The organism is Romboutsia sp. LXY-2 (assembly GCF_056171995.1).
Genome location: NZ_JBKFGI010000004.1, coordinates 173,014 through 403,699, shown reverse-complemented (window position 1 = coordinate 403,699; position 230,686 = coordinate 173,014). Strand labels below are relative to the sequence as shown.

General features: G+C 28.0%; 217 protein-coding genes, 2 tRNA genes, 1 pseudogene, 3 riboswitches and 1 other annotated feature (1 of these 224 cut by a window edge). Of the genes and pseudogenes, 162 read left to right on the top strand and 58 right to left on the bottom strand.

The window, feature by feature from the left end:
- Positions 1-78 precede the first annotated feature (78 nt).
- From ACI48P_RS10220 to ACI48P_RS10205, 4 genes are all read left to right on the top strand, one after another.
- On the top strand, positions 79-1,581 hold the full coding sequence (locus ACI48P_RS10220) for a CotH kinase family protein (RefSeq protein WP_475215324.1): 1,503 nt from the start codon (positions 79-81) through the stop codon (positions 1,579-1,581).
- Positions 1,582-2,039: 458 nt separating this feature from the next.
- Entirely contained in the window at positions 2,040-2,240 is a 201-nt protein-coding gene (locus tag ACI48P_RS10215; RefSeq protein WP_475215323.1) for a cold-shock protein, read from the top strand.
- 207 nt (positions 2,241-2,447) lie between these two features.
- Complete coding sequence (locus tag ACI48P_RS10210; protein WP_475215322.1) at positions 2,448-3,590, top strand: 5-bromo-4-chloroindolyl phosphate hydrolysis family protein; 1,143 nt, start codon at positions 2,448-2,450, stop codon at positions 3,588-3,590.
- A 125-nt stretch (positions 3,591-3,715) separates the two neighbouring features.
- On the top strand, positions 3,716-3,910 hold the full coding sequence (locus tag ACI48P_RS10205; protein WP_475215320.1) for a YwbE family protein: 195 nt from the start codon (positions 3,716-3,718) through the stop codon (positions 3,908-3,910).
- Between the two features lie 137 nt (positions 3,911-4,047).
- Here the strand turns inward: ACI48P_RS10205 and ACI48P_RS10200 are convergent, their stop codons facing one another.
- Positions 4,048-4,608 carry a helix-turn-helix domain-containing protein gene (locus ACI48P_RS10200; protein WP_475215318.1) on the bottom strand — a complete coding sequence of 187 codons (561 nt, stop codon included), beginning with the start codon at positions 4,606-4,608 and terminating at the stop codon, positions 4,048-4,050.
- 215 nt (positions 4,609-4,823) lie between these two features.
- On the opposite strand from ACI48P_RS10200, the gene ACI48P_RS10195 reads away from it, so the two are divergent.
- The 7 genes from ACI48P_RS10195 (at position 4,824) to ACI48P_RS10165 (ending at position 12,500) form a co-directional block, all read left to right on the top strand.
- Positions 4,824-5,984, top strand: a complete 1,161-nt coding sequence (locus ACI48P_RS10195; protein WP_475215316.1) for a DUF819 family protein — start codon at positions 4,824-4,826, stop codon at positions 5,982-5,984.
- A gap of 23 nt (positions 5,985-6,007) precedes the next feature.
- Positions 6,008-7,075: a mandelate racemase/muconate lactonizing enzyme family protein gene (locus tag ACI48P_RS10190; RefSeq protein WP_475215314.1), complete on the top strand. Its 1,068-nt coding sequence runs from the start codon at positions 6,008-6,010 to the stop codon at positions 7,073-7,075.
- Between the two features lie 31 nt (positions 7,076-7,106).
- A complete protein-coding gene (locus ACI48P_RS10185; RefSeq protein WP_475215313.1) occupies positions 7,107-9,206 on the top strand; it encodes a CocE/NonD family hydrolase in 2,100 nt (699 codons plus the stop codon).
- Between the two features lie 598 nt (positions 9,207-9,804).
- Positions 9,805-10,041 (top strand): hypothetical protein, encoded by a 237-nt coding sequence (locus ACI48P_RS10180; protein ID WP_475215312.1) that lies wholly within the window; start codon positions 9,805-9,807, stop codon positions 10,039-10,041.
- A 458-nt stretch (positions 10,042-10,499) separates the two neighbouring features.
- On the top strand, positions 10,500-11,675 hold the full coding sequence (locus ACI48P_RS10175; protein ID WP_475215311.1) for a pyridoxal-phosphate-dependent aminotransferase family protein: 1,176 nt from the start codon (positions 10,500-10,502) through the stop codon (positions 11,673-11,675).
- A 12-nt stretch (positions 11,676-11,687) separates the two neighbouring features.
- The gene (locus ACI48P_RS10170) at positions 11,688-12,218 is read left to right on the top strand and encodes an ECF transporter S component (RefSeq protein ID WP_475215309.1); all 531 of its coding nucleotides are present in this window, start codon (positions 11,688-11,690) and stop codon (positions 12,216-12,218) included.
- A 69-nt stretch (positions 12,219-12,287) separates the two neighbouring features.
- Positions 12,288-12,500: a hypothetical protein gene (locus ACI48P_RS10165; protein ID WP_475215307.1), complete on the top strand. Its 213-nt coding sequence runs from the start codon at positions 12,288-12,290 to the stop codon at positions 12,498-12,500.
- A gap of 145 nt (positions 12,501-12,645) precedes the next feature.
- Here ACI48P_RS10165 and ACI48P_RS10160 read toward each other — a convergent pair.
- Positions 12,646-12,750 (bottom strand): annotated as a pseudogene (locus tag ACI48P_RS10160) (IS3 family transposase); the annotation flags it as partial.
- Between the two features lie 209 nt (positions 12,751-12,959).
- On the opposite strand from ACI48P_RS10160, the gene ACI48P_RS10155 reads away from it, so the two are divergent.
- Together ACI48P_RS10155 and ACI48P_RS10150 are read left to right on the top strand one after the other, a co-directional pair.
- Positions 12,960-14,357 (top strand): MFS transporter, encoded by a 1,398-nt coding sequence (locus ACI48P_RS10155; RefSeq protein WP_475215306.1) that lies wholly within the window; start codon positions 12,960-12,962, stop codon positions 14,355-14,357.
- Between the two features lie 196 nt (positions 14,358-14,553).
- Positions 14,554-14,901, top strand: a complete 348-nt coding sequence (locus tag ACI48P_RS10150; protein ID WP_475215304.1) for a hypothetical protein — start codon at positions 14,554-14,556, stop codon at positions 14,899-14,901.
- Between the two features lie 129 nt (positions 14,902-15,030).
- Here the strand turns inward: ACI48P_RS10150 and ACI48P_RS10145 are convergent, their stop codons facing one another.
- Entirely contained in the window at positions 15,031-15,357 is a 327-nt protein-coding gene (locus tag ACI48P_RS10145) for a hypothetical protein (protein WP_475215303.1), read from the bottom strand.
- A gap of 372 nt (positions 15,358-15,729) precedes the next feature.
- Here ACI48P_RS10145 and ACI48P_RS10140 point away from each other — a divergent pair, with 372 nt between their 5' ends.
- The 12 genes from ACI48P_RS10140 (at position 15,730) to ACI48P_RS10085 (ending at position 30,610) form a co-directional block, all read left to right on the top strand.
- Positions 15,730-17,127 (top strand): exo-alpha-sialidase, encoded by a 1,398-nt coding sequence (locus ACI48P_RS10140; protein WP_475215302.1) that lies wholly within the window; start codon positions 15,730-15,732, stop codon positions 17,125-17,127.
- 277 nt (positions 17,128-17,404) lie between these two features.
- Positions 17,405-18,886, top strand: a complete 1,482-nt coding sequence (locus ACI48P_RS10135; RefSeq protein ID WP_475215666.1) for a flotillin family protein — start codon at positions 17,405-17,407, stop codon at positions 18,884-18,886.
- 236 nt (positions 18,887-19,122) lie between these two features.
- Positions 19,123-20,268 carry an aldo/keto reductase gene (locus ACI48P_RS10130; RefSeq protein ID WP_475215301.1) on the top strand — a complete coding sequence of 382 codons (1,146 nt, stop codon included), beginning with the start codon at positions 19,123-19,125 and terminating at the stop codon, positions 20,266-20,268.
- 122 nt (positions 20,269-20,390) lie between these two features.
- Positions 20,391-20,494, top strand: a riboswitch (glycine riboswitch).
- A gap of 257 nt (positions 20,495-20,751) precedes the next feature.
- Positions 20,752-23,277, top strand: a complete 2,526-nt coding sequence (gene gcvPA, locus ACI48P_RS10125) for an aminomethyl-transferring glycine dehydrogenase subunit GcvPA (RefSeq protein WP_475215299.1) — start codon at positions 20,752-20,754, stop codon at positions 23,275-23,277.
- A gap of 1 nt (position 23,278) precedes the next feature.
- Positions 23,279-24,730 (top strand): aminomethyl-transferring glycine dehydrogenase subunit GcvPB, encoded by a 1,452-nt coding sequence (gene gcvPB / locus ACI48P_RS10120; RefSeq protein WP_475215298.1) that lies wholly within the window; start codon positions 23,279-23,281, stop codon positions 24,728-24,730.
- A 365-nt stretch (positions 24,731-25,095) separates the two neighbouring features.
- On the top strand, positions 25,096-25,593 hold the full coding sequence (locus tag ACI48P_RS10115; RefSeq protein WP_475215297.1) for a CarD family transcriptional regulator: 498 nt from the start codon (positions 25,096-25,098) through the stop codon (positions 25,591-25,593).
- A gap of 231 nt (positions 25,594-25,824) precedes the next feature.
- Positions 25,825-26,808, top strand: a complete 984-nt coding sequence (locus ACI48P_RS10110) for an ornithine cyclodeaminase family protein (RefSeq protein WP_475215296.1) — start codon at positions 25,825-25,827, stop codon at positions 26,806-26,808.
- Between the two features lie 70 nt (positions 26,809-26,878).
- Positions 26,879-27,118: a hypothetical protein gene (locus ACI48P_RS10105; protein ID WP_475215295.1), complete on the top strand. Its 240-nt coding sequence runs from the start codon at positions 26,879-26,881 to the stop codon at positions 27,116-27,118.
- A 389-nt stretch (positions 27,119-27,507) separates the two neighbouring features.
- Entirely contained in the window at positions 27,508-28,587 is a 1,080-nt protein-coding gene (locus tag ACI48P_RS10100) for an SH3 domain-containing protein (RefSeq protein WP_475215294.1), read from the top strand.
- A 163-nt stretch (positions 28,588-28,750) separates the two neighbouring features.
- Positions 28,751-29,038, top strand: a complete 288-nt coding sequence (locus tag ACI48P_RS10095) for a hypothetical protein (RefSeq protein ID WP_475215293.1) — start codon at positions 28,751-28,753, stop codon at positions 29,036-29,038.
- Between the two features lie 90 nt (positions 29,039-29,128).
- The gene (locus tag ACI48P_RS10090) at positions 29,129-29,884 is read left to right on the top strand and encodes a deaminase domain-containing protein (protein ID WP_475215292.1); all 756 of its coding nucleotides are present in this window, start codon (positions 29,129-29,131) and stop codon (positions 29,882-29,884) included.
- Positions 29,885-29,947: 63 nt separating this feature from the next.
- Positions 29,948-30,610 (top strand): YkgJ family cysteine cluster protein, encoded by a 663-nt coding sequence (locus ACI48P_RS10085; protein WP_475215290.1) that lies wholly within the window; start codon positions 29,948-29,950, stop codon positions 30,608-30,610.
- Positions 30,611-30,744: 134 nt separating this feature from the next.
- On the opposite strand, the gene ACI48P_RS10080 is transcribed toward ACI48P_RS10085, so the two are convergent.
- The 6 genes from ACI48P_RS10080 to ACI48P_RS10055 all read right to left on the bottom strand — a co-directional run bounded on the left by ACI48P_RS10080 (position 30,745) and on the right by ACI48P_RS10055 (position 35,770).
- On the bottom strand, positions 30,745-30,951 hold the full coding sequence (locus tag ACI48P_RS10080; protein WP_475215289.1) for a hypothetical protein: 207 nt from the start codon (positions 30,949-30,951) through the stop codon (positions 30,745-30,747).
- A 494-nt stretch (positions 30,952-31,445) separates the two neighbouring features.
- Positions 31,446-32,639, bottom strand: coding sequence for a cation:proton antiporter (locus ACI48P_RS10075; protein ID WP_475215287.1), 1,194 nt, complete (start codon positions 32,637-32,639; stop codon positions 31,446-31,448).
- 80 nt (positions 32,640-32,719) lie between these two features.
- Positions 32,720-33,061 carry a hypothetical protein gene (locus ACI48P_RS10070; RefSeq protein ID WP_475215286.1) on the bottom strand — a complete coding sequence of 114 codons (342 nt, stop codon included), beginning with the start codon at positions 33,059-33,061 and terminating at the stop codon, positions 32,720-32,722.
- Between the two features lie 22 nt (positions 33,062-33,083).
- Positions 33,084-33,416: a hypothetical protein gene (locus tag ACI48P_RS10065; protein ID WP_475215284.1), complete on the bottom strand. Its 333-nt coding sequence runs from the start codon at positions 33,414-33,416 to the stop codon at positions 33,084-33,086.
- Positions 33,416-33,766 (bottom strand): PqqD family protein, encoded by a 351-nt coding sequence (locus tag ACI48P_RS10060; protein ID WP_475215282.1) that lies wholly within the window; start codon positions 33,764-33,766, stop codon positions 33,416-33,418. Before ACI48P_RS10060 ends, ACI48P_RS10065 begins: the two co-directional genes overlap by 1 nt.
- An 81-nt stretch (positions 33,767-33,847) precedes the next feature.
- Positions 33,848-35,770 carry an OPT family oligopeptide transporter gene (locus tag ACI48P_RS10055; RefSeq protein WP_475215281.1) on the bottom strand — a complete coding sequence of 641 codons (1,923 nt, stop codon included), beginning with the start codon at positions 35,768-35,770 and terminating at the stop codon, positions 33,848-33,850.
- A 380-nt stretch (positions 35,771-36,150) separates the two neighbouring features.
- Here ACI48P_RS10055 and ACI48P_RS10050 point away from each other — a divergent pair, with 380 nt between their 5' ends.
- The 16 genes from ACI48P_RS10050 to ACI48P_RS09975 all read left to right on the top strand — a co-directional run bounded on the left by ACI48P_RS10050 (position 36,151) and on the right by ACI48P_RS09975 (position 52,355).
- Entirely contained in the window at positions 36,151-36,660 is a 510-nt protein-coding gene (locus ACI48P_RS10050; RefSeq protein ID WP_475215279.1) for an ATP:cob(I)alamin adenosyltransferase, read from the top strand.
- A 572-nt stretch (positions 36,661-37,232) separates the two neighbouring features.
- A complete protein-coding gene (locus ACI48P_RS10045) occupies positions 37,233-37,439 on the top strand; it encodes a 4Fe-4S dicluster domain-containing protein (RefSeq protein ID WP_475215277.1) in 207 nt (68 codons plus the stop codon).
- Positions 37,440-38,507 (top strand): 3-methyl-2-oxobutanoate dehydrogenase subunit VorB, encoded by a 1,068-nt coding sequence (gene vorB / locus ACI48P_RS10040; RefSeq protein WP_475215276.1) that lies wholly within the window; start codon positions 37,440-37,442, stop codon positions 38,505-38,507.
- Positions 38,507-39,238, top strand: a complete 732-nt coding sequence (locus tag ACI48P_RS10035; protein ID WP_475215275.1) for a thiamine pyrophosphate-dependent enzyme — start codon at positions 38,507-38,509, stop codon at positions 39,236-39,238. Before vorB ends, ACI48P_RS10035 begins: the two co-directional genes overlap by 1 nt.
- Complete coding sequence (locus ACI48P_RS10030; protein ID WP_475215273.1) at positions 39,238-39,768, top strand: 2-oxoacid:acceptor oxidoreductase family protein; 531 nt, start codon at positions 39,238-39,240, stop codon at positions 39,766-39,768. The genes ACI48P_RS10035 and ACI48P_RS10030 overlap by 1 nt, the downstream gene beginning before the upstream one ends.
- A 14-nt stretch (positions 39,769-39,782) precedes the next feature.
- Positions 39,783-41,927 (top strand): acetate--CoA ligase family protein, encoded by a 2,145-nt coding sequence (locus ACI48P_RS10025; protein ID WP_475215271.1) that lies wholly within the window; start codon positions 39,783-39,785, stop codon positions 41,925-41,927.
- Positions 41,928-42,066: 139 nt separating this feature from the next.
- Positions 42,067-43,251: a Glu/Leu/Phe/Val family dehydrogenase gene (locus ACI48P_RS10020; RefSeq protein WP_475215269.1), complete on the top strand. Its 1,185-nt coding sequence runs from the start codon at positions 42,067-42,069 to the stop codon at positions 43,249-43,251.
- Positions 43,252-43,413: 162 nt separating this feature from the next.
- The gene (locus ACI48P_RS10015; protein WP_475215268.1) at positions 43,414-44,670 is read left to right on the top strand and encodes an MFS transporter; all 1,257 of its coding nucleotides are present in this window, start codon (positions 43,414-43,416) and stop codon (positions 44,668-44,670) included.
- A gap of 80 nt (positions 44,671-44,750) precedes the next feature.
- Entirely contained in the window at positions 44,751-45,395 is a 645-nt protein-coding gene (locus ACI48P_RS10010; protein WP_475215664.1) for a GntR family transcriptional regulator, read from the top strand.
- Between the two features lie 397 nt (positions 45,396-45,792).
- Positions 45,793-46,353, top strand: a complete 561-nt coding sequence (locus ACI48P_RS10005) for a GNAT family N-acetyltransferase (RefSeq protein ID WP_475215267.1) — start codon at positions 45,793-45,795, stop codon at positions 46,351-46,353.
- A gap of 100 nt (positions 46,354-46,453) precedes the next feature.
- Positions 46,454-47,386 carry a sugar-binding transcriptional regulator gene (locus tag ACI48P_RS10000; protein WP_475215265.1) on the top strand — a complete coding sequence of 311 codons (933 nt, stop codon included), beginning with the start codon at positions 46,454-46,456 and terminating at the stop codon, positions 47,384-47,386.
- A gap of 270 nt (positions 47,387-47,656) precedes the next feature.
- The gene (locus ACI48P_RS09995) at positions 47,657-48,289 is read left to right on the top strand and encodes a dihydroxyacetone kinase subunit L (RefSeq protein WP_475215264.1); all 633 of its coding nucleotides are present in this window, start codon (positions 47,657-47,659) and stop codon (positions 48,287-48,289) included.
- 56 nt (positions 48,290-48,345) lie between these two features.
- A complete protein-coding gene (locus tag ACI48P_RS09990) occupies positions 48,346-49,344 on the top strand; it encodes a dihydroxyacetone kinase subunit DhaK (RefSeq protein ID WP_475215262.1) in 999 nt (332 codons plus the stop codon).
- A gap of 46 nt (positions 49,345-49,390) precedes the next feature.
- Positions 49,391-50,266: a 3-hydroxy-5-phosphonooxypentane-2,4-dione thiolase gene (gene lsrF / locus ACI48P_RS09985; protein WP_475215260.1), complete on the top strand. Its 876-nt coding sequence runs from the start codon at positions 49,391-49,393 to the stop codon at positions 50,264-50,266.
- Positions 50,267-50,277: 11 nt separating this feature from the next.
- On the top strand, positions 50,278-50,598 hold the full coding sequence (locus ACI48P_RS09980; protein ID WP_475215258.1) for a hypothetical protein: 321 nt from the start codon (positions 50,278-50,280) through the stop codon (positions 50,596-50,598).
- A gap of 191 nt (positions 50,599-50,789) precedes the next feature.
- The gene (locus ACI48P_RS09975; RefSeq protein ID WP_475215256.1) at positions 50,790-52,355 is read left to right on the top strand and encodes a nitrite/sulfite reductase; all 1,566 of its coding nucleotides are present in this window, start codon (positions 50,790-50,792) and stop codon (positions 52,353-52,355) included.
- 87 nt (positions 52,356-52,442) lie between these two features.
- On the opposite strand, the gene ACI48P_RS09970 is transcribed toward ACI48P_RS09975, so the two are convergent.
- Both ACI48P_RS09970 and ACI48P_RS09965 read right to left on the bottom strand, forming a co-directional pair.
- On the bottom strand, positions 52,443-53,312 hold the full coding sequence (locus ACI48P_RS09970) for a C39 family peptidase (RefSeq protein ID WP_475215254.1): 870 nt from the start codon (positions 53,310-53,312) through the stop codon (positions 52,443-52,445).
- Between the two features lie 164 nt (positions 53,313-53,476).
- Positions 53,477-55,177: a GGDEF domain-containing protein gene (locus ACI48P_RS09965; protein ID WP_475215253.1), complete on the bottom strand. Its 1,701-nt coding sequence runs from the start codon at positions 55,175-55,177 to the stop codon at positions 53,477-53,479.
- 398 nt (positions 55,178-55,575) lie between these two features.
- Between ACI48P_RS09965 and ACI48P_RS09960 the strand changes: the two genes are divergently transcribed.
- Positions 55,576-55,710, top strand: coding sequence for a hypothetical protein (locus ACI48P_RS09960; RefSeq protein WP_475215249.1), 135 nt, complete (start codon positions 55,576-55,578; stop codon positions 55,708-55,710).
- Between the two features lie 75 nt (positions 55,711-55,785).
- On the opposite strand, the gene ACI48P_RS09955 is transcribed toward ACI48P_RS09960, so the two are convergent.
- Positions 55,786-56,667 carry a thermonuclease family protein gene (locus ACI48P_RS09955; protein WP_475215248.1) on the bottom strand — a complete coding sequence of 294 codons (882 nt, stop codon included), beginning with the start codon at positions 56,665-56,667 and terminating at the stop codon, positions 55,786-55,788.
- 184 nt (positions 56,668-56,851) lie between these two features.
- Here ACI48P_RS09955 and ACI48P_RS09950 point away from each other — a divergent pair, with 184 nt between their 5' ends.
- The 4 genes from ACI48P_RS09950 (at position 56,852) to ACI48P_RS09935 (ending at position 59,652) form a co-directional block, all read left to right on the top strand.
- Entirely contained in the window at positions 56,852-57,361 is a 510-nt protein-coding gene (locus ACI48P_RS09950; RefSeq protein ID WP_475215246.1) for a DUF2179 domain-containing protein, read from the top strand.
- Positions 57,362-57,383: 22 nt separating this feature from the next.
- Positions 57,384-58,193 carry a carbon-nitrogen family hydrolase gene (locus tag ACI48P_RS09945; protein WP_475215245.1) on the top strand — a complete coding sequence of 270 codons (810 nt, stop codon included), beginning with the start codon at positions 57,384-57,386 and terminating at the stop codon, positions 58,191-58,193.
- A 209-nt stretch (positions 58,194-58,402) separates the two neighbouring features.
- Positions 58,403-59,083: a hypothetical protein gene (locus ACI48P_RS09940; RefSeq protein WP_475215243.1), complete on the top strand. Its 681-nt coding sequence runs from the start codon at positions 58,403-58,405 to the stop codon at positions 59,081-59,083.
- 38 nt (positions 59,084-59,121) lie between these two features.
- Positions 59,122-59,652 carry an FmdE family protein gene (locus tag ACI48P_RS09935; protein WP_475215240.1) on the top strand — a complete coding sequence of 177 codons (531 nt, stop codon included), beginning with the start codon at positions 59,122-59,124 and terminating at the stop codon, positions 59,650-59,652.
- A 123-nt stretch (positions 59,653-59,775) separates the two neighbouring features.
- On the opposite strand, the gene ACI48P_RS09930 is transcribed toward ACI48P_RS09935, so the two are convergent.
- Entirely contained in the window at positions 59,776-60,234 is a 459-nt protein-coding gene (locus ACI48P_RS09930) for a staygreen family protein (RefSeq protein ID WP_475215238.1), read from the bottom strand.
- Between the two features lie 207 nt (positions 60,235-60,441).
- Between ACI48P_RS09930 and ACI48P_RS09925 the strand changes: the two genes are divergently transcribed.
- From ACI48P_RS09925 to ACI48P_RS09915, 3 genes are all read left to right on the top strand, one after another.
- Positions 60,442-61,158 carry a hypothetical protein gene (locus ACI48P_RS09925; protein ID WP_475215236.1) on the top strand — a complete coding sequence of 239 codons (717 nt, stop codon included), beginning with the start codon at positions 60,442-60,444 and terminating at the stop codon, positions 61,156-61,158.
- A 65-nt stretch (positions 61,159-61,223) separates the two neighbouring features.
- The gene (locus ACI48P_RS09920) at positions 61,224-61,826 is read left to right on the top strand and encodes a GNAT family N-acetyltransferase (RefSeq protein WP_475215235.1); all 603 of its coding nucleotides are present in this window, start codon (positions 61,224-61,226) and stop codon (positions 61,824-61,826) included.
- 120 nt (positions 61,827-61,946) lie between these two features.
- Positions 61,947-63,464 (top strand): FAD-binding protein, encoded by a 1,518-nt coding sequence (locus tag ACI48P_RS09915; protein ID WP_475215234.1) that lies wholly within the window; start codon positions 61,947-61,949, stop codon positions 63,462-63,464.
- Positions 63,465-63,628: 164 nt separating this feature from the next.
- Here ACI48P_RS09915 and ACI48P_RS09910 read toward each other — a convergent pair whose 3' ends face one another.
- The 8 genes from ACI48P_RS09910 to ACI48P_RS09875 form a co-directional block, all read right to left on the bottom strand.
- A complete protein-coding gene (locus ACI48P_RS09910) occupies positions 63,629-63,829 on the bottom strand; it encodes a DUF6440 family protein (RefSeq protein ID WP_475215232.1) in 201 nt (66 codons plus the stop codon).
- A gap of 62 nt (positions 63,830-63,891) precedes the next feature.
- Entirely contained in the window at positions 63,892-64,554 is a 663-nt protein-coding gene (locus ACI48P_RS09905; RefSeq protein WP_475215229.1) for a hypothetical protein, read from the bottom strand.
- Positions 64,555-64,668: 114 nt separating this feature from the next.
- Positions 64,669-65,295, bottom strand: coding sequence for an amino acid ABC transporter ATP-binding protein (locus ACI48P_RS09900; RefSeq protein ID WP_475215226.1), 627 nt, complete (start codon positions 65,293-65,295; stop codon positions 64,669-64,671).
- A gap of 12 nt (positions 65,296-65,307) precedes the next feature.
- Positions 65,308-65,919 (bottom strand): amino acid ABC transporter permease, encoded by a 612-nt coding sequence (locus ACI48P_RS09895; protein ID WP_475215224.1) that lies wholly within the window; start codon positions 65,917-65,919, stop codon positions 65,308-65,310.
- Between the two features lie 15 nt (positions 65,920-65,934).
- Positions 65,935-66,717 carry an amino acid ABC transporter substrate-binding protein gene (locus ACI48P_RS09890; protein WP_475215221.1) on the bottom strand — a complete coding sequence of 261 codons (783 nt, stop codon included), beginning with the start codon at positions 66,715-66,717 and terminating at the stop codon, positions 65,935-65,937.
- Positions 66,718-67,120: 403 nt separating this feature from the next.
- Positions 67,121-68,077 (bottom strand): calcium/sodium antiporter, encoded by a 957-nt coding sequence (locus ACI48P_RS09885; RefSeq protein WP_475215219.1) that lies wholly within the window; start codon positions 68,075-68,077, stop codon positions 67,121-67,123.
- A 303-nt stretch (positions 68,078-68,380) separates the two neighbouring features.
- Positions 68,381-69,640, bottom strand: coding sequence for a Y-family DNA polymerase (locus tag ACI48P_RS09880; RefSeq protein WP_475215216.1), 1,260 nt, complete (start codon positions 69,638-69,640; stop codon positions 68,381-68,383).
- Between the two features lie 145 nt (positions 69,641-69,785).
- Entirely contained in the window at positions 69,786-71,705 is a 1,920-nt protein-coding gene (locus tag ACI48P_RS09875) for an FUSC family protein (protein WP_475215212.1), read from the bottom strand.
- Between the two features lie 255 nt (positions 71,706-71,960).
- On the opposite strand from ACI48P_RS09875, the gene ACI48P_RS09870 reads away from it, so the two are divergent.
- From ACI48P_RS09870 to ACI48P_RS09855, 4 genes are all read left to right on the top strand, one after another.
- Entirely contained in the window at positions 71,961-73,961 is a 2,001-nt protein-coding gene (locus tag ACI48P_RS09870) for a sensor histidine kinase (protein ID WP_475215210.1), read from the top strand.
- A 247-nt stretch (positions 73,962-74,208) separates the two neighbouring features.
- Positions 74,209-75,060 carry a DUF975 family protein gene (locus tag ACI48P_RS09865; RefSeq protein ID WP_475215207.1) on the top strand — a complete coding sequence of 284 codons (852 nt, stop codon included), beginning with the start codon at positions 74,209-74,211 and terminating at the stop codon, positions 75,058-75,060.
- A gap of 1,434 nt (positions 75,061-76,494) precedes the next feature.
- Complete coding sequence (locus ACI48P_RS09860; protein ID WP_475215205.1) at positions 76,495-78,147, top strand: beta-N-acetylhexosaminidase family protein; 1,653 nt, start codon at positions 76,495-76,497, stop codon at positions 78,145-78,147.
- 387 nt (positions 78,148-78,534) lie between these two features.
- Positions 78,535-79,158, top strand: a complete 624-nt coding sequence (locus tag ACI48P_RS09855; protein ID WP_475215201.1) for a GNAT family N-acetyltransferase — start codon at positions 78,535-78,537, stop codon at positions 79,156-79,158.
- Positions 79,159-79,315: 157 nt separating this feature from the next.
- Here the strand turns inward: ACI48P_RS09855 and mprF are convergent, their stop codons facing one another.
- On the bottom strand, positions 79,316-81,823 hold the full coding sequence (gene mprF, locus ACI48P_RS09850; RefSeq protein ID WP_475215662.1) for a bifunctional lysylphosphatidylglycerol flippase/synthetase MprF: 2,508 nt from the start codon (positions 81,821-81,823) through the stop codon (positions 79,316-79,318).
- A 311-nt stretch (positions 81,824-82,134) separates the two neighbouring features.
- On the opposite strand from mprF, the gene ACI48P_RS09845 reads away from it, so the two are divergent.
- The 6 genes from ACI48P_RS09845 (at position 82,135) to ACI48P_RS09820 (ending at position 88,105) form a co-directional block, all read left to right on the top strand.
- Entirely contained in the window at positions 82,135-83,478 is a 1,344-nt protein-coding gene (locus ACI48P_RS09845; protein ID WP_475215199.1) for an MATE family efflux transporter, read from the top strand.
- A gap of 142 nt (positions 83,479-83,620) precedes the next feature.
- Positions 83,621-84,439, top strand: coding sequence for a MerR family transcriptional regulator (locus ACI48P_RS09840; protein WP_475215197.1), 819 nt, complete (start codon positions 83,621-83,623; stop codon positions 84,437-84,439).
- Between the two features lie 228 nt (positions 84,440-84,667).
- Positions 84,668-85,165 carry a hypothetical protein gene (locus tag ACI48P_RS09835; protein ID WP_475215196.1) on the top strand — a complete coding sequence of 166 codons (498 nt, stop codon included), beginning with the start codon at positions 84,668-84,670 and terminating at the stop codon, positions 85,163-85,165.
- Between the two features lie 167 nt (positions 85,166-85,332).
- Positions 85,333-86,208: a DMT family transporter gene (locus tag ACI48P_RS09830; RefSeq protein ID WP_475215194.1), complete on the top strand. Its 876-nt coding sequence runs from the start codon at positions 85,333-85,335 to the stop codon at positions 86,206-86,208.
- Positions 86,209-86,452: 244 nt separating this feature from the next.
- On the top strand, positions 86,453-86,737 hold the full coding sequence (locus tag ACI48P_RS09825) for a hypothetical protein (RefSeq protein WP_475215192.1): 285 nt from the start codon (positions 86,453-86,455) through the stop codon (positions 86,735-86,737).
- A gap of 165 nt (positions 86,738-86,902) precedes the next feature.
- On the top strand, positions 86,903-88,105 hold the full coding sequence (locus tag ACI48P_RS09820) for a redoxin domain-containing protein (RefSeq protein WP_475215188.1): 1,203 nt from the start codon (positions 86,903-86,905) through the stop codon (positions 88,103-88,105).
- Positions 88,106-88,184: 79 nt separating this feature from the next.
- Here ACI48P_RS09820 and ACI48P_RS09815 read toward each other — a convergent pair whose 3' ends face one another.
- A complete protein-coding gene (locus ACI48P_RS09815) occupies positions 88,185-88,784 on the bottom strand; it encodes a hypothetical protein (protein ID WP_475215184.1) in 600 nt (199 codons plus the stop codon).
- Between the two features lie 158 nt (positions 88,785-88,942).
- Here ACI48P_RS09815 and ACI48P_RS09810 point away from each other — a divergent pair, with 158 nt between their 5' ends.
- On the top strand, positions 88,943-92,110 hold the full coding sequence (locus ACI48P_RS09810; RefSeq protein WP_475215181.1) for a DEAD/DEAH box helicase: 3,168 nt from the start codon (positions 88,943-88,945) through the stop codon (positions 92,108-92,110).
- Positions 92,111-92,444: 334 nt separating this feature from the next.
- On the opposite strand, the gene ACI48P_RS09805 is transcribed toward ACI48P_RS09810, so the two are convergent.
- Entirely contained in the window at positions 92,445-94,481 is a 2,037-nt protein-coding gene (locus ACI48P_RS09805; RefSeq protein WP_475215177.1) for a methyl-accepting chemotaxis protein, read from the bottom strand.
- A gap of 433 nt (positions 94,482-94,914) precedes the next feature.
- On the opposite strand from ACI48P_RS09805, the gene ACI48P_RS09800 reads away from it, so the two are divergent.
- The 12 genes from ACI48P_RS09800 (at position 94,915) to ACI48P_RS09745 (ending at position 109,428) form a co-directional block, all read left to right on the top strand.
- Positions 94,915-96,558, top strand: a complete 1,644-nt coding sequence (locus ACI48P_RS09800) for a M20/M25/M40 family metallo-hydrolase (RefSeq protein ID WP_475215175.1) — start codon at positions 94,915-94,917, stop codon at positions 96,556-96,558.
- Positions 96,559-96,602: 44 nt separating this feature from the next.
- The gene (locus tag ACI48P_RS09795; protein ID WP_475215170.1) at positions 96,603-97,952 is read left to right on the top strand and encodes an alanine/glycine:cation symporter family protein; all 1,350 of its coding nucleotides are present in this window, start codon (positions 96,603-96,605) and stop codon (positions 97,950-97,952) included.
- Positions 97,953-98,112: 160 nt separating this feature from the next.
- Positions 98,113-98,673: a GNAT family N-acetyltransferase gene (locus tag ACI48P_RS09790; RefSeq protein ID WP_475215167.1), complete on the top strand. Its 561-nt coding sequence runs from the start codon at positions 98,113-98,115 to the stop codon at positions 98,671-98,673.
- Between the two features lie 138 nt (positions 98,674-98,811).
- A complete protein-coding gene (locus ACI48P_RS09785; protein ID WP_475215165.1) occupies positions 98,812-99,072 on the top strand; it encodes a YkgJ family cysteine cluster protein in 261 nt (86 codons plus the stop codon).
- 296 nt (positions 99,073-99,368) lie between these two features.
- Entirely contained in the window at positions 99,369-99,902 is a 534-nt protein-coding gene (locus ACI48P_RS09780; protein ID WP_475215162.1) for a hypothetical protein, read from the top strand.
- A 127-nt stretch (positions 99,903-100,029) separates the two neighbouring features.
- Positions 100,030-100,983, top strand: a complete 954-nt coding sequence (locus ACI48P_RS09775) for an alpha/beta hydrolase (protein WP_475215159.1) — start codon at positions 100,030-100,032, stop codon at positions 100,981-100,983.
- Positions 100,984-101,373: 390 nt separating this feature from the next.
- Positions 101,374-102,999, top strand: coding sequence for a Na/Pi cotransporter family protein (locus tag ACI48P_RS09770; protein ID WP_475215156.1), 1,626 nt, complete (start codon positions 101,374-101,376; stop codon positions 102,997-102,999).
- Between the two features lie 196 nt (positions 103,000-103,195).
- Positions 103,196-103,439 (top strand) — a binding site (T-box leader).
- Positions 103,440-103,514: 75 nt separating this feature from the next.
- A complete protein-coding gene (locus ACI48P_RS09765) occupies positions 103,515-103,745 on the top strand; it encodes an ACT domain-containing protein (protein WP_475215154.1) in 231 nt (76 codons plus the stop codon).
- A 74-nt stretch (positions 103,746-103,819) separates the two neighbouring features.
- Positions 103,820-104,863: a ketol-acid reductoisomerase gene (gene ilvC / locus ACI48P_RS09760; protein ID WP_475215151.1), complete on the top strand. Its 1,044-nt coding sequence runs from the start codon at positions 103,820-103,822 to the stop codon at positions 104,861-104,863.
- Positions 104,829-106,478 carry a dihydroxy-acid dehydratase gene (gene ilvD, locus ACI48P_RS09755; protein WP_475215147.1) on the top strand — a complete coding sequence of 550 codons (1,650 nt, stop codon included), beginning with the start codon at positions 104,829-104,831 and terminating at the stop codon, positions 106,476-106,478. The genes ilvC and ilvD overlap by 35 nt, the downstream gene beginning before the upstream one ends.
- A gap of 25 nt (positions 106,479-106,503) precedes the next feature.
- Positions 106,504-108,189, top strand: a complete 1,686-nt coding sequence (ilvB, locus tag ACI48P_RS09750; RefSeq protein ID WP_475215144.1) for a biosynthetic-type acetolactate synthase large subunit — start codon at positions 106,504-106,506, stop codon at positions 108,187-108,189.
- Between the two features lie 78 nt (positions 108,190-108,267).
- On the top strand, positions 108,268-109,428 hold the full coding sequence (locus ACI48P_RS09745; RefSeq protein WP_475215141.1) for an HD-GYP domain-containing protein: 1,161 nt from the start codon (positions 108,268-108,270) through the stop codon (positions 109,426-109,428).
- A 244-nt stretch (positions 109,429-109,672) separates the two neighbouring features.
- On the opposite strand, the gene ACI48P_RS09740 is transcribed toward ACI48P_RS09745, so the two are convergent.
- Positions 109,673-110,290: a hypothetical protein gene (locus ACI48P_RS09740; protein ID WP_475215138.1), complete on the bottom strand. Its 618-nt coding sequence runs from the start codon at positions 110,288-110,290 to the stop codon at positions 109,673-109,675.
- A 240-nt stretch (positions 110,291-110,530) separates the two neighbouring features.
- Here ACI48P_RS09740 and ACI48P_RS09735 point away from each other — a divergent pair.
- The 3 genes from ACI48P_RS09735 to ACI48P_RS09725 all read left to right on the top strand — a co-directional run bounded on the left by ACI48P_RS09735 (position 110,531) and on the right by ACI48P_RS09725 (position 111,159).
- Positions 110,531-110,606 (top strand) — tRNA-Lys (locus ACI48P_RS09735).
- 4 nt (positions 110,607-110,610) lie between these two features.
- A tRNA-Ser gene (locus ACI48P_RS09730) sits at positions 110,611-110,699 on the top strand.
- A 247-nt stretch (positions 110,700-110,946) separates the two neighbouring features.
- On the top strand, positions 110,947-111,159 hold the full coding sequence (locus ACI48P_RS09725) for a hypothetical protein (protein ID WP_475215135.1): 213 nt from the start codon (positions 110,947-110,949) through the stop codon (positions 111,157-111,159).
- A gap of 75 nt (positions 111,160-111,234) precedes the next feature.
- Here ACI48P_RS09725 and ACI48P_RS09720 read toward each other — a convergent pair whose 3' ends face one another.
- A complete protein-coding gene (locus ACI48P_RS09720) occupies positions 111,235-112,407 on the bottom strand; it encodes an MFS transporter (RefSeq protein WP_475215133.1) in 1,173 nt (390 codons plus the stop codon).
- Between the two features lie 153 nt (positions 112,408-112,560).
- Between ACI48P_RS09720 and ACI48P_RS09715 the strand changes: the two genes are divergently transcribed.
- The 16 genes from ACI48P_RS09715 to ACI48P_RS09640 all read left to right on the top strand — a co-directional run bounded on the left by ACI48P_RS09715 (position 112,561) and on the right by ACI48P_RS09640 (position 127,469).
- Entirely contained in the window at positions 112,561-112,953 is a 393-nt protein-coding gene (locus ACI48P_RS09715; RefSeq protein ID WP_475215131.1) for a hypothetical protein, read from the top strand.
- A gap of 243 nt (positions 112,954-113,196) precedes the next feature.
- Positions 113,197-114,198, top strand: coding sequence for a LacI family DNA-binding transcriptional regulator (locus tag ACI48P_RS09710; RefSeq protein WP_475215128.1), 1,002 nt, complete (start codon positions 113,197-113,199; stop codon positions 114,196-114,198).
- Between the two features lie 272 nt (positions 114,199-114,470).
- The gene (locus ACI48P_RS09705; protein ID WP_475215126.1) at positions 114,471-115,313 is read left to right on the top strand and encodes an MIP/aquaporin family protein; all 843 of its coding nucleotides are present in this window, start codon (positions 114,471-114,473) and stop codon (positions 115,311-115,313) included.
- 231 nt (positions 115,314-115,544) lie between these two features.
- Positions 115,545-116,453, top strand: a complete 909-nt coding sequence (rbsK, locus tag ACI48P_RS09700; protein ID WP_475215123.1) for a ribokinase — start codon at positions 115,545-115,547, stop codon at positions 116,451-116,453.
- Between the two features lie 60 nt (positions 116,454-116,513).
- Positions 116,514-116,909, top strand: a complete 396-nt coding sequence (gene rbsD, locus ACI48P_RS09695; protein ID WP_475215121.1) for a D-ribose pyranase — start codon at positions 116,514-116,516, stop codon at positions 116,907-116,909.
- 83 nt (positions 116,910-116,992) lie between these two features.
- Positions 116,993-117,808, top strand: a complete 816-nt coding sequence (locus ACI48P_RS09690; RefSeq protein WP_475215118.1) for a transketolase — start codon at positions 116,993-116,995, stop codon at positions 117,806-117,808.
- 2 nt (positions 117,809-117,810) lie between these two features.
- Entirely contained in the window at positions 117,811-118,743 is a 933-nt protein-coding gene (locus tag ACI48P_RS09685; RefSeq protein ID WP_475215116.1) for a transketolase family protein, read from the top strand.
- A 36-nt stretch (positions 118,744-118,779) separates the two neighbouring features.
- Positions 118,780-119,418, top strand: a complete 639-nt coding sequence (gene fsa / locus ACI48P_RS09680) for a fructose-6-phosphate aldolase (protein WP_475215114.1) — start codon at positions 118,780-118,782, stop codon at positions 119,416-119,418.
- Between the two features lie 288 nt (positions 119,419-119,706).
- On the top strand, positions 119,707-120,303 hold the full coding sequence (locus ACI48P_RS09675) for a TIGR04100 family radical SAM protein (protein WP_475215112.1): 597 nt from the start codon (positions 119,707-119,709) through the stop codon (positions 120,301-120,303).
- A 241-nt stretch (positions 120,304-120,544) separates the two neighbouring features.
- A complete protein-coding gene (locus ACI48P_RS09670) occupies positions 120,545-121,039 on the top strand; it encodes an ABC transporter ATP-binding protein (RefSeq protein ID WP_475215111.1) in 495 nt (164 codons plus the stop codon).
- Between the two features lie 125 nt (positions 121,040-121,164).
- Positions 121,165-121,614, top strand: a complete 450-nt coding sequence (locus ACI48P_RS09665) for an ATP-binding cassette domain-containing protein (protein WP_475215110.1) — start codon at positions 121,165-121,167, stop codon at positions 121,612-121,614.
- Complete coding sequence (locus tag ACI48P_RS09660; RefSeq protein ID WP_475215109.1) at positions 121,614-122,495, top strand: carbohydrate ABC transporter permease; 882 nt, start codon at positions 121,614-121,616, stop codon at positions 122,493-122,495. Before ACI48P_RS09665 ends, ACI48P_RS09660 begins: the two co-directional genes overlap by 1 nt.
- Before the next feature lie 8 nt (positions 122,496-122,503).
- Positions 122,504-123,322 carry a carbohydrate ABC transporter permease gene (locus ACI48P_RS09655; protein WP_475215108.1) on the top strand — a complete coding sequence of 273 codons (819 nt, stop codon included), beginning with the start codon at positions 122,504-122,506 and terminating at the stop codon, positions 123,320-123,322.
- A complete protein-coding gene (locus ACI48P_RS09650; protein WP_475215107.1) occupies positions 123,306-124,601 on the top strand; it encodes an MBL fold metallo-hydrolase in 1,296 nt (431 codons plus the stop codon). Before ACI48P_RS09655 ends, ACI48P_RS09650 begins: the two co-directional genes overlap by 17 nt.
- A gap of 12 nt (positions 124,602-124,613) precedes the next feature.
- Positions 124,614-125,873: an ABC transporter substrate-binding protein gene (locus tag ACI48P_RS09645; RefSeq protein ID WP_475215106.1), complete on the top strand. Its 1,260-nt coding sequence runs from the start codon at positions 124,614-124,616 to the stop codon at positions 125,871-125,873.
- An 81-nt stretch (positions 125,874-125,954) separates the two neighbouring features.
- Positions 125,955-127,469, top strand: a complete 1,515-nt coding sequence (locus ACI48P_RS09640; protein ID WP_475215105.1) for a bifunctional metallophosphatase/5'-nucleotidase — start codon at positions 125,955-125,957, stop codon at positions 127,467-127,469.
- Positions 127,470-127,645: 176 nt separating this feature from the next.
- On the opposite strand, the gene ACI48P_RS09635 is transcribed toward ACI48P_RS09640, so the two are convergent.
- Positions 127,646-127,906 (bottom strand): PTS sugar transporter subunit IIB, encoded by a 261-nt coding sequence (locus ACI48P_RS09635; protein ID WP_475215104.1) that lies wholly within the window; start codon positions 127,904-127,906, stop codon positions 127,646-127,648.
- 311 nt (positions 127,907-128,217) lie between these two features.
- Between ACI48P_RS09635 and ACI48P_RS09630 the strand changes: the two genes are divergently transcribed.
- Together ACI48P_RS09630 and ACI48P_RS09625 are read left to right on the top strand one after the other, a co-directional pair.
- Positions 128,218-128,442 (top strand): hypothetical protein, encoded by a 225-nt coding sequence (locus ACI48P_RS09630; RefSeq protein WP_475215103.1) that lies wholly within the window; start codon positions 128,218-128,220, stop codon positions 128,440-128,442.
- Between the two features lie 634 nt (positions 128,443-129,076).
- Positions 129,077-129,865: a histidinol-phosphatase HisJ family protein gene (locus ACI48P_RS09625; RefSeq protein WP_475215102.1), complete on the top strand. Its 789-nt coding sequence runs from the start codon at positions 129,077-129,079 to the stop codon at positions 129,863-129,865.
- Between the two features lie 48 nt (positions 129,866-129,913).
- Here the strand turns inward: ACI48P_RS09625 and ACI48P_RS09620 are convergent, their stop codons facing one another.
- The 3 genes from ACI48P_RS09620 to ACI48P_RS09610 form a co-directional block, all read right to left on the bottom strand.
- On the bottom strand, positions 129,914-130,387 hold the full coding sequence (locus ACI48P_RS09620) for an LURP-one-related/scramblase family protein (RefSeq protein WP_475215101.1): 474 nt from the start codon (positions 130,385-130,387) through the stop codon (positions 129,914-129,916).
- Between the two features lie 165 nt (positions 130,388-130,552).
- A complete protein-coding gene (locus tag ACI48P_RS09615) occupies positions 130,553-131,320 on the bottom strand; it encodes a CPBP family intramembrane glutamic endopeptidase (RefSeq protein WP_475215100.1) in 768 nt (255 codons plus the stop codon).
- Positions 131,321-131,403: 83 nt separating this feature from the next.
- Positions 131,404-132,261, bottom strand: a complete 858-nt coding sequence (locus ACI48P_RS09610) for a GGDEF domain-containing protein (RefSeq protein WP_475215099.1) — start codon at positions 132,259-132,261, stop codon at positions 131,404-131,406.
- A 178-nt stretch (positions 132,262-132,439) separates the two neighbouring features.
- Between ACI48P_RS09610 and ACI48P_RS09605 the strand changes: the two genes are divergently transcribed.
- Complete coding sequence (locus tag ACI48P_RS09605) at positions 132,440-133,372, top strand: SpoIVB peptidase S55 domain-containing protein (protein WP_475215098.1); 933 nt, start codon at positions 132,440-132,442, stop codon at positions 133,370-133,372.
- 205 nt (positions 133,373-133,577) lie between these two features.
- Positions 133,578-134,192, top strand: coding sequence for a GNAT family N-acetyltransferase (locus tag ACI48P_RS09600; RefSeq protein WP_475215097.1), 615 nt, complete (start codon positions 133,578-133,580; stop codon positions 134,190-134,192).
- 243 nt (positions 134,193-134,435) lie between these two features.
- On the opposite strand, the gene ACI48P_RS09595 is transcribed toward ACI48P_RS09600, so the two are convergent.
- Both ACI48P_RS09595 and ACI48P_RS09590 read right to left on the bottom strand, forming a co-directional pair.
- Entirely contained in the window at positions 134,436-135,791 is a 1,356-nt protein-coding gene (locus ACI48P_RS09595; RefSeq protein ID WP_475215096.1) for a peptide MFS transporter, read from the bottom strand.
- A gap of 96 nt (positions 135,792-135,887) precedes the next feature.
- Positions 135,888-137,681 carry an aminopeptidase P family protein gene (locus ACI48P_RS09590; RefSeq protein WP_475215095.1) on the bottom strand — a complete coding sequence of 598 codons (1,794 nt, stop codon included), beginning with the start codon at positions 137,679-137,681 and terminating at the stop codon, positions 135,888-135,890.
- 272 nt (positions 137,682-137,953) lie between these two features.
- Between ACI48P_RS09590 and ACI48P_RS09585 the strand changes: the two genes are divergently transcribed.
- Together ACI48P_RS09585 and ACI48P_RS09580 are read left to right on the top strand one after the other, a co-directional pair.
- A complete protein-coding gene (locus tag ACI48P_RS09585) occupies positions 137,954-139,030 on the top strand; it encodes a M24 family metallopeptidase (protein ID WP_475215094.1) in 1,077 nt (358 codons plus the stop codon).
- 485 nt (positions 139,031-139,515) lie between these two features.
- Positions 139,516-139,857 carry a hypothetical protein gene (locus ACI48P_RS09580; protein WP_475215093.1) on the top strand — a complete coding sequence of 114 codons (342 nt, stop codon included), beginning with the start codon at positions 139,516-139,518 and terminating at the stop codon, positions 139,855-139,857.
- A gap of 368 nt (positions 139,858-140,225) precedes the next feature.
- On the opposite strand, the gene ACI48P_RS09575 is transcribed toward ACI48P_RS09580, so the two are convergent.
- Positions 140,226-142,202 carry a sensor histidine kinase gene (locus tag ACI48P_RS09575; RefSeq protein ID WP_475215092.1) on the bottom strand — a complete coding sequence of 659 codons (1,977 nt, stop codon included), beginning with the start codon at positions 142,200-142,202 and terminating at the stop codon, positions 140,226-140,228.
- A gap of 274 nt (positions 142,203-142,476) precedes the next feature.
- Between ACI48P_RS09575 and ACI48P_RS09570 the strand changes: the two genes are divergently transcribed.
- Positions 142,477-143,754: a methionine gamma-lyase family protein gene (locus ACI48P_RS09570; RefSeq protein ID WP_475215091.1), complete on the top strand. Its 1,278-nt coding sequence runs from the start codon at positions 142,477-142,479 to the stop codon at positions 143,752-143,754.
- A 156-nt stretch (positions 143,755-143,910) separates the two neighbouring features.
- Here ACI48P_RS09570 and ACI48P_RS09565 read toward each other — a convergent pair whose 3' ends face one another.
- On the bottom strand, positions 143,911-144,510 hold the full coding sequence (locus ACI48P_RS09565; RefSeq protein WP_475215090.1) for a peptidylprolyl isomerase: 600 nt from the start codon (positions 144,508-144,510) through the stop codon (positions 143,911-143,913).
- Between the two features lie 430 nt (positions 144,511-144,940).
- Between ACI48P_RS09565 and yiaY the strand changes: the two genes are divergently transcribed.
- From yiaY to ACI48P_RS09540, 5 genes are all read left to right on the top strand, one after another.
- On the top strand, positions 144,941-146,110 hold the full coding sequence (gene yiaY, locus ACI48P_RS09560) for an L-threonine dehydrogenase (RefSeq protein WP_475215089.1): 1,170 nt from the start codon (positions 144,941-144,943) through the stop codon (positions 146,108-146,110).
- A gap of 170 nt (positions 146,111-146,280) precedes the next feature.
- A complete protein-coding gene (gene msrB / locus ACI48P_RS09555; RefSeq protein WP_475215088.1) occupies positions 146,281-147,204 on the top strand; it encodes a peptide-methionine (R)-S-oxide reductase MsrB in 924 nt (307 codons plus the stop codon).
- Positions 147,205-147,477: 273 nt separating this feature from the next.
- The gene (locus ACI48P_RS09550) at positions 147,478-148,119 is read left to right on the top strand and encodes a lactate utilization protein (RefSeq protein ID WP_475215087.1); all 642 of its coding nucleotides are present in this window, start codon (positions 147,478-147,480) and stop codon (positions 148,117-148,119) included.
- Between the two features lie 330 nt (positions 148,120-148,449).
- On the top strand, positions 148,450-149,856 hold the full coding sequence (gene cysS / locus ACI48P_RS09545; RefSeq protein ID WP_475215086.1) for a cysteine--tRNA ligase: 1,407 nt from the start codon (positions 148,450-148,452) through the stop codon (positions 149,854-149,856).
- A gap of 225 nt (positions 149,857-150,081) precedes the next feature.
- Complete coding sequence (locus ACI48P_RS09540) at positions 150,082-150,969, top strand: YegS/Rv2252/BmrU family lipid kinase (RefSeq protein ID WP_475215085.1); 888 nt, start codon at positions 150,082-150,084, stop codon at positions 150,967-150,969.
- Positions 150,970-151,062: 93 nt separating this feature from the next.
- Here ACI48P_RS09540 and ACI48P_RS09535 read toward each other — a convergent pair whose 3' ends face one another.
- The gene (locus tag ACI48P_RS09535; protein WP_475215084.1) at positions 151,063-152,727 is read right to left on the bottom strand and encodes a glutamine--tRNA ligase/YqeY domain fusion protein; all 1,665 of its coding nucleotides are present in this window, start codon (positions 152,725-152,727) and stop codon (positions 151,063-151,065) included.
- A 316-nt stretch (positions 152,728-153,043) separates the two neighbouring features.
- Between ACI48P_RS09535 and ACI48P_RS09530 the strand changes: the two genes are divergently transcribed.
- The 10 genes from ACI48P_RS09530 (at position 153,044) to ACI48P_RS09485 (ending at position 165,665) form a co-directional block, all read left to right on the top strand.
- Positions 153,044-153,697 (top strand): hypothetical protein, encoded by a 654-nt coding sequence (locus tag ACI48P_RS09530; RefSeq protein ID WP_475215083.1) that lies wholly within the window; start codon positions 153,044-153,046, stop codon positions 153,695-153,697.
- A gap of 22 nt (positions 153,698-153,719) precedes the next feature.
- On the top strand, positions 153,720-154,298 hold the full coding sequence (locus tag ACI48P_RS09525) for a TVP38/TMEM64 family protein (RefSeq protein ID WP_475215082.1): 579 nt from the start codon (positions 153,720-153,722) through the stop codon (positions 154,296-154,298).
- 94 nt (positions 154,299-154,392) lie between these two features.
- Complete coding sequence (locus ACI48P_RS09520) at positions 154,393-154,956, top strand: hypothetical protein (protein WP_475215081.1); 564 nt, start codon at positions 154,393-154,395, stop codon at positions 154,954-154,956.
- Positions 154,957-155,218: 262 nt separating this feature from the next.
- On the top strand, positions 155,219-156,919 hold the full coding sequence (locus tag ACI48P_RS09515; RefSeq protein WP_475215080.1) for a hypothetical protein: 1,701 nt from the start codon (positions 155,219-155,221) through the stop codon (positions 156,917-156,919).
- Positions 156,920-157,084: 165 nt separating this feature from the next.
- Positions 157,085-159,856 (top strand): calcium-translocating P-type ATPase, PMCA-type, encoded by a 2,772-nt coding sequence (locus tag ACI48P_RS09510; RefSeq protein ID WP_475215079.1) that lies wholly within the window; start codon positions 157,085-157,087, stop codon positions 159,854-159,856.
- A gap of 169 nt (positions 159,857-160,025) precedes the next feature.
- Entirely contained in the window at positions 160,026-160,634 is a 609-nt protein-coding gene (locus tag ACI48P_RS09505; RefSeq protein WP_475215078.1) for a hypothetical protein, read from the top strand.
- 104 nt (positions 160,635-160,738) lie between these two features.
- Positions 160,739-161,983 carry a cation:proton antiporter gene (locus ACI48P_RS09500; RefSeq protein ID WP_475215077.1) on the top strand — a complete coding sequence of 415 codons (1,245 nt, stop codon included), beginning with the start codon at positions 160,739-160,741 and terminating at the stop codon, positions 161,981-161,983.
- Positions 161,984-162,090: 107 nt separating this feature from the next.
- Positions 162,091-162,263: riboswitch (Lysine riboswitch) on the top strand.
- A gap of 81 nt (positions 162,264-162,344) precedes the next feature.
- A complete protein-coding gene (locus tag ACI48P_RS09495; protein ID WP_475215076.1) occupies positions 162,345-163,538 on the top strand; it encodes an aspartate kinase in 1,194 nt (397 codons plus the stop codon).
- Positions 163,539-163,555: 17 nt separating this feature from the next.
- Entirely contained in the window at positions 163,556-164,854 is a 1,299-nt protein-coding gene (gene lysA, locus ACI48P_RS09490; RefSeq protein WP_475215075.1) for a diaminopimelate decarboxylase, read from the top strand.
- A gap of 172 nt (positions 164,855-165,026) precedes the next feature.
- Positions 165,027-165,665, top strand: coding sequence for a hypothetical protein (locus tag ACI48P_RS09485; protein WP_475215074.1), 639 nt, complete (start codon positions 165,027-165,029; stop codon positions 165,663-165,665).
- Positions 165,666-165,727: 62 nt separating this feature from the next.
- On the opposite strand, the gene ACI48P_RS09480 is transcribed toward ACI48P_RS09485, so the two are convergent.
- The gene (locus tag ACI48P_RS09480; RefSeq protein WP_475215073.1) at positions 165,728-166,822 is read right to left on the bottom strand and encodes an AI-2E family transporter; all 1,095 of its coding nucleotides are present in this window, start codon (positions 166,820-166,822) and stop codon (positions 165,728-165,730) included.
- A gap of 195 nt (positions 166,823-167,017) precedes the next feature.
- Between ACI48P_RS09480 and ACI48P_RS09475 the strand changes: the two genes are divergently transcribed.
- The 5 genes from ACI48P_RS09475 to ACI48P_RS09455 all read left to right on the top strand — a co-directional run bounded on the left by ACI48P_RS09475 (position 167,018) and on the right by ACI48P_RS09455 (position 171,849).
- Entirely contained in the window at positions 167,018-167,731 is a 714-nt protein-coding gene (locus ACI48P_RS09475) for a pseudouridine synthase (RefSeq protein ID WP_475215072.1), read from the top strand.
- Between the two features lie 12 nt (positions 167,732-167,743).
- Entirely contained in the window at positions 167,744-168,325 is a 582-nt protein-coding gene (mnmM, locus tag ACI48P_RS09470; RefSeq protein WP_475215071.1) for a tRNA 5-(aminomethyl)-2-thiouridylate-methyltransferase MnmM, read from the top strand.
- A gap of 385 nt (positions 168,326-168,710) precedes the next feature.
- A complete protein-coding gene (locus ACI48P_RS09465; protein ID WP_475215070.1) occupies positions 168,711-169,583 on the top strand; it encodes a MurR/RpiR family transcriptional regulator in 873 nt (290 codons plus the stop codon).
- A 209-nt stretch (positions 169,584-169,792) separates the two neighbouring features.
- Positions 169,793-170,869, top strand: a complete 1,077-nt coding sequence (locus ACI48P_RS09460) for an SIR2 family protein (RefSeq protein ID WP_475215069.1) — start codon at positions 169,793-169,795, stop codon at positions 170,867-170,869.
- Positions 170,870-170,979: 110 nt separating this feature from the next.
- Entirely contained in the window at positions 170,980-171,849 is an 870-nt protein-coding gene (locus ACI48P_RS09455) for a kinase (protein WP_475215068.1), read from the top strand.
- 82 nt (positions 171,850-171,931) lie between these two features.
- Here the strand turns inward: ACI48P_RS09455 and ACI48P_RS09450 are convergent, their stop codons facing one another.
- Positions 171,932-172,141: a hypothetical protein gene (locus ACI48P_RS09450; RefSeq protein ID WP_475215067.1), complete on the bottom strand. Its 210-nt coding sequence runs from the start codon at positions 172,139-172,141 to the stop codon at positions 171,932-171,934.
- Positions 172,142-172,288: 147 nt separating this feature from the next.
- Complete coding sequence (locus ACI48P_RS09445; RefSeq protein WP_475215066.1) at positions 172,289-173,365, bottom strand: M24 family metallopeptidase; 1,077 nt, start codon at positions 173,363-173,365, stop codon at positions 172,289-172,291.
- A 535-nt stretch (positions 173,366-173,900) separates the two neighbouring features.
- Between ACI48P_RS09445 and nifJ the strand changes: the two genes are divergently transcribed.
- The 5 genes from nifJ to ACI48P_RS09420 all read left to right on the top strand — a co-directional run bounded on the left by nifJ (position 173,901) and on the right by ACI48P_RS09420 (position 180,091).
- Positions 173,901-177,437 (top strand): pyruvate:ferredoxin (flavodoxin) oxidoreductase, encoded by a 3,537-nt coding sequence (gene nifJ, locus ACI48P_RS09440; RefSeq protein ID WP_475215065.1) that lies wholly within the window; start codon positions 173,901-173,903, stop codon positions 177,435-177,437.
- Positions 177,438-177,598: 161 nt separating this feature from the next.
- Entirely contained in the window at positions 177,599-177,823 is a 225-nt protein-coding gene (locus tag ACI48P_RS09435; protein ID WP_475215064.1) for a small, acid-soluble spore protein, alpha/beta type, read from the top strand.
- 261 nt (positions 177,824-178,084) lie between these two features.
- On the top strand, positions 178,085-178,507 hold the full coding sequence (locus ACI48P_RS09430; protein ID WP_475215063.1) for a hypothetical protein: 423 nt from the start codon (positions 178,085-178,087) through the stop codon (positions 178,505-178,507).
- 177 nt (positions 178,508-178,684) lie between these two features.
- Complete coding sequence (locus ACI48P_RS09425; protein WP_475215062.1) at positions 178,685-179,566, top strand: YitT family protein; 882 nt, start codon at positions 178,685-178,687, stop codon at positions 179,564-179,566.
- Between the two features lie 66 nt (positions 179,567-179,632).
- A complete protein-coding gene (locus tag ACI48P_RS09420; protein ID WP_475215061.1) occupies positions 179,633-180,091 on the top strand; it encodes a hypothetical protein in 459 nt (152 codons plus the stop codon).
- Positions 180,092-180,187: 96 nt separating this feature from the next.
- On the opposite strand, the gene ACI48P_RS09415 is transcribed toward ACI48P_RS09420, so the two are convergent.
- The 3 genes from ACI48P_RS09415 to ACI48P_RS09405 form a co-directional block, all read right to left on the bottom strand.
- Positions 180,188-180,586 carry an SH3 domain-containing protein gene (locus tag ACI48P_RS09415; RefSeq protein ID WP_475215060.1) on the bottom strand — a complete coding sequence of 133 codons (399 nt, stop codon included), beginning with the start codon at positions 180,584-180,586 and terminating at the stop codon, positions 180,188-180,190.
- A 115-nt stretch (positions 180,587-180,701) separates the two neighbouring features.
- Entirely contained in the window at positions 180,702-180,962 is a 261-nt protein-coding gene (locus ACI48P_RS09410; protein ID WP_475215059.1) for a hypothetical protein, read from the bottom strand.
- 242 nt (positions 180,963-181,204) lie between these two features.
- Positions 181,205-181,519, bottom strand: coding sequence for a heavy metal-binding domain-containing protein (locus tag ACI48P_RS09405; RefSeq protein ID WP_475215058.1), 315 nt, complete (start codon positions 181,517-181,519; stop codon positions 181,205-181,207).
- A 210-nt stretch (positions 181,520-181,729) separates the two neighbouring features.
- Here ACI48P_RS09405 and ACI48P_RS09400 point away from each other — a divergent pair, with 210 nt between their 5' ends.
- Positions 181,730-182,380, top strand: a complete 651-nt coding sequence (locus ACI48P_RS09400) for an HAD family hydrolase (RefSeq protein WP_475215057.1) — start codon at positions 181,730-181,732, stop codon at positions 182,378-182,380.
- 62 nt (positions 182,381-182,442) lie between these two features.
- Here the strand turns inward: ACI48P_RS09400 and ACI48P_RS09395 are convergent, their stop codons facing one another.
- Positions 182,443-182,721 carry a hypothetical protein gene (locus ACI48P_RS09395; RefSeq protein ID WP_475215056.1) on the bottom strand — a complete coding sequence of 93 codons (279 nt, stop codon included), beginning with the start codon at positions 182,719-182,721 and terminating at the stop codon, positions 182,443-182,445.
- A 238-nt stretch (positions 182,722-182,959) separates the two neighbouring features.
- Between ACI48P_RS09395 and ACI48P_RS09390 the strand changes: the two genes are divergently transcribed.
- The 6 genes from ACI48P_RS09390 to ACI48P_RS09365 all read left to right on the top strand — a co-directional run bounded on the left by ACI48P_RS09390 (position 182,960) and on the right by ACI48P_RS09365 (position 188,570).
- Positions 182,960-184,069: a DUF362 domain-containing protein gene (locus ACI48P_RS09390; protein ID WP_475215055.1), complete on the top strand. Its 1,110-nt coding sequence runs from the start codon at positions 182,960-182,962 to the stop codon at positions 184,067-184,069.
- A 272-nt stretch (positions 184,070-184,341) separates the two neighbouring features.
- Entirely contained in the window at positions 184,342-184,872 is a 531-nt protein-coding gene (locus tag ACI48P_RS09385) for a hypothetical protein (protein WP_475215054.1), read from the top strand.
- Positions 184,873-184,977: 105 nt separating this feature from the next.
- The gene (locus ACI48P_RS09380) at positions 184,978-185,139 is read left to right on the top strand and encodes a hypothetical protein (RefSeq protein ID WP_475215053.1); all 162 of its coding nucleotides are present in this window, start codon (positions 184,978-184,980) and stop codon (positions 185,137-185,139) included.
- Positions 185,140-185,236: 97 nt separating this feature from the next.
- Positions 185,237-185,339, top strand: a riboswitch (purine riboswitch).
- 102 nt (positions 185,340-185,441) lie between these two features.
- Positions 185,442-186,785, top strand: coding sequence for a nucleobase:cation symporter-2 family protein (locus ACI48P_RS09375; protein ID WP_475215052.1), 1,344 nt, complete (start codon positions 185,442-185,444; stop codon positions 186,783-186,785).
- Between the two features lie 126 nt (positions 186,786-186,911).
- On the top strand, positions 186,912-187,808 hold the full coding sequence (locus ACI48P_RS09370; protein WP_475215051.1) for a GNAT family N-acetyltransferase: 897 nt from the start codon (positions 186,912-186,914) through the stop codon (positions 187,806-187,808).
- 123 nt (positions 187,809-187,931) lie between these two features.
- Entirely contained in the window at positions 187,932-188,570 is a 639-nt protein-coding gene (locus tag ACI48P_RS09365; RefSeq protein WP_475215050.1) for a YczE/YyaS/YitT family protein, read from the top strand.
- 46 nt (positions 188,571-188,616) lie between these two features.
- Here ACI48P_RS09365 and ACI48P_RS09360 read toward each other — a convergent pair whose 3' ends face one another.
- Positions 188,617-189,153 carry a hypothetical protein gene (locus ACI48P_RS09360; protein ID WP_475215049.1) on the bottom strand — a complete coding sequence of 179 codons (537 nt, stop codon included), beginning with the start codon at positions 189,151-189,153 and terminating at the stop codon, positions 188,617-188,619.
- A gap of 162 nt (positions 189,154-189,315) precedes the next feature.
- Between ACI48P_RS09360 and ACI48P_RS09355 the strand changes: the two genes are divergently transcribed.
- The 14 genes from ACI48P_RS09355 (at position 189,316) to ACI48P_RS09290 (ending at position 201,079) form a co-directional block, all read left to right on the top strand.
- A complete protein-coding gene (locus tag ACI48P_RS09355) occupies positions 189,316-189,501 on the top strand; it encodes a hypothetical protein (protein ID WP_475215048.1) in 186 nt (61 codons plus the stop codon).
- Positions 189,502-189,632: 131 nt separating this feature from the next.
- Entirely contained in the window at positions 189,633-191,567 is a 1,935-nt protein-coding gene (locus tag ACI48P_RS09350) for a [FeFe] hydrogenase, group A (protein WP_475215047.1), read from the top strand.
- A gap of 160 nt (positions 191,568-191,727) precedes the next feature.
- Positions 191,728-192,405 (top strand): nitrite/sulfite reductase domain-containing protein, encoded by a 678-nt coding sequence (locus ACI48P_RS09345; RefSeq protein ID WP_475215046.1) that lies wholly within the window; start codon positions 191,728-191,730, stop codon positions 192,403-192,405.
- Between the two features lies 1 nt (position 192,406).
- Entirely contained in the window at positions 192,407-192,592 is a 186-nt protein-coding gene (locus tag ACI48P_RS09340; RefSeq protein WP_475215045.1) for a DUF1858 domain-containing protein, read from the top strand.
- A gap of 8 nt (positions 192,593-192,600) precedes the next feature.
- Positions 192,601-193,059 (top strand): DUF1905 domain-containing protein, encoded by a 459-nt coding sequence (locus tag ACI48P_RS09335; protein ID WP_475215044.1) that lies wholly within the window; start codon positions 192,601-192,603, stop codon positions 193,057-193,059.
- Positions 193,060-193,177: 118 nt separating this feature from the next.
- Positions 193,178-193,588, top strand: a complete 411-nt coding sequence (locus ACI48P_RS09330; protein ID WP_475215043.1) for a hypothetical protein — start codon at positions 193,178-193,180, stop codon at positions 193,586-193,588.
- 132 nt (positions 193,589-193,720) lie between these two features.
- On the top strand, positions 193,721-195,550 hold the full coding sequence (gene asnB / locus ACI48P_RS09325) for an asparagine synthase (glutamine-hydrolyzing) (RefSeq protein ID WP_475215042.1): 1,830 nt from the start codon (positions 193,721-193,723) through the stop codon (positions 195,548-195,550).
- Between the two features lie 185 nt (positions 195,551-195,735).
- On the top strand, positions 195,736-196,377 hold the full coding sequence (locus ACI48P_RS09320) for a histidine phosphatase family protein (protein ID WP_475215041.1): 642 nt from the start codon (positions 195,736-195,738) through the stop codon (positions 196,375-196,377).
- A 26-nt stretch (positions 196,378-196,403) separates the two neighbouring features.
- Entirely contained in the window at positions 196,404-197,615 is a 1,212-nt protein-coding gene (locus tag ACI48P_RS09315) for a BaiN/RdsA family NAD(P)/FAD-dependent oxidoreductase (protein ID WP_475215040.1), read from the top strand.
- Between the two features lie 8 nt (positions 197,616-197,623).
- Positions 197,624-197,995 carry a chorismate mutase gene (gene aroH, locus ACI48P_RS09310; protein WP_475215039.1) on the top strand — a complete coding sequence of 124 codons (372 nt, stop codon included), beginning with the start codon at positions 197,624-197,626 and terminating at the stop codon, positions 197,993-197,995.
- A gap of 50 nt (positions 197,996-198,045) precedes the next feature.
- A complete protein-coding gene (cmk, locus tag ACI48P_RS09305; RefSeq protein WP_475215038.1) occupies positions 198,046-198,696 on the top strand; it encodes a (d)CMP kinase in 651 nt (216 codons plus the stop codon).
- Positions 198,697-198,728: 32 nt separating this feature from the next.
- Positions 198,729-199,325 carry a lysophospholipid acyltransferase family protein gene (locus ACI48P_RS09300; protein WP_475215026.1) on the top strand — a complete coding sequence of 199 codons (597 nt, stop codon included), beginning with the start codon at positions 198,729-198,731 and terminating at the stop codon, positions 199,323-199,325.
- 11 nt (positions 199,326-199,336) lie between these two features.
- Positions 199,337-200,176 carry a 4-hydroxy-3-methylbut-2-enyl diphosphate reductase gene (locus tag ACI48P_RS09295; RefSeq protein WP_475215025.1) on the top strand — a complete coding sequence of 280 codons (840 nt, stop codon included), beginning with the start codon at positions 199,337-199,339 and terminating at the stop codon, positions 200,174-200,176.
- A 195-nt stretch (positions 200,177-200,371) separates the two neighbouring features.
- Entirely contained in the window at positions 200,372-201,079 is a 708-nt protein-coding gene (locus ACI48P_RS09290) for a M15 family metallopeptidase (protein WP_475215024.1), read from the top strand.
- A 78-nt stretch (positions 201,080-201,157) separates the two neighbouring features.
- Here the strand turns inward: ACI48P_RS09290 and ACI48P_RS09285 are convergent, their stop codons facing one another.
- Positions 201,158-202,147 carry a lipoate--protein ligase gene (locus ACI48P_RS09285; RefSeq protein ID WP_475215023.1) on the bottom strand — a complete coding sequence of 330 codons (990 nt, stop codon included), beginning with the start codon at positions 202,145-202,147 and terminating at the stop codon, positions 201,158-201,160.
- A 320-nt stretch (positions 202,148-202,467) separates the two neighbouring features.
- Here ACI48P_RS09285 and ACI48P_RS09280 point away from each other — a divergent pair, with 320 nt between their 5' ends.
- Positions 202,468-203,304, top strand: a complete 837-nt coding sequence (locus ACI48P_RS09280; protein WP_475215022.1) for an alpha/beta hydrolase — start codon at positions 202,468-202,470, stop codon at positions 203,302-203,304.
- Positions 203,304-204,281 (top strand): acyltransferase family protein, encoded by a 978-nt coding sequence (locus ACI48P_RS09275; RefSeq protein ID WP_475215021.1) that lies wholly within the window; start codon positions 203,304-203,306, stop codon positions 204,279-204,281. The genes ACI48P_RS09280 and ACI48P_RS09275 overlap by 1 nt, the downstream gene beginning before the upstream one ends.
- Positions 204,282-204,327: 46 nt before the next feature.
- Here the strand turns inward: ACI48P_RS09275 and ACI48P_RS09270 are convergent, their stop codons facing one another.
- Entirely contained in the window at positions 204,328-204,528 is a 201-nt protein-coding gene (locus tag ACI48P_RS09270; RefSeq protein ID WP_475215020.1) for a hypothetical protein, read from the bottom strand.
- 211 nt (positions 204,529-204,739) lie between these two features.
- On the opposite strand from ACI48P_RS09270, the gene ACI48P_RS09265 reads away from it, so the two are divergent.
- Positions 204,740-205,699 carry a magnesium transporter CorA family protein gene (locus ACI48P_RS09265; protein WP_475215019.1) on the top strand — a complete coding sequence of 320 codons (960 nt, stop codon included), beginning with the start codon at positions 204,740-204,742 and terminating at the stop codon, positions 205,697-205,699.
- A 557-nt stretch (positions 205,700-206,256) separates the two neighbouring features.
- Positions 206,257-207,456 (top strand): alanyl-tRNA editing protein, encoded by a 1,200-nt coding sequence (locus ACI48P_RS09260; protein ID WP_475215018.1) that lies wholly within the window; start codon positions 206,257-206,259, stop codon positions 207,454-207,456.
- 710 nt (positions 207,457-208,166) lie between these two features.
- On the opposite strand, the gene ACI48P_RS09255 is transcribed toward ACI48P_RS09260, so the two are convergent.
- Positions 208,167-209,282: a tyrosine-type recombinase/integrase gene (locus tag ACI48P_RS09255; protein WP_475215017.1), complete on the bottom strand. Its 1,116-nt coding sequence runs from the start codon at positions 209,280-209,282 to the stop codon at positions 208,167-208,169.
- Positions 209,283-209,581: 299 nt separating this feature from the next.
- On the opposite strand from ACI48P_RS09255, the gene ACI48P_RS09250 reads away from it, so the two are divergent.
- Positions 209,582-210,682, top strand: coding sequence for a leucine-rich repeat domain-containing protein (locus tag ACI48P_RS09250; RefSeq protein ID WP_475215016.1), 1,101 nt, complete (start codon positions 209,582-209,584; stop codon positions 210,680-210,682).
- 47 nt (positions 210,683-210,729) lie between these two features.
- Here the strand turns inward: ACI48P_RS09250 and ACI48P_RS09245 are convergent, their stop codons facing one another.
- On the bottom strand, positions 210,730-211,590 hold the full coding sequence (locus ACI48P_RS09245) for a YitT family protein (protein WP_475215015.1): 861 nt from the start codon (positions 211,588-211,590) through the stop codon (positions 210,730-210,732).
- A gap of 453 nt (positions 211,591-212,043) precedes the next feature.
- Here ACI48P_RS09245 and ACI48P_RS09240 point away from each other — a divergent pair, with 453 nt between their 5' ends.
- Positions 212,044-212,178, top strand: coding sequence for a hypothetical protein (locus tag ACI48P_RS09240; protein WP_475215014.1), 135 nt, complete (start codon positions 212,044-212,046; stop codon positions 212,176-212,178).
- A gap of 82 nt (positions 212,179-212,260) precedes the next feature.
- On the top strand, positions 212,261-212,911 hold the full coding sequence (gene trmB, locus ACI48P_RS09235; protein ID WP_475215013.1) for a tRNA (guanosine(46)-N7)-methyltransferase TrmB: 651 nt from the start codon (positions 212,261-212,263) through the stop codon (positions 212,909-212,911).
- A 52-nt stretch (positions 212,912-212,963) separates the two neighbouring features.
- On the opposite strand, the gene ACI48P_RS09230 is transcribed toward trmB, so the two are convergent.
- Entirely contained in the window at positions 212,964-213,242 is a 279-nt protein-coding gene (locus tag ACI48P_RS09230; protein ID WP_475215012.1) for a hypothetical protein, read from the bottom strand.
- A 200-nt stretch (positions 213,243-213,442) separates the two neighbouring features.
- On the opposite strand from ACI48P_RS09230, the gene ACI48P_RS09225 reads away from it, so the two are divergent.
- The 5 genes from ACI48P_RS09225 to lexA all read left to right on the top strand — a co-directional run bounded on the left by ACI48P_RS09225 (position 213,443) and on the right by lexA (position 217,507).
- Complete coding sequence (locus tag ACI48P_RS09225; protein WP_475215011.1) at positions 213,443-214,111, top strand: hypothetical protein; 669 nt, start codon at positions 213,443-213,445, stop codon at positions 214,109-214,111.
- 219 nt (positions 214,112-214,330) lie between these two features.
- Positions 214,331-214,591 (top strand): stage V sporulation protein S, encoded by a 261-nt coding sequence (locus tag ACI48P_RS09220; protein ID WP_475215010.1) that lies wholly within the window; start codon positions 214,331-214,333, stop codon positions 214,589-214,591.
- Between the two features lie 127 nt (positions 214,592-214,718).
- Positions 214,719-214,910: a small, acid-soluble spore protein, H family gene (locus ACI48P_RS09215; RefSeq protein ID WP_475215009.1), complete on the top strand. Its 192-nt coding sequence runs from the start codon at positions 214,719-214,721 to the stop codon at positions 214,908-214,910.
- A 717-nt stretch (positions 214,911-215,627) separates the two neighbouring features.
- Positions 215,628-216,770: a tyrosine-type recombinase/integrase gene (locus tag ACI48P_RS09210; RefSeq protein WP_475215034.1), complete on the top strand. Its 1,143-nt coding sequence runs from the start codon at positions 215,628-215,630 to the stop codon at positions 216,768-216,770.
- Positions 216,771-216,871: 101 nt separating this feature from the next.
- Complete coding sequence (lexA, locus tag ACI48P_RS09205; protein WP_475215008.1) at positions 216,872-217,507, top strand: transcriptional repressor LexA; 636 nt, start codon at positions 216,872-216,874, stop codon at positions 217,505-217,507.
- Between the two features lie 54 nt (positions 217,508-217,561).
- Here lexA and deoD read toward each other — a convergent pair whose 3' ends face one another.
- Positions 217,562-218,281: a purine-nucleoside phosphorylase gene (gene deoD / locus ACI48P_RS09200; RefSeq protein WP_475215007.1), complete on the bottom strand. Its 720-nt coding sequence runs from the start codon at positions 218,279-218,281 to the stop codon at positions 217,562-217,564.
- A gap of 315 nt (positions 218,282-218,596) precedes the next feature.
- Between deoD and ACI48P_RS09195 the strand changes: the two genes are divergently transcribed.
- Positions 218,597-219,013, top strand: coding sequence for a DUF4829 domain-containing protein (locus ACI48P_RS09195; RefSeq protein WP_475215006.1), 417 nt, complete (start codon positions 218,597-218,599; stop codon positions 219,011-219,013).
- Between the two features lie 42 nt (positions 219,014-219,055).
- Here the strand turns inward: ACI48P_RS09195 and ACI48P_RS09190 are convergent, their stop codons facing one another.
- Both ACI48P_RS09190 and ACI48P_RS09185 read right to left on the bottom strand, forming a co-directional pair.
- Positions 219,056-219,682 (bottom strand): OmpA family protein, encoded by a 627-nt coding sequence (locus ACI48P_RS09190; protein WP_475215005.1) that lies wholly within the window; start codon positions 219,680-219,682, stop codon positions 219,056-219,058.
- Positions 219,675-221,045 (bottom strand): MotA/TolQ/ExbB proton channel family protein, encoded by a 1,371-nt coding sequence (locus ACI48P_RS09185; protein WP_475215004.1) that lies wholly within the window; start codon positions 221,043-221,045, stop codon positions 219,675-219,677. Before ACI48P_RS09185 ends, ACI48P_RS09190 begins: the two co-directional genes overlap by 8 nt.
- Positions 221,046-221,433: 388 nt before the next feature.
- Here ACI48P_RS09185 and nhaA point away from each other — a divergent pair, with 388 nt between their 5' ends.
- Positions 221,434-222,636: a Na+/H+ antiporter NhaA gene (nhaA, locus tag ACI48P_RS09180; protein ID WP_475215003.1), complete on the top strand. Its 1,203-nt coding sequence runs from the start codon at positions 221,434-221,436 to the stop codon at positions 222,634-222,636.
- An 86-nt stretch (positions 222,637-222,722) separates the two neighbouring features.
- Positions 222,723-223,421 (top strand): 23S rRNA pseudouridine(2604) synthase RluF, encoded by a 699-nt coding sequence (gene rluF, locus ACI48P_RS09175; protein WP_475215002.1) that lies wholly within the window; start codon positions 222,723-222,725, stop codon positions 223,419-223,421.
- Positions 223,422-223,575: 154 nt separating this feature from the next.
- Here the strand turns inward: rluF and ACI48P_RS09170 are convergent, their stop codons facing one another.
- The 3 genes from ACI48P_RS09170 to ACI48P_RS09160 all read right to left on the bottom strand — a co-directional run bounded on the left by ACI48P_RS09170 (position 223,576) and on the right by ACI48P_RS09160 (position 225,127).
- Entirely contained in the window at positions 223,576-223,812 is a 237-nt protein-coding gene (locus tag ACI48P_RS09170) for a hypothetical protein (protein ID WP_475215001.1), read from the bottom strand.
- A 117-nt stretch (positions 223,813-223,929) separates the two neighbouring features.
- Entirely contained in the window at positions 223,930-224,766 is an 837-nt protein-coding gene (locus tag ACI48P_RS09165) for a PHP domain-containing protein (protein WP_475215000.1), read from the bottom strand.
- 190 nt (positions 224,767-224,956) lie between these two features.
- On the bottom strand, positions 224,957-225,127 hold the full coding sequence (locus tag ACI48P_RS09160) for a hypothetical protein (RefSeq protein ID WP_475214999.1): 171 nt from the start codon (positions 225,125-225,127) through the stop codon (positions 224,957-224,959).
- 221 nt (positions 225,128-225,348) lie between these two features.
- On the opposite strand from ACI48P_RS09160, the gene ACI48P_RS09155 reads away from it, so the two are divergent.
- The 3 genes from ACI48P_RS09155 to ACI48P_RS09145 are packed head-to-tail and all read left to right on the top strand — an operon-like array spanning position 225,349 to position 227,220.
- Positions 225,349-225,711: a GntR family transcriptional regulator gene (locus ACI48P_RS09155; RefSeq protein WP_475214998.1), complete on the top strand. Its 363-nt coding sequence runs from the start codon at positions 225,349-225,351 to the stop codon at positions 225,709-225,711.
- A gap of 4 nt (positions 225,712-225,715) precedes the next feature.
- Positions 225,716-226,414: an ABC transporter ATP-binding protein gene (locus tag ACI48P_RS09150; RefSeq protein WP_475214997.1), complete on the top strand. Its 699-nt coding sequence runs from the start codon at positions 225,716-225,718 to the stop codon at positions 226,412-226,414.
- On the top strand, positions 226,408-227,220 hold the full coding sequence (locus ACI48P_RS09145) for an ABC transporter permease (protein ID WP_475214996.1): 813 nt from the start codon (positions 226,408-226,410) through the stop codon (positions 227,218-227,220). Before ACI48P_RS09150 ends, ACI48P_RS09145 begins: the two co-directional genes overlap by 7 nt.
- A 70-nt stretch (positions 227,221-227,290) precedes the next feature.
- Here ACI48P_RS09145 and ACI48P_RS09140 read toward each other — a convergent pair whose 3' ends face one another.
- The 4 genes from ACI48P_RS09140 to ACI48P_RS09125 form a co-directional block, all read right to left on the bottom strand.
- Positions 227,291-228,877 (bottom strand): HAMP domain-containing sensor histidine kinase, encoded by a 1,587-nt coding sequence (locus tag ACI48P_RS09140; protein WP_475214995.1) that lies wholly within the window; start codon positions 228,875-228,877, stop codon positions 227,291-227,293.
- Complete coding sequence (locus tag ACI48P_RS09135; protein ID WP_475214994.1) at positions 228,846-229,574, bottom strand: response regulator transcription factor; 729 nt, start codon at positions 229,572-229,574, stop codon at positions 228,846-228,848. The genes ACI48P_RS09140 and ACI48P_RS09135 overlap by 32 nt, the downstream gene beginning before the upstream one ends.
- Positions 229,575-229,614: 40 nt before the next feature.
- A complete protein-coding gene (locus ACI48P_RS09130; RefSeq protein WP_475214993.1) occupies positions 229,615-230,427 on the bottom strand; it encodes a PIG-L family deacetylase in 813 nt (270 codons plus the stop codon).
- Between the two features lie 236 nt (positions 230,428-230,663).
- Positions 230,664-230,686, bottom strand: the end of a protein-coding gene (locus tag ACI48P_RS09125) for a rhodanese-like domain-containing protein (protein WP_475214992.1). 271 nt of this gene lie beyond the right edge of the window; the window shows 23 of its 294 coding nt (coding positions 272-294); the start codon falls outside the window, past its right edge; it ends in the stop codon at positions 230,664-230,666.

Here is a 230,686-nt window from a genome sequence, read left to right as displayed (position 1 = left end):
TAGTTATTATGTTTAAGTTAACTTTAAGGTTTGAATGATATTATTAAGTTGAAAATCTACATAAAAGGAGTATGAGCTGTGAAATTAAAGAAAACTATAAAAATATCAGCCTTAATTTTAGTAACAAGTGCTTTAGGATTAGTAGGATGCTCTAGCAATACAGCAAATGTAAATGATCATAATATTTCAAATTCACAAGAACTTTCATATGGAGAAAAATACTTTGATAAAGATAAAGTAATGGAAGTTAATATTGAAATTGATGAAAATGAGCTTGAAGATATGTTTGAAAATGCTAAGGAAGAAGAATATAAATCAGCCACAGTAACTATTAATGGTGATAAATATGAAAACATAGCAGTTAGACCTAAGGGTAATTCAAGCTTAAATTCAGTGGCAAGTGACTCAGATTCTGACAGATATAGTTTAAAGATAAAGTTTGATAAATATGAAGATAATCAAACTATGTCAGGGCTTACTCAGCTAAATCTTAATAACTGTTACTCAGACCCTACTTACATGAGGGAGTTTATAGCTTATAGTATTTTTGAAGATATGGGTCTTAAGACTCCAGAGTTTACTTATGCTAAAGTATGTATAAATGGAGAATATCATGGATTATATCTTGCAGTTGAAAGTATATTAGATCCTTTTATTGAAAATAACTTTGAAGATAGCACAGGGGATTTATATAAATCAACTGGAACAAATGGTGGAAGTTTAGTTTATAAAGACGATAATATAGAATCTTATCCAAATTTAGAGCTTAAGAGTGATGGAGAGAGAGATAGTCAAAAACTTATAGATATAATATACGCATTAAATAGTGGAGAAAACATAGAGAATTATTTGGATGTTGAATCTGCTTTAAAATATATTGCTATAAATACAGCAATACTAAACTTAGATAGTTATCAAGGGACTTTTGCACATAATTATTACTTATATGAGCAAGATGGCAAATTTACTATAATACCTTGGGATTTTAATATGGCATTTGGAGGATTCCAGAAAGGTAACACATCAGGGGATGAATTGATAGATATAGATAATCCAACAATGGTAAGTGTTGAACAAAGACCATTGGTAAATACGCTACTTTCAAATGAGGAATATAAAGAAGCTTATTATGGGTATTTAGAGGAAATAGTTGAAAAATATTATGACTCAGATTATTTAGAGAATATGACTAGTAAGATATATGAGTTAATATCTCCTTATGTAAAAGAAGATCCTAGTGCTTTTTATACTTTCGAAGAGTTTGAAACAAATATTAAATCTGCAATAGAAAACACTCAGCAAAATATGGGCAAGGGAGATAAGCAAGGTTTAGAAGGTATGGAAATTCCGAATAGAGATGGCATGGAGAATATGCAGCCACCAGAAGGAATGGAGAGACCGGACAAAGAAGATATGGGGGATATGAAGGTACCAGAGGGTATGGAAATGCCAGATAGGGGAGATATGCAACTACCTGAGGGGGTGGATAGTCCAAATGGAGGTAAGAGCAATACTTTACCTGGTATATTAGAGCTTGCTGTGCAAATGAGTGAAAGTATTAAAAAACAATTAGATGAATAAAATAAAAAATTTTATGTAAATTAGTATTGCCCTACGTTATAAATTGACGAAGGGCTTTTATTATAATTATAAGATTACTCTACCTCTGTGTCTATTTTTTAGATGTAAGGTAAAAAATTCTAAATAGATAACTATAGAATAAATTGTTCTTTAAATGGATATTATCTTAATAAAACTGTATCTCTTGTTATATAATAAAATACCCTAAAAGATAGCAAGAGGTATAAATTATGGAAGGAACTAAAAGAATCCTTGCCAATTCACAAAATTATCATCATGGAATCAAGTAAATGCTTGAAAGTACAATTGTTGGAAGGGTCAAAGAAATAGTACACAATAGTTAAAAAATATATTAAAATAAAGTATATTATTCTTAATAAGAGTCATAATTATAAGTGTAGAAATAAAAAACAAATAATTCAAGTAAAACTTGATACAGGTTAAAAGGGAGTCAAACAATGAATAACGGAATAGTAAAATGGTTTAACAGTGAAAAAGGATTTGGATTCATAACAGTAGAAGGTGGAGATGATGTTTTCGTACACTTCTCAGCTATACAAAGTGATGGATACAAAAACTTAGAAGAAGGTCAGAGAGTAAGCTTTAATATAGTTAAAGGTGCTAGAGGTCCTCAAGCAGAAAACGTAACTATATTATAATATATAAGTTAGTTATAAAGACACAATTTATTTTGTGTCTTTTTTTGTGCTTAAGGGAATAATGTATGAAATCCTTAAAATACTTAAAATCTATTTTTATGGTTATTAGTTAAAACTATATAACTTATTATATATAACAGACATAAGATAATACTATATATCTAGATTTATGTTAATAATAATAAAAATAATCTGGAGGCAGTATAAATGAATAAAAATAACTTTTATAATTTGGAAGAGCAAATTACATCCACAGTTAGTGATGCACTTAAAGCAATAGATGTTGCGGGATTAAAAAGTGATATTAACTATAACCTTGAGGACGCTATAAATCAATTTAAATCAAAGTTTAATCTATACATCGAAAAGCATATGAATTTAAATAAAAGATCTAAAAATGATATATCAAAATATATTAGCAAAAGACCTCCTGGAAGTGTATCATCAATAGTTTATATAGTAATAGGAGCAACTACAACTGTAGTAAATGTTATATCACTGGGACTATATGTAATAGCTAATACAATATTTAGTAGTATTATTGTAGGTAGCAATATTGTTTTGGGAGTTATAGTGGTATTCTCTATAGGGGGTGCAGGTTTATTATTAAAAGGAATAAATGAAAGAAAAAGAGTAAAACGCTTTAAAAAGTATGTAAGAATTATTGACGGCAATAGTTTTGTATCAATCGAAGAATTAGCAAAATATGCTAGCTTAAAAAAGAATTATGTTCTCAAAGATTTACGCAAAATGATTGATTCGAGCATGTTTTTAGAAGGACATATAGACGAAGAAAAAACTTATTTTATTGTAAATGATGAAGTATATGGTGAATATCTAAATTTTAAAAAAGAGCAATTATCTAATGATAGAAATAAGAAAAAAGCAAAAAAAGAAAATAATGATGCAGTAAAGGAAGAAGTAGATTTTACAATAAAAGTAGGAAGAGAATATATTAAACAAATAATATCCATAAGAAATAATCTTAATAGAAAAGAAATAATTATAAAAATAGATAAATTAGGAAATATTGCGAATGAAATACTAAATCAGGTTGAAAAAAATCCTAAGAAAGCGCAAGAAGTTAATAAATTTATAAATCATTACCTTCCAGTTACTATAAAATTAATTAGCTCCTATAAAGAGTTAGATAATCAACTGGTTCAAGGTGATAATATAAAAAATGCTAAATTTGAAATTGAAAAGAGTATAGATATTATTAATAGTGCTTTTGAAAATTTATTAGATGATTTATATGAAGATGTTGTAGTAGATATTTCTACAGATATATCAGTACTAAAAACATTATTTAAACAAGAGGGATTATCAGAAGAAGATTTTAAAAAGTAAAATAGTTTTATCACTTGGAGTAACACATACCTCACAAGCTGTAGAGAGGCATCTTTCTTGTATGATATTTTATTATATCTTGTGATATAATAAAATATCATACAAGAAAGTAAGAGGTATAAATAATGGACGGAACTAAAAGAAGCGACATAAAAATAGGATCAAAAGTCTTAGTAGTACAAAAACAAGACCAAAGAACTGGAAAACTAACAGAAGGAATAGTACAAAGAATCCTTACAAACTCACCAAACCATCACCACGGAATAAAAGTAATGCTAGAAAGTGGCATAGTAGGAAGAGTCAAAGAAATAATAAGTTAAAACAACCGTTACTTAAAAATATAAAAAACCATATATACAAACAAGATGGCACCCTGCTTCTGAAAAACAGACGCAGGGTGCTATATTACTTTATAAATAATAAAAATGCCTCTATCTATCTTGATAGAGGTATTATTCTAGTAAATAGAAGGTGTTATACAAGAATATCCCATAGTATCATCATCAGTAGGATTATAAACCCTATGAGGAGTATTAGCTAAAATATAAACACTATCACCCTCATCCAAATGATATACATCATTTTCAACAAAAACATCTAACTTCCCTTTGGTAACAAAAATACACTCATCAGCATTATGTACCAAATAATCATAACTATCATAGCTTTTCTTATTAAGATTGTACTCAATAATATTCATCTTTACATTGACATCCTTAGATCTAATAAGGGGTGTCAAAAACTCATAAGTAATATTACTATTAGCCAATTTTAATTTTCTTCGATCATTCTTTTTCATAAATAAATTCTTTTTATCTAGCTCTAAATCTTCAGCTAAGAAAGTGTATATAGGGACATCTAGAATAGATGAGATTTTTCTTAGGGAAGAAATAGATGGATCTAACAAGTTTCTCTCTAGTTGAGAAATATAGCTTGGTGTTAGACCACACTGTTCTGCTAATTGGTTAGCAGTCATTTTCTTTTCTTTTCTTATACTTCTTATAATGTCACCAATCATATCTTATCTCCTTATCTTTATATATAGTTATTATAACATACAATATTTAACAAAAATCACATAAATAATATGTTTGAAGGTAAAAAAATAAATATTCAGAATATTATTAAAATCATGTTGATAATTTAGATTCCTTCATATACAATTTAAGCTATAATTAATAAATTAATAAATACTTAATTTATTCTAAAGTTTATGAATGAGGGGGGAGTTTTATGAATGCATTATTTACAAGTCAAGGTAGTCTATTAGCTATACTTTTTTCAATGGTGGCAATTGCACTGTATATTCAAAAATATAAAATACCAAAATTGGTAGGACCAGCATTAACAGTTATTATACTAGGAATCATATTATCAAATCTAAAGATAGTTCCAAATGATGATATTGTGTTTGGATATATTGGAATGTATGCTATTCCAGTTTCAATGGTTATCATGCTTATGAGTGTTGATTTAAAAAGTATGCTTAAGTTATCAAAACAGCCTATAATTGCAGTAGTGTTAGCTGTTTTTTCTGTAAGTTTGATGTCATTAATATTTGGATTAGTATTTGCAGATAAAATAGATGAAGGCTGGAAGGTTGCAGGTATGTTTGTAGGTACTTATACAGGTGGTAGTGGTAACTTAACTGCAATAGCAACAGGTCTAGAAGCATCTCCAAATACTATAGCTGCAGCTAATGCGGCTGACTACGTAGTGGGTATTCCTACTTTATTACTATTTTTCACAGTACCGGCAATTATGAAAAAGTCAAAAACTTTTAACAAGTTGTGGCCATATTCATATACAGAAGAACAACTATCTCAAGGAAATCATGAGCCACTTATGTCAACAAAAGAGTGGAGTATAAAAGATATAGCAATAATGCTAGCTATAGGGTTTATCGTAACAGAAATAGCAACAGTGTTAGCAAGTTACTTACCTGCTAATATAAGTAGTGCAGGAAGAATAATATTAATTACAACTATGGGTATAGCTATAGCACAGTTAAAATTTATTAAAAATCTTAAGGGGAATCTAGATTTAGGGTTATTTATAGCCTTGTTATTTTTAGCTATAGTAGGATTTTCAGTTGATTTAAAAGCATTCTTTGGTTCGGCATTTTATATAACACTATTCTGTTTTCTTGTGATAGTTACTTGTTTAATACTACACCTGTTATTGTGTAGATTATTCAAACTAAACTATGAGTATGTTGTACTTTCAATTGTTGCTTCAATTGCTGACGGAACAACAGCATCTTTAGTAGCAACATCAGCAAACTGGAAGTCATTAGTAAGTGTAGCAATAGTTATGGGAGCTCTTTGCTCTTGTCTTGGTAACTATGTAGGTATTTCTGTAGCGTATGCAATAAGAGGATTTTTAGGAATGTAAATATAATAAATGGGGGATACAAAATGAAGATTACAGATATAGTATATGATAAATTAAGAATTAAGTTAAAAAATCCAATAACAGTGGCTTTTGCAACAGTTGAGCATGCAGAAACAATAATAGTTAAGATTAAAACTGATGAAGGATATGAAGGATTTGGTGAAGCCTCACCGTTTGCACCAGTAACAGGAGAAACTCTTGATACTGTTTTAGTGGTATTAAATATGTTTAGAAAAGCTTTAGTAGGTATGAATCCATTAGATATTGAAAAAATTCATACAGTAATGAATAGTATAATACTTGGAAATAGCTCTGCAAAAGCATCAATAGACATAGCTTTATACGATATTTTAGGTAAGGTTAATAAGCAACCATTATACAAATTACTAGGGGGAAATGATAACAAAGTTCAAACAGATATAACTTTAGGAATAGATGAACCAGAGCTAATGGCTAAAAAAGCTTTAGAATATGTAGAAGATGGTTTTAATATATTAAAAATAAAGGCAGGAAAATGTGTTGAAGATGATATTTGTGCAGTAAAATTAATAAGAGAAGCAGTAGGTAAAAATATTAGATTAAGAATGGACGCAAATCAAGGCTGGAAGGTAAACTCTTCAATCAATGCCTTAAAAAAATTAGAAGAATATAATGTAGAAGCAGTTGAACAGTGCTTACCTTATTGGGATATTGAAGGAACTACAATTGTAAGGCAAAAAAGTAATATAAATATTATGCTAGATGAGAGCTTACACACTCCAATAGATGCAATAAAAATAGTTAAAGCACAAGCTTGTGATATTTTAAATATTAAGCTAATGAAATCTAGTGGAATATATGAGGCTTTAAAAATAAACTCAATAGCAGAGGCAAGCGGATTAAACTGTATGGTTGGCTGTATGTTAGAAACAAAGCTTGGAATAACTGCTGCTGTAAGTTTAATAGCATCTAAGAAAAATATAACAGAAGCAGATGTGGACAGTTTTATGATACTAGAAGAAAATGACATAATAAATGGTGGCTTTACTATGAACAAGGATATTATTACATTAAGTGATAAGCCTGGATTAGGAATAGATATAAATATGTAATATGTAAAGAAATAATCTAAGGGGGAGAAACATGAGTTATTTTAAACTTTACCAATCGGGAATTCATTACAGTAATTTATATTTTGAAGAAGAATTGGTATATCATGAAGAGCTAGATATACTTAATAGTAGTTTTGACAACAAAGATCTTCTAACAGAAGAAGATAATACTAAATATATAGAAGGTTATAAGATAGACATCTTAAAATTAAACAGAAAGTTAAGCTCATACAATGATACTTTTAAAAATGATTATAGTATAGATGAAGAGATTGATACTGACTTTGATGAAAAATACTCTAAGTTAGATGATTATACTTATGTTCAAAGATATAAACAGTTTCCCTTAGATATTGTTGTAGTAAATCAGGAAGTTGTAGGTTTTATATGTGTTTCTAGAGAAAACTGCACAGTACTAATAAAAAAAGGATACGAGAATTATACACCACTAAAACTATGGGAAGACTATATAAAAGATGAAAAATTATATGGAGTAGAAATCACAGGAACTCATATGGTAAAAATGAGAGATAATATAAGCTTAGCAACAGATGTGTATTTACCTAAAAATATAGAACATAAAGTTCCAACAATTTTAATAAGAACACCTTATGGTAAAGAAGCTAATAGTAGTAGTTACTTCAAATATGTTCAAAGAGGATATGCAGTAGTTATTCAAGATGTAAGGGGAAGGAACTATTCTGAGGGAGAATGGGATCCTTGTACTTATGAACAAGAAGATGGAGATGATACACTAAACTGGATAGCTTCTAATTATTGGAGTGATAAGTCAGTGGGAATGATTGGTGGCTCATATTTAGGTTATGTACAGTGGAGTGTAGCATCTTCTAATAATCCATATCTAAAGGCTTTAGTAAGTATAGTTACATCAGGATCTCCATTTGTTGATATTCCAAGAAAAGGAGGTTCTTTAGTTTCAGGAACTCTTGCCTGGGCATTTGCAGTTTCTCAAAAGAAAATGAATCCAACTTTAATGGCTAGAGATGACTGGGATGAAATATTAAATATAAGGCCTATAAAAGATATTCCTAAAAAAGCACTAGGATATGAGATACCATTCTTTAATAAGTGGGTAGAGCATAGAGATTGCGATGACTATTGGAAAAAACATAGCTGGCACAGCAAAAAAGATAATATAAAGGTACCTGCAATGGTAGTCTCAGGTTGGTATGATGATGACCAGATGGGAACAAATGAGGCACTAGATATTATTAAGGACTATCCAATTGGAAGTAGAAAGGTAATACTAGGACCGTGGATGCATAGTGCAAATACCATAAGAGATATTAATGAAAAATCATTTGGAAATAATTCTATAAGATTTGATTTAGATTATTATTATTTATCTTGGTTTGATAATAAGCTTAAAGGAATAGATAATAATATAGATAAAACATCTCCTGTTGAGTATTACTCAGTTAATGAAAATAAGTGGAAGTATGCAAATAACTGGCCTATTGAAAACATAGAAAATAAAAATATGTATCTAAGCAGTAATGTTAGTGCAAAAACTAGCAGTGGAGATGGAGCATTAGCTTGGGATATTAGCTCAACTAATTCTTCAGATACTTATACTTATGATCCGAGCAATCCTGCATTATATATTATTGACATGTCATCTAATGAAATGGGTGTACCTACAAACTATATAAGTGTAGAAAAAAGAGAAGATGTATTGTGTTTTACTAGTGAAGTATTTGATAAAGGGATTACTATTACTGGTAATGTACTAGTAAAATTCTATGCTTCTTCCAGTGCAAAAGACACAGATTGGGTAGTGAGACTTACAGAAGTAGATGAAAGTAATAATTCAATAAAATTAGTTGATGGAGTATTGTGTGCAAAATATAGAGGCGGTTTTAATGAACCAAGGTTAATGGAAGATGGAGAGATTTATGAGTTTATGATTAAAACTACTTTTATCTCTAATACATTTATGCCAGGAAGTAGACTGAGATTATCTATAACATCTTCAGCTAAAAATCTTATATTCCCACATAGTAATACTGAAAAAGGATATGACAGTGAAGAGTGTATAACTGCAAATAATACAATATATAGTGGTAAGGATTATCCTTCACATATAGTATTACCAATAGAAAAACCTTAGCTTAGCTAAGGTTTTTATTATTGCACCAACTACACAGATAGATCTCTCATCTCCTATATTCCAGTTTTGGTTTATGTAACGAGGCCTATCAAAGCTAGAGCCTATTGGATAATCATCATAAATAGATTTTAAGTCATCAATAGATAAATATATATGCTTTGATGAGAAAATCATCATTCATGGGTAACATAAGATTAAACTCTATGTTTGGTTTGTTACAAGTTTTTATATAATCAATTAATATTTAAGCAGCACTTGGAGATGTAAAATTGTTTTTAATACCTATCATTATTGTAAGTTTTAAACTTTGATTATTAATACTATCTATTAGTTCAATTAGGCTATTAGATGCTGACTCAGATAAAAATGAAGAGCATACATAGAGAAATAAATATATGGATAGATTCCATATAAGTATGTCGTGTTTCACGACGCCCAATCTATATATGATGAAAGTTATAAAATCTTGTGTGTAATATTATTAATTTTTGATAAATAATCATTAGCTCATTTATTAAAATATCTATATAAGGATTATTAATACTCATGACTTAGATTAAAGTTTATGTATATACTATCTATACTGTATATAATATGTATGCATAGACTATGGGGAAAAAGAAAAAGAAAAATAAAAATAAAAATAAAAATAAAAGGAAAAAGTTCTAACACTATGACTAGATATAGGTATGTAGTTTTTTATGTTATAAATTTATTTGTTTTTACTACTACTCCTAAAAATAAGACTATGCAGGTGTTTGATAGAATAGGTGAAGCTAAAAGAGCTATCAATAAGTTTATTAGTTTAAATGAGCATAATATAAGACAAAAATAGAAACAATAGTAGATGATTTTGTGGATAATAGGTCTATGTGGTTAGAAGGCATAGCTAAGAGTCATTTTAAGAGATGTATTATTAAGACGAAAAATAGAAATGATAGATTGGTTAAGGAGATACTGGCAATAACAATTTACAAAATTATATGATTCACTATTTAGCTGAAAAGATTTATGCTGAGGCTAATCATTAGAAGTTGAAATAGGTAGGGTAATATTAAGTACTCTAAAAAACTAAGCCCCTACGTCTGAAAAATAGACGTAGAGGGCTTAAAATATCTAAATAGAGGTTTAACTTAAAGCTAAATCTTTATTTCTCTCCATAAGGTGTCTAATGGCTTATTCATTTTATGTAATTGTATAGATACAATCTTAAAAATAACCAAATTTGTACCATAAATAAAAATATTCATATACAATACTTCATAAGAGAAGAAAACCAGGGGGAAATTCAAAATGAACAACAAATACATATACACACCAGGGCCAACACAAGTAAGAGAAAACGTAAGACTAGCCAGAGCAAAAGAAACAACAAACCCAGACGTAGATCCAAACTTTGTAGAATTCTACAAAAAAACATGTGATAAAATCTCAAAAATAATAAACACAAAAAATGAAGTTTACATACTAAGCGGAGAAGGAATACTTGGACTTGAAGCAGCCTGTGCCTCACTAACTGAAAAAGACGACAGAGTCCTAGTAATAGATAACGGAATCTTTGGAAATGGCTTTGCAGATTTCGTAACCATGTATGGTGGAGAGCCAGTACTATTTAGCCAAGACCATGCAAAAGCAATAGACATACAAAACCTTAAATATTTCTTAGAAAAAGATCACAACTTCAAATACGCAACAATAGTACACTGTGACACACCTACAGGAGTACTAAACGACTTAAAAGAAATTTGTACATTACTAAAAAAGTACAACATACTAACAGTTGTAGATTCAGTAGCTGCAATGGTAGGAGAAGACTTAAAAGTAGATGAATGGGGTATTGATATAATACTTGGAGGTTCACAAAAGGCAATTTCAGCACCAGCTGGTCTTACAATAGTAGGAATAAGTGAAGATGCAAAAAAAGCAATAAAAAATAGAAAGACAAAAGTAGCTGGATTTTACTGCAACTTAGAAATCTGGGAAAATTATTATGAAGAAAAATGGTTCCCATACACTATGCCAATAAGCGATATTATAGGTCTCGATGTAGCCATAGACAACATATTAGAAGAAGGAATTGAAAACGTAATAAAAAGGCATGAAAAAATAGCAAAAGCAACAAGAAAATCACTAGAACAGTTTGGCCTAGAATTATTCTTAGAAAATGGATACTCAAATACAGTAACAGCAGTAAAAATACCTAAAAGCATAGGAGCACTAAATTTAGTAGACTATATAAACAAAAACTACAATACAATAATGACTACTTCACTAGGAGAATACAAAGAAAACATTCTAAGAATCGGACACATGGGAGAAAATGCTAAACTAGAAAAAATAATATACATATTAAATATCTTAGATAAAAGTTTAAAAGAGCTAGGCTATAGAAGTAATGAAAATTTAGTAGAAGTATTTAATGAAAATTATATCAACGTATTTGATAAACAATATATAAATTTGTTTTAGGGGGACTGTTGTGTGGATGGATTAAATAATGTTAGCAAGAAATATAACACTAGAGACATAGTGGAAACAGGTTTACTTATATCATTAGTATTTATAGCAACAAGATTTATAAATATAAGATTACCTATAGCCTCAAGTGGGGGACTTGTTCACTTAGGAAACACTATGCTTTTCATATCTGCAATAGTATTTGGAAAGAAAAAAGGAGCTATTGCAGGAGCTTTTGGAATGGCACTATTTGATTTATTATCAGAGTGGGCAATATGGGCACCATTTACATTTGTAGTAAGAGGTGTTATGGGATACATAATAGGAAGTATAGCTTGGAAAGATAATAAAAAAGGTGATAGTGTACTAACAAATATAATAGCTATAATAATTTCAGGAGTTTGGATGATCTTTGGATATTATCTAACAGAGATGATTTTATATGGAAATCATATAAAAGCTTTAGCGTCTATCCCTGGTAATATAACACAAATAGTAATAGGATTGATAATAGGAGTACCTGTAGCTAAAGTACTAAAAAAACATATCAAATAGTAATATGATATTCACTGTGCTACAATATTCATAGTTAAGATTAAACTAGGAATGATTGGGGATGAGTTAGTGAAGAAGCAATGCAATAACTGTAAACATGAAATGGTTGATGATTGTAAAGTTATGGTTCATGCTACTTGTGGAGTGACTGTTACTAAAGAGAAAAAAGGAATGTTAAAAAATATGATGAACAAGGCTTTTGATGATGTTAAAGCCCTTGTATGTCCTAACTGTGGCTCTGTACAATTTTATATTGAGGATTACAAAAGTTTTGCAGAGTAGATATAAAAGTACATAGTAATGAAAGTAGTGTATAAATAACATTACCCCATATGTCTGAAAAATAGACATAGGAATACATTAAATAAAAGCCACTTATGCACAATAAAGTGTACCCTTAGTCAAGGACAATTAAAAAAATACTATTCTATGCTGCTAAAAGATGATCCCTATATTGAGTAGGGGTCATCTTATTTAAATTCCATTGATTACTATAATTATTATAGTAATTCATATATTCATCTATTTCTTCTTTCACTTTTTAATATATTTATTTTTTGATAGTATTTCTATTTCCTCATTCGAAAACAATTTTTTACTTATAGTTATACACCTGATGTTTTTTATTATTTACGAAAAAATCATATAGATTAGGCTTTTTTGCGCCTTAAATTCAAGTAAACATTTTCTCATACCAGAATAATATAGATTATATATCAAACATCATAGGGGGGGCATAACTTGAAAAGGATAAATAGCAGGATAAAGAAATTTTGGGGAGTAAGTGATATTGGATTTTCATTTATGAGTGCAGTTGATACTGCGTTTTTTGTAATATTTTTGACAGATGTATCTAAGTTACCTTTAGGTATAATTGCCACACTATTAGCAGTAACTGGAGTAGTGGATATTATAACATCTATATTATCAGGAGTAATAGTAGATAAAGTCAATTTAAGAAAAGGGAAGTACAGACCATGGTTAATATATTGTCCACCTGTTGTTATAGTATCATTTGTACTTATGTTTAGCAGGATCGGTTCGGATGTTACAGCAGCTATAATTTGTGGGGTTGGATATATAATAAGTCATGGTGTGTGGAATATTGCATGGGCAGCAAATAGAACATTGGTAACAGTATTAACTGATGATGGAGAAGAAAGGGCTTTTTTATCAGGGAGGGTATCAGCTGGGTCAAGTGCTGGAAGGATGATTGCAGGGTATATGGTACCTACTCTAAGTTTGTTTTTTCTAGGTATTTTTTCTAAATCTGAAAGTAATGTAATCGGTTATACGATGACTGCATTAGTTGCAGCAATTTTATATGCTATATTTTACGGGATACACTATTTTATAACTCAAGGATATGATAAGCCTATATGTGATAAAAATGATAATATTAAAAAATCTAGTCCTTCTATTAAAGAAATATTGGTTACTGTAGTATCTAATAGTCAATTATTACTAGTGATTATATATGATATTTGTAAGTTGATACCTTTTTATATGATAGCAGCTTCAATCGCTTATTATAGTAAAGTCGTGTTAGGTGATGCAGGCAGTGTTGCACTATTATTGGTATCGTTTAACTTTGGGACATTTATTGGATGTATGCTTTCAAAATCAGCTGTGATAAAGTTTGGTAGTAAGAATACAAACTTTATAGGTATTATTGGATTTATGATATGTCATGGTATAGGGTATATTCTTCCTATAAGTAAAATTGGAATTATGATGGTTTTGATGACAGGTCAAATATTTTTTGGTATGGCACATGGCAATACTACTAATTTATATTCCATGTGTGGAACTTATAGTGAATATAAAAGCGGGAAAAGTATCAAGGGGATGGTTATGGCTCTGTGCAACACATCAATAAAAATATGTTTAGTAATAAGAGGTTTGGTTATAACAGCGGTATTAGGATTTATTAATTATAATCCAGATGCATTAGTTACAAGTACAACAATATATGGAATTAAAAATATGTTTTTTTTGGTTCCTATAATTTTTTTATTCATGTCATTAATACCACTTTTGTGGTTCAAGATAAAGGATAATGATATTGAGATGATGGAAAATAAAATATCTCAAGCTGATATTGCTAACTGTAGAGGTAGTAATTATATAGATGATTAAATATTACAAAAGACATCTTCTTTTATTGATATATAAGAAATACACTAGATAATCGCTGGTGTATTTCTTATGTTCAAAGATGGTGTATAAAATATATTTAAAATGTACTATAATAGTAAAAGTATATTCCTCTAAAAGATGGAAATATAAAAAGAATTATGAAATAATAAATTAAACAATATTAGGAGGAATCATCATGGGAAAATTAAAAGGAAAGACATTAACAGATAGTTTAGATTCATTAAAATCATTTCATAGATTTCATGATTTTGAGTGTAGTGCATTTGATGTAGGTATAAAGGCTATTTCTAAAAAAGACAAAAAGGTTATATTTGATAAACATGTGCCAGTACGTGTTGTATTTAATAAAGATAAACAAGATATAACTATAATATGGCAAGAGGCTGGCATAAAAAATTATAGAAGTAAGCAACTTTTTGAAAGATATAATCCTAACTTTAATGAAATGATTCTTGACGAAGAGAATTATACTTTAGAAATTAATTCTACGGAGTCAGATAAAATACTAATCATCAATTACTAGTAAGTAAGAAAAGAGGTTAGATATAGTTACAACTTATAATAATTAAAAAAAGCCATATAAGTAAGACGCTAAACAATTAGTATCTTACTTATATGGCTTTTGTAATAATATATAAAAACTATTGAGCCCTTATATTACTTCTACATCAACTATTTCTAATTTAGTAGTTTTAACCCTTTCTATAGGCATAGTTACCCCTGGATTATCATCATTAAAATTATAGATATTATTTTTCTTATAATTAGATTTATTAAATGCATATGAAGTTCTTTTATTTTCATATGAAAGTATTTCTTTAGTAATAGCATCTAAAACATCATCATCTAATTCTACACCATTAAAATCTTCTGTTTGTATTTCCACATCCTTAGTCTTGTCCTTTTCAAAATAAAATCTATTTCCCTCTGTATCGGTACCTTCTGCGTATACTAGGTAGCTAACTGTAATTGTACTCATTTGTAAATCTCTCCTATCCCAAGTCGTTATTTAATAAAATGCTTTAAGTAACTGTCGAATTACTTAAACAAAGTTAATTTTATATTTATTAATTTAAATTATCGTATTATTAGATTTGCATGAAAAATTCTACACTAAATTTGAAAAAAAATCAAATATTTATGTTTAATATAGAATAAAAAATAAATTAATAACTAAAGAAAAATAAAAATTGGCCGATAATATATTATAAAATGTAAAGGGGGGGGAATTAATAAATTCAAAAATGGATTTTACATGTCAATAAATAAGGGGAATATTTTTTGTATATGTAAACTTTATTTTATAAGGGCTTAAAATCACAAAAGAATAGAAAATTTAAGGGGGAAACTAATGAAAAGAAATCTAAAAAAATTCAAAACTATAAGTATGGCTATTGCTTTAGCAGTATGCAATATCAGTGGAGTATTTGCACAAGACCTAAGTACAAATAATGAACCTAAGCCAATAACAGTATTTGACAGAACTAATAATACATGGGGAGCAAAGTATTTCAGAATACCTAGTATGCAAACGTTATCGGACGGTACATTATTAGCATTTTCAGATATTCGATATAATGGAGCGCCTGACCATGCATTTATAGATATAGGTGCAGCAAGAAGTACAGACGGTGGTAAGACTTGGGATTATCAAACTGTAATGGAAAATGATAGAGTGAATCCAAAATTCTCTCGTGTAATGGACTCAACTACTGTTGTTACAGACACAGGGAGAATAATATTAATCGCAGGATCTTGGAATAAAGATGGAAACTGGGCAGGTAGTACACCTTCATTAAGAGAGGACTGGTCTGTTCAGATGGTTTACTCTGATGATAACGGGTCAACATGGTCTGATAAAATAGATTTAACAACAAATACAGAAAGAATTAATAACCAACCAAGTAATACAATTGGATGGTTAGGCGGTGTTGGTGCTGGTATAACAATGGAAGATGGAACAATAGTAATGCCAATACAAATTGCATTAAGAGAAAATAATGCTAACAATTACTATTCAAGTATTATATATTCAAAAGATAATGGTGAAACATGGACTATGGGTAATAAAGTACCAGATAAAAAAACTTCTGAAAATATGGTGATAGAGTTGGATGGAGCTTTAATCATGAGTGCTAGATATGATTCAACTGGGTACAGGGCATCATATATATCTTATGACTTAGGAAGTACGTGGGAAATTTATGAACCATTACATGAAAAGATTTTAACTGGAGCTGGATCAGGCTGCCAGGGATCATTTATAAAAGTTGAGGCTTCAAATGGTCATGAAATAGGGTTGATTTCAGCACCTAAAAATACTGCAGGTGGATATGTTAGAGATAATATTACTGTTTATATGATAGACTTTGATGATTTATCAAAAGGTATTAAAGAAGTATGTGTACCTTATCCAGAAAACGGCAATCCAAGTGGTGGTGGATACTCATGTTTATCTTTCAATGATGATAAATTAAATATACTTTACGAAGCTGATGGAAATATAGTATATAAAGATTTAAGCGATAATTTTGATAACTATATGGTACAAATAGAGTTAGATGCACTAAAAGATTTAGTTTCAGAAACAAAAACTTTAGTTGAAGATAACTATACAAAGAAAAGCTGGGAGAAAGTAGAGATTGCACTAAAAAAGGCTGAAAAAGTTTTAGATAGCAAAAATGTTAAATTGAAAGAATTAACGAAAGTAAAAGAGAATTTAGAAGAAGCAAAGAGTAATCTTATATAATAAGGTAGGCTACAATGTTTAAAGGGAGTTATATCATGGCAAAATATGCTAAGATATAGCTCCCTTTAAACATTAAAGTAACTTTCTATAAATTCATCGTAGTTTTTTGACCTTCTACAAATTTTCGGTATTGTTCAGAATTACCTAGTAGAGATTTATAACAAAATTAGCTCGTTAAAATTCAATATATAATCTGTTATTTATATTTTTATTTATACATAGACTTTAATAAGGAGAAAATCCGCAAGTAATGAAATAGAGAGGGGGAGTTATTTTGATGTTTTTAGAAAGTTCTTTTTTAATACCCATAGTGGTATGTGTAGTTGTTTTAGTTTTATTAGCTACTGGTTATGTCAAAGCACCAACAGATAAAGCTTTTATAATTTCTGGTCTTAGAAAACAGCCTAGAGTGGTAATAGGAAGAGCTACTATAAAAGTACCATTTTTTGAAAGAAAAGATGAGCTAGCATTACAATTAATACAAATAGACGTTAAAACAGCTAGTACAGTACCAACAGCAGACTATATAAATGTAAGGGTAGACTCTAATGTTAACTTAAAGGTAGGAAGTAGTGATGAGTTAATAAAATTATCATCTCAAAACTTCTTAGGTAAAGATACCAACTACATAGCTAGTGTAGCTAGAGAAGTCCTAGAAGGAAATGTTAGAGAAATAGTAGGTACAATGAAGTTAGAAGATATGGTAAAGGATAGAAAAAAGTTTGCTGAGGCAGTAAAAGAAAATGCAGAGCCAGATTTAAATGCAATGGGGTTAGAATTAATAAGTTTTAATGTTCAAAACTTTATAGATGATAATAAGGTAATAGAAAACTTAGGGATAGATAATATAGTAACTATACAAAAAAATGCAGAAATAGCTAAAGCAAATTCTGAAAAAGAAATCGCACAAGCTAAGTCAAAAGCAGATAAAGAAGCTAATGATGCTAGGGTAACAGCAGAACAAGATATAGCTATAAAAAACAATGAACTAGCACTAAAACAGTCAGAATTAAAGATAAAAGAAGATGAGAAAAAAGCTGAAGCAGATGCAGTATATAAGATAACAGAAGAGGTACAAAGAAAGAGATTAGAAACTACTAGAGCTGATGCTGATATAGAAAAACAAGAAAAGGCAATAGCTATAAGGGAAAAAGAAGCTTTAGTAAAAGAAAGAGTACTTGAAGCCGAAATCAAAAAACAAGCAGAAGCAGAGAAGTATAAAAGAATGCAAGAAGCAGATGCAGAGGCTTATGAGAAACAAAAAGAAGCCGATGTAGATCAATATAAAGCTAAAAAAGAATATGAAATATTAAAAGATAAAGCTGAAGCAGAATTAGTAGCAGAGCAAAAAAAGGCTGAAGGTATAAGTGCAGTCGGTAAAGCCGAGGCAGAGGCTATAAAAGCTAAGCTATTAGCCGAGGCAGAAGGTTTAGATAAAAAGGCAGAGGCTATGAATAAGATGCAACAGGCAGCAGTAATAGAGATGGTAGTAGAAAAATTACCAGAGATAGTTAAAAATGCAGCAGCTCCATTAGCAAATGTTGATAGTATAACAATGTATGGCGAAGGTAACGGTGCTAAGATGGTAGGAGATATCATGACTACTACAGATAAGGTAATAAAGGGATTAGAAGGTGCAGTTGGTTTAGATATTAAAGCATTAATATCAGGTGCATTAGGCTCTACGTTGGTTGCACATAAAAATAATTGTACTACTGTCCATGTTGAAAATTTAGAATCTGGGGAAGATTTATCCTAGTGATTTGATAAAGTTATTTTAAATCATATAATATTTACAAGTATAAATTATAATCCTCTTATAGTTTACAGATTTAATTACAGAATCTGGATACTATGGGAGGTTTTTTTGTATCAAGTGGATAAGCTTAGTATTTATAAAATTATTGATATAATATCAAAGACTTTTGATGTCTTATTATAAAGTATATGATACAATTTTAGTATCAGATATCAATAATAGAAGGGGTATTATATATGAGATATGTGGAATATGGAAAAACAGGGAAAAGTGTTTCAGTAGTTGGATTTGGTGGATTAAGATTCGACTTAGAAAAAAGTGATGAAGAAAATGCCAAACTAGTTAAATATGCCTATGAAAAAGGAATAAACTATTTTGATACAGCTCCAGGGTATTGTGATGATAGAAGTGAAAAAATATTTGGAATAGCATTTAGAGAAATGATAAAAGAAGGAAAAACAGATTTCTACATATCAACCAAAGGGAAGCCTAAGGTATTTGATACTGCAGAGAAATCTATAGAGGCAGTGAAAAATTCTTTAAAAGTATTAGGAGTACCTAAAATTGATTTTTATCATGTTTGGTGTCTTAGAGAAATAGATCATTATAACCTTGCAATGAAAAAAGGTGGACAATATGAAGGACTTTTAAAGTGCAAAGAAGAAGGTTTAATAGATCATATAGTATTCTCATCACATCAATCAGGGGATGAGGTTATACAGGTCTTAGATGATAATAAATTTGAGGGTGTTACAATGGGAATAAATATACTTAATTTCCCATATAGATGGAATGGAGTCAAGCATGCTCATAAAAATGGGTATGGAGTAGTAGCTATGAATCCTTTAAATGGTGGTGAAGTCCCAAGGCATATGGATGCTTTATCTTTTTTAGCCAAAGAAGGAGAAACTGCTATTGATGCTGCATTAAGATTTAATATTGGAAGTCCTCAAATAACAATATCTTTAATTGGATTTGGAAGTTTTTCGGATATTGATCATGCTTGTAGGATAGCTGATGAAAATGATGTGTACACTGAGGAAGATATAGAAAATATAAAACAAAAACTAGGAGAACACTTAAATGCTACTTGTAGTGGATGTGGATATTGTAATATTTGCCCTATGGATATTAATACATCAGCTTATATGCTTCTTTATAATGAAAAACAAATGTTTAAGAAAACTGACAGTCAAATGATACAGGATGTTTATGGGTTAGAGTGCTGGAACTACACAATGAATAGTAAAGGAAAAGCTAAGGACTGTATAAAGTGTGGCAAGTGTGAGAGAGAATGTACTCAACATCTGCCTATAATTAAGAGATTAGAAGAAGTGGCTTATTGGGAAGAGGTTGGAGTTAATAATGTAGCTCATGTATAGGTGCAATAATCGTATGGCTATGATTTCTTCAGATAAGATGATGAGATGGAAGGGAAGGAAAAAATATTATTCTAAATCTTAGAGTGACTACATAGAATAATATAAAATTAAATATTTTCCAAATGAGATTGGCGAGAGATACCTAGATACTTAGGAGCCGAAGAAGAAATTTAAAAATAGCCAAATTTTTAAAGAAACTTTCAGGCAAAGATATCGTTAATTGATGGAACTCTGGAAAGACTTATAATCCTTACTATAAGTCACCGAAGGAGCAAAATAATGAAAATTATTGAAACTTTCAGGTCTATAAACAGAGGATATACAGGCAACATTATTTGTTGTGCTTGTATATCCTCTTTTTTACGTACAAAGTAAATTCAATGGCTCATAATTTGTTTATACTTATAGAACTAAATAATGCAAATGTGTATGATAAGTGAATCTTTTATAAATTAAAAAATTAAAATAAATGGAGGTATTATAATGAGTGAATCAATTTGTAAACCGCATCTAAAAACAACTACTTTATATGAAAAACACAAAGAAATAGGAGCTAAGTTTTTAGAGTTTGGGGGATGGGATATGCCTTTAGAATACGAAGGTATGACTAAAGAACATCATGCAGTAAGGGATAGTGCAGGAATTTTTGACGTATCTCATATGGGTGAAGTAATGATAGAAGGTGTAGATAGTGAGAAATTTATACAAAAGATAATAACAAACAATATAGAAAATATGAAAGACAATGACGTCATATATACACTAATGTGTTATGAAGATGGGGGAGTAGTTGATGACTTATTGGTTTACAAATTTAATAACACAAAGTATTTATTAGTTATAAACGCAGGCAATATAGAAAAAGATTTTAACTGGATGATAGAAAATAAAGGGAACTATAGTATAGATATATCAAATATCTCTAATGAAGTATCTCAGCTTGCAATTCAAGGTCCTAAAGCTCAAGAAATATTACAAAATATAGTAAATATTAATTTAGAGGAAATAAAGTTTTTTACATTTGATTCAGAGGCAGAAATACTAGATACAGAATGTATTATCTCAAGAACAGGATATACAGGTGAAGATGGATTTGAAATTTATTGTAAAAATCAAGATGTAATAAAAATTTGGGATGAACTTTTAAATATAGGAAAGGAGAATCTTAAACCAATAGGTCTTGGAGCAAGAGATACTTTAAGATTCGAGGCATGTCTGCCTCTTTATGGAAATGAAATAAGTGAATCTATCTCACCTTTAGAAGGAGGACTTTCATATTTTGTAAAATTAGATAAAAGTGAATTTATAGGTAAAGAAAGTTTAGAGGTTCAAAAGAAAAATGGAATACAAAGAAAGGTAGTAGGATTTGAAATAAGTGGTAGAGGTATTGCAAGACATGGATATGATGTTTTAGCAAATGATGAAGTTATTGGATATGTAACAACAGGGTATCAATCACCTACACTAAATAAAGTAGTAGGTCTTGCATTAGTTGACTCAAAATATGCACAGCTAGATACGGAGATAGAAATAGCAATAAGAAAGAAAATAGTTAAAGCTAAAATTATCAGAAAACCATTTTATAAAAAACAATATAAAAACAAAGAAAATGAAAATTTAAATAAAGATGATAACAAAGACAACATAAATAATTATATAAATCAATTCTCATATATACCAACAACAAGTGATGATAAAAAGATAATGTTAGAAAGTATGGGTTTAAAATCAATAGATGATTTATTTGTTGATATACCTGATGACTTAAAATTTAACAGAAGTTTAAACTTAGAAAGCTGTAAAAGTGAATTAGAGGTAAGTAAACGTATAAACAAATTAGCAGAGAAAAATAAGAGCTTAAATAATCTAACATGTTTTCTTGGCGCAGGAGCTTATGACCACTATATTCCATCTATTATAAATCACATAACTTCAAGAAGCGAATTTTATACAGCATATACACCATATCAAGCAGAAATAAGCCAGGGAACATTACAAGCAATCTTTGAATTTCAATCAATGATCGCAGAACTAACAAAGATGGAAATAGCTAATGCATCTATGTATGACGGAGCAACAGCAGCAGTTGAAGCTTGTCTAATGGCAGTAGGTCAGACTAAGCGTAAAAAAATTATTGTATCTAAGACTGTTAACCCAGAATGTAGAAAAGTATTACAAACTTATATGCAGTTTGGTCAATGTGAAATAGTAGAAGTAGATTTCTGCAATGAATATGGAATTACGGATATTCATAAATTAAGTGAAAGTATAGGAAAAGACACTGCATGTGTTTTAATTCAAAATCCTAACTTCTTTGGAATAATAGAAGATTTAGAGAAAATAGAAGACATAGTTCACCAAAATAAAGCACTTCTTATTATGAGTGTAGATCCTATCTCTTTAGGTTTATTAAGATCACCTGGAGAAATAGGTGCAGATATAGTAGTAGGTGAAGCACAAGCCTTAGGGAATCCTCTAAACTTCGGAGGTCCATATGTTGGATTTATGGCAACAAAATCAAAATATTCAAGAAAGATACCAGGTAGAATAGTAGGAGAAACTATTGATAGTGATGGAAAAAGAGCTTATGTACTAACTCTTCAAACTAGAGAACAACATGTAAGAAGGGAGAAAGCAACTTCTAACATATGTTCAAATCAAGCATTAAATGCATTAACAGCATCCATTTATATGGCTACAATGGGTAAAGAAGGATTAAAAGAAGTATCAAGTCAATGTGTAAAAAAAGCAAACTATACTTACAACAAATTGTTATCAACTAACAAGTACAAACCTGTATTTAAAGGAAAGTTCTTCAAAGAATTTTTAGTACAGTCAGTAGATAGTATAGATGATGTTAATATTAGGTTATTAGAAAATGATATATTAGGCGGATATAAGGTTGAAGAGGAATATCCAAACTTAAAAAATACAGCCTTATTATGTGTTACAGAAAAAAGAAGTAAAGAAGAAATTGATAAGTTGGTTGATATAATGGGAGGGATGTAAAATGATAGACTACAATAAAACATTAATAGAAATATCTAAGCCAGGAAGAAAAGCATATTCACTTCCTAAGCTTGATATAGATGATGTTAATATAAATGATTTAATAGATACAAAGGATTTAAGAAAAGATAACTTAGGTTTACCTGAGGTTAGTGAACTGGATATAGCAAGACACTATACTTTACTTTCTAATAAAAACTTTGGAGTAGATACAGGCTTCTATCCATTAGGCTCATGTACAATGAAGTATAATCCTAAAATAAATGAAGATATGGCAAGTAACACATCATTTACTAATATACACCCATATCAACCAATAAATACATCACAAGGATCTTTAGAGTTAATGTATGACCTATCAAAAGCATTAGGTGAAATAACAGGAATGGATGAAGTAACGTTGCAACCATCAGCAGGTTCTCATGGAGAATTTACAGGATTAATGATGATAAAGGCATATCATGAAAATAAAGGAGATTTTAATAGAACTAAGGTAATTGTTCCAGATTCATCACATGGAACTAACCCAGCAAGTGCAGCTATGGCAGGGTTTAAAATAGTTCAAATAGAATCTGATAAAAATGGAGCAGTGGATATAGAAAAGCTAAAAGAAGCTTTGGATGAAGACGTAGCTGCACTAATGCTTACTAATCCGAGTACCCTTGGACTATTCGAAAAAAACATTAAGGAAATAGCAACTTTAGTTCATGATGTTGGAGGGCTTTTATACTATGATGGAGCTAATATGAATGCTATCATGGGAATAACAAGACCTGGAGATATGGGATTTGATGTAGTTCATCTAAATCTTCACAAAACATTTTCAACTCCTCATGGAGGAGGAGGGCCTGGGAGTGGTCCAGTAGGAGTAAAAAAAGAATTAATACCATTTTTACCAGTTCCAATAATTGAAAAAAATGAAGATCAATATATATTAAATTACGATAAAGCTAAATCAATAGGTAAAATTAAAAACTTCTATGGAAATTTTGGGGTATTAGTAAAAGCATATACTTATATACAAACTATGGGAAAAGAAGGCTTAAAAGAAGCAAGTCAAGTTGCAGTTTTAAATGCAAACTATCTAAAAGAAAAATTAAAAGAATACTATTATTTACCTATAGATACAGTATGTAAACATGAATTTGTTTTATGTGGAATAGGTAAAGGGCAGAGTGGCGTTAAAACTATGGATATAGCTAAAAGGTTACTAGACTATGGATATCATCCACCTACAGTATATTTTCCTTTAATAATAAATGAAGCAATTATGATCGAGCCAACTGAAACAGAAAATCTAGAAACATTAAACGAATTTATTAATGCCATGGTAAAAATAGCCAAGGAAATAGAAGATAATCCACAACTAGTTAAAACTGCACCACATAATACCAATGTAAAAAGAATAGATGAAGCTAGGGCAGTAAAAAATCCAATACTTACTTGGAACTAAAAATCCATGTGATTTATAGTTGAAATTATTTATCCTCTGCAAAACAAAATGGTTATGTAGAGGATTTTTATTGCGTAATTTAATAGCAGAACTAATAAGCAACTAATTCGTTATATGTTCTGGAATCATACATATGGATAAGCGCTTAATAGTTTACGTTAAGTTTGATTAATGAAAAGATATCTATTTACTTAAAAATATGATATAATAAAACTTAGTAAGAAAACGAAAAAACAAAAACCTATATATGTTAATAATATATAGCATTAAAGAAGATCCTAAAAGGGTCTTTTTTATATATAATTGCAAAACTAAGATTGTCAGAAAAAGATATAAAAATACAGAACAAGTTAGGAAACGTTAATATGTATAAAATTGGAGAATTTATTGTTTATGGAAATCAAGGTGTATGTGAAGTAGAGGGTATAAGTAAGCTTAATAGTCCTATAACTAATAAAATGACTAATTACTATCAATTAAAGCCAATACATGGAAATGGAAACGTATTTGTACCAGTAGATGCAAATGTGTTTATGAGATTGATTATAACAATTGAAGAAATTAAAAAAATAATTACTGAGATTCCAAAAATAAGAGACACTAGATATGATATAAAGAATGTGAGAGAATTACAAAATCATTATAAAACATTACTGAGCTCTCATGAATTTATAGATACATTAAAAGCGATGATAAGCCTTAATAATAAAAAAGATGATCTAGCAAAAAGCAATAAAAAGCTAGGACAAATGGAAGAAAAATTTTTTAGAATAGCTAAGGAACAAATTGAAGATGAGTTTTCAGTCGCTTTAGGGATATCAAAACAAGAAGCTGAGATATACGTTAATGAAAATATACTGTAACAATATTTTTTTGTAAGATATATGCTGAAGCTAAATAACTAAAAAATAGGTAGAATGTTAATAAATATTCTACCTATTTTTTAGTGCAAATAATTATAATAGTTATCTAACTATAACGTTGATTTTATACAGAAAAAATATAAAAAATACGAAAAATTCAATAAATTGCAAAATATTATGCATAGATATGTTATACTGTTATAACATTCATACATTGGGGGGAAGACAACAATGAAAAACGTAGATTTACTATATTTATCACAAAAAGATGTTATGAACCTAAAGATAGGTTGGAAACAAATAATAGAGAGAATAGAACTGGCACTAAAGGAACACACTAATCAAACTGTAGAAAATCCACCAAAAAGAGGAGTACACAGTAGAGAGAATACATTCATTCATGAAATGCCAGTATACTTAAAAGAAATGGATGCAGTAGGCATAAAATGGGTTAGTGGATATCCAGATAATTACAAACATGGATTACCACAAATATTAGGAATGCAAATAATAAACTGTCCAAACACAGGTGCTCCACTATGTATTATGGATTGCACATGGATAACAGCAGTTAGAACCTCAGCAGTAAGTGCAATAACGGTTAAGCACTTTGCAAGAAAAGATAGTAATAAGGTAGCTATTATTGGAGCAGGAGTACAAGGCAGATATCACCTTGAGGCATTTAAACATATATTACCTAATTTAAGAGAATGTAGTGTTTATGATATAAAAGAAGAGGCAATGGATAATTTCATAGATAAAATGAGCAAAAAAGTAGAAATAAAAATAAACAAAACTAATAGTATAAAGGAAGCTGTATATGATGCGGATATTATTCTTACTGCTACGCAAAGAACACCTAGACATCTAATAGAAGATGAGTGGTTTAAAAAAGGTGCACTAGGAATGGGCCTTGAAGTTGCTAGAGCATGGGATCCAAGGACTGTCATAGGATGTGATAAATTTATAACTGATGATACTGAGCAGACTTTATCGTTTAAAGCGGTCTTTGAAAAAGGAGCACCAGATATTTATGCAGAGATTGGAGAAATCATCTTAGGTAAAAAAGAGGGACGAACTAGTGATGATGAAAGAATACTTGCCGTAAATGTTGGTTTAGCATGTGAGGATATCTCTTTAGGTAAGTATGTTTATGATACTGCTGTTGAAAAAAATATTGGAACTAGGTTAGACTTAATGACTGAGGAATTATAAAAACTTAGTTGATTTATTTAAGATAAATTGGTTATAATTAATAAAAAATCAAATTTAAAGGAGAATCACATTGAGCTGCTGCGGATGTAACAAAAAAATAAATCAAGAAGAATACAATGAGTTAAAAGAATATCTACAAGAAGAAATAAAAGAATACAAAATAGTAGATTGCATGGACGAAAATGGAAAGCCAAGTAAGTATGTAGAAGTTGAATTCGAAGAGTATGTATTAGAGGTAGAAGATATAGATAGTAACAATATAACTTTAGATACAATAATAGATTCAATAATAAAAAATAATATGAAATAAATAATTAAAATCCTCTGCAAAACAATATGTTTTTGCAGAGGATTTTTTATTTATATTAGATTTTTTTAGTTAATAAATTCAAACAATCATAGAAAAATATAAAAAAAACTAAGAAAATTATTACAAAATTTACAAAGTGATTAGATGTTGAAATTTCAATATATGCATCGTTATAAAATTTTATAGAGTTGTAACCAAGTTGTAACTTTTTGTACTTGTAGCTGTTTACAAAAAACAAAAATTGGATTATGATAAATGTCAAGGTTGTTAAAGTTACAAAATAGTAACAAATATTAAATTAAATATTACAAAATCGTAAATAAAAATATTTAATATAAAATTTTAACTAATAGCGGAAAAGTATTATTTAAAAAATTTGGAGGTATATTATGAGTTTTAAAAAACATATGAACAGAACGCTGGCCTTAGGGCTAACAATAAGTAGTATTTATGTATCTGCACATGCGGTATATGCATTAGGTGAGGATGTAAAAAAGGAAGACAGTAAATCAGCTAAGAAAATAGAGTTAAAAGTTGATGAAAAAGAAGAAGTAGTTACAACTAAAAAAGCAATAGTAAAAACAAGTGTACTGAATGTTAGAAAAGAAGCATCGCAAGAATCGGAAAAAGTGGGTGCTTTAGTAGACGGTATGGTTGTAACAGTGCTAGATAGCAAAGAAGAGTGGACAAAGGTTAAGTATGCTGACAACAAAGAAGGTTGGGTAAGCAGTGAGTTTATAGCTAACGAAAAAGCTAAAGTAAACACAAATGAATTAAACTTAAGAAAATCACCTTCAATCGAAGAAGATAAAATAGAAATGTTAAAGAAAAATGCTGAATTAGAAATACTAAATGTATTAGAAATTAAAGATAAAGAAGAAGATTCTACTGAAGTTTGGTATGAAGTTAAAGTAATAGAAGAAGAATCTGCTGAAAAAGAAAAAACAGTTGAAAAAGAGGAAACTGATAAAAAGAAAGATGAGTCTAAAAAAGAAAAGACTGGTTTTGTATTTGCTGAGTATGTATTAACAGAATCACAACAAGCAAAATTAGAAGAAGAAGCTAGAGTAAAAGCAGAGGCTGAACAAAAAGCTAGATCGCAAGCAAATACTCAAAAGAATATACAAGCTAACTCAGTAGTATCAAATACTACATCTAATAAAAAAGAGCCATCTAATGGAAGTTCATCAGCAAGTTTAGCAGGACGTACTATAACTGTTAATGCAAGTGCTTATTCAGGGCATTCAATAACAGCAACGGGAACAGTACCAAAATGGGGAACAATAGCTGTAGACCCATCTGTTATACCTTACGGAACTAAAGTTTATATACCTATGTTTGATAAAGTATTTATAGCTGAGGACTGTGGTGGAGCTATAAAGGGGAATAAGATAGACATATTTATGAATAGTTCAGAAGAGACTAGTAGCTTTGGTAGAAGAAATATAGAAATAAAGATATTAGGATAATTTAAATAAATTAATAATAACAGGGCTATGATTACTGCAATCATAGTCTTTTTGTGTGTAAAAAGAAAAGAATATATGCATAAAAGTGTTTTGAAAATTTGACAAAAAGTAAGTATAGGATTAAAATCTTATTCTATGCATAATTAATTGATAAGAGGTAGTTATGACAGAATTAACCAATACATCTAAGATTAGAAAAAAACAAAGACTAAAAATAAATAGTATAATTGATTTTAATAAAGCTTTAAAAAAAGAATGCAATAAAGAAATAAATACAGAAGAAGAAAAATTTAAAAATCAAATAATAAAAGATTTTAACATAGAAAAGCCTGTATGTGAAATAATGTATAAATCATTAAGTGATGATGATATAACTTATAGAGTAGATAATATAATTGATTTTATAGAATATATGAAAAATATAAACACATTTAATAATGAACATGAATAATTAAGCAAAAAAATAAATCAAATAAGTAAGCTAAATATAAAAAGAATTGAATACGAAAGGGAAATAAGTATTCAAGATAATATAGACCATATGTTAAATGATATAGAAAATATTAAAAATAAAATATCTAATAAAATAGACACAAAAGAAGTAAGTATATTAGAAAAGGTTGAAAAACAAATAGATAAGGACTATATCTATTCAAAGGATATAGAACTATTAAAAAAAATGGTTACGACAGGAAATAGTAATAGAATAGAAGAATACGATGCTAAAAGCAAGACGAAAACAATATCACTAGAAATACCAGAGGATTTAAATTTTGACTATATACCAGCCAAACTTGGAAGCATAGAATATCATCATCATATAAAAAGTAATATACCTAGAATGAAACGACTAAGAAAGAATATAAAGAAATACTTAGTGGCAAATGAAAAAGAATACCAAACCTTCAATATAGATCAAAGTGCCACACTACAAGACACTATAAATATTGCAGTAGCAACTTATGACAACAGAGAGTTTAAAGCGATTAGTGGAAGTAATGATGTAGTAGAATTTTGTAGTGCACCAAGAACTAAGGACTCAGCTTTTATAAGTTATAAAGTTAATAAGCTAGGTAAATTAGGAATAGGCTATAACAGAGTAAATGACAGTGAAAAAAAGATATTTGAAGAAATTCATAAGCAAATAGAAGCAGGGGAAATTAAAAATTATGGAAACCTAGTTTTATATAGTAAATGGGAACCATGTCCTAGTTGCTATCACGTGATTAGTCAGTTTTGTAAAATTTATCCTAATATAAATGTAGAAGTAAAATATAGTAAAGAATATGGTGAATAATTATAGTATAATAAGATGTAATAAACTTTTTTAATAAAACACAATAAATGAGGATGAAAATATATGAGATCTATAAACATACTAGAAGAAATATCAGATGGAAAATTATATGATATTAAAGATTTAGTAAAAGCAGACACATGTGGCTGTGATGGGTGCAGTGATTGTTGTAAAGATGTTGGGGAGCTAGTAGTTCTTACACCTTTTGATATATATGAAATGGTAAGTTATTTAGGAACTACATTTGATGAATTACTAGGAGATAAAGTCCAACTTCGTCAAAATAACAAAATAACATTACCGTACTTAAAGATGAAGGATAATAAAAACTGCAGTTTTTTAAATAAAGAAGGTAGATGTATGATACATTCTAAAAGACCAAACATATGTCGCTTATTCCCTCTAGGAAGAGTATATAAAGATGATGATTTTAAGTACTTCTTACAAGTAGGAAATTGTCCTAAAGAGGAATTAAAAGATGTTAAGGTATCAGAATGGGTAGGAATTGAAAACTATGATGAAAATAAAAGGTTTATACTAGAATGGTATAAGCTTACTAAAGCGCTAACTTTCCGTTTAAAGTTTGTGAGAGATGAAAAAGAGATTGAGGAGATTAATCAAATTCTTTTAGATAATTGTTATCGTATTAAGATAAAAGAAGAGAATTTCTACTCTGTATTTTTTAAATCTTTACCGGACATAAAAAGTAGATTAGGTATTATTTAGATAAAGTTTGTTCTGTATGTGTATATACTACACAGTAGGATTTTTCATACTGTCCGAAGTGTTATAACAAGCTATAAAATAATGCCGTTATTAATAAAAAAGTAGAGGATTATTTTCTCCTCTACTTTTTATGCCTAACCATCTATCATAGAACCAAATCCACCAAGGTTTGCCTTATAAATAAACTCAGTCTTTCTACATTTTGGGCAAACATACACATCAAATATTAAATGATCTTCTATATCAAACATAAAGCTAAAAAAACCCCTATTGTTATCTTGACTATCAAACCTATATTCCTTTAAAAACTTTAACTCAGTTTCACATCTCAAACAATTCATAATAATCTCCCTCGCGAAATAATGTATTCTTATGTAAGAGTATATCATCCAGTAAAAAATAATTGGTAACTAAAAAATTACAATAGACTGTAAGTAATACATCTAAACAAAGTTTAACTTATAATCAGCACTTTACAATAAATTTAAAACATTATTTAATAATTGATCATAAAATTAGATGATGATTTCATAGTAGTGAGTAAATATTCTTAGTATAATACAAGTGAAAGACAAAAAAATATAAACAAATTTATTAATTAATCTAGTAAGTCAAATATTGTTTTGTGCCTACATTAAGGAATTAAAAAACATAATAAATAATTTAATGTAAGTACAAATTTATACAAAAGGTTTATCTTAAAAATGAAGATTATAAAGAGAAGAAAATAAAACTTAATCGAATTGGGAAATACTAATAAAAAGAATAATTAGAATGAACAAAAATGCAAGTATATAATTATAGATTCAGACTTGACAGAAATGTTAGGGCTAACTTATATATTGTTTTTACATATTTCATTATCTACAGGTATTTCGCCTGCTTTTTCAAGTGAAATCTTAGATACAACTGGACCTATGATTTCATAAATAAGAGTAGCACATAAAACTATAGCTCTTATCTCTTGAGCAAAGTTAGGAACAGTACTTTCAGCAGCTAATGATAAACCTATAGCCACCCCTGCCTGTGGAATAAGAGTTAGTCCCAAGTATTTTTGAACTTCAATAGGTGAACTCATAATCCTAGCACCTAAATATGCACCAAATAATTTACCCAAAACCCTAAAACACACATAAATAACTCCAACAAGGCCAACAGTAGGAATAACAGATAAATTAAGCTCAGCACCAGACACTATGAAAAATAACATGTAAAGTGGGGGAGTAATACTTTCGCAAGTTTTTAAAATAGAATTACTTATGCTACAAGTATTTATTATAGCAGCGCCCATAGACATACACATAAGTAAATCTGATAGGTGTAAATATTTAGCAATTGAAACAGCTAAGAACACAAACCCTATAGTTAATGATAGTTTGTTGCTTTGCTTAGATTTATTTAATGTAAAGCTAAATAATAATCCAAGTAAAATTCCTCCTAAAATTGAAAAAAATACTTCTATAAAAGGAGTTAAAAGAGAGAATATATCAAAATTACTAGATGGACTAATCAGCATCTTTGCAATAGTACTGGCGAATCCAAAAGCTATAAGGCAAACCGCATCATCAAGTGCAACTACGCTTAGCAAAGTTTCGGTTACAGGACCAGAAGCCTTATACTGCCTAATAACCATTATGGTTGCTGCTGGAGCTGTTGCAGCTGCAATAGAACCTAGTACAAGAGCAAATTCAAGTGAAGAATCTGTAAAAATAATCAGAGCTAAAAATACAAAAACTACTGCCATTATTGCTTCAAATACTGCAATAATAATAGGTGTTAGGCCAATTTTTTTAAAATAACTTATCTTAAACTCAGTACCAATAGTAAAAGCAATAAATCCTAATGCCATTTCAGAAATTAAATTTAAATCATCAACAATATTATGAGGAATTAAATTTAGAATAAATGGACCTATAAAAAGACCTGATAATAAATAACCAGTTACATTAGGAAGTTTTAGCTTTTTTGCAAAAAAACTAAATATTAATCCGGCGAATATCATTATTGATAAATAAAATAATATACCCATAACTATCCTTCTTTCTTAATCATAGTTAATAACCACTATTAAAAGTTAAAGTGATTATAATTGTTTATAAAAAATATTTATTAAATATGAGAACCACCTTGAACATAGTCAATAGGAATAGTGAAGAGAATACCGCTATTTTTACATTTAAAGCCACCTAAAGAATTGTTAACTATATCAACTACTGTGTTGACTTGATTATCATCAAGAACAATGAAGATTGTCTTATTTTTTTCTCTATCAGGATTTAAAAACATACTCAAAGAACCTAAAATTGGAATATCTTCACCTAAGTTAGATAGTACTGAAGCCATACCAGTACTATCAAGAATAGTAGCACCTTTTATACCACTTTGAGCTACATCATATAAGAATTTTTCTAGAGTATCAACATTATTAAGGACTATCACTAATAGTTTCATAAAATAAATCTCCCCTTTATATTTATTTATTTAAAGAGTACCCATTGCTTGTCTTCACAATAATGCCTTCATTAAGCATTTTACCAATCATTATAGTAGTCATATGAGAAGGATTCTGAATAACTAGTTTATCTCTAGAATAAAATAGACATGCTTTCAAATTTATGATTTCATTTTCCATATCTTTTCTAGATAATGTGTCTTTCTTTTTGAAAGATTTCATAATAGCTTTATATGATTTAGCATAAAGGATGCTTAGCAAATCTTTTGATTTATTTTTTTCCTTTACAATACCATAACAACTTATGATAACTGTTGCAATTGCAAACAATAGCATGTATATAATTGTATCCATTATCTATCACCCTTTTTTATAGATATAAATTTATTATCTTGTAATATAGTAATATATGTAATGAGTCTTTCGTATAACGGTTCACAGTCTTTTCCAAACTCAGATTTTATTATATTAGATAAGCCATATACACTAGATTTATTATCTATACTTTTCCATACACAGCTTCCAAGTTTATCTAATTTTATAAAGCTACTTTTAGGTGCTTTAAAAACAACTTGAGCTATCCTATCAAATAGTCCATTTCTATCAACTTCTAAGGTTATTATTCCATTAGCATCTTCTGTGTAATTTATCTTAGAATTCTTTACTGGAACGAAATCTAAATAATTTTTATCTTTCTTTTTCATGTTATTACTCCTTTAAAAATTATATAGTTAAAAATTTAAGTAGGAGAGTATCTCCTACTTAAATTTTTATTAAGAAATATTTTATGAAGCTTTAGACTTAGTCTTATCTTTATGCCAAATACTAAATTTAAATAAAGTAAGGATTAGTATAACAAATGCGATGATAGCACCGATTTGACCTAATTGTATTGATGAAGACAGATTTATTGTATCAGCTAAAGTTGATCCTCCAACTTTAATTATTGCAAATATAGCAAGTAAAACACCTACTAAACCTTCACCAGCAATAAGCCCTGAAGTATATAATATACCCTTCTCAACTTGTTCTTTTCTATCATCTTCAGAAACTTTCTTTCTCTTTTCGAAGAATAATCTAACAAGTCCACCAACCATAACTCCAGCACTTAAGTGTATTGGAAGATATAGCCCAACTGCAAATGGAAGAACTGGTAGCCCTAGTATCTCAACAGCTATTGCTACTGAAGCACCAGCAAATATTAAAGGCCAAGGAAGATTTCCTTCCATTACACCCTCAACAACTAACTTCATAAGAGTGGCTTGAGGTGCAGGTATTTCTTTTGAACCAAATCCCCATGCTGCGTTTAGTAGATATAAAACAGCTCCTATTGTAATAGCTGAAATTAAAACCCCGATAATTTCTCCATATTGTTGTTTTTTTGGAGTAGCGCCAACAATATAACCTGTTTTTAAATCTTGTGAAGCATCTCCTGCAATAGCAGCTATAATACATATAATAGAACCTATAGCTATAGCTCCCATCATACCTTCTTGACCAACCATTCCTGTTGATTTTAATACTATAGTACTGATTAATAAAGTTGCTATAGCCATACCAGAAACAGGGTTATTACTACTTCCAACTATACCAACAAGTCTAGATGATACTGTAGCAAAGAAGAAACCAAATACTGCTATAAGTAAAGCACCAACAAAGTTAACTGGTACAGAAGGGATAAGCCAAATAGCTACTACAACTAGTAAAGAACCAAATAGAACAACTTTCATAGATATATCTTGATCTGTTCTAAGTGAACTATGAGAATTATCTGTAGTAGAATAATCTTTCATAGCTTTTGCAAAGGTATCAACTATTAGTGGTAGAGATTTTATTAAACTTATAATACCACCACATGCAACAGCACCTGCACCTATATATCTTATGTAGTTATCCCAAATGTCCCAAAAACCAAGTTGTGATATAGGATCAACTGCAGGATATAAAACCATATCACCACCAAATAATGATATTAATGGAATTAAAACCAGCCATCCTAATATAGCTCCAGAGAACATATATCCTGAAATTTTAAATCCACAGATATATCCTACTCCAAGTAGTGCAGGTAGCACATCTATCCCAACAGCAGCATTACTGTACCCTGGTATTTCCCATTCAATTTCAGTTGGGAAAATTTTTAGACCATCACCTATAAATTTGTATATACTTGCAATACCAAGACCAGCAAAAACTATAGATGCTTTGGAACCACCTTCTTCACCTGCTAGTAAAACCTCAGCACATGCAGTACCTTCAGGGTATGGAAGAGTTCCATGTTCCTTTACAATAAGAGCTTTTCTTAAAGGAATCATAAATAATACTCCAAGTAAACCGCCACATAAAGCTATAATTGCAATCTTAAATAAGCTTGGGCTACCAAGTCCCCAATCCTTCATCCAAATAAACATTGCAGGTAGAGTGAAAATAGCACCAGCAGCTAGTGATTCACCAGCAGAACCTATTGTTTGAACTATGTTGTTTTCAAGTATAGAATCTCTTTTTAATATAACTCTCAAAACTCCCATTGAAATTACTGCTGCAGGGATTGATGCACTTACTGTCATACCAACTCTAAGACCTAAATAAGCATTTGCTGCACCAAATACTACGGCTAATAAACATCCAAGCACTATAGAAGTAATAGTAAACTCAGGAACTATTTTATTAGCAGGAATAAATGGCTTAAAATTCTTTTCACTATCCAAAGATATTCCCCCTTTTGAGCTATTTATTATTAGCTCTATATATTATTTTATTTAAAAATTAAAGGTGAGTTAGTTAAAAAAATTTATCATAAGTGAAAAGGATTATATATTAAAGATATCTATACTAGATTATATGAGTACATTAAATTTATATGTCCAAATAATTAGATATTTCAGATAAATACGTTGAAGTTTCATAAGTTGATTATTTATAGAAAATGTTATATAATTCTAAAAATAAGCTTAATAATATTTGAATTTATTAAGGAAATAATATCCTATGATTTGGTACTATTTCGTTTTGTTAATAAGCTATTGAAGTAAACAATATTTGATGTACAGTGTTAGTGTATGTCTTTGATTTAATAAGGAGGAAGCGTATGTCAAAATACTTAGCATATCCATTTTTATATGATGATGGCGAAGATTTAAGATGTGACTTTGAAATATTCACAGATGAAATATCTAGCACTATAGGATTGCTTAGAGCTCTTGTAAAAGATGAAGCATTAAGAGAAGAACTTACAAAAATGAATGAAATAATGTACCATATAAACCCTTCACTAAGAACTATGGTAACTGTTACGGATGAAGAATTATCATGGATAGAAACAATAACTAAAGCTCATAGGGAAGAAATAAAAGATAGAGTAGATAAGTTTGTTTTACCACAAGGGAGTAGTAGTGCAAGTTTAGCACATATAATTAGAAGTAAATGTAAAGCACTAGTTAGGTTATTACATAGGCATAAAGAACGAGGGAATAATGTAGATGCAATACTATTTGACTTTGCAAATTTATTTTCTGGATACTTCTTTATACTAGCAATAAAATTAAATAAAATTGAAAATGTAGACGAGATAGAATTTGTAAGTAGAAATTATAAATAATATAGATTAGAATTAAATTTTAGATCTACTACATTTGCTATAGTAAAAAAGGTATTATCATGTTATATGATAATACCTTTTTTATGCAACGGACCAAGTCTTTTAAGTTGGTTCGATGATATAGTACTACCTAGTGGAAAAAATTTAGTAAGTAGATTATTTATATATAATAATTAAACTAGATAAAAAACAGGAGTATTTTTAAAATAGAGTAAATTGTATACAATTTATTGAAGTACTATTAAAAATTATACTTCAAACAGTTATTTAATAAAAAATTTCGAAAAAATCAAAAAAAATAGTTGAAAAAAACGTTATCTTATAATTATAATTAACTTAAATCAAGCAATTAGAAATGTATACAATCATAAAACATCTAACCGACAATCTAGTAAACTTAAGAAATGTATACAATCATAAGTTTATCTAATCAATTTCAAAATTATATCACTTAAGAGATACTATATCTAGCAAATAAAGAATAAAGTCATAATACAATTACCAATATTAAAAATGTATAATCTTGGATTTATTCCAAAAATTAAATATCTTAAACTGGGGGAGTCTTTTCTATGGAAAAAATGATTTTACACAAAGAAAGTTGTAAAAGCTGTTGCTATTGTAAAAATGTATGCGCAAAAGATGCAATAGTAATGTCTGATTATATCAATGATAAAGGGTACCAAACTGTTGATGTAGTTGAAGAAAAATGCGTAAAGTGTGGACTTTGTTATGTAATGTGTCCAGAATATGTATTTGAAATATTGGAGGTGGAGTAAATGAGCAAAATGTTAATGAAGGGGAACGATGCAATAGCAGAATCAGCTGTAAGAGCTGGATGTAGATTATTCGCTGGATATCCAATAACACCTCAAAGTGAAATACTTGAGTATTTAGCAAAAAGATTACCAGAAGTAGGAGGACAGTTTGTTCAAACTGAATCAGAAATAGCTGGGATATCAGCAGTTTATGGTGGAGCGGCTGCAGGATTTAGAGTATTAACAAGTTCTTCTGGACCTGGATTCAGCTTACTTCAAGAAGGTATATCTTACATAGCATCGGCTGAATTACCTTGTGTATTAGTAAATGTTATGAGATATGGAAGTGGACTTGGTGATATATTCCAAGCTCAAGGGGATTATTGGCAAACAGTAAAAAATGGTGGTCACGGAGATTATAGATGTATAGTATTCGCTCCGAACTCTGTTCAAGAAGCAGCAGATTTAACTTATATGGCTTACGATAAAGCTGAAGAATATAAAAATCCTGTTGTTATATTATCTGATTCATCAATAAGTCAAATGATGGAGCCTGTAGAGTTTAAAGATTTTAATGAACATGATCCAAACAAATTTGACTGGTCATTAAAAGGTAAAGGCGATGGTAAATTTAGAAAAACAACATCAGTAATGTATTACAAGTCTGATTATGATAAATATATAAAAGCTAAATACGATAATATAGCAGAAAAGGAGCAAATGTGGGAGGAATATGAAATAGATGATGCAGAGGTTGTACTAGTTGCATATGGTATTTCTTCAAGAGTTTGTAAGGAAGCTGTAAAGATAGCAAGAAAAAATGGGCAAAAGCTTGGATTATTAAGACCAATATCTTTATTCCCATATCCAGTTAAAGCATTTGATAAAATCAATAGCGATAGAGTTAAAGCATTAATATCTGTAGAGTTATCAGCTCTTGGTCAAATGGTTGAAGATGTTAAATTAGCAAGTGAAATGAAAATATCAGTATTCACTCACTTATCTGGTTCAACTGTTCCATTAGCCGAAGAAATATTAGCTACAGTTGAAGAAGTTGAAAATAAGGTTTCGGAGGGGGTTTGTTTATAATGATTAAGAAAAAACCTAGTTTACTAGTGGAAGACAATAAGTTTTGTCCTGGATGTGGTCACGGTATTGTAAATAGATTAGTTGCAGAAGTTTTAGAAGAAATGGAACTTGATAAAAAAGCTATAGGATCAGTTGCTGTTGGATGTGCTTGTCTTATGATGGATACTTTTGGTGTTGATTGGGTTCAAGCTCAACATGGTAGAGCGGCTGCTGTAGCAACAGGAATAAAAAGAATGAGACCAGAAAATCCAGTATTTACATACCAAGGAGATGGTGATGCACTTGCAATAGGATTCTCTGAAACTATGTATGCAGCTATAAGAAATGAAAACATTACAGTAGTATTTGTAAATAATGGAGTATTTGGTATGACAGGTGGTCAAATGGCACCTACAACTCTTGCAGGTCAAAAAACAACTACTTCTCCAAAAGGAAGAGATGTTGAAATAACAGGAAGACCAGTGAACGTAATTAAGTTTATGGAAAACCTTAATATAGGATATGCGGCAAGAGGATCTATAACAAATCCTAAGGAAATAAATCAAACTAAGAAATTTATAAGAAATGCTTTTGAAGCTCAAATGAATAATGAGGGATATTCATTTGTTGAAGTTGTATCTCCATGTCCAACAAACTGGGGGTTAACGCCAGAAAAGTCTTTACAACATATAAAAGAAAATGTTCTAGTTGAATATCCAATCGGTGAATATGTAAAGAGAGGTGAAAAATAATGGCAGAAATGATTTTCTCAGGTTTTGGTGGTCAAGGTGTTTTAACAGCCGGATTAATAGCTGCAAACATAGGAATGTTAAATGGTAAAAATGTTACTTGGATACCTTCGTATGGTTCAGAAATGAGAGGGGGAACAGCTAACTGTAACGTAAAAATAAGTGACGATGAGATATCAAGTCCATTTGTAAATAAGATAGATGTATTAGTTGCAATGAATCAGCCTTCAGTAGCAAAATTTAAAAATCTAATGAAAGAAGGCGGAATTATAATAGCTAATAGCTCAATAATAAAAGATTATAAATTTAGAGAAGATCTAAAAATATATGAAGTGCCAGCTACAAACATAGCTGAAGAATGTGAAAACGTAAGAGGAGCAAATATTGTAATGTTAGGAGCTTTAGCTAAAGCTACTGATTTATTTGAAAGAGAAGTATTTAGTGAAGGTGTTGAAAAGTTCTTCTTAGATAAAGGTAAGAACAATCCAAAGAATAAAATTTGCTTTGAAAAAGGATACGAAGCTTGTAAATAGTGAGGGGAGACATTATGAATTTAGAAAAATTATTAAATCCTAAAAACATATGTGTAGTAGGAGCAAGTGAAAAAGAAGGCTTTGGAGGAGATACTTGTAGAAATATTATAAAATATATGGATATGGGTAGAGTCTTTTTAGTAAATCCAAAGAGAGATGAAGTATTTGGTATACCTTGCTATAAGAGTATAAAAGATATAGATGCTCAAATAGATTTAGTAATAATATGTACACCTCAATTTACAGTAAGTCAAATACTTAAAGATGCACACAAAAAAGGTGCAAGAGGTGCTGTAGTATACGCTAGTGGATACTCAGAACTAGGTACTGAAGAAGGAAGAAAAAATGAAGAAGAATTAGAGGCTTTATGTAAAGAATTAGATATAGCTTTAATGGGTCCTAACTGTGCAGGATACATAAACTACAACAGCAATACTCATGCCTTTGCTTTTATATCAAATGATAGAGAAAGAAAAGGTGCTGTAGGATTGGTATCTCAAAGTGGTCAGATAGCTTTATCTCTTATGGAAAGTCCTAATATGAGATTTTCATATGCAATATCTTCTGGAAATAGTTCTATTGTAAAGATGGAACAATACCTAGATTACTTAATAAATGATGAACAAACTAAAGTTGTTGCAATGTATCTTGAAGGAATAAAAAATCCTAAAATGTTTGAAGAGTGTTTAAGAAAGGCTGCAATAAAGAGAAAGCCAATAGTAGTTCTAAAAGTTGGTAAATCTGAAAAAGCTTCTCAAATAGCATCTTCACATACAGGAAGTTTGGCTGGTTCAGATAGAGTATACGATGCAGTATTTAAAAAGTTTGGAGTAATAAGAGTAGATGATATAGAAGAACTTTTAGCTACATCTCAAATGTTATCAGTACTTGATAAACTACCAGAAAACCCTAACTTTGCATCAATGAACTTATCAGGCGGAGAAACAGGAGTATGTGCTGACTTAGGTGAAATAAATGGAATTAAATTCTGTGATTTCTCAGAAGATACAATGGAAAAGTTAAGAAACTTACTTCCAAGCTATGCCACTCCAAACAATCCACTAGATATGACAGCTTCACTATCTTATGATGCAGAGCTTTATGCTAGTGCACTAAGAGCAGTAATGTATGATGAAAGTGTAGGAACAGTTTGTGTAGGATATACACTACTTCAAGAAATAGCAGATAATGCAATATATTATATGGCGAAAGGTATTGAACTTGTAAAACAAGATCCAAACTCTAAGCCAGTTGTAATGATACCATTCTTAGAAAATACAAGAAATGATGGATATCTTACTCAACTAGAAAATATTGGCGTTCCAGTAATGCCTCCAGCTGGATATGCATTTAAAATATTAAAATACTTATCTAATTTTATAAGCTATAATCCAGAAGATGTAGCGTTAGAACTTGCTATACCCGATGTAGTAGGTGAAGGTAGTGTAGCACTTTCAGAATATGAAAGTAAAAAACTACTAAAAAAATATAACATACCTGCACCAAATGAAGAAGTTGCTAAAACTGTTAAAGAAGCAGTAGAGCTTGCTGAGAGTATTGGATACCCAGTAGTTATGAAAATAGACTCTGTTGATATACTACATAAATCAGATATTGGCGGAGTTAAGTTAAGCATAACTACGCAAGAAGAAGTTAAAAAAGCTTTCTATGAAATATTAAAAAATGCTAAAGTTCATGATCCAAAGGCTAGAGTAGGTGGAGTGTTAGTTCAAAAGATGGCTACTAAAGGAGTAGAAGTTATAGTTGGAGTAAATAATGATGCTCAGTTTGGACCAAGTATTCTTTGTGGATTAGGTGGAGTATTTGTTGAAGTATTTAAAGATACTTCATTATGTCCTGCTCCTGTTTCTAAAAAAGAAGCTATAAATATGATTAATGATCTTAAGTCATCTAAGTTATTAAAAGGTTATAGAGGAAATCCAAAGCTAGATATAGATGCTTTAGCAGATGTAATAGTTAATATATCAAACTTTGCCAAAGATAATAAGAACACATTAAAAGAATTAGATATAAATCCAATATTTATATATGAAAATGGATTAAATGCAGTAGATGCTTTAGTAATAAATTATGAAAATGTAAAGTCCATAAATAATAAATGTGGAGAACGTGTTGAGAGTGTTATGACTCAAAACTAAACATTTATATGCCATCAAGTATTATATAGAGTTTTATTGGTAACGTCGCTGCAATTTAATGCCGACGTTGCCAACAACTAAAAAAATAAAGGGAGCTTATTTTCCTAAAAATATATAAATTTATAAGGGGGAAGACAAAATGTCTAAAGAAAACCAAAAACCATATATAGTAGTAGAATGGAACGATACTGAAACGGATGCAAAAGGATGGTTATGTGCATATAACTTTGTAAATCACTACTGTGGTGGAGGAACAAGAATGCATCCAACTGTAAATAAAGAAGAAGTAATAAGACTTGCTACAGCAATGGGATATAAATATAAAGCTATAGAATCTAAAACAACTGGTGGATGTAAAGGTGGGATAGCTTATGACTATAAAGCTCCAGATGCATTAGATGTATTAAAAAGATATTTAACTGCTATGGCTCCATACATAGGTTCAGGGGTTTCTATAGGAGGGGATTTAGGAGTTGACTATGGTGACGTTTTAAGAATATTAGACGAAATAGGAATAGGTCTTCCAACTACAAAAGAAATGAGAGCTAATCCTAAGTTTGAACAATATATAAAAGACCACGATGAAGTATGTGAAAAAACTTATGATAATTTCTTAATGTATGATATGGTAACTGGATATGGATGTGCATATTCATTAGATGAAGCTTGGAAAATAAAAGAAGGTAAAGAAGGAGCTAGCGTAGTTATTCAAGGATTTGGATGTGTTGGTGCTTCTATGGCTTACTGTTTAGATAAGATGGGGTATAAAGTTGTTGGTATAGCTGACGTTCAAGGTTTAGTTTACTGCAAAGATGGATTAGATGTCAAGAAGTTAGTAGAAACAAGAAAACCAAAAGGTGAAATGGATAGAGATGCATTTGAACCACACTATGAAATATTAGATAACTCTAAGTGGTTAGAAATGGATTGTGATATATTAGTACCAGCAGCTCTAGAAGATGTTATAAACAAAGATAATGCTCACTTAGTTAAAGCTAGCTTGATAGTAGAAGCTGCAAACATACCTGTAACTGCTGAAGCGGATGAAATATTAAGAGAAAAAGGTGTAGATATCTGTGTTGACTTCGTATGTAACATGGGTGGAATAAGAATATATGAAGTAGTAGTATTTGGTTTAGTTGAGCCAACTCCTGAAGCAATAGTAAGTGACTTAGAAGAAATAGTAAGAAGACAAACAAGAGTTATGTTTGAAAAAGCTAAGGAAGAAGGCAAAACTCAAAGAGAAGTTGCTAGAGAGCTATTTGCTCCAGATAAGTCTGATACACCAGACGTTCTTGAGCCATCAAGCTGTATAGCAGAATAACATATATTCATAAATTTAGTTTAATATATACTCAAATAGGTTACTTTTATATAGTAACCTATTTGAGAATTTTTCAAAATTTCAACTTAAATATTAGTAATAAAAAAATAATAATTGAATATTGAATAAACCAAAAAATAAATAATATATGGTGGTGTTTTAATGAGTAATGTAAAGCAAAGTAAAGCTAAAAAATACTTGGCAATCCTATCGTTATCCTTAGCGGGAGGTTCTATTTATTTACTTCCTTATCTAAAATATATTTTCTACGATCAAATGATGTCAGTAATGGAAATTACAAACACTCAAATGGGGTCAATGGTATCCCTTTATTCAGTTGGATGTATGTTATTATATATTCCAGGTGGAATACTTGCAGATAAGTTGTCTACTAAGAAAAGCTTAATAGCTTCACTAGTAGCTACTGCAGTACTTACGGTATTATACGGAGTTACACTAAATTATACATTATCTCTTGTGATTTGGTTCTTACTTGCACTTTCTACTGCATTTATTTTCTGGAGTGCTTTAATGAAAGTGATAGGTCAGATAGGATCAGCAGAAGAACAAGGAAGAATGTATGGTCTATACTATGCTGGTAATGGACTTACACAAGCAATATGTAACTCAATTGCTTTAGGAGTTTATTCAAAGTTTGGAGATCCAGTAACAGGACTTAAGATGGCCGTATTTGTTATGGCAATAGCAAACATTGTTGCAGCAGCTATGGTATACTTCTTCGTAACTGATGCTAAAAAAGAGGCTACTCAAAGTGCTTCTGAAGATAAATTTGATTTTAGTAAGGTAAAGGATGTATTAAAGAATCCTATTACATGGTTATTATCATTAGCGATACTTTGTTCTTATTCTATATTTACTACAAGTACCTATTTCACACCCTATTTAACAGAAGTAGTTGGAATATCAGAGCAAATGTCTAGTACAATAGCAATTATTAGATCTAACTTATTCTTAGTATTCTGTGCTCCATTAGGAGGATATATTGTAGATAAGTTAAGATCAACAACAAAGTGGTTTATGATAGGAAACGCTCTTACAGCAATATTCTTCTTCTTAATAATCATAATGGCATCATCAAGTCAAATGATATTAATAGTATTAACTCTAATACCAAGCGCACTTGGTTATATGGTATATGGAGTTGCCTTCTCAATGGTAGGGGAGTGTAAATTCCCAGTGAGTGTAACAGCTACAGTAATAGGTGTTGCATCTATAATAGGATATTTACCTGATTTTTATATGCATAACATATGCGGTATGATATTAGATAATGTGGGATCATCAGGATATAATTATATCTTTGCATTATTAGGTGGAATTTGTTTACTTGGTATACTGTTACCATTTATGATAAGAAAAAAAGTGAAGAATCAAGAAAAACTTGATGTAGTGTCATAAAATGTATAAAATATTATTATATTAGTATAAAAATGGTGTGCTTTGATTTTAAGCACACCAATTTTAAAATATAGGGGGGAATAGATATTAAAACAGATCCACTTACAACAAGAGTATATGAGTATATATCTAAAAAGATACAAGTTGGTGAATATAAACCAAATCAAAGAATTACAGAAGCTGAGATTTGTAGTGTAATAGGGGTAAGCAGAACGCCTGCACGAGAAGCGCTAACAAGATTAGCAGGGGAAAACTTATTAGAAAAAATACCTAATAAAGGATTTGTTGTTAAAGAATTTCAAGAAAAAGAAAAACTTGATACATATGCTGTTATTGGTGCACTAGATTCTTTAGCTGGTTCGTTGGCTATTGAGTATTTAACTCAAGAAGAAATTTGTAAAATGGAAGAATTATCAGAGATGATGGGAATATCAATTAAGTATAAAAACTATGAAAATTACTTAAGTATAAGCGATGACTTCCACAATGTATATAGAAATAAATGTGATAACCAAGTGTTACTAGCTTCAATAAATCATTTAGTATATAACTTTATGCCTAAATCCTATATTAGTGAAAATGAAGATGATTTATTCAAAATGTTAGCTTATAGCAATAAACAGCATTTTGAGTTAGTTAAAGCTTTTAAAAATAAAGATGTAAGGCATGTAGAGTCTATACTAAAGGAACATTGGAAGACACTAACCATTAACGAAATGAAATAAGAGAAGCATAAGCTTCTCTATTAATTTATAACAAACATATGAGCTTGAAATAATTGCCAAAGAAATAATGTGGGAATATATTCTAATACTTCTACCTATTCTCAAAAACTCAATTGCGATTTAACCTATAGCTCTCCTTGAAAAAACAGGGGCACTCTTTTGATAGTCATCTAAAGTCCAGTTATTATTGATACTAACATAAAGATAAAATAATTCATTAAAATTTCCTTTTCAAATAAACTATCAATACCTAAAGAGAATATTATTTGATATTTAAATTGCAAACAAATATTAAAAATATATAACTTTATTAATCTAAAAATAATGAAAATTTAATATTAGGTAGGGAAGTTAAAAATAGATTAATAAAATCTTAATTAAAATAAAAGGAGGCAAAATGAAAAAAGAATTAGTATTAAAAAATAAAGAAGAGAAATATAACAAAGTATATATTAGAAAATTAAAAATTAATGATATTGAAGAAATCTTAGTTTTTCAAACGGAAATTCTTAATGGTATAAAAGAAGAGCATATATACTGTGAAACTCAAAGAGTAGAATTTGAACAATATTTTAATAATAAAGACACACTTTTAGGTATATATACTGAAGATAATGAGTTAATAGCAATGGGTGTATATGCTAGATATGGAGAAAGTGAAGATAACTACGGATTTGACTTAGGCATAAGAGGTAAAGAATTATTAGAAGTTGGCCAAATAGACTCGGTAGCGGTAGTAGATAAATTTAGAGGAAATAGCCTCCAAAAGATAATATGTAAAGAATTAGAAATGGTTAGTAAAGAAGAAGGGAAAAATATAATATGTACTACTATTTCTCCAAATAACCCATACAGTATTAGAACATTTGAAGCTTTAGGTTATGAAATAATAAAAGAAAAAGAAAAATACGGAGGAATGAGAAGATATATATTAATGAAAAAGCTAGAATACAATTAGAAACTATATTTCGTATTACTACTCTTAAGTATGATAAAATAATAATATTACTATATACAAAATTAGGGCTTAAATTGTACTTAGGATTAGAGGGGATAAAATGAAAACTAATGAAGATAAAATTAAAAGACTGATAGATATATGTAAGAAATATTATGAAGATAATCATACTCAAAATCAAATAGCAAAAGAATATGACATCTCAAGACCTATGGTAAGTAAGCTTTTAAGTGAAGCCAAAAACTTAGGTATAGTTAAAATACAAATAAACGAAAACTTCTGTGATAACAACTTTCTAGATATAAACCTAAAGAAAAAATACAAAATTAATGAAGTATACATAGTAAATAAAATAAATGAAAATAACGCAGTAGATAATGAAATAGTTAAAAAATCCTATGAAGTAATAAACTTAAGTATGAACACCACAGACAAAATAGGCATCGGATGGGGATCAATGCTAGGTAAATTAATGGAGAACTATGAAAAAAATACAGATAACCACAGATTTTCAGGTCATGTATATCCATTAGTAGGTGGTATTACGGCTTCTTATGGAAGCTATCAAACTAATGAGTTGGTAAGGATTTTTGCTTCAAAAAATAATCTAAATCCACACTATATTTATGCACCTGCCATTGTAGAAAATGAAAAGGAAAAAAAGCTTTATATGTATTCTGAAATGTTTAAAGTTATAAATAAAGGCTGGGATAATTTAGATTTAGCTATAATTAATATCTCGAATTTTCCATCTTCACCAGATGTAGCAACTTCAGTAAGATTTGGAAATAAATTAATAAAAGAGAAAGCTTGTGGACACTTTGTATCACATTTTTATGATATTAAAGGAAGAATAATAAATCCAGAACTAGATTATGTTATTAATATAAATATTGAGCAATTAAAAAAATGTAAAAGAGTAATAGCCATTTGTTCTAGTAAGGTAAGCTCAAAAAGTATTATTGGTGCTTTAAATACTGGTGTTATTACAGATTTAATAATTAGTGATGAGCTGGCTATGAAAATTATATAACGAGGTAGATATTACAAGCATAAGAAAATTAGAAATAAATTAACTATCGTAAAACTAATAAAACAATATATCGGGTTACATATGTAACTAAAATTAAAAGACTGGAAAAATCAGTCTTTTTTTGTTTTATGAAAGTACTGTATACATAAGCTCCAATTATTGTTGTTTATTAGTAGTGATGCTACTATAAACTTAGATTATTAATGACAGAAAATAATGATACATAAACATAAAAAAATTTAGTTACATATGTAACTTGGAGGTGAAAAAATGATAATTGAAGCAGTTACAATAAAAAAAATGTTTATAAGTGGCTGTGAAAGTATGTTGAATGCAAAAGAAGAACTAACAAAAATTGATTCAACTTTTGGAGATGGAGATCACGGTATTACCATTGAAAAAATTTCTAAATTAATGATAAATAAGCTGAATGAATTAGAAAATGGAATGGACTTATATGAGTTTTTTTATGATTTAGGCTCAGAGATACTAGGTATAAATGGTGGCTCTGCTGGACCATTATGGGGGACTTTTGTTTCTGGTATGGCTTTAGGAATAAATAAGGGTGATACTGAATTAAAAGTAGATAACATTATAAATATGTTTAAGTCTGCTCTAGATGAACTATATGATATCACTACTGCTAGAGTTGGAGATAAAACTATGATGGATACTTTAATTCCAGTAGTAAACTGTATGCAAGAATATAGTGAAAGCTTAGAAGAAGTGATGAAAATCGCAATGGAGGCTTCAATTGAAGGTTGCAAAGCTAGTGAAAATTTTATTGCCAAATTTGGAAGAGCAAAGTCTTATAAAGAAAAAACTATTGGAACACAAGATGCAGGGGCTGTATCGATGAAGTATTTCTTTATAGGTCTATATGAGGGATTAATAACTACTTAAATAATAAATAAATAAAAAAATGAAGAGTATTCTTTGAAAAATTAGGGGGATAAAATATGAAAATGAAAAAGTTTATAAATAACCCAGAGAATTTAACAGCAGAATTACTTGAAGGATTAGCATTAGCAAATAGAGATACTATTGATTTAAAAGAAAATAACTTAGTGGTAAATAAAAGATTAGAAGAAGCTGACCGTGTAACTATAGTAACATTAGGTGGTTCTGGTCATGAGCCAGCAATAAGTGGATTTGTTGGTGAAGGAATGGTTGATATATCTGTTGTTGGTGATATATTTGCAGCTCCAAATCCAAAGGCTTGTTTAGAAGCAATCGAAATGGCAGACAAGGGCAAAGGTGTACTATTTGTAGTACTAAATCATGCAGGAGATATGTTAACTGCTAACTTAACTATGAAACAACTTAAAAAATCTAATATAAATATAATTAAATTAGTGACACAAGAAGATATAGCCAATGCACCTAGAGAAAGATCTGACGACAGAAGAGGTTTAGTTGGATGTATACCTACTTATAAAATAGCAGGAGCGGCTGCTAAAGAAGGTAAAACTTTAGAAGAAGTAAATGCTATAGCAAGTAGATTTGCAGAAAATATGGCCACTTTATCAGTAGCAGTAAGAGGAGCTACACATCCAGCAACAGGACAAATGATATCAGAAATAGGTGAAGATGATATGGAAGTTGGAATGGGTCAACATGGCGAAGGTGGTGGAGGTGCTCAAAGTATGAAGAGTGCTGATGAAACTGCAAAAATAATGGTAGACGCACTACTTAAAGATTTATCAATAAAAGAAGGCGAAAAGATAATGCTTATGATAAATGGATGTGGAGCAACTACACATATGGAACTATTAATAGTATATAGAGCATGTGTTAAATATTTAGAAGAAAAAAATATAGAAGTAGTAGCAAATGAAGTGGGAGAATTACTAACGGTACAAGAGCAAGCAGGATTCCAAATGTTTATGGCAAGAATGGATGATGAGCTTTTAGCATTATATAATGCTCCATGCAACACTCCATATATGAAAAAATAAAAAAGTACGGGTAAATTATAAATATAAGTTTTAGAGGGGAGAAATAATGGCAGATATAGAGGGTTTCAAGATTTCAAAGGATTTTCATTTAGATATAAAACCAAGGAATGAAGGTTTTCATGTGAAAGGACTTAATCATTGTGATTGGGGAATGAAAAATAGGTTATCTAGAATATTTAATAAAACTTCAGGGAATACAGTAATGTTGGCTTTTGACCACGGGTATATAATGGGTTCTACTTCAGGACTTGAAAGATTAGATATAGCAATACCTCCACTTATGGAAGAAGTAGATGTATTAATGGCCACAAGAGGGGCACTTAGAACTTGTATAACTCCAATTCAAGATAAGGCAATATGCTTAAGAAGTACTTATGACTCAACAGTAATGTATGACGACATGAGTATCGGTGGTGGAATTGCAACGGATATAGAAAGTTCTATAAGAATGAATGCTTCATGTATGGCAGTACAAACATTTATAGGAGCACCAGGCGAAAAAAACTCTCTAGAGCTATTATGTAGAACAGTAGATGCAGGAGAAAAATACGGAATTCCAACTTTAGGGGTAGTAGCTGTTGGTAAAGATATGATAAGGGATAATAAATTTTTCTCACTTGCTACTAGAGTAGTAGCTGAAAGTGGTGCACACATTGTAAAATCATATTATTGTGACGGATTTGAAAAAATAGTGGCATCTTGTCCTGTACCAATAGTTGTAGCTGGAGGAAAAAAGGTTCCAGAAGCTGAGGCATTAACTATGGCTTATAAAGCAATAAGCGAAGGTGCTTGTGGTGTTGATATGGGAAGAAACATATTCCAAGCAGAAAATCCAAAAGCAATGGCAAAGGCTGTAGCAAAGGTAGTACACGAAAGCTTTAGTGATAAATTAGCTTATGAATTTTATTTAGATATGAAATAGGAGGGTAAAATATGTCTTCAGAATACATGCATATAGGAATACCTATAACTGATAAAAAAGAAAATATGATTTATAACGAAGATATGAAAATTTGGATGTCAAATCCAGATGACTATGATTTTAAAATAGAGTATTTAAAATTTGAAGAGGGAACGCCATTTCCATCTATAATGCATAAAAATCCACACATAGCTTATAAAGTTGATGATTTAGATTATTACTTGAAAGATGCTGATAGTGTAATTGTTGATCCAATAAATTTAAATGAAAATACTAAAATAGCATTTATTATTAAAGATGATACAATAATTGAGTTGTATGAGGAAAAATAAGTTTATTATAAAAATAAGGGTATATAGTAAAATTAAAAAAATTTAAAAATTACTTAATATAATAAATAAAAACAAAGCTCATTTAAAGAAAATTTAATCTTTAGATGAGCTTATTTTGTTAGATTATTTTTAAATATATTTCAATTGTTAAGTACATAATACTAATTAGAAGACTTAAAAGAGGTGATTAAATGAATAATACTTTTACAGAAGACTTTAAAAAAGTACTTTTAGATGAAATACCAGGCTTTAGAGAATTTGGGCACAAATTTTTAAATGGTGAAGTATCAAAAATGGACTTTAAAAAGGTTTCAGGTGGATTTGGTATATATGCACAAAGAGATCAAAAGTCGTTTATGATAAGGCTTAGAGTATCATGTGGAGCTTTTACAAGAGAGCAATTAAACAAAATTTATGAAGTGGCTAAAAAATATAACGTAGAAAAAATACATTTAACTACGAGACAAGCTGTTCAATTACATGATTTAACTATTGATGAAGCCTGTGATATTATGGAAGAGTGCATACATAAAGACATATTTACAAGAGGAGGAGGAGGTAACTTTCCTAGAAATGTTGCAATCTCACCATTATCAGGTGTGGATAAAGATGATAAATTTGATGTTGTACCTTATGCACTAGCTTGTGATAATCACTTTATAAAAAATAGCTATAAATACAAGTTACCTAGAAAACTTAAGGTATCTTTAGCTAGTAATGATAAAGACTGTTCTCATTGTACAGTTCAAGACTTAGGCTTTGTTGCGGAAAAGGATGGTATTAAAGAATGTTTTAGAGTATTCTTTGGTGGAGGAATTGGTCGTAATCCTAAGTTAGGTATAGAACTAGGAGAAATAATAGAAGCAAAAGAAATATTATATCACTTAGAAGCAATGGTTTTAATGTTTAAAACTAATGGAAACTACGAAAATAAAAATAAAGCCCGTGTTAGATATATGATAGATACTCTTGGTGAAGATGGATTTAGAAGTGAATACAAAAAAGCACTAGAAGAAGTAAAAGCCAAAGGTGGCCTTGATTTAGTAACACTTCCAATAGATTATGAGAAAAATGGCTTTGAAATTGACTTAAAGCATCCTAGATTGTTTAAGCAAAAACAAGAAGGACTTTACTCAGTGTATGTTCATCCAGTTGGAGGTCAATTTGAATTAACTGATTATAAAGCATTATTAGATGAATTAAATGAAATGGAAAACATATATGTAAGAAGCTGTATGAGTGAAGGATTCTACATTCTAAACTTAAATGGTTATGAAGCTAAAAAATTATTAGACTTAACTAGTATTTATAGTGCTGAAACAAAACTTGAGCAAAGTGTTGCATGTATTGGAGTTCCAATTTGCCAAATGGGTATATTAAGAAGTCAGCACTTATTAGAGGCAGTCGTAAAATATTTTAAGGAAAATAACTATACAAAAGACATACTTCCAAGTCTTCATATTGCAGGATGCCCGAATTCTTGTGCAGTACCTCAAATAGGGATTATTGGACTTAGTGGTAAGATGAAGCGTGTAGGAGATATTTCTACAGGAGTCTTTGAACTAACTGTTGGCGGAGAAGTTGGCGTTGGCCGCTCTAAATTTGGCAAAATCTACGGAGACATAAAAGAAGATGAAGTAAAAGTATTCTTACTTGAACTTGCTAAGGAAGTTGAGTCTTCTGGATTATGTTTTGATGATTTTATTAATCAAAAACATGATAAACTTGATGAAATAATAGATAAATATTTAGTTTAAAACAAAATAAAAAAACTGTATCAAGCATAGTAATTATTTGTATAATATGCTAAGATACAGTTTTTTATTATTTATATTTAATATATACTAAACGCTCATTTCCCATAAAGCTTTTACTTCGTTAAGAAAGACATCAACATCCCATGTAGTAGATGAATTTATCTTACTATTAGGGTCATTAATTATTAATTTGCCATTTTCGTCTATACCAATTACAATTAAAAAGTGACCTGTAGTAGTAAATATCCCAGGCTTAACAGATGCAACTACGACATTACCTTTTTTTATAGAAGATAAAATTGATGGTTTATTTATATATAAGTATTTACTATCAATACCAAAATGATTAGCACCTTTAACCATAAGATCCCAACTAGTACCTACACCATCTTCATAAAATCCATTATTGTATGAATAATCAGCAACGACTTTAGGGTTTAGAGAAGTATCTCCTGTAAGGCCAACTATAACCATAGCTAAAGAAGTAGGAGCACATCCATTAATAGCCATAAATTCATCTGCATATTTACTATACCCCCATCTTTCATCCCATTGTAAAAATAAAGGAATTTCACCAGGCGTATAATCATCTTCTATTGAAATATCATCAGTATTTTCATGAGATGGATAATTAGAAACAAAGTCAAGAGCTTCATTATTTTTCGCTGCTAACTTTATAAGTTCTGGAGGAATAAGATCAACGTTTTTTAAAACACTAACTAGATCATCCTTTTTTATATTACTATCATTTTTATTATATAAATCAAGCAAACTTTTAATATTTTCGTCATCTAAGTTAAGACTAGACATTTGCTCATCAGATAATACATACTTACCTTCTGTACTATGACCATTACTGCGAATGTTTATTGGAAGAGAAGCAAAAATTAATCCCATAACCACAACCAAGCCTAATGAACCCAGTGTATACTTCTTTATATTAAAGTTTTTATTCATAAAAGAATCCCCCTACATATTAAATAATACAAATATCTTATTAAAATAACATATTTCTACAGAAAAATGCAAATAAAAGTTTTTGAAAAATAAAAAAGCATATCCAAAAAAATTATCACTTCTTTAGATAAGCTTTACTAATTAATAATATTAAAAAGATAAGATTAATATATAGATTTTATTTTCCTTTTCATTCTAGCTTTATTTTCATACATATCTTTGTCTGCTTTTGAAAAAGCATCTTCATAAGAAGTATGATTATTAGTATCATATACTGAAACTCCAAAAGCTAAACTAATATGTGGTTGACTTAAGTTATCACAATTATTATTTTTAATTTCTTGTTCAAGATACTTGATAAATTTTATACTATTTTCACTAGATTTATTTTCTTTAATAACTACAAACTCATCTCCACCTATTCTATAAATACTATCTTTTCCAAAGACTTTTACAAGAATATCAGCGCCTCTTTTAATAAGTTGGTCACCAGATTCATGTCCCAATGTATCATTGACTATTTTTAAATTATTAATATCAAATACAAAAATATCAAGAGATAATTCTTTATTTAAGTCCTTTTTAATTTTTTCAACCTTTTTCAAATAAGCTGTTCTATTTTTAACTTTTGTAAGTCCATCCTGATAAGCAAGTTCCTCTAATACTTGAATTCTCGCACTTTCTAAAAGAGAACTTCTAATTATTTTTGTTATATTTATAAACTGAAGGACAATGAATATACCATAGCTAATTTTGAACCATAACATATAAGGAATAAGCTCTAGCATATTACAAATAGCATCACCCATTATACCTATAGCTAAAATAATAGTAGTAAAAAGCAGTTTGTTAATATCATTATTTTTTAGCTTTACCTTATCGTAAAATATACAAACTACAATAATCGGAGTATAAATAAGACATACACTTTGTATTAAAAATAAATGCTCATAATAATCTTTTATACCTAGAAACTGCATAACTGTTGTGTAAGCAATAGCTACAAGAAATGTTCCTGATAAACCGAATAAGATAAATTTGCCCTTACCATTCAGGTAAAGAGCAAAATGTGAAATCAAGAAAAACATACTGAACAACAAACTAATTATATCTAAGCTATTATTAAAAATTGGGTAAGGAAATAGGTAATTTTGAATATTGAAATTTAAAAAACACCAAATACCACTACTTATACATAAGCCTCCAAAGGTTATTAATTTACCCATAGGCTTTTTAAGTTTCATCATAATACATGCAAGTCCAATGGAAATAATTCCCACACAAACAACAAATATGGATATAAAACCATTAAGAAATTCTTCACTAATATTATTTAAAATTAAAGAACTTTCATATCCTGTATAGATACTGTTTAGAAAGCTAGAAAATGTTGTATCTACATGATCAGTATAGACGTTATATAATTCTATTCTAATATTATCAGTTATTTTTATGCCTGGAGATACAAAAGAAGTCCATAGGTTTCCAGCGGATTTAGCATAACTTAAAAAAGTATCATTTTCACCAAAAGAATAGAACTTTTCATTATTAACAAATATTTTAACCATCATATTATCAATTCTCATAATAAGTTGAGTATTAATTGGAATATCTTTGGTAAAGTGTCCCTCTATAACCACTGAATTTCGTCCACTAAGATTTAGCTTACCATCATCTGGTAATGGATAGCTTTTATTTTCATTATTTATAATATAATTACCTGTAATACCTATCTTTTTTAGAGTATTTTTATCATATGTAAATTTCTTTTCATTATATAAAGTAATTCCTAAAGTAAAGGTAGCTAACAACACAATAAAAGATGTTGTGATGACTAATACTTTATTTAATCTATTATCTAGCATAACATAACTCCCATTTTTTTATTAAAATTCTATGACAGTATATCATATTGTGGTATTATTAACCATTATCCCATGGTATTATATAGAATATATAATTTCCATTTTATTTTAGGATGAAAATAGGATGTATTATTAAATCCTACAAATAATATATGTGAAGGATTTTTATAAATAATAACAAAGAAGGTGAAAAAATGATTTTTAATATTCATGACAGTGCGAAGAAACAAATAGAAAAGTTATTAGAGGAAAATGGGAAAATTGACAAATCATTTAGAATTTATATACGTAGAATATCTGGTTGACGAGGTCCTGTATGGGATGTAGCTCTGGATGAGCCTACAGAGAAAGATGAAATATTTAAATCTGATGGATATAAAATTTTTATGAGAAAAGAAATGGCAGAAAAAATAAATAACGTAGAAATTTATTATCAATATGGAATAAGCAAAAGTGGATTCAGAGTATTAACAGATATGTTATGGAGAATAAAATATAGATATGAAGATTGGGCAAAATCAATCATCCCTTAAAATATAAGAATTACCCCCGTAATATTTAAATACGGGGGCAATATAATTTTATTAAAAATCTTAGAAAATACTTATTTAGAAGCATGTTCCACAAGGTAAATATCCTTCAGATTTTGCTTTATCTTCACTCATTTCTATAGAACCTTTCATATTGTGTGCATCTTTAGTAGCATGATACTTGTTAGAACTAGATGTACCTCCATTTGCATAAACTATTTTAGATTTATTAGAAGAGTTATCTAGATTACTTGATGAAGTAGAGTTATTAGAAGCCTTATTTTTATTATAGGATTCTACATCGTATCCTTTATTAGTTACATAGCCAGGAACAGACCAAATATTTAAATTCTCTGACTTAGCCTTATCTTGAGCTGCATTCAATTTATCTAAATGTCTTTTTTGAGAATACACATATCCAACTCTTGCATATCCTTTAGATATTATGTCTTCATTAAACATTTCCCAGCTAGAATTCTCCTTAGAGTAGAACCATAGATAACCCAAATGTCTATCATACTTATCTGTTTTATCTCCCTCATCATACTCAATATATACTGTATCATTTGCTTTTAAAGCATCTTTAGCATAGTTTGAGGCTTCTATTGAATATGGTTGTGGGTCTACACCTTGCTTTACTGATTCTGGAGTGTCCACTAATAATAGCCTTAAAGTAACCACTTCGCCAGTTTCCTTTATCTTTAATTTCATAGTATCACCATCTACAACTCTTTCAACTATTGCCTCAACTGATCCTTTTGGAACCTCTGAGGTATTAGAATCATCACCATTGCTAGAGTCTTTTACTACCGTATTATTAGATTCTGTTTTAACGTTATTATTAGAGTTTCCTAAATTATTTTGCTCATTATTACTAGAACATCCTGTAATAAATATTGAAAGTGCCAGTGCACCTGATAATATTAACGATTTTATTCTATTTGATTTAAAAAACTTCATTGATATTTCTCCTTTAACATTTTATGTAAATATATTTAGTAATTTAGATATATTTTAACATTATTAGACAAAATACACAAACGAACGTTCTTAAACATAAAAAATATACTTATGAATTATTGTATAAATATGTAAATATAATATTAAGAGAAGATAACTATAGTTTAGGATAAGGGGGAATTTTGTGCTAGTAAAAGCTATTGGGATATTTGTATTACAGTTGATATATGTTCCCATATTAACTTTGAGGACTACCTTAGTAGTAAAGGGTGAAACTAAAAAAGCTCCATTGGTAGGATTTTTAGAATCTATTATTTACATTGTTAGTTTAGGAATAGTGTTTTCTGACCTAACCAATATGTACAATATAATAGCTTATGTACTTGGTTATGCTATTGGAATATTCTTAGGAAGTAAATTAGAATCTAAACTAGCTATAGGTTATAGAGTTATTCAAATTAACTCAACACAAGAAAATAGCCTTTTAGCTGAGAGTCTTAGAGCGTGTAAATTTGGAGCTACCACATTTGTAGGAAGTGGAATAAATAATGAAGCTAGATACAGGATAGAGGTGCTGACTCATAGAATAAGAGAAAAGGAAGTAATAGAAATGACACAAGATATAGATCCAAAAGCGTTTATAGTATCATATGACTTGACCCAATTTAAGGGTGGCTATTTATATAAAAGATAAATTTATTAGGGGGGGGAATAACATGAAAGTAAGTATGATTCAAATGGATATAATACATAAATCTCCAAAAGAGAATAGAGAAAAAATCAAAAAATTAGTAGCAGACTCTATAAAAGATAATCCTGACTTAATAATACTACCAGAAACTTGTACCACTGGATTTACAAAATCAGTATTTGAAAATATAGACTTATACTTAGAAAATGAAGATGGAGAAACTATTTCTTTACTTAAAGATCTAGCAAAAAAATATAATGTAAATATAGTTACAGGTTCTATACCTGAAAAAGATGGTAGAAAATGTTATAACACAGTATTTTACATAAATAGGGAAGGAAAGATATTATCAAAATATAGAAAGATCCATCTTTTTACTCCAACTAATGAAGATGTTGCCTTTGAGAATGGAGAAAAGATGCCTGTGTTTGATACGGAGTTTGGGAAAGTTGCAATGATGACTTGTTATGATATTAGATTTGTGGAGTTATCAAGAATCTATGCACTTAGTGGAGCGGATATTATTATTATAGTAGCCAACTTCCCAAATCCAAAAGTTAATCACTGGAGAACACTAATACAAGCAAGGGCTATTGAAAATCAACTATACATTTTTGCGTGTAATAGAGTAGGGTATGCAGAGAAGGATAGCTATTTTGGTCACTCTGTAGTAGTTGATCCATGGGGAGAGATAGTAGTAGAAGGTGATGATAGTGAAAAAATTATTTCAACCAATATAAATTTAAATAAAGTAAATGAAGTAAGAAATATAGTTCCCATGTATGTAGATAGACAAACCAAGGCATATAAAAAACATATAGATAAATTACTGTAGGAGTAGATAATTTATTATAGTAGAAAATTTTGAGATATATTTAAAATATGTTATATATTATTCTAGTCATAGAAAGAAATTGTAATATTAATTATTTTTCTGAAATTAGTTAGAAAATAATAGTAAATTATTAACATATCTATAAATACAATTATGATATAATAAATAATAAAAAATAATATCATGATAACATTTAATGGAGAGCAGATATGAAAAATAAAAATATAATAATTGCTATTACAGTTTCTATTATAGTATTATCTGGAGCATTTGTATTAATTAAATCAAAAAACTCTGATAATGATCAAATTAATGATAAGATAGAAAATATTAAACCTGAAGAGGAACAAATACTAAATAAACAGCTAGCATTTTTAAAAGAAATCGCAGGATTAAAAGCTAATGAAGTAGAACTTATATCGAATCCAGTAGGATTAAAAGGAGAGTTTATAGCTCCAAGGGAATCTATATTAAAAGGTGTTGATTACTTTTTAAAAGACACTGAAAATAGTAAAATGGAAGATACTCATATAGATATAGGGGATGGATATATATGCTTAACAACTACCTATAAGGTTAATTCATTTATTAAAACACCTATAGAAGCTAAGGTAAAGCCATCTTTAGATAGTTCTAAAAATTTAATATTAAAAGTTTATGATTTTAAGTTTTTAGATTTGAAAATAGCTGATTGGATAGTAAATATAGGAGTTGAAAGCTTTGTTAAAGACTGGTTCCCAGAAGACAAGGAACTTAAAGTTAAGTATGAAGAAGGAAAGGTTATAGTAGATAAAAGTAATTTTGAAAGTATGATTATTAACGATATATCTATAGATAAAAATACATTAAAAATAGGTATGATTTTAAACCTAGAGAAAATAATATATTGATAAATTAATTAAGTATTTTGATAGATGGGGGATAAAATATGGAAAAACTATGGGAAGAAGTTGTAAAATTTCATGGGCACGAGTGTCCAGGTCTAGCAATAGGATTTAAAGCAGCGATAGCAGCAAGAGAATGCTTAGGTTGCAATGACTCTGAAGATGAAGAACTTGTGTGTATATCAGAAAATGATGCATGTGGAGTAGATGCTATACAAGCATTATTAAAATGTACAATTGGAAAAGGAAATTTAATAATAAGGTTAACTGGAAAGTCAGTATATCATTTTTATAATAGGAAAAATAATAAATCAGTAAGATTAGTTTTAAATTCATCTGTAGCTCAGATGGATAGAAGCGAATATAAAAAGTATCTTTTAGAGACAGAAGCTACTAAATTATTTACATCAAGCGAAACTAATATAAAGCTACCAGAAAAAGCAAGAATATTTAACTCAGTATTTTGTGAAAAGTGTGGAGAAAAAACATCAGAGCATTTAATAAGGATACAAAATAATAAAAAAGTATGCTTAGATTGCTTCGAAGAATATAAAAGATTTTATGTAGAATTATAAATACTATATAATTAAAATGATAGAAAATAAGCTCACATTATAATGATGTGAGCTTTAATATTATATAATTTAATGTACTAGAGTTATAATAACTTTAATAAAAATAGTATATATTTATGATTTTTAATTTAAAGAAGGCATATAGTCTCTTACATATCCATAATTCTTGTAGTCATTAAAAATAGGAACAGAAGAATCAAATTTAACATAAATAGGAGAATCAAGTAGATAACTGTTTTTTAAAAACAAGTCTTTGTCTCCATAGATAACTGCTTGTATCGCCAAGCTCATATGACTTTGAAAGGCGTTATATTTTATAAGTGATGTGAAACAGTCAGCATTTCCTACAAATGCATAAAAAAATAATTTGTAAGTATTATCATCATATTTTTTCCAGGCTCCTAGAAGCTCATCTCTTAAATCTTTATTAATAACGCCATAGTTAAAACTATTTGCTATGTCTAAAAACATCATTCCAGTTTCGTCAGAATGAGTAAGGGTGTATTTTCTACCTTCAATAGGATCATAAGGTGTAATAGGCTCCATAAAAGTAGTTTCTAATTTATCTGGGTTAAATTGCATAGAATCACCATCCTAACATATTCTCAATAATACATAATATAAAATAACTATTGTATTTGTTAACATATAAGGTAATTAATTATATTCCTATTTTTATAAATACTAGAAATATAAACTTAAATATGACCTAAGAAGTAATAATTACTTTTTACTTCTTAGGTCATAATATGTTATTATAATAAAATACAAAAGTTTAAGGAGAATACAATGAATTATATATCACCAAATAGTAAATACGAAGTATTTGTTAAAAATATAGGAATAAAACAAAGATTTGATAAGTTAAACACTAAATCAGTTAATGTAACACCAGAGCAAGTAATAAAGTCGATAGAGTTAGCAAAAAAAGCAGTTGAAGAATCTAATGATTACATGAACTTAGTACCTAGAGAAATAAAAGATGAAAACCTTCAAAGGGAAATCGGAATACAAAGAATATTTGTAGAAAAAATATCTGAGTGTGCAGTTATAAACTATTTAGTAAAAAATGATAAAGATTTATCTTTAATGGATAAAAATAAAATAGGAATTAAAAGCGCAATAGCTAAAGGAATACACACTAGACTTATAATAGATAAAAGTGAATTTATAAATAAGAAAAATAAAAAGAACTATTATGTTGGAGTTCATTTGAATTTAGAAATGGAAGACAATAAAGATAAAGTTAAAAGACATATAATAAAAGATTTATATGAAATAGAAAGAGTTCAAATATTTGGCTATTTAGATTATAAATTTATAAATGAACTTAGATACGAAACAGTAAAAAATAAAGATGGTAAAAAAGAATTTAAATTCTATAATAAAAAGGCGCAAGGATATGATAAAAAATCTGAGTTTGCTAAGCTTATAGATACAGAATGTAAGTGGTACTACTTAGATAGAATGCAACCAATAGATAATCTTGTAAAGAATTTAAAATAAAGATTATTATTGATATAGATTATCAAATTTAGGGAGTTGGAATTATTTTATTTACCGAGAAAGACTTGAATATATCAAGAAAAGAAATAGCTAAAATGCTAGCAAAAGAATTCTATAGTGATACACTATACACTCATATATTACCTAATGATGAAAGTAGGTTAAAAGCGCTAGAATGCTTTTTTTACAGTTATATAAATATGTATCCCATAGGAACTATAGTAGCACCTACTAAAAATAAAGAAGCTATAGGATATATATTTTATGATGATAGTGGTGTAAGTAAGTTAAAGCAAATAAAGGATTTAATAATATACTCGATAACATTAAGTAAAATGATGAAGTATATATCTGTTAGAGAATTTACTTCTTTTATAAAAGCTATACACAATAATTCATCAGCATGGATAAAAGAATTTATTAAAGGTAAATTCATTCACATAGACTTAATTGTAGTAGACGAAAATCATAGAAATAAAGGCTTAGCAAAAGCTATAATAAATGAAGTTTTTGAAGAAGCTGATAATAGAAATTTATTAACAACACTTGAGACTCAAAATCCTGTTAATGTAGAGATATACAAAAAACTTGGATTTGAAGTTGTCAAAGAACAAAGATATGAAACTTTATTTCAATATTGTATGATAAGAGAACCTAAAGCTAAATAGTTTTAGGTCTTTTTATATTAGAATACCTTCCAAAGTAGATTGTTATATGTTATTATAAAAGTTAATTGCGAAAAATGAAAAAAAATTTTATTTACACTGCACATGCTAGGGGGAATTCGTATGAAAAATGAAGTGTTTGATGTGATTGTAATAGGATCAGGATTAGGTGGATTAAGATCTACACAAGAAATTTTAAAAAGCAAATTAAAAGTCTGTATGATAACATCAAAAAGTTTTTGTTCTGGTGCCAGCTTTTATCCTAAAACATGGGGGTTAGGTATGGTTGCACCTAAAGATGAGGAAGATAAATATAACTTACTTAATAAAATAAAAGAAGTTGGTTGTAACTTATCTGATGAAAATCTTAGTAGAATCTTAGTTGAAAATATAGAAAATGAAATAAACTTATTATCTAGCCAAGGGGTGAATTTTAAACCGTCAGTTGATGAAGGTGGAGTTGTACCTTGCTTTGACTCAAATAAGAGAAAGTGGTTTGGATTTGATTTTAAAAGTGCAAAAGAAGTATTTAATAATATTTTGGATGACGACAATTTCACTTTGCTAGATAAAACAAAGGTTATTGATTTGTATAATGAAGGAGATTATTCTAAAGGGGTTTTAGTTGAAAAGAAAGATAATAGTATAGAGTTACTAAAATCTAAAGCTATAATAATAGCGTCTGGTGGATATACTTGCTTGTTTAAACATAACGTTTCTCTAGAGCTTGATTCACCTATAATTCAGTATTTAGGAAATAGAATAGGTTGTGAGCTTACTAACTTAGAATTTATTCAATTTATACCAGCTTATTTAAAGCCTATGTATAAGACCATATTTAATGAAAGGGTGTTTAAATACATTACTCTTAAGGATAAAGACGGCAATGATATATTAAATAGTATTGATGATGCAAACGTTTTATTAAATGAAAGAGCTACATATGGACCTTTTACTACTAGATTAAAATCAAGTATTATAGATAAAACATTATTTGAGTACTATAAAAAAGATAAAGAAAGTGCATATTTTAAATACCCTGATAATATTGAAAGTATAAATGATACTTTAATATATAACTATTTTAAGTGGATTCAAGAGTCTAATATAGGAACAGATGAAAAGATATACATTACGCCTTTTGCTCATGCTTGTAACGGTGGTTTTAAGATAAATGAAAAAGCAAGTACTAATATAAGTGGAATATTTGCTTGTGGAGAAGCTACAGGAGGAGTACATGGAGCAGATAGAATAGGTGGACTATCTACTGTAAATGCTTTAGTATTTGGAAAAGTTGCAGGAGAAAATGCTAGTGAGCATTGCAAGGATAATGAATTTGTAGACTTTGATATTAAATATGATATAAATTATGAAAAGGAATCAAAAGACTATCGTATATTTAAAGATTCAATTTTAAAAATTAGAGAAGTTATGTATGAAGAGGTATCTATTCTTAGAAGTAAGGAAAGTATAGATAAAGCAAGAAATGAAATAGATAATATAGAAATGGAAACGGCTAATATTAAATTAAATAGAGGCGACAAGTCAATATTAGAAAGTTATATTAATTTTTCTAAGATATTACTTGATTCTATGATAAAGCAAAATAAATCAATTGGTTGTCATTGTAGAGTTGATTAATTAAATAATATAAATAATTAGGTTTTCTAATGGATATAAGTTACATAAGTACCAATAAAAAGAAAAAATGCTTATATATAACATATTATACATGTATAGCATGTTGAATATAAGCATTACTTTTTGACTATTAGTTAGCCTAACATTATTATTGTTTATTAGATCTACTTACTAAATTCAGACTTATCTATTACAATCTTACCATCAGAATCCAATAATGGTGTCATTCCACTAGGCCCACTACCTATTGTCATTAAATAATTAACTCCTGTATGGGTGTCAACAACAACATATACTGCACCAAATACTAAAGCTTGTTCTTCTTTAATAACAAATCTTTTTTCCTTTTTTTCTTTTCCAAACATAAAATACCCTCCGCTATATTATAGTTTATACTATTATCAATTATACATAGGATTTTCAAGTATTATTGAATCCATATATCTTTAAGGTAAACAAATAAAATTACAAGGAGTACTATTCTATATATCCAATTACTTATCTTAAAAGTGCTTTCATTTATATCATAATTAATCAAATAGTTTAAAATGCTAGGAATTATAAATTTATTTAATATAAATATTGGTAGTGCAACGTACATAAGCATAATAAGCAAAAAGTTATCGAATGTAATATTAAATGTAATCTCAAAAGGAAAATCTAGTATGACCATAGCACATAATGTATAAATAATAATGGATATATAAGATTCTATTAAAGAACGATACTTGTTATATCTTATAATATACTTTAAATAATAGTCTTTATATAAAGGTATAGATATATTGTCTAAAATATCTTCCTTAGGTAAAAAATTTGAATTATCACTATACATATAAACTTTAACTAAGTACATAATCATATACTCTGGATTATTGCCTTCATTTGATAAATTAAGCTTAGATATTTTTTTAGAAACTTTATCTATTCTAAATGCTTTTTTATCTAGGATTTCACTAAGTTTATCTTTTAATATTAATTTTAAATCATCTTTTTTATTGATATCTATTTCTATAAAAAAGCTACTTTCATGATAAAGTACATCGTCATAATCATTTTTAACTATTATTCCCACGGTTTTTTTATCCATAAATTTCTCCCCCTATAATGATAGTTAGACTTTATACAATAAATTATAAATAATTATAGAGGGTACATGGTGAAATTATGAAAATATCTATATTTAATAAGTAACTATTTATATTTATATATTTATAATTTTATCATTTATCTCATCAGCAAAATTCTTATCGTGGGTTATTATTAAAATAGTAATTCCTTTAGATTTTAGATCATTAATTATTTTAGAAACTTTGTTTATTGATTCAGAATCCAGAGCAGAAGTAGGCTCATCAAAACATAGTACCTTAGGCGTTAAGCAACAAGCCCTAGCTATTGCAACCCTTTGTTTTTGACCACCTGATAATTCATGAGGATATGAATTTATTTTATCACCCATATCTACCAATTCTAATAGTTCCTTAGCTTTTAAAATAGCGTCTTCTCTAGGAATTTTCAAAACACTTATTGGTGCTTCTATTAAATTTTCTAGAACAGACATATGAGGGAATAAGTTAAAGTTTTGAAATACCATTCCCATATTATTTCTTACTTTATTTATATCTTTTGAATTATTTATGACTTCATTATCTATAATTATTTCACCACTATCAAATGTTTCTAATCCATTTAAACATCTAAGGATAGTAGTTTTACCCGCACCTGATTTTCCAAATAGTACACCGACTTTACCTTTTTTTAGTTTAAAAGATAAATCTATAAGTACCTTATTAGTTCCAAAGGATTTATTTAAATTTTTAATTTCTAACATTGTCTCAATCTCCTAAATGTAATATGAATATTTATTTTCAATCTTTTTAAATAAGTAAGTTATTATACCTATTAATACTAAATAGATTAATCCGGCATTTACTAAAGGTAATAAACTAGCTTTTTGATTTTGAGCGATCTGTGCAATTCGTAATATATCATTAAGACCTATAGTATATACAATAGCAGTATCTTTTATTAGTGTTATTACTTCATTAGACATAGCTGGAAGTATTCTTTTAATCACTTGTGGAAATATTATTCTACGATACATATTACTCTTGCTCATTCCAAGTACTAAAGCACCTTCGTACTGACCTTTATCAATAGACTCAATACCACCTCTAAATATCTCCGCGTAATATGCTGAATAATTTAAACTAAAAGCAACTATGACAGCGCTAAACCTATCAAACACAATTCCTACAAATGGCAAACCAAAGAATATAAATATTAATTGTAGTAGTAGGGGAGTGCCTCTAAGTACTAATATATAAAATCTAGCGATTTGTTTAATAAGGTTATTGTTAGACATTCTCATAAAAGCAACTATAATTCCTAATGGAATTGATATTATAAGTGTTATAAAAAACACTGAAAGAGTAACTGTTAATCCTTCTATCATTTTTTTCATCCTTCCCTAGTTATTTAAACCAAACCATTTATTGTATATTTCATCAAATGTTTTATCTTCTTTTAATTCAGTTATAGAATTATTAACTTTATCACGAAGAGTAGTATCATCTTTTCTAAAGGCTACAACATAGCTTTCTTCACCAAAATTATCTTCTAGTATTTTGTATTTTTCTTCACCTTTTTTGCTTATATAGTATCTTGCTAAAGTTTCATCTGCTACAATGGCATCAATTCTTCCTGCTTCCAAGTCTCTAAATACTTTGTCAAAAGTATCGTATAATACAGGTTTTTTACCTTGTAAGTTATTTATTAATTTTGTATCCTTTTCTATTGCTTCAAGTCCAGAAGAACCTTGCTGAGTACCAACTGATTTATTATATAAGTCACTTTTATTTTTTATCTCTGAATTATTTAAAGTTATTATTAGTTGCTTATTTTTCATATATGGATCAGTATAAGATACTTTTTTCTTTCTTTCTTCTGTAAGTGTATAACCATTCCAGATAATATCTATATTTCCAGTGTTTAATTCAGTTTCTTTCATAGACCAGTCTATAGGTTGGAATACTACATTAATGTTTAATCTCTTAAAGGCCTCTCTTGCTAAGTCAATATCAAATCCTACAGTATCACCATTTTCATCTATAAATCCCATAGGGAAGTATGTATTATCAAACCCTATAACTACCTCAGTATCTGATTTTTCATTTTTAGTACATCCAACTCCTACTAATGACATAATTAAAACTAATAATATTAAACCATATTTTTTTATTACTTTTTTCATAACTCAATCTCCTTTGAATTTATTAATAATCTTTTAGAACGTAAAAAAACCATATAGGCTTTATACCTATATGGTTTATAATTTGTTATTTATATACCACCATAGATACAAGCCTCGTTTTTATAACACGAAAAGGGCTTGTATCTATGAATTAATTTTCATATTACAATCCCTTATTTCTATGATGGTGATGATGATTTAATTTTGTATTTAATTTTGTATTTAATAATATTATCATAACACCATTCCTCCATTTGATTATTTTTTATTTAAAAACAATAATATACTAATAAATCATAAAAAGCAAGAAAAAATTTTATTTTTATTAAGAAAACTTATTAAATTCACTAATACATTAGTGCTATATCAACGTTAAACTGAGGAATGGCAAGTAAGTTTTTTATTATCTTATGATGGTATAAGAAAGATATAAAACATATGAAACTATAAAAATTATTCCATGAACTTTAGTAAGAGAATTTTTATTTTTCATAAATAAGTAAAGTATTACAGTAACAAATACCATAAATATAACATCAATAAGAGATATAAAGCTTAGTGTTATAGGGCTAATAGTAGAAGCCAATCCTAAAATAAATAATATATTAAATAAATTAGAACCAACGACATTACCAATTGCTATTTCTGTTTCACCTTTTCTAACAGCCACAACAGAAGTAACAAACTCAGGCAAAGAAGTACCAACAGCAACAATTGTTAAACCTACAAGATTAGCACTCATTCCTAAAGATATTGCTATATCAGTTGCAGAATCTACAACTAAATCTCCACCAAATACTATACCTATAATACCTATTACACTTAAGATAATAGTTTTAACCATAGATACATCATTTACTGCAATAACATCAGCGTCTATAGCAGTTTCTGACTCAAGTGAAGTAATATCATAATAAGAAGCCTTAGCACTTTTTATAGTGTTTACTATAAAGAATGTAAATACAGCTAAAAATAGTATACCTTCCATTCTAGTGATTTTTAAATCAAAAGCAAATAGTAACATCATTAAACTTACTATTATAAGGAATGGAGCATCTTTCTTTATAGTATTTTTCTCAACAGGAAGAGTAGCAATCAAAGAAGAAACACCTAAAACAATAAGAATGTTAAAGAAGTTAGATCCAACAACATTAGCAACACTCATATCGTTTTGACCTATAAGTGATGATGTAATACTTACTGACGCTTCTGGAGCTGAAGTTCCCATAGCAACAATAGTAAGACCAATTACCATAACTGGAACATTGAACTTTCTTGCAATAGAAGATGAACCTTCTACAAATAAGTCCGCACCTTTAATTAAAAATATAAAACCTACAACTAAAATTACAAATGACATAATAACCTCCTAATAAAAAAAGACCCACAAAGTAACCCTATAGTAGGTTACTTTGAAGGTCTTGCTAACAAGTTTATAAACTTGCTAATCAACCGGGATATTATCCGTCATGACGATTGATTATCAACGAGTGAAAGCTACTCCCCTTCAGGGGTCTATTAAATTTAATATAATAATTGTATGGCAAAAATTACAATATGTCAATAGTATATTAGTTTGAATTATTACAGTAATCTATATCTAGCTTAATTATTATTAATTTATAAATAAGAGAATGGTAATTTTAATTAAAGTGACAGTATATTATATTAAGCTGCACATCATTGGATAATCATCCTCATCAATTCCTCCACATAAAGGAGATAGAGAAGTATCAAGATAATTTGCTGTACAAATAGAATTATTACCAAACTTTTTCCGTAACTTATCCAAGGTGTTATCTAGTGCTTTATTCTTTTCATTGTTATTCTCTTCGAATAAACTAAGTTGAACTTGAGTACTACTACTAAGACCTGTAATATGAACACCAACCTGTCTAATACTTTCACCTTCCCACAATTCATCAAATAGCTTGTAGGCCTCTTTTTTTATGTCGTATGTAGTGTCCGTATTATAAAAAAGCTTTCTTTGCTTTCTACGAATAAAAAAGGCATCTGTTTTATAATGAATACTTATAACATTGAAGCAAGAAGAACTTTTCCTTAGTCTCATTCCAAGGGTCTCACAAAGAGAGCTAATAACCATATGAGCTTCCTCTCTAGTTGTAATATCAAAGTGAGTAGTTGTGCTATTTCCCATACCTTTCATAGCTATATAATTACTTTTTCTAACGTCAGAGTTTTCTATTCCATTAGCATACTGCCAAATTAAAACATCATAACTTTTTAATTTATATCTTAAGACTTCCACATCACAGTTTGCCAAATCACCTATAGTTTTTATACCCAAATCATTTAATTTTTTTAATGTTTTTCTTCCGACACCAAATAATTCACCAACTTTTAGTGGCCACATTTTATCTTCTATTTCATCAAGATAAAGGGTATGGACTCTATTTGGTTTAGTAAAATCACTAGCAACCTTTGCAAGTAGTTTATTTGTTGATATACCTATATTTACAGTGAAACCTAGTTCAGCATATATTTTATCTTTAATTTCATGAGCAAGCTTGACCGGGTCATCATATCGTTTTTCCATATTTGTAAAGTCTAAGAAACATTCATCGCAGCTAAATCTTTGTATGTTTGGAGTATATCCTCTTAGTATATTTACCATAGCGTCAGAACAACTTTTGAATAAACTATAGTTAGGCGGAACAACAACAAGATTTTTACATTTTATACGAGCAGAAAATAAAGTTTCTCCTGTACTAATCTGAAAGTTTTTTGCAGGTAAACTCTTAGCTAATACTATACCATGTCTGGTTTCTTCGTTGCCGCCTATAACACTAGGGATTTTTCTTAAATCTGTTTTATGTCCATTTTGTAACATATGAGTAGCAGTCCACGATAAATAAGCGCTATTTACATCTATATGGAATATAAGTCTATTTTTATGGTTCAATCATAAGCACCTCCATCAAAAAAGAACAAATGTTCTTATTAAATAATAAAACATTTGCTCTCAAAAATCAATTATTATGACGAACTAGATAGAAGTAAAAAAGTAGCAGTTTTATTACTGCTACTTTTTTAATTAAATAAACTAGTTATATATTGTTATATACATTATTAGATATTTTAACTAAAGTCTTCATGTTTTCTTTTAACTCTAGAGCATCTATTAATATCAACCTAGCATAAATATTATTTGTATTATTCAGAATATCAATAATATCTTTAGTAGGCATATCCTTGATCAAAGTCATATCTATTTTGTAAAATAAATTTAAGTAATGACTATCCTCATTAAAATAAATCTTAGAATTATTTATTAAAAAGTGGAGCTTATGAGTAAATATACGTTGATAATATAAAAACTCATCAATGTCATCTGATAACAAAGTATTATTATTAAAGTCGATTTTTTTATTAATAAGCATACTTTGTGTTATGACTTTCTTAAGATCCTCACTAATCTTGCCTCTGACAAGCCCAATTTTATAAAGCATAGAAATTATTTCTTTGTTAAGATCAACTGACTTTCGAACTTCATCTTTAGTTATAGAATTCATACTATAAGGGAATATTATCCTATTAGCATATAGTGCAATTAATGTACCTAATAATACTAAAGTAATTCTTAAGAATACTAATTCGTTAATATCAGAACCAATAGATGCAGCACCTAAAGATGAAATAGTTGTGCACACCATTTGGTATTTATAGACTGTTTGGAAGTTACTAATATATCCAGTTAATAGTATAATTAATGTTCTTAAAGAGTTATCGGTTACTAAAGCAAATAGAATTTCAAAGAGTGTTAGCCCAATTATAGTACCAATAATTCTATCTTTTCCTTTTATTTTACTTGATTCAAGATAAGGCTGAACTACAGATATTAAACTAAAAACTAGCCATTTACCGTTTGGAATATCAAATAAAGATACAAATAAAACACCTAAGCTAGTAATTAATGCACCTCTAAAAGCAAATGTAAATTTAAGAGAATCTTTATTTAAATTATTTTTTAGTTTATCAAAATTATTAGCAATACTTGAAACAGAATATTCTTCAGATATTCTTTTTGAAAGATTTTCATCCCTCAGAAGTAAATCTTCTTTTAATAAATATACATAATAATTTAATTTATAAATTGTGTAATACTTAGAGCTATAATCTTCATTATTATCTAAGTACTTATTAAAGCTGCTAATAAGAGCTTCAAGTTTAATATCATCATTTGTAAAAGTATTAATATCTTTAAGCAATGATATTAATTTATTTAAATGGCTACTATACTCATCATTAATACTATTTACTTTCATTTCTTGAAGTATTATATTAATGTTTTCTAAGAATTGCGATATAAATAATTCATGCTTTAACGAATTAGGGAGTTCGACATCTTTATCCATTCTATTATGGATAGATGAAGAGAAATCTTTAAGTATATTACTGACTTGATAAGTTAAATCATTAATTTCTTCTAAGTTTTTGCTATCTAAAATTAATGTTATTTGCTTTATTATAGATTCAGTTGATTTTTTTATAGCAATTTTAGATTGTTTATGAATCTTATTGTAGTTAACAATCATCTGTAAGGCCATTATAAAAAGTCCACAAAAAGTAAGTGATAATAATCTCGTAGGTAGTTGATTTATAGTTACAGGGGTATAAAGCATAAAGAAATACCCAAGTGTAAAAGCAACATACGTAGGTTTTTTAGTGTTATATGTAAATTCGTATAAAATAAAAAATATCACTGCAAAAGTTAAAGTAAATCCTAAAAAAGCATTAGTAGATGATAAAAATGAGCCAACTCCAAGTATAAGTTCTATTAAAACAAAATAAAAGGTGCTTTTTATTGGATTAATAGTATAGTCGGTACCTAGCAATGAAAGAGCAGCTGTAATACCAGAAACTCCAACCAATGTGTTTATGTCTCCAAAAATAGATTTAAAAACAACTATAACTGCTACAATAGCAAAGAACATTATAGTCGTTGGAATAATTTTTTTCTTATTCATGCCAACCTCCAAAGTATATAAAAGTTAAATTACTTACTAATTATACCATTTTATATAGTTTAATCTAAATACTAAATTTTTATTATATGTAGATAATGACATTTATAATACAAGTTAAAGTTTATATATTCTAAATTTAAATAATTGGATGTGTAAGTCGTGATGTTATAAAGCAGTAACAAATTTATTATATATAGAAAAATAATCATTTGTGTTATAATTTATTTGTAGAATTGGGACAAAAGGGGAAAAAATATGGACAATATAAATATAATGAAAAATATTCGTGAGCAGAAAAAATTAAATATAGTAAGTATATTTATTATATCGATACTTATCTTTGGATTGTACGTTGTAAGACTATCATCAATAAACATTAAATATGACATTACAGAAAAAGATTTAAGAGTAATATTAAATCTAATTTTAGCAACTATGGGAATTATAAGTTGCTTACTATCTTACAATAGTAATAAAAAAGAAGAAATATTTATAATATCGCTTATGTATATTATGTTTGGAATAGATATAATATATTCCAAAACTACAGGGTATTTAAGTGATGAATCAAGTAAGTATTATGCTATACTAACATCTTTCATAAGATTATGTATTGTTTATATAGCGGTAGGGAATCTCAATAAGTTTAAAAATTTTATTATAAATAATAAATCAAAAGTATTAATTATAGTGAGTATAATAACTTTTGCATCTATTTATATAGAGTATTATTATATGTTGCCATATAGCAGAGAAGTTCTTAGATGTTATGAGTTATATAATGTTTTATTAGCTTTAATATATATATGGATAAGTATGAAATTTTTCAAAAAAAGCTTTGTTAAGAATGACTACATATATGCTGTAATTGGATCAAGTACGTTAATCTTTTCTATGAAATCTATATGTGATCTTATTTATATAGTTACTTACAGTAGAAATATAGCATTAATTGGGTACTCCACTATAATTCTAGGCTTTATCATATATATAATAGGTTTATTTATTGAGCTTAGTGAGTCAATTAAGAAAAATAGAGAATTAGATGAACAAAGAAGTTTATTTATTAAGATTATAGATGAGAATAAACATAGTAACGTTATAATATGTGACGAAAATTATTATATATATTATAAAAATAAGAAGGCTATAGAGAGCTTAAGTGAAGTAAGCTATATAGATGATATAGATATTGACATTGGAAATAAGCTTGATATAGTAAAATTGTTTGAAAATGTTTTAGATATGAATGTAATAGAATCTGAATTAAATAACATTGGTAGCTATAGAAAAAACTTATATGTAAAAGATAGTGATAGTATTTTAGATTTTTCTATACAATTAATTGAAATAAATAATAAAAAATATAAAGTAGTTACAGTGAAAGATATATCAACAAAATATAAATTAGAAAAAGCACTATTAGAGTATGAGTTAGTTAAAAAGGAAGATGTAGTAAAGAGCGAATTTTTCTCTAATATTAGCCATGAACTAAGAACACCTCTAAATGTATTATATTCCACAAATCAATTACTAGATTCGAGTATAGATAAAAGTAACTTTAAGGATATTTATATTAAGTATAGTGAATGCATAAATATAAACTGTAAAAGAATGCTTAGATTAATAAATAATATAGTTGATATTACAAAGCTTGACGTAGGGTTTAAATCACCAAATTTTAAAAACTACAATATAGTAAAGGTTATAGAAGAGATGACTATGTCTGTTATTAGTTATGCGATGATTAAAGATATTGAGATTGTATTTGATACAGAGGTAGAAGATATTAATATAAAGTGCGACTTAGATATGTTAGAGAGAATTGTTTTAAATTTACTTTCAAATGCTATAAAGTTTAGTGATAAAGGTAGCACAATATTAGTTAAAACTTTTAATATCGAAGGTTGGGTAGGCTTTAAGGTAATAGATAATGGAATTGGAATAGATCCCATAATTCAAGCAAAAATATTTGATAGGTTTGTACAAGGAGATAAGTCAATGCGAAGGAAGAAAGAAGGAAGTGGAATAGGACTTAGCTTGGTAAAATCCTTTGTAGAATTGATGAATGGTAAGATATATGTAGAAAGCGATGGAAAGGCTGGTTCTGAATTTACAGTTTTATTACCTAATAAGCTATGTAATGAAGATGGAAACACAAAAGAAAAAGATTATAATGTAGATTTGCAAAGGATACAGTTAGAACTATCAGATATTTATGAGTTATTTGAGCAAAAGTATAATGAAAACATATGATAAACATATTAAATATAATTAACTTATACTAATAAAATGATCCACCATTAGCTACAAATAGTAGATGAAGGTGGATCATTTTATGTATAGCAAATATAAATTATTTAGATTTATTATATGTATATGTAATTAACTCTACCAAGTCTTATAGGTTACAATATTGTACCAAAGTTGAGAACTAGTTGAAGTTATTAATAGTGTATACTACTATTTAATTATAAAATAATTTAAAATATTAGGGGGGAATATGTGGAGTAGAGCAGGATTGAAAGAAGCGGCAAAAATTAATTTTAACAAAGTATATAAGCAGTCAGTAATTGTTTGTATTATTGTTTATTTAATCGGAGCTGTATTTAGTGGAGGATATAACTCAGCAAGTAATACTATACAAAAGAATGTAACTTATAATCAATATTATGAATACGAAGGTGAATTTGAATATTATGATGAAGCTATTATAGATTCTGACCCATTTTTTACATTTTCAGTAGAAGGAGTAATGGGAAGTTTCTTTGATAAAATTTTAGATGCTATAAGCCATCCACTTTCAATAACATTAATAATAATAGTAATGATAAGTATTATGATTTTAAGTGCAGTAATTAGAGCCGTAATTTATAATCCTATTATAGTAGGAAAGAATAACTTCTTTATGGGAATTAGAGAAGAAGATAGAAAGATAGGAGATATATTCTTCCTATTTGAGAACTCAAAATTTATAAAACCTGCATGGACAATGTTTTGCGTAGACTTTTTTATATTTTTATGGACATTGCTACTATTTATACCAGGTATTTATAAATCTTTAGAGTATAGTATGATTCCATACATACTTGCTGAAAATCCAGAAATTGATAGAAGTCGTGCATTTGAGTTAAGTAAACATATGATGGATGGTCAAAAGTGGGACGCTTTTGTGCTTGATTTATCTTTTATCGGATGGAATTTATTATCAAGTATTACTTTTGGAATAGTAGGTATATTTTATGTTAATCCATATAGAGAATCAACATTTGCTGAGCTATATGCAGTACTCCGTGAGGGTGCAATAGAGGATGGATTTACAAATAGAGATGAATTACCAGGATTTAACATGTAGCTTTGTTTATTATAGTATTACTTAAACATAATAATGCATATGTCTAATAGGCTAGTAAATGGCTATAACTGACTAGAAACAATAAAACTCTACAATAACGATGTCATTAAAATGACAAAGTTTTGTAGGGTTTTATTATTTTTAATAGAATTTACATCTATATAAATAATAAATGAGATAAATTGTGAGGAAGAGAAGCATAATCATTATTAGATTAACTTACTCACTTCTCGTTATAATTATAACTATTAATGTTTATATAAAACTTGAATATAACATAAGTATTAAAGAATACTTTGAAAAGATGACCCCTATTTATAAAAAAGAAAAACAGTGGCTAGTCGAAAATGATCCATTTTTTACTTAATAAAATCAGAAGAAAGATTTAAAGACTATCTTTTCACCGACCATTTAGAGTCATTAAATGGGAATATATTAAAAGTTAAAAATAACACAAGTATTAACAAAAACTAGGATCTAAAAGGAAAAAAAGTAGCAATAATATATTTATTAGATGGAGAAGTAGATGCTGTTGTTGGTGATGAGACTGTTTTAAATCACTATATTAAAGAGTTAAATATTGATAGAGAATATACAATATTGAAAAATCCTAGATAGAAAAAGTATCTTTAGCATTTCCAAAGGATCAAGAGACATTAGTAAAAACTCTAAATAAGGTTATCTTCCAACTAGAAAAATTGGGCTTATATGGAAGTATAATAGATAAATGGAAATACGAGTGTAACGACATTAATGCTATTATATATCAAATCCACAACCTAAAGCTGTATATATACTTTTAGTAACAATGTTAAAATCAATATACATTTTTATGGTTCACTTAATATTTTATCTAAAGAGATTGAAAAATCTGAATAGTTAAAGAAATTAGAAACTAAGCTAGTTAGAGATAGTAAAATGGTTTCAATTGGATAAGAAAAAATTTCCAATAGAATTTAGTATATGTTAAAGTTAATTTTATTGATAAGAAATACAGAAATTAGATTTAGATTTAATGAAGATTTAGTAGTTCTGTTTAATAAATATTATAATAAAAACTTAATAGAACTATTTGATAAATACTATGCCAAAATCTAAAGAATATAGAATACCTCTGTGTCGTGTTTTACGATGCATGTGTATTTTAATAAATTACGTAGAAAATTTAGATTAATATAAAGTAAATAATAGCCCTATGTCTTGATTACTGGCATAGGGCTTATTAATGCTGACTTGTGATATAATTAAGGTTATCAACAAAGGCGTTATTAAAAAAGAGTAGAAAAATGTAAATCATAAGGTGGGATTAAGAAAAAAAAGCAACTAAAACACCGAGGGAACTAGGTGTATTTTTGTTATATAGAATAATTAAATTTAAATATTGAATTTTAGTAAGAATAGATATAATGTAAAAGTGAGGTAAGGAGGTAAAATATGAATGAAAATATTTCTGATATAAAGCTTAATATATATCCAGCACCGAAAAGTATTGAATATATAAGTGAAAATTATGTAGAGTTATCAGAAGAAATAAATATAAATATTTCAAAAGATGATAACTGTTGCAATGGCAAAGATGAAAGTTATGTTATAAGCATCACAAGAGGGAAAGATAATAAAGCAAATATATCCATTAGTGGAATAGATGAAATAGGAATTCACTATGCAACAATAACCCTAAACCAAATTCTACAACAAAAACAAAATAATAAAATACCACAGATAATTATTAAAGATTATCCAAGCATTAAATACAGAGGATTCATAGAAGGATTTTATGGATATCCGTGGAGCCATGAAGATAGAATTAGTCTAATCAAAGATACTAGCAAATATAAATTTAATACATATATATATGCACCAAAAGACGATCCATACCACAGATTCAAATGGAAAGAATTATATCCAAAAGACAAGATAAAGGATATTGAAAAATTAACAAAATCATGTGATAAGTATCATATGAACTATTGTTGGACTATACATCCAGGTGATACTCTTAATTATACAGAAGAAGATTTTAATAATATGATAGAAAAATTTGAACAACTATACAAAGTAGGCGTTCGTCAATTTGGTATATTTTTTGATGACACAGATGATTGGAAAAGTGGGGAAATACAATCTAAATGGATAAATAGAATAGATGAAGAGTTTGTAAAGCCAAGAATGGATATTAAGCCAATGATAGTAGTGTCAGCTAGATATAACTCAGCATGGGGACCAGATATAAATAAATATTTTGAGCCATTTATAAAAAATCTAAACAGTGATATCCAGGTTATGTGGACAGGCCATAGTACTATGTCAAACATATCAAAAGAAGTATTTGAATGGCCAAAGCAAGAAACTAAAATAGATAAAAATATGGTTGTCTGGTGGAATTATCCTGTAAATGATTATTGTGATAGTAAGTTATTAATGGGACCATTACATAATCTAAGCACAGATCTGGACAATGTAAATGGCTTCTTTTCAAATCCAATGAACCAGTCGGAAGCTTCAAAAGTTGCGTTGTTTAGTGTAGCTGATTATACTTGGAACACACATAGGTTTGAATATATGAAAAGTTGGGAAACATCTATAGAAAAACTTGTTCCAGAAATTAGTGAAGAATTTAAAAGATTTGCAGCGAACACATCTTATTTGAATGAAGATGGCGGAGCTAGTGGTAATTTTGAATTTGATGAATCCTGGTATTTAAAAGAAAAAATAGAAAGATATAAAAATGCAATTAGAAATAATGAAGAGTATAAACATATTGCAAATGATATATTAAAAGAATTTGAGACTATAGTATCAGATAGTAATATTATAAAGAAAAATATAAAAAATAAAAAGCTTTTGGCAGAAATAGAAGTTTTCTTAAATGCATATAAAGCTATTGGAGAAGCTGGAATTCATGCAATAAACTCTTTTACGTCAAAAGAATCCTATGAGATTGCTAGAGAAAAACTTATTTTGGCAGAAAGTCTAAAGATAAAAAGATTAAAAGAAGAAAGTAAAAACATATATCTTAAAGAATTTACAGTTTCAGTAGGTGAAAAGTTAATAAAACCATTTATTAAAGATATTATAAATAGTTAGTGCAATCTAATTCTATATATTATGATAAGACATAGTATATAACCTTGAAAATGTGCAAAAAATTTAAATAGAGAGTTAAAAATATTATAGGAAGGAAAAATATTTTTAAATTGATTTCATTCTCTACTTGTTATAGCTAAATCTGTATACTACTGTATATATTTATAAAATATGTAATATTTCAAGTAATACATCTTTTCTAAAAAGAATTATTCTAAAATAGTACGCAGTATGTTTATATAGGAGCTTAAATTTTAGATGCTAATTTTTCTCCAATTGATTCTGTGTGTTTTAAATTATAATTTTATAGGTTATAATAATGAAAGAAATAAAAAGTAATAACAAAAGATAAAATTCAACGACTAACGAAACAATGGGATGGAATTTATGAATAAACATAAAAATAATATTAAAAACATAACAATAACGAAAGATCTAACAGATATTCAAAAAGAACAAGTTTGTAAACTAATATATCAAGGTTTTTACAAAAAACTATCTAATTACTGGATTTTTGAAAAGAACGTTGAAAAAGGGATAGCAGTACTTAAAGGTTGCATAAACTATAAAAATGGAATATATGCTATAGAAAATGATCGAGTAGTCGGCTTCATAGGTGTCCAATATAGGAAAAATAAATTTAGGGAATTTAATATAGAATCTCTTAAAGCTTATTATGGTTATTTTGGAGCGATATGGAGAGGCTTACTTAATAAATTTGAAAACAAATCAAATTCATTAAAATACAATGAAATGTATATAGACTTAATAGTGGTCGACACAAAGTCTAGAGGCAAAGGTATAGCATCATTACTTATCGATAGTGCAACTAAATTTTCTATTGATAATAACTTTGATAAAATTCTATTAGATGTGGTAGATACTAATGAAAATGCTATAAAATTATATGAGAAACTTGGATATAAGACTATGAAGGTATTTGACTTTAGAGGAGTCACAGATTTTATGGGATATAGAAAAGTAATGTACATGTCTAAAGACATTATGTAAAGTGTATCAGAATCAAGTATTTAGCATAAAGAAGCGAACTTTTGTATTAAAGTAACTATATGAAATTTTTAATAATAGATAAGGGGCATATCTCTAATTGAGATAGCCCCTTTAATTGTTTGTGTATATTTGTTATTTAAAAAATCAATTATAATGGTTAACTATTTTGCTTATTACAAGGTCTTGAAATTAAAATTATTACTTGGATCATAGTTGTTACTAAAGAAGCTCTTTTTTTATAAGCCATATATCTTCCGTCCCAAGATTCACAGTACTTTTCTTTAAACTTTTTCAAACCTTTAAAAGAATAAAATCTATGCCCATGAGAATAAACTTTAGCAGCTATTTTTTCACTTAAAAATGCGTATCTTGATCTCCCAACGTTAGACAGAGGAACCATACCCATATTAAATTTAGAATATCCATTATCTTTTGCATACTCAAATAAATTTACAAACATAAAGTCCATTATACCATTGCATGCTTGATTAGAAAATCTCATCAAATCTATTGATAACGTCTTGTTATTATCATACATAGGCATAATATTTGCAAAACCTTTTATATTACCATTAGAATCTTTTACTATACATATAGAATCTTTACTTAGGTATTCTTCATTGAAAAATCCTATTGAGAATCCTTTTTCTTTTCTGCCACCTAGCCATTCATCAGAAATATTTTTTATATCTTTAAAGAAATTATTATCAAAAGGTGGATGAATAACCTCAAAACTGTAGTTTTCTTTATTTACTCTAGATATAGCATTTCTAACGCTTTTCATTTTTCTACCGTCGAGAGTAAACTCACGTAAATTAACTGTAGCTTCTTCTCCTAGTTTAAAGAATTGATATCCAGTCTCATGAAGATATGGTAAAAGTTGTTTATCTATAGCGCAGAATATACAAACATATCCATATATATTTGACAATTCATAAAAATCTTGTATTGTATCAAAAATTTTATCTTTATTTCCTACAGGATTTCCTAAAATAAATATTTTATTCGCGTAGATTTGATATTGAAGGAATACATCTTTATCTTTATTTATATAAACATATTTATCATTTAAATAGATAAAGTGACTAATTGATGTTCCTCCATAACTTTCTAATATAGTATCAACATCGTCGATACACTCATCTAAAGTTAGCTTTGGGAACTTATTTTTACTATTAATATAGTATATAAATAATAAGAATAACAGTGATATTACAAATCCTGCTATACAAAGATACATTACGCTGGTAGATTCATTAGTAAATCGTAATTCATAATCTGTAAAAGCTATTTTAGTTATTCTACCTTTTATACTAGAGTAGAAAGTATAAACATACAATAGTAGAAAAGATAGTAATATTGCAATATCTTGAATAAACATTCTCCAACCCATTACAAAGCTATTTCTATAAAATTGCTTTTTGCCAATTAAAACTAAACATCCTACAACCATTATATATATTAGACGATGATAGTCCGTACCTTGAAGGAATGTTATAAAACACCAAACTCCTATTATAAAAAGAGTAGCTTTATATACATATTTAGATTTATATATCAATAACCTAGATAATACTATTAATAAAAATCCTACTATTATAGTAAAACTATTAGGTATATAAGTAACTGATAAATATGATATATTTTTTACAACATCTATGTTACCTACGATATCAGGTATCGCCTCTGACAATAATAAAACACTTCCAGAAAATAATACAATTAAGACAATACTAATGTGAGCTAATTTAGATAATATTGTTGTTATTATATCTTTTATATCTTCATCTATATTTATATAGAATTCATTAATGTAAAGTAATAGACCAATTGTAAGTGGAACTATATAATATGAAAATCTATACAAGAATATTGCTAATAATACTTTTTCACCAGGAACATTTAATGCTTGTAACCCAACTATCATTGTTAAATCAAAAGATCCTAGACCGCTTGGAGACATACTTACAATAGCAATTATTATTGATAACATAAATACTGGGAAGAATTGTGTAAATGTAACATTAGCATTTAACATGAAAATTATAGAATAGATAAGTATTATTGTAGTTAACCATTCAATTCCAGACATAATTATTATTTTAAAAGAATCTTTTATATCTACTTTATCACTATCATTACCTTTAATGTATTTATATACTGAATATATTAAAAGTAAAGGGAAATAAAGACTTATTATTACTGTCATTATACTTACCCAATCAGTTAGCACAAGTGTATCAAAACTAGTAATGCAATAAATCAAACTTACAATAGAAAACCCAGTTAGATTTAAAGCTACTATCTTAGAAATTTCTTTTACAAGTAATTTTTTATCTTTCACATATTTACCATAGAAATTACTTTTCAAAGCAATTGCTGTGCTTCCTCCCATTCCCGCTACACTTGCAATAGAGCTAGAAATCCATGAATACTTATATAGTTTCTTATTACATAAATTTATATTGACTCTTTTTTTCAGAATAAAATCATAAAAACTTAATGGAATGTATGAAATTATCCCTAATAACAGTATAATAATTAATTCTAAAGAAGATAATTCATGAGCATATAAGTTGAATAAACTTTTATCAAAAGAATTAATAACGTTTATAAATTCTTTCATTATTAGTATAAAGATAAATAGCATAAATGAATATTTTATTGTATTTTTTAACTGTCTATTAATTTTAATCCCCTCCTATTAAATGTCGTATATACAAATTCTATCATAATTTTGCTTGATATTACAAAAAAATCTTATATTAAGATAAATAATAATAGCCATTCCTAACTAAGTGAGTTGTTATGTAGCAAGATGGTATTTACTTTAAGATTCAGCAATGTATATAAACTTGATGAAATTAGTTTTAAAATTAAGTTGAAAGTTAATAACTTAACGAAAATAAGTATTGACTCTTGTGCAACACAAGAGTTTATAATTTGTTATGGAATAATAATGAAGAGGTGAAATATATGACAAGAGAATTTTTTAAATATGCTATACCATCTGCGCTTGCAATGCTGATTTCGGCATTATATACAATAATCGATGGAATATTTGTTGGACAAGGAGTAGGAGATAACGCACTTGCTGCTGTTAACATAGTATTACCATTTACAGTAATGTTAGTTGGAATAGCAAACATGATGGCTGTAGGTGGAGGAGCTTTGGTATCAAAAAATATAGGTGCTAAAAATATAGATAAGGCTGTAAATATATTTAGACAAGTTTCTAAATTTTTAATGATACTTTGTGTTGTTATAAGTATAATATGTGTAGCATTCACAGATACAATAGTAAAATTATTAGGTGCAACGCCTGCGCTTGAAGAATTAGCAGTAGATTACTTAAGATATTATGCACTATTTTGTATACCTAACTTAGTTGGGGTAGTATTAAATAGTTTTGTGAGAAATGATAATAGACCAAAACTTGCTATGATATCCACTATAGCAGGAGCAATAGCAAATGTAATACTTGACTATATATTTATATTTAATTTTGGTTTAGGTATAAAAGGAGCAGCAATAGCTACAGGATTAGGTCAAATATTAACAGTAGTTATATTACTACCACATTTTATAAAGAAGAAAGGCTATTTATCATTTGGTAAAGTTAAGTTAGAACTTGAAACAATAAATAACTTATTAAAAATAGGATTCCCATCATTCTTATCACAAATAAGTTTTTCATTTATAGTATTAGTGCACAATATGGTACTAGTAAAAGTAATGGGAGAAATAGGTGTAGCATCATATAGTATAATAAACTATATAGGAACGAATATTTATATGGTATTATTCGGATTAACATTAGGTGCACAACCACTGATAAGTTATAATTTTGGTAAGAAAGATACAGAAAAGGTGTTAAAATACTATAAAATAAATTGTGTAGCATGTGTAGTTGTAACTTCAGTATTCGTAGGTATATGTTATGTATTTGGACAAAACTTAATAGCAATATTTACGAGTGATCCACAAGTTCTAGAAATTGCTAGCTTTGGAGTTAAATTATCAAGTTTAAGTTATTTCTTAGTTGGATTAAATATAGGAACAATAGTATATTATCAAGCTATAGAACTTCCTAAATTATCAACTTTAATATGTTTATTTAGATCGGTAATATTCTTACCATTGTCATTAATAATACTTTCAAAAGTATTTGGATCTGATGGAATATGGGCAGGAACTTTAGTAGCAGAAACATTAACATTTGTTACAATAAGCTTAATAGCAAATATAAAGAATGCTACAATGAAATCAGTAGAAAGATTAGACAATATGGACTCAGTTGGGCAATTAGAAATTGCTTAATAAAAAGGCTGCCTTTAGAGGCGGCTCTTTTTGTACAAAAATATAACTTGAAGGAAAAATATTTTTAAGTAGCGGTATATATTTTTTTAGGTAGATTATTATATAATAAAGTAAAATTTTAATAAAAGTTAGGGGTGGCAAATTGGAAAACTACTATTCGATAGGAGAAATGTCTAAGCTTAATAACATAACTATTGAGACATTAAGACATTACGATAGACAAAATCTTTTAAGTCCAGATTATATAAATGAAAAAACAGGATATAGATATTATTCAGCAAAAAGTTTTATGAAGATGGATATTATTAAAAAATGTAAAGCTATAGGTTTATCTATAGATGAAATAAAAGAAGTAATGAAAGATTATGATTCATTAGAATCTATTGTAAAAGTACTAGAAAATCAGAAGGAAATAGTCAATGAGAAGCTAAATGAATTAGAAAGTATAAAAAAAGGTATAGAGTCTTTAGAAAGTGATATTAAAAATGCATTTAAAGTAGGTTTAAATCAAATGTATATTAAACATAATGAAGAAAGAAAGCTTATAAAGTATGAATATTCTGGTAGATATACACAAGAGTTTGAGATAAATCTACGAAAAAGCCTTGTGGATATTGAAAATAATTATAATAGTTTTAACTACCAAATTGTATTTGTAACTTCCTTCTTTGATCTAATAAATAAAGGTGATTTGACTTATATTAAAACTATGATAAATCCAGATAACATAATTCAAAAAGATGAAAAGGTAGTAACTTTTCAAAAAGGGGATTATTTGACTATGTATTTTGATGATACTTTTTATGACACTAAAAAATATTATGATATTATGCTTAAATATATAAAAGATAATAATATAAAAGTTAGTGGTGATTTTCATGAAATTTATATAATGACAAGAGCCAATCAAAACGGAGAAATTAAAGCATTGGCACAAATAGAAATTTTAATAGAAGACTAATAATATATTGTTGTTATATTATTATTTTAGACTTATTTAAATCATTTTTTCTTAGAGATGTACATATAATTAAGTGAAATAAGAGACTAGATAATTTAAGAAGGCCTAAAGTTAAAGTAAATAATACTTTTGAAGATACAAGAAAAGAAATTGGGGGGAATAAAAAAATAAGATAAATTAGATATTATTGAAATTTTAATAAATAATTTGTTTTGGGAGGGAAATTAGATGATTTTTAGTTCTTTAGGTTTAGGTGTAGTAGCTATAGTATCTGTTACAGGGGCGATGATTTATAAAGTAGTGAAAGATGCAAATGATAGAGAATCACTAAAAGAGCTAGAGGAAAATATTAAGCAAGTTCTTCAAGCTAGAGCATCTAAAAATAATAATGATGAGATACCTTATAAAGATAATGAACAGCATGCTGAAGAAGGAACTATGAATTTGGGAAGATCTTATAAGGCCATAGCTAAAAAAAATAATTATTTTTCAAAAAACATTAAAAAGAGAGATAAACATAATATATTTGATGATGAATATATAGATCAATACGAAGATGAATATGATGATGGCTATGAAGAAAAATATAAGAAGGAGAAAGAAGATGATACCTTTGAAATGATGAGGGCATTTGAAAGAAACTTCTTTCGTAGTTTTGGAAAAGAATCTACAGAACTTGAAGAAAATAATAACTTTAACAAATTTTATGATAATGATGAAAAATAATAATAATTTAAAAGAGCCTAGCAATATAGTTAGGCTCTTTTAATATAACTAACAATATAAAAAATATTTAAATAAGTAAATTATGGGTAATTTATATTAATATACGTATAAATCTTATATAATAAATAAGTTGTTAAAATAATTATACATAGACATAAGGAGGAAATATGGACAATACAAAAAAAATGAGCGATAGAACAAAAGGAATAATATGCATTATAATATCAGCCTTCGGATTTGCGATGATGTCTGCATTTGTAAAGCTGAGTGGTGATTTACCAACATTTCAAAAGACTTTCTTTAGAAATTTAGTATCTTGTGCAGTTGCACTGATAATGGTAATTAAAGCAAAGGAAAGCTTCTTTGGTAAAGTTGAAAATAGAAAAATATTAAATCTAAGATCAATATTTGGTACCCTTGGAATAATACTTAATTTTTATGCTATAGATAAATTGGTTTTATCTGATGCTAATATGTTAAATAAATTAAGTCCTTTCTTTGTAATAATTTTTTCCGCAATATTCTTAAAAGAAAAAGTTAAAACTAATCAAATAATCGCAATTATAATAGCTTTTGCAGGAGCACTATTTATTATAAAACCAGAGCTTAACTTAGATATATTACCAGCACTAGGTGGAGTAAGTGGAGCGATATTTGCAGCAAGCGCATACACTTGTTTAAGAGTATTAGGTGGGCGTGAACACGGAGCGACAGTAGTATTTTATTTTTCATTGTTTTCATCAGTAGTTTTACTTCCACTAATGATACTAACATATGAGCCAATGAGTATAACTCAATTTTCATACTTAATATTAGCGGGTTTATTTGCTACAGTAGGACAATTTGGTATTACATGGGCATATAAATATGCACCAGCTAAAGAAATATCAATCTTTGACTACTCTAATATAATATTTTCAGCAATAATAAGTATAGTTATGTTTAATGTGTTCCCAGATAAATTAAGTATATTAGGATATATAATAATATTCTCAGCATCATTTTACATGTTTATATATAACAAAAAATTAGATAAGATATAATTAATTTTAAAATACAAAATTGATAAAATAGCAAAATAAATTACCATGTCTTTAAAAGATGGGGGTTATTAAAATTTATATAAACTTAAAAGTTTTTAATAATTAAAAAAGGTAAAATTTAATATAAATTATTGAAAGAAATATACATATACTAAGCTTAGTACTTTTAATAATCTAAATTAATATTAGTATATATCTACTAGAATGAAATAAGTTAAAAATCATAACTAAAAAGGAGATTTATATGAATAATATTGTCACCTTTTCTATAATAGTTATAATATTATTAGCGAGCTTTCAAACGGTGGATTCAATACAAATATTTATACAAAAGCATAAAGACAATCCAGAAAAGCTATTGCGATTTGGTGTAATAAGACTTGCAACAATATTTTTAGCTCTAACTTCCTTTGCCTATATGCTTGGATTGTCAAGCTGGATTATTAATAGTATGTTAATATTAATGGTAATTGTAGTTACCTCATTTGTACTATTAATTAAATTTATGTACAAAAATAATATTAATTAAGCTACTTACTATAAGTAAGTAGCTTTTTATAATTGAATAATCAAAGTTAAAAGCAGTAGATTAAAAATATAAGTGGGATTAGATATAATTTCTAATGTGATAAAGTCACATTGCATAAAGGCTATATTAGAATATAATAGAATAAAAAGACAAAGGAGAGTAAAGATGGAAAATATAAATTTATTTGTAGTATTTATAGAAGGGCTATTATCATTCTTATCACCTTGTATACTACCTATATTACCTATATACCTTAGTATGTTATCTAATAGTAGTGTAGAAAGCCTAAGAGAAGAAAAAGGTAGGTTTATTAACACATCGCTATTTAAAAATACATTATTCTTTACCTTAGGGATATCAACAACTTTCTTTATTTTAGGAAGCTCAGTAAATTTACTGGCAAGCTTTTTTACAAACAATAAAGATTTAATAAGCTTTATAGGTGGGATAATCATAGTGATAATGGGATTATTCTATGTAGATATAATCAAATCTTCTTTCTTAAATAGAGAAAAAAGATACAGTTTAAATGTAAAAAATATGAATGTATTGTCAGCCTTTTTATTAGGATTTACATTCAGCTTTGGATGGACACCGTGTATAGGTCCCATACTTGCATCAGTGTTAATTATGGTTTCTAGTTCTAGTAATGAAGTATCAGGGTACATATTAATAGGCGTATATACTCTAGGATTTATATTACCATTTATATTAGTATCATTATTTTACAATAAGCTATACAAAAGTATAGATAAGATAAAATCTAATATGGATAAAATAAAACAAGTCGGTGGGATTATTCTTATTATAGCAGGTATGTCTATGGTTTACAGTGGCTTTGATGGAGTAAGAGCCATGTTTTATGGTAAGGATAAGGCACCTATAAAAAATGAAGAGAAAGTAGAAGAAGAAACTAATAAAGAAGATACAGTAGAAGATAATAGAATAAAATCTATAGACTTTACATTATATGATCAATATGGAAATGAACATAGGCTTAGTGAATATGAAGGAAAAACAGTATTCTTGAACTTCTGGGCTACATGGTGCCCACCTTGTAGGGGAGAGATGCCTCATATTGAAGATATATACAAAGAATATGGCCTAAATAAAGAAGATGTAATAATACTAGGCGTAGCATCACCTTTTTTAGGTAAAGAAGGATCTGATGAAGATATTAAAGAATTTTTAAACGCAGAAGGTTATACTTTCCCAGTAGTGTTAGATTATTACGGGGAATTAGCATATAGATATGGAATTAGTGCATTCCCTACTACTTTTATAATAGATAAAGAAGGATATGTAACTCAGTATGTTCCAGGTGCATTAGATAAGGACACCATGAAGTATCTGATAGAATCTGAATAAATATATAATTTACTCATAATAAAGACTGTAGGATATCTTTCTTAGATTCCTGCAGTCTTTATTAATTAATAAGAATAAGTTATATTTCTCTTTTAACAGTATTAAGTAATACGGGCAATATCCACCAAGGAAAATTTGGTGTGTTATTTTTAGTAATGCAATCTACATCTAATATTGTATTATCAGAGATAATCATATACTCAGGAGCCTGACTAACCCTTATTTTATAACCTTTTATTGTCTTATCTTTTTTATCAATAGATTGAACTAAAAATGGAAAAGAGGTTTTTTGTACACATTTTCCTTTTTCGAATTTAGTACATTGGGTTATCTTTACTAATCCATCGCAATATTTAATAATATCGTAAATAGACATATTCTCATCATGATTAGAGGTTTTTACACACTCAACACTTAAAATGGAAGTAGATTTTAATATTATATCTTTATAAGGCTTACCATTTTTAAGTATTACACCTTCTATAAAATCGCAGTTTTGGTGAAGTTTTATAATTTCTATAGTGAAGGTTTCAGAATTGATACATTCATTATTTTTTTTAAAGCTACAATAAGTAATATTTAAAATTCTTGAGTTACATCTTTTAATTGCACTATAAACATCTGACGAATCTAAAAATTTTGCATTAGATAAAATTCTATCAGTATTAATATATTTCAAATTTATTACCCCCTAAAATTGCATACTAATATATATTATTAGAAAAAAGATAAAAAGTTCGTGTGTAAATATAAAAGATAATAGTGTTTTACAAAAGTAAAATTCTAGATATAATTAATGAGAAGACATTAATAAGCAAAATAGAAAAAGGTGATAATGTGGACTTTAAAATAGTAAATGACATACTAATAGAAAATACGGATAAAAACAGGTTAAGTAGAGGTACTTCTTACTACAAGGACGGTTACGTAGAAGAAGTAAAATATAATAAGGAAAACAACATATTAACTATAGATGGACAAGTGAAATCAGAATTTCAAAATAGGATATATAATTGTACTATTGTATTAGATTTAGAGAATAAAAAGATAATAACTGGAATGTGTGATTGCCATGACTGTATGACAAGAAGTAGTACAAGTAAATTAGCAATATGTAAGCACTTAGTTGCAGTTACTATGGAAGTAGTAAATAAATTAAAATCAGATATAATAATTAACCTAAAAAATACAACTTCAATTGTAAAAACAAAACAAAGTGTAAAACGAAATAAAAATTATATAAACAAAGATTTACTAAACTACTTTAAAAGTAATCCAAAGGAAAAAGTAAATCTACATATTAATATGGAGCTAGTAGGAGATAATACTTTAGCCTGTGATTTTAAAATAGGGATAGACAAAATGTATGTGTTAAAAGATATAAGGGAATTTGCATATGCTAGGATAAATAACAAAGATATAGTTTATGGAATGGACTTTTTGTATAATCCTTTAAACAACTATTTTGGAGATGAAGATGAGAAAATAGTAGACTTTATAGAAGAATATGGTATGGAACTACCAAATATTGCAACTCCAAATGAAAGAAGAAATTTATATGCGAAAGGTTCATCTGTTAGAAGACTAATGGAGAGCTTGCAATATAAAAACTTTGAATTTAAATTTAGAAATCTTTACTATAATCCAAGAATAATAAAAGGAAATTTACCAATAAGCTTAGATTTAAATCTAAAGGATGGAGAAATAGTTTTAAAAAGCGAAGAAAAGTTACCAGTGCCAATATCTCAAAAAGGAGATGTATTATTTTATGATGGTGATATTTTTTTACTAAATGATGAAAATGGAATGTACTACAACAAAATATATAAGGTATTAACTGAATTTGAAGAAGTATACTTTACAAAAGAAGAAGCAAGTGAAGTATTATCAAACTTAATTCCGAAACTTAATAACATTTGCGATTTTGTAAAAGTTGATAAAAAAATTGAAGAAAATATATGCAAAGATTTAATAGTAAAATACTACTTCGATTTAGAAGGAAGTAATATAGTTTGTAAAATAGTTTTTGATTATGATGGAGAAGAAGATGGTAAGTTTGTAATAAGAGATGAAGAAAAAGAACAAGAAGCTATATATAGGTTATACTCTAACTATTTTGATAAAATAAACGATAAATATGCATTTAGAGGAAATGAAGCACAACTTTATGATTTTTTAGGAAGAGAAATAAACAGACTTAAAAATATTGGAGAAGTTTATTACTCCGATAAGTTAAAGGAAAAGAAAATTTATAATTCTACAAATATTAAAATAGGACTAGGTGAAGAAGTAAATCATTACTTAGAATTTAATTTTAAAATAGATGGTGTAGATGAATCAGAATACAAAAAAATAATAGAGGCATTTAAAGTAAACAAACGATATTACAAACTTGGAAATGGAAGTTTTATAAATTTAGAGGAAGCTCAAACAAAAGAAATGTTTAAGTTAATGGAAAGCTTAGGCTTAGCTCCAGATGATAAAAACATGAATATTCATACAAGTAAAGCTATATATATTAATGAATTATTTACTGAAAATAAATTACCTTATATTGAAGGCCTAGAAAATGCAAAAGATATTGTAGATAAGTTTAAAAATAGAAATAATGTCAAAATAGAATTACCAAAAGAGTTAAATGCAAGCTTGAGAGATTATCAAATAGAAGGGCTTAACTGGTTTGAAACTATAGATTATTGTGGTTTTGGTGGAATATTAGCCGATGAGATGGGTCTTGGAAAAACTCTTCAAACTATAGCTTTTTTACTAACTAAAAAAAATAAAAATAGCTTAGTAATAACACCAACATCTTTAATTCACAACTGGAAAAGCGAATTTGAAAAGTTTGCACCAACTTTAAACATAGGAATAGCACATGGGACAAAAAGAGAAAGAGAAAAAGTAATAGATAACTTAGAAAATTATGATGTTATACTTACTACTTATGGCTCTTTAAGAAATGATTTAGATAAATATGAAAAAATTGATTTTGATTATTGTATCATAGATGAGGCACAAAATATTAAAAATCCTACATCAATGAGTACTGATGCAGTAAAATCAATAAAAGCAAAAACTAAGTTTGCACTAACAGGTACTCCAATAGAAAATAACTTGCAAGAGCTATGGTCTATATTTGACTTTGTCATGCCAGGGTATTTGTACAACATAAATAAGTTTAGTGCAATATTTATTAGATATAATGAGCATACAGAACATCTAAAAAGAATGATAAAGCCGTTTATACTAAGAAGAACTAAGAGGCAAGTAATTAAAGAATTACCAGATAAAATTGAAAAGCAGTATTTAGTAGAGTTAGGCAAAGAGCAAAAGAAAATTTATGGAGTATATGTTGATGATATACAAAATAAGCTAAAAGAGAAAAAAGAAGTTAAAGATAAGATTACAATTTTTGCTTATTTAACTAAGTTAAGACAACTTTGCTTAGATCCAAGTGTAATTATTGATGATTATAAAGGGAAAAGTGCTAAGACTGATGCTTGTTTAGAGATAATTAAGGAATACACTGAAATAAATAATAAAATACTTGTATTTTCACAATTTACAAGTGTTCTAAAGAATATTGGTAAAAAGCTAGACAGAAATAAAATACAGTATTGTTACTTAGATGGTCAAACTAAGGCTTTAGATAGAATTAAGCTTGTGGATGAATTTAATAATGGTACGGAAAAGAAAGTCTTTTTAATATCTTTAAAAGCAGGAGGAACAGGTCTTAACTTGACTTCAGCAAATACAGTGATTCATTTTGATCCATGGTGGAATCCATCAGTAGAAAATCAAGCTAGTGATAGAGCTCATAGATTTGGTCAAAAAGAAGTAGTTGAAGTTATTAAGCTAATTGCAAAAGGAACTATTGAAGAAAAAATAGTGGAACTACAAGAAAGTAAGAAAAAGCTTATTGACGATATGATAGATGGAAATTTATCTGATTCAAGTAGCCTAAAAAGTTTATCAGATGAAGAAATACTAGAATTGTTTAAATAAATTCTACAATAAAAACTAGTAATGAATAAGATATTTTAAATATAAGACGAAAATAAAAAAGAAAATTGCAATGAAAAATGACCTATAAAGGTCATTTTTTATTTTATAAAATTCACCTTATTTCTTAACTTTGTTTTATTCATTAATAATATTGTATTTATTGTAAATACGAAGTTATAAAAACAATATGATTTAAGCAAGAAAAAGGTCTATCTGATGAACAATTTATAACTGTTCATCAGATAGACCTTTCTTAGTAGCTGAGCAACTAGCAAAACATGTCACTTTGTTCTCTGATGCTGATTTTTATCTGTCAATAATTTGATATCTATTTTTAATTGTAGCTAGCTAATGCTTCAACTTTTTCAATTTTAAATTGTGATGCAACTTCTTGAAGGATTTGTGCTTCGTTTGATAGTTCCTTACTTGCTGCTGAACTTTCTTCTGCTGTTGCTGCATTCGTTTGTACGACATAACTTATTTGTTCGATACCTTCTAGTGTTTGTTTCAAAGCTTCAGCTTGATCAAGTGAGGCTTCTGATATTCCATCTATTAATTTTACTGATTGCGAAACCCCTTGAATAACTTTTGTAAGCATTTCATATGTCATACCTGCTATATTATTACCATTCTCTACAGCTTTAATTGATTCTTCAATCAAATTCGTTGTTTCTTTAGCTGCAGATGCTGACTTAATTGCAAGAGTTCTTACTTCGTTAGCGACAACAGCGAACCCTTTACCTGCTTCACCAGCTCTTGAAGCCTCTATAGCTGCATTTAAAGCTAGAATATTAGTTTGAAAAGCAATATCATCTATTACTTTTATTACTTTTCCTATTTCTGATGATTTATGATTTATTTCAGTGATTGCCACCATCATTTCTTTCATTTGGTGGTTACTTTCTTTTGAAAGTTCTCCCACAGATTTTATTTGAACAGATGCATTCAATGCATGTTCAGCATTTGTTGATACTCTATCAGATAAGTCATCTACTGTAGATGTAAGCTCCTCTATCGTACTAGCTTGTTCTACGGATCCTTCAGCAAGTACTTGTGCAGCATTTGCAATTTCCCTTGCTCCAAGTGCAGTATTTTCTGATGTTTCAACAATTTGACCTATTGTTACTTTAAATATATTTGAAAGCTGTAATAAAGAATCCTTTATCTTAGCAAACTCACCATCATAAGACTGTTTTAAATCTATATTTAAATCCCCTGTTGAGAATCTATCTAATGATTCTGATATTTCATCTATATAAACAATATATTCATTTAATCTTGATACAAGTTTCTCCATGGACTTGGCCAATCTACCTATTTCATCTTTATTTTTTACATCTATCTCTGTATTAAGTTTGCCTTGCGCTAAATCCTCTGTAGCTATCATAAGCTTTTTAATTGGAGAAACTATACTCCTTGTAACTATCAAAATTACACCAATCAGAGCAATTGTTGCTACTATATATATAGTTAATAGTTGACGTTTACTTTGTTTTATTAGTGACAAATAGCTATCTTCACTAATACTTACAAGAGTTTTCCATCCAGCATCTCTTATTTGACCTACAATTCCATAACGTATTTCACCGTTATCATCATATTTTATAACTTTGCCAGTAGGATTTTCTATTTCATTAAGTATCTTATTATCAAATCCTATTTCACTAATACTTTTAAGTACTCTATCGCTATCTTTACTTGCTAAAACTTTATCTGTATTAGAAATAAGCATATTATAACTTTCATCACCAAAATCAGTTTTCATTGTCACAATATTGTTGCTTAAATCATTAATTGAAACATCTACAGCAGCAATTCCGATGATATTTTTACCATTAAGATCATATACTGGTGCAGAAATTGCAATAACCATATTTCCGGTATTAACATCTTGATACGGTTCTGAAATAATATACCCTCGATCTATATCTTCTGAATTTGAAAACCAGTATCCTTTTGATTTTAAATCGTAATCTAAGTCAGAAAACCAAGATTTACCATCGAATCCTAAGTTTTCATTTGCTGAACATACATAGGCTGTTGATATTTGTGAATCTCTATCGGCAACATATCCTAAATATTTATAAGTGTCCTCGTATGAGGTTTTCTCTTTATAATTATCCCTTGTCGCTTCGGATAATACCTTTCTTACTGATGTATTACTTGCCATTTGAATTGCCATAGTTTTGTATTCTGTAAAATATTCATCAATTGTAACCACCAACTTAGCTGATGTCAATTCTGAAATACTTTCTTGGTTTTTTGTAATACTCTTCTCCGTATTGCCAATAACAAGGCCGGCTGAGAGGATCATTGCTAAAATTGCAACTCCACCAACCATTACTAAAATTTTAATTTTTATACTTTTCATAATTTCGCCCTACCCCTTAATAAATGTTATTGATATATACTTACGGATACAAAATAATTTTCTTTAGTACTTCTTGTTATAATGATCTTTGCAATTTTTTTCTTTTATATATTGCTTCATTCAAATTATTTCTTATGCGTGCTGCAACCTTTTATTTTCTGTTTTTATATGTATAATAATCCTGTTCCATAAATTAAGATTAACTTTCAGGAATAAACCTACTGTATATAATCCCTGATAGGATGCTAAAAAAATAATTATCTATGACCTGCTAGATTAAGAGAAAAATAAGAGAAACCTTATCACTATCATTATCACATGAAAATATAATGGGAAAATAATGAATTTTCTAACTATTCAACGAATAAAAAAATTATATATCAAATATATATGTACTGTATTAATTAATTTTTCAAGGAGGAATGTGAGTAAAATGGATATTGCCAAAAGAATTGAAGAGATTGCTATTCAACTTACAAATGAGCTAAGTGTTGTAGATACTTATGGAGAGTTAGATTCGGTTAACAAAATCTATGAGATTTTTTCTGAGATGGACTACTACAAAGAAAACCCAAGAGATTTAAAATTTATTGATGTGCCGGAGGATACTTTAGGTCGAAAATCAGTGATGGCAATTTTAAGAGGTAAAAAAGGAAATAGTAAAAGAACAGTTATATTAATTGGACATACTGATACTGTTGGTATTTCTGATTATGGAAATCTTTCTGACTATGCAAATAAACCATATGAAGTAACAGAGAAGCTAAAAGATATAGAACTACCTGAAGAAGTAAGAAAAGATCTTGAATCAGGAGATTACTTATTTGGTAGAGGGCTATTTGATATGAAAACAGGAGATGCAATAATAATAGCCATTATGGAAAAAATATCTAAAAATCTTAATGATTTTGAGGGGAATATAATCTTTTGTGGAGTATGTGATGAAGAAGGAAACTCAGGAGGGATGTTATCTTGCATACCAGTTCTTACAAAAATTAAAGAAGAAGAAAACTTTGAATACTTAGCCCTACTAGATACTGACTATATGACATGTGAATATGAGGGTGATGAAAATAAATATGTTTATATAGGAACAGTAGGTAAACTTATGCCATCTTTTTATGTTGTCGGAAAGGAAACACATGTAGGAGAATCCTTTAAAGGGATAGATCCAAATCAAATAGCTTCAGAAATTACTAGTAGAATCAATTTAAATACAGATTTTTGTGATATAGCGGAAGGTGAAGTAACTCTCCCCCCAATTACACTAAAACAAAGAGATTTAAAACCAGAATACTCAGCTCAAATAGCAAAGACTACAACTCTATTCTTCAATTACGCAACTCACTGTTCTACACCAGATGAAGTATTATTAAAAATGAAAAATGCTGCATATGAGGCTTTTAAAAAAGCTATAGATAACTTAAATAACCAGTATGAAAATTTCACAAGAATTGCAAAAAGAGAATTTACAGAACTACCATGGAAAGCTAAAGTATTAACTTATGATGAACTTTTAGAAGAAGTAAGGTTTGAAATGGGAGATTCTGTAGATACTCATATGAGACAATTTGAAGAGGAAATGCTTAAAGAAAGTGATATAAACCAAAGAGATTTTTCATTAAAAATGGTAGAGGAGCTTCATAAACTATGGTCCAATAAAAATCCAGTCGTTATTGTATATTTCACACCACCATATTATCCACACATATATGTAGAAGGAAAAGAAGAAAAAGAAAAAGCTCTACTTGATGCAGTTGCAGATGCAGTAAATAGTACTGAAAGTAAATATAAGCTTGTATACAAAAAGTTTTTCCCATATATTAGTGATTTAAGCTACGGATCTGCGCCAAAAGATCCTAATGTAATATCTGCTCTTAAAAACAACATGCCTGGCTTTGGAACAAAGTATAAATTACCATTAGAAGATATGCAAAAACTTAATCTCCCAGTATTAGATATAGGAAGCTTTGGAAAAGATGCTCATAAATTTACAGAAAGAATTGAAAAGGAATATTCATTTACTGTTGCACCACAACTTGTTTATAGGACAATAACAAATTTACTTAAAGGCTAGTTACAGATACTTAATATTCATAACTATAAAATGGAGGTATTATTATGTTTGATTTATTTACTAAAGTAACAAACTGGCTTTGGATGTATCCTGTTCTTGTAATACTTGTAGGTGGAGGAATCATAATGACTATTACATTGAGATTTTTCCAATTTACAAAATTCCCAACAATAGTTAGAGAAACTTTTGGTAAGATTATGAAGAAAAGTAATGGTTCAGGTACAATTACACCTTTTCAAGCAGCAACTTCAGCTCTAGCTTCAACAATAGGAGCAGCAAATATTGTTGGGGTTCCAATAGCAATAGCAACAGGAGGACCTGGTGCAGTGTTTTGGATGTGGTTAATAGCTTTACTTGGATGTGCTTTAAAATACTCTGAAATTATATTAGGTATTAAATATAGAATAAAAAATGAAGAGGGAGAGTATGTTGGAGGACCAATGTATTATCTTAAAAATGGAGCAAAGATGCCTATTTTAGGTAGCTTATTTGCTTTCTTCTTAATGATTGAAATTGCACCATCTATAGCAACTCAAGCAGCTTCAGCTATTCAAACAGCAAGTACAATAAATATACCTGTATTAGTAAGTGCAATAGCATTAATAGTAATTGTAGCTGCAGTAGTATATGGCGGAATAAAAAGAATTGGTAAAGTTACTGAAAAAATGGTTCCGATTATGGCAATGGCATATTTCTGTATAGCATTAATAGTTGTACTAATTAATTTTACAGAGATACCACATGCATTTGCACTAATAATTCAAGGTGCATTCACTCCAACAGCGGCATTTGGTGGATTTGCAGGTTCTGCAGTAGCAGCTACAATAAAAGCTGGTGCATCAAGAGGTGCTTATTCTAACGAAGCCGGTATGGGTACATCAACAATAGCACACTCAGCAGCAGTAACAGATTACCCAGCTAGACAAGGATTGTGGGGTATATTTGAAATAATAGTAGATACTTTATTAATTTGTAGTGTATCAGCATTCTTAGTTTTAACTACAGGAATGTGGTCAGAGGTAGGATCAAGTCAAGCTGCCTCAATGCCTGCACTAGCAATACAAAGTACTTTAGGTAATTTCTTTGGTGGCACATTCTTAACACTATGTATGCTTATGTTTGTTCTTTCAACTATAATAGTATTAATATTCTATGGAGAAAAGCAAGCACAATATTTGTTTGGGGTTAAAGCTGGAAAGTTAGCAAGAATAGTTTATTTATTATTTATAATAGTAGGTGCTGTATTTAATTTGGATCAAATTATTGTATTGCTAGACTTTACTTTAGCAGGTGTAATTATTACTAATATGATTGGAGTAATCAAACTAAGAAAAGAAGTAAAAGAAGAATCTGATAAGTTCTTTGAAGTACTTGATAAAGAAAGAAAAGCTTAGAAATTATTAGATAAAAAATAGACGATAACAATACCCCTAATTTATTTTTTAGGGGTATTATACTTACTAACTTATAAATAGATTAAAATAAGAAATCATTGTTTTAATAAGTTAATTAGTAGTTTCATAATACATATACATTTATAGAGGTGATTATGTTTTGTATGAAACCAGAATTAAATTACTTATTGGTAATAGTGATGAAGAAACAATAAGAAATATATGTGATAACTTAAATAGAGAAGTAAAAAAAATATTAAGAATAGACGCAAATTTCATCTGTTATGGGTCAAGGGAAGTAGGTTATTATACAGTTATAAATCAAAATAGGAAACATAAAAATAAATATTTTCATTTAGATTTTAGATTATATTATCCAGATAAGAAATATTACAACACAGAAAAAGATATCTTTAAAGGCATAAATAGAAATATGTATACAGAAGAAAAATATAATCGAAGCAATTTGGTATATGCATACATACAATGGATGACAGTGGAACCGCAAGGAAGAGGTAGAGGAAGCAAAATAGTAAAAGCGTTATTAGAATTTTTAAATGCTATAGAAAGTCTTGAACTTGTATTACTTCATCCAATAGATCAAAAAGCGAGAAACTTTTGGACTAAAAATAATTTTATAGATGAAGATACACGTACTAAATTAGACAAAAGAATAAAACAAGATGCATGTAATAGACTAATTTATAAGTTCAATAAATAAAGAGTAAAAATAATAACTTGTTCATAAAGCATAGATAATAGCTCTATACATATTTAATATATCATATTTTAATAAGCTATATAGTAATACACAACTATGTTATAATATTAAAATCAAATTACTTAAGGAGATACAAGAATGGAATGTAGACATAACTGTGGCGCGTGTTGTATTGCTCCATCTATATCCTCACCAATCCCTGGTATGAAAAAAGGAAAACCAGCAGGTGTAAGGTGTATACAACTAGATGAAAATAATATGTGCAAAATATTTAAAGATCCTAGAAGGCCTAAGGTTTGTGGAGAGCTACAACCTTGTGAAGAAATGTGTAAAAATAATCAAGATGAGGCAATGAAATATTTAAAAGAACTTGAAGAAGAAACTAGTCCAAGTAAATAGATTAATCTAAAACTATACTATTAAGTACTGAGTTGAGAAAATACTGTTTTATAAACATTAAAATATTTCTAATATTAAAGAGTGATTTTGGTTAATAAATCACTCTTTTGCTTTTGTTTAACATAAGTAGCATATATAGGATAGTTTAAGTTTGAAACAAGTTAGCATATAATAGAACAAAAGTTCTTCGATGTGTGGACAAGTAAAAAATTCTATGGTACTATAAAAATAGAACGTTAGTTCTTGGAAATGATTTGTAATAATTGTGATTTACATAGAATGGGAGGGGGATTATTATGAATATAAAAAATGAACCTAGACTGAACAATTTGATAAATTGGAAAGATGCAATAAGAGAAATATTTCCTGATTCTATACCAGATAAGCATGAATGGACAAATTTAAGAGATATATTACTAATACTAAATATCCTTAGTAAAGAATTTTTAAATCACATGATGTTACCCTATGGAGGAGGTATAGATCTACAAGGCGCAATACTTTCAGAAGAAATGTACTGTATAAATTTATTATCAAGTGATGGTTATGAGGTAGTAAAACCAAAAAAATTAACATTTTATTCAATAAGTGAGGATTGTGAGTGGGCTTACTTTAGACTAGAGACTGACAACATACAAGATTCAAGTATTAATGATAATGAAATTACATCAGGAGCATACGTAATTGTAGCAAAAGGCTCAGTATATAATAACGTACCATTAACTTACCATGGTTTTCATAATGAATTTAAAGATGAAGAATTTTATGAATTTATGGTAAGAAGCTATAAACACTCAAAGAGAAGAGAAGTATTGAAAGCACTTTCATAAAAAATGAATATATTATTTTGATGATGAAAATATTTGTTTTGTAAAAATTAGTATTGTAAAAATAATTTATATAATGTATATTACTCTATAGTTGTACGCTAATTTAAATCAACATAGGAGATTGAGAATGAAAAAGAAGAAAATTATTGTAATTATTTTTATAACTTTATTAATAGCTATACTAGGGGGTTTAGGATTCGTCGGGAACTACTTTTATAACTTAGCTTTAAATCCAAACACTTCAAAAGATATAATATTTGGAACAGAAGAAGAACAAGAAGAAACCAGTGGAGAAGTTCTAGATGAAGATATAGAATGGTTATTAAATGAAGCTAATACTACAGAACAATATATAACATCGAGAGATAATCTAAAACTTCACTCGTATAAAATATTAAATGAAAATAAAAGTAATACTTGGGTAATATCTGTTCATGGTTACACTAGTGAAGCTATAAATGTAAGTACTTATGCTAAATATTTCTATGAAATGGGTTATAATGTACTAATACCTGACCTAAGATCACATGGTAAAAGTGAAGGTGATTATATAGGTATGGGATGGGATGATAGACTAGATATTATAGATTGGATAAATTATATATTAAAAGAAGACAAAGATGCAAAAATAATACTTCATGGTATATCAATGGGTGCTGCAACAGTAACCATGGTATCAGGAGAAGAATTACCTTCAAATGTTAAAGTAATAATAGCTGACTGTGGATATACATCTGTTTGGAATCAGTTTTCTTATCAATTAAAAGACTTGTTTGATTTGGGAGAGTTTCCTATAATGCATGTATCAAGTTTAGTTGGTCAAATAAGAGCAGGTTACTCTATAAAGGAAGCTTCGGGTATAGAGCAAGTTAAGAAATCTAAAACACCAATATTATATATACATGGAGATGAAGATGATTTTGTTCCATACTTTATGATGGAAGAATTATATAACGCCACATCTTCAGAAAAAGAAATGCTAACTATTAAAGGTGCAGGGCATGCAAAAGCATCATCTGTAAACGCTGAATTATATTGGACTACTGTTAATGATTTTATAAATAAAAACATTAATAATTAAAAAAATAAATCTATTATTAAAATATAATAATAAAATCTAAAAGGGTGGAAGATTTCCACTCTTTTTTATGGAAAAGCATTATCGTAATACTATTAAATTATATTAGTTTATAAGGTTTAACAACTTTTTACCTATTCTTAATACTACTATAATATGTTAAAAAGGGTATATTTTATTTAACAAAAGTGCTTAGATTTAATAAATAATTTACAAAATCTTAATGAAAAATAAACAAATGTAATATAAAGTTAATATATTTAACATTCTCTTAACACAAAATTAATTATTTTAACATTGGCTTAACATTCTTCGACAATATATTTGTTAAAATAAATATCGTAATAATAAATGAAAAATACATAGACGCTTGTTTTTTAAGGAGGAGAAAAATTGGAAATCGCAATTAACTTAATGGGTGGTTTGGGTCTTTTCTTATATGGTATGAACCTTATGGGAGATGGTCTTCAAAAATCAGCAGGAACTAAATTAAAGAAAATAATCGAACTTTTAACTAGTAATGTACTAATGGGGGTTTTAGTAGGGGCTCTTGTTACAGCAATAATACAAAGTAGTAGTGCAACTACAGTAATGGTAGTTGGTTTTGTTAACGCAGGTATAATGACATTACCTCAAGCAATAGGTGTAATAATGGGGGCGAATATAGGTACAACTATTACAGCTCAATTAGTATCACTTGACTTAGTAGGACTTGCACCAGTATCTTTAGGGATTGGTATAGTTCTTTACTTATTCTCAAGTAAGCCAAAAACAAAAAATATAGCAGAAATATTAATAGGATTTGGTATATTATTCACTGGTATGGACTTTATGAAGGCGGCAGTTAAGCCTCTAACTGAATTTGAAGGATTTACTGTTGCATTAAGTACTTTAGGTCAAAATCCAATATTAGGTGTTTTATTAGGGTTTGGTATAACAGCAGTAGTACAAAGTTCAAGTGCATCAATGGGGATGTTACTTGCAGTTTCATCAACTGGTGCAATAAGTTTAGGTGCTGCATTACCAATACTATATGGAGAAAACATAGGTACTTGTGTTACTTCATTAATATCTAGTATAGGTGCTAGTAAAAATGCTAGAAGAGCAGCAACAATGCATTTGATCTTCAATATTATTGGTACCCTGGTATTCATGTTAATACTAACAAAGCCAATAACAGCGGTAGTTACACATTTAAATCCAAACGATGTAAGTAGACAAATAGCGAATTCACATACATTATTCAATATAGTTAACGTTATTTTATTACTTCCTTTCTCTAAGTTAATAGTTAAGCTTACTATGAAACTAGTTCCAGAGAATGAAGAAGATGCAAAAAATAGCAAAGCAGTTAAATTCTTAGATGAAAGAATGATGGAAACACCATCTATAGCTTTATCAAATACTGTTAAAGAAACAATAAGAATGGGTGATAAGGCAAAAGAAGCTCTTGTTAACTCAATGGATGGTATATTAGAGGAATCACCTGAAAAGATTAAAAAATCATTTGCTTTTGAAAAAGTAGTAAATGAATTACAAAAAGAAATATTAAATTACTTATTAAAACTTTCTAAGACTTCTTTGAATGATGAATCAAGAGAAAGTGTTGATGAATTATTTAATATAGTAAATGATATAGAAAGAATTGGTGACCATGCTGAAAATATAGCAGAGTTAGCTGAAGATATATTAGAGAAAAACTTAACTTTATCTAAAGAAGGAACTGAAGAATTAGTTCAAATGTATAACAAAGTTGTAGATACTTATACTTGTGCGCTTAAAGCTATGGAAACTGGAGATATTGATTTAGCATGCAAGGTAATTAAGATGGAAGAGCAAGTTGATATGATGGAAAAAGCATGTCGTCAAAGCCACTTAAGAAGATTAAATGATAACTTATGCACAATAGATAATGGTGTAGTTTACTTAGATATAATAGGAAACTTAGAAAGAATATCAGACCATTCAGTAAATATAGCTGAAAGAGTTATAAAATCAGGAAATATTAATATAGCATAGTATTTAAAGAGCCTTTACTAAGTAAAGGCTCTTTTTTATTATAATAAATTAATAATAGATATAATTTGATACAAAGAGTTTATAAGTATAAGGAAATTAGAATTAAATAAAAGAAAATTAAAAATATTTATAAAAATTAAAAAATACAATTGACATATTGGCAGTTAATAAATATAATTTGTATTAATAATAATATAAAAAAGCAATGACGGAGACAAAAATACTAATTTTGTTAATTACAGAGAACCAACGTGTGCTGAGAGTTGGATTACATATAGTATATAATGATCACTCCTAAGCTTCTACATTGAAATATATAGTAAATGTAGACGTATGCCAACGTTATATGGCTAAGGTTAAATTTGACCCGATTAAAGAGAGGTAGCTATATTTTAGCTACAAGTAAGGTGGTACCGCGAAATATTACTTTCGTCCTTATAAGCAATAGTATTATGCTTGTAAAGACGGAAGTTTTTTTATTTTTAAAATTAATTATTATTTATAAAAGAGGTGGTATGGTGGATAAGGTTGTAACAGCAAAATTAAATCAAGGGATTGATTCTTTTTTAAGAGTAGCACTTTTATTAAGGAGAAAAGAAATTGATATTAGATATATAAGTATGACAACTGATTCAAAAGAAAACACAGGTATTAAAATACTAGTTGATGAGGATAAGATGTCTATAGATATTGTTATTAATTATTTGAGCAAACTTCATGATGTTATAGAAGTGATGGTCAATTAAGATATTATTTTCATACAATAATGAAAATAAATATTATTATCTATTAAAATTTATTATTAAAAAGGGGGATTATTATGAAAAAGATGTATTATGATCAAGATGTTAATTTAAATGTGTTAAATAATAAAAAGGTTGCAGTATTAGGCTATGGAAGTCAAGGTCATGCTCATGCACAAAATCTAAGAGATAGTGGGGTAGAAGTGGTAGTGGGACTTTATGAAGGCAGCAAATCTAAAGCAAAAGCTGAAAATGAAGGATTTAAGGTACTGGGTGTTACTGAGGCAGTTAAAGAAAGTGATATTTTAATGCTTCTAATGCCAGATACTACTCAAGAAAAAGTATATAAAGAAAATATAAAAGAGAATTTAAGAGAAGGGCAAACTTTAGCATTTGCTCATGGATTCAATATACACTATAGCCAAATAGATCCACCTGAGTTTGTTGATGTAGTAATGGTTGCACCAAAGGGACCTGGACATTTAGTTAGAGAAGTATTTACAAAAAATAGTGGTGTACCAGCTTTATTTGCAGTTTATAAAGATTATACTGGTAATGCTTTGGATACAGTACTTGCCTATGCAAAGGGAATAGGAGCAACAAGAGCAGGTGTATTAGAAACTACATTTAAAGAAGAAACAGAAACAGATTTATTTGGAGAGCAGGCAGTATTATGCGGAGGAGTGAATGAACTAATAAAATCAGGTTATGAAATCCTAGTAGAATCAGGATACCAAAAAGAAGTAGCGTATTTTGAATGCTTGCATGAAATGAAGCTTGTTGTTGACTTACTATATGAAGGTGGTTTTGAAAGAATGAGATATAGCATAAGTGACACTGCGGAATACGGTGATTATATATCTGGAAAAAGAATTATAACAGATGAAGTAAGAAAAAATATGAAAGCTGTATTAATAGATATACAAAATGGAAAATTTGCAAAAGAATGGATTACAGAAAATGAAAATGGATGCGAGAAATTCTTAAAGATGAGGGAGTTAGAATTTGCTATGCCAATGGCTCAAGTGGGGAGAAACCTTAGATCTATGATGTCTTTTTTAAATAATGATAAGGAGGGACTAAATAATGAACAGCAACAATGTGAAGTTGGGGTACATTAAATCACCACATAGAGCTTTATTTAAAGCAGGTGGGCTAATAGATGAAGAACTAGAAAAACCATTAATAGGAGTAGTAAACTCTTTTAATGAAATAGTTCCAGGGCATACACATTTAAGAGAAATTTCAGAATCTGTTAAAAAAGGAGTACTAATGGGGGGAGGTACTCCCCTAGAATTTCCTTCTATAGCAGTATGCGATGGAATAGCAATGAATCATGAAGGAATGAAATATTCATTAGTAAGTCGAGAGATAATAGCAGACAGTGTAGAAATAATGGTAAAGGCACATGGATTAGATGGGCTAGTATTAATTCCAAGTTGTGATAAGGTTGTACCTGGAATGTTAATGGCAGCTGCAAGACTAAATATTTCAAGTATTATAGTAAGTGGAGGACCGATGCTTCCGGGGAATTATAAAGGTAATAGTGCAGATTTAATAAGCGTATTTGAAGCAGTTGGTAAAGTAGCTAACAAATCTATGAATATAGTTGATTTATATGAACTAGAAGAAAAAGCATGTCCGACATGTGGTTCTTGTGCAGGAATGTTTACAGCTAACTCAATGAATTGCATGACAGAAGCACTTGGTATGGCACTTCCAGGTAATGCTACAATACCAGCTGTATATTCAGAAAGGAAAAGACTAGCGAAAAAAACAGGGATGAAAATTATGGAGTTGGTAAATAAAGATATTAAGGCATGCGATGTAATGAATGAATCAAGTTTTAATAATGCACTTGCTGTAGATATGGCTCTAGGTTGTTCTACAAATACAGTATTACATTTAACTGCAATAGCTAATGAAGCAGGGGTAGAGATTAATTTAGATAAAATAAATAATATAAGTGAAACTACACCAAACCTATGTAAGTTGAGGCCATCAGGAGACCATTATATACAAGATTTATATCATGCTGGAGGCGTATATGCAGTAATGAAAGAACTATCTAAAGATAATTTAATAAATACGGAATTAATAACTTGTACAACAGATAAAGTAAAAGATTTATTAACACCCAATTTAAATGAAAAAATAATTAGAAAAATTGAAAATCCGTATTCTGAAAAAGGAGGTATAAAAGTACTAAGAGGAAGTCTTGCCCCAGATGGAGCTGTAATAAAAAAATCTGCACTTTGTGATAATGTTAGGAAATTTATTGGAAATGCAAGGGTATTTGACGGGGAAGATGAAGCAGTAAAAGCTATTTTAAACAGTGAAATAAAAGATAACTCAGTGGTGGTAATAAGATATGAAGGGCCTAAAGGGGGGCCAGGCATGAGGGAAATGCTAACGCCTACTGCAGCATTATCTGGAATGGGTCAAGATAGTAGTGTATGCTTAGTAACTGATGGAAGGTTTTCTGGAGGTACAAGAGGTTTTTGTATAGGTCACGTTTCTCCAGAAGCAGCATCAGGTGGCCCTATAGCTCTGGTAGAGGAAAATGACTTAATAAAAGTAGATTTGGAAAATGGAATTTTAGATCTTTTAGTAGAGGACAAAATTATAGAAGAAAGGAAAAATAACCTTATAGTTAAGAATCAAGAAATAAAAGGATACTTGAAGAAATATTCAAAGCTAGTTAGTAGTGCGTCAAAAGGTGCAGTGTGTAATTAATATTTCGAAGAGAAGAGGTGTAATAATGGATGGGGCAAGACTATTATTAGAATGTCTAAAGAAAGAAAAAGTTGATACAATATTTGGATACCCTGGAGGTGCAGTTATTCCATTATATGATGCGTTATATGATTATAAAGATGATTTTAAACATATAAGAACATCTCATGAGCAAGGTTTGGTTCATGGAGCTGATGGATATGCAAGGAGTACTGGTAAAGTAGGTGTATGCATTACTACATCTGGACCAGGTGCAACAAACGCAATTACAGGTATAGCGACTGCATATATGGATTCTACTCCACTTATTATAATAACAGGGCAGGTTCCAACAACATTGTTAGGAAAAGATTCTTTTCAAGAGATAGATATCACTGGGGCAACTTTATCAATTACAAAGCATAATTACTTGATTAGGGAGGTAGAACAAATTCCAAAAGTAATTAGAGAAGCATTTAAAGTTGCAAATACGGGAAGAAAAGGTCCTGTATTAATAGATATACCAAAAGATTTATTTACAAAAAAAATAAACTATAATATTGATGATTATGAATCATATGAAATTGGAAAATTATATATTGAAAATGAAAAATTTAGAAAAAGTGATTATGAATTATCAATTAATGATTTAGTTAATAAAGCTATATATTTAATTAATTTGTCAAAAAAACCTGTGATATATGCTGGAGGAGGAATTAAAAGTTCTAGTGGATATAGTTTGTTAGAAGAATTGGCACTTAAAATTGATACACCTATTGTAAATACGCTTATGGGACTTGGAAGCATAGATAGAACTAGTGAGTTATCACTTGGTATGGTTGGAATGCATGGAAGTAAGAAAAGTAATTTATCATTAAATAATAGTGATTTAATTATAGCAATTGGGGCTAGATTTAGTGACCGAGTAATAGGCAAAAGCTCTGAATTTGCTAAGAAAGCAAAAGTTATTCATATAGATATAGATCCTTCAGAGATAAGTAAAAATATAAGTGCCGATATATGTATTAATTACGACTTATCATACGTATTAGTTCAATTAATAAAAAATGTTGAAATAAAAAACAACTGTAAATGGAAAGAAGAGATTGATAGTTATGGTGAAGAAGAAAAGATTGCAAATGATGAATTCCATCCTAAAAATATTTTAGAGTTAGTAAATTATGAATTGGGAAATGAAAATATTGTTGTAACAGATGTGGGTCAACATCAAATGTGGGCAGCAAAGTATTGGAACTTCAACAAAGGAAAAACTTTTATCACTTCTGGGGGACTTGGTACAATGGGCTTTGGATTAGGGGCAGCGATTGGAGCAAAAATAGGAAATGATGATAAAAATGTAGTACTTATAACTGGAGATGGAAGCTTTAGAATGAATTGCAATGAACTTGCTACATTAAGTAATTACAATATATCAATAATAATATTACTATTTAACAATCGAAGTCTTGGGATGGTAAGACAATGGCAAAAACTATTTTCAAATGAAAGGTACTCACATACTGATATTATTAGAAATGTTGACTATATAGCTTTAGGAAAGGCATATGGAATAGATGGTTATAAGGCAGATAAATTAAGTGATGTAAAATTTGCGTTGAAAAACTATAATGTTAAAAGGTCGATAATAATACAATGTGATATTGATAAAGATTATGATGTATACCCTATAATCCCACCGAATGAATCCTTAGATAACTTTATATGTAATTAAAATAAAAAAGTTTATTGAAAAATAATAGGGGAATATATATGAATATACTATTATTTGGAAATAAGGGAGACGTAATATATGAAAAGTAACATAAGATCATTGATAGAAGGGTTATCTTATGCTTTAGACGTTGCTGAGAAAAAAGAACTATCGCATTCGAAACATGTTGCATATATTTCATACATGCTTGCTAAAGAGCTATGTATAAATACTGAAATTATAGAGGATATTTATTATGCAGCCTTGTTACATGATATTGGTGCTAGTAATACCTATATAACAGAGAAGCACTGTATAAAAGGAAAAGAGATTCTATTAAATCTACCTTTAAAAAAAGAACTAGCAGAATTTATATATTATCATCATGAATATTATACTGGTAGCGGACCTTTTAAAATGAAAGGTGATGATATTCCATTACCATCTCAGATTATAAGTTTTGCAGATGTATTTGATAAAAAATTTGGTAATATAATGAAATTTGATTACGATTTATTTCTTAACATAAGAGAATGGTTAAATAATATTTCTGAGATTTTTAATCCTGAAATAATTAAAGCATTTGAAATGATTATAGAAAAAGAGTATATACTTTTAGACTATTTTAATAAAGATTTTGATAATATACTTTCTAAAAAGGTTGAAATAAAAGGTTATGATTTAGTTGATGAAGAGATTATTGACTTTGCTAAAGCCTTGGCAAATATTATAGATAATAGAAGTAAATTTACTTATAGACATTCAGTTGGGATAGCAGAGCTAGTAAAGAAAATCACAAAAGAAATGAATTGTGATAGCGAAATTATAAACAAAATGTATATAGCTGCTTTACTACATGATATAGGGAAACTTGTAGTGAACAATGAGATTATTGAAAAAAATGGAAAATTAACTTCAGAAGAACGCTTTGAGATTAATAAACACACTTATTATACTAGATGGATACTAGAACAGATAGATGGATTCGAAGAAATAACTGAATATGCATCTAATCACCATGAAAAACTAAATGGTAACGGATATCCTTTAAAACTAAAAGGAGATGAAATAGGAATTCTTGAACGTATAATGTCTATTTGTGATGTATATCAAGCTTTAACAGAAGAAAGGCCCTATAGAGAAAATATTTCTATAGATAAGGTATGGGATATAATTTACAAAATGGGTAACAATAATGAGCTAGATACTAAATTGATAATACAGATAGACAAAATCATTAATAATAAAGATACATATTAGTCACTATTTATCACTTTTTGTAGTAGATTTGCATATAAAAATTATATACAAATTAGTTAGTAAATTTGAAGCATTGCCTTTATATAACAAGATATTATTAGATTTATATAGTATAATAATAAATGAAGAAAATAAAATAGAAATATAGTTAAATACTACTTATAAAAATAATACTGAAGATTTTATCTTCAGTATTATTTTATAAGTAGTATGAATTTAAACGATATCTTGAATTTTATTAAAATTATTCTTTATGATCAAAAATAGTTTTAGTAGTATCTAAATCTTTAGCAATGCATCTTTGGCTATTTATTCTTTCAGATACTAACATTTCACTTACAATACCCTTAAGTTCATTTAGTAAGCTTTTTAAATCTTGATTATTAAATTCTTGTTTATCATTTTCATGATCAATGATAGTTTTAGTAGTGTCTAAGTCCTTAGCAATGCATCTTTGACTATTTTTTCTTTCAGAAACTAAAATAGTATTTACTAATTGTTTGGCTTCGTTTACAAGAGTTTCTATTTCCTCTTTAGTAAAGTCTTCATTCTTCTTATGATCGATAATAGTGTTAGTAGTATCTAGATCTTTAGCAATACATCTTTGACTATTAATTCTTTCGTTAGTCAATAGTACATTAGTCATACCTTTAATATCTTCAGTAAGGTTTCTAACTTCATGACCTATTGCATTTAGCTCTTCTTGATTAAGATCTTCTTTATGATCGATAATAGTGTTAGTAGTATCTAAATCCTTAGCAATACATCTTTGACTATTAGTTCTCTCTGATACTAGCATCATTCCTAGTAATCCAGATAGATCTTCTTTTAATGAATGTAATAATTCCTCGACTTTTTTCATATGTATAACCTCGCTGTCTTTTTATTGTTCTTTTATTATAATACCCATTTGATGCAAGGTAAATAACATTTTAATAAATTGTAAATATTTGTTACTATTTCTTAATATAAGAAATAAAACTTTTGCCAATTTATCATATTTAAGATAAAAATATAAGAAAATTATAAATAATAATTAAAAACCATTGACATGTATTAAATTATAATATATCTTATTAAGAGTAGTTGATGTAAACAATAAGATCTATTAGCTCAGTCGGTAGAGCACCTGACTTTTAATCAGGGTGTCCCGCGTTCGAGTCGCGGATGGATCACCATATTGGAGAGGTGTCCGAGTGGTTTAAGGAGCTGGTCTTGAAAACCAGTGATGCTTAACGGCACCGTGGGTTCGAATCCCACCCTCTCCGCCAATATATAAAGTTATGTTAGTTGATCTAACATAGCTTTTTTTATACAAAAAATCGTAATCAACTATAGGATATATCATATGCATAAAACTAATTCATATTAATATTATACGAAAAATGGAATATGAATTTGTAATAGATACATAGTATATACTAAGTTGGATAATATGAAATTGCAATTATATAAAAAAAGGTATGAGTATGGTTATTAATTTGGGGATGTATAAGGATTTATTTTGGGGGAAAGAGTATGATAGATAAATTTAATGATTTTTGTTATGTTCACAGATTTAATATTACAGGATTTACATTCACTTCGTATATCTTGTTTTTACTATTTAAAGAATTTCAAGATGTTAGGCCATTTGCTTATAGGTGTACAGTATATTTTACTTCGTTATTTTTACTAATGTCTTTGGTTGGATACACTAATGGTTTTAGATTTAAAAGTAAAGATAAATAGTAGTATTTAAGCAAGTTAGAATAACCCAATAACTAACGTAAATAGTTATTGGGTTATTTTAGGATATACTTTTATTTAATTAATAGCCTCTGCGTTATTGAGGCTAACTGTATCTAACTTACTTATCCATTTTACTACTATAAAGCTAATTAGAGAGATTACCATAGAAAAAATAAATATAGAATTTATTCCGAACATATCTATCATAGATCCATATAATAACTTCATAAGTGAGTAAGAAACACCTATAATGAATGTATAAAGAGTCATAGAAGTTGTGTAAAGTTTTTTTTCGACAACCTTACCAATGAAATCAAAAGCACATATTGTTACAATAGAAATTGAAACACCATGCATAGAAGTTGCTAACATAAATATCCAAGGATTAGACGTTATACTGTATATTACCCATCTTAATAATAGTGATAAGCTAGCGAAACTTATCATTTTAATCATGCCAAACTTATTTAATAAGTCTTTGCTTTTAACCATAAAGAAAAGTTCGGGTACAACCATAAATACAGTAAGAAGACCTACAAGTTCTGTTCCAGCACCAAGGTTCATTAGATGTATACCTTGATAAGACATCATAGCTTCAGTTAAAGATGAAGTACATACTGCACAAAGTAAAATAAGTATATAAGCCTTATTGTTAAATAGTTTTGGTAAATCTTTTTTTAGATCTAGCTTCTCTTTATCAATATTTTCATTTGACACTTCTACAGTAGGTGTTATTAATAAGCAACCAACCATACTGACCATGAATACATAGAAAAACATCAAGTCATTATTAGTAGCTTTAATTAACTGACCACATAAAAATGATGCAATGGCAAATGACATTGAACCAATTACTCTAATTTGACCGTAGTTCTTATTATTTTTTTTACAGTATGAAGTAGTTAAAGCATCAGTCAGTGGTAATATAGAATTTCTAAACATTTCAAGACCAGTAGCAACAACAAATATTGTAATGAAAGATTCAGTTATAATATAAAGTCCTGTAAATATAAGTGACATTAATACATTAAGCCATAGTACTGACTTTTGTTTTTTTGATATATCACTTAATAACCCCCAAATAGGGACGAAAATAATACCTATAATAGATGGTATTGATACAATCAAACCAACTTGTGATGATGTGAATCCAAGAGTATTCTCTAAATATACAGGTAAAAAAGTGTTATAAGCACCTAATCCAATAAATAAAGATAAATACATTACATAAAATTTTGACATATTCAATTTCCTCCTTGTAAGAATATATCATATAATTAAAATTATATAAAGTTTTCTTTAACCTAAATCATAAAATAAAGTATAATAATACTATAAGGATAAGTTAATAAAATGATTAAAATGTGAAATGATTATACATATAGAAAGGGGAGAATACTAATGAGAGAAAAAATGTATAAGTTTATGGAAGGAAGATATGGAAATGACCAGTTTAATAGGTTTTTGATGATATCAGTATTTGCATGTTTCTTTATATCTATATTCTTTGATGATGCATTATACTATGTTTCAATAGCTTTATTAATTTATGTATATTACCGTATGCTTTCTAAGGACTTTACAAAAAGATATAAAGAGAATGAAACATACTTAAGATTTAATAAAAAAGTAAAAGGTTTGTTTGGTGATAACAAAAATTTATTTTATAAAAGTAAGTCACACAAAATATACAAATGTCCATCTTGTAATCAGAAATTAAGAATTCCAAAAGGAAAAGGCAAGGTATCTATACACTGTCCAAATTGTAAGGTTGATTTTATAAAGAGGAGTTAAGGAAATCTTATTAGATTTCCTTTTTTATATATTGAGATTTAATAAATTATATTTAAGATATATAATTTATTAATCTTATATATTCAGGAGTAAAAATAAATACAATATTGACTTAATAGAAGCAATAATATATCATGCAATTATAAAAAGCAATAATTGTGTAAATAATTTTCATATGATTAATTTATGATTATATAAAATTATGTTATTGTTATAATTAAATTACGGAATTGAGGAACAAATATGAATATAAAAGTAAAAGATATAGCTAGCAAATCAGGGGTATCTATAGCTACTGTTTCAAGATATCTTAATAAATCAGGATATGTAAAGCAGGAGACAAGAGATTTAATAAAAAACGCAATCCATGAAATAAAACAAGAAGATAGAGCTTATCTAAATGAAAAAAACATTGCAGTGATATTTCCAGATTTATCAAACATGTTTTTTACAGATGTGCTTAAGGGGCTAATTGAAGAAGCTGATAAATTAAACTATAATGTTTTTACCTTTGATAGTGGAGAAAGTATTGAAAAGGAAATGAAGATTATTGATGCTCTAAAAGAATTTAGAATATGTGGTTTAGTTATCACAACTACTATAAAAAATAGAGAGACAACAAAGCAACATGTTCAAAAGTTAAATTCATTAGGAGTACCAGTCATTTTAATTGATAGAGACCTTATGTTTTGTGATTTTGATGGAATATTTATTGATAATCAAAAAGGGTCATTCGATGGAGTAGATACTTTGATTAACGCTGGGCATAAGAAAATTGCTGTGATTACAGGTCCACTAGAATATGAGACTGCTCAGCTTCGTCTAGAAGGATATAAGCAGGCTCATAAAATGAATGGTCTAGATGTTAATGAAGATTATATTTATGAAGGTGACTATCTTCTTGATTCTGGGTATCATCTTACAAAAGAAATAATAAATAATAATAAGGATGTTACAGCAATATTTATATGTAATAATATGATGACATTAGGCTCAATCAATGCCTTAAATGAAATGGAAATAAAAATAGGACAAGATATTTCTTTATTAGGATTTGATGACTTAGAATTTTTTACATACTTAGGAATGAATGTTAGTGTGGTTTCAAGACCAACATCTGATATGGGGAGGATGGCCTTTGAAGTTTTATCTAAAAGGTTAATCGATGATGAACCATGTACTACTCAAAATATAGTATTAAAACCTAGTATTATTACTAGAGGATCTGAATTATTAGTTAAATAAAAAAATAGATGTCTTTTGACATCTATTTTTTTATTTTAAAAAGGACTATAAGTATAATAAAGATAGTTAAAAAGTGATATCCCACATGAGATGTAAAAGAAATGTAATAAACATGAAAGAAAAGTGGTGAGAAAGGTTGTGATTATGAAAAGAATGTGAAAAAAACTATTGAAAGTTATGAAGAAATATTATAATATATGAAATATACCTCAGGAAAACGGTATTAGAGATGAAGAAAATATGAAAAATATAAACAAAAGGGAGATAAAGAAATGAATGTGTATTTAGCAGAGTTTATAGGTGTAACAATATTAATATTCTTTGGATGTGGAGTTTTAGCAGGGAATTCACTTAAGACTTCAGGTTCGTATAAAGCAGGAAATGTTGCAATAAATATTGCATGGGGCTGTACTGTAGCAATGGTAATTTATAGTGTAGGTGATATTAGTGGGGCTCATATAAATCCAGCCATAACAATAATGCAAGCAGTTAAGGGTACTTTTGATTGGAGTTTAGTTCCAGGGTATATTATAGCTCAAGTTGCAGGCGGATTATTTGGAGGTCTCTTAGTATATCTTCAATTTATTAATCACTGGGAAAAAACTGATGATTCTAAAGCTAAACTTACAATATTCGCAACAGCACCAAGTATAAAAAATAACGTGGCAAACTTCTTTAGCGAATATATAGTTACATTTGGATTAGCTTTTTGCATTCAAGGAATGGATACAAACATATTTATAGATGGAGTTAAACCCTTAGCAGTAGGTTGTTTAATATTTTTAGTTGGAACATCATTTGGTGGTGTAACTGGTGCAGCGCTAAATCCAGCGAGAGATTTAGGACCTCGTTTAGCTCACTATCTATTACCTATTGCAGGAAAAGGAAGTTCAGATTTTAAATATTCATGGATACCGATAGTTGCTCCAATTATGGGGGCCACAACATCTGGATTAGTACATCTAGCTTTATATGAAGGTGTAGTAGACAACAGATTATACATAATGTTAGGATTAACAATTGCAATATTTGCCTTAATAAAGATCTTTAGTAAAGATAATAAAGTATGTAATGATGGCGATGAAGTTATTGATATAGAAAGTAAAGTAGCATAGCACTTTTAAAAAAGTTGAACTTGATAAATATCTTATATAGGTAACTTTTTTAATTTTGATAAAACATGAAACAAAAATGAAAATAATATGAAAGAAATATGAAAAAACTATTGATTAATATGAAAATGTATTATATTATAGACTCACGGAAAACGATATTTGTTGCTAGGTCAATATGTAAGTATATAAGACAAGTTAGCACTAAAGACAATTTTGAGAGGGGAAATTATGATGGAAAAAATATGTGTAATAGGTAGTCTAAATATGGATCTTGTTGTAAATGTTGAAGAAATGCCAAAGAAAGGTCAAACTTTAATAGGAAGTAAATTTAGAGAAATACCTGGTGGAAAAGGTGGAAATCAAGCAGTGGCAGCGTCTAGACTTGGTGGAGATGTATATATGATAGGGAAAGTAGGAAATGATGGATTTGGTGATAGCTTATTAAAGCAACTTAAAGCTGATAATATTAATGTAGATTATGTACAAGTCGAAGAAGGACCAAGTGGAGTAGCTTTAATAACAGTAGATAAAAATGCAGAAAACTCAATAGTAGTATCACCAGGAGCAAACTTCAAATTAACTAAAAATGATATAGATAAATGTATAGATGGAATAAAAGAGTGTAACACAGTGGTAATACAACTTGAAACACCAATAGATACAATAAAATACGCTTTAGAGAAATCAAAGGAGTTAGGAAAGTTTACAATCTTAAATCCAGCACCAGCAGTAAAGCTAAGTGATGACATTATACAAAATGTAGATTTATTAACTCCTAATGAAACAGAGCTAGAAATATTAAGTGGAATAAGTATCAACGATGAATATGATATAAAAAAGGCAGCAAATATAATGATGGAAAAAGGTGTAAAACAATTAATAGTTACATTAGGTTCAAAGGGAAGTCTATATTTAGATAAAGATACTATGGAATTCAAAAAATCATATAAGGTAGAAGCTATAGATACAACTGCAGCAGGAGATACATATACTGGCGCACTATCTGTTGCATTATCACAAAATAAGACTGTAGATGAGGCAATGAATTTTGCTTCTAAGGCGGGGGCTATAAGTGTTACGAAGGTCGGAGCACAAACTTCAATACCAAACTTACACGATATAGAAAACTATAGTTTTTAGTAGATATAATATATAGATTTTAAAATAAATATAACAAAATATAACCTTAGGAGATTGAATATGAAAAAGTCAGTTTTAATAAATAGTGAAATATCATCAGTAATATCAAAAATGGGTCACACAGATATGTTAACAATATGCGACTGTGGTCTTCCAATTCCTAAAAATGTAGAAAGAGTAGATTTAGCATTAAAGTATGGAATACCAAGTTTCTTAGAAACTTTAGATACTGTATTAGAAGAACTTTGCGTTGAGGAGATTATAATAGCTACAGAGTTAGAAGAAGTTAGCAATAAAATGTATATAGAGATTGAAAAAAGATTCAATAATATAAAAATAGCTAAAGTAGCTCATGAAGAATTTAAAAATATTACTAAAGATTCAATGGCTATAGTTAGAACAGGCGAATGTACTCCATATGCAAATATAATATTAAAATCAGGGGTAGTATTCTAATATATCAAAGATATATGTTGGGGGGAGAGAAATTCTCCTCAACATAATATTCGAGTTTAGATAATAAACAGAGGGGAAATATTATGAAGAATTTACAATATATTGCTAATAATATTAGAAAAAGTATTATTGATATGATTTACTCATCAAAATCAGGCCATCCAGGAGGATCTTTATCTGCAGTTGAAATACTAACTTATTTATATTTTAAAGAAATGAATTTAGATCCTAAAAATCAAAAAAAAGAGCATAGAGATAGATTTGTACTAAGTAAAGGTCACGCTGCACCGGTTTTATATGCAACGTTAGCAGAAAAAGAATATTTTGATAAAGAATTGCTAAATACATTAAGAAAGCTACACTCACCACTACAAGGGCACCCGGATAGTAAAAAGCTTGTAGGTGTGGATGTGTCAACGGGATCACTAGGTCAAGGTATATCAAATGCTGTGGGATTAGCTCTAGGTGCAAAAATGGATGAAAATGATGTGAGAGTTTATTCATTACTTGGAGATGGTGAAACACAAGAAGGTTTAGTGTGGGAAGCCTTAATGTCAGCAACTCATTATAAATTGGATAACTTAGTAGTAATAATAGATAATAATGGACTACAAATAGACGGTAAAAATGAAGATGTAATGAATATTTATTCTTTAAAAGATAAGCTAAAGGCTTTTAATCTAAATGTATTAGAAATAGATGGACATTCTTTTGAAGAAATCGAAAAAGCTTTTGAAGATGCTAGAAATACAAAGGGAGTACCAACAGCAATAATAGCTAAGACAGTAAAAGGTAAAGGGGTTTCTTTTATGGAGAATGAAGGTGGATGGCATGGAAGTGCTCCAAGCTTAGAACAAAGAAATAAAGCAATAGAAGAATTAGACTCAAAGGGGGTATAAAGATGGGATTAGCTACTAGAGAAGCATATGGAAAAGCATTAGTACAACTTGGTAGAGAAAATAAAGATATAGTAGTTCTTGATGCAGATTTATCAAAATCTACTAAAACAGCAGATTTTGCAAAAGAATTTAATGATAGATTTATTAATGTTGGTATAGCAGAGCAAAACTTAATGGGAATAAGTGCAGGATTAGCATCTTATGGAAAGATTCCTTTTGCAAGTACTTTTGCAGTTTTTGCCACTGGTAGAGCTTTTGAAATTATTAGAAACTCAATATGCTACCCAAAATTAAATGTTAAAATAGCTGCTACTCATGCAGGGATAACAGTTGGTGAAGATGGTGGTTCGCATCAATCTATTGAAGATATAGCATTAATGTCCTCTCTTCCTAATATGACAGTCATAGTACCAGCAGATGAAATTGAAACAGTACAAGTAATAAATGAAGCAGCAAAAATCAATGGCCCAGTTTATATAAGACTTGGTAGATTAGCGGCTAATGATATATTTGATTCTAACTACAACTTTGAAGTTGGAAAAGGTGTTATTGTAAATGATGGAAATGATATAAGCATAGTAGTTACAGGTATGACTACTAGCATAGCGATAGATGCTGCTAAAGAATTAAAAAATGACAGTATTAATGTCAGAGTAATTCATATGCCGACTATAAAGCCTATAGATGAAGAAATAATCATTAATGCAGCAAAAGAAACTAAATGTTTAGTAACATTTGAAGAACATTCAGTTATTGGTGGATTAGGTGATAGAGTTTGCTCTGTGACAAGTTTACATTCACCTGTAAAAGTAAGAAAGATTGGGATTGAAGATTGCTTTGGTCAATCAGGAGCACCATCAGAGCTTTTACAACATTATGGAATTACTAAAGAAAATATAAAAAATGTAATATTAGAAGAATTAAATAGAAATTAATTATTATAAAACAAAAACAACTAGGAGATTAATATAATGAAAATATTTATAGATACAGCAAATGTTAACGAAATAAGAGAAGCAGCAACATGGGGTATTTTAGATGGTGTAACTACTAATCCATCGTTAATAGCAAAAGAAGGTAGAGATATAAAAGAAGTAATTAACGAAATATGCTCTATAGTTGATGGACCAATAAGTGCTGAGGTTATAAGTTTAGAGTGCGATAAAATGGTTGAAGAAGCTTTAGAACTTGTTAAGTTACATAAAAATATAGTAATAAAAATACCTATGTGTATTGAAGGACTAAAGGCAGTTAGCATATTAACATCAAAAGGTATAAAGACTAACGTTACTTTAATATTCTCTTCACAACAAGCATTACTAGCAGCGAAAGCGGGAGCTACTTATGTAAGTCCATTTGTAGGAAGATTAGATGATATAGGAATGGTAGGAACAGAACTGATCAGTGAAGTATCGACAATATTTAAATCTCATAATATAAAAGCAGAAATAATTTCTGCAAGTGTTAGAAATCCAATACATGCATCTGAATGTGCTATGGCTGGTTCTGATATTGCGACTATAGCATTTAGTGTATTAAAGCAAATGACTAAACATCCATTAACAGATATAGGAATAGAGAAATTCTTAGCAGATGCTAAAAATATATAGTTATCATTAACAAGATATCAAAATAAGAGGTGATCTTCTTATTTGTAAATATATCATCTTTATGTCATTCATTATACCAATATCAATATAATTGTTATTGGTATAAATATAATGGGGGAGGCTAATGTAAAAATTTGTATTTTTATTATTTGTATGATAATATTAAAATTTTTTTATAAAATATCACAAATTATGTTTCTTAGTGATTATCATAATGCTAATATATATAATGTAATAAAAATTTATTTTTACATTTAGGTCAGTAATGAAATAAAGAGGAGTAGTGATATGAATATTTTATACACAATAGATAAAAGTTTATATGTAAATATAACGAACCAATGCCCATGCAGATGTGTATTTTGTATTAGAAACGAATCTGATGAAGTTAGTGGTAGTGGAAGCTTATGGTTAGAACATGAACCAAGTGTAGAAGAAGTAAAAGAGGCCTTTAATAGTTATAAATTAGATAATTATAATGAAATAGTATTTTGTGGTTATGGTGAACCATTAGTTAGGATTGATGAAGTTATAGAAATTTCTAAATTTATTAAATCACAAAGTGATATTAAAATTAGGGTAAATACAAATGGACTCAGTGATTTGATTCATGAAAAAGATACAGCAAGTATGTTAAAAGAAATTATAGATTCCATATCAATCAGCTTAAATGCACCTGATAAAGAAACATATAACAATGTAACAAGACCGAAGTTTGGTGAAAAGTCTTTTGATTCTATGCTAAACTTTGCAAAAAAATGTAATGATAATATAAATGAAGTTATGCTTTCAGTAGTGGATGAAATATCAGAAGAACAAATAAAGCTATCTTATGATATTGCAAATTCTTTAAATATTAAACTTAGAGTTAGGCATAAAAATTAGTTTGGATATATTTAAACATAATAAAAGAGTGATTGTTATATAAAAAACAATAACTCTTTTTTATGTTTAAAAAATAAAAAAGTTATATTTTTTTAAATATTTAATTTTATTAAAAGAATGTTAATTTTTCAAATAACAATTGACAGAAATAGCTGATATTTATTATAATTTAAAATGATTATGACGGTTCTTACATATTACAACAGCAACTGTCATAAAAGTAAAAAATCCGAGGTGAAATATGATACAGATTGAACAACTTAGAAAGGTTTATGACAATAAGTATGAGGCACTAAAGAGCATAAACTTAGAAATAAATGAAGGGGAGCTTGTATGTTTATTAGGACCTAGTGGTTGTGGGAAAACTACTATACTTAACCTAATAGCAGGATTGCTTGATCCAACAAGTGGGGATATAAAGTTTGATGGTGAGTCAGTAGTTGACAAGCATCCTAAAGATAGAAATATTGGTCTAGTATTCCAAAACTATGCACTATACCCTCATATGTCAGTACTAGAAAATGTAATGTTTCCACTAGTAGTTGGTAAAAACAAAAAAACTAAAGCAGAAGCTATAGAAATTGCTAAAAAATACATGGCAGTTACAAGTATTGAAGAATTAGCAAATAAGAAGCCTGGTGAAATGTCCGGAGGTCAGCAACAAAGAGTTGCAATAACAAGAGCTTTAGTTCAAAATCCAAAGGTACTTTTACTAGATGAGCCTTTAAGTACTTAGATGCAAGATTAAGATTAAAAATAAGAGAAGAAATAAGAAGACTAGTAAAAGAAATCGGTATTACTACAGTATTTGTTACTCATGATCAAGAAGAAGCTTTATCAATAAGTGACAGAATAGTTCTTATGAATCAAGGAATAGTGCAACAATTTGATGTTCCTCAAAGCCTTTACCTAGAACCAGCTAACTTATTTGTAGCTAAGTTTATGGGGAATCCAATAATAAATATCTTTGAAATGGAAAAAGTAGGAGATAAGTTAAAAGGAAAGGAATTTGAAATAGATTTAAACTTCTTAAATAAGGATAGATTTAAAATGGAATTAGATAAAGATAAGTATGTTGTTGGAATAAGGCCAGAATACTTTATACCTTGTGAAAAGGGTTTATTTAATACAACAGTAGAATCTATCGAGCTTATAGGAAAAGATTGTATCTTAAACTTTAAGGCAAATGGTGAAAATGCTAAATCTATTACTGAAATAAGTAAAAGTGTAAATGAAGGCGAAACTGTAGCATTTGACATTGATTACAATAACATATATCTATTTGAAGAGAATGGAGTAAGAGTGTACTAATGAAAAAGTTTAAATACAGAGCTGAAAATTCGCCTCAGGCTTGGTTTTTCCTTTTACCTGCATTATTAATAATAACGGTTTTTAATGTTTTTCCTTTAATAAGAACATTTATGTTGTCTATGCAGAAAGGGACACTTAATAACTTAGTATTTAATGGATTTAAAAACTATCAAATAGTATTACAAGATCCAAAGTTCCATACAGCGCTAGCAAATACGTCAACATATGCATTTATAGTTGTACCTGTAGGGTTAATAATATCTATGTTTATTGCAGTTACAATATACGAAAAAGTAAGAGGTAAAGATTTATTTGAAACAGTATTTTTTATTCCATATTTAACTAGTGTAATAGCTGTAGGTATAGTTTTTAGATTTTTATTAAATGGAGAATATGGATTTATAAACTACTTACTTAGTTTTATAAATGTTGGACCTATAAATTTCTTAGACAATCCAAATATGAGTATATGGACGTTAATAATATTTGGTATATGGTCAAGTTTAGCATTTAATATAGTAATACTACTTTCAGGACTTCGTAATGTTAATAAAGATTACTATAAAGTTGCTGATATGTTTGGTGCAACAAAGTCTGAACAATTTAGAAAGATAACGCTACCACAAATGTTACCAATAATTACATTCTTATCAATAGTTAACTTTATAAGTGCATTTAAGGTTTATGCTCAAGTATTTGCAATATTTAACGGTAAGGCTGGAGTAGCTGATAGTGCAACAACAGCAGTGTTCTACATATTCAATAAATTCTATGTAGAAAACCGTTATGGACAAGGTATGGCAGCTGCTGTTATCTTATTTATTCTGATATTAATATTCACTTTAATACAAAACTATGTATTAAAAAGAATTTCTAAGTAGGTGAAAGTATGAAAAAGATTAATTCGTTTTTATCGTATACATTTTTAATAATAATGGCGTTTATCACACTTTTCCCTTTTGTGTACATGATATTATCAAGTTTAATGACGTTCCAAGAGGCAACTAGTATACCGCCAACATTATTCCCAAAAGATTTCCAATGGGAAAACTTTAAATTAGCTATGGAGCAAGCTCCTTTTGCAAGATATTTCTTCAATACAGTATTAGTAGCAGGAGTATCAACATTAGGGACAATAGTAACGTCAGTGCTTGCTGCATTTGCACTTGTTAAATTAGATTTTAAAGGTAAAAATATACTTTTAATGGGAATGATAGCATTACTAATGGTTCCTTATGAGGTAGTTGTATTTACAAACTATCAAACAATTGCAAAGTTAGGTTTATTAGATAGCTATACAGCTTTAATAGTTCCATCACTTGCAAGTGTATTCTATATATTCTATTTAAAAGAATATTTAACGAGTATACCTCTTTCGTATTATAAAGCAGCAAAAGTAGATGGATGTAGTGATTTAGAATTTATAACGAAGATATTGGTGCCAATGGGTAAACCTGCATTATTTACAATGGGAATACTTAGTTTTATAAATGGTTGGAACTCATTCTTATGGCCTATACTTGTTACAAACTCAAAAGAAATGAGATTATTAAGTAATGGGTTAAGTGCCTTTGCTACAGAAAGTGGTACAAGTGTTCAACTACAAATGGCAGCATCAACTATAACAATAATACCTATATTAATAATATATTTCATATTCAGAAAACAAATAATAAGAGGAGTTGTTAAGAGTGGCGTTAAAGGATAAAAAGACAAAAATAACATTCCACAGTGGGGTTTTAACTATAGGTGGAACAATAATAGAAATAGCATATGAAGATAGCCATATATTCTTTGACTTTGGTAGTGAGTATAATCCATCACTAGAAATACAACCAAAAAATTTACAAGAATTATTAGATACTAATTTAGTTCCATATGTAAACAATATCTACGATCCAGCAATAAAATTAAATGGATATGAATCTAAGGAAGATAAATTTGTAAACAGTGCAGTATTTTTATCACATGTGCATCTAGATCATACTAAAATAGTAAACTACTTAAATCCTAGTATACCATTATATACATTAGAAGGAACAAAATCATTACTAAACACTTTAAATATAAATGATGATTTCTTATTCTCTCTAAATAAAAATGAAGGAAAGAATACTAGAGAAATAATAGGAACTAAAGATAATGAAGTAATAACTATTGGCGATATAAAAGTAAAGCTTATGCCAATAGATCATGATGCATATGGAGCATGTGGCTTATTAATAAAGACACCTGATTTAACAATAGCTTACACTGGTGATTTAAGAATACATGGTTATAGAAAAGAAGATACATTTACTTTCTGTGAAGAAAGTGAAAACTGTGATGTACTACTAATAGAAGGAGTTTCTGTTTCATTCCAAGACTTTGATGATGAAAACAGTGAAAAGGGAGTGAAAGACGAATTTGAATTAGTAGATAATATAAATAAAATAGTTAATGAAAATAAAGATAAACAAATTACATTTAACTATTACATATCAAATATTGAAAGAATCATGAATATCATTAAAACTAATACTAGAAAAGTTGTGTTAGATGCATATCATGCTTATGTTGTAAAACAGGCGACAGGATATGATGCTTATTACTATCAATTAGATGATGTAGAATATGGTCTCAATGAAGATATGGAAATACCTTTTGAAGAATTACTTCAAGATAAGGGGAGCTTTTTCTGGCAATTAGATTCTCTTGCCATTAAATATATTGACAAATTAAAAGAGGGTGGAATTTATATTCATTCAAATGCTCAGCCACTTGGTGAATTTGATCCAGCTTATAAGCCATTTGTCCAAGGTTTTGAAGATCGTAAAATAGAGTTTGTAATTGCATCTTGTAGCGGACATGCCCATCCAAGAGATTTAATTAAGATAATAAACTTAATTAAACCAAAACTACTAGTACCAATACATTCACTAAGACCTGAAAAACTATATAATGAATTTGGGGGAGTATTATTACCAGAGAAAAAACAAACAATTTAGGGAGGATGCAAAATGAAATTTGCAAAAAAATTATTAGTATCGGTTCTTGCATTAGGTCTTATGACAGGATGTTCAAATAGTGGGACTGACAAAAGTAACAGCGAAATAGTAACAGAATTAACGGCACCAGTAGAAATAACTTTCTGGCATGCAATGAATGGGGTTCAAGAAGAAACTTTAACTAAGTTAACAGAAGAATTCATGGCTAAGAATGAAAATATAACTGTTACACTACAAAACCAATCGAGTTATCCAGACTTACAACAAAAGTTAACAGCTACAGCTGCAAGTCCTGAAAACTTACCAACTATGACACAAGCTTATCCAGATTGGATGTTTAACGCAATATCTGATGGGTTAGTTCAAGAATTAGATAGTTATATAAATAATGAAACAATAGGGTTTGACAACTATGATGACATGGTTGAAGGATTCAGAAAAGCTACAGTAATAGATGGTAAAACTTATGCTATACCATTTAACAAGTCTACAGAAGTATTATGGTACAACAAAACTTTATTCGATGAATTAAATTTAGAAGTTCCGACTACTTTTGAAGAATTGGCTGCTGTTTCTAAAGAAATAAAAGAGAAAAAAGGTATAGTAGGAGCAGGTTTTGATTCTTTAAATAACTATTATACAACGTTTATAAAGAATGAAGGACATACTTATGATTCTAATTTCGATGTAACTAGTGATGCATCTGTTGAAGCTGCAAATTACTACTTAGATGGTGTTAAAGAAGGTTACTTCAGAATAGCTGGTACTGATAAGTACTTATCTGGACCGTTTGCAAATGAAAGTGTTGCAATGTATGTTGGTTCAAATGCTGGTGAATCATTCGTTAAGCAAGGTGTAGGTGATAAGTTTGAAGTAGGTGTTGCTCCATACCCAGCTGAAAACAGAATGCAACAAGGTACTGATTTATATGTATTCTCAAGTGCTACTCCAGAGCAAAAGACTGCTGCTTTTGAGTTCTTAAAGTTCCTAACTTCAGCTGAAAGTCAATTAACTTGGGCTACTGCTACTGGATATGTACCTGCAAGACAAAGTGTTATAGAGTCTGCTGAGTACAAGAATTCTGGAAGCTTAGTTGCTCCTATACTTGCTGATGCTACTACTGGATTATACACTAACCCTGTAGTATATGGAGCAGATGCAGCATACAGAGAATCTTCAACAGTATTAGAAGGAATACTTGCTGATACAAATACAGATGTAGCTAAGAAGTTAGAAGAATTCAAAACTACATTGACTTCTATATGGGAATAATTAAAAAAATCTTTTTAATAAAGGGTGCTATTTTAGCACCCTTTTAATATCACAAAAACATTTTAGAAAGGCAAATGTAAAATGAAATTAGCTATTTATCATACGAGTGATTTACACGGATATGTGTACCCAACGGATTATATTGAAAATCAAAATCTAGGCATTCTGAAAATAGGGAGTTATATATTGGAAGATGAAAAAAAATATGATGCATCATTTAAAGTAGATTGTGGTGACTTGATCCAAGGTTCTCCCTTTACTCATTATTTATCAAAAGAACCTAAAAAAAGCAATAAAATAATAGAAGGACTAGAAGCTATTGATTATGATGTATATGTAATAGGAAATCATGAGTTTAACTATGGATTAGAGTATTTTAATAATGCATATAGTAAAATATCGAATAAAGTAATAAATGCTAATATAGATGGGCTTAAATTCGAAACAAGTTCTTATAAGATATTTGACTACAATGGATTTAAAATAGCATTTATAGGATTTACTACATCTTTTATCCCAAACTGGGAAAATCATTCCAATATTGAAGGATTAAGTTTTTTAAATCCAGTTGATATATATGAAAAATATGAAGAGGAAATAAAATCAAAAGCAGATTTTATAGTTGTTTGTTATCATGGTGGATTTGAAAAAAGCTTAGACTCAAAAATGATTCCAACTGAAAAACTTACTAAAGAAAATCAAGGAAGTGAGCTATTAGAAAAATTTCCATCAATAAATATGGTATTAAGTGGACACCAACATAGATCATTTATAACTTCGATAAATGGTGTTGTATGTTCACAGCCAATTAACAATGGTCAAAATTTCTCAAAGATAATTATAGATACTGAAGCAAAAGAAATTAATTATGAATTAGTTGATGTGAGTAAGTTGAAAATAGAAGTAAATAAAGAGCTAGAAAATATATTTTCAGAGGAAAGTAAAAAACTTCAAGATTACTTAGACAAACAGATTGGCTATTTTAATGAGGAAAGTATTATTAAAGACTTATTTAAAGCTCGATTAGAAGGACATCCTTTCATAAACTTCTTACATGAAGTTCAACTTGATGCTTCTGATGCCGATTTTTCAGCACTATCAATATTTGATAATGCCATAGGATTTAAGAAAGATGTATCAATAAGAGATGTAATTATAAACTATCCATATCCTAATACTTTAAAGGTTCTTAAATTAAATGGTCACAAGATAAAAGAAGCTATAGAAAAGAGTGCTACTTATTTTGTGTTAGAAAAGGGCGAAATAAAAATAAATAGAGATTTTGAAGTACCTAAAAAACAACATTATAACTATGATATGTATGGTGGATTATCATATGAAATAGATTTATCTAAAGATTTTTATGATAGGGTAATATCTATAAAAAGAAATAATAAGGAAATAGATTTAGATAGAGATTATACTATTGTTATGAATAATTATCGTGCATCAAATACATCAATTTATCCTAGTTATGAAGGTGGAGAGATTGTAAAAGAAATCAATGTTGATGTTTCAGAATTGATAATTAACTATTTCCAGAAATATAAAAATGTAGAATTAATAAAAAACAGTAATTACAAAATAACATTTTAAGTTAAATCAGATTAAAGCCTAGTATAAATATTTAATAATTATTCTAAATAAAAAAGGTGAATACAATTGTATTCACCTTTTTTATTTGGAAATTTGTAAATTAAATTGATTATATATATTTTAATTAATATTATTTTTTAGCTAATTCTAATGCACGATTTAATACAGCACTTCCGTTACAAGTACCATAGTGCATCATGTTTATTACTTCTACAGGTATAGTGAGGTTTTGCTGTTTCTTCAGCTCTAGCCAATATAAATCTAACTTGTGGTCCTATTAGTAATACGTCACATTTTTCTATTTCATTGCTTATTTGAGATTCTGGTATAGCCCATATATTTGCTTCTATATTTTCTGCTTTTGCTGCTGCTTCCATTTTAGTAACTAATAAGCTAGTAGACATACCAGCTGAACAAGCTAACATTATATTTATCATTTTGTAATCCTCCTAGACTTGGTATATCTATATAATACAATAAATAAAAATAAGAAACAATAATAAAAATTTGAACGTTCTTATAAAACTAGAACTTGACTCAAATTATAGTTTTTGTGTAAATAATGATTACTTTAACGAAATAAGTAATTATTAGTAATAAATTTATTTTTATTGGATAGTTAAGTAAACATTAGACTTAGAAATTTATATATTAATTGTTTAATAGCCTAGGCATATTTAGCTTAATTAATATTACTTAAATAGTGAGAAAATTTAAGTTGAAAATGACGTAAGATGAAGGATATGATATGAATTATACAAAAATGAGAATTATTGTAGAAGCCGGATGTAACCATAAAGGTGAAATGGAAATTGTAAAAGAATTAATAAAGATTGCTGCTATATACTCTAAAGCAGATAATACAAGTGGATTTCTAGAATTTTCTAAAGAAGATATAGATAGTGTTTTGTCTGTTGTAAATCGAAGGTATGCTTATAGAAAATGGAATAAAAGTAGGAATTATTTCAGGTGAAAATACTGAAATAATAATGATACAGGAAGTAAATGATTTATGCTTAAATATTACACAAAAAAATAGTTAAATTCATATCATTTATTAAATGCTACTATTGTGGAGGAAAAAATGGGTAAAAAAGTTACTATAAATGGAAAATAGTAAACTGAGAGAGTAATAGGTCATGTTAATACAAAAGTTGACCAAACTGATTGCAAAAAAATTGAAAATAAGAACAACCCATATACTATATCTCCAGACGAAATAAATGCAATAAATCAAATTAATTTAGATCTTAATGTTTCAGGAGGCATGTTAAAAACACCACAACCAGATGAGTTTCTGGCGAGAGAATTTCGATTATGAATGAAGTATTAAATATAAATGATTAGAATCAAGATTAAGTTGCACAAAAACAATCTTGGATAAAGAAATTAGTAGAATCAATAAAAGGATTATTTACTAAATAATATATAAAGCCTCTAACTATCATGTTAAAGGCTTTATATATTTAGTTAAAAGATTAATTATAATTATTATATTTAAGATAAAAATTAATTGGTAATTTTTGTAAAATAGTAATGTAATGGTATAATATGAATACAGTGATTTTAAATAATAACTTAATTGCAATAGTAATAGGGAGGAAAATATGTTAGCAGATTACCATATTCATAGTAGTTATTCAAATGATTCAACATATCCAATGGAAGAGACAATAAAACAAGCTATAAAGTTAGGTATAGATGAAATCTGTTTTACAGATCACGTAGACTATTTAACAAATGACTTAAAATATGTAGCTGATTATGAAAAATATTTAGAGGAGTATAAAATATTAAACGAAAAATATAAAGATAAAATAAACATAAAATTTGGTGCAGAATTTGGGGTTCAAATGCATACTATAAACGAATTTAAAAGAGATTTTAATAAATATGATTTTGACTTTATAATATTATCAAATCATCAAATTGACGATCTAGAATTCTGGACTAATGAGTATCAGAGAGGCAAAAGTCAGCTAGAATATAATCGAGGGTATTATCAAGCCACACTAAATGTAGTCAATGAATACAAAGATTATAGTGTACTGGGACATATTGATATGATAAAAAGATATGACGATCTAGGTATATTAGAAGATGAAGCTTGTGAAGATATTATAAAGGAAATACTAAAGCAAGTTATAAAGGATGGAAAGGGGATAGAAGTTAATACCTCTTGCTATAGATACGAATTACCGGATCTTACACCTTCTACTAAAATATTAAAGTGGTATTATGAATTAGGGGGGAAAATACTTACAATAGGCTCTGACAGTCATACTGAGGAGCACTTAGGTTGCAAAATTATTGATGTAAAAGAGAAGCTAAAAGATATTGGTTTCAAAGAGTTTTGTACTTTTGAAAAAATGGAACCAGTGTTCCATAAGTTATAAAAATATTTTTATAATATTATAAATTAAAAGGGCCATACAAGAGCCCTTTTAGTTTTTTTGTTTATCTATAATATTATCAATAATAACTGCCAATGTTAAAATAAATGCTTCATCTTTGAAATTTATATCAACATAATAATTATCAGTGAATGCGAAGAACTCTTTATTTACCTCTGCTAATATTTTAGATCCGCAGTAAATTTTATAATTATAATCAAATAAGCTTCCCTTAACAACTAAATCTCCATATTTACTTTTAACATATAATTTATCTTTTAGAAATGTTATTTTTTGACTTATAGTTGCAACAGTTTTTCCATTTTCATATACTTCATAATTAGGCATAAGTGCGAGAAGCCTTTCTTTTACGGAGTATATAATATGATGATTTTTAATTATATCAAATTGTAGACCAAAAGTCATAAATTTATTATCTACAAAATATGCATCTTCTTTAAATTCATTTCTAATCCAAAAATCTTCTTTTATTTTGAAAAATTTTGATTTCATATAGTACTTCATATAATTCCCCCTTATTATGCTTTTAGTAATAATTATTATATACAACAATAGAAATTTTGATAATAGTTATTATATTCTTAATGAAAAAGATATTTAAGAGAGAATAGCTTTAGGCTTTCACATGTAATTAAAAAGAGAGGGTATAATATACTCTCTCTTTTTATGCTATTTACTAAATATTAATTTTTTTTTATTTTTTTCATCTTTGATAATAATAAACCATAATATTATTGTAAGCATGATGTTTACTATATTATTATAATATGCTGCCTTAGATAAGCTAATATCCAACATTTCAGAAGCGATTAGAATATAATTCCATAATGAATGATAGATTATTAAAGGCCAGATATTATTAAATTTTAGTAAAAGTGCAACAAAAGCAAATCCTAATAAACTAGCAATAATGACATTTATGATTGCATAGAATATGCTGTTTCCAGATAGAATAGTTGTAATGTGTAATATAGAAAATCCTACACTGCTGATTATCATAGAATAAATTAAAGAATTATACTTCCTTAAAGTATTAAGGAGTACGCCTCTAAAAATAACCTCCTCACAAAAACCTGCGGCAAAACTACCTACTAAAATTATTAATAAGTTTATCCATATTGAAATATTATAATGGGAACTATTTTTAGAAATTTCTATTATAAAAGTATTAATCATGCACAAAATTATTAATAAATGCGGCAAAAACAAGAAGAAGTATTTAATTTTAATTTTACCAAATCCAATTTCATCCCAATTAAAATCTCTTCTTATTATAAAAATAATGCAAGATGTAGATATAATTTGGACAACCAAGTTATATACTTGGTAATCATTACTTATATTTGAACTATCTAGATTATTTTTTAAAAATGTACCAATAATTTGAATTGCTAAATAAATTAAAATTATTTTATAAGCTTTTTTTTTAGAATCCATCATTTTCCCCTCACATAGTATAATAGTATAATTATACCATAGAATACCATTGTTCGACAAAATATCGTAGAAATAATGAATTTTTATATAGCGTTTTTATCTAGAAACAACTTATTATCAATATCGCTGAATATACTGTCTATACTAATATCATTGTTAGTAAGTATAGACATACCTAGGCTACAGCTAATATTAATAGATTTATTGTTATAAATAAACTTTTTTTCTTTAATGACTTTTTTTAAATTACTGCATATATCATAGGTATCTTCCTCAGAAATATTTTCAAAGACCATTATAAATTCATCTCCACCATATCTAGCTACCCATCCTGAGTTATTGATTGTAAAATCTTTAAATATAGAAGAAATATTTTTTAAAACAAAATCACCGCAATTATGACCATAGTTATCATTTACATATTTAAATTTATCAACATCTATAATTATTATAGAAAGAGACGTAATATTGGTAGTAAGCTTATTAAGTGAATATGGTAGTTTTTCATTTATATATCTCCTATTGAAAATAGAAGTAAGTTCATCAGTAACTACTAAATTATTTAAACGAATAATTTCATCTTGTAAATCTTTTTGAGAGAAAGATTCAAAAGGAGAAGAAATAGTATCATTAGAGATATCTTTTACTAACTCTACTACGTAAGTATCATTTTTAATAGTTATTGGTGCGGAAATTACCATATATAATTTATTATCAATTGTTTCAAATTTGGAAAAAGATTTATTTTCATTTAATGCTCTCATTGAAATGCAATTTGTACATTCTTTACCAGCTTTCCAAATATCAAAACAGTAATTTTCATTTGTATATTTTTTTTGGTTTTCATCCAAATTATGTATTGTTTTATTTTTAGCATCAACAATTCTTCTGATTCCAAAAATATTATCTAATATATTAACGCTATTTTCAAATTTGGCCACAAATACACCCCCTATATTATCTAATTATATCATATTAAGTAAAGACTCCAAAATAGCAAAATAATTTTATAAATTAACAATGGAAAAATATATTAAATATATAATATATTATTTAAAATATAAAAGATAATAATGCACAAACTATTGTTATAATTAAATGACATCAAAGGAGAATAATATGACTTATGCTAAAAAGATTATAACTTTATTTTTAATTTCCATGATACTTAGTACTACAACGGTATTTTGTGATGATAACATAAAGCTTATGCCAAGTGGAAATGTTGTAGAATTGTATATGGTACTTAAGCATCCTTATATAATTGAATGTTTAGATTGTAATAACAAAAAACTAGATAAAAAAGATATTATATTGTATATAAACTATAATGATGAAAAAATAACATCTTTAGAGAAAATTTATGAGCTTATGAAGTTATCGAAGGAAAAAATTCAAGTTAATTACTTAAGAAATGGCAAAATAAGAGAAAAGAAAATGACTACAGATGATTTAAGACTTTATAAGATAAGTGACCATTTGGCAGCTGCTGGTACAATAACTGCAATTGATGAGAGTGGAAACTATATAGCTTTATCGCATAATATAACTTTCAATGATTCTGAATTATCCATAGACAAAGGAATACTCTTGGAAACAGCATACGTACAAGAAAAAAAATCTAAAGATGGAAGCATAGGACATTTAGTTACAACATCAAATAGTGAAAAAATAGGGACTATAAACTCGATGACTAAATACGGATTACAAGGTAAATATGAAAATTTTGATTATACAGAATCAAAAGCTCTTGAAATTAGTAAGCCTAAACAAGGAAAAGCGTATATACTTTGCGAAACACCTATAACTAATGAAATCAAGTTCCATGAGATTGAGGTATTAGTAGTTGGTGAAAAGTCATCTAAAATAAAAATACTTGACGAAGATTTGATAAAAAATAGAGGTGGTGGAGTGCAAGGGATGAGTGGTTCACCAATAATACAGGATGGTAAAATAGTAGGGGGGATGAGTCACGTTTATTGTAAAGATGCTACTTTGGGTATAATTGCCAATATCCATAGCATGCTAGAAAAACCGAATATTAATGATTAATAAATATTAGAGGACTTGATAGATAATATCAAGTCTTTTTTAGGTATAAGAAATTTAAAATGGATCATATATTTTGATTAACTTATGCAAAAATACATAAGGCTTTTAGAAATAATATCTTATATTAGATTGATAAAAAAATATTATATATGTTAATTTTTTAACAAGAGGATATGATAAGTGCTATATAGAATAGAGACTATGTATGGCTATAAATCTAATAACAATAATTAGGGATTTTAATGAATATTTACAAGTTATGGAAAGGATAAAAACTATGATTAAGAATTATGAAAAAATGCCAATTTTGAAGACTGAAAGACTTACGCTAAGAAGGCTACAAGATGGAGATTTAGATTTATATTTTACTTCAAAAACTCACCCACAGGTAATAAAGTATTTAAATTCTCCAGTTCCAAGAACTAAGGAAGAAGTTAAAAAATATATAGAAAAAACAAGTAAGCAAATTGATAAAAAAAAGGTAGTATCATTTACTGCGATTACAGAAGAGGATGAAAAACAGATCGGTAGTATTTCTATCTGGAACTTTAATGAGGATGGAAGTGAAGCTGAAATAGATTATAGTTTACTTCCAAATTATTGGGGAAGAGGTTACATGAGGGAAATGCTTAATAGTATTTGTACATATGGGTTTGAAGATTTAGAACTAAAAACTATCTTTGCATATACACATAATGAAAACGATAATTCAAAAAAGTGTTTGATTAAAGCAGGTTTCAATTTTGAGTATAATGTTTTTGATCCAAGTATTGATGGTAATAGTAAAGTATTAATGTCAGTATACTCCATAAATAGATAAGTAAATCACTTTATGTTTCCATCGTATATTCTTCAAGCTCATGTCTTGTTATTAAAGTGACATCTTATATTGCTCAAAAGCTTTCTTGCTTACTATTAGTGATTGGTATCATTTGATTGTCTGAGTTATATATAAATTCTGAATTATCATAATTTTTTTACGCGTAAAAAAACATCGACTTAAAAAGTCGATGTTTTTAATTTTAATTAAAAGTCAATTTATTAAATATGATTAGAATTTATTTTAGTCTTCAACTAGTGCATTTAATTTCTTATCTAATCCCCATAATACTATACCGCATGCTATAACTACTAAACCTACTACAGCATATGCAGGAGCGAAAGAGAATTGCTCTAAGTATTCATATAAGTAACCATAAGCTTTACCAGCTATAAATATTGCAAATGGCCATACACCCATCATTAAACCTAATACTTTAGCAGGAGAGAACTTACTTATAAATGAGTTTCCAAGTGGAGAGAATACCATTTCACCAAGTGACATTAATATACCGACCATTACTATCCACATTAAGCTAGCTTGACCTTCACCTCTTATTACCTCAGCTAAAGCCATCACAGCAAATGATGCTCCAAGAAGTAACATACCTAAAGCAGTTTTTTTGAACATACTTAAATCACCTTTTTTAGACTTAGCAAGTTTACCCCAAACCATAGCTAAGATTGGCCCAAGTATTATACAACAAAGTGCATTTAATGAATCAAACCATGAAGATGGTACAGCAAAGTTACCTATCATCCAGTTAGCTTTGTTAGCATAATCAAAGTCTGGTCCCCAGTGATATAATACTGGCATATATGTTAAGTACCATACTACCCAGAATACGATCGAGAATATAGTAACAAGGATTATAGCGCCAACTCTAGCTTTTTCTTTTTTAGTTAATGGAGCATCATCACTTTTTTCAACTTTCTTATCATTTTTAGTGTTTGTTTCATTTACTTTGAAAGGTTTTTTACCAACATCTCCAAATGAAGCATTTCCACCTATAACAAACCAAGCAGTATCTAAGAATAGAAGAATACCACATATTAAGAATGTTGTTCCAAATCCAGCGGAGTAAGCTATGAAAGAAACGAAAGTAGTACCAATGAAAGAACCTATATTAACAAAAGAATATTGTAAACTGAAAGCTCCATCAAGATCTTCTTTATTATCAAAAAGTCTTCCATTTATACCAGACACGTTACCTTTAAAGAATCCAGTACCTATAGATACAAGTGCAATCATTAACCAAACAAGACCAGAAGAAGATTGAAGAGATGCTTGCCATCCACATACGTATCCTAGTCCCATAAGTATTGTTCCTATAGGAACACATAACCTTGGACTTAACCATTTATCAGCAATGAACCCACCTAGTATAGGTGTTAAGTAAGTAAATGCAACTAAGTTAGCCGTCATTTTCGCACCATCAGCAGGCGTAAGTCCTAGACCTCCAGAAGCAACAGAAGCAACTATAAAAACTCCTATTAGCCATTTAGAAGAGTAGAATGCCATACGTTCAAATGTGAAAGATAAGGCACATACATAAAATCCAAAAGGATATTTCTTTTTATTTTTTACAGCACTTTCCATAATTATCCCCCAATATATTTAATTTACAAAGTATATACTTAAACAAAATTTTTATATGTTTAAGTTTATTGAGCTTTTAACTAATTAGATGTCAAATTATATTTCTCTTGTATATTTTTTTAGCCATTCTTTCTCTTCGTCAGTAAGGGCTGGTGATACTTTTTCATATACAAATTTATGATACTTATTTAAGTAATCACGTTCTGCTTTAGTCATTTGTTCTGGGTCTATTGCATCTAAATCGATAGGAGCAACAGTTACAGGCTCAAAGTTCATAAATTGTCCGTGTTCGTTTTTATCAGAATATTTAATTTCAAGTTCATTTTCTATTCTTATACCATGTGAACCTTCAATGTAAATACCTGGTTCGTTAGTAAGTACCATTCCTGCTTCCATAGTAGCAGTTTCATTTTTAGAAGGTACTACTTGCCATCTAAATCCTGCAGGACCTTCATGAATGTTTAATAAATATCCTACACCATGTCCAGTACCACATTTGTAATCGATTCCTAGTTGCCAAATCGGATTTCTTGCTAAAATATCTAGGTTATATCCTTTACAGCCGTATAAGAATTTAGCCATAGATAAGTTAATCATTCCTCTAGCAACTGCAGTGAAATGAGTTTTTAATTCATCGCTTATTGGTCCAAGAGCAAGTGTTCTTGTAATATCAGTTGTTCCCTCAAGATAATTTCCACCAGTGTCAGTTAGATATAAGTGCTCTGGTTGTAACTTGTATTCAATATCTTTTGTTGCACTATAGTGCATCATAGCTGCATGATCTTTATATGCAGATATAGGAGCAAAGCTAGCCCCGATATAACCTTCTTGCTCAGAACGGAATGATTCCAATTTGTCTGAAGCACTGATTTCAGAGATTTCAACTTTTCCAATATTTTGCTTTAACCAATACATGAATTTAGTGAAAGCTATACCATCTTTAATATGACTTTCTCTAATATTTCTTAACTCAGTTTCATTTTTTATTGCTTTAAAAAGAATTGTAGGATTTGCATTTTCTACTTTTCTAGATTCAGCTGGTATATTGTTGTATATTGCATAGTTAATTTTTCTTGGATCAATTAAGATAGTGTCTGCATCATTAAATCCTTTTACAAACTCGTATATATGGTTGTAGTTATGGATTTGAACATTTTCTTTTGCAAACTCAGCTTTGATTTCAGAAGTTAACTTACTTTCGTCTATAAATAAATGTACATTATTTAATGTAACCACTGCATAAGCAAGTACTAGTGGAGAGTAGGCTACATCCTCACCTCTGATGTTTGTAAGCCAACATATATCATCTAAAGATGTTATAATATGAGCGTTGGTACCTTCTTTAATCATACTTTCTCTAACACGTTTTAATTTTGATGAGAAGCTTTCACCAGCAAATTTAGTGTCTAGAAGAAAAGCAGGTTTGTCAGACAATAAAGGTCTATCATTCCAAATAAGATCAACTAAGTCCTCGCTATAAGCGATAGTTATATTCTTGTGGGCAAGAACATCTTCAAAGGATTGACCTTCTTGAACGGCAATTACTCTCCCGTCAAAACCTAGTATTCCGTTTTCAGGCATTTTAGAAGCCAAGAACTCTTCAATAGTAGGAACCCCAGGTTCACCCATTCTATAAAGTGTTATTTTGCTTCCTTTTAATTGGTTATCAGCCTGGATGAAATATCTCCCATCTGTCCATAAACCAGCTTCATCTTTAGTAACTACTACAGTTCCAGCAGAACCTGTAAAACCTGAAATGAATGCTCTAGCTTTAAAATAATCCCCAACATATTCACTTTGATGATTATCTGCTGACGGTACAATGTAAGCATCAATATTTCTGTCAGCCATTAAATCTCTTAATTTTGATAAATTTTCAACAATATTCAAAATCAGAACCCCCTTTATGTAAAAAAATTATCCCACAATGCAAATGTATCAGAAAAGGTTTTTTACGTCAATCGAAAAAGAGTTTTTTTGACAAAATATTCATTACAATGAAAAAACGTTCATAAAAATGAAAAATGTAAAAATTTATAATATTCCTTTATTGACGTAGAAAATTTAACAAGATATAATCAAGTTGTAAGTAAAAAGGGAATGTTTTACTTGGTATATTTAGGAATATTCAGAAAATAACAAAAATTCAAGGGGGATATGTTATGAAAATAGAAAGAATTAACAGAGTTCTAGAATTAATGAAGCAAGAAGAACTTAATCAAATGATAGTTGCAAATCCAGCTGCAATTTTTTACCTAACAGGAAAATGGGTTCATCCAGGTGAAAGATTATGGGCTTTATATCTTAATGCTAATGGAGAACATAGATTATTTAATAATGAATTATTCCCAATAACAGAAGATTTAGGTGTGGAAATCGTTTGGTACAATGATACACAAGACCCAATAAGTAAGATGATACCGTTTGTGGATCAAAATGCTCCAATAGGTATAGATGGAGAGTGGCCATCAAAGTTTTTAATAAGATTAATGGATCAAAGTTCTATATCAACAATTAAGAATGGTTCTTTAATAGTAGATAGAGTTAGAATGCAAAAAGATGAAGAAGAAAAAGAGTTAATGAGAACAGCTTCAAGACTTAACGATATGGCTATGGAAAGACTTCAAGCAGAAGTTAAGGAAGGTGTAACTGAAAAAGAACTTATGAATAAACTTCAAGCTATATATGAAGACTTAGGAACTGAAGGGTTTAGTTTCTCACCAATAATAGGATTTGGAGCAAATGCTGCTGACCCTCATTATTCAACAGGAAATGCTGTTGTTAAAGCAGGAGATTCAATAGTTTTAGATATAGGATGTGCAAAAGATTCATATGTTTCAGATATGACTAGAACAGTATTCTTTAAAGAAGCATCTGAAAAAGGTAAAGAAATATATGAAATAGTTAAAGAAGCACAAGCTAGAGCAGTAGCTGCTGTTAAGCCAGGTGTAAGATTCTGTGATATAGATGCTGCAGCTAGAGATTACATAACTGAAAAAGGATACGGAAAGTACTTTACTCATAGAACAGGTCACTCTATAGGTATAGAAGTTCATGATTTCGGCGATGTCTCTGCTGTAAATACTGATGAATTAAAGCCTGGAATGATATTCTCTATAGAACCAGGTATATACTTAGGTGGAGAAGTTGGAGTTAGAATAGAAGATTTAGTAATAGTAACTGAAGATGGTTGCGAAAACTTAAATAAAGTTTCTAAAGAATTAAAAATAGTAGGATAATAATAAATAGTTTACTTATACAACAGCCTATATCTATGAAATAAGGATATGGGCTGTTAATTTTATAGAATAATATTTTAAAATAACTTATATTAAAAAGATTATATATTAAATAAAAATACTTAATTTCGGCATTTATAGAGGAAAAAATTAACATTCAATGGAACTATTGATTTTTAACACCACCTTGTTGATAGTATTATTATTGCTAAGGATAATAATACTAAAAGAGGAATTATTACAATTACTTCTGAAAATATAGAGATTACTATTTAATCTGTTATGTTACATATGAAAGATGATAAGTTAGTAGCTATACTTGATAGATGGATGAACGGTAATTTTTATAATGCTACTATCATTTGACTATAAACTCTCTTATAATTACGATAGGAGAGTTTTAATTTTTACAATATAAAGGTAATGAAAAATTGCTGTAGAATTACTTTTATATAAGAATATTAATTTGCCTATAGGAGGTAAATATGGAGTCTATCAATATTGGAATAATAATTCAAAGACAAGATGGAAAAATACTCTTAAATAATGACAATTACTATATTGAGTCTAAAATTGATTCTAAAGATGATATTTACATAATTATAGAAAGTATATTAGTGAAGGAAATAGGAATAAAGCTATTCAAAATTAGAAGGGAATATAGTGAGATTAATCAATATATAAATGACAACCCTTTTCAAAAGGAAAATAATATAAATAAAATGTTTTTAGTTGAAGTATGCATCTACAACGAATACTACAACTTTGTAACTAAAGAAGAAATCTATGATATCTTGTATAACTGCCCACAAAAGTTTTTTTTTTAGAAATATATAATAAGATACTTTAAATATAAAGAATTTATTCAGTGTATTTTTACTTCAACTCTTATAATATTAACAACAGTTATAATAGTGGGAGATATTGGTATAGGTTTTAATAATAATTTTATAAAAATCTTAATTATATTATTAATAGTTGCAGTAGCCATATTTTATTTAATACTAATTCCTGAATTAGCTACACGCATACTAGACTATATAATAAATGACAATATATTGAAATATTCAAACATATCCTCATTAACTATTGGACTAATTTCAATAGTAATAATATTTATAAGAAAATAACATAAATAATAGCCAGAAGTGTATTACTAATGTAAAATACTTCTGGCTATTATTTAAAGATGTAATTACAAATAAATATCTGAAAGTTCAATATTAGTACTAAGCATATCTGAGAGATTATCTTCCATGCTATAAGTATAAATATTCTCATCAGATAATTTCTTAATAGGTAGCTCAACTACAAAAGTTGTTCCAACATCGACTATTGAGTCTACATATACATTTCCTCCGTGTAATGTAGCGAAAGATTTCACAAGTGATAATCCAATTCCACTTCCTTCATTTTTTCTTATCATAGTATCTTCCACTTGGCTGAATTTAGCAAAAATTTTATCTAAATTATCTTTAGATATACCAACTCCATTATCTTCTATTGAGAAGCATAGATTATCATTTTTCCTACTCACATAAGCTTTTATAACGCCGTTACTTTTAGAAAATTTAATAGCATTTGATAATAGATTAAGAACTATTCGTTCTATTTTGTCTGGATCCACACTCATAACTATTTCTTCTTCTTCAGTGTCAAATATTACGTTTATTCCTTTGTTATTGGCATATGGAATAATTGATAACACTAAATTTTCTAGCAGACTTATTATCTCTATATTAGCTAGCCTTAAATTCATAAATCCTGAATCAACTCTTGCTACATCAATAACATTATTTACTAACCTTAATAACCTGTAGCAATTTTGCTGTATAATATTTACATTTGAATTATCTTCAAAAGGTAAATTGTTCTTTATCTTATAATCTAAAAGTTGATTAGAAGACATAATAACCGCTATTGGCGTCCTAAGCTCGTGACTAATATTACAAATAAAGTCACTTTGAACCTTGGCTGTATTTTCAGCGGATTCTTTGGCTCTTAATATTTCTTTCTCGTAAACTATTCTTCTTTTTACATTAAGTATAAGAATAATAATTGTAATCAGTAGTAATATGATGATTACTGAAGAGGGAATAATTATTTCTTTGTATTTGTTCCAAAAACTAATTTCTTTATTATTTATTATTGAACCATTAGGCAAGTCTTCATCTGAAATACCATATTTATTTATCACAGGATAAGAAAATACATATTCATAAAGTTCTTCTGTATACAGTAGATTTTCGATTATTTGTTCATTATCTAAAACCTCCTTAGCTAATCTACCAACTATCTTTCCAGTTTCAGTACTAGATAATACTGCACCACCAACAAAACTGTCTCCAAGCAGGAAGTCAAGTGTATTATATTTAGGTATATTCTCTAATGAATCTATGAAGCCAGATACACTTAACATATCTCTAAATCCATTATTTTCATCTTTGTAACAATATAGAGATAATAATACATCATCACTATTTAAGTTACGTAATTCCGTTTTAAATTTGTCTATAGACATATCACCTAAGGAGATATGTTTAAAATTTAAATTTTTAAATCTAGACTGCATACTATAGAAACCTTTTAATTCATCAGAAGAATTGGAAGATTCATATATTACTGCAACAACATTTTTACCACTATGAAGCTTACTTATTAGTTCAAGGTTTTTTTCTATAGGAACGCTTTCAATAATTCCATATGTCTTAGGATATTTAGCCATTTCCTTAGCGTTTTTTTCGTTATTTGCCCCATAAAATACAATGGGAATATCTTTGAATAATGAATTTCTATACTTTTTACCAAATTCAATTGCATGATCATCAGCTAATATAACTAAGTCAAATTTTTTATATTTTTCTAATTTATACTTTAGAAGTTTATAAAAGTTATCTTCATTTTCTGCAGTATGAAAATTACCAGAATCCATGTATTCTACTTGAATATTTGTATCGACATTTAATGATTGTACAATTCCCGCTAGTTGTGCATCAACAGCCAATGAATTTGGACTATAGGAATTAATAAGCAAGACGTTTTTTTTGTTAGGAATAGTACCTATTTCTTCTGCGCATATTATAAAATTAAACGAAGTAAAAAACACGAATAATATAAGTAGCGAAGAAGTTAATTTAACCCCTATTATAGCTATAAAATTTTTCCCTTTCAAAATATTTCTCCCTTTTACATATTTATCCTGATTATAACATGGTAAGATACGAACTATCAATAGAGAGGGAAATAATTGTTAATAATACAAAAATATTGAAGTTTAATAGAGTTAATAGAACATTTAAAATTAGTAATCATATATACTATAAATACCTAGTAGATATAATTACTAATTTTAAATATGATTGATTGATATATGAATTATTGCATTAAAATGACCCATATGATAAAATCCTAATGTTAAACTAAATATTAAAAGACAGGTGAAAATAATGCTAAAAGAAACTAAAGAATTATTAAAAGGATTCTATAATCTAGATGATGAAACATTTAAATTGTCAGAAGACGTTATGAAAGATATAACTCCTAGATTTGAAGAAATAAAAAGAATTAGAGAATTTAATCAATATAAAGTTCTAAAAGCTATGCAAGAGGCTAATCTTAGCGATAATCATTTCAATTGGACAACAGGATATGGTTATAATGACCTTGGCCGTGAAAAAATAGAAGAAATCTATGCCAATGTATTTGGTGCAGAAGATGCACTAGTTCGCCCTATAATCGTAAATGGTACACATGCTTTAACATTATGCTTACAAGGGATACTAAGACCAGGTGATGAAATACTTTCAATAACTGGAAAACCATATGACACTTTAGAGGGTGTAATTGGTATAAGAGAAGAAAAAGGTTCTTTAAAAGAATTCGGTGTTACATATAATCAGGTAGATTTTTTAGATGATGGAAATGTAGATTTAGAAGGAATAAAAGATAAAATAAATGAAAATACAAAACTAATAATGATTCAAAGATCTAAAGGATATTCTTGGAGAAAGTCATTAACTATTGAAGATATTAAAGAAGCTATAGATACTGTTAAATCTATAAATAAAGACTTAATAGTAATGGTAGATAACTGTTATGGAGAATTTATAGATACTAAAGAACCTACAGAGGTTGGAGCGGACATAATGGCTGGTTCATTAATCAAGAATCCAGGTGGAGGACTTGCTTTAACAGGTGGATATATAGCAGGGAGAAAAGATTTAGTTGAGCTAATATCATATAGATTAACTTCACCAGGTATTGGTAAAGAATGTGGACTTACTTTTGGAACAAGTAGAACAGTACTTCAAGGTTTCTTTATGGCTCCATATGTGGTATCTCAAGCTGTAATGGGAGCTATATTCTGCGCAAGGGCCTTTGAAAAATTAGGATATGAAGTGCTACCTAAGTATGATGATGTTAGAAGTGACATTATACAAATTGTTAGATTAAATGATGCAGATGAAGTAATAAACTTCTGCCAAGGAATTCAAGCTGCAGCGCCAGTTGATTCTTTTGTAAAGCCTGTACCATGGGCAATGCCAGGATATGACGATGAAGTTATAATGGCAGCTGGTGCTTTTATTCAAGGCTCATCAATAGAGCTTAGTGCGGATGCTCCAATAAGACCACCGTATAATGTTTATTTCCAAGGTGGGTTAACATTTGATCACTCAAAAATGGGAACATTAAAAGCAATACAAGAAATTAAAAAATGTAAGTAGTAATAAATCTCAGTATTTTACAAAAGTAAGATATTATTTAAATAACAGAAAAGGTAAAGCAATACATGCTTTACCTTTTGTATAATGTGTATATTACATAAATTTCATATAATAAGTAAGAAAAGATAAAATAATAATCAGACATAAAATAAAGTATTATTTCTTCACTGGTTCAGGATATTCAACGCCTTTTGTATCAACTTTAATTGATTCGATTACTACATCAACAACTGGTTTATCTCCAGCACCTTTCTCAACATCTTCTATCATTCTTACAACATTCATACCACTTATTACTTTTCCAAAACCGGCGTAACTTTTATCTAAATGAGGAACCGTATTTGTAACTATAAAAAACTGACTTCCACCACTATTCTTATTCATACTTCTAGCCATTGATAAAACGCCGTCTGTATGTTTTAAATCATTTTTAAATTTATTCTTTTCAAATTCACCATGAATAGAATATCCTGGTCCACCTAGACCACTGCCTTCAGGGCATCCACCTTGAATTACAAACTTTTTTATTACTCTATGGAATATTAGACCATCATAAAATCCAGAATTTGATAATGATATAAAATTATTGACAGTATTAGGAGCGATATGAGGATAAAGCTCTGCTTCAATAATTCCATAATCTTTAACATTTATAGTTGCAATTGGAAGCTCCTTAGGTGGAATTCTAACCTCATTACTTGAAGTGTTTTTGCTAAATAGCCTAGAAAAGAATCCTTTTTTAATTTCTTTATTCATATATGTATCACCTTTCAATATTAAATAATCACTTATTATTATAACATCAAATGAGATTATAATATCAGTAATTATAAATTAATTATGTTATATATAATAATTAGCTAAAGTTAATTAATTAGAAATGAATTTAATAAAAAAATAACAAATATTATTAGGAAAATGTAAAAATATAATAATTAGTATTTATATTAATAAATGAATAAGTAAGTTATTTAGCAACGATATAAAAATTATGTAAACTTAAAAGTCTATTGTAGTGATAGATGAATGCTGCAATATCAATAGATTAAAACTATATATCAATAGAGAAAACTTATACACTAAAATTTTACAAAAATCAGTTGAAAATATATTGGTAATAATATACAATTAATTTGTGATAAAAAATAAACAAACTATTCATAATTTCAATTGGGGGTAATATAATATGAGTTACGCATTTTTTATGCCAAATGTAAGTTTAATGGGACCTGGATGTGCAGAAACTATTCCACAAGAAGTAATAGCTAGGGGATTAAAAAAAGCTTTAATAGTATGTGGAAAGAGATCAGCATCTAGTGAAGAATTTAAAGGTATAACAGATTCTTTAACAGCAAATAATATAGAATTCGTAGTTTACCCTGGATCTCAACCGAATCCAACTGTAACTAACGTAATGGATGGATTAAAGATCCTTCAAGATAATAACTGTGATTTTGTAATATCATATGGAGGAGGTTCTCCTCATGACTGTGCTAAGGGGATAGCATTAGTTGCAACTAATGGTGGAAATATAAAGGACTATGAGGGTGTTAATAAGTCATTAAAACCTCAACTTCCGTTAATATGTATAAATACTACAGCAGGTACTGCATCAGAAATGACAATATTCTCAATAATAACAGATGAAGAGAGACATGTTAAAATGGCGATAGTTGATAAAAATGTTACGCCAATATTAGCAGTAAATGATCCTAAACTAATGGTAAGTATGCCAAAGTCATTAACAGCAGCTACAGGTATGGATGCATTAACTCATGCAGTTGAGGCATATGTATCTACAGCAGCTACACCAGTTACTGATGCTTGTGCTCAAAAAGCAATAGAACTTATTAGTGCTCATTTAAGAGACGCAGTAGCTGATGGAAATAATATGCAAGCACGTGACATGATGGCTTATGCGGAATACTTAGCAGGAATGGCGTTTAATAGTGCTTCTTTAGGATATGTACATGCTATAGCTCATCAATTAGGTGGATTCTATGACTTACCACATGGTGTATGTAATGCAATATTACTTCCAGAGGTACAAGTATTTAACTCACAAGTTTCAAAAGCTAAATTAAAAGATGTAGCTAAGTTTATGGGAGTAGATATATCTAAAATGAATGATGAAGAAGGTTGCAAAGCTTGTATAGATGCAATAAGAACATTATCACATGATATAGAAATACCATCAGGACTTAGAGAATTAGGAGTTAAAGAAGAAGATTTTGATACTTTAGCAGAAAATGCATTAAAAGATGCTTGTGGTTTAACTAATCCAATTAAAGCTACACATGATGATGTTAAAAATATTTTAGCTAATGCAATGGATGCTGTATTAGTTCAAGCTTAATTTAAATATTGTAAATAATGGAAATACAAACCATACTGAGATAATACCTTGGTATGGTTTTTTTAGTTGTTTTGCTAAATAATAAAATACTTATTTTTATTTATAAAAAGATATTTAGATATATAGATTTGGGGAATAAATATACTATAAAAATTTAGGAGATGATTAGTATGAGAAATATAGCAACATTTGCAGGGGGATGCTTTTGGTGTATGGTAAAACCCTTTGATGAATATAAAGGAGTAGAAGAAGTAGTTTCTGGATATACAGGAGGGCATACTGAATATCCGACCTATGAAGATGTGTGTACAGACACAACAGGTCATATTGAAGCAGTACAAATAATTTATGATGAAGAGATAATAAGCTATGATGAATTGCTTAATATTTATTGGAGTGCAATAGATCCAACTGATGAGGGAGGTCAATTTAATGATAGGGGACATAAATATAAAACATTTATTTTTTTTCATAATGAAGAACAAAAAAATAAGGCAATAAAGTCAAAAGAAAATCTAAATAAAAGCAATATCTATGAAGGTAAAATTAAGACTCAGATAGTACCAGCATCCGTTTTTTACGAAGCTGAGGAATATCATCAAGATTATTACAAAAAAAATCCCCAACATTACGAAAGATATTATGTTGGTAGCGGGCGACATGATTTTATAAAAAGAGTATGGGCAAAGAAAAATCTTACAGCATTACAATATGAAGTTACACAAAATGATATGACAGAGCCGCCTTTTGAAAATGAATATTATGATAACAAAGAAGACGGAATATATGTTGACATTGTAAGCGGCACTCCGTTATTTACTTCAAAAGATAAGTTTGATTCTGGGTGCGGGTGGCCAAGTTTCTCAAAAGCTGTAAATGAAAATTGTGTAGTTGGAAGATATGATTACTCACACGGAATGAAGAGAATAGAGGTAAGAAGCAAAGATGCTGACTCACACCTAGGTCATGTATTTGATGATGGACCAGAGGAACTAGGAGGAATTAGATTTTGTATTAATTCTGCATCATTAAGATTCATTCCAAAAAATAAAATGACAGAACTTGGATATAGTGAATATTTAGATTTATTGTAAGTAGAATTGTATTACCATTTATTAAGTTATAGTTTTACTGAGTAATGTATATAATCTAATAAATATATAATGAAGGATGATGTATATATCTCATTTAAGTATTATGAATGCATATAAAAGTTTAGAAGAATTAATTTATATAACAATAATAAATTGAATTTTATCCATAATTAGTAAGCAATGTGATAATATAATAATATAAACAATTATCAGATATAGTTAATTATAAAATAACTATATCTGTTTTTAATTTATTATTAGGGGGAAGTATAAATGGATGAAAATGTTTTATATGTAAATGAGAAAAAAATTGAAAGAACGATTAAGGCCTTAGAAAATAATAATATGAGTGGATATTATGTTAAAAGTAAAGATGAATTATTAAATAAAATAAATGAATTAACAAATGAAGGTGACATGGTTTGTTGTGGAGGTTCTGCTACATTAACTGAGATAGGAGTATTAGATTATTTAAGAAGTGGAAGATTTAACTTTTTAGATCGATATGAGCCAGGTCTAACACAAAAAAACCTTAAAGACTTATATAGAAAATCATTTAGTTCGGATGCATATTTCACAAGTACAAATGCAATTACAGAAGATGGAGAATTATATAATGTAGATGGGAATGGAAATAGAGTAGCAGCTATGCTTTATGGACCTGATAAGGTTATAGTAATTGCAGGCGTTAACAAAATAGTCAAAAATGTTCAAGAGGCAATAAATAGAAATCGACTAATAGCAGCACCATCGAATACAAAAAGACTAAATACAAAAACTCCGTGTGTTACAACTGGCACATGTATGGACTGTAAAAGTCCTGATAGAATATGTTGCGAGTATACATTAATTAAAAGACAGAGAACATGTGGAAGAATACATGTTATATTTTTAAATGAATATTTAGGCTATTAAAATATGATTAATAAATTGTTGCATTTTTGTTAATAATAACATACTATAAATATTAAATATAACATATTAAATAAAAGGAGGATATTAAAATGAAAAAATGTTGTTGCTGTTGTTTTAAAAAATATGAAAAATTTAAAATAATAGTAAGCCTGCGTTCATTTTAATGTTCTGTAATTAGATAAATTCTATTTACTAATTAATCAAATAAACTACAGGTAAGCTGTAGTTTTTCTTATTTAGGAAAAACTATTATTTACCTGTAGTTTTTTATTTATATATGTTTTGAAAAGAATAAGTATATTTATATAAATATAAAGGAGGATCCTAGCTGTGGAAATAAGACTTTATAATACATTAACAAAATCAATAGAAAAATTTGTACCTTTAAAGGAAGGTAAGGTAAAAATGTATACATGTGGCCCTACAGTATATAATTTTGCACACATAGGAAATTTAAGAACATACATTTTTGAAGATATACTAAAAAAAGTTCTCAAGTATAATGAATATGAAGTAGAACATGTTATGAACATAACTGATGTTGGGCATCTACAATCTGATGCTGATGAAGGTGAAGATAAAATGAGTCTAGGAGCAATAAGAGAAAATAAAAGTGTACTAGAAATAGCAAGGTATTATGAAGATGCATTTATTAATGACATTAAAAGTTTAAATATTAGTTCTGCTAATACACTTGCTAGAGCCACAGAACATATTGGGGATATGATTGAAATGATTAAACAACTAGAATCTAATGGCTATACTTATATTGCTAATAATAATGTATACTTTTCTATTGATAAGTTTGAAAAATATGCAGAATTAGCAAATTTGAATATAAATGAGCTAATAGCAGGTAATAGGATAGATATTGACAGTAATAAAAAGAATCCTTTAGATTTTGTATTATGGTTTGTAAACTCAAAATACAATAATCATATTCTTCAATGGGATTCTCCTTGGGGAGTAGGGTTTCCAGGTTGGCATATCGAGTGCTCTGCAATGGCTGTTAGATACTTAGGTGAATATCTAGATATTCATTGTGGAGGTGTTGACCATATACCAGTTCATCATACAAATGAAATAGCACAGACTGAAGGTGTACTTGGTCATAAATGGGTAAATTATTGGATGCATGGTGAATTCTTGATTCTTGATAATGGGAAAATGTCAAAATCCAATGGAGAATTCATAACACTTGATAAAATTATAAAGGAAGGCTATGATCCTCTCGTATATAGATATTATGTTCTTCATTCTAAATATAGGAAGCCTTTGGTATTTAGTTTTGAGAGGTTAGAAGAAGCAGAAAAATCATTTCATAGCTTAAAACAAAGGATATATTTTATTACATCTAATATAAATTCTAAAGAAATAAAGAATATAGATATGATTAAAGAATATAAAAATAAATTTAAAAGCTTTATAAATGATGACTTAAATATAGCAAATGCTTTTACAGTCCTTTATGAGGTTATAAAAAATTTAGAATTAAGCAACTTTGAAAAGAAGCTAATAATAGAAGATTTTGATAATATATTTTCATTAAACTTAGTAAAAGATTTAAACGATAAAGTTGATAAAATTAAATGGGTCGAAGTACTTATTAAAGAAAGAATGATTGCAAGGCAAAATAATGATTGGGAAAAATCAGATAGAATAAGAGATATATTATTACAGAATAATATTGAAATTAGGGATACTAACGAGGGTACTTTATGGAATAATAAGTTTTAGATTTAATAAGTGTGTAAATAGGCTTATGCACCTTTAATCTATATAGTGTATAAGCTTTTAATAAGATTTCAAATAATGAATATAATATAATAGAAGAGTTTTATGATAATATAATAGATAAGTGAATCAATTACTTATACGAATCACATAATATTCTTATAATTTGCTTGAATAAACATATTGATAATTTATTTTTAATAGGAAAATGTGGAGTGAGGAGGAAATATGAAGAAGGTAAAGTTTATTTATAACCCTAATTCAGGTGAAAAAAAAATAGTACATAATTTGGATGACATAATATATACTTATCAAAAGTATAATTATACCGTGGTACCATATAGAATCAGTAAAAATGAGCCATTATTTAACGCCTTTGAAGAAATAGAATCCTTTGACCACATACTTATTGCAGGTGGAGATGGGACTATAGACAATATTATTAATGAAATGAAGTTTAATGATATTAACATACCTATAGGTATACTTCCTACAGGTACGGCGAACGATTTTGCTAATGCATTGAAGATACCATATGATATAAAAGAGGCGGTAGAAAATATTATACATACAAGGCCTAAGAAGATTGATATAGGTAAAATTAATGATAAGTATTTTATTAATGTTGCAAGCGCAGGAATGTTTACAGATGTTTCTCAAAAAATCAATAATGATTTAAAGAACAGTATAGGAAGAGTTTCTTATTATATAAAAGGGATTGAAGAAGCTTTAAACATGAGGAAATTTAATATTAAAGTAAACTCTAATGAAGTATTTTATAACGGAGATATGTATCTGATGTTAATTTTCAATGGGAAAACTGCAGGAAACCTAAACCTCGCATATAAAGCAGAGCTAGATGATGGATATTTAGACGTAGTAATATTTAAAGGTATGCCAATACCAAAGTCAATTCCAATATTATTTAACATAATTAAAGGGGATTATTTAGATCATTATAATGAAGAGGAAATATTGTACTTTAAAACTAAACAATTATTAATAGAATGTAATGATGATTTACTTACTGATATAGATGGAGAAAAAGGGCCAGATTTTCCGCTTCATATTGAATGTATAGATAAAGGAATAGAAATACTTGGTATACTTAGCTAATGTTTAGGATTTAATTGTATTTCAATAAATTTAAGAATAAATAATATTTAAATATAAAAAATGAACTCTATGGATAGAGTTCATTTTTTATATCTATTTTCCAGGTTTGAAAGAGCTCTTTAAAGGAACAACTCTATTAAATACCAACTTATCATTTGTAGTATACTTAGTATCTACACTAAAGAATCCATTTCTAACAAATTGGAACTTATCTAATGCAGTAGCATTCTTTAATTGAGTAGGCTCTCCAAAGCCTTGTAATATTTCTATAGAATTTGAGTTAATTTGTTCTAAGAAATGCTTACCTTCGTTTTCAGGAGCATCATCTAATATTAATGGCTCAAATAATCTAAATTCACAAGGTATAGCTGTGCTAGCTTCAACCCAATGTATAGTAGATTTTACTTTACGTCCAGTAAATCCAGTACCACTCTTAGTCTCTGGGTCATAAGTACAATGAACTTCTACTATATTTCCATTTTCATCTTTAATAACGTCAGTACACTTGACGAAGTATGCTCCTTTTAAACGAACTTCATTTCCAGGGAATAATCTGAAATATTTTTTTATAGGTTCTTCCATGAAGTCATCTTGTTCAATATATAGCTCTCTTGAGAATGGAATTTGTCTTATACCTTTTGTTTCATCTTTAGCATTATTTTCAACATCTATCATTTCAACTTGACCTTCTGGGTAATTAGTAATTATTAACTTTAAAGGTTTAAGTATCCCCATTGCAAGAGGTGCTTTTGGCTGTAAGTCTTCTCTTAAGAAATGGTCAAGTAATTGACTATCAACTGTTGAGTCAGCTTTAGCAACACCTATCTCACTACAGAAGTTGCGTAATGATTCTGGAGTATATCCTCTACGTCTTACACCAGATATTGTAGGCATACGAGGGTCATCCCAACCATCAACTACTCCTTCATCAACAAGTTGCTTTAATTTTCTTTTACTCATAACAGTATTTGTTAAGTTAAGTCTAGCAAACTCTATTTGTCTTGGTACACTTTCCATTTCGCATTCTCTTACAAACCAATCGTATAAAGGTCTTTGATCAGCAAATTCTAATGTACATATAGAGTGAGTTATACCTTCAATTGCATCTTCTAATGGATGGGCAAAAGCATACATTGGATATATACACCATTTATCGCCTGTATTATGGTGAGATGCATGTGCTATTCTATATATAATAGGATCTCTAAAGTTTATGTTAGGAGAAGACATATCTATTTTAGCTCTTAATACTTTCTCTCCATCTTTAAATTCTCCATTTTTCATTTTCTCGAATAATTCTAAGTTCTCCTCTATAGATCTATTTCTGTACGGACTATCTTTACCAGGCTCAGTTAATGTACCACGGTATTCCTTCATTTCTTCAGGAGTTAAGTCACAAACATACGCTTTACCTTTCTTAATTAAAAGTATAGCTCTATTATACATTTCATCAAAATAATCAGATGCAAAGTATAAATCATTCCAGTTGAATCCTAACCACTCAACATCCTCTTTTATAGAGTTTACGTATTCAACATCTTCCTTAACAGGGTTTGTATCATCAAATCTTAAATTTACCTTACCATTAAATTCCTTAGCAAGTCCAAAGTTAAGACATATACTTTTAGCATGACCTATATGTAAGTATCCGTTTGGTTCTGGTGGAAAACGAGTGATGATGCTGTCATGTTTTCCAGTTTCTAAATCATTTATAATTATGTTTTTTATAAAGTTAGATGAATTAATTTCATTTGACATAATCTGTTACCTCTCACTTAATTATTTTTATATACAGCAGTTTATACTATATTTCCATATTACTAATTTTAATCCAAATTTGGAAAAAAATAAAGATGTAAATATTTAAAATTAATTGTAGTAATAATTAATATATTTAAGAGTATGATACAAAATCATAATTTTTATGATAATAAATAAAGATTTTTAGACAAAATAACATAGTTTATGTAAAAATTATGATGCTTATAAATAGTTAAATATTTTGAATAGAAGATATGTAGAAAATAAATACTATATAATAGAAACAATAAATTATAAAAAGAAAGGATATATTATGAGTAAAACTAGTAAAAGTATATTATTCGTCGTTATAGCAGTAGTAATATTATTAGGAATTGGATATTATTCTATAATGCAATCATATCCACAAAATATAGATAATAAGGAAAAGTTAATTACAGCAGAGGACTTAGTAAAAGGTACATATATAGAATCTTTCCAAGTAGCTACAGATCCATTACGACTAAAAGGAAAACTATCAATTACAGACGAAGAATTTAGAAACATCGTGTACACATTAAAAGAAAAATATAACATTGAAGAGTTAAAGGATACCTATATAAACATTAAAGATAATAAAATTTATATAGTTGGACCATATAAACTTTTTGGATTAATAAACACTCAATATAGTACAGAAATATCTCCATCTATTGTAGATAATGACTTAGTAATGAAGCTTAGCAATTTAAAAATAGGAAAGATTAAACTAAGTGATAGTATGTTAGGCTCAGTAATTAAAGAATTAAACGAGGAAAAATTATTTACAATCAATGGGAATATAATAACTGTAGATAAAAGTTTTATCAAACCTTTGACTCTTAATAATATAAGTATTGAGAGAGATAAAGTTATCCTAGATGTGGACCTTCAATTAAATAATATGATAGATTTTATTAAAGAAAATAATATTAAGGTAGTAGCATAACTTATAAAGTAGGTGTGACATCATGGAACAGCTTATATATTCGGTATCAAACCATAAGATAATAGCTATGGTTATTGCTTTTGTAACAGTTTCTATAGAAACATTTTTACCTTTATTACCTTTATTAGCTATAGTAGTGGCAAATTCTATTGTATTAGGAATGTGGTTAGGATTCTTGGTTTCATGGGTAGGGTCTTCTATTGCATCTGTCTTACTTTATTATTTTGCTAATAAATTTTCAAAAGCAACGTTTTTTGAAAAATATAAGGGTAGTGAGAAAACATTAACGATAATTAACTGGATTAAAAGACAAGGATTTAATACTATTTTTATATCATACGCTTGCCCCTTTATTCCAGATTTTTTAATAACAATTGCCTCAGGATTTACATCTTTAAATATAAGAGATTATATTTTAGGAATGGTTAGTGGAAAATTTGTTATGTTTTTACTAATAAGCTATGTGGGAGAAGACGTGAGCGAATTGTTAACTAGTCCTGCTAAAATTATAGTATTATCTTTTGCTATTATGATTTCGTGGATGGTAGGTCAGAATATTAATCGGAAAATACAAAAAAATAATACTGTAAAATATGAATAGTTTATTGAAAAATATATTTGAAATATGTATCGATATATGTTACACTATTATAGTTATATTAAAATAATTAGTTTTATAATTAAGAGGGGGACATATGAAAAAGATATATATAGTGACAACATATACTGGTACAGTATTATCTTATCTCATAAGAAATATTAGTAAAACCCCATACGCTCATGTATCGATAGCTTTAAATCAAGAATTAAAGCCAATGTATTCTTTTGGAAGACTTAATCCAAAAACGCCAATATTTGCAGGATTTGTTGAAGAAAATATTAATCAAGGATTATACGCTATTAGAACAAATACTATGTGTAGGGTGTACTCGCTAGATGTTACAGACTCACAATATGAAAATATATACAATAATATTATGGTAGTTAGTAACGATAGAAAATCATATGACTATGATGTAATGGCTTTAATATATCTTACTTTAAATAAGCCAAGACAAGCAGAGAAGAAATATGTTTGTTCACACTTTGTTGCAGATATGTTAGAAAAAAGTAATGTTGAATTATTTGAAAAACCATCTTACGATGTTAGGCCAAATGATTTTTATAATTTAGAAGTTTTAACATTAGAATATGAAGGACTTCTTTCTAAATACTCTACAGAAGAGTCTTCATTTATTGCTAGTATGGCAAATGCATAAGATATATACCTCTATTTAATAATAGAGGTATTTTTTTATATATAAAGGAAAGTTTAGTTTACATTATTTGTAATAATAATTAAATTTTGTCATAATATTATTTACACTATTTTTATTTGAGTATAAAATATATTGTATAAGTACTAGAATATCTAGTATAAAGGGGAAATGGATACATACTCATTTTCTATATCTATGTTTCTAATTGTAAAAAGTTGGATATAATAGAAATAATAACAATTTAAGGAAGAAGGAGTAATTAATGAAAAGATTTATTCAATCATATGGTATTGCAGCTATAATTGTAGCAATATATGCATTCATTAAGCTGCCAGTTTTACGTTTAGACTTTCTATCTTTCTACTCAACATTTATAATATTCTTTGTAGTTGCAGGTATATTAGACATGATGTTTGATAGAGAAGAAAGAACATCAAAAGTTGCAAAATATAATTTTACAATTGCAGTAATTATGATAATAATAAGTATTGCTGCACCTTTTGTAACAGCTTCGCCTATACTTCATGCTAATGATTACAGAAATCTGTTAGGTGAAGTAAAAGAAAGTGAATTTACAAAAGATGTAAGTCCTGTAAGTGTAAAAGATATCCGTTTAGTGGATGAACAAATGGCTATGAAACTTGGAGATAAAAAACTCGGTGAAATCCCAGCACTAGGAAGCGTATCAAAACTAGGTACATTCCATATTCAAAATGTTAATGGAGAATTATATTGGGTAGCACCTCTAGTACATAGAGATATAATAAAATGGATAACAAATCTTGACGGAAGTAATGGATATGTTATGGTATCTGCAAGTAATCCTCAAGATGTAAGATTAGTTCAAGATATAGATGGTAAACCTGTTAAGATAGTGTATCAGCCAGAAGCTTACTTCTTACAAGACCTTCATAGACATATGTATGTTAATGGTGTTGTAGACGTAGGTATGACTGACTTTACTTTAGAAATAAACGATACAGGTAAACCATATTGGGTAGCTTCATTATATGATCATAAAATAGGATTTGGTGGTTCTGATGCAGTAGGAGTTTGTACGGTTGATGCAGAGACAGGCGAAGTTCAAAGGTATAATATAAAAGATGCACCAACTTGGATTGATAGAATTCAACCTCAAAACTTTGTTATTAATCAAATAAATGATTGGGGAGTATATGTAAAAGGATTCTTAAACTCTGTAATATCGGAAGAAGGAGTTTTAGTGGCTACTGAAGGAACATCATTAGTATATGGAGAAGATAACAAATCTTATTGGTATACAGGAATAACTTCTTCAGGAGGAGATGAGTCTACGATAGGATTTATGCTAGTAGATACTAGAACTAAAGAAGCAAAACTTTATAAGCAACCAGGAGCAACAGAAACTGCTGCAATGACTTCAGCTGAAGGTAAAGTACAAGAAAAGAATTATCAAGCTACCTTCCCAGTAATGTACAATATATTAGGTACTCCAACGTATGTATCTTCATTAAAAGACAAAGCTGGTCTGGTTAAATCTGTTGCTTTTGTATCAGTAGAAGATTTTAGTATATTAGGAATAGGTGAAACAAAAGAGGAAGCATTAAGAAACTATAGAGAAGCATTATCTTCTAAAGGTAATCATTTTACTATAGAAAATGAAACAACAAGACAAGATGTGGAAGGCATAATTACAAGATTTAGCGCTGATGTTAAGAGTGGAAATACTTCCTATTATATGACTATTGATTCAGAAACAAATATAATATTTAGAGCTACATCAAAAGTTGCAAATGAAATACCTTTAACTGTTGTTGGAGATAAAGTTAAGATAGCATATGAAAAGGGACAAAAAGGATTAGTTGATATTATTGAGTTTAACAACTTAAGTATAACTGACTTACCATCAACTAATAAGGAAGAAAATAGCACTGAAAATGTTCAGCCAGAGAATGAAACAGAAGCAGAGACATCAAATCAATAGGCTGCTATAAACAATTTAATAAGTAAATAATTTATACAATATACATTATCAACAAAAATCGCATGTAATCATGCGATTTTTTTATTGCTAATTAATTTGAATATTTTATTGTACAAGCTCATATATATTATTTCAGAAATATTTTTTAACGAGGGGGATAAGATTATGAAATATTATAATAAGTCAGCTGAAGATACATTAAAGTATTTGAAGTCAAACTCTGAAATTGGGCTTGATGACGAAGAAGTAAAAATAAGGTCTAAGAAATATGGGCTTAATGAGTTTACCATAAAAAAAGAAAAAACTTTTATGGACGACCTTGGCGATGCACTTATGGAGCCTATGATATTAATATTATTAGGAGCGGCTATTCTTAGTTCGTTTATAGGAGAACTTCATGATGCAATAGGTATTATAATGGCAATAGTCATTGGAATATCAATAGGAATTATCACAGAAGGAAAATCAAAAAAAGCTGCAGCAGAATTATCAAAGCTTACAAAAAATATTGAAGTAAAGGTTTTAAGAAATGGTAAAATTATAAAGCTTTCTAAAAGTGATTTGCTCCCAGGAGACATAGTATATTTTGAGACCGGTGATATGATTCCTGCAGATGGAAGATTATTATTATCTAGCAACTTAAAAGTAAGAGAAGATATGCTTACTGGTGAGTCTGCAGATGTTGTAAAAAATGCAAACTCTATTGTAGATATGGAAGTTATTTATAGTAAGAGTGAAATAATAGAACAAGATGCAATTCCTGCAAAACAAATAAATATGGTATTTGGAGGAACATTAGTTGCATATGGTAAGGGAAGTATGGTTGTAACTTATACTGGAGATAAAACTGAAATGGGTAAAATAGCTCAAAATCTAGGTGATGATGATACTCAAACACCTCTTCAAATAAAGCTAGGTAAACTAGGTGGAAAGATAGCTGGCATATCAGGATTCGTAGCATCACTGTTATGTTTATATATGATTTTAAAATTACAATTTAGTGGACAAATTCATATTGATACAACAGGTATGATTCCATTTTTACAATCACTTGAACCTACGAAGGATATTTATATGGTTTGTATAGCCTTAATAGTTGCAACAGTACCAGAGGGACTTCCAACAATGATTAATATTACTTTGGCAATTACAATGCAAAAGATGGCAAGAATTAATGCATTAGTTACTAAGAAAGAAGCTTGTGAGACAATAGGTTCTGTATCTGTTATATGTTCTGATAAAACGGGGATATTAACTCAAAATAAAATGATGGTAGAAGTAGCTTATGTAGATGGTAAATATATAGATAGTAGTGAATGCATAAGTAACAGCTACTTTGAGGAAAATTGTATTGTTAATTCAACAGCAGACATTGAAACAGAAGAAGGTAATATTAAATATATTGGTAGTGCTACTGAATGTGCGCTTCTTTTGTATCAAAGAGATAAAAATTATATTAGTATAAGGAAATCTACTAATGTTGTTACTCAAATACCTTTTAGTTCGGAAAAAAAGAAAATGATCTCTGTTATTAAAGATAGCTCTAAAGAAATATTACTTTGTAAAGGTGCTCCTGAGGTACTTCTTAAAAACTGTGCATATATACAACAAGGTGATAGAGTTATTCAGAAAACGACTCAGTTAGAAAACAGAATTCTAAACGAAATAAAAAAATTGCAATTAAAATCTATGAGAGTCTTAGGATTTGCATATAAGGAAAAAAATGAGTTTAATAGAGATGTTGATATTGAGCGTAATGAAGTAGCATTAACATGTGAGGATGAATGGGCTTTTAGTCAAGATATAGGAGCATTTTTAGATGATAGAAATTTAGTTTTTAGTGGATTTGTAGGGATTGTTGACCCTCTACGTGAAGGAGTAAAGGAATCAATCGATATTGCTTATAATGCAGGTGTTGATGTGAAAATGTTAACTGGAGATAATATAAACACTGCAAAATCAATAGGACAGCAGTTAGGTCTACTTGATAATGGAAAAATAGCTGTTGAGGCAACATATATAGATGCTCTAAGTGATGAAGAGTTAAAAGATGAGATTAAAAATATTTCAATAGTGGCAAGAAGTAAACCAGATACAAAAATGAGAATAGTAGAAATTCTTCAAGATAATGGAGAAGTAGTTGCGGTTACGGGAGATGGTATTAATGATGCACCAGCATTAAATAGAGCAGATGTTGGTATAGCTATGGGTATATCAGGCACAGAGGTATCAAAAAATGCAGCTGATATTATATTAACTGATGATAGTTTTAGCACAATAGTTGATGGTATTAAATGGGGAAGAGGAATATACGAGAACTTTCAACGATTTATTCAGTTTCAACTAACAGTTAATATAGTTGCATTTACTATAGCGATACTATCACAGATAACAGGGCAAGAGATGCCATTTACGACAATTCAATTGTTATGGGTAAATATTATAATGGATGGACCACCAGCATTAGCTCTTGGCTTAGAACCTGTTAGAGATTACTTATTAGATAGAAAGCCAATAAAGCGCAAAGCTGGTATAATTGCAAAATCTATGGCGATTAACATTTTTATTAATGCTACTATAATAATAATTTTGGTTTATGTACAATCAGCATTCAATATTCTTGGAGCATCAAATGAGAAACAGGGGACAGTATTATTTTCTATTTTTGCATTTAGTGCATTATTTAATGCTCTTAACTGTAGGGAATTTGGATTAAATAGTGCAATACCAAATTTCTTCAAAAATAAACTTGCTCTTGAAATAATAGCAATAACAGGATCGTTGCAAATAGTATTTACTCAAGTATTCAATAAATTTTTTAATTCTGTACCGCTAGATTTATTAATGTGGACGAAAGTAATCTTTTTCTCATCATTGATTTTATTAATAAATGAAATAGTTAAATTTGCACTTAGATGTATAAGAAAAAAAATATAAATTACATATAATTATGAAGATTGCTAGTATGAAATATATAATGCTAGCAATTTTTATGCTTAAAAATATTTTTTATAAGAGATTATGTAAAATATGTAAATTTTATTTTGAAATTTTATATAATAATAATATACTTGATTAAAATTAAACTTCAAGGAGATTGGACAACATGGTAGGAATGGAAAAAGATATATTACTTCTAATTAGCAGAGTAAGATGCATGACAGAAATTCAGGCAGGTAAAGTGTTCAACTCAAGAAAAAAGTTTGGAAAAAAACCTATAAAAAAAACACTAAGAAAAATGTGTAATGAATATACTTTAAGAAAATACCCTGTTAATATTAATTATGCAGGATATAAAGACAATTCTTATGTTTATTACCTTAATGGTAGTCAAATGTATAAAGGAAAAGATTTAGTAAAAGTGTTAATTGGCTCTGAACTTGCCATTAAGATTGATTGTATTGGTTGTGAAGTAATACGCTTTTATAGAAATGTAAATGTTGGCAAAAATAAATATGATTTATTTATTGAATATAGAGACCAATACAATGAACTTAAACAAATATTAGTAGATATAGAGCTTAGTAAAAAGATTGATATATCTAAATATAAAAATATAAGTGCAGATATTTATAAATCAACGATTCCATTTTATGAAGTACCTAAAATTTTAGTAGTTACATCTGAAAAAGTTCAAGATATATCAACAGAAAACGTAAGTTGTGATATTGATTTCATTGATCCTAATTTTACTAAATTAGTTAATCATCTATAAACCTATTCTTTGAATAGGTTTTTTATATTTTCTTATAAAACGCTTTTATTTTATAAAAATCTGCAAAAGATAATAGTAGTGTTTTAGAAGAATGAGGTGACTTTATGGGCGAAATGAACACTGCAGCTGTAAGTTCGAATGAATTATTATTAATAATAGCTTCAATTTCAGTAATTGGTGTTATAGGTGGTTGGATAGGTGAAAAAATTAAAATACCTGATGTAGTTGTATTTCTTCTATTAGGTGTATTATCAGGACCAACATTTTTAAATCTTGTTAATATTGAAGCTTTTCCAACAGCAAATGAAATTATATTGACATTTGGTTCTGCATTTATACTTTATGAAGGCGGAAGAGAAATAAAGCTGAGAGTACTTAATAAAGTAAAAATAACAGTTGGGTTATTAGCTTCTATTGGTGTTGTAATAACCGCTTTAATAATAGGTATAAGCGCTTATTTTATTCTAGAGTTACCAATAGGAGTAAGTTTATTATTAGGAGCAATTGTATCTTCAACAGACCCTGCTAGTTTAATACCTGTATTTAAGCAAGTACAAATAAAAGATAAACTTAAGCAGACAATAATAAGTGAGTCAGCATTTAATGACGCATTTGGTGCTATATTGTTTACATCAATACTAACAGGAATAACCCTAACGGAAAGAGTCGGTGTAATTCATACTACTTTAGAGCTTGTATTTATGATAGTGATAGGTGTATTAGTTGGTACTGGTGTTGCACTTATAGGTATTGGATTATCATCAGATAAAAAATATGGTATATTTAATGACTATGGACCCATTATCTCTGTTGTTATAGTAATATTTGCTTATGAGATATCTGAAAGATTTGGTGGCAGTGGATATATGTCAGTTTTTATATCTGGCTTAATCTATGGAAATAAGAAGAGATTTGGGTTATGGATTCCAGATGAAAGCTATTTATCAGGAGTACATTTTAGAGAAAATATAGCTACAATTTCTAGAATGGCTATTTTTATAGTCTTAGGAACACATTTAGATATTAGTTCTTTAATAAAGTATGGTTGGAAATCTTTATTATTAGTTTTAGTGTTAATGCTTATCGCAAGACCTATTGTCGTAATAATGTGCACTACTATTGATAAAAAAGCTGCATGGACTTTAAATGAAAAATTATTTATGATGTGGGTAAGAGAAACTGGTGTTATACCTGCAGCCTTATCAGGAATAGTCGTATCTACAAAAGTATATGGTTATGAAGTTATATCATCTGCAGTTTTTATGACAATTATAGTTACGCTGCTGGTACAAGCTAGTACTACAGGCATTGTAGCTAAGAAACTTCGTGTGTTAAAGGATGATGAATAAAATTTATAATATACTATAAAAATTTTATTATATATTTAAAAAAATATAATTGTTGCAATATTTAAAACAATGTGATTTAATTATATTAATTAAAAATTAAGTAATGAGCCTAGGGTAGAGGCGCTGTAATTAATAGTACTTTTTTAGAGTTGGCAGACGTTGATGAAAAAGGAAAGGAATTATAGCCGAAGAAGATTTATTGGCAGATAAATTTTCTGGACTTACACATAACATGTGTAAGACTGTCACTTAAAAACTTAAGTGGTGAGCTACAAGGTTACTTTGAGTATGATTTCTTACGTCCAAAGTATACCTTTGGGCGTTTTTTATTACCCAAATTTCATTTTTAAGGGGGATATATATGGATATAGTGGTACTAAAATATGGGGGAAGCTCAGTTGCAACTACTGAGAAAATAAAATTAATTGCTGAAAATATTATAGATAGGAAAAAAATTAATCCTAAAATAGTTGTTGTTGTTTCTGCAATGGGAGACACAACAGATAATTATATAAGCTTAGCTAAAAACATTACAGAAATACCAAGTAAAAGAGAACTAGATGTTTTAATGTCAACAGGAGAAATGATATCAGCATCTTTATTATCGATGGCATTAAATTCTCTGGGATGTAAATCTATAAGTTATAGTGCATATCAACTTGATATTCAAACTAGTGGAGCACATGAAAAATCAGCAATTGATGATATCAATATAAAGAAAGTTCAACAAAAACTTGATGATGGATATATAGTGATTGTTACTGGTTTTCAAGGAATAAATGACCATGGAGATATAACAACACTAGGAAGAGGTGGTTCTGACACTTCAGCAGTTGCACTTGCAGTTAAATTAGGAGCAAAATGTGAAATATATACTGATGTAGATGGAATATATTCAACTGATCCAAGAAAGTATAAAGGTGCTAAGAAGCTTGAGGTAATAGATTATGAGGAAATGCTTGAACTAGCTAGTCTAGGTGCCCAAGTAATGCATTCTAGAAGTATTGAACTAGCACAAAAGTTTAACACAGAAATATATGTAGGACAGTCTTGTTCAGGTATTAAGGGTACATATATAAGAAGGGGAAATCAAATGAAATTAGAAGATAAAGTAATAACAGGTATAGCAACAAGCGATGAAGATATTTCAATTACAATAAAAGATTTAAACTTAGATGATGTATGCTCTTTATTTGAAGGAATAGCATGTAGTGGTATAAGTGTAGATATGATAAGTCAAACAGCGCCGATAGACGGAAAAACTTGTGTATCTTTTACCGTACCTAAAGATGATAAATTTGAATGTAGAAATATAGCGTGTGAATATGCAAAAAATGAAAATATATTTATTGACGAGAAAATAACCAAATTTTCATTAGTAGGATTAGGTATGAAAAACACTGCAGGTGTTGCTTCAAAGGTATTTAGAATTTTTAAAGAAAATGATATTGCCATAAAATTAATAACAACATCAGAAATAAGAATCACATGTGCTATCAATAGTACTGATAAAGAAAGGGCTTTAAATGAAGTAGGTAAAGAATTTAACATATAACATTTTTGGAGGAGAATATGAAATTACAGGGAACGATGAAAATCAATAATAACACATTGCACATTGGGGGGGTAAGTTGCCTAGAATTAGGACAGAAATATTCAACTCCACTTTATGTATTTGATGAATATTTAGTGAGAAAAAATTGTAGAGACTATGTAAATTATTTTAAAGTAAATGAAAATAAAAACAGAGTTGCTTATGCCGGTAAAGCATTTTTACCAATTTATATGTGTAAGCTTATAGATGAAGAAGGTTTATACTTAGATGTTGTATCAGGTGGAGAATTATATACTGCAAAAAAAGCAGGTTTTCCAATGTCGAAAGTATTATTTCATGGAAATAGTAAAACAGTAGATGAAATACAAATGGGTATTAATTTTGGAGTAGGAATATTTGTAGTAGACAATTTTTATGAACTTGACTTAATAGAAAAAATTTGTAACGAATCAGGTAAGTCTCAAAATATATATTTTAGAATAACTCCAGGAATAGAAGCTCATACACATGATTATATAAAGACGGGGCAAATAGATTCAAAATTTGGTTTTGCATTAGTTAATGGAGACTTACATAATGCTGTAAATAGATTGTCAAACTATAAAAATATTAACTTAGTAGGTCTTCATGCACATATAGGATCACAAATCTTTGATGTTGAACCTTTTTTAGATGAAGTAGATATTATGATGAATTTAGTAAAAGAAATTAAGGAAGATTATAATATAGATATAAAAGAGATCGATTTAGGTGGAGGTATAGGTGTATATTACACACAAAGTGATAAACCTAAAACTATAAAAGATTTTTGTGAAGCAATAATAAATAGAGCGGATTTAACTTGTGAAAAGTTAGGAATTGATATTCCAACATTAATTATTGAGCCAGGAAGATCTATTGTTGCAAATGCGGGTAGTACACTATATACAATAGGTTCTATTAAAGATATAAAAGACATTAGAACATATGTAAGTGTAGATGGTGGAATGACAGATAATATAAGACCTTCACTCTATCAAGCAGGATATGAGTGCACTATTGTGAATAAAATTGGTCAAGATAAAATTAACCAAGTAACTGTAGCAGGTAAATGTTGTGAAAGTGGTGATATCCTAATAACTGATACAGATATTATGGATATAGAAAGTGGAGATATTTTAATTACTACTTCTACTGGTGCATATGGTTATTCTATGGCTTCGAACTATAATAAAATTCCAAAACCAGCTGTGGTTTCTGTAAAAGATGGCAAGGATACATTAATTTGTAAGAGACAAAGTTATGAAGAGATACTCAATTTGGAATTAAATTTTTAAAAAAATTTACATTTAGAATCGTAATATAATTGCGATTCTTTTTTATATTTATGGGAATATTAAATGAAAGAACTTAATGACAAAAACAATTTTTATATAATATTTTTTGATATTTTTTGCTATAATACCAACAATTGTGATAAAATCATATTAGAAAACGAGGAGGGATTTAATGAAGCAAAAAATAGTTTTAGCTATAACATTAATATCAATTCTTCTTACAGGGTGTAATTCTAAAGAGGAAAGTACTTATTCGAATGATGGTAGAGTAGCTTTAGAAAACCATCAGTACGAAGATGCAATGAAGCTTTTATCATCAGCACTTGAAGAGGATAGTGCAGATGAACACTCAAGAGCTATGTATATGCAAGCGAGAAGAATGTTAAATGCTATTGAGTATGAGGAAATAAAAAATTATGAAAAAGCAATTAAAGAACTTGAATTTATAGAGAGCATAAAAGGCGGATCATCAACAATAAAAAGTGAAGCTACTAGTAAGAAAAAAGATCTTGAAAAACTATATGATGAGCAACTTAAAGCTGAGCAACAAAGAAAAGAAGATGCAAAAAATGTTGCTAATCAAGACAAGTATAAACTAGAGCAAGAAGCTTTAGAACTTGAAAGAAAAAAACAAGAAGCTCTTGAAAAAGAAAAAGCAGAACAAGAAAAAGAAGAGCAAGAGAAAGAAGATCAAGAGAAAGAAGAAAATGATAAGACTACAGAAAATCAAAGTAACAAAGAAGATAAAAAAGAGGAAAGATTGATTGATAAATTAACAGATAAGAAACAAATTAATAATAAAAAAGATTAAGATTGTGTGTTAACTTAAAAAGAGATATTAAAAATTTAATATCTCTTTTTTGATGATTATTTTTATAAAGAATCTCTAATATGTATTCTTTTGTCAACATATTTATCAATTAATGATTTTATTACAGCTGCAATTGGAACTGATAAAAACACTCCAACTATTCCAAAGAGTGAACCAGATATTAATACAGCTGAAATTATCCAGAGTGGACTTAATCCAACCTGATCGCCCATTACTTTAGGTCCAATAAAGTTTCCATCTATTTGTTGCAATATTAAGATGAATATAGCTACCCAGATAGCTTTTACAGGACTATATATCAAAGTCATAAATATAGGAGGCGCTGCACCTATAAACGGTCCAAAATAAGGTATAATATTCGTTAAGAATATTATAAATGATAAAAACATTACATGCTCAATTCTTATTATGAATTTAAAGCCGATAAATGCCATTACACCAATAATTACTGAGTCAATAATTTTACCTATAATATAACTATAGAAAATGTCATGTGATATTTTTCCAAAATCAATAATATCTTTAGCTTTATTTTTGGAGTTAGAAGCATAAAGTATCTTTTTACATCCAAGACCAATCTTTTCTTTATCATAAAGAATATAAATCGATAAAATTACTCCCATTATTATATTAAATAATAAAGAAGTTATGCTAAGAATATAGCCAAAAGCATCTGTAGATAACTTGGTCAATAAATCAATTGTTTGATTTAAGATACCATCTAAACTTTTTTGTATATGTGGTGAGATACTTTCTAGCATCTTAGTAGAAGATATTGTTTTATTTAAAAATTCATCAAGCATCTCTAAATAATATGGAATTTCATTTATTAATTGATTTAATGTATCTAATAATGCTGGTATTAACAATTTGAATCCGAGTAATAATATAAAAAGCACAATGATATATGACAACAATATATTGATTAATCTTGGAGATTTTATTTTATTTTCAAACAACATAACAATAGGATCAAGTAGCAGTGCAAATAATATACCAAATAAAAAGGGACTTAATAGATTTGCAAGGCTTCCTATACTATCAATAAACAATGCAGGATTATCTATAAATTTATAAAAAATTATAGAAACAAAAGCAATTAAAATAAGGTGCTTAATATTTTCTTTTGAAACCATATACCCTCCTATTAATAACTAAAAGTAACTAAAATATAATTTTTTACTTAAATTCAAATTTTATTCAAAATATAAAAGTTTTCTTTTTCGCATATATGTATTATGGTATAATAATGAGATGTTCATAATCAAAATAAACAAAAATATATTTTATTTATTGAAACATGCAAAAAATTTACTAAAGAAGGTGGAATTATGAGAATTAACAAATATATTGCTACTTGCGGAATTGCATCAAGAAGAAAAGCAGAAGAAATTATATTAGCTGGTAGAGTAAAAGTTAATGGTAGCGTAGTTGAAGAACTATCTTTTAATATAGATGAAACTAAAGATATTGTTGAAGTTGATGGAAATAAAATCGGTTTGACTGAAAAACTTGTATATATAGTACTTAATAAACCAGAAGGTTATATAACAACAGTTAAAGATCAATTTGATAGACCTAGTGTATTAGATTTAGTTAGCGATATAGAAGAAAGAGTTTATCCTATAGGAAGGCTAGATTATGAAACTAGTGGTTTATTATTACTTACTAATGATGGAGACTTAACATATAAGCTTACTCATCCAAAGCATGAAGTTGATAAGACTTATATAGCGAGAGTTAAGGGAATACCGACAGCTGAAGAGATGAAACGATTTGAAAAAGGCTTAGAAATAGAAGATTATATTACTGCACCAGCAAAAATAAAATTATTAGAATATAGTAAAGAGAAAAACTTCGCTAAATGTGAAATAAAAATTCATGAGGGGAGAAACAGACAAGTTAGAAAGATGTGTAGAGCTATAAATCACCCAGTTTTAAATCTTAAAAGGATATCTGTTGGAAAGATAATTTTAAAAGGTGTTAAAATAGGTGAGTATAGACATCTTACAAATGAAGAAATCGAATATTTAAAAAGTATGTAATAGAGGTGTACAATGGTTAAAGCAAAATATCTAACTAAAATAACTGATATAAATAAATTATATTTAGAACAAATGCTTTGTAATGGAGACATAGTAGTAGATGCTACTATGGGTAATGGATATGACACAAAGTACTTAGCAGAAAAAGTTGGGCCAAAAGGGTTTGTATATAGTTTTGATGTTCAAGAAGAAGCATTAAAATCTACAGAAAAAAAATTAATAAAAGAAAACCTACAAGATAGAGTTAAATTAATACTTGATGGACATGAAAACATGGATAAGTATATAAATAAGGAAGTATCATGTGTAATCTTTAACTTAGGATATTTACCAAGAGCAAAACATCAGATTATAACAAAACCGGATACAACTCTTAAAGCAATAAAACATAGTTTAAAACTTATTAAACCACATGGTATAATAAGCATAGCTATTTATACAGGACATCCTGGTGGTGAAGAAGAGAAGAATAGTATATATGAATATATAAAAACACTAGATCAAAAAGAATTTAATGTATTAGAATCTGGGTTTGTTAACCAAATTAACAATCCACCACAACTTTTATTAATAGAGAAAAAGAAAGAATATTAAGGTCATGCATTAGCATGACTTTATATTTTGCATAAATTCTATCTTTATATGCAAAATATTATTCAATGGTAAATTTAAATTAAAGTACAATGATTTTTTTTATTACAATATGAATTAATTACTTTATGGATTAAATTATAATATTCAAAATATAATAAACTATATAATCTAACTTTATCATTTGAGTATAAAAATAATATTTTGTAGTAAAAATTAAAAGAATGATGGAAAAATATTAAAATTTTTAAAGTAATACACCAATGTTTAGATGACAAAATATAGTAGTGGATGTTATAATTGTATTGTGAATTTACTGTGTTTGAAATGTACAGAAAATTTAGAGATTTGATTGTAAAATGGTGTATACTGCTAAAAGGAGATAGTAATGGACGATATGAGAGAAATAAAAGATAGTAAGCAACTAATATCAAATATACAAGCGCAATACCCAAGGTTTAGTAAAGGTCAAAAGCTTATTGCACAGTATATTATGGCGAATTATGATAAAGTAGCATTTATGACAGCATGTAAATTAGGGGAGACAGTGGGAGTAAGTGAATCTACAGTTGTAAGATTTGCTAATGCATTAGGATATTCAGGATATCCTAAGTTACAAGCAGCTCTACAAGAGTTAATAAAAAACAAGTTAACTACAGTTCAGAGAGTTGAAATGGCAAATGAATATTCTGATGACTCAACGATACTAAATAAAGTGTTAAAAAGTGATATTGATAATATAAGAGGTACACTTGAAGGCATAGATGAAGTTGCTTTTAAAGAAGCTGCTACTAAATTATTGAAAGCAAGAAAGATATATATTTTAGGAATGAGAAGTTCATTTACTATAGCACAATATCTAGGATTTTACTTAGATATAATATTAGATAATGTTCATATAGTTCGAATGGATATGGGAGATGCCTTCGAACAAATTGTAAGAATTAATCAAGAAGACGTAATAATAGCGATAAGCTTCCCTAGATATTCTAAAAAATCGTACCAAGTATGTAGCTATGCAAAAGAAAAAGGAGCTCATATTATATCATTAACAGATAGCTTATTTGCTCCTGTTGCTTCACTTGCTAATAATACATTATTAGTTAAGAGTAATATGGCATCTTTTGTTGACTCACTAGTACCAGCACTTAGTGTGTGTAATGCACTAGTTATTTCTGTAGGTATGAAGGAAAAAGAAGAAATAAAAGAGCATTTTGATGATTTAGAAAAAATTTGGGAAAAATATTCTGTATACGAATAAGCAGATAAATTTTTATAGTTACTACTGTGAAAATTTATCTATTTCTTGCGACATAAAAATACTATATTTGCCTATGTAATAATATAAAGTATACTTATTGCATAGGTTTTTTACTATTTAAATATATCATAATATAAAAATATTAATTACATATATTAATAAAGATGTATATTAATATACAATAAAATATTTTAAGTAGGAGTATTATAATGAAGTTAACAATTTTTCTTGGTGCAGGTGCATCAGCTGCAGAAAATTCGCCTATTCAAAATGAGTTGTTTAGCGAGTATTTTAAAAATATTTCACAAAAAGATCGTTTTAGCAACATGAATAGAGAGTTATATAAGTTTTTTAAACAAATGTTTAATATAGATATTTTCAATGATGATATGAGCAAAGTTAATTTTCCAACCTTTGAAGAGGTACTTGGCCTACTTGACTTGGCCGAACAAAGAAGAGAATCTTTTAAGAATTTTGGCCTTGAAACTTTAAATAGAAGAAGTGATAGTATAAGATTTTTGAGACAATATTTGATTTTATTGATGGCACAAGCGATTTATAAAACTGCTAATACTAATAATAAATACCATAAATTGTTAATTGAAAATTTGAATAGAGAAAATCTTTTAAAGGATACCACTTTTATAAGCGCAAATTACGATATTCATATTGATAACACGATAGCAAGTGTATATAGTAAGGATAATCCTATAATGCTTGATTATGGTGTGGGATTTACTAATTTTAATGTAAAAGGAGCCTGGAATCCCCCTACTGGTAACTGTATAAAGCTTTATAAAATTCATGGTTCATTAAATTGGCTATACTGTCCAATATGTAATAGCTTAACTCTTACTCCATATGAGGGAGGAGTAATGAGGTTACTAAAAAATATGAATGAAGCTAAGTGTCTTCAGTGTGAAGAATTAACTATACCTATTATAATACCTCCTACTTACTTTAAAGATATGTCAAATGTATTTATTAGTACAGTATGGAATGAAACAGAAAAATCACTAAGAGAAACTGATGTGCTAGTATTTTGTGGATACTCTTTTCCGGATGCAGATATACATATAAAGTATATGATAAAAAGAGTGCAGACTAGTAGAAAAAAGCCTCCACTAAAGATTATTGTATTTAATAATCATATTAACAAATTGCAAGACTCTTTACTTAAGGAAGAAGATAGATATAAACGTTTTTTAGGTGAAGATGTTATATTTACAAATAATTCTTTTCAGGATTTTGCAAAGGATCCTATTAAGTATTTAAAAAACGTATGACAAATTCCTCAATTAGAAGGATATTAGCTCAAAAAATATAATTATTAAATGTATTAAGAAAAATAATCTTAGAGTAAACAAATTAAGATTATAAAAGGAGGTAGTATTTAATGATTAGGTTTGATATAAATGGAGCTATTGTAGAATTTGATGAGAATATGGATAACTATAATAGTATAAGAAAGCTATTTAGTATATATGCAAAAGATATATCAATAAACTATGAACAAATATGTTTAGAAAATATGTCTAGCAAAAAACAGTTATATGAAAAAGGCTTGAGTTTGTATGAAGAACTAATAAATGAGGCTATTAAAAAAGCAATAGAGTGTATTGTAAGTTATGGAGTTATAACTGTTGATTTTAATACTTTCAAGGAAATATATTGTAAAAAGTATTTTGATTTTCAAAGACTGTTTAATAACTTAAATAAAGAATTTTTAGCTCAATATAAAAACAAGAAGAATAATAAAATATATGAACTTAATCCATCAATAAAAATGCTTTCTAAATACGTATATAATGATTGTTTTAATATACATTTAGCTGTAGTGGATGCATTAATAGATAATGGAGTTTCTAATATTAGTACTTATTTAAATAATGAAAATATAAAAAAGTCAAATGCACTATTTAATAACTATAAAGATGGATTTATAACAAAACCAGATGAATGTAAGGTGGTAAAGCAGATAATATTACTAAATCCTTACAGGCAAGATGTTTATGAGTTTTTAATTAAGGAAGATGGCGATTTTAGCAATGAAGTAGAACAATTAACTGAGTATCTAGGATATGATATAAAGCAATATAAGGCGATTTTAATGGATATATATATTAAAGAATTAGTTGAAAATAAAGTTGATGATATCGAATTAGCTAAAGAAAAACTAAAAAAATACTCTAAATACATAGGTTGTAGAGATATAGATGTTTATATGGCTAGAATTGATTCAATCTTTTCATTTGAAAGTGCATAAATTAAATATTTATAAGTAAAATAAAATACTGATATAAAGTAAAGCTGTCCCAAATATGGGACAGCTAATATATTTTTAAAGGCTAATCTATATAATATAAAGTATCATCAATAAATAAATCTTCACAGTATCCTTTTTTATCGCTTATTATTATATCATCATTATACTCTTCATATATAATATCCGTGTCTAATAAAATTTCATCAGAAGAGACAAACTCCATAAAAGATAAAAGTTCAGCGACTCTATTTTTCTTTTCATAATTCCTTTTTAGTTTCAGATATTTTTTCATATCAACACCTCAGAATATATATTCAACACAATATATATTATATTAGAAATCATAAAAAAGATTACTATAATTAACATAAAAAAGTATAAGAATATAGAGGCATAAAATTATAATATTATAATTTTATGCCTCTATAACCAATTATATTTAACCAATAACAGTAAGTTCTTTAGAAAGTTTGTTTAATATTTCGTGTCCATCTTCAGTCACTAAAACTAGGTCTTCTATTCTTACACCAAATTCACCAGGTAGATATATGCCAGGCTCAACTGAGAAGATCATGCCAGGTTTTAATACATCTGTATTAATTGATGATACATCACCCATGTCATGAGTTTCTATTCCGATTGAATGACCTGTTCTATGAGTGAAATACTTACCATAACCTTTTTCAGTTATATAGTCTCTAGCAGCAGCATCAATATCACAGAATCTAACTCCTGGTTTAATTAATGAAATAGCTCTTTTATTAGCTTCTAAAACTATATTATAAATTTCTCTACCTTTATCAGATACTTCTTTATAAAATACTGTTCTTGTCATATCTGAGCAATAGTTATCTTTTACACAACCCATATCAAGTACAACAGCATCTCCAGGTTTTATCTTAGAATCACTTGGTTTAGCATGTGGGTCTGCACCATTTGCACCATAACCAACTATAGTAGGGAATGAGTGACCATCAGCTCCAAGCTCTTCATATATTTTAGAAGACTCAGATGCCATTTGCTTCTCAGTTAAATCTTTAAGTAAAGCCTTTTGCATTTTCTCCATTGCTAAATCGTTTAAAGAAGAAGCTTCTCTCATAAGATCTTTTTCTTCATCATCTTTACACATTCTTAATGTATCTATTATGTAAGAAGAATTTACAAATTTGCTTCCTCCATTTAACTCCATTAGACGTAATAAAAATCTAGCAGGCCAATTTTTATCTACTCCCATAGTTGAATTTTTATCAACAAAATCAACTATTAGTTTTATGCCATCTTGAGTGTCATTAAACCAAATTTTTTCTATGCCAAGGTCTTCATGAACAGGGAATAATTCATTAATAAATAGTTTGTGGTTTCCGTTAATGTTTAGATAAAGAGCTAATAGTCTTTCTCCTGGATGTATATTTTTTCCTGTTAAATAAAATATTGCATTAGGATCTGTAACAAGCATTTGAACTATATTATCTTCGTTCATTTTACTTAATACAGCTTCTAATCTGTTTAATTTCATAAAATCAACTCCTTATGTATATGAATTTGTTGTAATGTAAAAGTATAACATTAGTATACCATATAAGAAAAAGATTAATAAACAAGTAGAAATTTATAGTGAATGAAAAATATAAAAAAGGCTAAAGTTTTATTTTAATCAGCAGGTAAAGTAATAGTAAGATAAGTAATGTAAAAATAAGCTGTGATATATATAAGTAACAAATATAGAAATATGGATTAATGGTACATACGATTTATGGTGTAGGATTTAGATTAGCAGATGTAAGTGGATCAAGTTATCATAATATAGATAGTATTAAAGTATAACTATATAAAGATAGACTACTATGTTTAAAATAATGAAATGTAAAAGAAATCAATTAATACTGCTTCTTTTTTATACTATAAATAATAAAAAAAGTTATAAAATATTTATTTATTGTTAATTTAAAAAAATATTATTAAAAATGCATAAATAAATTTGTAATATTGTTAAAGAGTAATGGAAATAATTATATTGATATTAGAAAAATTTAAGTAAAAGGAGAAATTTTATGGCTAAGGTAATGAAAACTATTGATGGTAATACTGCTGCTGCTCATGTTGCGTATGCATTTACTGATGTTGCGGCAATATTTCCAATAACGCCTTCTTCTAATATGGCTGAATCTGTAGATGAATGGGCAGCCCAGGGAAGAAAAAATATATTTGGACAAAAAGTTAGCGTCGTTGAAATGCAATCAGAAGCTGGAGCTGCTGGTGCTTTCCATGGTTCTCTTCAAGCAGGAGCACTAACAACAACATTTACAGCTTCACAAGGTTTATTACTTATGATACCTAATATGTACAAGGTATCTGGTGAATTGCTTCCCGGAGTATTTCATGTAAGTGCTAGAGCCTTAGCATCAGCAGCTTTATCGATATTTGGAGATCATCAAGATGTAATGGCCGCAAGACAAACTGGATGTGTTATGCTTTGTTCAGGTTCTGTTCAAGAAGTTGCAGATATAGCACCAGTAGCTCACTTAGCTGCAATAAAAGGAAGATTGCCATTCCTACATTTCTTTGATGGATTTAGAACTTCTCACGAAATACAAAAAATAGAAGTTCTAGAGTATGACGATTATTCAAAGTTAATTGACCAAGAAGCATTAAATAAGTTTAGAGAGAGAGCTTTATCACCATCTCATCCTGTCACAAGAGGTACAGCTCAAAATCCTGATATATACTTCCAAACAAGAGAAGCTTCTAATAAGTTCTATGAAGAAATAGTACCTGTAGTAGAAGAATATATGAGTGAAATGGCTAAACTAACAGGAAGAAATCATGGACTATTCAATTATTACGGAGCAAGCGATGCAAAACATGTTTTAGTTGCTATGGGATCAGTTACGGAAACAATAGAAGAAACGATAGATGAATTAAACTCCAAAGGTGGAAAATATGGTTTAGTTAAAGTACATTTATATAGACCGTTTTCAATAAAGCATTTCTTAGATTCTATGCCAAGTAGTGTAGAAAGAATATGCGTAATGGATAGGACTAAAGAGCCCGGATGTATAGGAGAACCATTATATCTGGACGTACGCTCTGTGTACTACAATAATGATAAAGCGCCTATGATTATAGGCGGAAGATATGGATTAGGATCAAAAGATGTTACTCCTGCAAGTATAAAAGCAGTTTATGATAATTTAATATCGGATAATCCTAAGAACTTATTTACAGTTGGAATTAATGATGATGTAACAAATACATCTATAGATGTTGATTTAAATTATAAATTAACACATAAAGGTACTATTAACTGTAAATTCTGGGGACTAGGTTCAGATGGTACTGTTGGTGCTAATAAGCAAGCAATAAAAATTATAGGTGATCATACAAAAAAATATGCACAAGCTTATTTTGCATATGATTCTAAAAAATCTGGTGGTATTACAATGTCACATTTAAGATTTGGGGATGAGCCTATAAGATCTACATACTTAATAGATAATGCAGATTATATAGCTTGTCATAATCAATCTTATGTAAATCAATATGATTTACTGAAAGGTCTAAAAAAAGGTGGTATATTTGTACTTAACACTATATGGAATGAAAGTGAGTTAGAAGAACATATACCTGCTAGAATGAAAAAGTTTATGTCAGAAAATAATATAGAGTTCTATACTGTAAATGCTACTAACATAGCACAAAAAATTGGTCTTGGAAACAGAATTAATATGATTATGCAGTCTGCATTCTTTAAGCTAGCAAACATTATACCAGAAGAAGAAGCTATAGAGTACTTAAAGGACTCTATACAAAAAGCCTATGGCAAAAAAGGTGAGAAAGTCGTTAATTTAAACTATGAGGCAGTAGAGCAAGGGAGAAATGCGCTTGTTAAAATAAATATACCATCATCATGGTCAAATGCAGCTGATGCACAAAAAGAAAGTGTTGAAGAACCTGAATTTATTAAAAATATTGTTAGACCAATAAATGCACAAGAAGGAGATAGCTTAGCTGTAAGTGCATTTAATGGAGTCGAAGATGGTACTTTCCCTGCGGGTACTGCAGCATATGAAAAGAGAGGTATTGCAGTAAACGTACCAGAATGGATATTAGAAAACTGTATACAATGTAATCAATGTGCATATATATGCCCTCATGCTACTATAAGACCATTTTTATTAAATGAAGAAGAAGTAGCTAAGGCACCAGATACTTTTGAAACTAAAAAAGCAATTGGTAAAGGTTTAGATGGGCTTCAATATAGAATGCAAGTAGCAACTATGGATTGTACAGGTTGTGGAAACTGTGCAGATATATGTCCTGCTAAGGAGAAAGCTTTAGTAATGAAACCACTTAATACTCAAACAGAAAAAGAAATTCCAAACTGGGAATATGCAGTAAAAGAGGTTTCGTATAAAGGTGACTTAGTAGTTGGTAAGACAGTGAAAGACTCACAATTTAAAACACCACTTATAGAATTCTCAGGTGCTTGTGCAGGTTGTGGAGAAACACCATACATTAAATTGGTAACACAATTATTTGGAGATAGAATGATGATAGCTAATGCCACTGGTTGTTCTTCAATTTGGGGAGGATCTGCTCCATCAACTCCATATACTATCAATCATGAAAATAGAGGTCCAGCATGGGCAAACTCATTATTTGAAGATAATGCAGAGTTTGGTTATGGTATGTATCTTGCTGTAAGACAAATGAGAGATAAACTAGTAGATATAATGAATCAGTTAATATCAACTGAAGAATTATCAAATTATAAAGATGTATTCCAAAATTGGATAAATACAAAAGACGATGGAGAAGCCTCTATATCTTCAAGTAAAGCTGTAATAGAAACAATAGAAAATATTAATAGTAATAATAGTGAGACTTCTAAATTGTTACAAGAGCTTAAATCTTATTCGGATTACCTAATTAAGAGATCACAATGGATATTAGGTGGAGATGGATGGGCTTACGATATAGGCTATGGAGGACTTGATCATGTACTTGCTTCTGGAGAGAATGTAAATGTGTTAGTATTTGATACAGAGATATATTCTAATACTGGAGGTCAAGCTTCAAAATCAACTCCTGTTGCAGCGATGGCTAAATTTGCAGCAAGCGGTAAAAAATCTAAGAAAAAAGATTTAGGTATGATGGCTATGTCTTATGGTAATGTATATGTTGCACAAGTTGGAATGGGTGCGGACAAAAATCAATTAATAAAGGCTGTTATAGAGGCTGAAAACTATGATGGACCATCATTAATAATAGCATACTCTCCATGTATTTCTCATGGATTAAAAGAAGGTATGGGTAGAAGTATCGCTAATGAAGATCAAGCGGTAAAATGTGGATATTGGCATCTATACAGATATAATCCAACATTAAAAGAACAAGGAAAAAATCCATTTACTCTTGATTCTAAAGAACCTACAGCTAGCTTTAAAGACTTTATAATGAACCAAGTTAGATATTCAGCTATAGCTAAGCAATATCCAGATGAAGCTGAAGAGTTATTTGGATTAGCTGAAAAATACTCTAAAGAAAGATATGAAAATTACAAAAGACTTTCTGAACAACAGATGTAATTAGTTTATCTTTATTTATATAAGTTCCTAATTGATAAAATAAATGTCAATTAGGAACATTTTTCTTATCATTAAATTATAATACATTAGATACCTAGATAATAAATAAAACTATAATTACTTATTAATATAAGTATAAACATTTAATAGGAGGCACAAATATGGCAAATCAACCTGCTAATCCAAATGCAAAAAAAGCATTAAATCAAATGAAGCTTGAAATAGCTAGTGAAGTAGGAGTACCTACTAGTAATATAGAAGGAGCTGAAAATACTGCCTATGAGAATGGAGTTATAGGCGGAAGAGTCGGTGGACAAATGAGTAAGCGACTTGTTGAAATGGGTGAAGAAGCATTAATAAGAGAATATAATAATAAAAATAAATAATACAAACTATAAAACATATAAAAGTTATTCTAAATACTTTTGTATGTTTTATTTTTGTACAAATGACAATGAGAAATATAATGAAAATATGGTAAATATTACAACGACACTCAAATGACAACCTTCGACAAAATACACGGATTGTGTATTATATAATGTAGCTGTGGAAGTAAGTATAGATCGTATATTTAAACATAACGAAATATACTTTCAAGATTACGAATATTATTACCATTAGATAACATTATGGAGGGGAAGCAATTGAGTAGTATAGCAGTTGATAGAGAAGAGGTTTTATTAGGTTTAGACACAAAATGTCCCAAATGTAAAATAGATTTTGAGTATATTAAATCTATTGCAAATTCAGATTATTATTACTGCAGTAAGTGTGAGTATAACAAAATAGTTGTAAAAAAACATATGGTTTTTGATGAAATATTAAAAAGTATACAAAATTACTTTACAGAAATAATAAATAGGAGAATAGAGTATCTTAAAATAGACTTATTAAAAAAAGAAGATAGTATATGTCTAAAAGTAAATAATGAAGAAATTAAAAAAATAAAAATGTATACTGATTTTACAAATAAAGATATAAAAGGTTTGATAAACACTATAGAATACTTAATAGATGACTATTTTGGTGAAGGAACTTTAAAATCAAATATTAGTATCGTAATATAAAATAAATAATAAGGTGCTTAGCAATAGTCTAGGCACCTTATTATTATAAAAAAATAGTTCTAAATGTTAGTGTTAATAAATAAACAGATGATTAAAGGAATAACACTTGAAATCTTCGGAAAATGATGATATTTTTAAGTGAGTTAGTAAAATGGAAAATTAAAAAAAGGGGGAAATATGAAAAAAATATTAAATAGAAATCAACTTGTAGACCTAGCATATTTAGTTGCTGGTTGCTTTATATTCGGTTACGCAGTTACTGCAATCCTTCAACCTTCAGGACTTGCAACTAGTGGGTTTACAGGTTTATCAATAATTCTTGAGCAAGTTACAGGAATAAGATACACTTACTTTTATTATGCGTTCACAATTGTGACAGGAGCTATTGCATACGTTTGTTTAGGTAAGAAAGAAGTAGCAAAGATATTGTTCGTATCTCTATTATACTCTAATATATTATTAATCTTAGATATGATGAACTTAAAGTTTTTCTCAACTGATCCGATCCTTTGTACAATATACTATGGTGTATTTGCAGGGGTAGGTCTTGGATTAATTTTAAGAAGAGGATATACATTAGGTGGGACAGATACACTGTCTAAAATACTTAAAAATAAAGTTTTTAAATTCTTTACAATAAATCAAGTAATGATGGTAATAGATGGACTTATAATAACATTTTCTTTTGTTACATTTGGGGGAGAGGTCGCACTATATTCTATATTAAACCACTTCCTTGTAATTAGAGTTATAAATTATATAATGTATGAATTTGGGACTACTCTATATAAAATAGAAGTAATTTCTTCTCATTATGAATTAATATCAGAATACATTTTAGATATGGGAAGAGGAGTAACTCTTTATGAGGTTACAGGTGCTTATACTGGTGAAAAGAAAATTAAATTATCAAGCGTTATTTCTCCTAAACAGTCTATTTTAATAAAATCAAAAATTGCAGAGATAGATCCAACAGCATTTGTTATGATAAATCCTATTTTATCTGTGTATGCACCTACTGGTAAAAGATTCTTAAAGATAGAAGATTATAAAGCGTAACAAGAGCTAAGTTAAAGCATAGTATATAATATGGGAGTAGTTTATTGAGGAAGCGGAGGTATTATTATGAAGCCGTTATATTTAGATGGAGTAGAAATTAATACTAAAGAAGAACTTCATACTTTTATTAAAAATAAATTACAAGATGAACACAATATAGACTTAAATGCTTTATTAGAAGATGATTTAAGAAGGGGGAAGAAAAAGAAACCACCAGAAAACAATGGGCCAATGCATGTACATCTAAAATTTATGTTCCCTTTTAAATTGGAACTTCATTCTGGAGGGAGCCAAATGATATTAGGTGTATTAGTTGATAAACATGGCCATCCTATAAGAAATGCAATAGTAGATTTTCATATTTCTGACTATGATTTAGGCAATTTAAGTTTTAGCCCTGCTATAAGTTTTGGTGATGGATCATTTTTTACAACCTTTAAGGCAGAATGTCCAGGAGAAGGATGCTTAATAGTTACTGCACATGGAACAGATTTAAGAAAAGAGATACCTATTAAGGTATGTTAAATATTTATATAAAATATAGAAAAAGACTATAGCAAAAGCTATAGTCTTTTATTGATTATATAACATTATATAAAAGTAACTCTACAAAATAAATATTTAAATTGATTTATATGTGCAATATTTAGCTGAAAAATACTTATTAGTTCCTATGCAATAGAAATCAGTAGTTTTTGAATATACAGAGTAAACTTCACCTTTCTTTACTGCTGCCTCTATACTATAATTTGTACTTGGACCACTTCTAATATTTGAAACATCCGCAGTTACAGTAGCCTTACCTATTATATGTGGTGTTGTATTTCCATCTAAAGAGTTATAATAGTTTTGAATATGTTGAGCCCATGTTATATTATGTTTTGTTAAATATGTTACAGGATCTTTATGAGTTGTTACGCCTAAGAAGTTAGTAACATCTTTATGAGCCCATACTGTACCAGTACCATCTTTTACAGCAATAGTAACTCCTAATTTTCTGGTAAAAAGTATTTTAGCCAAAATAAATCAATAAGAATCATATGCCATTTTAAATTTAGATTCATCATTATGCATATAAAGCTCAACATGAATAAATCTAGGATTAGCTATGGGACCTGCACCATATGCTATATAATCAGTAGGTGCTACTTGTAGTATTTTCAGGTTGATTATTTCCTACTCCTACAAAATAATCAACAAAAGCATTATTGTAGGTTCTACTTTCGTAATTTCTTTCAGATGTTGGAGTATCAGAGCCATCTCCACTTCCAGAATATGTATAATGACAAACAACGCCTTTATAGGCACCTTTTCCATTACGGAAAGTTGTTGTTGGTAAACCTGGTATTAGATTTACTTTTATAAGTAATCCTCCTTGAGGGTAAACTTGTATCATTATAATATATGTTCATTTATATTAAAAGGTTATGGAATTTGTATTAAATTGTAAATAAAACAAAAAAGACCTACAAAAGATAGGTCTTTAAGAAAGGATTTCATACTAATAATCTTTATATTTAGTAATATCTTCTTTCTTCTTTTCTTTTTTTCTTTCTATTATCTTAACAATTAGTAATATAAGACTTCCTATAAAAGCGAGTGCATAAATTCCCATAATAACATAAAAAATTGTAGACATTATGCAATTGTAACTGCTGTGCCATAAGCTAATATTTCTGCAGCTCCTTGCATTACACCAACAGACTGAAGTCTAAATCCTATTATTGCATTAGCACCTTTTTTTTCAGCATCTTCAACCATACGACCTATAGCTATTTGACGAGCTTCTGTTAACATTTCATTATAACCAGTAAGTTCACCACCTACTAACCCTTTAAAACTTGCCCCTATATCTTTACCTAAGTGTTTTGACTGTATAGTTGATCCTTTTACGTATCCAAATACATCTAAAATCTCCTTACCTGGCACTGCATCAGTTGTAACAATTAACATGGAAATATCCTCCTATAAAAAAATAAGCTAATAATAATTAATAATTTATCTAAATTGTAACACTTATATATTGATTTATCTAGGTATTATATTAATATATTTTAATTACAATATACGAGCAAATAAGATACCATTTAGAATATATTTCATCGAAGCTTCAAAATATTTTTATGATATAATAGATTTAATTAATATATATAGGAGATGGGAATGGAGAATATAAAAAATATAATTTTTGACTATGATGGTACAATTCATGAAAGTATAAAAATTTACGCACCAGCTTTTAGAAAAGCTAATAAATATCTATTTGAAAATGGCTATACTGATAAAAAAGAATATACTGATAAAGAAATAAGTATTTGGTTAGGTTATAGTAGTAAAGACATGTGGAATAACTTTATGCCAAATTTACCTGAAGAAGAAAAAATAAATTGTAGTGTTATTATAGGAAAAGAAATGTTAAATAATATTAATAGCAATAAAGCTATGCTTTATGATGGGGCTATAGAAACATTAAAAAATTTGAAATCTAAAAATTATAATTTGATTTTTCTAAGCAATTGTAAAATTCAATACATGGAAGCTCATATATGCAAGTTTAAATTAGATAAATATTTTGATGAGTTTTATTGCACTGAAGAATACAATTTTTTACCTAAGTATGAAATATTTAAAGATATAAAGGAAAAACATGAAGGCGAATTTTTAGTTGTAGGAGATAGATTACAAGATATTGAAATAGCAACTGTGCATAATTTAAAATCTATAGGCTGTAATTATGGATATGGCGATGAAAGTGAGTTGTTAAAATCAGACTTTAAGATCAATCGTATAGTTCAGTTAATGGATATATTATAATTCAAACTAAAATATAATAACTTATACTTAATATATCAGGAATTTTAAATATAGCTATTTAATTAAATAGCTATATTTTTTTGAATGTATCTTACAGTATCATCAATATTATTAAAAACTTTTTTAGGAATAATTAATCTTTCAATTCCTTGATGAAAATAATTTGAATCGAACACTTTGTCAACTTTAATTTCTATAGCATCACTAAAGAGATTAACATAAATACATTTTGTATATTTTGTAAAGCACTTAAAGATTACAATTTTATTGTTTGTTGCTCTAACGATCCTAAACCCACCTAGTTCTAGTTTAGCTTTTAAATAATCAATAAAATTATTCATATATAATTTCTCCTTATAATTGTTATAAGGATATTATTGACAATTTAATTACTTATTATATCTACGTAAATATAAACTTTAATAGAAAATACTGAAAATATATTATAGGTTTATAATATTTTAGGTAATTTAGTTACCTTGACTTCACTTACTAACCATTAGGTATGTACTTGTGTTCTATTTAATGCTTAGTTATAATTATTAATGTAAGTAATTGGAAAACTATGGGGGGATAAATATGGGAAAATCTAAAGTATATTTTTCTAACTTAAGAGCAACATCCAATATGAATTTGCTACAGAAGTTAGAAAGGCTAGTTAAGAAAGCAGGAATAGAGGACATTGATTTTAAAGAAAAGTTTGCTGCAATAAAAATACACTTTGGGGAACCTGGCAACTTAGCATATTTAAGACCAAATTACTCAAAGGTAATTGTAGATTTAATAAAAGCACAAGGTGGTAAACCATTTTTAACAGACTGTAATACTCTTTATGTAGGTAGGAGAAAAAATGCCCTAGAGCATTTAGATGCTGCTTATGAAAATGGATATAACCCTTTCACAACAGGTTGTCAATTAATAATAGCTGATGGTCTAAAAGGAACAGATGAAGCATTAGTTAAAGTTCCAAACGGGGAATATGTTACAGAAGCTAAAATAGGTCAAGCAATAATGGATGCTGATATATTTATTACGATGAATCACTTTAAAGGGCATGAATCTACTGGATTTGGTGGTGCACTAAAAAATATTGGTATGGGATGTGGCTCTAGGGCTGGGAAAATGGAAATGCACTGTAGCGGTAAACCTGTAGTGAAGGAAAAAAAATGTGTATCTTGTGGTGCATGTAAAAAAATATGCGCACATAATGCAATATCATTTAATGAAGATAAAAAAGCAAATATAAATCATGATAGATGCGTTGGCTGTGGAAGATGTCTTGGTACGTGTAATTTTGATGCGATTACAAATCCAAACTTTGGAGCTAATGATATATTAAATAAAAAAATAGCGGAATACTCATATGCAGTATTAAATGGAAGACCTCATTTCCATATAAGCTTTGTAGTAGATGTTTCGCCTTACTGTGATTGTCACGCTGAAAATGATCTTCCAATAATCCCAGATGTAGGAATGTTTGCATCTTTTGACCCAGTGGCTTTAGATATGGCATGTGTGGATGTAGCAAATAAGCAGTCAGTTATACAAGGAAGTTATTTATCTGAAAGAGATCATCATACACATGATCATTTTATAAATACTCATCCAGAAACAAATTGGGAAGTATGTATAGACCATAGTGTAAGCCTTGGTTTAGGAAGTAAAGAATACGAATTAATAGAAGTTTAATATTGTTTAAAATAAGAAATCCTAATTATATATTTTGATAATTAGGATTTTTTATATACTATCTATTAATTAATTATTAGTTTATAAAATTTAATAAATATTCTTTTAAGAACTTAGCAATAAGATTGCATATTGAATAATATAATATTATTTGAGTAATTACTATATTATGTTATTATATTAATGAATATTTTATTTGTTTTTATAAAGATTCTTTTAATCAAAACTAATAAAATTTATAAATCACGAGAATTAAATCGAAGGAGAACATTATGGAAAATCAATTAATAAAGAAAGAAAATATACATATAATAGCATCAAGTTTTTCTGATATTTTAACAAGAAGTTCAAGCTATAGTGATTTTCATGAGAAAATCGTTGAAAGTAATATAGAGTATAGTGATCAGAAAGTATATGAAGTAGTATCAAGCGGATTTTTTGATTTTAATCAACATTTATATGAAGATATCAATCACATGAATTCTATAAGTACTGGATTATATGTAGAGATGTCTTTAGTTACATATAGAGTGTTTTTATGGAGCTCTGCGGGAGAAGGATTTGAAATATTTAAACATGTTTTACGTGGAGAAGAAATAAACAACTTAAATTCTAAAGATAATATTAAAGAATTTTTATATACTCATTTAAATGAAATAGAAAAAGGTATAGTTCAGACATATAATGAAGAGCCAATAAAAAGCTTTGAAGAATTTGGTCATGGCATAGAAAAGAAACAACTTCCATTAAATAGTATTCTTCAATATTTAAGTTTAGATAATAATATAAATGATTTTAGATAATTAAGATAAAGTTTCTTTCATTGTAAATTAATGGTATAATATGCTATATTATGGAATATTAAATAACATATTAGTAAATTATTAGATAAAAATGGGGGAATAATATTGGAGAAGAAGAAAAATGAATTAATTGATCCTTTACTAAATAAAGGTACAGTATACAAATTAGAGTGTGAGAAATGTAAATCATTAAGTATTCAAATAACACAAAATAAAGAACCGGATTTATTTTGTCTTGATTGCGGTGGAAACTGTAAAGTTAAATAATTACGAAAGATAACAAATATTTTATTAAAAATATTTGTTATTTTTTTATAAAAATAGTAAATGATATATACAATTATATAAAAAGCATGCTATAATACGAATATAATTTGATAAAACTCGTATATTTATCGGTAATATGGTCCGAAAGTTTCTACCTACTAACCATTAATTAGTAGACTACGAGGTAATGTGTTTAAAGTATTTAAATATATTAATATTTTTAATATATTTATATTTTGTTACCTACACCTCGATGTTTAATCGAGGTGTTTTTTAATTTAATAAAAATGGGAGAGTAAATTATGATGACAGAGAAAAAAAGACAACAAAGTAACTTGGTATACAGGTGCGATGATAATCCAAGTTTACCGACAAAATTATTACTTGGCTTACAGCATATATTTGCAGCATTCGGGGGAATTATTGTAGTACCACTTGTAATATCTAGTGCTTTAGGGCTAGACGCTCAAGCATCTACATCAGTTATGAGTGCCTCAATACTAGCGGCTGGAATTGCAACAATCATCCAAGCAAGAGGTTTAGGAAAAGTAGGAGCACAGGTAGCATGTATTATGGGAACTGACTTTACTTTTGTATCACCATCTATATCAGTAGGATCAGTATTAGGCTTACCAGGAATAATAGGAGCAACTATATTAGGAGCTTTCTTTGAAATTATATTAAGTTATTTTATAAAGCCACTAATGAAGTTATTTCCACCTATTGTTACTGGAACAGTTGTATGTTTAATAGGATTAACATTATTACCTGTAGCTATGGACTGGGCAGCTGGTGGAGTTGGAGCTAGTGATTATGGTAGCTTACAAAATATATCAATAGCTATGTTTGTAATGATATTAACATTATTACTAAACAGATATGGTAAAGGACTATTAAGTAGTGCATCTATACTAATAGGAATGATAATAGGATATATAATATGTATACCTTTTGGGTTAGTTGATTTCTCATCATTAAATGGAGTAAGTTTTATAGCAATTCCTAAAATATTTGAATATGGTGTTACATTTGATATTAAGGCTCTTATAGCATTTTTACCAGCTTACTTTGTAACAACTATTGAAACAGTAGGATGTTTAAAGGCTATTGGAGAAGTTTCAGAAGTGGATATGGACGATAAAAGGGTAGGTTCTGGTGTATTAGCAGATGGTGTTGGTAGTGTAATAGGCGGAGTAGTTGGTGCATTTCCAAATACATCATTTAGCCAAAATGTTGGTCTTATACCTTTAACAAAGGTTGCAAGTAAACATGTTGCAATAATGGCAGGAGTAATGTTATTAGTTCTTGGATTTTTCCCTCAATTTGCTGCACTAATAAATACAATACCTCAACCAGTATTAGGTGGTGTTGGTATAGTTATGTTTGGAACAGTGGCAGCTGCAGGAATAAAGACTTTAAGTTCAGTTGATATAAATGATAAGAATTTATTAATAATAGCTACATCAATAGGATTAGGATTAGGGATTACATTTAGACCGGATTTCATATCTCAGCTTCCAGAAGGATTAAAGATGATATTCTCATCTGGAATATCAACTGGTACTATTGTAGCTTTAGTACTTAATATTGTTTTAAATAGAGAATTAAAAGAATCTAAAAATGAAGAATGTAAAAAAATAGCATAAATTCTAAAATGTCCTCATAGTGTTAAGCTATGAGGATTTATTTTTTTTATCAAATAAAATCATATAAAGGAAATTACCGGCAATGAGTAGAAATACTTATAGATACTTTGATAGAGAGGTAATAAAATGATAAAAAACTATTTAGAACTAAATAAAACTGAATGCATTAATTTACATAAATTTATAAATAGAAATGACATATTAAAAAAAACTTTTGATGAAATGGATAAACAAATGAAATCTGAACTTTATGACTATGGAAATGGCTCACTATTAATGATAAAAAATAATGAAGTAGTAGGTAAAACATCAGTTATACTAAAAGATATAATAAATACAAAGATTTGTTATATAGTAGGTCTAGATTTATTAGAAAATATAAAAAATGATACTAATGTTATTATTGATATAATATGTAAAAGTCATGAAATTGGGCTGAAATACGGCGCAAATGAAGTGTATTTTGGAACTAATGATGAAAGATTAGTAGGTATATTACAGAATGCAGGAATTAGGCATGAACATTTAGCTTTAGTAATGAAGTTAAATGATAATAAAGAAGTAGAGTTACCTTTTAATATTAGAAAGTTAACTAATGAAAATAAATTAATATACAAAGATCTTTATAATAATATATTTAAAGAAGTACCACATGGAGCAACCATCAGTGACAATTGGCTTAATTACAACATTGAGTTTAAAAAGGATAATAATAATTATTACATTGTAAGTGATATAAATAATAAAGATATAGGTATATTAGATACAAGTATAAAAAATAAAATAGGAACTTTTGATATAGGTATAGCTAAAGAATACAGAAATATGGGTTATGGAAAGAAAATCTTAGATACAGCAATAAATGTTTTACAACAAAATAGTGAAGTGGAAGAGATAAATTTAATAGTAGTTAGTAAAAATAGAAATGCTTATGATATGTATATGAAGAGAGGTTTTGTACATAAAAAGATTTATAGTTATTGGTATAAAACAGAAGACTTTTTTATCGAAAAAATAGTATAAATATTTAAAATAAATATAGACTTAATAAAAACATTATTACACAATATATTAGGAATTAATAGATAAAATAAGAGCAATATATAAACAAGAAATCTTTATTGTCAAACTATAGGAGATAAAAATATGGAAAATAAAGTTTTTAATAATGATTTTATATATAGACTAATATTTTATTTTTTAGGGGCTATAATTATAGCACTTGGTGTTGCATTTACAATAGTATCAAACTTTGGAACTGGTGCTTGGGATGCAGTTAGTACTGGATTGTATGAGAGATTTGGATTATCAGTAGGAACTTGGGTTAATATTATAGCAGTTTTTTTAGTAATACTAAGTGGCATCATCATAATGAAAACACCCAGAATTACAACTTTAATAACATCTTTAATCATAGGTACTTTTATTGATATTTGGTTAATGGTTGTAACTATTAGAATTGAAACGTTTATAATGAGATTTCTTACTTCTATAATAGGAATTATTATTATTTCTTTTGGTGTATCGATGTATTTAGTATCAAATTTACCTCCAAGCCCAATTGATTATTTTATGGTATGTATTAAGAAGAAATTTAATATTTCTTATAGCATAGCAAAAATATTTGCTGAAGGAGTAGGTATAATTATAGCTTTATTAATTGGAGGCCCAATTGGTATAGGAACAATTATGATATTATTGTTTATGGGATACATAATAGATTTCTTTCTAAAATATACTAATAAAAGTTTTGATTATTTAACAAGGAGCATAAATAAAAAATAAGAAGGCTAAGAATAGCCTTCTTATTTTTTATGCTATTATATAAGTTTTAATCATAATATTTAAAAACTATCTCCATGTTTGAAAGCATTTTGTTTATTTTCTTGGTTAATTTATAATTTTTATTTTCTATAAAAATCAAGCTTATCGCCTGCCATAAAATGACAGTAGCGCTTGTATCTAAAATACCAGAAAAAAATGTATCACCTACATAATTCTGAACAAAAGACCACATTGTAAAAAATATAAATGACATTCCAATATAATAAAATACTCTTTTTCTTCCTATAACACTTATTTTCTGGTCTAACTCTATTTTAGATTTATAAAAATAAGAGACACCTTCTTTTACTAAAAGTTCTATTTTCTCATCAAAAATATTATTTGGAAGAGAAACAATTAAACTTAAGTTAGCTTCATCTATGTTTTCAATATCTTCTACGTTTTCTATATCTTTTATACTTTCTCTAATAAAAGTATCTAAGTCATCACTTAATAGTCTATTATTAATAGGGCTATTGTCAAAATCATAAAATAAATTTGTATAATAGTCAAATTTTACTGATATAGTGTGTTTATTTATCATAGTAACTTATATAATCTCCTAATATATTTTTACTTTTATACTTGTAAAATTCCCCGAAATAACAAATCTATGTGTAAAATTTGTTAGAGTATATCCTAATATGTAACTATTATGAAAATCATACATATATATATAATAAGAATAAAATTGGGGGTTATATATATGTCAAAAAAAATGTCTGAAATTTCAACTTCAAATAAAAAAAACAGTAATAGCTTAAAAAAAAAATCAAGTAAATTAAACAAAAATAATAAATTAAATAGCAAAAATAAGAAGAAAACAAATAATGAATTTAATACTCAGTTAAAAAAATTATTAATAGATCAGTTAATTAGTAAACTAAAATAAGTAAAAAGCCTAGGCCCTAGCTTAGGCTTTTTCTACGTGTAAGTAAATTAATCTTATTAAAAAAGAATAGTAATACAAAATAAAGGAAACATTAAATAGTAGATTAAATTATAATGTTAGGAGTGTAGTAAGTGACAAATAATAAACCAACTATCTTGCAAAGTTCATTAGGATCTGTTTTCTCTGCTTTTAGTGAAGAAGAGATTAGAAGAATAACAGTAAATGGAAAAAGAAGTATAGCTATTTCTGGTAAAATAAATAATCCAGGAATAATAGATGTACCAGAAGATGCTACACTTAAAGATGTAATTGAGCTTGCTGGAGGAATAATAGATAATAAAAAATTTAAGGCTGCACAATTAGGTATACCTTTTGGAGGATTTTTAACTGAGGATAGTTTAGATAAATCATTAGACTTTGAATTATTTTCAAAAGATGTAAATAGAACAATAATTGTTCTTTCTGATGATGATTGTATTGTTCAATATGCTAGATTTTACATAGATTATCTTTTAGGAAAAATGCAAGAGGGTAGCTTATGCCGTTATGAAGTTGCAAAATATGAAATACTTAGAATGTGGAGGCTTCTTGATAGAGTTAGTAAAGGCCGCGCAAATATGCGTGATATATATTTATTAAGAAGATTATGTTCAGTAGTAAAAGAAAAAGTAAATCAAAAACATAACATTATTGAGGAAATAATTGCTAAGTTTTATAACGAATTAGAAGAACATATTGAAGATAATAAGTGTTATACATCTCAATGTAATCATTTGGTAAAGTTAACTATAACAGATAAATGTGTAGGATGTGGTGCATGTAGAAGAGTTTGTCCAGTTGATTGTATTTATGGAGAACCAAAAAAACACCATGTAATAGATCATAATAGATGTACTCATTGTGGTCAATGTATTAGTGTTTGTCCAGTAAATGCTATAACAGCAGGAGATAATACATTTAAATTTTTAAGAGATTTATCAACTCCTAATAAAATTGTAATAACTCAGATGGCACCTGCTATTAGAGTTGCAATAGGTGAAGCTTTTGGATTTGAACCTGGAACTAATATTGAACATAAAGTTGCAGCAGGTCTAAGAAAATTAGGTGTAGATTATGTATTTGACACTACTTGGGCTGCAGACCTTACAATAATGGAAGAGGCTGCTGAACTAGAAGAAAGACTAAGAAAGCATTTTTCTGGAGATGAAGATGTAAAACTTCCAATACTAACATCATGTTGTCCTGCATGGGTTAAATTCATAGAACAAAACTACGGAGATATGCTTGATGTACCATCTTCTGCAAAATCACCAATGCAGATGTTTGCAACAGTTGCTAAAGATATTTGGGGAAGAGAACATGGATTAGAAAGAGACCAAATAACATCTGTTGCGATAATGCCTTGTATAGCAAAAAAATATGAAGCATCAAGACCAGAGTTTTCTAGAGGTATGAATTATGATGTAGATTATGTAATCACAACAAGAGAGCTTATAAAAATATTCCAGGATTCTGGTATAGACTTAAAAGAAATTGAAGAAGCTGAAATAGATCAGGTTATGGGCGAATATACAGGAGCAGGTATAATCTTTGGTAGAACTGGTGGAGTTATAGAGGCTGCTACAAGAACTGCACTTGAAAAAATGACAAATCAAAGAGTGGAAAACATTGAATTTGAATGTTTAAGAGGATTTGATGGATTTAGAACTTGTGAACTTGAAGTAGGAGACATAAAACTACGAATAGGTGTTGCTCATGGATTAAGAGAAGCTGCTAAAATGCTTGATAAAATAAGAGCTGGAGAGGAATTCTTCCATGCTATTGAAATAATGGCCTGTACAGGAGGATGTGTAGGCGGTGGTGGTCAGCCTAAAGCTAAAAAGAGACCAGAGGTTCTTGAAAAGAGGGCTGAAGGATTAAATAATATAGATAGATCTTTACCTCTGAGAAGATCTTATGAAAATCCATATATAATTGAATTATATGATAAATATTTAGATCACCCATTAAGCCACAAAGCTCACGAATTACTTCATACAAAATATTTTGTGAGGCCAAAAAAATAGATAAAAAATTAAGCCTTCTTCTATAAATATAGATTGAAGGCTTTTATTTTGTAACAAATGTTACTTACTTTATTTCTATTTATTGGATATAATATAGAAAGTTAATATTTAATTTTAATCTTGAGATAATAATATTAAAAGATATATAAAGGAGTAATATATGTCAAAGTATGGAAACTTACAAAAAATAAAAGATGGAAAAAGAACATATGCTATAACACCACATATTCCAGGTGGATTTGTTTTACCTGAAACATTAATTAAAATTGGTGAAGTGGCTAAAAAATATAATGCTGTTTTAAAGATAACCTCTGGACAACGTATTTTAATTACAAATTTAAAAGAAGAAGATTTAGAATCTATTTGGAAAGACCTTGATATGAAGCCAGCAGTAATAAACCAATATTCTGTTAAGAATGTTGAAATGTGCCCAGCTAATTATTGTAAAAGATCTAAATATCCTACAATTGGGCTTTCAATGAAAATAAGTAAAAATTTCCACGGTTTTGAACTACCAAATAGAACAAAAATAGGAGTAGCAGGTTGTAGAAATGCTTGCACAAGTGTATATTCTAAAGATATTGGTATAATAGCTGATATAGATGGTAAATTATTTGTTACAGTAGGAGGTAGTGCGGGCTTCTATCCAAGATCTTCAGATATTGTAACTAAAGGTCTTAATGAAAAAGAGGCATATTTACTTTTAGAAACAATCTTAAACTTCTATAAAGATAATGGTCAAATGGGTGAGAAGCTAGGAGACTTTATAGATAGAATTACCATCAAAAAATTTAGAGATGAAGTTTTAAAAATATCTAATATTAAGGAGACATTATAATATGATAACTAAAGAAAATACAATTGCAGAAATATTAGAGAAAAAAGCAAATGCAGCAGAAATTCTTATGTCATATGGAATGGGATGTTTAGGTTGCCCTTCATCAACTATGGAAACCTTAGAACAAGCATGCTCAATTCATGGCATTAATCTTGAAGAAGCATTAAAAAAACTAAATGAAAAATAAGGAGAGTTATGAGTTACAAATTTAAAGCAATAATACAAAAGCATCCTGATAAAGATGCGACATATATAGAGATACCATTTAATGTTGAAGAAGCTTTTGGGGCAAAGAGAGTTAAAGTAAAAGCTAACTTTGATGGAATTGAATATAGAGGCTCTATTGTAAAAACGGCTCTTCCTTGCTATATGATTGGAATGACAAAAGAAATAAGAAAACAAATAGGAAAAGAAGCTGGAGACAGTGTTTTTGTTGAAATTGAAAAAGACGAAGATGATAGAATTATAGAATTGCCAGATGATTTTAAAAATGCTTTGAATGAAAATAAACGTGCTAATGATTTTTATAATAAATTATCATATTCAGCAAAACGCAAATACTTCTTATGGATAACTAGCGCAAAAAAAGCTGAAACAAGGGAAAAAAGAATTACTGAAGCAATTTTGAAGCTAGAAGAAAATATTAAATTGTAATAAAGATACTGTATCTAAACTTAGATACAGTATTTTTATTGTAGGTAGATTTTTATGATTATTTACTGTTAATATTACACATAATATACTTAACAAATTTAGGAAGGTAGGATATAAAATGAAAAGAACTGATATAAAAAAGATAACCTTTTTAATTATTGCATCATTATTTTTTTGTAGCTCTAATGTTAGTTTAATTAATGCTAAAGAACCAATAATGCAAGAAAAATATACTATTGAAGAGCAAAAGATTAAAAGAGCTCAATTTATTTGGACTGCCTGCATAGAAGAGTTAAGAAAAGATAGTATTTTAAGTGATAAAGATGCAAAAAACATTCATAAGTATTTAAATGAATCTATGACATCGAATAAAAGTGAACTTCCTCTTAAAAGATATGAAAGAGAAAAAAATGCATTACAAGTTCACACTGTTGATAAAATGATAGAAAATAAAATAATTACTTTTGAGCAAGGAAAATCACTTCGTAAAAAGCTTAATAAATATGATTTATCAAATTTAGAACAATAAAAATTATCTTTGCTATGAACCAAATATAATATTTTACATATACTATAGTAAAGAGACAAAGGCGTCATCTTATAACCAATATTGGTTATTAGGTGGCGCTTTTATTTTTTATAATTAATTAGGAGGATGCATATGTGTTCAATATGTGGAATAATAGATTTTATTAATAGGGATAATGTTAGTGAAAAAATGGTAAAGATAATGGGAAGTGAACAAAGCCATAGAGGCCCGGATCAAAATGGTTTATATATTAATGATAATATAGCATTTCAACATAATAGATTGTCTATAATGGATTTAGAAAATGGTATACAGCCAATGACTAGAATACATGATGGAAATGAATATACTATTATATATAATGGAGAAATTTACAACAGCGATGAATTAAAAAAAGAATTAGAAAGTTATGGCATAGTATTCAAAACAAAATGTGATACAGAAGTAGTATTATATACTTATATCATTTTTAAAGAAAAATGTTCAAGTATGCTTAATGGGATTTTTGCATTCGCTATATATGATAAAAATAACAACAAAGTATATTTATCAAGAGATAGATTTGGTATTAAACCATTTTTCTATACTCAGTTAGGAAGCACATTTTTATTTGCTTCAGAGATAAAATCAATATTAAAACATCCTAAAATAAATGCTGTATTAGATAGTGAAGGTATATGGCAATTAATGTATTTTGCACCAATGAAAATAAATGGAAGTAGTGTGTTTAAAGATATACATGAAATAGTACCAGGTTATCACGGTGTATTTATGAATGGAAGTTTGAGATTAGAAAAATATTGGCAGCTAGAGGCTAAGGAATTCAATGGAGATAGAAAGGATGCTATAGAAACTACTAGATATTTGGTAACAGACGCAATAAATAGACAACTTGTTTCTGATGCGCCTCTTAGCACTTTATTATCTGGAGGTTTAGACTCTTCAATAATAAGCTCTGTAGGAGCTAAAAAATATAAAGAAGAAGGGAAAATCCTTGGAACTTATTCTTTTGAATACGAAGGTAATAAAGATAACTTTGAGCAAACATTATTCCAACCTCAATCAGATGATGAGTATGCAAGATACTTATCACAGTATTTAGGAACTAATCACAGAGTACTTACGGCAAAAATTGAAGATATATCAAGATTATTATTTGATGCAACGAAATTTAGAGACTTACCAGGTATGGCTGACATAGATTCTTCTTTATTATATTATTGTTCTAAAGTAAAGGAAAATCATACTGTAGCATTATCTGGTGAATGTGCAGATGAGATTTTTGGTGGATATCCTTGGTTTTATAGAAAAGAAATGTTAGACAGTGGATTCTTCCCTTGGATACATGACCCACACAAAAGAATTACTTTGTTTGACGATAGTATAGTAAAAAGTAAAGAAGGATTTGAATTTGTGTCAGCAATATATAAAGAAAGTATTTCAAAATGTCCAAAATTAGATAGTGATTCAGAAAATATGAAACAAAGTAGAATAGCAACATGGCTATCAACACAATATTTTATGACTTCTCTTCTTGAAAGAAAAGACAGAATGAGTATGGCAAGTGGTGTTGAGGTAAGAGTTCCTTTTGCTGATCACAGAATACTTGAATATGTATATAACGTACCATGGGAATACAAATATGAAAATCAAGTAGAAAAATCACTATTAAGAAATGCTATGAGTGAATACTTACCTGATAAAATATTAAATCGTAAGAAAAGTCCGTATCCCAAAACACACGACCCTAAGTATGAAGAGTTAGTTACTCTTTTATTAAGAGAAAGATTAGGTAAAAAAGATTCTGTATTATCAAATATAATTAATAAATCTACTTTAGAAGATATGCTAAAAACTAAAAATGTAACTTGGTTTGGACAGTTAATGTCAAAGCCTCAATTAATAGCTTGGTTAATTCAATTAGATTATTGGTTTATATTATATAATGTAAATATAATATAAATAATAAATATATCTATTTATATAGGATGATTAAATATTTTTATTCATCCTCTTTTTATTTTTTGTAAATATTACTTATTATCATATGAACATTATAAATAGTTTATCAATATTACTTTATTTATGATATAATAAAATTTTGTAAAGCGCTAAAAATATATACATAACTTTTTTAGGAGGACAATATGGGAAATACATTTTATATAGTAAGGCATGGACAAACGAATTGGAATATCTTGGGCAAAACACAAGGTCATGGCAACTCTGATCTTACTGATAAAGGAATCGAACAAGCTAATGAGCTATCAGAAGCTATATCAAACTATCCAATTGACTACATATACAGTAGTGATTTAGGAAGAGCAGTTCAAACAGCTCAAATACTAGGAGATAAATTAAATAAAAAAGTAAATAAAACAGAAGCTTTACGTGAAATGGGATTTGGAGTATGGGAAGGTCTTTTACAAGATGAAATAAAAAAAGATTACGCAGAAATATTTAATACTTGGAGAAATGAACCTCATTTAGTAGATATTCCTGGTGGTGAGACTCTTCATATAATACAAGATAGAGTAGACGATTTTATACAAGAATTAAACGAAAAATATGAAAATAAGCATATTTTATTTGTTACCCATTCAGTTACAGTAAGAGTAATGTTATTATCTTTCTTAAATTCAGGAATGGAAAATATTTATAGAATAAAACAAGATAATACAGCTCTAAACGTTGTAGAATACAGAGATTATGGTCCGGTAATAATTAAAATGAATGATACAAGTCATATCAAAAATAATGTTAAAATAAATAATTCTGCACTAGAATAATTTATTAAACTTTGAGGAGAAGATTTATGTCTAAAGTAATAGTAGTTGGAGGAGGTCCATCAGGTATGATGGCTGCTCTTACAGCTTCAAAAGAGCATGATGTAACATTAATAGAAAGAAATGATGAACTAGGCAAAAAGTTAAAAGTTACAGGTGGTGGTAGATGTAACTTAACTAACAACAGAGATATTGAAGATTTTTTTGATAAAGTCGTTAATAATAAGAAGTTTTTATATAGCAGTTTTTATAGCTTCACTAACCAAGATTTATTATCTTATTTTGCTAGTCAGAATTTAGAGTATAAAGTTGAAGAAGAAAATGATCATAAAGTTTATACGAAAAGCGATAAATCAATAGAAGTAATAGAAATATTTCAAAATGATTTAAAAAATAGAAAAGTAAATGTTTTATATAATAGCTTAGTAAAAGATTTAATAGTTGAAGATGACACTATCAAAGGTGTTGTTTTGGAAAATGGAGATAAATTATTAGCTGATTCAGTAATAATTTCAACAGGTGGTAAGAGTTTTGCACATACAGGTTCTGATGGAATAATGTATGATATTCTTAAAAAATATAATCATACAGTTAACCCTCTTTACCCAGCACTTACTCCATTAATAATAAAAGAACCTTGGATTAAAAATTTACAAGGTATTGCAATGCAAAAAGTTGAAATTTCTTGCAAACTTAAAAAGAAGAAAATAGCTAAAGTAGGAGATATGATTTTTACTCATTTTGGAATTTCTGGACCATGTGTCCTTATAGTATCTTCATATATAAATAAGTTTATTATAAATGAAGAAGTAGAGTTAAACATTGATTTTTTACCAAATATAAGTAGTGAAGAAATATCTAAAACAATGAGAAGCAATCCTAATAAAAACGTAATAAATAATTTAAAAGGTTTATTACCTCAAAACTTCTTAAAAGAGATTTTTGAAATATTATCACTGACTGATAAAAAAGCAAGTGATTTATCTAAATCAGATGAAAATAAACTTTTAGAACAAATTAAATATATGAAACTAACTTGTACAGAAACTAAAGGTTTAAAAAGTGCTATGGTTACAAGTGGAGGTGTTTCTGTAAAAGAAATAAATTCATCTACTATGGAATCTAAAATAATAAAAAATCTATTCCTAACTGGTGAAGTAATAGATATTGATGCTGAGACAGGAGGTTATAACCTTCAAATAGCCTTTTCTACAGGATACCTAGCAGGAATAAGTATATAGGTGATAAAATGAGAGTATTAGCAGTAAGAGGTGCAACAACAGTAAAGGAAAATAACTATGATGAAATAATTAGAGAGACTTCTATAATGATTACATCTATAATAGAACAAAATCATCTAGAATACGATGATATTATAAGTATGTGCTTTACAATGACTAATGATTTGGATAAGGTTTATCCTTCTGTTGCTGTAAGAGAAAATTTAGAAATATGTGACATCCCTCTATTAAATTTTGAAGAAAAGTACATAGAAGGAAGTTTAAAAAAATGTATAAGGGTATTAATACATATAAATAGTAATAAAACAAAAAACGATATTAAGCATATTTATCTTAATGAAGCTAGAAGTCTAAGACAAGATATCGTCAAAGAGAATTAATAATTAAAAATTATTTATAAAATATAATTTGTAATATAGGAGATATAGTCATGAAAAATATAGTAATAGCAGTTGATGGGCCAGCAGGTGCAGGTAAAAGTACAATAGCAAAAATAATAGCTAAAGAGTTAGGTATAAATTATATAGATACTGGAGCTATGTACAGAGCAATAACTTACAAATGTTTAAACAATAATATAGACATAAATAATGAAGAAGAAGTTATAAAACTTGCGAAAGCTACAGACATTGATTTTAAGGATAATAACATATATTTAGATGGTAATGTTATTAATGAAGAAATAAGAACAGTTGAAGTATCTAACAATGTATCAAATGTTGCTAAAATAAAAGAAGTAAGACATTTACTAGTAGATGTTCAAAGAGAAATTGGGAAAAGAAATTCTGGAATATTAGATGGTAGAGATATTGGTTCATATGTATTCCCTAATGCAGATTATAAATTCTTCTTAATAGCTACTCCTGAAGAAAGAGGAGCTAGAAGACATAAAGAGTTATGTGAAAAAGGATATGATGTTAGCCTTGAAGAAATAATAAAGGATATAGTAAAAAGAGATGAAATTGACTCTAATAGAGAATTTGCTCCTTTAGTTAAAGCAGATGATGCCGTTGAAATCGACACTACTGGAAAAACAATAGAACAAGTTGTTGAAGAAGTTATTTCTAAAATTAAATTATAAGAGTGTACTAAACATTCGAAAGGGAGATAAGTGTGAGTTTTTATAATTTTGTAATAAAAGTATTCAAAGGATTCTGTAATGTATTTTTTAAATATAAAGTAGTAGGATCAGAAAATATACCAAATGAAGGTAATATAATAATAGCTGCTAATCATAAGTCTAACCTAGATCCTATTTTTATAGCAGCAGCTATAGAAAATAGACAAGTTGCTGCTATAGCTAAAAAAGAATTATTTAATATTAAACCTTTAGGGTATATATTAAGTAAATTAAATGTAATACCAATAAATAGAGATAAGCCGGATATTTCCACTATAAAAAATATATTAAAGGCAATAAAAGATGGTTATGTCTTAGGTATTTTCCCTGAGGGAACAAGAGTTAAAGGTCCAGGCTTTGGTGAAGCTAAGGCTGGTCTTTCTCTCTTTGCAGTTAAAGGTAAGGCTATGGTAGTGCCTATATCAATAATTTCTAATTATAAAATATTTAATAGAGTTACTATTTATATAGACAAGCCTGTTTCTTTTGAGGAATACTACAAAGTAAAGTTATCGTCAGAAGACTATGAAAGATTGTCAAATAATATTTTAGAAATAATAAAAGAAAACTACTTTATACATTCAAAATAGGGAGAGAAAACATGGAAGTTAAAATAGCTAAAAATGCTGGATTTTGCTTTGGTGTAAAAAGAGCTATGAAAATGGCTTGGGATGAACTAGAAAATAGTAATGACACTATATTTGCATTAGGTCCATTAATACATAATAAACAAGCAGTATCTAAGTATGAGGAAAAAGGACTAAAAACTATTGAAGAAGTATGTCAAGTTCCAACTCAGAAAAACATGATTATAAGATCACATGGTGTAGCTGAAAAAATTTATACTGATGCGAAAGATAAAGATATAAATATAATTGATACTACATGTCCATTTGTAAAAAAGATTCACACTATAGTTAAAGAAGCGTATGAAGATGGATATGATATTATTGTAATCGGCGATAGTAAACATCCTGAGGTTATAGGTATTAATGGTTGGTGTAATAACAGTGCATTAATTTTTAAATCACTTAGTGAAATTGAAGAAATCAATTTAAATAAAGATAAAAAATACTGTGTAGTTGCACAGACTACTATAAACCTAGACAATTATAATAAAATTGAAGAGTTTTTATCAAAAGAAATAGAAAACATAAGATTTAATAATACAATATGCTCAGCTACAAAGGTAAGACAACAATCAGCTAAAGAATTATCTGATGAAGTTGATTGTATGATTGTAATAGGAGGAAGGCATAGTTCGAATACTCAAAAGCTTGTTTCAATCTGTGAAAACACAGTTCCTACTATTGCTATAGAAACAAAAGACGAATTAGTTTCAAAAGACTTATCTATATATAACATTGTTGGGGTAACGGCAGGAGCTTCTACTCCTAACTGGATAATAGATGAAGTAATTAGTTATTTAGAATCACTATAAAAGAATGTAATGAGCTTTAAAGGCCGTATATAGTAAGTACATATAAAAGTGTGTAAGCTATGTATGGCTTTTTTACGTATTAGGAAATAAAAGTAACAATTAATTTACAATTTTAAACAAAATATTATTAATGATTGCAAAACATGTCGTATGATGTATAATAATAATTGCAGTAATTAATAGGGGGCATATATAATGAGACTATTAGTAGTTATACTATCTATATTAGTAGTATTAGTATCATCACTTAATATAGCTGTTTCAATGGAAAAAGAAAAGGAAGAAATTCAAAGAACAAATATATTAAATTATAATAGCGAAGCAATAAAACAGGCTATGGAAAACAACAGAGACGTAAGTGAATATGTAGAAGGTAAAAAGCCATTATATATTGATGGAATAGTTATTGTTAACAAGGACTATGGATTACCTAAAAATTTCAGATCCCCTCTTGAAGAAGAAGCTTTAGATGCTTTTGGAAAAATGAAAAAAGATGCATATAAAAAAGGAATAGTATTAAATATAAGAAGTGGTTATAGATCTTATAGTACACAGGTTTCTTTATTTAATAGATATGCTCAAAATGATGGTAGTGAAGTTGCAAACACATATTCAGCCAAAGCAGGTTTTAGTGAACATCAAACAGGTCTTGCTTTAGATATTACTAATCGAAATACGAATAAAGCACCTGGTAATTGGTTTGATGATACACCAGAAGCTAAGTGGCTTTATGAAAATGCACATAAGTATGGATTTATATTAAGATATCCACAAGGGAAAGAACATGTTACAGGATATATTTATGAGTCATGGCATTATAGATATGTAGGTGTAGAGCATAGTGAAAACTTCAATATGAATAACTTAACATTAGAGGAATATGTTGGACTATATAATGAGTAATCTTTATATAGAAAAGCCTAAGCTTGGTTGCTTAGGCTTTTTTATTGTTTTAACAAGTAATACACAATATATAAATAACTATACAGTAATTAGCTTAATAAAATCTTCGATTTTTAGGTTATTAAAATAATCTTGAATGTTTATATTACAAAGAGCATTATTTATTTCTTTTTCCTCTATTTTACATCCCACTAATTTATTTGAAATATCTACATTGTCTCCATTTCCAAAATAATCACCAAATATTTTAATGCTATTAATTATACCATTATTAACTTCCATATATAATTCGATTTTCCCACAGCCATCAAAACGTCGTTCTTTTAATATATTATATTTTGGAGATGAGCCAAAGTTCCATTCCCAGTTACTATATCGATTATTCTTTATAACTTCGATGTTTTTTATATCAACATTGGTAAGTTTATATTCAGTTAAATCTGAGTCTTCAAACATATATCGAAGTAATAACTTTTTAAACTCATATATTGGTATATCTTCTTTCATATGTTCTTTAACATTAGTGACTCTACTTTTTACAGATTTTACACCCTTAGATTGTATTTTATCTTTAGATACCTTAAGAGAAGATGCAACTACACTAATGTCAGAATCATACATTATTGTTCCATGGTGCATTATTCTGTTTTTCTTTGCATACTGTGAGTTTCCTGAAAACTTCTGACCGTTAATAGTTATATCATTTCTACCATTAATCTCTGCCTTAACATCAAGTTTTTCTAAAGCTTTTACTATAGGATTACAGAATTTACTAAAGTTAAATTTACTTATATTACCATCATCTACAATAAATGTGAAGTTTAGGTTGCCTAAATCATGATAGACAGCTCCTCCCCCCGACAAACGCCTTACAACACTAATACCTTTTTGATTTACATACTCTTGGTTTATTTCTTCTATAGTGTTTTGGTGTTTGCCTATTATTATGGCGTTATCATTTTGCCATAACATAAAATATTCTTCATCTCTACTCATTTTATCAAAAACATATTGTTCTAATGCCAAATTAAAATATGGATCATTAGATGGACTTTCAATGTATTTCATTTTTAATTTCCCCCTAATACTAAAAAATTTATACAATTGTTGCCATTATTATATATTTTTCACAAATTAATGTAAATAATTTTTTGTAAAAAGTAAAAACTTTCAGTCTAAATATAAGAATACTATTAAGCATTATAGTAAAATATATAAAGATAAAATAAAGTGATATGAAATTATTAATAAAGAATTACAAAACATACAATTGAATATATTAAAAAACATTAAAGATAGTATTTAAAAATATATCTTAAGCTTCTATAATAATATATATAAATAAGTTAAGTAATTTTATTTATATCAAGTATAGGATGGTATGTTATATGAAAAAATATAATTTTGATTGTAAGTTATTTAGACAAGTTGGAAATGTCTATAAAATGATTAAGTATGGATATTTAGATGATAAACATATTAAAGGTGAGAGTATACAATATGGTAATAATAAAAAAAATTACTATAAGGTTTTTAAAAGTAATAAAAAAAGTAAGCTAACTATATTTTTTGTTCACGGCGGAGGATGGTGGCAAGGTAGTCCATCCTTATATAGTGGTGTAGGAAAGTTTTTCGCTAAAAAAGGATATAATACAGTAATAGTTGGTTATCGGCTAGTTCCAAAATTTACTTATCCTTCACAAATTGATGACTGCTTTGAAGCTCTAAAACATTATATCAATAATCATTGTAATAATGAGCATCTTGTAATAGGAGGATATTCAGCTGGTTCTGAGCTTGCTAGCCATTTAGTATTTGATTTGGATAGACAAAATAAATATAAAATAAGTCCTTCTATACTAAAAGGATTTTTTTCTATAGCGGGAGTTTTAGATTTTACAAAATGTAATTCAAGAGCTTCTAAAAAGCTTATTAGAAATTATCTAAATGGCATAGATCAATTTTATTGTAATCCAATTAGTATGATTAATAGTAAATATTCTAATATACCTGTATTATTTATTCATGGCGATAAAGATTCCTTAATTAACGTAGAAAATTCTATATCTTTTAGCAAAAGATTAAATAATAATTCAAGTCTAAAGATTATTAAAGGTATAGATCATGAACATTCAATAGATATTGTAAGAGGCCCTGGCAATTTATATTCAAGTTATATATTTGACTTTTTTGATAAAATTGCCATAAATAAAGAGGTGAATTGATGGGAGAAAATAATAAGAGTTACTTTATAGATAATTTGAAAGCTATTCTGATTGTTTTAGTAGTATTTGGTCATCTTATTGAAAGATATATAGATACTAGTAGTACTTTAAGAGGTTTATATATATTTATATATATATTTCATATGCCTTTATTTATATTTGTATCCGGTTTATTATCAAAGAATGTTAATAAAAGTAATAAAGTATTTTTTAAGAATTTATTAATTCCATATATTGTATTAAATATCCTTTGGTATTCTTTAGCTTATGCATATACTAGAGATATTAATATACCGATTATTTATCCTGGTTGGACACTATGGTTTTTATTAAGTTTATTTTTCTGGAGAATATCACTAAAATACTTAATAAGGATAAAATATATTCTTCCTATTAGTTTTCTATTAGGACTTATTGTGGGACTTATGTCTAATGGTTCTGTACTATCATTTTCAAGGACAATAGTGTATTTACCATTTTTCTTACTAGGATATTATACAGATTTAAATAGACTGAAAAGAATAGATGAAAAAGTGAATATTTGGTTTGCTATATTAGGAATTTCAGTATTTATTACACTAGCTTTAATCTCAGCAGAAGTAAACTTTATTGACTATAAATTTTTATATGGCTCATATTCATTTAAAGAATTGGGTATGAATAACTTGCAAGGTTTAATATATAGAGGTGTGCTTTATATAAGTAGTATTTTATTAAGCATATTTGTTTGTATAATTACACCAACAAGTAAAACTTTTTATTCTGAAATGGGAAAATCAACAATGTATGTGTATACTTTTCATATATATGTTGTGTTACTAATATTTTATTTAATTCCAACATGGGATGAGCACATATTTACAAATTTTATTATTTTAATTAGTCCTTTATTTGTAACCTTCATATTATCTCGAAAGTTTTTTGCAAGAATATATGATTTTCTATTTAATAAGATATTTAAACTAACTAGATTATAAATACCCAAAGAAAAGCTACAGCAAATACAGCTGTGGCTTTTAATTTTTATAATTTTTTAATAGAAATTATAGCACTAATAGGAATGTATAAGTATTTATTTTGGTTTTTTGATTTTTCTAAATGCGCTCTTTCTAGTACGATTTCAAAAGGAGTTACTTGAACAATTTCTCCATATAGTTTGTTTTTAGTAAGATAAGTGTATATCTCAACATATTCATTTTGTAATGATAGTGCATATTCATACATACTATCAACTCCTTATAAGAAGATAAATATCTTAATATAATATATGTATATTATTGAAATTTGGTGATATAAAGAGTAATATAAGTGTTAAAAGAAAGTTAGGTAATATATAATTGCACACATTAAAAATATATTTAATATAATTATTAATAGAATGGAAAATAAATGTATTTTTATAACGTCTTTACAAATAATAAATTAAGGTGATATTATGCATATATTAAATCTAGAAACACGTTGTAATTATGAAAATTATGAAGAAAATTTTTATAACAATGAACAATTATATCTTATGGTATGTGAACCAACAGAGCTTAATCTACTTAAAGATATTTTAAGCATTGATGAAATAACCATTAAAGATTGTTTGAATTTTGATGAAAGTATCAAGTTAGACTTATTTGAAAACTATGATTTTCTTAGTGTAAATACATTTGAGCTTATAGATGAGAAAGCACTAATAGAGGAAGTAAACATATATCTATCTGATAATTTTATATTAGTCGTTTGTAACAAGGAACATTTTATATATGAATTTGTAAGAAATATGATAACAAATAATGTAAAAATGGAAAATGCACCTACAGTTGTCAGTTTATTTCAAATAAACTATATGATTTTCAAATCTATTATTATTCATGAGTTTGAAAGTCTCGAAAAACTAGAGGATTTAATACTTAAATTAGAAGATGAAATATTAGATGGTTTAGTAGATAATCAAATAGAAAAAATAAGTGATATAAGAAGTATAACAAGAACGGTTGTTAAAAATACTCGACCATTATTATATATAGGTGAAAGAATACTAAAAGAGAATATTAGATATTTAAAGTATTCAGATGTTAAAAAGTATAACCTTGATAATTTACAAGGAATAGACTTTGGCATAGAGAAGTTATATAGCTTTGCTCTTTCAACAAGAGAATTGGCAGATAAACTTCTTGATATTTACTCTTCACAAGTTGCAGAAAAGACAAATAACTTAATTACAAAGCTTACATTACTAACTGGGATTGCAGCACCACTAACTATTATAACCGGTATATATGGAATGAACTTTAAAGTTATGCCTGAGCTTAATTGGTATTATGGATACCCAATTACGCTTGTAGCTATGTTATTAATAGTTGTTGTTGGGATAATAATATTTAAGATTAAAAAGTTATTGTAGAAGCTAGATTATATCTATATTAAACAATATATAAATAAGGTCTTCATTAAATGAAGACTTTTTTACGTATCAGAAAATTATGATGGCTCATAATATGTTTATAACTCATGAAACCAAGTGATATCAGTATACTAATAGTAAGTGAATTGAAATCGCCGACGTGGTCGCTTAAAAAAGCTTTTGAGCAACGGACGAAGTCGTTTGAGTAACGGGACATGAGCTTGCCGAATGGACGTTGACGATATGAAATTTTGGCGACATGAGCAAAGCGAATTTATTACATTAAAAATAGCGATAAATAACATAAAATGAAAGTAATAATATAACTTAATTAATTTAAGTCAGCCCATTGAAGAGAAGTTCATTTTACTTTAATAAATAAAGTTAATGTTTTGTTTTTGAATATTAATTAAAGTTATTGATTTAAGTTACAAATTTAAAATCTTATAAAAATCGTAAAAAATGTATATACTAAGTAATTTATAATCATAAATCTTTATATACATTGTTTAATAGTGTAAAATATAAATTATTAATAGAAATACTAGGAGGAATAAATGGAAAAATTATATTACAAAGATCAATACATAAAAGAATTTACAGCAGAAATAATAGATATTGTTGAAATAGATGATAAATACCATATAGAGTTAGACAAAACTGCCTTTTTCCCAGGTGGGGGAGGACAAGCATGTGATTTAGGTAAAATAGATAATCATAGCGTAATTGATGTATATGAAAAGAATTCGAAGGTATTTCATGTATTAGATAAAAAGCCAATAAAGATACATAAAGTAAAATGCTCTATAGACTGGGAACGTAGAGAAGATGGTATGCACCAACATTTTGCACAACACGTAATTTCTGGAAGCTTTTATACTTTATTTAAGGCTAATACTGTGGCAGTACACTTTGGTAGAGAGATAAGCACTGTAGACATAGAGGGATATCTAACGCCTGAACAAATAAGAGAAGCTGAAGCTTATATTAACGAAATAATAAGAGAAAACATTGAGGTAGAAACTTTACTACCTCCTAAAAAAGAGCTTAAGAAAATATGGATAAGAAGAGACTTACCAGATACTTCTGATGAAATAAGAATACTTAAAATCGGTGAACTTGATAGTAATGCATGTTGTGGAGTTCATCCTAAGTCTACTATAGATTTACGTATGGTTAAATTAAAAAAATGGGAAAAAAACAAAGGAGCAACAAGAATAGAGTATTTAGCAGGTAAGAGAGCTGTAGACTATTTCTTAAAAAGAGATGAAGCACTGATTGAAATATGTAGATATTTAAGTTCAACAGATGAGGAAGCTATTAATGGAATTAAAGGTATTCATGAGAAGCTAGAAGATGCTTTGTATAAGGTTAGAAAACTAGAAGAAGTAGTAGCTAATTATGAATTAAGAGATCTTATAGAGAACTCATCTAAAATAAATGACATATCAGTAATTATAAAAACATATGAGGATGAGAATTTAAAATATATTTCTAAACTAGCAACAAAAATAACAGACTACGAAAATACAATTGCCTTATTAGGTGTTAAGTCTGATGATAAAGTAAATTTAGTTTTTGCTTCGTCAAAAAATATAAAAAATGCAAATATGAATGACTTATTAAAAGATGCAATAACACTCGTTGATGGAAGAGGAGGGGGAAGCTTATCTCTTGCACAAGGTGGAGGTAAGAATAATGGGAATTTAGAAAACTCATTAGATTATGCTTTTTCTAAATTAGGAAGAACTTTATAATAAAAATTTTGATATACATAAAAAGACACATTATAATCTATGTGTCTTTTTTTGCACAAAATATATAAAATTAAAAACTAAAAGTATACAAAAGTCTCATATTAATATTTTATTTAGTTTACATAATAACGTTAAGGAAACTAAATATCGACTTTTTATTGTTGTGTTTTATAATTACCCATTTAAATCCTTTTTAAGGGGTTCGACATACTTATTCGACTAATTGGGTTATGAAATTATTTTAAATCCTTTAAAACAGAAAGATTTTAGAGGGATTTTTTGTTATTTTTAAATATCTATATAGTAAAAAATATAAGATGAATTTTTAGATAAAAATAAAATTTGTATTACTAGTCATTTTCTATCCTACCTTTAAAGTAATCTATGTTACTAAATACATATTCAAGATTTATTTATACTAAAGCACTAAAAATTATTTGATCACTATCGACCAAATGAAATAATTAATTTTTGAAATTATTATCGTATTAATCTTAATAAGTTAACATAATAATGCAAAGGTAACCATTTATAATGAATCAATATAAAAAAACGCTTAAAACTGATTTAAAGCAATTTTAAGCGTTTTTTATTTGATACACAGCTTATTGTATTGTGTTTGTAAAATGAAGGCTTTAAAATCGAAAGTATTTAGTCACAAAAAGTAAACTTTTTATCAACTTTATATAAAAATAATTAATTTATAAATATTATCCTAACTTAAATAAAGTTTCCGAAATCTTAATACTAGCTTCAGAATCCATTTCTTTAAGTGTATGAGCATATATGTTTAGAGTAGTATTTATATTAGAATGTCCAACTCTTTCTGATATAACTTTAATAGGTACTTTAGAATTAATTAATAAAGTAACATGAGAATGACGTAGATCATGAAATCTTATATGAGATAAATCATTGTCTTTTAAAAACCTATTAAATTTCTTACTTAAAACATCTTGAGCAATAGGTTCCTCATTTTTATCATAAAATAATAAGTTTTTCTTATTATCAAGTTTTCCTTGAAGCTTAGTTTCTAGCTGTTTTTTCTTATGATTTTTTAGCATAAGTATTATCTCTTTTGGAGCAGAAATGGTCCTTTCTGAACTTTCTGTTTTGGGATTTTTTAGAATAACTCTACCTTCATTACGTACTGTTATCTTGTTTATTGTTATACAATTTTCGTTAAAGTCTATGTTATCCCATGTTAGTCCAAGAACTTCAGATATTCTAAGCCCCAATCCAGAAGCTAAATAAATAGGCAACTCTAGGGGAGTATCCTTACATATTTCAAGTAATCTTATCATACTTTCTCTGTCGTATATCCTATTTTTGTATCTTTTATTCCTCGGAACCTCAATACATTCTATTATATTTTCATTGATTAGCTTTAATCTATAGGCCTTTCTTAGTGCTAAATTTAATATATTTATATGTATTTTAATAGTCTGTGGAGCTAAAATACCAACTAAATCATCAACATAATTTTGAATATGAATAGGCTTTAATTCATTAAGTTTATACTTTCCTAGGATAGGAATTATATATTTTTTAGTAATTCTTTTATAACAATTATATGTAGTTATTGATAAATTTATCTTATACTTTTCGAGAAAATCTAATAGAAAAATTTCTAAATTTAAGGCATTTGGTAGCGATAAATTATCATTAAATATGTTCTCTTTTATTTCATTTAATCTTTTTGAAGCATCTCTTTTTTTATCATAAGAGCCCATATTTTTTTGATATTTTTTACCTGATTCAACATCTTTATATTCTAAATAAACTATGTAGTTTTTACTTCTTTTTCTTATAAATGCAAAGCTCATTTTGTCCCTCCAATAATTAGTAAGTATTATTTAATTATATCATATCTATATAAATAAATATATTTAAAGTTCTGACATATAACTGACATAAAACCCAAATTAATCTTTAAATATGTTGAAAATACTAGTTTTATGATTTTTGGCATAAAAGTATATATTTTATGTCTTACAATCACAGTTATATTACATAAAGCATAAGTTGGTAAGAGATAATCCTATGTTCAGGAGACTAACGTTACAATGTATAGTTTAATAAATTATTTTTTTGTATCTAATTTTTAAAGAAGGGATGATAAGCTTTGGCAAAAAGTAATAATACAAATTGGATTAATAAGCATTTAAGATTTGCCCTAGCTAATGCCTTAAATAAGTCTGAGTCACAAATAACAAAAGAGTATTTAAAAACATTAAAAGAATTAGATTTATCACAGTGTGGCTTAAAAGATTTAGAAGGTATTCATTATGCTAAAAATTTAATCAGCTTAAACCTTAGTAAAAATTGTTTAACAAATGTAGAGAAGCTAAGAAAACTAAAAAAATTGGAGAACCTAGAATTATGCGAAAATAAGATTGAAGATGTATCTTTTTTAAATGAACTAAAGAATTTAGAAAGTGTAGGTTTGGAAAGTAACAATATATCTTTTATACCAGATTTAAAACCTCTCATTAATTTAAAACTACTTAATATTTCAAACAATAAAATATCTGACTTATCATTTATTAATACACTATGCTCTCAAAATTTGAAAGTCATAGCTAGTGAACAATGCGTATTGTTAAATCCAATATCTATAGATTATGGAGAAGACTATTTATTTAAACCATCTGTTACTTGGGATGAAGATATTCAAATACACTGTGATAACATACAAGTCACTGGCAGCTTTAATTATATAGAAACTGATGAGAGACCTTTTTTCCTTTATTCAGTTTCAAAAGTTTTAATTAAAAATGTATATTCTGATTGTATAATAAAAGCTGAGTTTTTTCACGAAGTCCCATATTTAAAGGGAGGAATCTTAAGTGGCATTTTGATACAACCAATTTTTATTAAGTTAGTAAATCTTACTTTTAATCTTAATAAGCTAAAAAAAGAAAAACCTCTTAGTGAAATCTACGGTAAGTTAGAATTGGATAATAAAGAAGATATAGATATAATATCTTACAAAAGGAATATAGTAAAAAATAAAACTATAACTATAATAAATACAAAAGGGGAGAAGCTTTCTTGTTTGACTAACTCTAGAGGGGAATACAAATTTAAAAATCTAGAAGATGGAAGATACACAATACTATTTCCTTTTATAAATGATTATAAATATATTAGTCCTAGTTTATTTGTATGTAATCTTAGAGAAGGGGAGTCTAAAGAAGTCAACTCTATATTAGAAAATAATTAATAAGTAATAAAATTAACAGAGTTAAAAAAAGCGGCTTATAAGCCGCTTTAATTATTTAAACTTTTAAATCCTTCACCTAATACTTCATGAACATTACTTACTATTATAAATGCATTAGGGTCAGTAGATTTAACTAATTTTTTTAGATACACTTCTTGATTCTTAGGAATAACAACTAGTAATACATCTTTCTTCTCATCTGTATAACCACCTTTACCATCTAAAATAGTAAGGCCTCTATCTAATTCATTAGTAATTACTTGTCTTAGACTTTCTGATTGATTTGAAATAATAAAGAATGCCTTTGAAAAATCAAAGCCTTCCATTATGGCATCAGCTACTTTTACTATTACATATAAAGCAATAGCAGAATATAGAGCTATCTCAATATTTTGACTTACTATACCAGATGATATTACTACAACACCATCTAAACACATCATAAACTTTGTTGCTTTTATACCTGGGAATTTTTTACTTAAGATTAAAGCTATTAAATCTGTTCCCCCAGTAGAACCATCTACTCTAAATACAATACCAATACCTATACCTACTAATATTGCACCAGAGATAGCTGATAACAATAAATCACTTGTAGCAACAATTGATGCTAATGGAGAAGTTATATTTACTATTAAAGAAAATAATACAGTACCCATTAAAGTTTTGATGAAGTTTTTACGTCCTAACATTTTGAATGTTAATAAAACTAAAGGCACACCAATCATAAGCATAATACTAGATACAGATAATCCAGTAACTTTACTTAGTACTACAGACATACCACTTAAGCCCCCAGGAGCGATTGTATGTGGTTTTAAGAACATATTGATACCAATACTCATTGATATACAACCCAGTATAAGCCCAACGCTTTCTATAAGCATAGACGGTTTTTGTTTTTTCATATAAGATCCCCCTTTCAATTATGACAATCAATATTATAACAATGTTTAAGGAAGAATAATAGGGGTATAATATAATATAATTAATTCTGAAAATTAGATATTCATATCAATATTTGTAAATACATGTAAAATTAATTGTTATTACATGAAAAATTTAAGAATATGGATTTTTTTATCAGATTTGGAAAAAATAATTTGATTATATACACCATATCGGTATATAATATAAATGATTTTAAGTTAATATTGAAAGGAAATGATTATATGAAGGTTACTTTACCAGAATCAGCTGTAAATACGCTGAAAGACATATTAAAAGATAATCAAGACAGACCTGGAAACATAAGAGTGTATTTTGCAGGTGTTGGTTGAGGTGGTCCATCATTTGGACTTGCTCTGGATGAGCAAAAAGAAGAAGATTTAACTTATGAAGTTGATGGATTAAACTTTATAATGAGTACTGAGGATCATACAAAGTATGGGAATATAGTAATAGAAGATACTGGATATGGATTCAGAGTTGCACCTGAAAATATGATTAATGATGAAGGTGGCTGCGGCGGAGGATGCTCTGGTTGCGGACATTAATAAAAGTAGAGTATTAGTTTAGGCTAATACTCTTTAATTTTTTAAGAATACAAAATTTACCATTTATATAAAGGAGAATATAGTGAGAAGAAGACGTAAAAAAGGATCAGATGAAAAATTATTAAGTTATACTAATTATGTATTAAGAGAAAATATAGAGGAATTAAAAGGTAATTGGCACAAACAGTTTAATAACAATAATCCAATACATGTTGAATTTGGTACAGGTAGAGGTAAGTTTATTACTACACTTGCTAAACAAAATCCTAATATCAATTACATAGCTATGGAACTTAAAGAAGAAGTTTTATTAAAAGCTGTAGAAAAAGCTGATGAAGCTAATTTAAATAACATACTGTTTGTATGGGGAGATGTAAGTAACATATTAAATTATTTTGAAAAAGGTGAGTTATCAAGAATTTACGTTAATTTCTGTGATCCATGGCCAAAAACTAGATGGGCAAAAAGAAGACTTACTCACACAAACTTCTTAAACATGTATAAAGAACTACTTGATAGAGAAGGTGAGTTACACTTTAAAACTGACAATGAAAAATTATTTGAATTTAGTTTAAATGAAATTGCAAGTAATTACTGGCTACTTAAAAATATTTCTTTAGATTTATCTAATAACGAATCTATAGAAAATGTAACTACTGAATATGAAGACAAATTCATGTCATTAGGAATGAAAATATATAGATGTGAAGCTAAGAAGCCTAAATGTTTGTAAATAATGACTAATATGTAAAAAAGCTGTGAATATCACAGCTTATTTTTATGCATTAAAATATACCATTTTTTCGTTTTGTAGCAAAAACGCCAAATACAACGACTAGCGAATAAATACTATATAATGCTATTCTAATAGACTCTACACTAAAACCCATAAATTCAACATTCTCATTAGATTGTGGTAGTACAACTAAAAGAGCAGCAATACCTAATAATAATGGATTTATAACTATTTGTTTATCTGTTCTTAATACTAATATTTTACTAATCCAAACAACAGTTAAGACTATAAAAATAATTTTAAGAAAAAATTCTATGTTGTCGAACATAATCAAAACTCCCCCTTAACTCAGTGGATAATATTTATTATTTCCAAAATAAGTATAAATAATCAACTTATTCCTAAATATCATAACAATCAGTATACACAAAATAACTTACTAATACAATAGAAGATTAAATATAGAAATATTTATTACTAAAAGCGCATATGATTTTATATACATCTTTAAGTAGGGGAGGGATGAACATGAAGTGCTCTTTTTACAAATGGTACTCACAAGCTCTAGGGGCAGCATTAGGTATCATTGCATGTATTTTCGCTTATCTAAATGGGTACATGTTTGTTTATACCAATATAGAAAATAACTTTGACTTTCTTGGATTTGAAGGAGTAATTGCTAGTTATTTACTTCTTCCAATGTGTGTAATTACATTAATATTAGCTGTTATAAGATCATATTCTAATGATACAGATTTCTTTAGCTTTTCTTTTGACACATTAAATAAAGTTTTAGCTATTTTTACTATTATCTTAGGTTTTCTAGGTGCAAAATTGTATTTTATTGTTCCATCTATACTAATTGTAATTAGTTTTATATCTATTACAAAGAATCATAGCATAGAAGAAGAATTAAATTCTACAGATTCTAAAGATAGTTCAGAGACAGTACATAGTAATAAAGACAATAAAGAAGCTTATAGTCCTAATTATGAATTAGAAAATACTAAAAAGTACTTAGAAAAAATTACTTATGATGAAGAAAAAGAAAGTAAAGAAGCTAAATTACTAAAAACTAGAAAAGATATTGCAATTAACTTATTAGGCAAAGGAGCTAACATCAACTTCATAACAGAAATAACTGGATTTTCTTTAGAGGAAATAGATAATATAGTAGAAAATGGTAAAAATAGTTAGTATTTTAGTGTTGAGTTACTCAACACTTTTTATTTTGCTAAAAAACGATATTAGATTTGCTATATTTTTTTATTTTTACATAAATATAAAAAAAACTTCAATATTAATAAAATAGTTATGAAAAATAAAGGTTTTTCTAACTATTTATAGAAATATACTAAAAAATGCCGTTAATAAGATTTATAAAAATATCTTATTACTCAAGGGGGGGATATTGTAATGGAAGTATTAAAGGTTTCATCTAAATCTAATCCTAATTCTGTAGCAGGGGCCTTGGCAGGAGTTCTTAGAGAAAAGGGGAGTGCTGAAATTCAAGCAATCGGAGCAGGTGCATTAAATCAGGCTATAAAATCAATTGCAATAGCAAGGGGCTTCGTAGCTCCAAGCGGTATGGATCTTGTGTGCATACCAGCATTTACAGATATTGAAATTGATGGTCAACAAAAAACAGCAATAAAATTGATGGTTGAGCCTAAATAATGAGTTTTAATAAGATATCCGAGTAAGCATATTGATTAAGATCATTATGCTTATTTTATTTTTTGAATGAATAAATGATTATTATATAGGTTAATATAATATTAAATTACTATATGGGAGGATTTTTATGCAACTAAGACGCGCTGCAGAAATTGTTAATTCAAATAATAACGATGCATCTGTATATTATAAAGACAAACAAGTACATATTATAAGTTTTGATAATAATATTGGTACTGCATATGTTGAAACTGTAAAAGATAATGTAAAATTTGAAGTTGATTTAGAAATGTTAACTGAAAAAAATAAATATGTATAACTAAATAATCCCTTGAAATAAAGGGATTTTTATTGTTATTGTCAATAATTGATTAAAGAGTGGTATATATTAAATGTATATGGTAATTATTTAAGTATAATCTAACTAGTCTTTAAATGTATATTTTGGGAATAGTTAGTATAAAATTTAATATAAATATATTAAAATGCCTTATTTATCATATTCTGGCTATATACATATATAATATAATATTTTTCACTATTTCTATTACTATTCTTTTCTAACTTTAATCTTCAGATCTTTTTATTTTAATAATTCTATTTATAATCTTTATGTGTGTACAGAATTGGTTTTCTCATAACAGATTTATTAAATTTAATATCTATTGTTTATTTGTATATGTTTCTCACTAATGTTTCACAAATTATATTCATTTTACTTATTATCTCTATTAACCAATAATTTTAATCTTATATTCTTAAAACTATCAATCATATACATACTTAATATATTTAAGTCGCCCCACTTGACGACATGTCATTTCTATTTAATTAATAAAGTAAAAATATCATATTCTACAATTAAATAAAGTTGTAACTATTAATTCCAATCTATATCTCTTTACCATATTTATAATATAAGCTTCTACTTGATACTATATTCGATTTTTATGATTATTTAATTTTAAGGAATTGTTGAATCAAAAAAAACAATGTGCTATTTTATTAATTAGAATAAAAATTATTAGGTGGTGATATTTTGAGTGATAAAAAAATGATAAAAATACATAATAAGTCTGATAAACCAGATAATATCGTTTTACGCGACAATGAGATTATTGAAAGATGCATTTCTGTAGAAAGAAAGCTTCCTCCATTTATGAAAGATTACTTTATATATTTAAAAGGCTCTGTTGCCGTTTCAAGCCGTTTGGCTTATTTAGAAGATATATACTTCTTCTGTACATACTTAATCGAAACTAAGGAGCTTACAGAAGCTTCTGATGCTTTAGATATTACATTAGAGGAATTTAATAAAGTTAAAGCTAGAGACGTAAATATGTTTTTAGGTGATTATTGTAGTAGATATTATAAGCATACAGATAAAAGTACTTTGATTTATGAAAATAATAATAGAGCTTTAGCTAGAAAAAAATCATCGCTATCTACTCTATTTAAATTCTTATTTAGAAATCAGCAACTAGAAAATAACATTACTGATGGATTTAATCCAATAAAATTACCTAAGCCTCAACCTGATGCCATAAAACGTCTTGAGATTGATGAAGTTGCAAAAATGCTTGATGCTGTTGATACTGGTGAAGGTTTAACTGAAAAAGAAAAAGTCTATTGGAGAAAAACTAAACTTAGAGATAAAGCTATTTTGGCTTTGTTTGTAACCTATGGTCTTAGATTAAATGAGCTTCGTGAGCTAAATATTTCATCATTTAACTTCTCTAGAGGTGAATTTAAAATTTATAGAAAACGTGGTAAAGAAGTGTTAATGCCAATAAACCAAACTTGTGAATTGGTTGTTAGAGATTATATTTTAAATGAAAGACCTCAAAGTGAAATGTTAAGTGAAGATGTTCAAGATGCTCTATTCCTTTCTTTACAAAATAAAAGGTTAAATCCTAAGGCTATTAGACAGTTAGTAAAGAAATATACATCAATTTCTATGGATACCTCTAGAGATAACGGATATAGCCCTCATAAGCTTAGAGCAACAGCTGCTACTTCCCTAATTCAGACAGGTTTTTCTATTTATGACGTTCAAAATCTTCTTGATCATGATAACGTAACAACTACTCAGTTATATGCAGCACATAAGAAGAATGTTAAAAGAGATATTGTTAATAACTTCGAATGGATTGAAGAGGAAAATGATGAGAATATTTAAAATGCTTCTTTGGAACAAATGTTTGTATTAAAAACCTCAATATGCTACAATATAGGTATACTTTAGATTACAAAAATTAACACAGAAATGAGTGATTATAAATGTATTTAGATTTAAGTAATAAACAAGTCATGATATTAGAGTTTATAAAAGATCAACTTTTACTTAAAGGATATCCACCTTCAGTGAGAGAAATCTGTGTTGCTGTAGACTTAAAATCAACTTCTACAGTACATTCACATTTAAATAAACTTGAAAAATTAGGATACATAAGAAGAGACCCTACAAAGCCAAGAGCTATTGAAGTTTTAGGTAGCGATAGAGGTGAACAAGCTTCTGGTGTAAATCAAGAAATATTAACACTACCTTTAGTTGGACAAATAACTGCTGGTGAACCAATACTTGCACAAGAAAACATTGAAGAATTTATTCCATTTCCTATTAACTTTGTAAAGGGAAATGACAATTTCGTGTTAAAAGTAAAAGGCGACAGTATGATTAATGCAGGAATTTTAGATGGTGACTATGTTATAGTTGACAAGAAAAGTACTGCTTCAAATTCTCAAATAGTTGTTGCTTTAGTTAAGCAAGAATCTGCGACAGTTAAAAGGTTCTTTAAGGAAGATAATATTATAAGATTACAACCAGAAAATGAATTTTTAGAGCCTATAATTTTAGATCCTAATGATGTAGAAATAATAGGTATAGTAACTGGTGTATTTAGAGTTATCAAATAAAAAAGATATGGTTTCCCATATCTTTTTTTATTTGATATTATTAGATTTATGTAATTAAGCTAATTCTAAAGCTATTTCCATCATCTTTGTGAATGCTACTTGTCTGTCATGTGCAGAACACTCTTCTCCAGTGAAAGGACAATCAGATATAGTTAATATACATAATGCATTAACTCCTGCTCTTGCAGCATTCATATATAATGCAGCTGCTTCCATCTCTACACAAAGTACACCCATCTTACTCCAAGTACTTAAGTTATCTAATCCTGCATCACTATAAAATACATCACTAGATAATATATTACCTACTGTTACGTCTGTACCATTATTCTTTGCAACATCTACAGCTTTTTGTAATAAATTATAACTTGCTATAGGTGCATAAGTTCCAGGTAAGTTATATTGATAAGCAAAGTTTGAATCAGTACATGCTCCCATACCTATTACAACATCATGAAGCTTAAGGTCTTTATTGATAGCTCCTGCAGAACCAATTCTTATTAAGTTCTTTACTCCATAAAAATGTATTAATTCATATGAATAGATACCTATTGACGGCATACCCATTCCTGAACCTTGTACAGAGATTTTTCTACCTTTGTAGTAACCAGTATATCCATACATTCCTCTTACTGTATTATATTGAACAACATCTTCTAAAAATGTTTCTGCGATAAACTTAGCTCTTAATGGATCTCCTGGAAGTAAAATTGTTTCAGCTATGTCTCCCATTTTTGCATTATTATGTGGAGTTGGTGTTAATTCTTTACTCATATTATTTCTCCTTAGTTTTAATTCTATTTGTTTATTACATATTATACCACTTTTCATAATTTTTATGGATGAATTAAAAAAAATTCTATAGTAATATTATAAATTCCGTATTCATTTATGAAAATTGCTATTTATTTTCAAGATTTAGTTCATTTTTCATTTTAGTTTAATATATTAATAATAAAATATCTTTTTATTCTAACACCTGTGTACATTCATCAAAGTATATTCTAGTACTTATTTATAAATAAGACTAAGGGGGAATGACTTCTGAGGAAAAATACACAAAAAATAGCTTTCTGTATACTTATACCAATGTTAGTATTTACTTTTGTAGTCACTGTTCGTTCAGAAAATCTTTCAGCAAATGACTCTTCTCAAAATATTATATATCAATATTTTAATTATAGAAATAATAAAGACATTGAATCTATTGAAAAACTTTTATTAAATTGTGAAGATATAGAGGAAATAAAAGCTGATAACAACTATCTTAGAAGTATAAAAATACTGAGCATTAAAGATGAACATAATGAAAGCATAAAAAAAGTATATATAAAAAACAATAACTTATCATCTGATAAAAGCTTCAAGATTTATAAAGTAAGATATGAAGTAACATATGATTCTAGTAGTAAGTTTACTAATAAAAGTGGTGTCTATGATGTTTGGTTTTTTCTAACAAAGAAAAGTTCCAACTCACAATGGTTAATTGATATTGGTGCGGTATAAAAAAAAAGTAGTATAAAAAAGTGACTATTTACTAGTCACTTTTTATTTCTTCATATTAACCTCATATTTAACTTCTACTCTTCTAGAAGCATCTCTATTTATACTTCCATCTTCATTTGTAATAAGTTCAGCCTTTGATCTTCCAATTGCAACTATATCTTTAGTTAATTGTTCTTTATATTCATAATCTCCTATTTCATCTCCAACAATATACTCCACAACCCTATATGCTCTTCTTTGAGATAAATCTAAATTATACATATATGAACCTACATCATCAGTATGACCTTCAATAACAATCTTTGAAACATAATCAGAATAATCTCCATATATTGTTTCTATGTATTTAGGAATAAATACTTTCAGCATATCCTTAGCTTCTTGTTTTAACTGATCGCTATCAACATCAAATAATGTACTATCACCAAAAGTTATATCTCCACTCTTTTCATCAACGTATACTGGAATACCACTATCTTTAAGGGTTTCTTTTACGGAGTCATTTACATTATTGGCTAAATCTTGTTCTACTGATCCACTAATACTTTCTGAGCTAAATAAAATTAAAATAACAACCATTAGAACTGTTGATATTAAATCTGTAAAAGTTGGCCAAAAGCTACTCTTTTCAAAATCCTTATTTACAGTTCTTCTATATTTATTAATCATGTAAGTCATCCTCACTTATCGATTTAATTACTGTAAACATTTTTTTATTTTTATTTAGTTCCATTTCATTATCTATTTCATATATTTCTTCATGATTATATTTTTCATCAGGCCTTGTGTTAATAGCTTCATGAGTTTTTATAGGTTCTTTACTTGATAGACTTAAAGCTTCATTATAGATGTCTACATAGCTAAAAACCATGTCTAATTTGTCTTGTACATCTTTAGATGTTACAGATACAATGTTTGAAAGGTTTTTAATACTATTATCTAGTATTATTTGCTGATCATTTAATTCTTTATGCTTTAATAAAACATTGTCTTCATGTGTTATTAAGTTATCTAATAGGTCTTTTGTATTGCTCTCGTATACAGAAAACTCATTATTTATATTTTCTAGGTAATCTTTTATTTTATTTTGATTATCTGTAGAATCATAAATATTTTTAGTACATTCTTTTATATCCATTAGTATTTCTTTATTAATTTCATCTTGGTCTTCATATTTATCAAATAAATTTGTAAATTTAATGTTCATTATATTAAATTGCTTATCTAATTTTCTTACGCTTTGATCAAAAGTCTTAATAGAGCTTTCAGAACCTTCTATAAGCTGTTTAAGAGTTTCTATTCCACCTATAAACTCCTCATTAAAGTCGTTAAGATCCTTAGATATTTTATCAAATCTTTCTATAGCTTCTATTGACTTACTTATTTGCTTAATAGTATCTTTTACATCTTCTATTTTAGAATCCATTACTTTTGCTTTAGCATGAGTTACTTCAGCAGTTAATAGGTTTTCTATTTTTAACATTAGTTGTATAAGTACATGCTCTGCATCTTTAACTCTTAAGCTTAACCCAAGTAATATAGAAAAAACTATACCAAATATACTTGTAGTAAAAGCAGTTTGCATACTGCTTATTGTTTGAGGCAACGAATTTATTATGTCATTAGTATTTACTGTTAGTAGCATTGTAGATAGTCCAACAAATGTACCTAAGACTCCTAATAGTATACACACTGACGACGCATTTTTTAATGCTCTAATCTTGTCTAGTATATATTTCTTTTTATATGTAACATTTGCAGCTATTTCTTCTGTAAAAGATGATATATTAATTTCAGCATAGCTATTTTCTTCTTTATACTTATTAAATTTTTCTAGGACTTGAGAATAGAAAATACTTCTCCTTTGATGTTCATTGATTTCTTTTAAATACTGATTAATAAATTCATAGATCATTTTATTTTCTACTATCTTAATTATTGAGTAAACTGTAATTATAACTAAAAAAGATACTGTTATTGGATTGCTAATTACTGAAGTAATAAAATTTTCTAACATATTATTCAACTTCATCCCCCCCTACTTTTTAAATTATTTTATTATAATCTATATGTCCTAGCTTAAATTAAAATACAATAAAATTAAAATAATCATATTTTTGTAAAAAAAATAAAGCAGCTGTTAACTACAGACTGCTTTATAAGATACTATTTATATACATTGCCTACATTAAATTATTAGCTATGGGTTTTATCTATAATATTTCCAGATAACTTTGATCTTTTGAGATATTGTAGGGAGTATTTTAATAGTTATTATTCTTAATAAATACTATGATTAGATTGGTAGATGTGTTACATAAATTAGTAATAATTTTACTTTTCTTGACATAGGCTTCTTTGAAAGATATCTAATTTGTCCATTTGTATTTAAATTTTATTTAAGGTAGGTTGGTGATAAATTGAGGTTGTTAAGAGCTTATAGAAGACCTGTTAAACTCGAAGTGTTTACAAGTGTTGGTCTTATTGTTGCAACTATTGCAGCGCTAGTTATATATAATAGTCCTTATCAAGATATATACACATATTATTTTGATAGCATTAAGATAGGCGATAAATTTACTATGCATATGTTTGTTAATGATTTTTTAATGGCTATTTTCTTTTTAGTAGCAGGATTAGAAATTAAACATGAAATACTTCATGGAAATTTATCTACTATAAAGAAAGCTTCTTTCCCTGTAATATCTGCACTCGGAGGTGTGTTGGTACCAGCATTTATCTTTTTAGTCATAAATAGGAACACTCCTTTTTTAAGAGCTGTATGTATACCTATATCAACAGATATTGCTTTTGCCGTTGGTGTGTTTTTTATTTTTAGAAAGAAGCTTCATACTTCATTAAAGATATTCTTACTTTCTCTTGCAGTAGTTGATGATTTGGTATCTATATTAGCAATAGGATTAGTATACTCTATCAATATTGAAACTACTTATTTATTTATAGCGATTTGTATTTTAATTATATTAATTCTAGCTAACAAAATATTTAAGGTTAGAAGTATTACATATTATTTACTTTCTGGTCTTTGCTTATGGTATTTTATCCATTTAAGTGGAGTTCACTCAACAATAAGTGGGGTTTTACTTGCTATGGTTATACCAGCATCCTCCGAACAGGGGGGAAGTTCTTTAGAAAGGCTCCAAAGACTATTAGTTCCAATTAATAGTATAATTATCATACCCTTATTTGCATTTGCGAATACTGGTATTTCATTAGACTTTAGTACAGTAAGTTTTTCAAGTGCCTCTACCCTATCACTTGGAATAATTTTAGGTCTATGTGTTGGGAAACCTCTAGGCATAATGTTATTTAGTTATTTAGGATGTTTATTAGGAATTACAGAAAAACCAAAGAACATTAGTTGGATAGCTGTATTTTTAGTATCCATAATAGCAGGTATCGGATTTACAATGTCAATTTTTGTTTCAGAAGTTGCTTTTATACATAACCTTGTGTTAGTAAATATTGCAAAAATGTCAATTTTACTATCAGCTTTAATATCTGTAATAATAAGTGCGCTTACAATAAATTTATACTATTATTATATAAAATTTAAAAATAAACCTAATCTAAAATATACTAGTAAACTATATATAAGATAAATTAGTGATAAACATATATGCCCCTTGCTAAGGAAAACTAACTATACTATAATTAACAAGTAATTATCATACATAAGGAGACATTTATGAGATTAAATAACTATATTAGCTCGACTGGAATATGTTCTAGAAGAGAAGCTGATAAATTAATACAACAAAGAAAGGTAACAATAAACGGTAAGGTTGCTGAAGTAGGTCAAAGTGTAGAACCTAATGATATAGTAAAAGTAAATGGTAAAAAATTACATCAGAAGAAAAATGATGTTTATATCGCTTTAAATAAACCCGTTGGGATTACTTGTACTACAGAAAGACATATTAAGGGTAATATTATTGATTATATAAATTATCCTGAGAGAATCTTCCCTGTTGGTAGATTAGATAAACCTTCAGAAGGGTTAATAATATTAACTAATGATGGTACTATAGTTAACAAAATATTAAGATCAGAAAATAACCATGAAAAAGAATATGTTGTAACTGTTAATAAAGATATAACTAAAAGTTTTATAGATGGTATGTCAGAAGGTGTACGTATATTTAACCCAGTTACAAACAAGCATGTAGTAACTAATAAGTGTAAAGTTACTAAAGTGAACAGCCGTACATTCAAAATAATCTTAACGCAAGGTTATAATAGACAGATACGTAGAATGTGTGAAGTCTTTAATTACGAAGTTAAAAAATTACAGAGAGTTAGAATAATGAATCTTACTTTAAAAGGACTTCCTACTGGAAAATGGAGAAAGCTTAAGCCACATGAAGTAGAAGGATTATTAAAGTAGTTTACAAGTTTTTTATTTAATGAGTTAGCCTTAAAAGAAAATATAATAAGTAAAACTTATGAGGTTTTAGATTTATATAATTAAAAATGCCAAAAGTAAAATTACTTCTGGCATTTTATTATTCTTTTAACTACTTAATTATTATTTAAAATTATCAACTATCATTGTCATCCAAAGTCATCATATATTCTTTAGCTTCATTACTTTGTCGTAGAACTATATCTAATAAGTCTTGTTGCCATTCTACATACTTTTCTTTATAGTCAAAAGGCAATGTTCTATCAATAATAGACTTATCAATACTCTCCTCTAATATAGCAACTAATTCTTCTCTTTGTTTTACAAATTCACTTAGTTGAACCAAGGCATCTTTATAGTTTTTGTTTTCCATATAAATCACCCTCCTTAGATATAATCTTCTATATTAGATATTTATCTCCTCTAAAAACATATTTTAAACAGTTATAAAATATTCTATATAAAGTATAAATTTAGTTTTATTAAAGTATTACAGTAGCTTATTAATATTTAAATCCTCTACTGTTTTATTCATGCAGCCTAAAGATTGATCTAATGTTTTAGCTTCTTTACCAAACTCACCATGGTCATCACTTCCAGAAGTAATTAGCAAATCATATTTTTTACAAAACTCAACGCATGTATTTGTTATAGACTCATCATGTGTTGGATAATAACATTCGATTCCTTTTATACCATTATTCTTTAAGTCTTTTAATTCTATAATTAGTTCATCTTTTTGTAAAGCCTTATAGTATTCATAAGGATGAGCTAAAACACTATAACCATTAGCCTTTTCTATTTCATCACATACTTCCTTTAATGATGGAAAATCATAAAGTTCATATCCACATCCATATTCTTGATAATATTTAAAGCCATCAAATAGTTTTGTTGTAACTTTTCTATCTAATAAATAATGTAAGCCTTTCCAACCACCATATTTAGGATTATAATTGTATTCTTCAAAGTCTTTAATAGAAACTTTTTCAGATTCTTTTGAAAGATTTATTATTAAATCATCACTCATTTTTTGCATTTCACTATCAGCTTTATTTATTAACCTTAATAGTTCAGGTGTATTTGTAAAGTTATAAGCTAATATATGTAGAACTCTATCTTTATGCCCTACATTTATTTCAACACCTTTTATAGGAATTATATTTTCTTTTATTGCTATACTTTTAAATTCTTCCCAAGAATCAATTTTGTTATGGTCAGTAATACTTATAACCTTAACATTTTTTTCTTTTGCTTTATCAACTACCTCTTTAGGTGTCATAGTACCATCTGAGTAGTAAGTATGTATATGTAAATCTACTAACATAAGCTCTCCTTTTAATTTAATATAAATTTATATAGTTATTTTCTCATGTTAGTTAAATTTTATCAAGTTAATATGATTTAGACATACTGAAATAAAGGTAACTAACATTATATAAAAATTAAGGGACTATTGAAATAATTAACTTTTATTATTTCAATAGTCCCTTAATATAATTTAATACTTATGTATTTTACATATATGTTGTTTCATTTCCACAAGACTTACATCTTTTCATTTCAACTGTAAATGTCTCATTGCTTTCATTTACATCTTCATAAGTTACTATCACATGTTTTCTATCCTTTTCGCAAAGACTACAAAATTGAGGATCTTTCATTTTTTTAGTATTAATTAATTCCACTTAATCAACCACCCTTCAAAATATATTCTTAATAATAGTATTGATTAAGGGGTATATTTTTATACAAATCTAAAAATATTCTATAAAAAATATTTATCATTATATATAGTATTTATTTTAATAGCAATTTATCTAACTTTTTCCTTTAACCTATTGACAAATCAAATTAATATTTGTAATATTGTATTAAGTGATTAATACAATGATATGGAGGTGTATATATGACTATAGAGTTTAATAACAATAAGCCCATATATCTTCAAATAGTAGATATATTAAAGCTAAAAATAATCTCTAAGGAATTATCTCCAGGTTCAAAACTAACGTCAGTAAGAGACTTAGCTTTAGAATTTGAAGTCAATCCTAATACAATGCAAAGGGCATTGTCAGAATTAGAAAGAGATGGTTTAGTTTATAGTCAAAGAACAAGCGGTAGATATGTAACTAATGATGAAGATATAATAAATCATTTAAGAGAGGAAATAGCAAAAGAGGAAATAACATCTCTTTATAATACTCTTATCAACTTAGGCTACAAAAAAGATGAAGTACCAGATATTATAATAAAAACAATAAGGGGGTAACCAAATGGAAAATATCGTGGAAATTAAAAACTTAAGTAAAAGTTACGGAAATAAAGCAGTAATAAAAGATATGAATTTAAATATTCCAAAAGGAAAAATAGTAGGACTTTTAGGTCCTAATGGAAGTGGTAAAAGTACATTAATAAAATTAATTAATGGATTATTACATCAAAATGAAGGTGAATTATTAGTATCAGGTATTAAACCTTCTGTTGAAACTAAGAAAATAGTATCTTATCTTCCTGAAAGAACTTATTTAAATGATTGGATGAAGGTAAAGGATTTATTAGCATTCTTCAATGATTTTTATGAAGATTTTGATATAGATAAGGCGCATGATATGCTAGAAAAACTAAGCATAAATCTTGAGGAAAAACTAAAAACAATGTCTAAAGGGACAAAAGAAAAGGTTCAATTAATATTAGTTATGTCTAGAAAAGCAAATCTATATATTTTAGATGAGCCCATAGGTGGGGTTGACCCTGCTGCAAGAAGCTATATTCTAAAGACTATAATTACAAACTACAACGAAGACGCTACTCTATTGATAGCAACTCATTTAATAAGCGAAATTGAAAGTATATGTGATGAAGTAATATTTATATCTAAAGGAGATATAGTATTACAAGGTAATGTAGATGAAATAAGAGAAGAAAAAGGAAAATCTATAGATACTTTATTTAGGGAGGAATTTAGATGTTAGGAAAATTATTAAAATACGAATTAAAAGCAACGGCAAGGATATTTATTCCTCTATATATTACACTACTTGTAGTAGCCTTAATAAATGGATTTTTTATAAATACAGAGCTTTACCAAGTACAAGGAATTTTAACAATGGTATTTGCAGCACTTATGATAGCAATGTTTGTTATAACTATAATAGTACTAATTCAAAGATTTAGTAAAAATCTACTTGGTGATGAAGGTTATCTAATCTTTACATTACCAGTAAGCTCTACTTCAATATTATTATCTAAGTATTTTGTAGTATTAATATGGACAGTACTAAGTGGCTTAGTAGCATTTTTAGCATTTTGTTTAATGACTATATTCCCTTTAATAAATGAATTTGGTATGGATTACTCTTATTATTTCAATACTTTTATGGATTTATTGAGATCATTAGTAAATGAAGGATTTTTATCATATGTAATAAATATATTATTATTAATGTTCTTAGGATTTTCTGTATTCGTGTTTACTGTTTATTTATCATTATCTATGGGACAATTACCTATATTTAATAAGCATAGAAATTTAGCTTCTTTTATAAGCTTTTTAGGAATAAATATAGTATTTAACTTTATCCAAAATATTATAGGTTCATTTTTATTTGATAATTTAGGAGATCAATTAATGTTATCTTTAGAAGCTAATCCTGTAGAAGGCTTTACTTCTTTAGTAAGTAGTAGTTTTTTAGCTGCTAACATATTTAATTTAGCTACTTTAATAGTATTATTCTTTGCTACTAAGTATATATTAGATAGAAAGTTAAACTTAGAGTAACATATATTAATTAAACAAAAAAGGTTATACAAGTTAAAATAACTTATGTATAACCTTTTTTAATGTAAAATTATATTGATTTAAATTTTAAAATAACTTTAAATAAATCACCATCTATATAAAGTTCCATACTTCCACCTTGTATAGAAGCTAGGTTTTGAGCAATTGATAATCCTAGACCTGAACCTTCTGTGTTTCTAGATACATCGCCTCGTCTAAATCTTTCAAGAAGCTCTTCTGGTTTCATATTTAACCTATGATTAGATATGTTTTTAAAAACTATATTTATATTCTCATCTTCTATATACATATCTATATAAACTCTTGTATTTGCTAATGAGTACTTTAGTATGTTATTAATAAGATTTTCAAATACCCTATACATTCTTTTACCATCTATCATAGTGTATATAGGATCATCTGGTGTATATATTACAAAATCAAGTTTACTTTTTTCTATTTTATCTTCTAACTCCACTATACTTTGAATTAGAAGTTCTTTTATATCTGTTTGTTCTATATTTAATTCTATATCACCACTACTTATTTTTGAAGCTTCAAAAATATCTTCTACTAAGGCTTTAAGTCTTTTAGATTTTCTATCTAAAATATTAATATAATCTTTTATAGTGTCATTATCTAATTCATTGTTTTTTAGAATATCTACATAATTTACTATAGAAGTTAATGGTGTCTTTAAGTCATGAGATACATTAGTGATAAGTTCTGTTTTCATTTTTTCACTTTTTATTTGATTCTGTAGTGCAATATCTAAACCATTAGTAATATTATTAATACTTAAGGCAAGGTTAGATATTTCATCATTCCCTTTTACATCTAGCTGGTATTTTAAGTTACCCTCTTCTATATTTTTAACATTAGATGAAATATAATCTACGTAACTTAGTTTTCTTGATAGCTTTCTATAAATTAAAGCTAAAGATACTCCTATTGGTAAAGTTCCAATGAAGGCATATATAAAAGCTGAACCATTGTAATAATATCCAAATATTTGTATAAATACTATTGAAAGTAAAGTAAAGTTTATTATTATAGTCAAAATAAACCATGCAGCAATTTTTTTATTTAAAGATTTTTTATTTTGCTTATTTATAAATCCTTTTATAAATTTATATACAAAAGATTTCTTATCTAAGTTCTTTTTATTAAAATTAATATAGATAATTATTATATATACTAGTGATAAAATAATACTATTAATAAAAATAAGTATGTTATCAAAAAAGTCTAATGTATTTGCCCATACAAAATATCTAAGAATTATTAATGCTACTACTAAAATTAGTATTGTCTCTAAAGACCTATTAGAAGTGAAGCTTTCTATTTTAATTTCTAATTTTTTAGAAGAATTTCTATTAATATAATAAAGACCTGCAAATATTAAAGTTATAACACCTAATATTATTGCTATTATAATGTAGTCATCTTTTAACTCTGATCCCCACACATTATTAACAGATCCAAAGAAGTAGTATCTAGGAATAGAAACATAGTTATACATGTTACTTCCTCTAAAACTAAATATTACATTAAATAATGTTTCAAAAAGAGCAGATATAAATAATATTAGTATACCTAAAGATATATACTTAACCTTAGAGTTATTAGTAAGGAAGTTTTTCGATTTTATATCCAATACCCCACACCACCTTTAAATATTTTGGATCTTTTGAGTTTATCTCAATCTTTTCACGAATTCTTCTAATATGAACTGCTACTGTCTTTTCGCAGTTATAAGCATCTTCTTGCCATACTTTTTCATATATGTCTCGTGAAGAAAATACAATTCCTTGATTTTCTAGAAGTAGTGTTAATATCTTAAACTCTATAGGTGTTATTTTTATATCTTCACCATCTAAGCTAACTTTTTTAGTTTCTGAATTAAGTTCTAGTCCACCACTTCTTAAAATTGATTTTTTATGAAAATTATTATTTTCATTATTTGTATAATTGTTCATGTTGTTTAGATTAATATACCTTCTAAGCTGGGACTTAACCCTTGCAGTTAACTCTAATGGATTAAATGGTTTTGTTATATAATCATCAGCACCCATATTAAGTCCCATTATTTTATCCATATCCTCTGACTTAGCAGATAATAGTATAATAGGTATATTTTTTTCTTCTCTAATCTTTAATGTGGTCTTAAGACCATCTAGTTTTGGCATCATTACATCCATTATAATAAGCTCTACATTATTTTCCATAAGAATTTCTAAAGCTTCTATGCCGTCATAAGCTTTTAATACGTTATAATTGTCTGGTTTTAAATAAAATTCTATTGCATCAACAATATCTTTATCATCATCTACAACTAAAATATTTTCATTCATAATATCACCCCAAGACAAATTATATCATATTTAGTCAATCCTATAATTCAGGAGTATGAAGTATAGCTTCTACAGACTTGTCATTTACTAAATTATCAAAAGACTTATGGTCAGACTTATATCCTATTCCTTCTCTACCATTTTTTTCATCTACTATCTTATATTGTTCACATGCTTTTTTTACTTTTTCATATTCTTCATTTGTATCTGCTTTATAAACTATCTTTTTACCTAAATCTATTTTGTGAGCAAACTGTGGTTTTACGAAATACTTAGCATCTTTTATTTTTCCAGAATTGTATAAACTTTGAATTACAGATCCATTTTTTATATGTTGTAAATGGTCATCTAATTTGTATGTGTGAGCTACATGTGTTACGCTTTTTAAGTTTTTTTCAAAGTCTAGAGCAACTTTTTCCATTAAGTTAAAGTCAGTTGTATCTGATTTATTTATTTCAGGTAATAGTATTATATTTTCTTTTTTTACACCTAAAGCTTCAACTGAAGCTAAAAACTCATTTTCTCTTAGTTTAGTTTTTTGTTCTCTTGTTAGATTTTTATATTGTTCATATCTATCAAACACTGATATTCCAGAGCCAGTAGATACTTGAACAACATAAACATGATCACTTCCTCGTTCTTTTATAGCCTCTACAATAGCACTACCTGCCCATAATACCTCATCATCTTGATGTTGAGGATAAAAAACAACATTGTCTTTAAATTCTCTTTTTTCGTAATGGCCAAAACTACTAAATCCTGCAACTGTAAGACTTAATATAATTATTATAGGAATAAATAAAATTCCTTTTTTTTGTTTTTTGCTTTTTTCTTTTGCTATAATGTTTGTCATAATTAAATCTTCCCCCTATGAATTCTAAATGTTTTTCTATAAAGATATAATATCAATAAAAATTTACAATGTTTTTTCAAAAATATTAACATTTTATTACATTTTCATCGGAATTATTACGAAATTATTACGAAACTTTTGTATATGTATATAATTTATAAATAAAAAAGTCCAACAATTAATTTGTTGGACTTTTTTATTAAAGCTATTTTAACAAAAATATATATTAAATTATCTTAATAACCTATTATTCCGGTTT

What these genes read in the sequence shown, in the direction of transcription:
- ACI48P_RS10215 (WP_475215323.1), top strand. Translation starts at nt 2,040, where the DNA reads ATGAATAACGGAATAGTAAAATGGTTTAACAGTGAAAAAGGATTTGGA.
- ACI48P_RS10210 (WP_475215322.1), top strand. Translation starts at nt 2,448, where the DNA reads ATGAATAAAAATAACTTTTATAATTTGGAAGAGCAAATTACATCCACA.
- ACI48P_RS10205 (WP_475215320.1), top strand. Translation starts at nt 3,716, where the DNA reads ATGGACGGAACTAAAAGAAGCGACATAAAAATAGGATCAAAAGTCTTA.
- ACI48P_RS10200 (WP_475215318.1), bottom strand. Translation starts at nt 4,608, where the DNA reads ATGATTGGTGACATTATAAGAAGTATAAGAAAAGAAAAGAAAATGACT.
- ACI48P_RS10195 (WP_475215316.1), top strand. Translation starts at nt 4,824, where the DNA reads ATGAATGCATTATTTACAAGTCAAGGTAGTCTATTAGCTATACTTTTT.
- ACI48P_RS10190 (WP_475215314.1), top strand. Translation starts at nt 6,008, where the DNA reads ATGAAGATTACAGATATAGTATATGATAAATTAAGAATTAAGTTAAAA.
- ACI48P_RS10185 (WP_475215313.1), top strand. Translation starts at nt 7,107, where the DNA reads ATGAGTTATTTTAAACTTTACCAATCGGGAATTCATTACAGTAATTTA.
- ACI48P_RS10180 (WP_475215312.1), top strand. Translation starts at nt 9,805, where the DNA reads ATGCATAGACTATGGGGAAAAAGAAAAAGAAAAATAAAAATAAAAATA.
- ACI48P_RS10175 (WP_475215311.1), top strand. Translation starts at nt 10,500, where the DNA reads ATGAACAACAAATACATATACACACCAGGGCCAACACAAGTAAGAGAA.
- ACI48P_RS10150 (WP_475215304.1), top strand. Translation starts at nt 14,554, where the DNA reads ATGGGAAAATTAAAAGGAAAGACATTAACAGATAGTTTAGATTCATTA.
- ACI48P_RS10145 (WP_475215303.1), bottom strand. Translation starts at nt 15,357, where the DNA reads ATGAGTACAATTACAGTTAGCTACCTAGTATACGCAGAAGGTACCGAT.
- ACI48P_RS10140 (WP_475215302.1), top strand. Translation starts at nt 15,730, where the DNA reads ATGAAAAGAAATCTAAAAAAATTCAAAACTATAAGTATGGCTATTGCT.
- ACI48P_RS10135 (WP_475215666.1), top strand. Translation starts at nt 17,405, where the DNA reads ATGTTTTTAGAAAGTTCTTTTTTAATACCCATAGTGGTATGTGTAGTT.
- ACI48P_RS10130 (WP_475215301.1), top strand. Translation starts at nt 19,123, where the DNA reads ATGAGATATGTGGAATATGGAAAAACAGGGAAAAGTGTTTCAGTAGTT.
- gcvPA (WP_475215299.1), top strand. Translation starts at nt 20,752, where the DNA reads ATGAGTGAATCAATTTGTAAACCGCATCTAAAAACAACTACTTTATAT.
- gcvPB (WP_475215298.1), top strand. Translation starts at nt 23,279, where the DNA reads ATGATAGACTACAATAAAACATTAATAGAAATATCTAAGCCAGGAAGA.
- ACI48P_RS10115 (WP_475215297.1), top strand. Translation starts at nt 25,096, where the DNA reads ATGTATAAAATTGGAGAATTTATTGTTTATGGAAATCAAGGTGTATGT.
- ACI48P_RS10110 (WP_475215296.1), top strand. Translation starts at nt 25,825, where the DNA reads ATGAAAAACGTAGATTTACTATATTTATCACAAAAAGATGTTATGAAC.
- ACI48P_RS10100 (WP_475215294.1), top strand. Translation starts at nt 27,508, where the DNA reads ATGAGTTTTAAAAAACATATGAACAGAACGCTGGCCTTAGGGCTAACA.
- ACI48P_RS10095 (WP_475215293.1), top strand. Translation starts at nt 28,751, where the DNA reads ATGACAGAATTAACCAATACATCTAAGATTAGAAAAAAACAAAGACTA.
- ACI48P_RS10090 (WP_475215292.1), top strand. Translation starts at nt 29,129, where the DNA reads ATGTTAAATGATATAGAAAATATTAAAAATAAAATATCTAATAAAATA.
- ACI48P_RS10085 (WP_475215290.1), top strand. Translation starts at nt 29,948, where the DNA reads ATGAGATCTATAAACATACTAGAAGAAATATCAGATGGAAAATTATAT.
- ACI48P_RS10080 (WP_475215289.1), bottom strand. Translation starts at nt 30,951, where the DNA reads ATGAATTGTTTGAGATGTGAAACTGAGTTAAAGTTTTTAAAGGAATAT.
- ACI48P_RS10075 (WP_475215287.1), bottom strand. Translation starts at nt 32,639, where the DNA reads ATGGGTATATTATTTTATTTATCAATAATGATATTCGCCGGATTAATA.
- ACI48P_RS10070 (WP_475215286.1), bottom strand. Translation starts at nt 33,061, where the DNA reads ATGAAACTATTAGTGATAGTCCTTAATAATGTTGATACTCTAGAAAAA.
- ACI48P_RS10065 (WP_475215284.1), bottom strand. Translation starts at nt 33,416, where the DNA reads ATGGATACAATTATATACATGCTATTGTTTGCAATTGCAACAGTTATC.
- ACI48P_RS10060 (WP_475215282.1), bottom strand. Translation starts at nt 33,766, where the DNA reads ATGAAAAAGAAAGATAAAAATTATTTAGATTTCGTTCCAGTAAAGAAT.
- ACI48P_RS10050 (WP_475215279.1), top strand. Translation starts at nt 36,151, where the DNA reads ATGTCAAAATACTTAGCATATCCATTTTTATATGATGATGGCGAAGAT.
- ACI48P_RS10045 (WP_475215277.1), top strand. Translation starts at nt 37,233, where the DNA reads ATGGAAAAAATGATTTTACACAAAGAAAGTTGTAAAAGCTGTTGCTAT.
- vorB (WP_475215276.1), top strand. Translation starts at nt 37,440, where the DNA reads ATGAGCAAAATGTTAATGAAGGGGAACGATGCAATAGCAGAATCAGCT.
- ACI48P_RS10035 (WP_475215275.1), top strand. Translation starts at nt 38,507, where the DNA reads ATGATTAAGAAAAAACCTAGTTTACTAGTGGAAGACAATAAGTTTTGT.
- ACI48P_RS10030 (WP_475215273.1), top strand. Translation starts at nt 39,238, where the DNA reads ATGGCAGAAATGATTTTCTCAGGTTTTGGTGGTCAAGGTGTTTTAACA.
- ACI48P_RS10025 (WP_475215271.1), top strand. Translation starts at nt 39,783, where the DNA reads ATGAATTTAGAAAAATTATTAAATCCTAAAAACATATGTGTAGTAGGA.
- ACI48P_RS10020 (WP_475215269.1), top strand. Translation starts at nt 42,067, where the DNA reads ATGTCTAAAGAAAACCAAAAACCATATATAGTAGTAGAATGGAACGAT.
- ACI48P_RS10015 (WP_475215268.1), top strand. Translation starts at nt 43,414, where the DNA reads ATGAGTAATGTAAAGCAAAGTAAAGCTAAAAAATACTTGGCAATCCTA.
- ACI48P_RS10005 (WP_475215267.1), top strand. Translation starts at nt 45,793, where the DNA reads ATGAAAAAAGAATTAGTATTAAAAAATAAAGAAGAGAAATATAACAAA.
- ACI48P_RS10000 (WP_475215265.1), top strand. Translation starts at nt 46,454, where the DNA reads ATGAAAACTAATGAAGATAAAATTAAAAGACTGATAGATATATGTAAG.
- ACI48P_RS09995 (WP_475215264.1), top strand. Translation starts at nt 47,657, where the DNA reads ATGATAATTGAAGCAGTTACAATAAAAAAAATGTTTATAAGTGGCTGT.
- ACI48P_RS09990 (WP_475215262.1), top strand. Translation starts at nt 48,346, where the DNA reads ATGAAAATGAAAAAGTTTATAAATAACCCAGAGAATTTAACAGCAGAA.
- lsrF (WP_475215260.1), top strand. Translation starts at nt 49,391, where the DNA reads ATGGCAGATATAGAGGGTTTCAAGATTTCAAAGGATTTTCATTTAGAT.
- ACI48P_RS09980 (WP_475215258.1), top strand. Translation starts at nt 50,278, where the DNA reads ATGTCTTCAGAATACATGCATATAGGAATACCTATAACTGATAAAAAA.
- ACI48P_RS09975 (WP_475215256.1), top strand. Translation starts at nt 50,790, where the DNA reads ATGAATAATACTTTTACAGAAGACTTTAAAAAAGTACTTTTAGATGAA.
- ACI48P_RS09970 (WP_475215254.1), bottom strand. Translation starts at nt 53,312, where the DNA reads ATGAATAAAAACTTTAATATAAAGAAGTATACACTGGGTTCATTAGGC.
- ACI48P_RS09965 (WP_475215253.1), bottom strand. Translation starts at nt 55,177, where the DNA reads ATGCTAGATAATAGATTAAATAAAGTATTAGTCATCACAACATCTTTT.
- ACI48P_RS09960 (WP_475215249.1), top strand. Translation starts at nt 55,576, where the DNA reads ATGGCAGAAAAAATAAATAACGTAGAAATTTATTATCAATATGGAATA.
- ACI48P_RS09955 (WP_475215248.1), bottom strand. Translation starts at nt 56,667, where the DNA reads ATGAAGTTTTTTAAATCAAATAGAATAAAATCGTTAATATTATCAGGT.
- ACI48P_RS09945 (WP_475215245.1), top strand. Translation starts at nt 57,384, where the DNA reads ATGAAAGTAAGTATGATTCAAATGGATATAATACATAAATCTCCAAAA.
- ACI48P_RS09940 (WP_475215243.1), top strand. Translation starts at nt 58,403, where the DNA reads ATGAAAAATAAAAATATAATAATTGCTATTACAGTTTCTATTATAGTA.
- ACI48P_RS09935 (WP_475215240.1), top strand. Translation starts at nt 59,122, where the DNA reads ATGGAAAAACTATGGGAAGAAGTTGTAAAATTTCATGGGCACGAGTGT.
- ACI48P_RS09930 (WP_475215238.1), bottom strand. Translation starts at nt 60,234, where the DNA reads ATGCAATTTAACCCAGATAAATTAGAAACTACTTTTATGGAGCCTATT.
- ACI48P_RS09925 (WP_475215236.1), top strand. Translation starts at nt 60,442, where the DNA reads ATGAATTATATATCACCAAATAGTAAATACGAAGTATTTGTTAAAAAT.
- ACI48P_RS09915 (WP_475215234.1), top strand. Translation starts at nt 61,947, where the DNA reads ATGAAAAATGAAGTGTTTGATGTGATTGTAATAGGATCAGGATTAGGT.
- ACI48P_RS09910 (WP_475215232.1), bottom strand. Translation starts at nt 63,829, where the DNA reads ATGTTTGGAAAAGAAAAAAAGGAAAAAAGATTTGTTATTAAAGAAGAA.
- ACI48P_RS09905 (WP_475215229.1), bottom strand. Translation starts at nt 64,554, where the DNA reads ATGGATAAAAAAACCGTGGGAATAATAGTTAAAAATGATTATGACGAT.
- ACI48P_RS09900 (WP_475215226.1), bottom strand. Translation starts at nt 65,295, where the DNA reads ATGTTAGAAATTAAAAATTTAAATAAATCCTTTGGAACTAATAAGGTA.
- ACI48P_RS09895 (WP_475215224.1), bottom strand. Translation starts at nt 65,919, where the DNA reads ATGATAGAAGGATTAACAGTTACTCTTTCAGTGTTTTTTATAACACTT.
- ACI48P_RS09890 (WP_475215221.1), bottom strand. Translation starts at nt 66,717, where the DNA reads ATGAAAAAAGTAATAAAAAAATATGGTTTAATATTATTAGTTTTAATT.
- ACI48P_RS09885 (WP_475215219.1), bottom strand. Translation starts at nt 68,077, where the DNA reads ATGTCATTTGTAATTTTAGTTGTAGGTTTTATATTTTTAATTAAAGGT.
- ACI48P_RS09875 (WP_475215212.1), bottom strand. Translation starts at nt 71,705, where the DNA reads ATGAATAAGAAAAAAATTATTCCAACGACTATAATGTTCTTTGCTATT.
- ACI48P_RS09870 (WP_475215210.1), top strand. Translation starts at nt 71,961, where the DNA reads ATGGACAATATAAATATAATGAAAAATATTCGTGAGCAGAAAAAATTA.
- ACI48P_RS09865 (WP_475215207.1), top strand. Translation starts at nt 74,209, where the DNA reads ATGTGGAGTAGAGCAGGATTGAAAGAAGCGGCAAAAATTAATTTTAAC.
- ACI48P_RS09860 (WP_475215205.1), top strand. Translation starts at nt 76,495, where the DNA reads ATGAATGAAAATATTTCTGATATAAAGCTTAATATATATCCAGCACCG.
- ACI48P_RS09855 (WP_475215201.1), top strand. Translation starts at nt 78,535, where the DNA reads ATGAATAAACATAAAAATAATATTAAAAACATAACAATAACGAAAGAT.
- ACI48P_RS09845 (WP_475215199.1), top strand. Translation starts at nt 82,135, where the DNA reads ATGACAAGAGAATTTTTTAAATATGCTATACCATCTGCGCTTGCAATG.
- ACI48P_RS09835 (WP_475215196.1), top strand. Translation starts at nt 84,668, where the DNA reads ATGATTTTTAGTTCTTTAGGTTTAGGTGTAGTAGCTATAGTATCTGTT.
- ACI48P_RS09830 (WP_475215194.1), top strand. Translation starts at nt 85,333, where the DNA reads ATGGACAATACAAAAAAAATGAGCGATAGAACAAAAGGAATAATATGC.
- ACI48P_RS09825 (WP_475215192.1), top strand. Translation starts at nt 86,453, where the DNA reads ATGAATAATATTGTCACCTTTTCTATAATAGTTATAATATTATTAGCG.
- ACI48P_RS09820 (WP_475215188.1), top strand. Translation starts at nt 86,903, where the DNA reads ATGGAAAATATAAATTTATTTGTAGTATTTATAGAAGGGCTATTATCA.
- ACI48P_RS09805 (WP_475215177.1), bottom strand. Translation starts at nt 94,481, where the DNA reads ATGAAAAGTATAAAAATTAAAATTTTAGTAATGGTTGGTGGAGTTGCA.
- ACI48P_RS09800 (WP_475215175.1), top strand. Translation starts at nt 94,915, where the DNA reads ATGGATATTGCCAAAAGAATTGAAGAGATTGCTATTCAACTTACAAAT.
- ACI48P_RS09795 (WP_475215170.1), top strand. Translation starts at nt 96,603, where the DNA reads ATGTTTGATTTATTTACTAAAGTAACAAACTGGCTTTGGATGTATCCT.
- ACI48P_RS09785 (WP_475215165.1), top strand. Translation starts at nt 98,812, where the DNA reads ATGGAATGTAGACATAACTGTGGCGCGTGTTGTATTGCTCCATCTATA.
- ACI48P_RS09780 (WP_475215162.1), top strand. Translation starts at nt 99,369, where the DNA reads ATGAATATAAAAAATGAACCTAGACTGAACAATTTGATAAATTGGAAA.
- ACI48P_RS09775 (WP_475215159.1), top strand. Translation starts at nt 100,030, where the DNA reads ATGAAAAAGAAGAAAATTATTGTAATTATTTTTATAACTTTATTAATA.
- ACI48P_RS09765 (WP_475215154.1), top strand. Translation starts at nt 103,515, where the DNA reads ATGGTGGATAAGGTTGTAACAGCAAAATTAAATCAAGGGATTGATTCT.
- ilvC (WP_475215151.1), top strand. Translation starts at nt 103,820, where the DNA reads ATGAAAAAGATGTATTATGATCAAGATGTTAATTTAAATGTGTTAAAT.
- ilvD (WP_475215147.1), top strand. Translation starts at nt 104,829, where the DNA reads ATGAACAGCAACAATGTGAAGTTGGGGTACATTAAATCACCACATAGA.
- ilvB (WP_475215144.1), top strand. Translation starts at nt 106,504, where the DNA reads ATGGATGGGGCAAGACTATTATTAGAATGTCTAAAGAAAGAAAAAGTT.
- ACI48P_RS09745 (WP_475215141.1), top strand. Translation starts at nt 108,268, where the DNA reads ATGAAAAGTAACATAAGATCATTGATAGAAGGGTTATCTTATGCTTTA.
- ACI48P_RS09740 (WP_475215138.1), bottom strand. Translation starts at nt 110,290, where the DNA reads ATGAAAAAAGTCGAGGAATTATTACATTCATTAAAAGAAGATCTATCT.
- ACI48P_RS09725 (WP_475215135.1), top strand. Translation starts at nt 110,947, where the DNA reads ATGATAGATAAATTTAATGATTTTTGTTATGTTCACAGATTTAATATT.
- ACI48P_RS09715 (WP_475215131.1), top strand. Translation starts at nt 112,561, where the DNA reads ATGAGAGAAAAAATGTATAAGTTTATGGAAGGAAGATATGGAAATGAC.
- ACI48P_RS09710 (WP_475215128.1), top strand. Translation starts at nt 113,197, where the DNA reads ATGAATATAAAAGTAAAAGATATAGCTAGCAAATCAGGGGTATCTATA.
- ACI48P_RS09705 (WP_475215126.1), top strand. Translation starts at nt 114,471, where the DNA reads ATGAATGTGTATTTAGCAGAGTTTATAGGTGTAACAATATTAATATTC.
- rbsK (WP_475215123.1), top strand. Translation starts at nt 115,545, where the DNA reads ATGGAAAAAATATGTGTAATAGGTAGTCTAAATATGGATCTTGTTGTA.
- rbsD (WP_475215121.1), top strand. Translation starts at nt 116,514, where the DNA reads ATGAAAAAGTCAGTTTTAATAAATAGTGAAATATCATCAGTAATATCA.
- ACI48P_RS09690 (WP_475215118.1), top strand. Translation starts at nt 116,993, where the DNA reads ATGAAGAATTTACAATATATTGCTAATAATATTAGAAAAAGTATTATT.
- ACI48P_RS09685 (WP_475215116.1), top strand. Translation starts at nt 117,811, where the DNA reads ATGGGATTAGCTACTAGAGAAGCATATGGAAAAGCATTAGTACAACTT.
- fsa (WP_475215114.1), top strand. Translation starts at nt 118,780, where the DNA reads ATGAAAATATTTATAGATACAGCAAATGTTAACGAAATAAGAGAAGCA.
- ACI48P_RS09675 (WP_475215112.1), top strand. Translation starts at nt 119,707, where the DNA reads ATGAATATTTTATACACAATAGATAAAAGTTTATATGTAAATATAACG.
- ACI48P_RS09670 (WP_475215111.1), top strand. Translation starts at nt 120,545, where the DNA reads ATGATACAGATTGAACAACTTAGAAAGGTTTATGACAATAAGTATGAG.
- ACI48P_RS09665 (WP_475215110.1), top strand. Translation starts at nt 121,165, where the DNA reads ATGAATCAAGGAATAGTGCAACAATTTGATGTTCCTCAAAGCCTTTAC.
- ACI48P_RS09660 (WP_475215109.1), top strand. Translation starts at nt 121,614, where the DNA reads ATGAAAAAGTTTAAATACAGAGCTGAAAATTCGCCTCAGGCTTGGTTT.
- ACI48P_RS09655 (WP_475215108.1), top strand. Translation starts at nt 122,504, where the DNA reads ATGAAAAAGATTAATTCGTTTTTATCGTATACATTTTTAATAATAATG.
- ACI48P_RS09645 (WP_475215106.1), top strand. Translation starts at nt 124,614, where the DNA reads ATGAAATTTGCAAAAAAATTATTAGTATCGGTTCTTGCATTAGGTCTT.
- ACI48P_RS09640 (WP_475215105.1), top strand. Translation starts at nt 125,955, where the DNA reads ATGAAATTAGCTATTTATCATACGAGTGATTTACACGGATATGTGTAC.
- ACI48P_RS09635 (WP_475215104.1), bottom strand. Translation starts at nt 127,906, where the DNA reads ATGATAAATATAATGTTAGCTTGTTCAGCTGGTATGTCTACTAGCTTA.
- ACI48P_RS09630 (WP_475215103.1), top strand. Translation starts at nt 128,218, where the DNA reads ATGAATTATACAAAAATGAGAATTATTGTAGAAGCCGGATGTAACCAT.
- ACI48P_RS09625 (WP_475215102.1), top strand. Translation starts at nt 129,077, where the DNA reads ATGTTAGCAGATTACCATATTCATAGTAGTTATTCAAATGATTCAACA.
- ACI48P_RS09620 (WP_475215101.1), bottom strand. Translation starts at nt 130,387, where the DNA reads ATGAAGTACTATATGAAATCAAAATTTTTCAAAATAAAAGAAGATTTT.
- ACI48P_RS09615 (WP_475215100.1), bottom strand. Translation starts at nt 131,320, where the DNA reads ATGGATTCTAAAAAAAAAGCTTATAAAATAATTTTAATTTATTTAGCA.
- ACI48P_RS09605 (WP_475215098.1), top strand. Translation starts at nt 132,440, where the DNA reads ATGACTTATGCTAAAAAGATTATAACTTTATTTTTAATTTCCATGATA.
- ACI48P_RS09600 (WP_475215097.1), top strand. Translation starts at nt 133,578, where the DNA reads ATGGCTATAAATCTAATAACAATAATTAGGGATTTTAATGAATATTTA.
- ACI48P_RS09595 (WP_475215096.1), bottom strand. Translation starts at nt 135,791, where the DNA reads ATGGAAAGTGCTGTAAAAAATAAAAAGAAATATCCTTTTGGATTTTAT.
- ACI48P_RS09585 (WP_475215094.1), top strand. Translation starts at nt 137,954, where the DNA reads ATGAAAATAGAAAGAATTAACAGAGTTCTAGAATTAATGAAGCAAGAA.
- ACI48P_RS09580 (WP_475215093.1), top strand. Translation starts at nt 139,516, where the DNA reads ATGGAGTCTATCAATATTGGAATAATAATTCAAAGACAAGATGGAAAA.
- ACI48P_RS09570 (WP_475215091.1), top strand. Translation starts at nt 142,477, where the DNA reads ATGCTAAAAGAAACTAAAGAATTATTAAAAGGATTCTATAATCTAGAT.
- ACI48P_RS09565 (WP_475215090.1), bottom strand. Translation starts at nt 144,510, where the DNA reads ATGAATAAAGAAATTAAAAAAGGATTCTTTTCTAGGCTATTTAGCAAA.
- yiaY (WP_475215089.1), top strand. Translation starts at nt 144,941, where the DNA reads ATGAGTTACGCATTTTTTATGCCAAATGTAAGTTTAATGGGACCTGGA.
- msrB (WP_475215088.1), top strand. Translation starts at nt 146,281, where the DNA reads ATGAGAAATATAGCAACATTTGCAGGGGGATGCTTTTGGTGTATGGTA.
- ACI48P_RS09550 (WP_475215087.1), top strand. Translation starts at nt 147,478, where the DNA reads ATGGATGAAAATGTTTTATATGTAAATGAGAAAAAAATTGAAAGAACG.
- ACI48P_RS09540 (WP_475215085.1), top strand. Translation starts at nt 150,082, where the DNA reads ATGAAGAAGGTAAAGTTTATTTATAACCCTAATTCAGGTGAAAAAAAA.
- ACI48P_RS09535 (WP_475215084.1), bottom strand. Translation starts at nt 152,727, where the DNA reads ATGTCAAATGAAATTAATTCATCTAACTTTATAAAAAACATAATTATA.
- ACI48P_RS09530 (WP_475215083.1), top strand. Translation starts at nt 153,044, where the DNA reads ATGAGTAAAACTAGTAAAAGTATATTATTCGTCGTTATAGCAGTAGTA.
- ACI48P_RS09525 (WP_475215082.1), top strand. Translation starts at nt 153,720, where the DNA reads ATGGAACAGCTTATATATTCGGTATCAAACCATAAGATAATAGCTATG.
- ACI48P_RS09520 (WP_475215081.1), top strand. Translation starts at nt 154,393, where the DNA reads ATGAAAAAGATATATATAGTGACAACATATACTGGTACAGTATTATCT.
- ACI48P_RS09515 (WP_475215080.1), top strand. Translation starts at nt 155,219, where the DNA reads ATGAAAAGATTTATTCAATCATATGGTATTGCAGCTATAATTGTAGCA.
- ACI48P_RS09510 (WP_475215079.1), top strand. Translation starts at nt 157,085, where the DNA reads ATGAAATATTATAATAAGTCAGCTGAAGATACATTAAAGTATTTGAAG.
- ACI48P_RS09505 (WP_475215078.1), top strand. Translation starts at nt 160,026, where the DNA reads ATGGTAGGAATGGAAAAAGATATATTACTTCTAATTAGCAGAGTAAGA.
- ACI48P_RS09500 (WP_475215077.1), top strand. Translation starts at nt 160,739, where the DNA reads ATGGGCGAAATGAACACTGCAGCTGTAAGTTCGAATGAATTATTATTA.
- ACI48P_RS09495 (WP_475215076.1), top strand. Translation starts at nt 162,345, where the DNA reads ATGGATATAGTGGTACTAAAATATGGGGGAAGCTCAGTTGCAACTACT.
- lysA (WP_475215075.1), top strand. Translation starts at nt 163,556, where the DNA reads ATGAAATTACAGGGAACGATGAAAATCAATAATAACACATTGCACATT.
- ACI48P_RS09485 (WP_475215074.1), top strand. Translation starts at nt 165,027, where the DNA reads ATGAAGCAAAAAATAGTTTTAGCTATAACATTAATATCAATTCTTCTT.
- ACI48P_RS09480 (WP_475215073.1), bottom strand. Translation starts at nt 166,822, where the DNA reads ATGGTTTCAAAAGAAAATATTAAGCACCTTATTTTAATTGCTTTTGTT.
- ACI48P_RS09475 (WP_475215072.1), top strand. Translation starts at nt 167,018, where the DNA reads ATGAGAATTAACAAATATATTGCTACTTGCGGAATTGCATCAAGAAGA.
- mnmM (WP_475215071.1), top strand. Translation starts at nt 167,744, where the DNA reads ATGGTTAAAGCAAAATATCTAACTAAAATAACTGATATAAATAAATTA.
- ACI48P_RS09465 (WP_475215070.1), top strand. Translation starts at nt 168,711, where the DNA reads ATGGACGATATGAGAGAAATAAAAGATAGTAAGCAACTAATATCAAAT.
- ACI48P_RS09460 (WP_475215069.1), top strand. Translation starts at nt 169,793, where the DNA reads ATGAAGTTAACAATTTTTCTTGGTGCAGGTGCATCAGCTGCAGAAAAT.
- ACI48P_RS09455 (WP_475215068.1), top strand. Translation starts at nt 170,980, where the DNA reads ATGATTAGGTTTGATATAAATGGAGCTATTGTAGAATTTGATGAGAAT.
- ACI48P_RS09450 (WP_475215067.1), bottom strand. Translation starts at nt 172,141, where the DNA reads ATGAAAAAATATCTGAAACTAAAAAGGAATTATGAAAAGAAAAATAGA.
- ACI48P_RS09445 (WP_475215066.1), bottom strand. Translation starts at nt 173,365, where the DNA reads ATGAAATTAAACAGATTAGAAGCTGTATTAAGTAAAATGAACGAAGAT.
- nifJ (WP_475215065.1), top strand. Translation starts at nt 173,901, where the DNA reads ATGGCTAAGGTAATGAAAACTATTGATGGTAATACTGCTGCTGCTCAT.
- ACI48P_RS09435 (WP_475215064.1), top strand. Translation starts at nt 177,599, where the DNA reads ATGGCAAATCAACCTGCTAATCCAAATGCAAAAAAAGCATTAAATCAA.
- ACI48P_RS09425 (WP_475215062.1), top strand. Translation starts at nt 178,685, where the DNA reads ATGAAAAAAATATTAAATAGAAATCAACTTGTAGACCTAGCATATTTA.
- ACI48P_RS09420 (WP_475215061.1), top strand. Translation starts at nt 179,633, where the DNA reads ATGAAGCCGTTATATTTAGATGGAGTAGAAATTAATACTAAAGAAGAA.
- ACI48P_RS09410 (WP_475215059.1), bottom strand. Translation starts at nt 180,962, where the DNA reads ATGATACAAGTTTACCCTCAAGGAGGATTACTTATAAAAGTAAATCTA.
- ACI48P_RS09405 (WP_475215058.1), bottom strand. Translation starts at nt 181,519, where the DNA reads ATGTTAATTGTTACAACTGATGCAGTGCCAGGTAAGGAGATTTTAGAT.
- ACI48P_RS09400 (WP_475215057.1), top strand. Translation starts at nt 181,730, where the DNA reads ATGGAGAATATAAAAAATATAATTTTTGACTATGATGGTACAATTCAT.
- ACI48P_RS09395 (WP_475215056.1), bottom strand. Translation starts at nt 182,721, where the DNA reads ATGAATAATTTTATTGATTATTTAAAAGCTAAACTAGAACTAGGTGGG.
- ACI48P_RS09390 (WP_475215055.1), top strand. Translation starts at nt 182,960, where the DNA reads ATGGGAAAATCTAAAGTATATTTTTCTAACTTAAGAGCAACATCCAAT.
- ACI48P_RS09385 (WP_475215054.1), top strand. Translation starts at nt 184,342, where the DNA reads ATGGAAAATCAATTAATAAAGAAAGAAAATATACATATAATAGCATCA.
- ACI48P_RS09375 (WP_475215052.1), top strand. Translation starts at nt 185,442, where the DNA reads ATGATGACAGAGAAAAAAAGACAACAAAGTAACTTGGTATACAGGTGC.
- ACI48P_RS09370 (WP_475215051.1), top strand. Translation starts at nt 186,912, where the DNA reads ATGATAAAAAACTATTTAGAACTAAATAAAACTGAATGCATTAATTTA.
- ACI48P_RS09365 (WP_475215050.1), top strand. Translation starts at nt 187,932, where the DNA reads ATGGAAAATAAAGTTTTTAATAATGATTTTATATATAGACTAATATTT.
- ACI48P_RS09360 (WP_475215049.1), bottom strand. Translation starts at nt 189,153, where the DNA reads ATGATAAATAAACACACTATATCAGTAAAATTTGACTATTATACAAAT.
- ACI48P_RS09355 (WP_475215048.1), top strand. Translation starts at nt 189,316, where the DNA reads ATGTCAAAAAAAATGTCTGAAATTTCAACTTCAAATAAAAAAAACAGT.
- ACI48P_RS09345 (WP_475215046.1), top strand. Translation starts at nt 191,728, where the DNA reads ATGTCAAAGTATGGAAACTTACAAAAAATAAAAGATGGAAAAAGAACA.
- ACI48P_RS09340 (WP_475215045.1), top strand. Translation starts at nt 192,407, where the DNA reads ATGATAACTAAAGAAAATACAATTGCAGAAATATTAGAGAAAAAAGCA.
- ACI48P_RS09335 (WP_475215044.1), top strand. Translation starts at nt 192,601, where the DNA reads ATGAGTTACAAATTTAAAGCAATAATACAAAAGCATCCTGATAAAGAT.
- ACI48P_RS09330 (WP_475215043.1), top strand. Translation starts at nt 193,178, where the DNA reads ATGAAAAGAACTGATATAAAAAAGATAACCTTTTTAATTATTGCATCA.
- asnB (WP_475215042.1), top strand. Translation starts at nt 193,721, where the DNA reads ATGTGTTCAATATGTGGAATAATAGATTTTATTAATAGGGATAATGTT.
- ACI48P_RS09320 (WP_475215041.1), top strand. Translation starts at nt 195,736, where the DNA reads ATGGGAAATACATTTTATATAGTAAGGCATGGACAAACGAATTGGAAT.
- ACI48P_RS09315 (WP_475215040.1), top strand. Translation starts at nt 196,404, where the DNA reads ATGTCTAAAGTAATAGTAGTTGGAGGAGGTCCATCAGGTATGATGGCT.
- aroH (WP_475215039.1), top strand. Translation starts at nt 197,624, where the DNA reads ATGAGAGTATTAGCAGTAAGAGGTGCAACAACAGTAAAGGAAAATAAC.
- cmk (WP_475215038.1), top strand. Translation starts at nt 198,046, where the DNA reads ATGAAAAATATAGTAATAGCAGTTGATGGGCCAGCAGGTGCAGGTAAA.
- ACI48P_RS09295 (WP_475215025.1), top strand. Translation starts at nt 199,337, where the DNA reads ATGGAAGTTAAAATAGCTAAAAATGCTGGATTTTGCTTTGGTGTAAAA.
- ACI48P_RS09290 (WP_475215024.1), top strand. Translation starts at nt 200,372, where the DNA reads ATGAGACTATTAGTAGTTATACTATCTATATTAGTAGTATTAGTATCA.
- ACI48P_RS09285 (WP_475215023.1), bottom strand. Translation starts at nt 202,147, where the DNA reads ATGAAATACATTGAAAGTCCATCTAATGATCCATATTTTAATTTGGCA.
- ACI48P_RS09280 (WP_475215022.1), top strand. Translation starts at nt 202,468, where the DNA reads ATGAAAAAATATAATTTTGATTGTAAGTTATTTAGACAAGTTGGAAAT.
- ACI48P_RS09275 (WP_475215021.1), top strand. Translation starts at nt 203,304, where the DNA reads ATGGGAGAAAATAATAAGAGTTACTTTATAGATAATTTGAAAGCTATT.
- ACI48P_RS09270 (WP_475215020.1), bottom strand. Translation starts at nt 204,528, where the DNA reads ATGTATGAATATGCACTATCATTACAAAATGAATATGTTGAGATATAC.
- ACI48P_RS09265 (WP_475215019.1), top strand. Translation starts at nt 204,740, where the DNA reads ATGCATATATTAAATCTAGAAACACGTTGTAATTATGAAAATTATGAA.
- ACI48P_RS09260 (WP_475215018.1), top strand. Translation starts at nt 206,257, where the DNA reads ATGGAAAAATTATATTACAAAGATCAATACATAAAAGAATTTACAGCA.
- ACI48P_RS09255 (WP_475215017.1), bottom strand. Translation starts at nt 209,282, where the DNA reads ATGAGCTTTGCATTTATAAGAAAAAGAAGTAAAAACTACATAGTTTAT.
- ACI48P_RS09245 (WP_475215015.1), bottom strand. Translation starts at nt 211,590, where the DNA reads ATGAAAAAACAAAAACCGTCTATGCTTATAGAAAGCGTTGGGCTTATA.
- ACI48P_RS09240 (WP_475215014.1), top strand. Translation starts at nt 212,044, where the DNA reads ATGAGTACTGAGGATCATACAAAGTATGGGAATATAGTAATAGAAGAT.
- ACI48P_RS09230 (WP_475215012.1), bottom strand. Translation starts at nt 213,242, where the DNA reads ATGTTCGACAACATAGAATTTTTTCTTAAAATTATTTTTATAGTCTTA.
- ACI48P_RS09225 (WP_475215011.1), top strand. Translation starts at nt 213,443, where the DNA reads ATGAAGTGCTCTTTTTACAAATGGTACTCACAAGCTCTAGGGGCAGCA.
- ACI48P_RS09220 (WP_475215010.1), top strand. Translation starts at nt 214,331, where the DNA reads ATGGAAGTATTAAAGGTTTCATCTAAATCTAATCCTAATTCTGTAGCA.
- ACI48P_RS09215 (WP_475215009.1), top strand. Translation starts at nt 214,719, where the DNA reads ATGCAACTAAGACGCGCTGCAGAAATTGTTAATTCAAATAATAACGAT.
- lexA (WP_475215008.1), top strand. Translation starts at nt 216,872, where the DNA reads ATGTATTTAGATTTAAGTAATAAACAAGTCATGATATTAGAGTTTATA.
- deoD (WP_475215007.1), bottom strand. Translation starts at nt 218,281, where the DNA reads ATGAGTAAAGAATTAACACCAACTCCACATAATAATGCAAAAATGGGA.
- ACI48P_RS09195 (WP_475215006.1), top strand. Translation starts at nt 218,597, where the DNA reads ATGTTAGTATTTACTTTTGTAGTCACTGTTCGTTCAGAAAATCTTTCA.
- ACI48P_RS09190 (WP_475215005.1), bottom strand. Translation starts at nt 219,682, where the DNA reads ATGATTAATAAATATAGAAGAACTGTAAATAAGGATTTTGAAAAGAGT.
- ACI48P_RS09185 (WP_475215004.1), bottom strand. Translation starts at nt 221,045, where the DNA reads ATGAAGTTGAATAATATGTTAGAAAATTTTATTACTTCAGTAATTAGC.
- rluF (WP_475215002.1), top strand. Translation starts at nt 222,723, where the DNA reads ATGAGATTAAATAACTATATTAGCTCGACTGGAATATGTTCTAGAAGA.
- ACI48P_RS09170 (WP_475215001.1), bottom strand. Translation starts at nt 223,812, where the DNA reads ATGGAAAACAAAAACTATAAAGATGCCTTGGTTCAACTAAGTGAATTT.
- ACI48P_RS09165 (WP_475215000.1), bottom strand. Translation starts at nt 224,766, where the DNA reads ATGTTAGTAGATTTACATATACATACTTACTACTCAGATGGTACTATG.
- ACI48P_RS09155 (WP_475214998.1), top strand. Translation starts at nt 225,349, where the DNA reads ATGACTATAGAGTTTAATAACAATAAGCCCATATATCTTCAAATAGTA.
- ACI48P_RS09150 (WP_475214997.1), top strand. Translation starts at nt 225,716, where the DNA reads ATGGAAAATATCGTGGAAATTAAAAACTTAAGTAAAAGTTACGGAAAT.
- ACI48P_RS09145 (WP_475214996.1), top strand. Translation starts at nt 226,408, where the DNA reads ATGTTAGGAAAATTATTAAAATACGAATTAAAAGCAACGGCAAGGATA.
- ACI48P_RS09135 (WP_475214994.1), bottom strand. Translation starts at nt 229,574, where the DNA reads ATGAATGAAAATATTTTAGTTGTAGATGATGATAAAGATATTGTTGAT.
- ACI48P_RS09130 (WP_475214993.1), bottom strand. Translation starts at nt 230,427, where the DNA reads ATGACAAACATTATAGCAAAAGAAAAAAGCAAAAAACAAAAAAAAGGA.